Genomic DNA, 230,686 nt, shown 5'->3' with positions numbered 1-230,686 from the left:
CTGCCCTGTGCCCAGCGCCTCGGCCTGCCGGTAGTACGGGTGCCGGCCTATTCGCCGCACGCGGTGGCCGAGCACACCGTGGCGCTGATCCTGGCACTCAACCGGCGCCTGCCACGGGCCTACAACCGTACCCGCGAGGGCAATTTCTCGCTGCAGGGGCTGACCGGTTTCGATCTGGTGGGCAAGCGGGTCGGCGTGGTCGGCAGCGGGCAGATCGGCGCCGTGTTCGCGCGGATCATGCTCGGTTTCGGCTGCGAGGTGCAGCTCTACGACCCCTTCCCCAACCCGGAACTGGAGCGCCTCGGCATGCGTTATGTGGCACTCGACGAGCTGCTCGCCAGCAGTGATATCGTCAGCCTGCACTGCCCGCTGACCGAGCAGACCCGTCACCTGATCAACCAGCAGAGCCTGGCGACCATGAAGCCGCGCGCCATGCTGATCAACACCGGCCGTGGCGCGCTGATCGACACGCCGGCACTGATCGGCGCGCTGAAGAGCGGCCAGCTCGGCTATCTGGGCCTGGACGTCTACGAGGAGGAGGCCGGGCTGTTCTTCGAGGACCACTCCGGCCTGCCGCTGCAGGACGATGTGCTGGCGCGACTGCTGTCGTTTCCCAATGTCATCGTCACGGCGCACCAGGCATTTCTCACCGACGAGGCGCTGGCTGCAATCGCCGGCACCACGCTGGGCAATGTCGCTGCATGGCAGGCCGGCAAGATCAGCAATCAGGTCAGCGGCTAGCGCGCTGGTTGTTCGTCGAGCTGGCGCAGGCGCGCCTCGAGCAGGTCCGGGAAGCGCTTGTACCAGGTCTGGTTCAACGGCGAGGGATGCGGCAGCGGGTGCAGGGTGAAGGTTCGGGCCTGCCCCTTTTCGTCCTGCAGCTCAACGTCGAGGCTGGCGGTGAAACGATCTTCACGCTGCCAGAAGTCTTCCAGGCGCTGGCGCGCCTCACGCGGCTGGTCGATGCCGAACCAGAGGAACGCCTCGCGCCCGAGGGTGATGATGTGCCGCCCGCGCCAGTTGTCCACCAGCAACTGGCGCATCAGCGGATGGAAGCGGCGCTTGACTGCCATCGACCAGGCCTTGTTGCCGACTGGCTTGTACGGCACGGTGTTGATCCAGAAGTAGTGCCGCCCCAGCGCCCGCCCCGCCTCGAAATCCTGCATCTGCTCGCCATGCAGGTGGCGATAGAGCACGCGGCGGACGATCTGCCCGCCAGAGCCGATGAAGGGCTCGCCATGGCGGACCTCCTCGCGGCCTGGGTCGCGTCCGAAGAAGCAGATAGCCGCATCGGCTTCGCCAAGCCCGATGATCGGCTCCTGTGGATCACGTTCGAATGCCTGGTAGACCGGCAGATCGATGCCATCGGTGTGCGCGGCGAGGTCGCGTAGCGCCTGACGGAGTTCAGTGGGCAGCGCCATGACCGGTGCCTCAGAGGTCGCTTTCGTCGACCAGTTCGACTGCCGCCGCTTCCAGTGCATAGGCGGCATCGGCCAGCTCGTTGCTGACCGGCTCGATCTGCAGGCGACCGTCGACCCACAGCGGGGCGTAGATGTCCTCAAGGGCGATGCCCTTCGGGTAGCGCACCAGCACGATCTGGTTCGGCGGCGGCGGCGGTACGTGGATGCAGGCGCCCGGATAGGGCACCAGGAAGAATTCGGTGCTGCGCCCGCGCGCGTCGCTCTCCAGCGGCACCGGATAGCCACCCAGACGGATCTCGCGGCCATTCAGTTCGGCGACGGTCTTGGCCGAGTACATCACCGCGGGCAGACCAGCCTCCTGCTTCAACCCGCCCTGATCACTGAAGCCCAGGTCTTCGGGCGTCGCGTGGTCGATCTCGGGCATTTCCTCCAGGGCCTGACGGTCCTCGGAGGGCATCAGTTCGAGCCAGTCGAGTTCGGGCGGCGTGGCCTGGGCGTGGGAGGCGAAGGCTAGAAAGCAGAGCAGCGAAAGAAGGGATTTTCGCATAAGGCAACTACGTGAGAAGGAAACGGGGCCGCAGGACACGGCCCCCGCGGTGGATCAATGTTTGCGGCTGGTGACCATGCCATAGATGACCAGCAGGATGATCGCACCGACCACCGCGCCGATAAAGCCCGCACCTTCGCCCGCCTGGTACAGGCCGAGCGCCTGGCCGCCATAGGTCGCCAGCAGCGAGCCGCCGATACCGAGCAGGATGGTCATGATCCAGCCCATGCTGTCGTCGCCGGGCTTGAGGAAACGCGCGATGAGGCCAACGATGAGGCCGATGATGATGGTGCCGATGATGCCCATGGATAAGCTCCTGAGGTCCGAAAGGTGGGTAACCAATCGGACCCGCGGGCTCTGTCACCGTTCGCCGAAGCCTGACGGCCGGGCGTCAGGAATGCGGGATCAGCGTCTCTACGGCGGTGATCTGCCGGTCGAGGGTGGCGCGATCGGGGCAGCGCAGGGTGGCGTGGCCAACCTTGCGTCCGACCTTGAAGGCCTTGCCGTAGTGATGCAGATGGCAATCCTCGATGGCGATGACCTTTTCCACCGGCGGCACTTCACCAATGAAGTTGAGCATGGCGCTCTCGCCCAGCTTGGCGGTCGAGCCCAGCGGCAGACCGGCGACGGCACGCAGGTGGTTCTCGAACTGGCTGCACTCGGCGCCTTCGATGGTCCAGTGCCCGGAGTTGTGCACGCGCGGGGCGATCTCGTTGGCCTTCAGGCCGCCATCGACCTCGAAGAACTCGAAGGCCAGCACGCCAACGTAGTCGAGCTGCTTGAGCACACGACCGACATAATCCTCGGCCAGCGCCTGCAGCGGATGATTACTACTGGCCACCGACAGCCGCAGGATGCCGCTCTCGTGGCTGTTGTGCACCAGCGGATAGAAGCAGGTTTCGCCGTCGCGGCCGCGCACGGCGATCAGCGAGACTTCGCCGGTGAAGGGCACGAAGCCCTCGAGAATGCACGGCACGCTGCCCAGCTCGGCGAAGGCATTACTCACATCGGCCGGCTTGCGCAGCAGCTTCTGGCCCTTGCCGTCGTAACCCAGGGTGCGGGTCTTGAGCACGGCTGGCAGGCCGATGCTGGCCACCGCGGCGTCGAGGTCGGCCTGGGACTGGATATCGGCGAACTCCGGGGTGGGAATGCCGAGATCCTTGAACATGGATTTCTCGAACCAGCGATCACGGGCGATGCGCAGCGATTCGGCGCTCGGGTAGACGGGCACGAACTGCGAGAGAAAGGCCACGGTTTCAGCCGGTACGCTCTCGAACTCGAAGGTCACCAGATCCACCTCGTCGGCCAGCCGGCGCAGATGATCCTTGTCGTCGTAGTCGGCGCGGATGTGCTCACCGAGGGCCTGGGCGCAGGCATCCGGTGCCGGGTCGAGGAAGGCGAAGCTCATGCCCAGCGGAGTGCCCGCCAGGGCCAGCATGCGGCCCAGCTGGCCGCCACCGATCACACCAATTTTCATATCAACGGCCCTTCAGTAGGCGGCAGATCGAGCGCGCGCGTCGCGCGGCGCAGGAAAGCAAGTTTATACCCGCCAGCGGGCGTCGCCGCGCCGGCAGGGTCGGCTCAGACGCGTGGGTCCGGGCTGTCCAGAACGGTCTGGGTCTGCTCGTCGCGGAATTTCTTCAGTGCCTGGTGATACTCGGGAAACTCGTGACCGAGGATGCTCGCCGACAGCAGCGCGGCGTTGATCGCGCCGGCCTTGCCGATGGCCAGGGTGGCGACCGGCACGCCCGCCGGCATCTGCACGATGGACAGCAGCGAATCGACGCCGGAGAGCATCGAGGACTGCACCGGCACGCCGAGCACCGGCAGGTGCGTCTTGGCGGCGCACATGCCCGGCAGATGGGCGGCACCGCCGGCGCCTGCGATGATCACGCGCAACCCGCGGGCTTCGGCCTGTTCGGCGTACTGGAAGAGCAGGTCCGGGGTGCGATGGGCGGACACCACCGTCACTTCATGGGGGATGCCCAGCTTTTCCAGCATGTCGGCGGTGTGGCTCAGGGTGGACCAGTCGGACTTGGAGCCCATGATCACGCCTACCAGTGCGCTCATCGTCGTGCCTCTCATTGGGCGCCCGCGGGCGCGTCAAGAACAACAAACCACGCAAAAGAGCGTGGCCTGGACAGTCGCGGACTGACCTTGGCCGCCCGCGCGAAAGCCGCGCAGTATAGCGCAAGGCGTGACCAGCCAGTACCCCGCGCTACTGCAGCGCAGCAGGCGCCAGGCGTGGCAGTTCGATCCAGAAACGGCTGCCGACGCCAGGTTCGCTGTGCAGTCCCAGCTGGCCGTTCATCAGGCGGGCGAACTCCAGGCACAGCGACAGCCCTATGCCGGTGCCCTGGATCATGCTGTTCTCGCGCCCGAGCCGCTGGAAGGGTTCGAACACCTGCGCCTGCTGCGCGGGCTCGATGCCCAATCCCGTATCCTCGACCAACAGCCGCACATGCCCCGGGCTGGTTTCGGTACGTAAGCTGATGTGGCCATCGGGAACGTTGTACTTCATCGCGTTGGACAGCAGGTTGAGCAGCACCTGGCGCAACCGACGCGGCTCGGCAAGCACCTGCAGTGGCTCATCCGGCAACTGCAATTGCAGATGCAGGCCGCGTTGCTGAACCTCGAGCGAGACCAGTTCGGCGCACTCGCGCATCAGTTTGCAGACGTCCACCGCCTGCAGTTCGAGCTGCGCCGGTTCGTTCTGCAGGCTGGACCACTCGAGAATCTCGCCCAGCAGCTGGTTGAGATGGCGACTGGCAAGCAGGATCTCGTCGAGGTATTCCGCCGCCTCGGATTGGCTCTCGTCGTCGCAGTCCATGCGCATCAGCTGGGCGAAACCGAGAATCGCATTGAGCGGCGTGCGCAGTTCATGGCTGATACCCGAGAGCAGCCGACCCTTCGCTTCGCTGGCAGCCTGGGCCTGCAGGGTCGCCGCGCGTAGTTCTTCCTCGACCCGCTTCAGCGCGTCGATATCCACATGAGTACCGGCGAGTATCTTCGCCACGCCAGTATCCGGATCATGTTCAAGCACACGCCCGCGGCTGAGCAGCCAGTGGTAGTGGCCCTGGGTATCGGCGAAGCGGTATTCGGCCTCGTAGCGCTGCTGCAGCCCGCGGCTGACGCGTTCGATCTGCGCCAGCGCCTGCGGCAAGTCGTCGGGGTGGATACGGCGACGGAACTCGCTATCGCTGAGCTGCCCCGACGGCAGGCCGAAGCGCGTCCCCATACCGCCGCGTATACGCAGCCGGTGGTTGGGCATGTCATATTCCCAGAGGCTCTCGGTTGCGCTTTCCAGCACCAGTTCCAGTCGTCGTTGCGCCTCCCAGCGCTCGGACTCGCTATAGGCCAGGCGGCTACCGATGTCCTGGGTGTGACGGCACATTTCGTCCAGCTCGCGGATCTGCGACTCGGCCGGCTGCGGCTGCCAGCGGCCGACGCCAATCTCGCCGAGCATCCGCGAGATGCCGGCGATGGGCGTCAGCAGCGCGCCGCTGAGCTGGCGTGCGCGCAGCCACATGAGGGCGAAGAAACCGATATAGAACAGCACCAACCCGGCGATCAGCAGATAGCCGATCTGCTGATAACGGCTCGCCAGGGCATTGGTTTGGCGAAATATCGCGGCCTCATCGACCACCGCCAGCAGGTGCCAGCCGGTCTGCGCCACAGTGGTCCAGGCCACCAGCTGCGGCCGGCCGCCAAGCATCACCTGCTGTACGCCGCTGCTGGCCCCGGAGATCGCCGCGGCGAGCTCAGCGGTTTCCGGGCGGCGATCGAGCTGGAAATCCTCCGGCTTGAACACCTCGCGGCGGATGGCATCAAGATAGGAATGCTCGGTCAGCTCGGCCAGGCCGAAATCCGCTTCGCCAGGTTCGGGCAGCGCCATGATCGACAGATCATCGCTGACCAGCATGGCGTAGCCACCCCAGGGCACCTGCACCTGGCCGATCTGCTCGAGGATGCCGCTGACGGTGATGTCGATGCCGACCACGCCTTCTAGAAAATCGCCGCGGTACACCGGCGCGGTCGCCGACATCATCCAGCCGTGCCCGGCCGGGTCGAGGTAGACATCGGTCCACACTACGCCGCGCGACGGGTTGTGCTTGGCGTCTGCCAGGTAATAGAAGTTGTACTTGGGGATATCCATGTCCGCCGGGTACTGATCGAGCGTGAAGAACCACGGATAGATATGGTTGAAGCTATCCCAGCTGTTGAAATAGAGGCTGGCGACCAGCGGGTTGCGCGCCTCGATCTCCTTCATCAGCGGCTCCAGCTGCCGCAGCCTGGCGATCTTCTGCAGATCATGCCGCTCGGGGGCAGTGGCGTTGGAATAGAACACGGCGGCGCCGCCGTCGTCGCTTGGGCTGTAGCGCACCCCGTCGTCGCTCAGGGCCAGATTGGGCGTCTGCTGCGGCGCTTCACTCTGCAGCGTCTGCGCGGTGAGATTGCGATACAACTGGGTCAGGGAGCTGACCTGGCTGAGTTGCTCGCTGATCAGACGCGACTCGAGACTTACCGCCGCCTGCAGGTCGTTGAGCGCGGTTTCGCGCAGATGCTCGACCTGAGCGTCGCGAATGGCGTTGTTGGTCAGCAGATAGATCGCGATCAACGCGGTCTCCACCAGCACCAGTGGGATGAGCGCGCTGCGCACGAAGGCCCGCCAGATCCATTGACGCAGGCCGATTGGCTTTGAGGTGGGCACGATGGGCTCCAGCGGCCGCGCAAGGCGAATAATCAGCAGTAGGCGCGGCGAGGCCGTGATCATACCATCGCGCTCGCGGCGTCGAGCTAGTGGCCTGTGCGGTGAGTTGGTTGAGGCAAGTTCGGATGAACATGGGTCCGAGACAAGGCGCTGCGACGAGTCATAGCTGGGCTATGGCAAGGAGCAGCAATGCAGTATCGGGGGCCATGGGCACCGAAATTGACCAACTGAACTTACCAAACAGGCCACTGGAGCCTGGCGGTCGAGTTCGCCGTCGTTTCAGCAGGCGCTGGCGACGCTGGTGGCGCTGGGAGCCGAGCGGCGGCATTGCTTGGCCATCGCCGCCAGGCGCACCGCGACATTGGCGGTGCCGTAGCCGGTGTAGCCATTGCAGCGCTGCAGGATCTCGAAGAAGAAGCGACCTTCGAACGGTTCGGTGTAGACGTGGAACAGCTCGCCACCCTCGGCATCGCGGTCGTAGAGCACGTTGTAGCGCGCCAGCTCAGCGAGCAGCGCGTCGTCGAAATCGAACCGCGCCGCCAGATCGTCGTAGTAGTTGCGCGGGATTTCCAGCAGCGGCACCCCGGCCGCCTGCGCCCGAGCGACCTCGGCGAAGATGTCGTCGCAGGCGAACGCCACGTGGTGCACCCCGGCGCCACGATAACTGGACAGCGCCTGGGCGATCACGGTGTCGCGATCCTGCGAGGTGTTCAGCGGCAGCCGGACGCGACCGCAGGGGCTACGCATGGCGCGGCACTTCATCAGCCCATAGGGATCGGGCAGCAGCAGCTCGTTGTCGGCCTCGAAATCGAACAGGCTGCGATAGAACAGCACCCAGCTGGCCAGGCTTTCGGCCGGCAGCGCGGTAGCCATGTGATCGATACGCTGCAAGCCCGCATCCTTCGGGCCGACCGCATGCAGGCGAAAGTCGATGTCGTAGTTGCTCTGCCCTGGCGCGCCGGACTCAAGCAGATAGATCAGGCTGCCGTCCGGCGCGCGCACGGCCGGAATCTGCCGCTCGTTCGGCCCGATCAGGCCACGGTAGGGCTGGCCGCCAAAGGCGCAGGCACGCGCCAGCGCCGGCCCCTCTTCGTCGATCTTCAGCGCCATGGCGCACACCGAAGGGCCATGCGCCTCGAAGTAGTTGTGGGCAAACGAATAGGGCTCGGCGTTGAGCACGATATTGATCTCGCCCTGGCGAAACAGCTGCACATCCTTCGAGCGGTGCTGACCGACATGGGCGAAGCCAAGACGCTGCAGCCAGCTGCCGAGGCGCACGGCGTGCGGCTCGTCCACCGCAAACTCGAGGAAATCGATGCCTTCGTAGCGCGGTGCCGGCGCTGGCGCGAACAGCGTTTGCGCCAGCGCCGGGCTGGTCGAGGCACTCAGACGTTGCCCGGTTTTCTCTTCCAGGTGCTGAAGCGCACGCAGGCCGTCGGCGGCGATGCCTCGCGGCGGCGCAGCGCGGAAGCCATCGTTGAACACTTCCAGCGATAACGGGCCGCTGTAGCCGGCCTGCAGCACAGGTGCGAGAAAGCCCGCCAGGTCGAATTCGCCCTGACCGGGAAAACAACGGAAATGCCGACTCCACTGCAATACATCCATTGCCAGCAGCGGCGCATCGGCGAGCTGTACGAAGAAGATTCGCTCGCCCGGGATATCGACAATGCCGCTCGGGTCATCGCCCAGCGCCAGCGTATGGAAACTGTCGAGAATCACCCCCAGTGCAGGATTGTCGACCTGTTGTACCAGTGACCAGACCTGCCGCCAGGTCTTCACGTGGCGGCCCCAGGCCAGCGCCTCGTAGCCCACGCGCAGCCCGCGTGCACCGGCACGCTCGGCGATCTGGCCGAGGTCACCCACCAGCGTCTCGTTATCGCCCAGCGCATCGGCCTGGACGTTGCTGCAGAGCAGCATCAGGTCGACGCCCAGCTCGTGCATCAGGTCGAACTTGCGCTCGGCGCGATCGAGATTGCGCTGCACGCGCGCCCGCGGGCAGCCCTCGAAATCACGGAACGGCTGGAACAGCGTGACGGCAATGCCCAGGTCCTCGCACAGGCGGCGGATGTCCTGCGGGCTGCCGGAGTGATAGAGCAGGTCGTTCTCGAACAGCTCGACGCCATCGAATCCAGCCGCCGCGGCGGCCTCCAGCTTCTCCGGCAGGGTGCCGCTCAGCGACACGGTGGCGATCGAGCGTTTCATGCGGTTACTCCTGTTACCGGGTGACTCGGGAAGTTGCGCGGCAGCGCTGGGGTCGACGCGAGCATGATCAGGGCACCAGACCATCGCGCTCGCCCGGCTCGGCCAGCGGCAACATCAAGCCGCTCTGACCAGGCATTGCCGCAGCCGGTTCCTCCAGCAGCGCGCGCAGCGGCGTGGCGATGGAGGCGGTGTAGTCCTTGACACAGCGATGATGGCCGCCGAGCACGTCGTAACTCTCGAAGCTAGCCCCCATGTCGCGCCAGGCGCGACTGGTGTAGTCGGCGGAGAAATACACCACCGGCGCGTCGATACGCCGGGGCAGGTAGCGCGCCATTACCAGCGAGTACTGCAGGAAGCGCACGCGCACCTCACGATCACGCGCGGTGGGTGGTGCCGGCACGTCACCGGCCAGCCGCTGCTGCACCATGCGCACGCTGCGCCGCGACAGCTTCCAGGCCAGGTTGGCGAAGCGCTTGGGATAGGGCCACTTGCTGGTTTCACCGAAACGGCTGAGCGCCTCGTAGGCGCGAGCAAGGTGCATGTCCGGCAGCACCCGGTCGAGGGTACGCAGGATGGCCCGCGACCACGGGCGAACATTGGCGGTGGGCGGATCGATCAGAGCGACGATCTCCACCTCATGGCCCGCCTCGATGAGCAAACGAGCGGCCTCAAAGGCCACCAGCGCGCCGTTGCAGTAGCCGCCGATGCGGTACGGTCCCTGCGCCTGGCGCGCGAGGATCAGCGGCAGACGTTCACGCGCCATCTGCTGCACCGACTCTGGTATCGGCTCGTTGTCCATGCCATGCGGGGCGATGGCGGTCAGCGGTTGCTGCGGGCCGAGCAGCCGGGCCAGGCGACGGATGTAGTAGCCGCCATGGGCGAAATCGCCGTGGAACCAGAACAACGGCGTGCGCCCTGGCTGAGCGTTGAAATCGATGACCGGAATGATGTGGTTGGCAAGATTCTCCAGGCGTGCTGCCAGCTCGCGGGCAGTCTCCGCCTCGACCAGCAACGATTCGGGGATCACCCGCCCGAGCATCTGCTCCAGCTCGGCAAGCATTTCGGTGGCCAGCAGCGAGTCACCACCACAATCGAGAAAGTTGTCGTTCGGGCCGACCGCCTCGGTTTTCAGCAGTCGCCGCCACAGCGCCAGCACCTGCTGCTCCAGTTCGGACGCCGCCTCGGCCACCGCCGCGGCCCTGGCCCGCGCGCTGCGCTGCTCGAGGTAGGCATCCGCCAGCCGATGCCGCAACACCTTGCCGGTCAAGCCACGCGGCAAGGCTTCGATGATCTGCACGCGCCGCGGCACCTTGAAGTACACCAGCTCGCCCCGCAGGTAGCGCTGCAGCTCCTCGGCCGCCACCTGCATGCCAGGGCGTAGCACCACGGCGGCGGCGACGTCCTGGCCGAGGCGCTGATGCGGCACGGCGAACGCCGCTGCATCGGCCACCGCCGGATGGCGCAACAGCACCGCATCGACTTCCGGCAGGCTGACCTTCTCGCCGCCGCGGTTGATCACTTCCCGCAGGCGTCCATGCAGGCGCAGGAAGCCGTCCTCGTCGAGGCTGCCGATGTCGCCGGTGTGGAACCAGCCGTCGCGCAGCACCTCGCGGTTGAGCGTGTCATCGCCGAGATAGCCAGGCATCACCGTCGCGCCACGCACGCGGATCTCGCCGCGCTCGCCGGCCGCCAGCGGGTTGCCGTTCTCGTCGACGATGCTCAGGGTTTCCGGCCAGGGCCGACCGACCGTGTCCGCCTTGCGCTCGGCCGGGGTGTTAACGGCGATCTGCGCGGCCTCGCTGGAGCCGTAGTGTTCCAGCACCGGGAAGCCCATGGTCTGCTCGAAGGCATCGATGATGTCCTGTCCCAGCGGCGCGCCGCCGGATGAGGCGAAGCGCGGCCGCTGCGTGCCCAACCCTTCGGGGTGCGCGCTGGCCGCTTCGAGAATTGCGCGGTGCAACGCTGGGCCGGCGGAATACCAGCTCGGCCGCAGGCTTTCGAACCACTCGTGCAGGTCCACCACCGCCGGGCTGAGCGGAAAGGCTACGCTGCCGCCGGTGAGCAGCGGCGTGAGAATGGTGACCTTCAGCCCGTGGGAATAATAGGGCGCCGATACGCACAGGCAGCGGTCGCCGCCATCCAGGCCGAACCAGCGCTGCCACTTGCGGGCGGCGGTCAGCATGTTGCGATGGGTGAAGGGAATCAGCTTGGGCAACGCCGTGGTGCCGGAGCTGCGCAGGATGAACGCTGGAGCGTCTGCCTCGGGCAGATCATCGGCGGCCGGCTGTGCAGCCAGCGGCATGTCGAGCTGTAACGCCGGGCTGCCGTCCGCGGCCGCTTCGGCACTGATCAGCGTCAGCCCGTGGCGCTCGGCGGCCGCCCGGCCCTGCTGATCGCCGTCACTGCTGATCAGCAGGGCATCGAGCGGCAGCTGCTGGAGAAACTGGTCCAGTTCGGCCGGGCCGAGGCGCGGATCGAGCGGTACGGCAACCGCGGAACAGGCGATGGCAATGATCGCGACCGCCGCCTGCGGGGCTTCCGGCAGCAATACACCGATCCGCGCGTCGCGGCCGAAGCCGGCCAGGCGCAACTGGCGACGGGTCTGCTCGATCATCTGCTGCAGGCCGCGATGGTCCAGCGGCGCGAAGCGGGTCGAAAGCACCGCCGGTCGATCGGGCGCGCCTTGCGCAATTCGGGTCAGCGCGGCATGCAGGGTGAAGGGCGCGATGCTGGTGGTCGCCGGGTCGGGTATAGCAAAGACCGCGTCCGCAGCGGGCACGGTGGCGTCGGAGTCGTGGTTCACGGCTGTCTGTCCTTGGCTGGGTCCGGCCTGGCCACGGCTCGGATTGCTCAGCTAAGACAGTACCGCCAGAAAAAGTTGCCCTGCACGACGCAACAAAATGTGTGCAGTTAGCCGCTTGATACGCTCATTTGGCTGCGCAGAACGCTTTAACCCGCTGCTTCGCCCGACTGTCGCTGGGCTTCCGCGGCACGGTTTTCCAACCTTCGCCAGAGCAAGCGCACCGCGCCTTTGCGCATCAGCGAGCAGCGATACAGACGGATTTCCAGTGGCACCCGCCATTGCTCGCTGCCGCAGATCGCCAGCTCGCCGCGCTGCAACTCGGGTTCGACGCTCAGCCGCGGCACCCAGGCGATGCCCAGCCCCTGCAGCGCCATGCTTTTCAGGCTGTCGGCCATGGCCGTCTCGTAGACAGTGGTCGAACGCAACGCGCGCTGGCGCAGCAACAGATTCACCGAACGACCGAGAAAGGCGCCGGCGCTGTAGGCCAGCAGCGGCACGGTCTGGCCGCTGTCGACGTCATACAGTGGCGCGCCGTCGGCACCCGCCGCGCAGACCGGCAGCATTTCGGTGCGGCCCAGGTGCAGCGAGGGAAACAGCTCCGGGTCGAGCTGCAAGGCGGCATCCGGGTCGTAGTAGGCGAGAATCAGGTCGCAGCCGCCCTCGCGCAGCACATGCACGGCTTCGCCGACGTTGGTGGCGATCAGTCGGGTGGCGATGTTCAGCCCGTCGTGGCGCAGGCCGGCGATCCATGCCGGGAAGAAGCCCAGCGCCAGCGAGTGCGCGGCGGATATCTGCAACACCTCGCCCTGCTGGCCCTCGACGTGGTGCAGATGGCGCACCACTTCGCCGAGCTGTTCGACCATGTTGCGCGCACTGACCAGGAATAGCTGACCGGCCTCGGTCAGCTCGATCGGCGTGCGCGAGCGGTTGATCAGTTGCAGGCCGAGCGCCTCTTCCAGCGAGCGTATCCGCCGGCTGAAGGCCGGCTGCGTGACGAAGCGGCGTTGCGCGGCCTGGGAGAAGCTGCGGGTCGCCGCCAGTGCCACGAAATCCTCCAGCCACTTGGTTTCCAGATTCACCTGAACATCCCTCGATACGATTGCGACCGACACAAAGTCACAGCCACATTATGCCGTTTCGGCATAGGGCAGCCGCCAACGGCATTGGCCGCCAAACACCTGAAAGCCTTATTTTAGGCGCACTGCAGCACTGCCTGCGCCTACCGAAGCCACATTACCATCATGTCCGAAGTTGCATCATCGCGAGTCGAAAAAGACCTGCTTGGCACCCTCCCAGTTCCTTCCGACGCCTACTACGGCATCCAGACCCTGCGCGCATTGCACAACTTCCGCCTCTCCGGCGTGCCGTTGGCGCATTACCCGAAACTGATCGTCGCCCTGGCGATGGTCAAGCAGGCCGCCGCAGACGCCAACCGCGAGCTGGGCTACCTGCCCGAAGCCAAGCACGTGGCAATCAGCCAGGGCTGTGCACGACTGATTCGCGGCGAATTCCATGACCAGTTCGTGGTGGACATGATCCAGGGCGGCGCCGGCACCTCGACCAACATGAACGCCAACGAAGTAATCGCCAACCTCGGCCTTGAGGCCATGGGCCACGCCAAGGGCGAGTATCAGTACCTGCACCCGAACAACGACGTGAACATGGCGCAGTCCACAAACGACGCCTATCCGACGGCGATTCGTCTGGGCCTGCTGCTCGGCCACGACACCCTGCTCGCCAGCCTGGAGAGCCTCTGCCAGTCGCTGACCGGCAAGGGCCATGCCTTCGCCCACGTGCTGAAGATGGGCCGCACCCAGCTGCAGGACGCCGTGCCGATGACCCTCGGCCAGGAGTTCCACGCCTTCGCCACCACCCTCGGCGAGGATCTGCAACATCTGCGCGGCTTCGCGCCCGAGCTGCTGCTGGAAGTGAACCTCGGCGGCACCGCGATCGGCACCGGCATCAATGCCGACCCCCGCTACCAGGCCATTGCCGTGCAGCGCCTGGCGCAGATCAGCGGCCAGCCGCTGCGCCAGGCCGCCGACCTGATCGAAGCCACCTCGGACATGGGCTCGTTCGTGCTGTTCTCCGGCATGCTCAAGCGCCTGGCGGTGAAGCTGTCGAAGATCTGCAACGACCTGCGCCTGCTCTCCAGCGGCCCGCGCACCGGCTTCAACGAGATCAACCTGCCGCCGCGCCAGCCGGGCAGTTCGATCATGCCGGGCAAGGTCAATCCGGTGATCCCGGAAGCGGTCAACCAGGTCGCCTTCGAAGTGATCGGCAACGACCTCGCGCTGACCATGGCCGCCGAGGGCGGGCAGCTGCAGCTCAACGTCATGGAACCGTTGATCGCCTACAAGCTGTTCGATTCGATCCGCCTGCTGCAGCGCGCCATGGACATGCTGCGCGAGCACTGCATCGAAGGCATCACTGCCAACGAAGACCGTTGCCGCGAGCTGATGGAAAGCTCCATTGGCCTGATCACCGCACTGAACCCCTACATCGGCTACGACAACAGCACCCGCCTGGCTCGTGAGGCCCTGCTCGGCGGCCGCAGTGTGCTGGAGCTGGTGCGCGAGGAGCGCTTGCTCGACGACGCCATGCTCGCCGAGATCCTGCGCCCGGAAAACATGATCGCGCCACGCCTGGCACCGCTGGTGGTGTGAAGATCTAGCCGCATCCTGATCGCGTAGATGAGCTGCAGTGACGGGCGCCATGGTTCCTGACTGTTCCAAGGCAACTGAAAGGTTCAGCGCCCGCCTTTCACCCCAACGCTTGCGCCATTTCGGTAGAGAAACCAGAACAGCCACGCGCCCAACGGGATAAGCATCCCAAAAAACACTATGTCGTTATGAGCTGCCCTAGCTTGGCGGTAGGCGTACCGGGTCCATTCAAAGGGCAGGGGATCCAACTTCGAAATACCTGGGAGCCGATCAACCAGAGCCTTTACAGGATCCCTTGCCCTGACGTATCGCTCAGCCGCATCGTCATCGCACATCCAGACGATTTTTCGCTCCCTCGACAACGGATGCTGACGAAAGCTGCAGTTGCGCTCGCTGCTCTCGTTGGGAGCGTTCTTGATTCGATAGACAACATCGAACCTGGTCCCCAGAAGTAAGTCGCGCCCCCGTTCGGGTGTCAGTACTGACGTGCCCGGATAGGCTATAGGCCACATCTTCCCATCAGAATCGGCGATGAATTGTTGCGGCTCGCAGTGTCTCCGGGAACCTAGCCGAGCAGCGCGACAGCTTAGCCGTGTACCAACCGCTGCGGCGGTAATCGGCTGATCGATCAGTTCATGTTCTTTCGGTAGAGGGCCGGGACGCGCGCCCCAGATTGAAACGACCGTGAGCAACGCTGTACAAGACAGGCATAGAACTGCACTTGCAGCCAGGTGCATGCGCTTAAGGGTGCGAAAAGCGAAGAACACGACAACGAAGTCCACCGCCAGCCACAGATATCCACGCCATACGATATCCGCACGCCATTCACGCAGCTGGGCTTCGCCGAGCAACGTGACGCTAGGCGCGAGACCGGGCAACGGATTTTTCGCGCTCACGCGTACCAAGGTGTAGGCCACGTCGCCAGACAAACCCAACCGCAGCTTGTCTCCCGGTTGCAACAGTGCGTAGCGCTCATCGCCAGAGTGCAGCAGGGGATCCAGAAACAGTCGAAGGATGCGCCCACCCTCGACGCGGACGACCATTTCCCAACGACAGCTCTTCTGGCGAAGCGAACTGCAAAACGACCGGACATCGAGGCCTTCGACCTCGACTAACTGTTGAACAAGCTGCCCCCGCTCGGGGACGGACGCAACGAGCGATGCGACACGTCCAAGGCCATCACGGATGGCTAGAGCGACCGTGAAGCCCAAGAACACCAAGACCAACAGGCGCATGCTTCATCCCTGATACATTACGACCCAATGACCGCTCACGCGGGTCCATGTGAGCACGTTAGCCGAAGTTTCCGTGATTCCCTGTCGACCAATCCGCAGTTCCCGCACAGCCATCCCGTCGCGAGCATGAACCGTCGTCTCTACTCAATGCCGAACAGCCCGTTCTCCACATGCGGCGTCGCCAGGCGCTCGCGGATGTCCAGGTCGATGCGCGGGTCGTCCGGGCTGTAGAGCATCACCTGGCGATAGGCGCTGACACGGTTGATCTCGCGGCCCAGGTATTCCCACACCACCGAGGTGCACGCTGGCGTGCGGCGGTCGCCCGAAGAGACGCCGGTCTTCATTCCGTTAAGACGGGTGATGCGGCTCTTGAAGCTGGGAATGAGGATGGTCTGGCTCATCTCGTTGAGCGTCAGCGACTCGTAGTCGATCAGGAACAGTCGGTCCTGCAGGCCGAACGCCGCGCCCAGGTAGCGGCAGCGTACCCAGTCCTCGGCGTGGCCGAGGGTAGGGCTGGCGCGTTCCTGGCGCTCCTGACGCTCGAACAGGTAGAGGCCGTTTTCCTCGCGCAGATGCACCAGCGAGATCAGGATGCTGCCCGGCACCGACATGCAGTTGGCGTATTCGAAGTAGTAGCCGCAATAGCGCGACAGACTCGCGGCGTGCTCGCGCAACGGCTGCAGCAGGGCCAGCAGCGGATCGGTCCGCGGCAGCGCCTGGGCTTCCGGATGGCGCGCCCCGACCAGCCGGGCGAACTGCTCGGGCGGCATTTCCAGCTCGTAGCCCTCGACCCCGAAGAAGTCGCCGATGCGTTTGAGGTTGAACGGCGTGGGACGGCTCTGCCCGCCCAGGTACTTGTTGAACTGCGCCCGATTGATTGCCAGCTTGCGGCACACCTCGGCAATCGAGCGGTAGTGACTGCAGAGCAGCTTGAGGTTTTCGGCGAGGTGGGAGGTCATGGGATGCCCTGACGGTTGGCGCGAGTGTCGCCATTCTAGCATCAGGTCGCGTCACATCGCGGCCACCTGCGAAATTGTCCTGTCGTCGCTACTGTTGAAACATCCCCCGCTTGCACGGCGCAGCGGCGCGCGCCGGCACCCTAACAACGACAACAAGGTGAACATTGCCATGCTCAACCTTCTGAATGACCTCATTTGGAGCAAGCTGCTGATCGTCATGCTGATCGGCCTCGGTCTGCTCTTCACGATTCGCTCCGGCTTCGTCCAGTTCCGTTATTTCGGCAACATGTTCAGCATCTTCGGCCACGCCTTCGAGCGTCAGCCGGGACAGCTCTCTTCCTTCCAGGCCCTGATGCTCTCGGTCGCCGGCCGCGTCGGCGCCGGCAACATCGCCGGCGTCTCGGTGGCGATCATGCTCGGCGGCCCGGGCGCGATCTTCTGGATGTGGGTGGTGGCGCTGGTGGGCATGGCGACCAGCTACTTCGAGTGCTCGCTGGCGCAGCTGTACAAGCGTCGCGAGCCGGACGGCACCTACCGCGGCGGCCCGGCCTTCTACATCCAGCACGGACTCGGCCAGCGCTGGCTAGGCATCGTCGTCTCGATCCTGCTGCTGATGACCTTCGGCTTCGGCTTCAACGCCGTGCAGTCGTTCACCGTCGCCAGCTCGCTGCATGACACCTTTGGCGTGCCGACCGTGGCCAGCGGCATCGCGCTGACGCTGGTGATCGCCGGCATCATCTTCGGCGGCATCCGCCGTATCGCCAAGTGGGCCGACGTACTGGTGCCGGTCATGGCCTTCTCCTACCTGGGCATGGCGCTGTTCGTCATCGGCAGCAACTTCGGTGCCGTGCCGGAAACCTTCGGCCTGATCTTCCGCAGCGCCTTCGGCCTGGAGCAGGCCTTCGCCGGCGGCATTGGCGCGGCGATCCTGATGGGCGTCAAGCGTGGCCTGTTCTCCAACGAGGCGGGCCTGGGCAGCGCGCCGAACGTCGCCGCGGTCGCCGAGGTCAAGCACCCGGTGGCGCAGGGCATCGTGCAGTCGCTCTCGGTGTTCATCGACACCATCATTCTGTGCAGCTGCACGGCGCTGATCATCCTGCTCTCGGGCGTCTACGAGCCGGGTATGGACCAGGCCGGTGTGGTGCTGACCCAGACCGCCATGGCGGCCGTGGTTGGCGAGTGGGGTCGGGTATTCATCAGCATCGCGCTGCTGCTGTTCGTCTTCACCACGCTGATCTACAACTACTATCTGGGTGAAAACGCGCTGGGCTTCTTCACCGAGAAGCGCATGCCGGTGGTGATCTACCGCATCCTGGTGGTCATCCTTGTGCTCTGGGGTTCGGTGCAGGACCTGGGCACCGTGTTCGCCTTCGCTGACGTGACCATGGGTCTGCTGGCCATCGCCAACCTGATCGCCGTGGCCCTGCTGTTCAAGGTCGGCCTGCGCCTGATGCGCGACTACGACCGCCAGATCCGCGCCGGCATCGAGCAACCCGTGCTCGATCCGAAGGACTTCGCCGACCTGGATCTCGACCCGGCCGTGTGGAAGGCGAACATGCCCGCCACACCCGACACCACCGAGCGCCGCTAAGCGCTCCGACGCGACCGGCCAGCCCTCTGCGCAACCGCGCACGGGGCTGGCCCCATCCGCCTGTATTTCTGATGGTCTGCGCCGAACGAGCGAGGAGCGCGTGTGAATCAATCAATCGAACGCCTGCTGGTGCTCTACACCGGCGGCACCATCGGCATGCAACAGAGCGCCGCCGGGTTGATGCCAGCCTCCGGCTTCGAAGCTCGCCTGCGGGCGCAGCAGGCGCTGGAAGCCGGGCCGCTGCCGAGCTGGACCTTCCGCGAACTGCAACCGCTGCTGGACAGCGCTAACATGCAGCCGACCCACTGGCTGCAGATGGCGTCCGCCGTCCGCGATGCCGTGGCGCAGGGCGACTGCGATGCGGTGCTGTTGCTGCACGGCACCGATACCCTGGCCTACAGCGCCGCTGCGTTGTCCTTCCTGCTGCTGGATATTGAGATCCCCGTGCTGCTCACCGGCGCCATGCTGCCGGCGGGAAGCCCGGGCAGCGATGCCTGGCCCAACCTGTTCGGCGCCATGCGCGCGCTGCAGGCCGGGCAGGTGCAAGGTGTGCAGCTGTACTTCAACGGTGCGCTGCTGCACGGTGCGCGGGTCAGCAAGCTGCGCAGCGACGCCTTCGATGCCTTCGCCGAAGCGCCGCGCCAGCGCCTGGCGAACGCCACCGCCGAGCGAGCGCCGGCATTGCTGCCGCAGCGCTCGGCGCAGGTCATGGTGCTGCCGCTGTATCCCGGCGTCGGCGCGGCCCAGGTCCAGTCGCTGGTGGCCAGCGGTGCCCAGGCGCTGCTGCTGGAATGCTACGGCAGCGGCACCGGGCCGGCCGACGACGTCGATTTCATCGCGGCGCTGCGCCAGGCGCACCGCCAGGGCGTGGTGCTGGCGGCGATCAGCCAGTGCCCAGGCGGCCATGTCGATTTCGACGTCTATGCCACCGGCAGCGGCCTGCGCGATGCCGGGCTGATCTCCGGCGGCGGCATGACCCGCGAAGCGGCGCTGGGCAAGCTGTTCGCCCTGCTCGCCGCCGGCCTCGATCAGGCCCAGGTGGAACACTGGTTCGGCCGCGATCTGTGCGGCGAAATGGCCGGCTGAACAGCCAGAAAATGCGCGCTGCCGCGCACGGCAGGCGCAGCTGGCTGGCAGTGTGCCCGCCGCACCACTACCCTTGCTTACGCCGACAACAACAAGAAAAGCGTCAAGGAGCCGATGCCATGGCCAGATCCGGTACCGCCGGGGCGCTGTTCGCCCTGCTCATCGGTGCAGCATTCGCCGCCCAGGCCGAACTGCCCGCCAATTACGAAATCACCCTGCAAACCGACAGCTTCCCGCCCTTCAACATGGGCCCCAACAGCAAAACCTTCGCCCGCGGTGACAACATCGAAGGCATCGGCACCGATACGGTGCGCGACATCTTCCGCCGCGCCGGCATCGCCTACAACCTGACCCTGCGCGGCCCCTGGAGCCGACTCTACGAGCAGACCCAGCAGCAGCCCGCCCACGGTCTGTTCTCGGTGGCGCGCACGCCGCAGAACGCCGGACAGTTCAAGTGGGTCGGGCCGCTGGCCCATCACGCCAGCGTGCTGCTCGCGCCGGCCGACAGTGGCCTGAAGTTCGACAGTCTGGAGCAGGCGCAGGGCTACCAGATCGGCGGCCACGCCAACGGCAGCGTCAGCCTGTTCCTGGAAAGCCAGGGCATCGCCACCAGCAACAGCCTCAACGACGCCGAAAACCTGCGCAAACTGCTGACCGGGCGCATCGACCTGTGGGCGGTGGCCGACCCGGTGTGGCGTCATTACGCGCGGCTGCAGGGCGTCGACGAGAGCCAGCTGCGCATCGCGCTGAGCTATCGCAGCGAACCGCTGTATCTGGCACTGAGCCCTGATACGCCGGACGAAGTGGTCAAACGCCTGCAGAAGGCGCTCGAGGACGTGATCGCCGAAGGCTACGCCGGCTGCAGCAAGACCCCTGACCTGTGCTATCTGATTCAGGAGCGCGGCACGACGCTGGCCGGCGGTCGCTGACCCCGCGCCTCGTCAGCAGACCGAAACCGCCCGGAAGCGCTTCAGCTCACCTGATAGCGCGCCCGCGGCGTGGCCATCGGCAGCGGGCCGTCGCCGACCAGGCGGAACTCGCCCTTCTCGGCATCGTAGGCGCGGATTTCGCTGGTCCCGATGTTGTACACCCAGCCGTGGATGAACAGTTGACCGCTGGCCAGCCGCGCTGCCACCGAGGGATGCGTGCGCAGGTGGTCGAGCTGGGCCACCACGTTCTCCTCGGTAAGGATGCCAAGGGTGTTGTGGTCGGCGCACCCACAGTTCTGCTCGACGACGATCTTCGCCACCTCGGCATGCCGCAGCCAGCCCTTGACCGTCGGCATGCGTTCCAGCTGAGCCGGGTTGAGCACCGCCTTCATCGCGCCGCAGTCGGAGTGGCCGCAGACGATGATGTGCTGCACGCCAAGCGCCATCACGGCGAACTCAATGGCGGTCGACACGCCACCATTCATCTGCCCGTAGGGTGGCACCACGTTGCCGACGTTGCGGGTGACGAACAGGTCGCCGGGCGAACTCTGGGTGATCAGCTCGGGGATGATTCGCGAATCGGCGCAGGTGATGAACATCGCCCGTGGCGTCTGCTCGTAGGCGAGCTTCTCGAACAGCTCGCGCTGCTCGGGATAGACCTCTTCGCGGAAGCGCTTGACGCCCGAGACGATGTGTTCGAGGGCCTCCTGGGCGGTTTCGCTCTTCTTGCCGTCATTCATGCTTGGTTCTCTCCAGAGGAATTCGAAGGGTAGGCGCCGCCGCGACGGCGCGTCAGAAGATGGACCAGCCAATACGCTGCGACAGCGCCTCGAGGGCGGCCATGCCGATCAGCGAATTGCCCGCGGCGTTGAGCTCCGGCGACCAGACGCAGACGGTGAAGCGGCCCGGCACCACCGCGACGATGCCGCCGCCCACCCCGCTCTTGCCGGGCAGGCCGACGCGATAGGCGAAGTTGCCCGCCTCGTCGTACAGCCCGCTGGTGGCCATGATCGCGTTGACCTGCTTGGCCTGGCGCGGAGCCAGCACCGTCTCGCCGCTTTGCGGGCAGGCACCATCGCGGGCGAGAAAGGCGAACGCGCGGGCCAGGTCGACGCAGTTCATACGCAGCGCACAGTGATGAAAATAGCTGCGCAATACCGCTTCGACATCGTTGTGGAAGTTGCCGAAGGCCTGCATCAGGTAAGCCATGGCCGCATTGCGCGCGCGGTGCTGGTATTCGGATTCGGCGACGCGGGTGTCGGAGACGATCTGCCGGTTGCCGGACAGGTGCCGGACGAAATCGCGCATCGACAGCTCCGGGGTGGCGAAGCGCGACTGGTTGACGTCGCAGATCACCAGCGCCCCGGCGTTGATGAACGGGTTGCGCGGGCGGCCGCGTTCGAACTCGAGCTGCACCAGTGAATTGAACGGCTGCCCCGAAGGCTCGTGGCCTAGCCGCTCCCACAATGACTCGCCGCGATGGGCGATGGCCTGCACCAGGCTGAACACTTTCGAAATGCTCTGGATCGAGAACGGCGTCTGCGCGTCGCCGGCTTCGAAAATCTCGCCCTCGGCACTGCACACGGCGATACCCAACTGGTTGGGCGGCACGTCGGCCAGCGCCGGGATGTAACTGGCCACGCGACCTTGCCCGAGCAGCGGGCGTACATCGTCGAGAATTTCCTGCAGCAGGGCGTGCATCGAAGGCTCCATCGGTCCTGAGTCCAGGGTGGACGCCCGCCGGCCGAGGGGCATCACAGCGCGCGGTCAGAACTTCTCGGGCCGCAGCACTTTCACCTCGGCCAGGTAGCAGACCATGGCGAAGTTCTCGTAGTAGCGCGCCTGCAGGTGCTCGGCGATACGCTCGGCGATCTCGCGGCTGCAGATCACCTCCAGGCGGATATTGCCGTCGGTATCCCAGCCGGCGCTGCGCACCCCGCGGCTGCCGCTGCCACGGGCGTCCGACAGGGTCCAGCCCGGAGCGCCCAGGTTTTTCAGGTCGGCTTCCAGCTTGTGTTCCAGCGCTGCCTCGCAGATCACGGTCAGCAGCGTACGATTGTGCGCGTTCATCTCAGAACCCCCAGGCGATCAGCCGCTCGGCCAGGGCCAGGTAGAGCGGAATGCCGATCAGGATGTTGAACGGAAAGGTGATGCCCAGCGACGCGGTCAGCGACAGCGACGGATTGGCTTCCGGTACCGCCAGGCGCATCGCCGCTGGCACCGCAATGTACGAGGCACTCGCCGCCAGCGTGGCGAGCATCGCCGTACCGCCCAGCGACAGGCCCATGAAGCGCGCCAGCAGGGCGCCGATCAGCGCACCGATCAGCGGCATCAGCAGCGCAAAGGCAGCGAGCTTGAAGCCGTAGCGCTTGAGTGAGCCGAGCTGGCCGGAGGCGATCAGGCCCATCTCCAGCAGGAAGAACGCCAGCACCGGTTTGAACATGCTGGTGTACAGCGGTTCGAGCGGTTTAATGGCCTCCTTGCCGGCGATCGCACCGATCAGCAGGCCACCGAGCAGCAGCATGATGCTTTTGCCAAGGAAGATCTCGCGGCCCAGTTCCTTCCAGTCGGTATCGCGCGACACGCCCTTGGCCAGCAGAATGCCGACCAGGATCGCCGGGATTTCGAGAATCGCCACGAACAGCGGCATGTAGCTTTCGAAGAAGATTTCCCGCGCCGCCAGATAGGCCACCACGACGGCGAAGGTACCAGCGCTCACCGAACCGTAGTGCGCCGCCACCGCCGCCGCGTTGACCCTGTCGAAGCGCAACCCGCGCAGCAGGATGAAGGCCAGGATCGGCAGCAACACGCCCAGCCCCAGCACCAGCAGCGACTGCCCCAGAAGCGCCGCACTGGCCTGTTCGGCCAGCTCCACACCACCGTGCAGACCGATCGCCAGCAGCAGGATGATCGACAGCGTCTCGTAGAGCGCCGGCGGCAGCTTCAACTCGCTCTTCACCAGGCCCGCAAACAGGCCGAACACGAAGAACAGCACTACTGGGTCGATACCCATCTACAGTCTCCACAGCTTGGACAATGGACCGATCCCTGGCAGACATTGGCTCGAAAAAAAGGAGCCGCAAGGGCTCCCAAAGGGGACACACTGCCCGCGCCGTCCGTTCCGCTGGCTGCCGCGCATGCTTGCGCAGCGCGGCCAAAACAGTCGAAACGACGCTGGCGTGACGTGATCAGACCGCCACGCCACCCTTCACTCAGCCCTCGATCTCTATCAAGACATCGCCCGGGTTCACCCGGTCACCTTTGGCGACATGCACGGCCTTGACCGTCCCGCTCATGGGCGCCTGAATCTCGGTTTCCATCTTCATCGCTTCGCTGATCAGTACGGCCTGGCCAGCCTTGACCACGTCGCCTTCCTTGACCAGCACGTCGACCACGTTGCCCGGCATGCTGGTGCTGACGTCGCCCGGACCGCTGGCCTGCTTGCGCTGACCGCCGCCGCTGCCGCCGACGAAGTTGTTCAATGGCTCGAACACCACCTCTTCCGGCATGCCATCGATGGAAAGGAAGAAGTGCCGCTTGCCTTCGCCCTTGACGCCGACGCCGGTGATATCCACGCGGTAGGTCTCGCCGTGCACATCGATGACGAACTCGGTCGGCACGCCCTGCCCGCCTGCAGCGGTCGCGGTGCTGCCGTCAGGGATCGGCAGCAGTGTTTCCGGTACCAGCGTACCGGCCTCACGCTCCTCGAGGAACTTGCGGCCGATGTCGGGAAACATGGCGTAGGTCAGCACGTCTTCTTCGGATTTGGCCAGCGCACCGACTTCCTGGCGCAGCTTGTCCAGCTCCGACTTGATCAAGTCGGCCGGGCGCACGTCGATGATCTCTTCACCGCCGATGGCCTGGCGCTGCAGCTTGGCGTCGATGGTGCCCGGCGCCTTGCCGTAGCGGCCCTGCAGGTAGAGCTTCACCTCGTTGGTAATGGTCTTGTAGCGTTCGCCGGCGAGCACGTTGAAGAACGCCTGGGTGCCGACGATCTGCGAGGTCGGGGTTACCAGCGGCGGGTAGCCGAGGTCCTTGCGCACGCGCGGAATCTCGGCGAGCACTTCATCCATACGGTTGAGCGCACCCTGCTCCTTCAGCTGGTTGGCCAGGTTGGAAATCATCCCGCCCGGCACCTGGTTGACCTGCACACGGGTATCGACGCCGGTGAATTCGCTTTCGAACTGGTGGTACTTCTTGCGCACCGCGTAGAAGTACAGGCCGATCTCCTGCAGCAGCTCCAGATCGAGGCCGGTGTCATAGGGCGTGCCGCGCAGCGCGGCAACCATGGATTCGGTGCCGGGATGACTGGTGCCCCAGGCCATGGAGGAAATGGCAGTGTCGATGTGGTCGGCGCCGTTCTCGATGGCTTTCAGCTGGCACATGCTGGCGACGCCAGCCGTGTCGTGGGAGTGAATGAACACCGGCAGGTCGATCTCGGCCTTCAGCGCGCGCACCAGCTCGCCGGTGGCGAACGGCGTGAGCAGGCCGGCCATGTCCTTGATGGCGATGGAGTCGACGCCCATGTCGCGCATCGCCCGACCTTGCTCGACGAACAACTCGACGGTATGCACCGGGCTGGTGGTGTAGGCGATGGTGCCCTGGGCGTGCTTGCCGGTCTTCTTCACGGCCTTGATCGCGGTTTCCAGGTTTCGCACGTCGTTCATAGCGTCGAAGATGCGGAACACGTCGATGCCGTTCTCCGCCGCCTTGGCGCAGAACGCATCGACCACATCATCGCTGTAATGGCGGTAGCCGAGCAGGTTCTGCCCGCGCAACAGCATCTGCAGGCGGGTGTTGGGCAGCGCGGCCTTGAGCTGGCGCAGGCGCTCCCAAGGGTCTTCCTTGAGGAAGCGTACGCAGGCGTCGAACGTGGCGCCGCCCCAGACTTCCAGCGACCAGTAGCCGACACGGTCGAGCTTTTCGCAGATCGGCAGCATGTCTTCAGTGCGCATGCGGGTGGCCAGCAGCGACTGATGGGCGTCACGCAGGATGGTGTCGGTAACGGTGATTTTCTTCTGAGCAGTCATGGTTCGTTCCTCACAGTCCTGCGTGGGCGGCGATGGCGGCAGCGATGGCCAGGGCCAGCTCGCCCGGCTTGCGTTTGATCGAGTAGTTCAGCAGTTCCGGGTGGTTCTCGACGAAGCTGGTGTTGAACTGGCCGCTACGAAAATCCGGACTGGCGAGAATCTGCTGGTAATAGGTGGCGGTGGTCTTCACGCCCTGTACGCGCATGTCGTCCAGTGCTCGCGAACCACGGGCCAGTGCCTCTTCCCAGGTCAGCGCCCAGACGATTAGCTTCAGGCACATGGAGTCGTAATACGGCGGAATGGTGTAGCCGGTATAGATCGCCGTGTCGGTGCGCACACCGGGGCCACCCGGCGCGTAATAACGGGTGATCTTGCCGAAGCAGGGCAGGAAGTCGTTGCGCGGCTCCTCGGCGTTGATGCGGAACTGCAGGGCGAAGCCGCGATACTGGATGTCCTCCTGCTTGACCGACAGCGGCTGGCCGGAGGCGATGCGGATCTGCTCGCGGACGATATCGATCCCGGTGATTTCCTCGGTGATGGTGTGTTCCACCTGCACCCGGGTGTTCATTTCCATGAAGTACACCTCGCCATCGGCGAGCAGGAACTCCACGGTGCCGGCGTTCTCGTAACCCACCGCCTTGGCCGCACGCACGGCCAGGTCGCCGATATAGGCGCGCTGCTCGGGGGTAAGCTGCGGGCTCGGGGCGATCTCGATGAGCTTCTGGTTGCGGCGCTGGATCGAGCAGTCGCGCTCGAACAGGTGCACAGTGTTGCCGAACGAATCGGCGAGGATCTGTGCCTCGATGTGCTTCGGCTCGACGATGCACTTTTCCAGGAAGACTTCGGCACTGCCGAAGGCCTTGGTCGCTTCGGAGATCACTCGCGGATAGGCCGATTCCAGCTCTGCCTGCGAGTTGCAGCGGCGAATGCCACGACCGCCACCACCGGAGGTGGCCTTGAGCATCACCGGATAGCCGATACGCTCGGCTTCGCGCAGCGCCTCGGCAAGATCGGCGACGTTGCCCTCGGTGCCCGGCGTGACCGGCACGCCCGCCTTGATCATGCTGCGCCGCGCTTCGGTCTTGTCGCCCATGCGGCGGATGACTTCGGCGCTGGGGCCTACGAAGCGGATGCCACGTTCGGCGCAGATCTCCGCCAGTTCGGCATTCTCGGAAAGAAATCCATAGCCTGGATGCAGCGCATCGCAGCCGGTTTCCACAGCCAGGTTCACCAGCTTGCGCGGGTTCAGGTAGCCGGCCAGCGGGTCTTCGCCAATGAAATGCGCCTCGTCGGCACGCTTGACGTGCAGCGCGTGGCGGTCGGCTTCGGAGAATACCGCCACCGAGCGGACACCCATTTCGGCACAGGCGCGGACAATGCGCACCGCGATTTCCCCGCGGTTGGCGATCAGCAGCTTCTTGATCACGCTGTCTTCCCTCGGATCGTTGAGCAGGGGACCCGCGTGCGGGTCATGATCACTCGCATTTGCAACGAGCCGTTTCACCCTACGCCCGCCGGGGGGATTACTGAAAATGAATAATTGTTTGCTTGAGAATAAGTAATTACTTATAGATGCACCCTGAGCAGCACTAATCTGGCCGAACGGTCAGCGCCGCCGGCAACGGTGCAACGGGGCTACGCTTCAATAATTTTGCGGAGAACGTGATGCGAAAATCGCTGATGCGCATGACATTGCGCCAGCTTCAGGTATTTCGCGCCGTGTGCGAAACGCACTCATACAGCCGTGCCGCCGAGGAAATGGCACTGACCCAGCCCGCCGTCAGTTTGCAGATTCGGCAGCTCGAGGAACTGGTCGGTCAACCGCTTTTCGAGTACCTCGGCAAGAAGCTCTACCTGACCGATGCGGCCGAGGCGCTACAGCGCGCCAGTACCGACATCTTCGGTCGCCTGGACAGCCTCGACATGCAGCTCTCGGATCTGCAGGGCTCGTTGCAGGGCCAGCTCAACCTGGCGGTTGAATCCAGCGCCAAGTACGTCACGCCGCACCTGTTCGCCGCATTCAAGCGCCTGCACCCTGAGGTCAGCCTGCAACTGGTGGTGGTCAACCATGCCCAGGCGGTCAAGCGCCTGTCGGTGAGCCGTGACGACCTGCTGATCATGTCTCAGGTGCCTACCGACATGGACCTGGAGTTCATGCCCTTCCTGAACAACCCGATCATCGCCGTGGCGCCACCCGACCATCCGCTGTGCAACGCCGCCACGTTGTCCCTGCAGGACCTCACGGACTATCCCCTGCTGGTGCGGGAGCCCGGCTCGGGCACGCGACGGGCCGGCGAGGACTACCTGCGCCAGAAGCGCGCGCATTTCGCCCAGACCATCCAGGTCGCCTCGCTGGATGCGCTGCGCGAATGCGTGGTGGCCGGGCTCGGCCTGGCACTGCTGCCACGCCATGCGGTGCATCTGGAGCTGGCCAACGGGCTGCTACGCGAGCTGCCGGTCGAGGAATTGCCGCTATATCGCAGCTGGTGCGTGGTGCATTCGCGCGGCAAGCGCCTGAGTCCGGTGGCCCAGGCGTTCTTCGCCTTCCTCCGTGAAGAGCGCGCGCAGATCAGTGCGCTGGCGGAGCGCTTCGCCGGCTCGCCGACGACGAGCGCAGCGAGCTGATCACCAGCGCATCGGCGTAGTCGTTCAGCTCGGCATGTAGCTGACGCTGCTCGGTATAGCTTTCGATGGCGCGGCGAAAACGCATGCGCCGCTCATCCTGCTGTTTGCGACGGGACTTGCTGTCGAGCTGGCTGCTGTCGTCGGTGTGCCGGAGCATGAGGCGATCTCCCAGAACAGGTAAGGAGAGATCAGCATCGACGTCATGGATGACAACCTGAAGTCAGGGCGATTACGCGACCGTGAAGGTGCAGCGGCGCCTCAGTCGTCGTGCGTCTTGACCTTCTGCGGCGACAGGCGAAGGCTGCGCAGGCTGCGCTTCACGCTCTTGAGGTGATTGACCAGACTCGGTCCACGGGCCATGGCAACACCCATCGCCAACACGTCGATCACTACCAGATGAGCGATACGCGAGGTCAGCGGGGTGTAGATCTCGGTGTCTTCCTGTACGTCGATTGCCAGGTTGATGGTGGCCAGCTCGGCCAGCGGCGTCTGGCTCGGGCACAGGGTGATGAGCGTCGCGCCGGATTCACGCACCACGTTGGCGGTGATCAGCAGATCCTTCGAGCGACCGGACTGCGAGATGCAAATCGCCACGTCGGTGGGCTTGAGCGTCACCGCCGACATGGCCTGCATGTGCGGATCGGAATAGGCGGCAGCTGACAGCAGCAGGCGGAAGAATTTGTGCTGGGCGTCGGTGGCCACCGCGCCGGATGCGCCGAAACCGTAGAACTCCACGCGCTCGGCCTTGGCCATGGCAGCGATGGCGCGCTGCAGCGCTTCGGGGTCGAGCCGCTCGCGCACTTCCATCAGCGTGTGCAGCGTGGTGTCGAAGATCTTCAAGGCGAAGTCAGCCACCGAATCGTTCTCGCTGATGGCGAACTGACCGAAGCTGGCGCCAGCCGCCAGGCTCTGCGCCAGTTTGAGCTTGAGATCCTGAAAACCCAGGCAGCCGATGGCGCGGCAGAAGCGCACGATGGTGGGTTCGCTGACGCCGACCACGTGGGCCAGGTCGGCCATGGAACTGTGCATCACCGACGCCGGATCGAGCAGGACATGGTCGGCCACTTTCAGCTCCGACTTCCGTAGCAGGCTTCTGGATTGGGCGATGTGCTGCAGCAGATTCACGTTCCGGACTCGCTATGCTCTCGTCTGATGGCTTTGCTCGGGCGCGATCGGCGCCGCTCAGCCGTCAGCGGGTTGTAGTGGGGCGGTAGTTATACTACAAGCCTCGCCACGACGCCCATTTTTTGGCCCTGGGAGAGAATCGATGTCGATATCCTGTGACATGCTCGTGTTCGGCGGGACCGGTGACCTGACGCTGCACAAACTGCTTCCGGCGCTCTACCACCTGCACCGTGACGGACGCCTGCACGCCGACGTACGGATACTCGCCCTGGCGCGCAAAAAGCTCGACCGCGACGGCTACCTGGCCCTGGCCGAGCGGCATTGCCGCGCGCAGGTCGCCCGCAGCGACTTCAGCCCTGACACCTGGCAGGCCTTTGCCCAGCGTCTGGACTACTTCGCCATGGATGCCTCACAGCGCGGCGACTACGTGCGCCTTGCCCATCACCTCGGCCAGGCCGACGGCCGTGTGCGGGTGTATTACCTGGCGACCGCGCCGGACCTGTTCGAACCCATCGCCGCCAATCTCGAAAGCGCCGGGCTGGCCGGTGACGATGCGCGCATCGTGCTGGAAAAGCCGATCGGCCATTCGCTGGACTCGGCGCTGGAAATCAACGAATCGATCGGCGCCGTGTTCCCTGAGTCGCGGATCTACCGGATCGATCACTACCTGGGCAAGGAAACGGTGCAGAACCTCATGGCGCTGCGCTTCGCCAACGCGCTGTTCGAGCCGATCTGGCGCTCCGGGCATATCGACCATGTGCAGATCACCGTCGCCGAAACCCTCGGCGTGGAGAACCGCGGCGGCTACTACGACAACGCCGGCGCGATGCGCGACATGCTGCAGAACCACCTCCTGCAGCTGCTCTGCCTGGTGGCAATGGAGGCGCCGGTGCGTTTCGATGCCAAGCACATCCGCGGCGAGAAGGTGAAGGTGCTCGAGGCGCTGAAGCCGATCACCGGCAACGACGTGCTGGACAAGACCGTGCGCGGCCAATACGGCGCCGGCCGCATCGGTGGCCACGACGTGCAGGCCTACTACTTCGAGCCGAACATCGACAACGACAGCGACACCGAAACCTTCGTCGCGGTAAAGGCCGAGATCGACAACTGGCGCTGGGCTGGCGTGCCCTTCTACCTGCGCACCGGCAAGCGCATGGCGCGCAAGCGCTCGGAGATCATCATCACCTTCAAACAGGTGCCGCACCTGCTGTTCAGCAAGGGTGAAGTGAACCGCCTGGTGATCAGCCTGCAGCCGGAAGAAAGCATCAGCCTGCAGCTGATGGCCAAGGCACCCGGCAAGGGCATGCAGCTGGAACCGGTGGAGCTGGATCTGAACCTGGCGCACGCCTTCAGCAGCACCCGTCGCTGGGAAGCCTACGAGCGGCTGCTGCTGGATGTGATCGAAGGCGACTCCACGCTGTTCATGCGCCGTGACGAGGTCGAGGCGGCCTGGAACTGGGTCGATCCGATCCTGCGCGGCTGGCACAGCTACTACCGCAAGCCGCGCCCCTATCCGGCCGGCGAGGACGGCCCGGAACAGGCCCATCAATTCATCGAACGCCAGGGTCATCGCTGGTGGCAATGAAGTTGTCTGGCACAACTTCCGACAACTTCGCCACAGGCCCCGCATAACGCGAGATAGAGCGGATCGGCAGACTTTCTCAAATCATCGATCGCGGCCACCACAACTACGCCGAGCAACTAGCTCGGCCGTGGCCATATCGCGCCGACATACAGACGTCACATCAGCGGAATATCATCGATAGTTCACGCCACCATTTAGTGCTATTTCCGCGTCGATTCTCAGCCTGATTCTTCCCCGCACACTTATCCGCAGCACACCATGCCCAACAGCGCGTGCATGGCGAACGATTCGGGCATCGCTCAGCCACAGCAAAGCCAGCATTCATGCTGCTTTCAGCTACGCCATGGCCACTCAAGGCGAACTTCTGCGCATCACCGCCAGCGAACTTCTCGCGGCACTCCCGAAACTTCCCCGTAACTATCAGCCTTCACCGCCGGCCTGGCGAAATGAAACAGACTGAAACATCCACGGCGCAATCGCCGTAACTACGCGGGATCGAGCGATATATTGAGCGATCTTAACTTCGCATATTCAGAAGTTCGGGTTGAGAAACTTCTCCGGATATGCCTACCCTAAAAAGGAATTCAATCAACAACCCCAAAGGCATTGTTTTGAGTTTCCCTACCGTAGTGCTCCGTCGCCCAACCGACGGCGACGGTTACAACCTGCATCAGCTGGTGGCGCGCTGCCAGCCCCTCGATACCAATTCGGTCTACTGCAACCTGCTGCAGTGTTCCGATTTCGCCGACACCGCCATCGCCGCAGAGAACGCCCAGGGCGAACTGGTTGGTTTCATCTCGGGTTACCGCCCCCCTGCCCGCCCGGACACTCTGTTCGTCTGGCAGGTCGCCGTCGATAGTTCGATGCGCGGTCAGGGCCTGGCCCTGCGCATGCTGCTGGCGCTGACGGCCCGTGTGGCCCGTGAGCACGACGTGCGCTTCATGGAAACCACCATTTCCCCGGACAACGCGGCGTCGCAGGCACTGTTCAAGCGGGCATTCGACCGGCTGGGTGCCGACTGCACCACGCGCACGCTGTTTTCCCGCGCAGCGCATTTTGGCGGTCAGCACGAGGACGAGGTGCTCTACCGCGCCGGCCCGTTCACCGTTTCCCATCTAGAAGAAGAGCTCAAGGAGCACGCATGAAAACTTTTGAACTGAACGAATCCAAGGTTCGTAGCTACTGCCGTTCCTTCCCCGTGGTCTTCAACCAGGCCCAGGGTGCCGAACTGGTCACCAGAGACGGCAAGCGTTACATCGACTTCCTCGCTGGTGCCGGCACGCTCAACTACGGGCACAACCACCCGGTGCTCAAGCAGGCGCTGCTCGAGTACATCGAGAGCGACGGCATCACCCACGGCCTGGACATGTACACCGAAGCCAAGGAGCGTTTCCTCGAAACCTTCAACCGGCTGATCCTCGAGCCGCGCGGCATGGGCGACTACCGCATGCAGTTCACCGGCCCGACCGGCACCAACGCGGTCGAGGCGGCGATGAAGCTGGCGCGCAAGGTCACCGGGCGCAACAACATCATCAGCTTCACCAACGGCTTCCACGGCTGCAGCATCGGCGCGCTGGCCGCGACCGGCAACCAGCATCACCGCGGCGGCTCCGGCATCAGCCTCACCGATGTCAGCAGGATGCCGTACGCCAACTACTTCGGCGACAAGACCAACACCATCGGCATGATGGACAAGCTGCTCTCCGACCCCTCCAGCGGCATCGACAAGCCCGCCGCGGTGATCGTCGAGGTGGTGCAGGGCGAAGGCGGACTGAACACCGCGTCGACCGAGTGGATGCGCAAGCTCGAGAAGCTCTGCCGCAAGCACGAGATGCTGCTGATCGTCGATGACATCCAGGCCGGTTGCGGCCGCACCGGGACCTTCTTCAGCTTCGAGGAAATGGGCATCCATCCGGACATCGTGACCCTGTCCAAGTCGCTGTCCGGCTATGGCCTGCCATTCGCCATGGTGCTGCTGCGCCCCGAGCTGGACCAGTGGAAGCCGGGCGAGCACAACGGCACCTTCCGCGGCAACAACCATGCGTTCGTCACTGCTGCCGCAGCCGTCGAGCACTTCTGGCAGAACGACGAGTTCGCCAACAGCGTGAAGGCCAAGGGCAAGCGCATCGCCGACGGCATGCAGCGCATCGTCCGCCGCCACGGTCCGGATTCGCTGTTCCTCAAGGGCCGCGGGATGATGATCGGAATCAGCTGCCCGGATGGCGATATCGCCTCCGCCGTCTGCCGTCACGCCTTCGAGAACGGCCTGGTGATCGAAACCAGCGGCGCCCACAGCGAAGTGGTCAAGTGTCTCTGCCCACTGATCATCAGCGAAGAGCAGATCGACCGCGCACTCGCCATTCTCGACAAGGCCTTCGCTGCCGTGATGAGCGAGCAGACCGAAAACCAAGCTTCCTGAGGTATTTGCAATGATCGTCAGAACCCTCGCCGAGTGCGAGCAGACCGACCGCAAGGTCCACAGCAAAACCGGCACCTGGGACAGCACCCGTCTGTTGCTCAAAGACGACAACATGGGTTTCTCGTTCCACATAACCACCATCTACGCCGGCACCGAGACGCACATCCACTACCAGAACCACCTGGAGTCGGTGTACTGCATGAGCGGCAACGGCGAGATCGAGACCATCGCCGACGGCAAGATCTACAAGATCGAACCCGGCACGCTGTACATCCTCGACAAGCACGACGAGCACCTGCTGCGCGGCGGTAGCGAGGACATGAAGATGGCCTGCGTCTTCAACCCGCCGCTCAACGGCAAGGAAGTACATGACGAGAGCGGCGTCTATCCGCTGGAGGCTGAAACCGTCTGATACCGGTTTACCGGGGCGGCCATGGAGCTGCCCCACCATCACAAGAAAAGGAGGTAAGCGTGAACCCTATGCAAGCCGACCTGTATCCCTCGCGCCAGGAAGACCAGCCCAGCTGGCAGGAACGCCTGGATCCGGTCGTCTACCGCAGCGACCTGGAGAATGCGCCGATAGCGGCGGAGCTGATCGAGCGTTTCGAGCGCGACGGCTACCTGGTCATCCCCAACCTGTTCAGCGCCGACGAAGTGGCGGTATTCCGCGCCGAACTCGAGCGCATGCGCCAGGACCCGGCCGTCGCCGGCTCCGGCAAGACCATCAAGGAACCTGACAGCGGCGCCGTCCGCTCGGTGTTCGACATCCACAGCGACAACGAACTGTTCGCCCGCGTGGCCGCCGATGAGCGCACCGCCGGCATCGCCCGTTACATTCTCGGCGGTGATCTGTACGTGCATCAGTCACGGATGAACTTCAAGCCCGGCTTCACCGGCAAGGAGTTCTACTGGCACTCGGACTTCGAGACCTGGCACATCGAGGACGGCATGCCGCGCATGCGTTGCCTGTCCTGCTCGATCCTGCTGACCGACAACGAGCCGCACAACGGCCCGCTGATGCTGATGCCCGGCTCGCACAAGCACTACGTGCGCTGCGTCGGCGCCACGCCGGAGAACCACTACGAGAAGTCCCTGCGCAAGCAGGAGTTCGGTGTGCCCGACCAGAACAGCCTGAGCGAGTTGGCCAGCCGCTTCGGCATCGACTGCGCCACCGGCCCTGCCGGCAGCGTTGTGTTCTTCGATTGCAACACCATGCACGGCTCCAACGGAAACATCACACCCAGCGCGCGGAGCAATCTGTTCTACGTCTACAACCACGTGGATAATGCCGTGCAGCCGCCGTTCTGCGAGCAGAAACCCCGCCCGGCCTTCGTCGCCGAGCGCGAAAACTTCAAGCCGCTGGACATTCAGCCGCAACAGTATCTCTGAGGCGATCGGGCGCGTCTGATGACGGGCCCGATCCCCCGGCTTGGCCGATCGCTTATTGGCCCAGGGATGAACTCACTTCCAGCTCGTTGATCGACAGGTGCGCCAGCCGCGCCGGGCCCGTCAACGGCCTGCCAGATTCGGACGCAATAAAAAGATGCATACCGTAGAAAAGATCGGCGGCACGTCGATGAGCCGCTTCGAGGAAGTCCTCGACAACATCTTCATCGGCCGCCGGGAAGGCGCAGCGCTGTACCAGCGCGTCTTCGTCGTCTCGGCCTACAGCGGCATGACCAATCTGCTGTTGGAACACAAAAAGACCGGCGAGCCCGGCGTCTACCAGCGTTTTGCCGATGCCCAGAGCGAAGGCGCCTGGCGCGAGGCGCTGGAAGGCGTGCGCCAGCGCATGCTGGCGAAGAACGCCGAGCTGTTCAGCTCCGAGTACGAGCTGCACGCCGCCAACCAGTTCATCAATTCGCGCATCGACGACGCCAGCGAGTGCATGCACAGCCTGCAGAAGCTCTGCGCCTACGGCCACTTCCAGCTCTCCGAGCATCTGATGAAGGTGCGCGAGATGCTCGCCTCCCTCGGTGAAGCGCATAGCGCCTTCAACTCGGTGCTGGCGCTCAAGCAGCGCGGCGTCAACGCGCGCCTGGCCGACCTCACCGGCTGGCAGCAGGAAGCGCCGCTGCCGTTCGAGGAGATGATCGCCAGCCATTTCGCCGGCTTCGACCTGAGCCGCGAACTGGTGGTCGCCACCGGCTACACGCATTGCGCCGAAGGCCTGATGAACACCTACGACCGTGGCTACAGCGAGATCACCTTCGCACAGATCGCCGCCGCCACCGGCGCGCATGAAGCGATCATCCACAAGGAATTCCACCTCTCTTCCGCCGACCCGAACCTGGTCGGTGCCGACAAGGTGGTGACCATCGGCCGCACCAACTACGACGTCGCCGACCAGCTGTCGAACCTCGGCATGGAAGCGATCCACCCGCGCGCGGCCAAGACCCTGCGCCGTGCCGGTGTCGAGCTGCGCATCAAGAATGCCTTCGAGCCCGAGCACGGCGGCACGCTGATCAGCCAGGACTACAAGAGCGAGAAGCCCTGCGTGGAAATCATCGCCGGGCGCAAGGACGTCTTCGGCATCGAGGTGTTCGACCAGGACATGCTCGGCGACATCAGCCACGACATGGAAATCAGCAAGCTGCTCAAGCAGCTCAAGCTCTACGTGGTGAACAAGGACTCCGATGCCAACAGCATCACCTACTACGCCTCCGGCTCGCGCAAGCTGATCAACCGCGCGGCCAAGTTGATCGAGGAGAAGTACCCCGCGGCCGAGGTCACGGTGCACAACCTGGCCATCGTCTCGGCGATCGGTTCGGACCTCAAGGTCAAGGGCATCCTGGCCAAGACCGTGGCGGCGCTCGCCGAAGCGGGCATCAGCATCCAGGCGATCCACCAGTCGATCCGTCAGGTGGAGATGCAGTGCGTGGTCAACGAAGAGGACTACGACGCCGCCATTGCCGCGCTGCACCGCGCGTTGATCGAGCCGGAAAACCACGGCGACGTGATCGCCGCGGCCTGATCCAGGCGCAAGACCGAAACGCCGGGCTCGTCCCGGCGTTTTGCTGTCCGGCTTCCCGACGGCGCATGACGCGGGTCAATACCACAGGCAAGCACCGGTACGACCATGGAAGCACCAGGCAGCTCGGCCCGAGCCGATCTGCCCAACCCGCTCATCCATGCCGCAGGAGTTGCCATGTTCCCCGAGTACCGCGACCTGATCACCCGCCTGAAGGCGGAAAACAAGACCTTTGCCCGCCTGTTCGACGAGCACAACGAGCTGGATCAACGGGTCAAGAACATCGAAGCGCACATCGTCCCGGGCACCGATAGCGAGGTCGAGACCCTGAAGAAGGAGAAGCTGCAGCTCAAGGACCGGCTCTACGCCATGCTCAAGGAAGCGCCCGCCGCCTGATCCTCGGCGCCCCGCTCAGGCGGGGCGCCATTGCGCCTCACCCCGAATATCGCAGACGACGCGCAATCGACCGCCGAGCGCAGTAAAATGCCGCGCTTCTTCGATGCCCTCCTGCGAGTCCCGCGCCATGAGCACCCCCTACCGCACCGAGCTGCTGTCGCCTGCCGGCACGCTGAAATCCATGCGCTATGCCTTCGCCTACGGCGCCGATGCGGTGTACGCCGGGCAGCCGCGCTACAGCCTGCGCGTGCGCAACAACGAGTTCGACCATGCCAACCTCAAGCTTGGCATCGACGAAGCACATGCACTGGGCAAGCAGTTCTACGTGGTGGTCAACATCGCCCCGCACAACGCCAAGCTGAAGACCTTCATCAAGGACCTGGAGCCGGTGGTGGCGATGGGACCGGATGCGCTGATCATGTCCGACCCCGGGCTGATCATGCTGGTGCGCCAACACTTCCCGCAGCAGACCATCCACCTCTCGGTACAGGCCAATGCGGTGAACTGGGCGACGGTGAAGTTCTGGGAGAGCCAGGGCGTCAGCCGCGTGATCCTCTCCCGCGAGCTGTCGCTGGAGGAGATTGGCGAGATCCGCGAACAGGTGCCAGGCATGGAGCTGGAAGTGTTCGTCCACGGCGCGCTGTGCATGGCCTATTCCGGCCGCTGCCTGCTGTCCGGCTACATCAACAAGCGCGACCCCAACCAGGGCAGCTGCACCAACGCCTGCCGCTGGGAGTACAAGACCCATGAGGCGAAGGAGAACGAAGTCGGCGACATCGTGCACAAGTACGAGCCGATCGTCGTGCAGCCGGCACAAACTCCCAGCCCCGACCCAACCCTCGGTATCGGCGCGCCGACCGATGAGGTATTCCTGCTCGAGGACAGCAGCCGTCCGGGCGAATTCATGTCCGCCTTCGAGGACGAGCACGGCACCTACATCATGAACTCCAAGGACCTGCGCGCCGTGCAGCACGTCGAGCGCCTGGTGCAGATGGGCGTGCACTCGCTGAAGATCGAAGGCCGCACCAAGAGCCACTACTACGTGGCGCGCACTGCGCAGGTCTACCGCAAGGCCATTGACGACGCCCTCGCCGACCGGCCATTCGACAAGTCGCTGATGGATACCCTCGAATCGCTGGCCCACCGCGGCTACACCGAGGGCTTCCTGCGCCGCCATGTGCACGACGAATACCAGAACTACGAGCGCGGCTTCTCGCTCTCCGAGCGTCAGCAGTTCGTCGGCGAGCTGACCGGCGAACGCCGCAACGGCCTGGCCGAGGTGACGGTGAAGAACCGCTTCGCGGTTGGCGACAGGCTGGAACTGATGACGCCGCAGGGCAACCTCAACCTGCGCCTGGAGCAGCTGGAGAACAAGCGCGGCGAAGCCATCGAGGTGGCTCCGGGCGACGGTCACACGGTCTACCTGCCGGTGCCGGAAGACGTCGATCTGCGCTACGCGCTGCTGATGCGCGAGCTCGAAGGCAGCACCACCCGCGGCTGACGCCGCTACGGGCGGCGCGTTACCGCGTCGCCGCTAGCGCAGTAATTCGGCGAACTGCTCGGCCGGCACCGGCGGGCTGAGCAGGTAGCCCTGAATCTCGTCGCACTGGTTGGCCTTGAGGAAATCCATCTGCGCCTGGGTTTCCACCCCCTCGGCCACCACCTTGCGCTCCAGGCTGTGGACCATGGCGATGATCGCCCGGGTAATCGCCGCATCCTGACTGGAATGCTCCAGCTCACTGATGAACGAGCGGTCGATCTTCACGTAGTCCACCGGGAAGCGCTTGAGGTAACTCAGCGACGAGAAGCCGGTGCCGAAGTCGTCGATCGCCAGCCTGACCCCTAGCGCTCGAAGTTGCTCGCTGATGCTGATGGCATTGTCGATATCGTCCAGCAACTGGCTCTCGGTCAGCTCCAGCTCCAGCATCGTCGCCGGCAGGCCGGTTTCCTCGAGTACCTGGCGCACCAGGCTGACGAAATTGCCCTGACGCAGCTGCTTGACCGAGAGGTTCACCGACACGCGAATCTCCGCCAGCCCGTCCTGCTGCCACTGGCGTGCCTGGCGGCAGGCCTCGCGCAGGACGAACTCACCGAGCGGAATGATCAAACCGGTTTCTTCCGCCAGCGGAATGAAGTGCGCCGGCGCGACCAGCCCGCGCTGCGGATGACGCCAGCGCACCAGCGCTTCGGCGGCCTCCAGAGCATCGTCGGCCAGACTCAGACGTGGCTGATAGAAGACTTCCAGCTGGCCGACTTCCAGCGCTTTGCGCAGCTGATTCTCCAGCTGCAGGTACTGCATGCTCGACGCCTGCGGCCGGTCGGTGAAGAACTGCAGCGTGTTGCCGCCCAGATGCTTGGCCTGCTGCATGGCCATGTTCGCCTGGCGCAGCAGCACTTCCGCGTCACGGCTGTTGTCAGGCATCAGGCTGACACCGATGGAGGCGCTGATGACCAGCTCCTGCTCATCGATGATCAGCGGCTTGCGGATTCGCTGCAGCAGCCGGCTGCCCAGATGCGCCAGGCTGCTGAGGCTGCCGTAGGCGTCGAACAGCACGACGAACTCGTCGCCGGATAGCCGCGCGATGGTGTCAGCATCGGCCAGGGTCTGGGTGATGCGCCGCGACATCTCGCGCAGCAATGCGTCGGCGGCCTCGTGCCCGAGGCTTTCGTTGAGCAGCTTGAAGCGGTCCAGATCGATGTAGAGCACCGCCATATTGCGGCCGTTGCGGCGCACCCGCTGGCAGGCCTCGTGCAGACGCTCCTTGAGCAGGCCGCGGTTGGCCAGCCCGGTGAGGTCGTCGTAATGGGTCAGGTAGCGCAGACGCTCTTCGATCTTGCGCCGCACGCTGAGGTCGGAGATGAACGCGACCACATGGGTGACACTGTCGTTGGCATCGCGCACTTCGCGCAGCTGCACCCACTGCGGGTAGACCTCGCCGCTCTTGCGGGTCTCGATCAGCTCGCCCTGCCAGTGACCGTGCAGTTCCAGCGCTTCACGCATGGTCTGGTACTGGCGCTGGCTCTCCGGCGAGCCGGCGATGCGCGCCACGCTGTGGCCGAGCAGCTCCTCGCGGCTGTAGCCGGACAACGCGCAGCAGGCGTCGTTGACCGCCAGCACGCGGTAGTGATCGTTCATGATCACCATGCCTTCGCTGGCTGCTTCGAACACCGTCGCTGCCAGGCGCTGCTGTTCGGCCTGGCGGCGCAGCTCGCTGATGTCACGACGGGTGCCGATCATGCCGCAGGGCGCGGCCAGCGTCGTCGCGCTGGATCACCCGGCCACGGTCCTCGAGCCAGATTTCGCTGCCGTCGGCGCGCAATGCACGGTATTCGACGGCAAACTGCTCGGTTTCGCCCTTCAGGTGCGCGATCAGGATGGCGCGCACGCCTTCCAGATCCTTGGGATGGATGTCCGGCAGTGGCGAGCCATCCTCATCGTGGCGGTGCTGCCGGCCGATGCCGAACACCACCTCCAGACGGGAATGATGAACATGGTTGTTCTGCAGATCCCAGTCCCACAGGCCGAGGCCACTGGCGTCCAGCGCCAGATTCAGCCGCGCCTCGCTTTCCCCCAGCTCTTCGGCGAGCTGCGCGAGTTCTGCGGTGCGCTCGGCGACGCGTTGTTCGAGGCCATCGTAGGCACTGCGCAGCTGCTTTTCGGCATGGCGGCGCTGCTCCACTTCTGACGCCAGACGACGATTGAGCTGGTCGGCTTCGCGGCCGGCGGTTTCCAGCCGTTCGATCAGTTGCTGTTTGTGAAGCCGCTGTTCGAGTCCGTCGTTCACCAGCCGGCTGATCTGCCAGCCGATCAGGCTGAGGGTCGCCAGCACGATCATCGCCAGCAAGCCCCAGCCCTGCTGCAGCGGATGGCTGCTGGTCATCAGCAGAAGGCCGGTCGGCAATAGGCTGGGCACGGCGAAACTGAAGAAGGCGGGCAGGCAGACCCCGTAAGCGACGCTGGCGGCCACAACGACCGAACCGATCAGTCCGTACAGCAGCGCCTGGGTAACGAAGACATCGGCCGGCACCAGCACGACCATTGCGTAGCACAGGCTCAGCGCAGACGCGCCACTGCCGAGCAGAAAGCGCCAGCGCCAGCACGGCGCGGCTTGCGCCTCAGGGCTGGCCCGATTGAAGGCGAAGATCTGCTGCAAGCGCAACAGTGCCAGCGCGCCCATCCAGCCCAGCCACAGCCCGAGCTCGATACCCCCCTGTTCGCCCCAGAGCACCACGCCGAGAACCAGCGTTGCCAGCAATAACAGCCAGGCAGGTACGCGCGAACCTCGATACAGCAGCCGGGTGCGCTCGGCAACGAGATCGGCCGCCGACGCCCCGCGGGACAATGGCTGTGTTGATGCCGGGCCGGCAGCTCGGATGGAATCGGTCATGAATATTGTTCTAGTAATAACTGCACCTAAAACAGGTTCCCTCGGAACCATACCACCGTCGATAATGGCACGTTGATGGCGTCGCGTCATACCATGGTGCGTCGGAAAAACGGCGATCGGTACTCCAGCCGACCAGCGGAAGGTTCCACCAGGCGCGATCGACCAGGACCGCGCCCGCGCCGGTTTGCCGCAGACTGCGCTTTCGAATGGACCGCAGGGCGAGCGCAGCGCAGGCATTTCCAATAGAATGCCGCGATGCATGACGATCTCTCTCTCCTCCTGAATTCCCTCAACGATGCTCAGCGCCAGGCCGTGGCCGCGCCGCTTGGCCGCCAGCTGGTATTGGCTGGTGCCGGCTCGGGCAAGACCCGCGTTCTGGTGCACCGTATCGCCTGGCTGCACCAGGTCGAGCGCGCCTCGCTGCACTCGATCCTGTCGGTGACCTTCACCAACAAGGCTGCCGCCGAGATGCGTCAGCGCATCGAGCAGCTGCTGCACGTGAACCCGCAGGGCATGTGGGTGGGCACCTTTCACGGCCTGGCCCACCGCCTGCTGCGCGCGCACTGGCAGGAAGCCAAGCTGGCGCAGAACTTCCAGATCCTCGATTCCGACGACCAGCAGCGGCTGGTCAAACGGGTGATCCGCGAACTCGGCCTCGACGAGCAACGCTGGCCGGCGCGCCAGGCGCAGTGGTGGATCAACGCGCAGAAGGACGAAGGCCTGCGTCCGCGCAACATCCAGGCCGGCGGTGACCTGTTCCTCGCCACCCAGCTGAAGATCTACGAAGCCTATGAAGAGGCCTGCGCCCGCGCCGGGGTGATCGATTTCTCCGAGCTGCTGCTGCGCGCCCTGGACCTGTGGCGCGACCACCCGGGCCTGCTCGATCACTACCAGCGGCGTTTCCGCCACGTGCTGGTGGACGAATTCCAGGACACCAACGCCGTGCAGTACGCCTGGTTGCGGCTTCTGGCCAAGGGCGGCGAGAGCCTGATGGTGGTCGGCGACGACGACCAGTCGATCTACGGCTGGCGCGGCGCGCGGATCGAAAACCTGCACCAGTTCAGCCAGGATTTCCCCGACGCCGAAACCATCCGCCTGGAGCAGAACTACCGCTCCACCGCCTGCATCCTCAAGGCCGCCAACGCGCTGATCGCCAACAACCAGGGCCGTCTCGGCAAGGAGCTCTGGACTTCCGGCTGCGAGGGCGAGCCGATCAGCCTGTACGCCGCGTTCAACGAGCACGACGAAGCGCGCTACGTGGTCGAGAGCATCGAGAAGGCCATCCGCGACGGCGTGAGCCGCAGCGAGATCGCCATCCTCTACCGCTCCAACGCCCAGTCGCGGGTGCTGGAAGAGGCGCTGCTGCGCGAGAAGATTCCCTACCGCATCTACGGCGGCCAGCGCTTCTTCGAGCGCGCCGAGATCAAGAACGCCATGGCCTACCTGCGCCTGATCCAGACCCGCGACAACGACGCGGCGCTGGAACGGGTGATCAACGTGCCGGCGCGCGGCATCGGCGAGAAGACCGTCGAAGCACTGCGCCAGCTGGCGCGTGATCAGGGCCTGTCGATGTGGGCGGCGCTGCATCAGGCGGTCGGTACCAAGGCGGTTTCCGGCCGCGCTGCCAGCGCGCTGAACGCCTTTGTCGAGCTGGTCGATACCCTGGCGCTGAAGGTCGAAGGCATGCAGCTGCACAGCATGGCGCAGCTGGTCATCGAGCAGTCCGGGCTGCTTGCCTATCACCGCGACGAAAAGGGCGAGAAAGCCCAGGCGCGGGTGGAAAACCTCGAGGAACTGGTCTCCGCCGCGCGCGCCTTCGACAGCTACAGCGAAGAGGACGACGACGTCCAGTCACCGCTGGCGGCCTTTCTCGACCACGCCTCGCTGGAGGCCGGCGAACAGCAGGCCGGCGACCACGAGGACAGCGTGCAGCTGATGACCCTGCACAGCGCCAAGGGCCTGGAGTTCCCGCTGGTGTTCCTGGTCGGCATGGAAGAAGGCCTGTTCCCGCACAAGATGAGCCTGGAGGAATCCGGCCGTCTGGAAGAAGAACGCCGCCTGGCCTACGTCGGCATCACCCGCGCCATGCAGCAGCTGGTGATCACCTACGCCGAAACGCGCCGGCTGTACGGCAGCGAGACCTATAACAAGATCTCGCGTTTCGTCCGCGAAGTGCCGCCGGCGCTGATCCAGGAAGTACGTCTGAGCAATACCGTGACGCGCTCGTTCAGCGGCAAGAGCATGAGCGGCTCGTCGCTGTTCGACGGCGCCGGCGTGCCGGAAACGCCGTTCAGCCTCGGCCAGCGTGTACGCCATTCGCTGTTCGGCGAAGGCACCATCCTCAACTTCGAAGGCTCCGGCGCCCAGGCGCGGGTGCAGGTGAATTTCGAGGACGAGGGCAGCAAATGGCTGATGCTCAGCTACGCAAAACTTGAAGCCCTGTGAGGTTGACGCTAACGTCAACCCGTCATACCGACAAGCCATTCCTATAAGAAGAATCTTCCAAGGATACCGACCCATGAAACGCCGCCATCTGTTCGGTGCTGCCGCTGCCTTGCTTGCCACCCTCGGCCTCGCCGGTTGCAACGACGACAAGAAAGTCGAAACCACAGGCCAGCAGGCCGCCAGCGAACCCGCCAAGACCTACACTTGGAAGATGGTCACCGCCTGGCCGAAGAACTACCCGGGCCTGGGCACCGCCGCCGAACGTCTGGCCGATCGCGTCAAGGTGATGAGCGACGGCCGCCTGACCATCAAGGTCTATGCGGCCGGCGAACTGGTCCCGGCGCTGGAAGTATTCGATGCCGTTTCCCGCGGCACCGCCGAAATGGGCCACGGCGCCGCCTACTACTGGAAGGGCAAGGTGCCCACCGCGCAGTTCTTCACCTCGGTACCGTTCGGCCTGTCCGCCATCGAGATGAACGCCTGGCTGAGCAAGGGCGAAGGCCAGAAGTTCTGGGAAGAGGCCTATGCACCTTTCGGCGTGAAGCCGATGGTGGTCGGCAACACCGGCATGCAGATGGGCGGCTGGTACAACAAGGAAATCGATTCGCTGGACGACCTGCGCGGGCTGAAGATCCGCATGCCGGGTCTCGGTGGCGAAGTGCTGGCGCGTCTCGGCGCAACCACCGTCAATCTGCCCGGCGGCGAAGTGTTTACCGCGCTGCAGACCGGCGCGATCGACGCCACCGACTGGGTCAGCCCGTACAACGACCTGGCCTTCGGTCTGCACAAGGCCGCCAAGTATTACTACTACCCAGGCTGGCAGGAGCCGCAGGCGGTGCTGGAGCTGCTAGTGAACCAGAAGGCGATGGACACCCTGCCCGAGGACCTGCAGGCGATCCTCACCGAGGCGACCCGTGCGGCCAGCCGCGACATGATGGATGACTATGTCTACAACAACGCCCTGGCGCTGGACCAGCTCAAGCAGCAAGGCGTGGAGCTCAAGCGCTTCCCCGACGAAGTACTCGGTGCCATGCAGGAGCAATCGGAGCTGGTGCTTGGCGAGCTGGCAGCGCAGAGCGAGCTGAACGGTCGCATCTGGGCCTCGATGAAAGCCTTCCAGGAACAGGTCAAGCCGATGCACGAGATCTCCGAGAAGGAGCTGTACAACTGGCGCTAAACCCGCTGCAGCACAGAACGGAGCCGTCAGGCTCCGTTTTCGCACCTCGCCCAGCGTTGACCTGGCGCGACCAACGGTCGCAAGCAAAAGCCGGTAACATACTGCCCCTGGCCAACCCCTGCCTGCCTCGGCAGGATGGCGCGCGTACTCCACTCTTTTTAGCGGGAACACTCAATGCAACGTGTGCTTAGCATCTTCATGGCGCTGTGTATCAGCCTGACCTTCGCGCTCGACGCCCACGCCAAGCGTTTCGGCGGCGGCAAGAGCTTCGGCTCGGCGCCCAGCCACCAGACCCGCCAGGCGCCCCAGCAGACCCAGGCCGCTCCGAATCAGGCTGGCCGTCAGACGCCCGCTGCCGCCAGCGGTGCCTCGCGCTGGCTCGGCCCGCTGGCCGGTCTGGCCGCCGGTGGCCTGCTCGCCTCGATGTTCATGGGCGACGGCTTCGAGGGCATCCAGTTCATGGATATCCTGATCTTCGGCGTGATCGCGTTCCTGCTGTTCCGCTTCCTCGCCGCCCGCCGTCGCCAGCAGCAGCCTGCCATGGCCGGCCATGCGCCGATGCAGCGTGACATGCCTCAGCAGCCGTCGACCTCCATCTTCGGTGGCAGCGCCGCCCCGGTTGCCGCCGCCCCGGTGATCAACGCCCCGGCCTGGTTCAACGAGCAGAGCTTCGTCGCCGCAGCCCGTGAGCATTTCCTCTCGCTGCAGCAGCACTGGGACGCCAACGAGATGGACAAGATCTCCGAGTTCGTCACCCCCCAGCTGCTGGGCTTCCTCAAGCAGGAGCGCGCCGAGATCGGTGATGCCTATCAGTCGACCTACATCGACGATCTGCAAATCCAGCTCGACGGCGTCGACGACGATGCCGAGAAGACCACCGCGACCCTGACCTTCACCGGCACCGCGAAGACTTCGCGCTTCGACCAGGGCGAGCCGTTCAGCGAAAGCTGGCGCATGGAACGTGCCCAGGGCGAGAACCAGCCTTGGCTGGTCGCTGGTATCCGCCAGAACGCCTGATCGGCGTCGTGTAGAAAATCTGGTCTGCCTTAGCGCAGTCCACAGACAAACCCCGCCATCTGGCGGGGTTTGTCGTTTCTGAGCGGCAAGTGATGCGGTGCTGCGAGCCGCTCGATAAAGCCGCTGCGCATCACTCCTTGAGAAAGGCCAGCAGATCGTTGTTGAAGCGCTCCTTGTGAGTGTCGGTCAGGCCGTGCGGCGCGCCGGGATAGACGATCAGCTTCGCATCCTTGATCAGCGCTGCGGATGCCTTGCCCGAGCTGTCTAGTGGCACGATCTGGTCATCGTCGCCGTGGATCACCAGGGTCGGCACATCGAACTTCTTCAGGTCGCCGCGAAAATCGGTGGCCGAGAAGGCGGCAATGGAGTCATAGGTGTTCTTGTGCCCGGCCTGCAGACCCTGGGCACGCCAGTTGTCGATCAACCCCTGGGAAACCTTAGCCCCCGGACGATTGAAGCCATAGAACGGGCCGGAGGCGAGGTCGAGGTACAGCTGCGCGCGATCCTCCAACGATGCCTTGCGGATGCCGTCGAAGACTTCCAGCGGCAGCCCACCCGGGTTATCCGCGGTTTTCAGCATCATCGGCGGCACGGCGCTGACCAGCACGGCCTTCTTCACCCGTTCGGTGCCGTGGCGGCCGATGTAGCGCGCCACCTCGCCGCCACCGGTGGAAAAGCCCACCAGGGTCACGTCCTTCAGGTCCAGCGCCTCGATCACCGCGGCCAGGTCGTCGGCATAGTGATCCATGTCGTTGCCTTCCCACGGCTGGCTGGAGCGGCCATGGCCGCGGCGGTCGTGAGCGACCACTCGGTAGCCCTCGGATGCGAGAAACAGCATCTGTGATTCCCAGCTGTCCGAGTTGAGCGGCCAGCCATGGCTGAAGGTGACCACCGGACCGTCCTTCGGGCCCCAGTCCTTGTAGTACAGCTGCACGCCATCGGCCGTGGTGATGGTGCTGGCGGTGCGAGCGCTGGCGATACTGGATGTCGGTTGCGTGGTCTGCTCCGGCTGCGCGGCGAAAACTGGCTGCATCGCGATGGCCAGCAGCGGGAGGGTGAAGGTGCGGATGATGGCATTCATGGCGTGTGTCTCCTGTTAGTTAGGTACGGTGGGCTGAATCAGTCGGCGAGGATCAGGGTTACGTTGATGTTGCCGCGGGTGGCATTGGAGTACGGGCAGACCACGTGGGCCTGGTTGACCAGCTCCTGCAACACGTCGTGGGCAATGCCGGGTGCGCTGATGGTCAGCTCGGCTTCGATGCCGAAGCCGGTGGGGATCTGGCCGATGCCGACCTTGCCGGTGATGCGGGTGTCGGCTGGCAGGGCGACCTTCTGCTTGCCGGCGACGAACTTCAGCGCGCCGAGAAAGCAGGCCGAGTAGCCGGCAGCGAACAGCTGCTCGGGGTTGGTGCCGGGGCCGCCGGCGCCGCCCAGTTCACGCGGCGTGGACAGCTGCACGTCGAGCGCCTGATCGGAGGAGCTGGCGCGACCTTCACGTCCGCCGGTGGCGGTTGCAGTGGCGGTGTAGAGAATCTTTTCGATGGTCATGGCTACGGTTCCTGTTCTGCTGGTAGGCCAGGGCGTTGTTGCCCGGTGAGAGCTATTCTGCTCACCAGAAAAAACTATTGGTGACGTAGAATCCGGAAAACATGATCAGGAGTACGAAGATGGCCGACCGGCTCGCTGCGCTGATGACCCACTTCCCGATGAGCGCACAGGTTTTCAATACCGGCCCCCTGTGCGGCATCAACACCCTGCAAAGCGATGGCGTGCACGGACAGCTGCACTTGGTGCGCAGCGGCACGCTGGAGGTGCGCTATGGCAGGGAATCGCTGCAGGTCGAGCGACCGAGCCTGCTGCTGTTTCCGCGCCCGCTGACGCACCGTTTCATCATCGCGCCCGGGCAGAACGCGGACATGGTCTGCGCAAACCTGTCGTTCGAAGGCGGCACCAGCAACCCGATCGCCTCGGCGCTGGCCGATGTCGTCTGCCTGCCGCTGGATCAGGTCTGGGGCGCCGAGCCGATCCTCTCGCTGCTGTTCGAGGAGGCCTTCGAGCAACGCTGCGGGCGCGTGGCACTGGTCGAGCGGTTGCTCGAAGTGGTGATGATCCAGGTTCTGCGCCAGCTGATGGAAAGCGACGAGGTGAATGGCGGGCTGCTGTCCGGGCTGGCGCACCCGCGCCTGCGCAATGCTCTGGTGGCGATGCACGAGGCGCCGGCGCAGGACTGGACGCTCGAGGAGCTGGCCAGCGTTGCCGGGATGTCGCGCAGCGTGTTCGCCACGGCCTTCCGCGAAACCGTCGGCACCACGCCGGGCCAGTATCTGCAGGGCTGGCGCGTCCGCCTGGCGCAGAAGGCCCTGCGTCGCGGACGGCCGATCAAGGTGATCGCGATCGAAGTGGGCTACGGCAGCGAAGCCGCATTCTCCCGGGCTTTCAAGGCGCACACCGGGCAATCGCCCAGGGATTGGAAAAAGCAGCTGGCCATGGCCGCCGATGCCTGAATGCCCGCCCCGATCAAGGCTCGTTCATCGGTACGCCGCGAGGCAGCGGAGCTCGGAATTAGTCCTTTACTTTGTCCATTCTTGACTAAGCTGCTTAGCAGACGCCGGCAAAGCATCGGCGTACCAGCCTGATAAGAAGGAGAACCTCCGATGGATATGAACCGTCGACAGTTCTTCAAGGTCTGCGGTGTGGGCCTTGGGGCGTCGAGCATGGCGGCATTGGGTATGGCCCCGCCGACGGCGTATGCCGAGTCGATCCGGCATTTCAAACTGACCAACACGCGCGAGACTCGCAACACCTGCCCCTACTGCTCCGTCGGTTGCGGGCTGATCATCTACAGCCAGGGCAGCGGCGGCAAGAACGTCGCACAGAACATCATCCACATCGAAGGCGACTCCGATCACCCGGTCAACCGCGGCACCCTGTGCCCGAAAGGCGCCGGCCTGCTCGACTTCGTTCACAGCCCCAACCGCCTGACCCACCCGGAAGTCCGCGAAACCGGCAGCAACGAGTGGAAGCGCATCGAGTGGAGCGACGCCCTCGACCGCATCGCGCGGCTGATGAAGGACGACCGCGACGCCAACTTCGTCGAACGCAACGAAGAGGGTCAGACGGTCAACCGCTGGCTGAGCACCGGTTTCCTCGCCGCCTCGGCGTCATCCAACGAGGCGGGTTACATCACCCACAAGGTGGTGCGTTCACTCGGCATTCTGGGATTCGATAACCAGGCACGTGTCTGACACGGCCCGACGGTGGCAAGTCTTGCCCCGACGTTTGGCCGTGGAGCCATGACCAATCACTGGTCCGATATCCAGAACGCTGACCTGGTCCTGATCATGGGCGGTAACGCCGCCGAAGCGCACCCGTGCGGCTTCAAATGGGTCACCGAGGCCAAGGCTCGCAACAAGGCGCGGCTGGTGGTGGTCGATCCGCGCTTCACCCGTTCGGCCTCGGTGGCCGACATGTATGCGCCGATCCGCACCGGCACCGACATCGCCTTCCTCGGCGGGCTGATCAACTACCTGCTGGAAAACGACAAGATCCAGCACGAGTACGTGGTCAACTACACCGACGTCTCGTTCATCGTGAAGGAAGGCTTCGGCTTCGAGAATGGTCTGTTCAACGGCTACGACGGCGATCGGCGTACCTATACGGACAAGGCCAGCTGGAGCTACGAGCTGGACGATGAAGGCTTCGCCCGCGTCGACAAGAGCCTGACCCACCCACGCTGCGTGTTTAATCTGCTCAAGCAGCACTACAGCCGTTACACGCCGGAAGTGGTCAGCAACATCTGCGGCACACCGCAGGACAAGATGCTGCAGGTGTGGGAGACCATCGCCGAAACCTCGGCACCGGGCAAGGTCATGACCATCATGTACGCCCTGGGCTGGACGCAGCATTCGGTCGGTTCGCAGATGATCCGCACTGGCGCCATGGTGCAGCTGCTGCTCGGCAACATCGGCATGCCTGGCGGCGGGATGAACGCGCTGCGCGGGCACTCCAATATCCAGGGCCTGACCGATCTCGGCCTGCTCTCCAACCTGCTGCCGGGCTACATGACGCTGCCGCTGGAAGCCGAGCAGGACTACGCGGCCTACATCGCCAAGCGCACCGCCAAGCCGCTGCGCCCGGGGCAGCTGTCCTACTGGCAGCACTACGAGAAATTCCACGTCAGCCTGATGAAGGCCTGGTACGGCAAGAACGCCACCGCGGAGAACAACTGGGGCTACGACTGGCTGCCGAAGCTGGATATCCCCGGCTACGACGTGCTCAAGGTGTTCGACATGATGTACCAGGGGCAGGTCAACGGCTATTTCTGCCAGGGCTTCAACCCCATCGCCTCGTTCCCCAACAAGGCCAAGGTCAGCGCCGCGCTGGCCAAGCTCAAGTACCTGGTGATCATGGACCCGCTGGCCACCGAGACCTCGGAGTTCTGGCGCAACGCCGGCGAGTACAACGACGTCGACACCGCCAGCATCCAGACCACGGTGTTCCGCCTGCCGACCACCTGTTTCGCCGAGGAGGACGGCTCGCTGGTCAACAGCGGGCGCTGGCTGCAATGGCACTGGAAGGCCGCCGAGCCGCCGGGCCAGGCGCAGACCGACGTGGTGATCATGGGCGGGCTGTTCCATCGCCTGCGTGAGCTGTATCGCAAGGAGGGCGGGGCCTACGCAGAGCCGCTGCTCAACATCGACTGGGGCTATCGCCAGCCGGAAGAACCGACCGCCGAGGAAATCGCCCAAGAGTACAACGGAAAGGCCCTGAGCGATGTGTTCGACCTGCAGACCGGAGCGCAGGTGGCCAAGGCCGGCGAGCTGCTGCCAGGCTTCGGTCTGCTGCGTGCCGACGGCACCACCTCCAGCGGCTGCTGGATCTGGTGTGGCTCCTGGACCCAGGCCGGCAACCAGATGGCCCGACGCGACAATGCCGACCCCTACGGCATGGGCCAGACGCTGGGCTGGGCATGGGCCTGGCCAGCCAACCGGCGCATCCTCTACAACCGCGCTTCGGCCGACCCGGCCGGCGACCCGTGGGACCCGCAGAAGAAACGCCTGGTCTGGTGGGACGGCACCAAGTGGGGCGGCACCGACGTGCCGGACTTCAAGGTCGACTCGCGCCCAGAGGAAGGCATGAACCCGTTCATCATGAACCCCGAAGGGGTGGCGCGGCTGTTCGCCGTGGACAAGATGAACGAGGGGCCATTCCCCGAGCATTACGAGCCGTTCGAGACGCCCATCGGGCGCAATCCCATGCACCCGGATAACGTCCAGGCCATCAGCAATCCGGCCGCGCGGGTGTTCAAGAACGACATGGAGCTGTTCGGCACCGCGGAGGACTTCCCCTACGCGGCCACCACCTACCGGCTGACGGAGCACTTCCACTTCTGGACCAAACATTGCCGGCTCAACGCGATCACCCAGCCCGAGCAGTTCGTCGAGATCGGCGAGGTGCTGGCCAACGAGCTGGGCATCAAGGCCGGCGAGCGGGTCAAGGTGTCGTCCAACCGCGGCTACATCAAGGCGGTGGCGGTGGTGACCAAGCGCATCAAGCCGCTGACGGTGGACGGCCAGACCGTTCATCACATCGGCATCCCGCTGCACTGGGGCTTCGCCGGGGTGGCGCGCAACGGTTACCTGACCAACACGCTGACGCCGTTCGTCGGTGACGCCAACACCCAGACGCCGGAGTTCAAGTCGTTCCTGGTCAACGTGGAGAAGGCATGATGGCTACTCAAGACGTGATTGCCCGCTCCGCCACGACCACCGAGCGGCCGTCGATCCGCGAGATCGGCGAGGTGGCGAAACTGATCGACGTCTCCAAGTGCATCGGCTGCAAGGCCTGCCAGGTGGCGTGTTCGGAATGGAACGACCTGCGTGATGAAGTCGGCACCAGCAACGGGACCTACGACAACCCGATCGACCTCACCGCCGAATCCTGGACGGTGATGAAGTTCGCCGAGTACGAGAACCCCGGCAGCGGCAACCTCGAGTGGCTGATCCGCAAGGACGGCTGCATGCACTGCGCGGACCCTGGCTGCCTCAAGGCCTGCCCGGCGCCGGGGGCCATCGTGAAGTACGCCAACGGCATCGTCGACTTCAACCAGGACCACTGCATCGGCTGCGGCTACTGCATCACCGGCTGCCCGTTCGACATCCCGCGCATCTCCGAGAAGGACAAGAAGGCCTACAAGTGCACGCTCTGTTCCGACCGCGTGTCGGTCGGGCTTGAACCGGCCTGCGTGAAGACCTGCCCCACCGGGGCAATTGTCTTCGGTAGCAAGGACGATATGAAGGAGCACGCGGCCGGGCGTATCGCCGATCTGAAGGAACGCGGTTTCGACCAGGCCGGCCTGTACGACCCCGATGGCGTCGGCGGTACGCACGTGATGTACGTGCTGCACCATGCCGATCAGCCCTCGCTGTACAACGACCTGCCGAACGAGCCGACCATCAGTCCACTGGTCGGCCTGTGGAAGGGCGTGACCAAGCCCCTCGCTCTGCTGGGCATGGGCGCGGCGGTGCTGGCCGGGTTCTTCCACTACACGCGGGTGGGTCCTGTTCGCGTCGAGGAAGAGGACGAGAAGGCCGAACTCAGCGAGCCCGTGGTGCACCAGGTCGATCCTTCGGTGCATGTGGTCGACCCCAAGGAGCCGCGACCCTGAATCCGGCGGCCCCGTTCGCGGGGCCATCCTCGGAGTCGATCGCTCAAGGAGCCAACGATGAATAACAACGACATCGAACGCTACAACCCCTCGCAGCGGACCAATCACTGGATCGTTGCCATCCTCTTCGTACTCGCCGCGCTGTCCGGCCTGGCGCTGTTCCATCCGGCGCTGTTCGGCCTCTCCGGGCTGTTCGGCGGCGGCACCTGGACGCGCATCCTGCACCCCTTCATCGGGGTCGCGATGTTCGTCTTCTTCCTCTGGCTGGCGATCCGCTTCGCCGGGCATAACCGCATCGAAGCACGCGACCGCCAGTGGCTCAGGCAGATCAACGACGTGGTGCATAACCGTGAGGAAAAACTGCCGGAAGTCGGCCGCTACAACGCCGGGCAGAAGGTGCTGTTCTGGGTGCTGATCCTCAGCATGCTGGTGTTGCTGCTCAGCGGCATCGTCATCTGGCGCGAGTACTTCAGCAGCTTCTTCGGCATCGTCTCGCTGCGCTGGGCCAGCCTGCTGCACGCCATCGCCGCGTTCGTGCTGATCGTCAGCATCATCGTGCACATCTACGCCGCCATCTGGCTCAAGGGCTCGATGGGCGCCATGCTCTACGGCACTGTCAGCCGCGCCTGGGCGCGCAAGCACCACCCGGCCTGGTATCGGGAGATCACCGAGCGCAAATAAGCACACCGCTGTAAGCCGAAGATTCCCTGCACACGCGCGGGAATCTTCAGCCCCGCGCACCATCGAAAGCCGAGCGACAGCCGGTGACGGACTATGCTGTTCGGCACAACCACAAGAATAAGGAGTCCTGCGTGGCAGGCACCATTCTCGAACCCGGGCAGATCGAAGCCGCTGCCAGCAAACCACCCTTCCTCAACCTGCCACCGCGCAACCTGTTCGCCCTGCGCAGCGAGCGCCTGACCAGGCTCGCCGAAGGCCATCCGTTCGCCGACTACCTGCGCCTGCTGGCAGCGGTGTGCCAGGCGCAACAGCAGGTGCTGGACAACCCGCCGACAATCGCGCCGCTGGACGAACACCGCACCCGCGAAAGTCTCAGGCACAACCTGCCGCCACTGGCTGCCGATACTCTGGTGCGCGACGATGCCTGGCTGACAATGCTGGATGCCTGGCTGGATGCCTTCGTGGCGCCGGAAAGCCCCGCGGTAGTGGCTGCCATCGAGCAACTGCGCGAGGCCGAAAGCGGCCAGCGCAAGGCATGGGCCGTGGCACTGGTCAGTGGCCAGTACGACAGCCTGCCGCCAGCACTGGTGCCCTTCCTCGGCGCCGCCCTGCAGCTGGCCTGGAGCCACTGGCTGCTGCAGCTCGACCTCTCCGACATGCGCGAGCGCGAAGACCAGACCCTCTGCCCCTGCTGCGGCGCGCCACCCATGGCCGGGGTGATTCGCCACCGCGGGCAGCTCAACGGCCTGCGCTACCTGGTCTGCTCCCTGTGCGCCTGCGAATGGCACTACGTGCGCCTGAAATGCAGCCACTGCCGCAGCACCAAGAAGCTCGACTACCTGCACTTCGAAGGCTCGCCCCAGGGCATCAAGGCCGAGGCCTGCCCCGAATGCAACGGCTACCTCAAGCAGCTCTATCTGGAGCTGGCACCGGATGGCGAAAGCCTGTCCGCCGACCTGGCGACGCTGGACCTCGACCTGCTGCTGGCCGATCAGGGCTACAACCGCCAGGCACCCAACCTGCTGCTGGCACCGGGGAACGAGGCATGAGCAGCAGCCATCTGCCCTCGGTGGACAAGCTGCTGCGCGATCCGGCCTGTCAGCCGCTGCAGCAGCGCTATGGTCGTCAGGCGCTGCTGGCGACACTGCGCGACCTGCTCGACGAACTGCGCGAACCGGCTCGCCGCGGCCAGCTGGCCGCGCTGGAGCTGTCCGAAGCGGTGCTCGCCGGGCGCGCCGGCGAACGCCTGGCCAGCCAGCACAAGAGCCGCGTGCGCCGAGTGTTCAACCTCACCGGCACGGTGCTGCACACCAACCTCGGTCGCGCCCTGTTGCCGGATGAAGCCATCGAGGCGATCACCCTTGCGGCGCGCTATCCACTCAACCTGGAATTCGATCTCGCCACCGGCAAGCGCGGCGATCGCGACGACCTCATCGAAGGACTGATCCGCGAGCTGACCGGCGCCGAGGCGGTCACCGTGGTGAACAACAACGCCGCCGCCGTGCTGCTGGCCTTGAACAGCCTCGGCGCACGCAAGGAAGGCATCATTTCCCGTGGCGAGCTGATCGAGATCGGTGGCGCCTTCCGCATCCCGGACATCATGGCCCGCGCCGGCGTGAAGCTGCATGAAGTCGGTACCACCAACCGCACCCACGCCAAGGATTACGAAGCGGCCATCAACTCGCGCTCAGGGCTGTTGATGCGCGTGCATACCAGCAACTACAGCGTGCAGGGTTTCACTGCCAGCGTCGCCACCGCCGAGCTGGCGCGCATCGCCCATGCCCGCGACCTGCCGTTGCTGGAGGATCTGGGCAGCGGCAGCCTGCTCGACCTCTCGCGCTGGGGCCTGCCCAAGGAGCCGACGGTGCAGGAAGCGCTGCGCGACGGCGCCGACATCGTCACCTTCAGCGGCGACAAGCTGCTCGGCGGCCCGCAGGCCGGGCTGATCGTCGGCAGCAAGGCGCTGATCCAGAAGATCAAGAAGAACCCGCTCAAGCGCGCCCTGCGCGTCGACAAGCTGACCCTTGCCGCGCTGGAAGCGGTGCTCAACCTCTATCGCGACCCCGACCGCCTGGCCGAACGCCTCACCAGCCTGCGCCTGCTCAGCCGCCCGCAGGCGGAGATCCGCACCCAGGCTGAACGCATCGCTCCGGCGCTGGCCGCCGTGCTCGGCGAAACCTGGCAAGTCGCAGTAACCGATGCCCTGGGTATGATCGGCAGCGGCGCGCAGCCGGTGGCCCGTCTGCCCAGCGCCGCCCTGTGCATCCGTCCGCAGCAGCCCAAGCGCCTGCGCGGCCGCAGCCTGCGTCAGCTGGAAGAAGCGCTGCGCTGCCTGCCGATTCCGGTCCTTGGGCGCATCGACGACGACGCCCTCTGGCTCGACCTGCGCCAACTGGACGACGAGCCGGCCTTCCTCCAGCAACTGGCGCACCTGCAAGAGGAGCTGGCCCGTTGATCGTCGGGACCGCCGGCCATATCGACCATGGCAAGACCGCACTGCTCCACGCCCTCACCGGGCAACAGGGCGACCGCCGCCGCGAGGAGCGCGAGCGTGGCATCACCATCGACCTCGGCTACCTCTACGCCGACCTCGGCGAGGGCAGCCTCACCGGTTTTATCGACGTGCCGGGCCACGAGCGCTTCGTGCACAACATGCTGGCCGGCGCCAGCGGCATCGACTGCGTACTGCTGGTGGTGGCTGCCGATGACGGCGTGATGCCGCAGACCCGCGAACACCTGGCCATCGTCGAGCTGCTCGGCATCCGTCGCGCGCTGGTAGCGCTGACCAAGATCGATCGCGTCGAGCCGGCGCGCATCGCCGAAGTCGAGCAGCAGATCGAAGACCTGCTGGCCGCCGGAGCACTGGCCAGTGCGCCGATCTTTCCGGTTTCCAGCATCCGCGGCGATGGCATTTACGCCCTGCGCGCCGCGCTGATCGACGAAGCCGCGCGCACCGCCGCCCGCAGCGACAGCGGCCACTTCCGCCTGGCCATCGACCGCGCCTTCAGCGTCACCGGCGCCGGCGTGGTGGTCACCGGCACCGCGTTTGCCGGGCGCGTGCGAATCGGCGACGAACTGCTTCTCGGCCCCGCCGGCAAACGCGTGCGCGTCCGCGGCCTGCACGCGCAGAACCGCGAAGCGGACGAAGCCCATGCTGGCCAGCGCGTGGCCCTGAATCTTGCCGGCGAGCGGCTGGCAGTGGAGCAGATCCACCGTGGCGACTGGCTGCTCCACCCACTGTTGCACGCGCCGACCCAACGCATCGACGTCGACTTCCAGCTGCTGCCCGGCGAAGCCTACGAACTCAAGCACTGGACGCCCGTGCACGTGCACCTCGGCGCCCAGGACGTCACCGCCCGCGTCGCCCTGCTCGAAGGCACGAGCCTGGCGCCGGGCGAACGCGCCTTCGCCCAGTTACTGCTCAACGCACCGAGCCACGCGGTACATGGCGACCGCATCGTCCTGCGCGATCAGTCCGCCCAGCGCACCCTCGGCGGCGGCCGCGTGCTCGACCCGTACGCACCACCGCGCAATCGCCGCCGCGTCGCGCGACTGGAGCAATTGCGAGCGCTGGACCAGCCAAGCCTGGAGCATGCATTGCCGCCGCTGCTCGCCAGCGCCACCAATGGCATCGATCCGCAAAGCCTGGAACGCCAATTCAACCGCCCGCGCCAAGGTTGGCAGCTGCCGCAAGGCGTATTGGAGATCAGCACACGGCTGGGCCCACGGCTGTTCGACCAGGCCCGCTGGCGCGAACTCGAAATCGCGCTGCTCGACTCACTTCAGCGTTTTCACGAAGAACAACCCGACGAACTTGGGCCCGACCGCGACCGCCTGCGTCGCTACGCTCTGCCGCAGCTGGAGCGGCCGGTGTTCATCGCCTTGCTGGAACAGGCACTGGCCGCCGGCCACATCGAAACCAGCGGTCCCTGGCTGCACCGCCCCGATCACCGGGTGCGCCTGAGCGATGCGGAAGAAGATTTGAAAGCGCGCCTGTGGCCACTGCTCGAAGCCGGCCACTTCGACCCGCCCTGGGTCCGCGACCTGGCCCGCGACCTCGGTGTCGACGAAACGCAGATGCGCAACCTGCTACGCAAGCTCTCCCGTCTCGGCCTGCTGCAACAGGTGGTGAAAGATTTGTTCTACCCCGAGTTCACCATTCGCCAACTCGCGGGGCATGTACTGCAACTGGAAGCGCAAAGCGGCGTGATCCGCGCCGCCGCCTTCCGCGACCGCATCCAGCTCGGCCGCAAACGCAGCATCCAGCTGCTCGAACACTTCGACCGCATCGGCCTCACCCGCCGCTTCGGCAACGAACGCAAAGTCCGCCAGGACAGCGTCTTGGCGATCCAGTCAGGCCTGGGGTAGGCTGGTCGCCGCTTCCTTTCCCACATCAAGTCCAGATAAGGAAGGCAATCGCACCCGGTGGTGCGGCCGGGCTTCAAACCCGGTTGGGGACGGCAGCCGTTCCCGGGTGAGTTCGACTCTCACTGCCTTCCGCCATTTTGGCTACGGACGGCCCCCGCCTCGGAAAATAAATCTGTCCCCTTTTCCAATGTAATTACAAAGTTTGAGCTATATTGTCTAGCCGACGAATATAAGTCGTTATTCGCCTACTGCCGGAAAAAGCTGACTTAAGGAACGCGCCTACGTCATGTACATCACGTACCCCACGCCCTAGCCCCAGATTAGGACAATTTGGTCCCGTCACTACGGTCATAAGATTGTCATTCATTAGAGCCTTCGAATTTTTGCTTTGATGGGCAATAAAATTCCGAACAGAGTGCACTGTATCAATAAACCTTGAATCCGCCTCAGTCAGGTTCATGATGCCATCTTTATAAGGTGCAGCAATCCACTCATTGCACCGCTGCTTAAGAACCTCGACACTCTTAAAAGTTAGATTATAATTTTCAGGATCCAGCATCCTCTCTAGATCATCAATCCTGATATGTTTTACCGCATTAAATGGCGTGCGCGACCTTGCCCACCCACCAAACTTGCTATCTATAGATTGAGATATTCTAGTCGCTAGCACTCTTTGGTACTGAGAGAAATCTCTATTTATATATGCAACGATCAAGTCAGAGACGAAGCACTCGAAAGCCACATATGTTGAGTGAAGAGTCGTTTCAGCTAAAACGCTGATATCTCGCTTTTCATGTGGCGTGCCATTTAATGCCGTTTCGACACGATTGAAGTACGCCAATCGTTCGCTTACAAAAGCCGAGAATTGAGCTTTAACATCTTGCGGGTTAATCTTTCGCATTAATTACGACCTGAGTGACAGCTAACTTAGATTCACGACGCGCAGTCTTTGCTGCTATTACTTTTTCTTACGGAACGTAGCTGTACCATTAGACGCTCACCTTCGGGTGTAAAGCTCCAAAACATTGCCATACCCCCCTTCACTGTCTGGGTGTATCTTGTTTCAATAAGCCCTAACGCTTTTAGCTGTACTGCAATTGTTTGAAAGACCTGGTCATTCAGTGTGTTTGATCTCTCGCTTATACCGTTTCGGAAAACAACCTCTTTCCTAAGGACCTCCTTCACATATTCTTGATTAGGGGTCTGCGAGAGATACGGCGAGATTATGGAAAATATTTCTTTCCATGAAATTGAACAAATCCATTCTCGTTTTCCGTACTCATTAAAGTAAGTTCCCGAAAGCTCAAACTCATCGTCTAAGCCAGCTATGTCTTCTATTGCATAGGCCTCCGTAGGCTTAGGAATCTTAGACAAATCAGCTTTTAATGAACTATTCTCTTTTCGCAACTCGTTCAGCTCAACCAAAAGCTCCTCATTGGAAATCGCCTTTGCCCGCACCCACCCAATTGCGGGAAACATTTTAATAGTTTTTGACAGGCTTAATGCGACCAAACCAGGCAGCTCTGCGGGCTCGCTCCAAAACCTAACTAGCCGACTTTTAGATACCTTTTCTCTAAAACTATCAAGCTTAGCTCTCAACTCTGGCGTAACATCAGATTTTCCTACGGGTATGTTTTCTGGTTTCCCATGCAAGAGCGCGACCACTTTTAATCCTATTTTTACGGCGTACTCATACTCTTTTTCGGTATAACTTATTCCTTCTTCTGTGGTTGATCCATAACGCCCTCCAACTATCAGAAGATAGTAATCGCAGTCGTCAATTACCCGCTTTATGAACTCCCATTGCTCCTCGTCAGCAGCAGGAAATAGCTCCATGCCTGCAGGGATACAGTCCATTTCCATAAGCGCCTGAGTGACATGTTGCCTTTCCTCTTTCAAGTCGGCATAGGTAGAGCTAACAAAAACCTGGTATCGCTTTTCCACAAGAGCACTTCCTTCTCGCGCATATTTATTAACGCCGCGTAGATTTGGACAGTCGATAATGCGAAGGTCGGCATGTCGAAAAACTGTCGAAATCACTGCCAGTGAGAGCAGAGTAATGCGGCCCAGCTAACGATGCCGACGTAGGAAAGCCGAAGACAGCCAGTCACTGCAAGCCAAAAAAACGAGTTCGACTCTCACTGCCTTCCGCCAATTCACACCAGAAGGCTAACCAGATAAATCTGCCCCCCTTTTCTCAAAGAGAGCTCGCGGGCGCTAACGTTGTCGGCTGCGATGAAGATGCTCGGCCTGAAGGCCCCGGTTGGGCTTGATGATGGCCGGCCCGCCTCCGGGAGTATTCAGCCCAGCTCCTGCACCCCACCGCCGGAGACCGTGAGGATCTGGCCGCTGATCCAGGCCGCCGCAGGTGAACAGAGAAACAGCGCCGCGTTGGCCATATCCTGGGGGTCACCCAAACGCTGAAGGGGCGTATGCGCCAGCATTTGGCGTTCGATGTCTTCGGTGAGCACGCCTTTAAGCGCATGGGTGAGTGTTGCGCCTGGGGCGATGCCGTTAACGCGGATTCCGCGCGGTCCCAGGTCGAAAGCGATGTTGCGGATCAGGTGATTGGCCGCGGCCTTGGAAGAGCCGTAGGAGGCCATGTGCTGGTTGCGGTTCTCGCCGGCCATCGAGGTGATCGCCAGCATCGCTCCGCCACCGGCCTGCTCCATATGCGGAGCCGCCAACTGCGCCAGGCGAAACAGAGAAAAACACGTTCAGCTCGTAGGCTCGACGGAAATCTGCCATCGGCATGTCGAAGGCCTTCGGGCCGCCGCCACCGGCGTTGCTGACGAGCAAGGTGAGCTTGCCGAAGTCGTCCACGCAGTGCTCGACCAGTTGCGCAAGCTGGGTCTCGTCGGTGACGTCGCAGGCGCAGGCGGCGGCCTGACCACCGGCAGCGACGATCTCGTCACGCACCCCTTCGGCAGCTGCTAACGACAAATCGCTGACCAGCACTGCCGCACCTGCGGCGGCAAACGTTTGCGCGATCGCCTGGCCGATCCCCGCACCGGCACCGGTAACGACCGCAACCTGACCATCAAGACGAAAATCTTCGGGGCGATACATGGCAGTCTCCTCGGGTAGAGGGAGTATGGGCGGTCACCTGCAGGGCTTTCCTAAAAAACTACGTGTCCTTTGTCCGGAACCCCCTGCTGCGCCGAAGCATAGCGCGCGTCGTTCAGCTGAATCAGTGTCCGACGCCTGGCTCTCTCTGCCTGCCGCCAACCACCTCACCTCTTCTGCCGTTGTCCTGCGTCGCCAGCTTCCAGTTCGAAATGCGACAGTCTGACCTATCAGGCGATATCAAAACGCTATCGTCATATCGTGCGAAGCGCGTCACAATCGCGGCTTTTCTTTCCAGGGACAGGAGAGACGTCTTGGGTGACCGGATCGATGAGCGTCGTGCATTGCATGCGCTACGGGACCATATCGATTGTCTGCTGGCTGCTGGCGCATCCCTTGTGGGGCGCGATCCGGTGCAGCTGAGTTTTCAGGGCAGGACGCTGATCGTTCAGCACGGCATGCTGCTCAACGAGAACGGCCATCAGGATCTGATCGAGACGCTGGCCGAGCTGGAGTGGGCGAACAAGCGCACCCGCGATCTGGCGATCGATATCTGCATTCGGCAGCTGGACCACGCGATCAAGCGAAGCTGTGACAAGGTGCTGGACAGTTCGACGCCGGACAAATCCTGAGCGCTATCGCGGCGCAATCGGATCGCACCTCGGCATCTTGTTGGGATGTGGGCCGAAGCCCAGGCTACCGAGGCTGCAGCACCTTTATTTCCACTGCAGCGCCTGCACATGGGCGTTGGCCGGGTCGAAGTTGTCCAGGCGCATGCGTTCGTCGATGGCGGCTTCGGCTGCCTTGCCCAGCGGGAACTCCTCGCGCACGGTGGCCCAGCCCTCCGGCTTCAGGCGGACCATCCAGCCATCGCCGTAGCAGTCCTGATTGATCAGCGCCGGTCGCTCGAGTAGCGCTTCGTTCACTGCCAGCAGCTCGCCGCTGACCGGGCTACGCGCCGAGGACGCAGCCTTGGCGAACTCGACCACGCCGAAGCTGCGCTCACGCTCGATGCGGGCGCCGACGCGCTTGGGGGTGAAGGCGAAGATCTCACCATAGAGCGCGCAACCGTAAGCGGTCAGGCCAAGGGTGACGCTGCCGTCGGCCTCTTCGCGCAACCACAGGCTGTGCTCCGGGGCGTAGCGCAGCGAGTCGGGGAACTCCAGGCCGTGCAGATTCATAGGGTCAGCACCCGTTCGTATTCGAGGATCATCTGCGCCAGCTCGCCGCCGCTGGAGATTTCATCCAGCTCGGCGATCAGTGCCGTGGGGTCGAGCTGGACACCGGGCTGGCGACACATCAGCAGCCGCGCGCCGGCCTGCCTGGCGTTGCGGATGAAATGCAGCAAGGGCTCGCCGCCATCCACTGCGCGGAGTGACTCGGCCACTTCGCGGCGCGCCAGTTGCGTGCCTTCGCCGGTGAGGTAGAGGGTCACTTCGGCATCCATGCAGGCCAGCAACGTGGCGATATGAAAGGGTGCCGCGCAGCGCGCCGGCGTGCTGGGGCCGCTGACCACCAGGATCAGCACGCGCTGTGGGGTTGGTTCTGTCACGTGGATTCTCCGTGAAAATCATGGATCGCCGCTACGTTGGCGCCCAGGCGATGCCATTTACTCATAGGAGGAAACTATCAATACAATAGCCTACAGTTTTCAAATTCATGGTCTAGGATTCCTACGATGAATTGAAAGGAGATCGAGCATGTTGGCGACATTGCTACCGGCCCTTAAAGAACTTGCCTTGCCGCTGAAACTGCGTTTGTGGGATGGCAATGAAATCGACATCGGGCCCTCCCCTTATGTCACGCTGGTCATCAAAGACCCCAACCTGATAACCCAGCTGGCGCACCCCAGCCTGGATCTGCTCGGCGCAGCCTACGTCGAAGGGCGGATCGACCTGCTGGGGCCTCTCGAAGAGGTCATCCGCATCGGTGACGAGATGAGTCGCGCGCTGGGCGAGGACAATTTCCCCCCGCCCGCGCGCGAAGCGCATGACAAGGCCACCGATGCCGAGGCGATCTCCTACCACTACGACCTGTCCAACGACTTCTACCGACTCTGGCTGGACCAGGACATGGTCTATTCCTGCGCCTACTTCGAAACCGGCCATGAGGCCCTCGATCAGGCGCAGCAGGCCAAGCTGCGCCTGATCTGCCGCAAGCTGCGGCTCAAGCCAGGCGACCGGTTGCTCGATGTCGGCTGCGGCTGGGGCGGGCTGGCGCGCTTTGCCGCACGCGAATTCGGCGCCGAGGTGTTCGGCATCACCCTCAGCCGCGAGCAGCTGGCGCTGGGCCGCGAGCGCGTGGTCGCCGAGGGGCTGCAGGACCAGGTGCGGCTGGAGCTGATGGATTACCGCGACCTGCCGCAGGACGGCCGCTTCGACAAGGTGGTGAGCGTCGGCATGTTCGAACATGTCGGCCATGCCAACCTGCCGCTGTACTGCCAGCAGCTGTTCGGCGTAGTGCGCCCGGGCGGGCTGGTGCTCAACCACGGCATCACCTCGCGGCATCTGGATGGCCGGCCGGTCGGCCATGGGGCGGGCGAGTTCATCGACCGCTACGTATTCCCCCACGGCGAGCTACCGCATCTGGTGAAGATCAGCGCCTGCATCAGCGAGTCGGGGCTGGAAATCGTCGACGTGGAAAGCCTGCGCCTGCACTACGCCCGCACGTTGCAGCTGTGGAGCGAACGCCTGGAGGCGCATCTGGAGCAGGCCCGGCAGTTGGTTCCCGAGCGCGCCTTGCGAATCTGGCGGATGTACCTGGCCGGCTGCGCCTATGGCTTCCGCCGCGACTGGATCGACCTGCACCAGGTCCTCGCCAGCAAACCGCTGCCGGACGGTTCCCACGAGCTGCCCTGGACCCGCGCCGACCTGTATGGCTGAACCCGGCGGGCCCCGCGCCGGCGAGTGCGCTACGGGGCCCGATCGTTCAGCGCAGCAACAGTAGCGGCGTGCTGGTGGTGCGGATCATGCTGGTAGTGGTACTGCCGACGAAGAACTGGCGAATGCGCGAATGGCCGTAGGCGCCCATCACCAGCAGATCGATGCCGTGCTCGGCCTGATAGCCATGCAGTGTCGGCTCCACGTCCCCGTTGCGGACCGCGATGTGCACCTCGAAACCGCTGGCGCTCAACCTGTCGCGCGCGGCTTCGAGCTGGGCCTGAGCGTCCCCGGTCTCGCTGCCGACCATTACCAGATGGATCGGCATATCCCTGAATAACGGGCTGCCAGTCAGCAGCTCGACACCCTTGCGGCTGGTGGCACTGCCGTCGAAAGCCAGCATCAGGCTCTGCGGTGCGGCGAAACGGCCAGGGGTGACGAGGATCGGCCGGTGCAGGGCGCGGATCACGCTCTCGAGCTGGCTGCCGATGTGCTGGATGGCGTCGCCGCTGTCCTCGCCCTGCCGGCCGATCACCAGCAGGCGGGTCTCGTCCTGCAGTTCATGCAGCGTCTCGACCAGATCGCCATGCCGCTGCCGGCACTCCGGCTGCGCGACGCCGGCGGAGATCGCCCGCTGACGTGCCGAATCGAGCATCATGCGGCCCTCCTCCAGCGCCAGCTTGGCGCGTTTCTCGTCCAGCGTGGCCAGCTCCTGCAGGAGGAATTCGCGGCTGCCGAGGCCGATGATGCCGCTCAGGTCGCCCGACACCGGATACTGCTGGCGGTCGAGCACATGCAGCAGCGTCAGGGGCGCATCCAGGCGCTTGCTGGCCCAGGCCGAACAGTCGCAAACCGCCGCGGCCTGCGGTGATCCGTCGATACAAGCCATTACGTGGGTCATTGTCGTTCTCCTGGTCAGTGGCTCATGAGCTTGTCGATGGCCTCGGGTTTGTCATGCACACCGAAGCGGTCAACGATGGTCGCGCTGGCTTGGTTCAGACCCAGCACCTCGACCTCGGTGCCTTCGCGGCGGAACTTGATGACCACCTTGTCCAGCGCCGCCACGGCGGTGATGTCCCAGAAATGTGCGCGGGACAGGTCGATGGTGACCTTGCCGAGCGCTTCCTTGAAATCGAACGCACCGGTGAATTTGTCCGATGAGCTGAAGAATACCTGCCCGACCACCCTGTAGGTGCGCTGATTGCCGGCGGCATCCAGCTCCGAACCGATGTGCAGGTAGTGGCCGACCTTGTTGGCGAAGAACATCGCCGCTAGCAGCACGCCCGCCAGAACACCGTAGGCCAGGTTGTGGGTGAAGACCACCACCACCACGGTGACGACCATGACGATGTTGGTGGAAAGCGGGTAGCGCTTGAGGTTGCGCAGCGAATCCCAGCTGAAGGTGCCGATCGACACCATGATCATCACCGCCACCAGCGCGGCCATGGGGATCTGCCCGACCCAGTCACTCAAGAACACCACCATCAGCAGCAGCACCACGCCGGCGATCAGCGTCGACAGCCGGGTACGGCCGCCGGATTTCACGTTGATCACCGACTGGCCGATCATCGCGCAGCCGGCCATGCCGCCGAACAGGCCGGAGACGATGTTGGAAACGCCCTGCCCTTTGCATTCGCGGTTCTTGTCGCTGCCGGTGTCGGTGAGGTCGTCGACGATGGTCGCGGTCATCAGCGATTCCAGCAGGCCTACCACGGCGAGCGCGGCGGAATACGGGAAGATGATCGCCAGGGTTTCGAAGGTCAGCGGCACTTCCGGCCAGAGGAAGACCGGTAGGGTGTCGGGCAGGTCACCCATGTCGGCGACGGTGCGGATATCCAGGCCCAGGTACATGGCCACGGCGGTCAGGCTGAGAATGCACACCAGTGGCGACGGGATGACCTTGCCGAGCTTCGGCACATAGGGGAACAGGTAGATGATGCCGAGGCCCGCGGCGGTCATGGCGTAGACGTGCCAGGTGACGTTCGTCAGTTCCGGCAGCTGGGCCATGAAGATCAGGATGGCCAGCGCGTTGACGAAACCGGTAACCACCGAACGCGAGACAAAGCGCATCAGCGAACCCAGGCGCAGGTAGCCGGCGCCGATCTGCAACAGGCCGCAGAGCAGCGTCGCCGCCAGCAGGTACTGCAGGCCGTGCTCGCGCACCAGCGTCACCATCAGCAGTGCCATGGCGCCGGTGGCGGCAGAGATCATACCCGGGCGGCCGCCGACGAAGGCGATCACCACGGCGATACAGAAGGAGGCGTAGAGGCCGACCCGCGGATCGACCCCGGCGATGATGGAGAAGGCGATGGCTTCGGGAATCAGCGCCAGCGCGACGACGAGGCCGGACAGCACATCGCCACGGACGTTGGAGAACCAGTTTTGTTTGATCGTTTGCAGCATCGGACTATCCAGAGCAAAAGCACCACCATGCAGACCACGGGCGGCCGGCAGCGATACAAGGCGAGTTTTTTGGTGTGATTGATTCGGCTGTCAGTCGACGAAACGCACGGACAGCAGCGCACGACCACCCCATGACAGGCAGTCGCAAAGTGACGCGAGGGGGCGCAGCGCTATGGCGGACTAGGCAGCCAGGTCATGGGCATTACGAGCTCTTCTCTGAGCGACTCGCCGGGCGAATCGCATTCGGGGGCGACATTCTAGTCGCATCGCCCCCCGTTTACGACCGCCAATCTAGGTCCAGAGCGCATCCAGATTGCTGAAGCCCCAGGCGGCGGGGTCTTCGCGGCCGACGATGCGGTCGCTGCATTGCGGGCTGGAGAGGTCCAGCTCCACCGGCACGATCGTCGCGCGGGCGCGGGTGGAATAGAACAGCTTCAGGCGCGGCGCCGTCAGCTGCTGCGCGTTGTGTTCGATGACCACGCCGAGCCGCCCGGACTGCAGCCGTACCAACGAGCCCAACGGGTAGATGCCCACCGTGCGCACGAAGGCATGCAGGATCTGGGTATCGAAGTGCCCCTGCCACTGCGCCATGCGCGCCAGCGAGCCCGAGGCATCCCAGGCGGTTTTATACGGGCGATCCGAGGTGATGGCGTCATACACGTCGCAGATCGCGCCCATGCGCGCCAGCCGGCTGATCTGCTCGCCGGCCAGCCGGTGCGGATAGCCGGTGCCGTCCATCTTCTCGTGATGATGCAGGCAGACGTCCAGCACTGCGTCGGAGATGGCCGTTCCCGCGCCGAGCAGGATCGCGTGGCCACGCTCGGGGTGGCTGCGCATGACGGCGTATTCGTCGTCGCTGAGCTTGCCCGGCTTGTTCAGCACATCCAGCGGCATGGCCATCTTGCCGATGTCGTGCAGCAGCCCGGCAAAGCCGGCTTCCTGGACTTCCTGTTCGCTCAGGCCCAGCTGCCGGCCCAGCGCGACCATCAGCGCGCAGACCGCCACCGAATGCATGTAGGTGTACTCGTCCTTGGTCTTCAGCCGCGCCAGGCTGAGCAATGCCGAACCGTTGCGCGCCAGGGATGCGGAAATCTGCTCGACCAGTGGCAGGCACTGCTGCGGGTCGACGGCCTTGCCCAGCCGCGCCTCGTTGAACAGCGAGGTCACCTGCTGCTTGGAACGCTTGAGCACCTGCGCGGCGCGCTGCATTTCTTCCCGGACGCTGCATTGCTGGGCCGGTGCTGTGGTCGGTCGAGGCGCAATCGGCATGGCGTCGGAGACAGCCTGTGGGGCCTCGGCAGCCGGCGGCGTTGCCGTTTCGACATCGACGCCCTTGCCGGTATCGATCCACAGCGCCTTGACGCCGCTACTGCGCAGCGCCTGCAAATCGGCGGGGTCGGTCAGCAGAAATTTGCTGCGCCAGAAGGAATGATCGAACCAGCTGCCGTCCAGTGCATGGACGTACATGCCGAAGCGGAGTTGGCTGACAAGGATTTTTCTGAGCAAGGCGGACCTCGACTGGAGCGGCTGGCCGTTCCGTGCTAGCGATCCCTGCTGAAGCTGAAAGTAACTCCCCGCAGTATATCGATGATGGCATTGCGCCTCTATTGGGACAGATCAAGACTTTGGTGCTATGCCGAGGCTCGGCGATGCGCCACCGCTGCCGACTATCGCTTACCATCGTCGCGTCCTGTCGCGAGCGTCGTCATGCCAGCACTGTCCAACCGCCTGCGGGTAACCCTGATCGTTGCGCTGATCCTCATCGGCCTGCTGCTGAGCATGCACTGGGCCGGGCGCCTGGCCGAGCAGCGCGCCTGGGCCGAGCGTGCCCAGGAAGCGCAGGGGCAGCTGGAACTCTATGCCCAGGCGATCCACACCCAGGTCGAACGCTTCCGCTCGGTGCCGGCCCTACTGGCGCTGGACAGCGACATCCAGGCGCTGCTCGCCGAACCGGGCAACCGCGCGCTGCGCCGCCAGCTCAACCAGCGCCTGGAACAGCAGAACCACGCAGCCGGCTCCTCGGTGCTGTACCTGCTCGACCGCGACGGCGAGACCATCGCCGCCAGCAACTGGCGCGACTGGAGCAGCTTCGTCGGCAACAACTACGCCTTCCGCCCGTATTTCCGCGATGCGGTGAGCAACGACAGCGGCCGCTATTTCGCCGTCGGCGTCACCACCGGCATTCCCGGCTACTTCCTCTCCAGCTCGGCGAAGAATGCCGACGGCGAGGTGCTCGGCGTGCTGGTAGTCAAGCTCGAGCTGGAAGAGATGCAGCGCGACTGGGTCGGCCAGCCGGGCATCCTGCTGATCGCCGACTCGCTGGATATCGTCATCCTCACCAACCGCCCGGCCTGGCGCTTCCGCTATCTGCGCCCGCTGAGCGACGAGGTCCGCAGCCGCCTGATCGATGCCCGGCGCTACGCCGAACAGACGCTGCAGCCATTGCCGAGCAGCCGCGTGCAGCAACTCGCCGAGGGCAGCGAGCGACGCCTGGTGGATGGCCCGGACGGCCGCCGCGAATACCTCTGGCAACGCCTGGCGCTGCCGGAAGACGACTGGACTCTGCACCTGCTGCACGACCCACAGATGGTGGTCGCCAGCGTGCGCAGCTATCGCCTGGCCGCGGCGGGCGTGTGGATGACCCTGGCCTTTCTGCTGCTCTACCTGGCGCAACGCGGCAAGACCCGCCGCGTCGAACAGCGCAGCCGCAGCGAGCTGGAGCGCCTGGTGCACGAGCGCACCCGTGAGCTGCACACCGCCCAGGACGAACTGGTGCATGCGGCGCGCATGGCCGCCCTGGGGCAGATGTCCGCCGCCCTCGCCCACGAGATCAACCAGCCGCTGACCGCATTGCGCATGCAGCTCGCCAGCCTTCGCCTGCTGCTCGACAGCGGCCGCGACGGCGAGGTGCGCGAAGGCCTCGGGCATGTCGAAGGCCTGCTCGAACGCATGGCGGCGCTGACCGGCCACCTGAAGACCTTCGCTCGCAAGAGCCCGGTCGGGCTGCGCCAGCGTCTGAGCCTGGCCGAGGTGCTGGAGCAGGCCCTGCAGCTGCTCTCGCCGCGCATTCGCAGCGAGCAGGTCGAGGTGTTCCGCCAGGTACCGGCCGAAGCCGCAGTCAGCGGCGACGCCATCCGCCTCGAGCAAGTGCTGATCAACCTGCTGCACAACGCACTGGATGCCATGGCCGAGCGCCCGCAGCGACGCCTGCGCATCCTCTGTCAGCTCAACGGTGACCGCTGGCAGCTCAGCGTAGGCGACAACGGCGGCGGTATTGCCAGCGAACATCTGGATCAGGTGTTCGAGCCCTTCTTCACCACCAAGCCGGTCGGCCAGGGCCTCGGTCTCGGGCTGGCGGTGTCCTACGGCATCGTCCGTGAGATGGGCGGCACGCTGGAAGTCAGCAACGATGAACAGGGCGCGGTGTTCACCCTGACGCTGCCGGCTGCCGAGGAGCAGCGTTAGCAACCATCTACGCTGTCAACGCCGCGTTAAATGCAGACTCGACATGCTGGTTTACACCTCGTGAACTGCGCTTTCCCCCCTGCTTTTGCCTTGCCCTGGCTGTCTCGCCGATCTTTTACCAGCTGCCCCGAAGGGCACGTCGCCGAGTAAACTGCCGCGACGCGACCGCGAGGAGCAGGCAATGAGCGGGCAGGTAATCTTCATCGACGACGAGGCGGCGATCCGCCAGGCCGTGCAGCAGTGGCTGGAGCTGTCCGGCTTCCAGGTGCGCACCTTCTCACGCGCTCGCGAGGCGCTGGCGGCGCTGGATCGCGACTTTCCCGGGGTGCTGATCAGCGACGTGCGCATGCCCGATCTCGACGGCCTCGGCCTGCTCGAACAGCTGGTGGCGCTGGACGCCGACCTGCCGGTGATCATGGTCACCGGGCACGGCGACGTGCCCATGGCGGTGCAGGCGCTGCGTCAGGGCGCCTACGACTTCATCGAAAAACCCTTCACCCCGGAACGCCTGCTCGACAGCGTGCGCCGTGCCATGGACAAGCGTCGGCTGGTCTGCGAGAACCGCCAGCTGCGCGAGCAGTTCGCCCGCAAGGGGCGTATCGAATCGCAGCTGCTCGGCGTATCACGGGCGATGGTCAACCTGCGCCGGCAGGTGCTGGAGCTGGCCGGTACCGACGTCAACGTGCTGATCCGTGGCGAGACCGGCAGCGGCAAGGAACAGGTCGCACGCTGCCTGCATGACTTCAGCCCTCGCGCCGGCGGGCCGTTCGTGGCGCTGAACTGCGCGGCGATCCCGGAAACCATCTTCGAGAGCGAGCTGTTCGGCCACGAGAGCGGCGCCTTCACCGGCGCTCAGGGCAAACGCATCGGCCGCATCGAACACGCCGCCGGCGGCACGCTGTTCCTCGACGAGATTGAAAGCATGCCGCTGGCCCAGCAGGTCAAGCTGCTGCGCGTGCTGCAGGAAAAGACCCTGGAACGCCTGGGTTCGAACCGCAGCATCGAGGTCGACCTGCGGGTGATCAGCGCGGCCAAGCCGGACCTGCTGGAAGAGGTGCGCGGCGGCCGCTTCCGCGAGGACCTGCTGTACCGGCTGAACGTCGCCGAGCTGCACATCCCGCCATTGCGCGAGCGTCGCGAGGACATTCCGCTGCTGTTCGAACACTTCGCCAGCCAGGCCGCCCAGCGCCACGGCCGCGCCGCCCCGCCGGTGACGCCTGGCGAGCTGACGCAACTGCTCGCCCATGACTGGCCGGGCAACGTGCGCGAGCTGATCAACGCCGCCGAACGCCACGCCCTCGGCCTCAGCGCGCCGGCCCCGGCGAGCAGCGGCGGCCAGTCGCTGGCCGAGCAGATGGAAGCCTTCGAGGCGCAATGCCTGCACAACGCCCTGCAGCAATGCAAAGGCAACATCACCGAGGTCATGACCCAGCTGCAGCTGCCACGGCGCACCCTCAACGAGAAGATGCAGCGCCACGGCCTGAGCCGCAGCGACTATTTGCCGGCGGGCAGCACGGATAGCTGAGCAGTTAGCCGAGCTGCAGAACTTCCGGCAGAGGTCCCCGCGCAACGTGCAACGAGCGCCTCGAACGCCGCACCGCAGCTGACCCGCAGGCTTCGTCGCCAGGCCATTCAAGGCTTAGCGGCATTGAACATCAGCATCCAGCTCGCACCCCGAACAAACCCTAGGGCAACCTTGGCCGCGAAGCTTTTGTGCCGCCGCCCGGCGGGCTAGAGCATGGGATCAGCGCACCGGTCGCCTTTCGCGGTCGAGACCGCTCCCACAAAAGGTTTCTGGGTACGGTCAGTCGCCCAACTCATCCAGCTGCCGCTGCAGGAAACGCCGTTCGGGCTCCAGCTGCGCCAGGCGCAGCGCGCTGCGATAGGCCTCGCGAGCCTCGTCGATACGCGCCAGCCGGCGCAACAGATCGGCGCGGGTGGCGTGGCTGAGGTGGTAGTCCTGCAGATCGCCGCGCCCGAGGAGTTCATCCACCAACAGCAGGCCGGCCTCGGGCCCGTCGCGCATGGCCACGGCCACCGCGCGGTTCAGTTCCACCACCGGCGACGGGCTCAACTGCAGCAGCACATCGTAGAGCCGGACGATCTGCGGCCAATCGGTCTGCGCGGCGCTCGGCGCCTCGGCATGCACCGCGACGATGGCGGCCTGCAACGAATAGGGGCCGAACGCGCGACTGGTCAACGCCAGCTGCACCAGCTGCGATCCTTCGGCGATCTGCTGGCGGCTCCACTGGCTGCGGTCCTGCTCATCCAGCCGCACCAGCTCACCGGTAGCATCGGTACGCGCAGCCCGGCGGGCATCGTGCAGCAGCATCAGCGCCAGCAGCCCCATCACCTCGGCGTTGGGCAGCAGCTCGAGGAGCAGTCGGCCCAGGCGAATCGCCTCGGCACAGAGGTCGGCACGGGTCAGCTCGGCGCCGGCCGATGCGGTGTAGCCCTCGTTGAACACCAGATAGACCACCCGCAGCACGCTCTCCAGCCGCGCCGGCAGCTCGTCGCGCTCGGGCATCCGATACGGCAACCGGGCGTCACGGATCTTCGCCTTGGCGCGCACGATGCGCTGGGCAATGGTGGCCGGTGGAGCGAGAAAGGCGCGGGCGATCTCCTCGGTGGTCAGGTCGCAGACTTCACGCAGGGTCAGCGCCACGCGGCCATCGGCCGGCAGGGCCGGGTGGCAGCAGGTGAAGATCAGCCGCAGACGGTCGTCTTCCATCTCATCGACCTCCACTGCCTGCGCCGCGTCTTCCAGCTGTTCGGCCAGCAGCCGCAACGAGGCATCGAAACGCGCACGGCGGCGCAGGACATCAATGGCCTTGAAGCGGCCGGCGGAAACCAGCCAGGCACGCGGATTGTCCGGAATCCCATCGCGCGGCCACTGCTGCAGGGCCGCGGCAAAGGCGTCATGCAAGGCCTCTTCGGCGCGATCGAAGTCGCCCAGCAGACGGATCAGCGTGGCCAACACGCGCCGCGACTCGCTGCGATAGACCGCCTCGACCCGCGCCGCCGTGAAATGTCCGGTCAGCGGCATGCTCAGCGCTGCGGCAGCTGGCGCAACGGCCGGACCTCAACGCAGCCAAGGCTGGCCGGCGGGATCTTCGCCGCGATGGCCTCGGCCTCCAGCTGGTCCGCCGCCTCGATCAGGTAGAAGCCCGCCAGCTGCTCGCGGGTTTCGGCGAAGGGGCCGTCGACCACCGAGGTGACGCCATCACGCACGCGCACCGTGCGAGCAGTGCGCACCGACTGCAGCGGTTCGCCGGCGAGCATGTGGCCGCTGGCGCGCAGCTCCTCGCCGCAACTCACGCAACGCGCGACCAGCGCATGCCACTGCTCGTCGGTCATCGCATCCACACGCTGTTCGTCGTAATAGATCAGGCACAGGTAGTTCATGGCGGGGCTCCGTCTGCCGGCAACGCAGCAAAGCTAGCAGCCATTGAACGACCTCGCCCGATCGCGCGACGAAGACCGCGGGCCAGCCTCAACCGGTCTGTTGCTGCGACGGTGCGTGATCCATGCATACCTGGCCGGTCTGCATGTCGAAGGGCATCGAAAAGTGCTCGTGGATCACCTTCCACTCACCGTTGCGCCGCGCCCAGACCCGCGTGCCGCGCATCCAGGCCGTTTGCATCTCGCCTTCGGCATTGGGTCCGCCACAGTGGGTAAGCATGCGGCTGCAGGTCAGCTCCCCACCGACATCCACATGCAGCTCATGGGTCTCGAAGAAACCTTCGCCCTGGCAGAACTCGAAGCAGCGCTGCCAGTGCACCCGGTATTCTTCAACGCCCTTGAATTGCAGTGCGCCGACCGCATCGAAGGCGACTACGTCGGCGGCGTATTGCGCCATGATCCGGTCGAGATCCTTGGCCTTGGTGGCCTGTTCGAACGTTTCGTGCAGCTGGCGAATGGCGCTCTCGACCTGGCTGTTCTGGCTATTCATGTCCTTTTCCTCTGATCGGATGAACGGGTTCACCAGCTAGTCGTCTGGTGTATTCCCGAATCGACAGACCCAATCATTTTTTTCTACGCAGGCGCGGCCCGCATGCCAGACGCCCTGCGCCGGCGGCGCGCGAGCATGCCGCGGCTCCATCGGACGGAATACGGTTGCGAATTATTAGCATTGAAATATGATAGTGGCTCTCAGATGGCACAGACTCTCAACTGCCCATCGCGCCATCATCCGACACCCTCACAGCTCAACGTCCGGTCAGGTCCGTATGCCCACTCTTCGCTTCCCGCGTAAAACCGCACTGCTGCCCGTTTGCCTTGCCGCCAGCTTCGCTGGCTCGCCGCTCATGGCTCAGGAGCAACTCGAAGATCAGTCTCAAGGCAGTGCTGCCGAGCCGGTCGAACTGCAATCGGTAGAGATCACCGCCAGCGCCGACGCCTCGGCCGATGGCCTGACCCAGCCCTACGCCGGCGAACAGGTTGCACGTGGTGGGCGAGTAGGGATTCTGGGCAATCGCGACTACATGGAAACCCCGTTCACCTCGACCTCCTACACCTCGCAGCTGATTCAGGATCAGCAGGCGCGCAGCGTGTCGGACATCGTGCAGAACGATCCTTCGGTACGCGTGGCCCGGGGCTTCGGCAACATGCAGGAGCTGTACATGGTCCGGGGCTTCCGCCTGTTCTCGGACGACATCTCATACAACGGTTTATACGGCTTGTTGCCGCGCCAATACGTAGCCGCTGAGTTCATCGAGCGCGCGGAAGTCTTTCGCGGTGCAAGTGCATTCCTTAATGGCGCGGCTCCAGGCGGCTCAGGTGTGGGTGGCAATGATCAACCTGGTGCCCAAACGCGCACCCAATGAGCCGTTGACCCGCCTAACTTTAGGCGCCGAAAGCGGCGGTCAAGGTTCGGTAGCTGTAGATTTGGGCCGCCGCTTCGGCGAAGGCGAGCGCTTCGGTGTACGCCTCAACGCCGCCAAGCATGCCGGCGAAACGCCGGTCGACAACGAAGACAGTACGTTGGATATGTTTGCGCTCGGCCTGGACTACCAGGGCGACAACGTCCGTCTGTCCGCCGATATCGGCCATCAGTACCACTTCATCGATGCGCCGCGGCCAAGCGTTTACATCGAAGACGGCATAGACCTGCCAAGTGCACCGGATGCCGAAGACAACGTTGCTCAATCTTGGACGTTCTCCAAGGAAAAGCAGACGTTCGGCACCGCCCGGGGCGAATACGACTTTTCTGACTCGATCACGGGCTGGCTAGCCATCGGCGCACGCCGTGGCGAAGAAGAAAACCGCTTGGCTAATCCGACTTACACCGGATCCGACACCACGACTGCATATCGCTTCGATAACCGACGCAAGGAAGAAATATCTACAGGTGAAATTGGCCTGCGCGGCCGTGCATTGACCGGGCAGGTCTCACATCAATGGGTAATGTCTGCCGCGACCTTTCGGGCCGAGGAACGCAATGCGTTCGGTGGATCAGATTATGACAACCTCTTAGCCGGTAGCCTCGATAACCCGTACGACATCCCTATCCCCGACTTGCTGCCGAAAAACATCAGCGGTTCGCTTTCCGATCCTAATGTGATCGGCCGCACCTCCACTCGGAGCCTGGCGATCGCAGACACGCTTGGGTTCATGGATGATCGGCTACTTGTAACCCTGGGCGCACGTCGACAAGGGATCGAGACCAGGAACTACTCTGCGGCGACCGGAGATCGCGCGTCACGGATCAACCGCTACGAGACCACTCCTGTTGGCGGCGTGCTCTATAAGCTGACCGATGACGTATCAATCTATGCCAACTACATCGAGGGGCTTGCCAAGGGTGACAGCGCCCCATGGACCACCAGGCGGCCCGATGGAACGACCGAGGCAGTCAGCAATGCCGGGCAAACACTGGCGCCACACATCGCCAAGCAAACCGAGATCGGCTTGAAGTACGACGGCATTAATCTGGGCGGCAGCCTGGCGGTGTTCCGCACCGAACGCCCTATCGGCGTAGTGACCGACGGCGTCTTCCGCGAAGGAGGCGATCAGCTCAATCGCGGGATAGAACTGTCGCTGTTCGGCGAACCGGCCCCCGGAATGCGTCTGCTGGGCGGCGTGACCCTGCTCGATACCGAGCTAAGCGACACCGATAATGGCGATTACGACGGGAACCACGCTATTGGCGTGCCCAAGACCCAAGCCAACATTGGCGGAGAATGGGATGTGCCTCGGCTTGCCGGCCTCACGCTGACCAGTCGCGTCGTCTATACCAGCAGCCAGTACACCGATATCGACAATAACCGAGAAATCCCGTCCTGGACGCGTCTGGACCTCGGTGCGCGCTACGAGATGAAAGTGCAGGACCGCGACGTTACGCTCCGCGCCCGTCTCGACAACGCCACTGGCCGTGACTACTGGGCCTCCACAGGTGGCTATCCAGGCTCGAACTACCTCGTCCTCGGCGCCCCACGCACGCTCTCGGTCAGCGCTACGGTCGATTTCTGATGCAGGCAGTCACCCTGCGGCGGTGGGGGCTGGGTCCACAAGTGGTCCAGTCTCGTCTCTACGCTGTTCATCCTGATGCTGTGCCTGACCGGCCTGCCGCTGATCTTCTCCCACGAGATCGATCACCTCACCGGCAACGAGATCGAGGCGCCGGCGATGCCCGAGGGCACGCCGCGCGCTGCGGTCGACCGGGTTGCGGCCGAAGCTGTGAAGGCCTATCCGGGCCTCGTGCCGTTGTACTTTTTCGCCGAGGAAGACGCGCCGGACGTCTGGTATGTCAAGCTCGATACCCGCGTGGACACCGATGAAAGCGAATCGACCCTGATCCTCTCCGATGCCCGCACCGCCGAGGTACTCGGCGCGCCGAACTTCGACGAAGGCTTCATGAGCGTGATGTACCGCCTGCACGTCGACCTTTACGCGGGGCTGGCCGGCAAGCTGTTTCTCGGCTTCATGGGCCTGCTGCTGATGGTGGCGATCGTCTCCGGCGTGGTGCTTTACGCGCCCTTCATGCGCAAGCTGCGCTTCGGCGAGGTGCGCCAGGAACGCACGCCGCGCACCCGCTGGCTGGACCTGCACAACCTGCTCGGCATCGTCACCCTGGTGTGGGCCCTGGCGGTGGGCTTCACCGGAGTGATCAATACCTGGGCGGACCTGATCTTCCAGGCCTGGCAGGCCGAACAGATCGCCGCGTTGCAGGCCGGTGAAACGCGGGTACTGCTGGCCACCAATGCCAGTGACGCGCCAGCCGCTGATGGCTCCTTGCAGACTGCGGTCGATCGCGTGCTGGCTGCGGCGCCGGACATGGCGGTGTCGATGATTGCCTACCCCGGCACGCTGCGCGCCACGCCTGAGCACGTCGCGGTGATCCTGCGCGGCGACACGCCGCTGACCTCGCGCCTGACCCAGGCGCTGCTGGTCGACCCGGCCAATGGCGAGGTGCTCGAAGCCGGCGCGCGGCCGTGGTACGTCACTGCGCTGCAGCTCTCAGAACCCTTGCACTTCGGTGACTACGGCGGCTTGCCGCTGAAGGTCCTCTGGGCGTTGTTGGATATCCTCACCATCGTCGTGCTCGGCAGCGGCCTATACCTGTGGATCAAGCGCGGCGCGACTGAGGTGCGCTCATGATGCGCATCTGGTTCTGGCCGGTGCTGATCGGCGTGCTGTCCACGCTCGGGCTGATCGCCGGGCTGCTGTCCGAAGGCGCGGGCGATTGGCTGAGCTGGCTGGCCCTGGCGGCGCCCGTCGCCATCGGCCTGCATGGCTTGTCGCGCAGCGGCGCCCGCCCCCAGGCACGCGGCGAGGCCCTTACCCCTGCAGGATCTCGGCGAGCTGGTCGAAGCTGAACGGCTTGGGCAGCGAGCGCGCCGGCAGGTTGCTTTCGATACGCCCTTCACCGGAGACGAATACCAGCCGCAACCATGGCTGGGTTCGCAAGGCCTCGGCAGCGAAGTCGGGGCCTGATCGGCCCGGCAGATTGACGTCCAGCAACAGGTGATCGAAGCGCTGTTCGTGCAGCCCCTGCGCGGCCGCTTCAGCATTCGGATAGCCGCAGGCGCGGTAGCCCAGCTCCTCGACCATCTCGCAGGCCAGCACCAGCAGTTGCGGCTGGTCCTCCACCACCATCACCCACTGCTGCTCGACGGGTTTGTCGTCGCTGTGCTGCGTGCCCAGCAACTGGCGCACCTTGCGCGCCAGGTCTTCCTGCCGATAGGGCTTGCTCAGCAACTCCACGCCCGGATCGAGGCGCCCGCCATGCACGATGGCATTGCGCGTGTAGCCGGAGGTGAACAGCACGGCGATATCCGGCAGCAACACGCGAGCCTGGCGCGCCAGTTCGGTGCTGCTGAGCGGCCCCGGCATGACCACATCGGTGAACAGCAGGTCGATGGAAAGGCCGCTCTGCAGGATGCTCAGGGCGCTCTGCGCATCGTTGGCGCGCAGCACCGAATAGCCGAGGCCGGTGAGCAGCTCGATCACCGTGGCCTGCACCGGCAGATCGTCCTCGACCACCAGGATGGTTTCGCTGCCGCCCACAACCGGCCCGACGGTGGATGGCTGCGCCTGTACCTCGGGTTGCTCGGTGCGCGGCAGGTAGAGCTTTACGCTCGTGCCGGCGCCCGGTTCGCTGTACAGGCGGATATGCCCACCGCTCTGCTTGGCGAAGCCGTAGGCCATGCTCAGCCCCAGCCCGGTGCCCTGCCCTTCTGGCTTGGTGGTGAAGAACGGTTCGAAGGCCTGTTCGATAATGTTGGCGGGCATGCCAACGCCTGTGTCCGACACCGCCAGCAACACGTATTGCCCTGGCGCGACGTCGATCTGGGTACCGGTGTAGTGCTCGTCGAGCATGGCGTTGCCCAGCTCCAGGGTGAGCTTGCCCCCATCAGGCATGGCATCGCGGGCATTGATCGCCAGGTTCAGCACCACCTGTTCGAGCTGGTTCGGGTCGACCATCGTCGTCCACAGCCCGCCCGCCACCACGGTTTCGATTTCGATGCGCTCGCCCAACGCCTGGCGCAGCAGCTCGTCGAGGTCGCGCAAAAGCCGGCTAAGGTTGGTCGGCTGCGGGCGCAGCGGCTGCCGACGGGCGAAGGCCAGCAGTTGCCGCGCCAGCTTGGCACCGCGCTCGACGGCGGAGCTGGCCGCATCGACCCGCTTCGCCGCGCCACGGTTGGCCTCCACCAGCGGCTGCAGCAATTGCAGATTGCCGGCGATCACCTGCAGCACGTTGTTGAAGTCGTGTGCCACGCCGCCGGTGAGCTTGCCGATGGCTTCGAGCTTCTGCGACTGATACAGAGCCTGGCGGCTGAGTTCCAGCTCGCGGGTGCGCTCCTCGACCAGCTCCTGCAGCTGCTCGCTGGAGCGCTGCAGCGCCTGCTGCGCCAGCACCTGGGCGGTGACATCATGGCCCTGGCAGAAGATGCCGCTGACCTGCTCGTCCTCGCTGAACACCGGCTGGAAAATGAAATTCACATAGTGACGCTCGGCCTTGCCGCCGGCCTGCGGGCGCACGCGCACGGCGATGTCGCGGCCGATATAGGGCCGCCCGGTGACATAGACCTGCTGTAGCAAATCGGAGAGCGCGCGGCTTTCCAGTTGCGGAAACGCCTTGAGCGCCGGACGCCCGAGCAGCTCGCGGGCGCCGACCAGCTGGTGGAAGGCGCGATTGGCGATCTTCAGCTCGTGCTGCGGCCCTTCGGTGATGGCGATGAAGCCCGGCGCCTGGTCGAACAGCCGTTGCAGGTGGGCGCGCTCCTCGCTGAGCTGACGACCATGCAGCTCGTTGGCGCGACGCTCCGCGACCAGCGCCGAGACATCGCGCAAGGTCAGTGCCGCGCCCACCACTGCGCCATCCGCAGAACACACGGCGGCGACGACGATCTCCAGCGTTCGCCCGTTAGCCGCATCTTCATGCTGCAGGGTCAGCGTCGTGTCGCAATCCTGGACCTGCGCCAGGGCCTGGCCCAGCTCGTCGCTCCAGAACGGCAGCCCGCTCGCCGCACGGCGTAGCACCTCGCCACGGCCAAGGCCGAACATCTCGGCGGCACCGGCGCTCCAGTAGAGCACCGCCCCGGCGCGGTCGAGACCGACGATGGCGTCGCGCGCCGCGTCGATGAAATGATGCAGGTAGAGCTCTGCGGTGAGTGACGAACGCTTGCTCAACTGCCCGCCATCGACCATCGCGTTGGCCTGCGCCAACGTGGTGCGCAGGCGCGACCGCCGCCGCACGCTGGCCAAGGCCTGATCAAGCTGCGCCAGCGCGCTGGCGCCGAGGGTGACGATCGACCAGTGAGGCCCGAGCAACGGCGCCGGGCCCAGCTCGCGGTGCAGCGAGTCGACGCCCGCCTCATCGCTGAGGAACAGCAACTGGGTGGCCTTCCAGCGACTGCGCAGCTGCCGGGCCTGCGCCACCGGGCGTTGCAGACCGGGCGCCAGCAGCACCAGCGCCGGCTCGTTCTCATCGGGCAGCAACGCGCCTGGATCAAGGCTGCGCACCTGCAGACCGTGGGCTGTCGCCCAGCTGTCGATCTGCTCGCGCAACGCGGCATCGCCTGCCTCCAGCAGCGCGATCTGATCGAGCAGCAGCTCGCTCATAGCAGCGGCAGCCCCAGCAGGCTGCGACCGGTCCAGAGCTTGAGCAGGCCGGTGGTGGGGGTCATCACGTGCGCGGCCCGCGCGTCACGCAGCAGACGGGCGACACGACTGTTCTCGCGATAGGCCGCGCCGCCGCAAAGAGTCATCGCCTCGTTGGCCAGACGCACTGCGGTCTCCGCCGCATCGGCCTTGCACGCCAGAATGAACGACAACGCTTCGGGGTGGGCGCCATCGCCCCGGCGTGCGGCTTCGCGCACCAGCGCGCGGGTCTTGACCAGCTCGGTCCAGAGTTCGCCATAGCGGATCTGCAGGCTTTCCACATCCCGCAGCGACTCGCCGGAATGGCTGTAATGCCGCGAGCGCAGATGCAGGCTCGCCTCGTCCAGCGCCGCCTGGGCAACGCCCAGATAGGTGCCGGCCATGGCCATGAGGAAGAACGGCGCGACCACCTCGAACACGTACCAGACCTGATCGCCCGGCTCGCCGAGCAGGTTGCGCGCCGGTACCCGGACGCGATCGAGCTGCAACGGCCGCGAGGAATTGCCACGCATGCCAAAGCCGGCCCAGGGCTCGAGCCAGTTCATGCCGGCACTGCCCTGGTCGACGATCAGGCAGCTGAAATCCCCCGCCTCGGCGCCCGCCGCGACGGTGGACACGACGTAGGAGTCAGCATGGTCGCCGTTGGTAACGAACTGCTTGGTACCGTCGACCAGGAAATCTTCGCCGTCGGCATCCAGATGGGTTTCCGGCAGGTAGAAATGCGCGCCAGTGCCCCGCTCGGAGAGCGCCAGCGTGGTGATGTGCTGTCCCGCGGCGATCTCCCGCAGGTAGTGTTCGCGCTGATGCTCGGTGGCCTTGGCCGCGATCACCGCGGTCGCCACGCAATGCATGCCGTAGCACAGCGCCGACGACGGGCAGGCGCGGGCGATGGTTTCGGTAATCACGCACAAGCCCAGCAGCCCCTGCCCCAGGCCGCCCAGTTCGCTCGGCACCTGCAGCCCGAGCAGCCCGGCATCGCCAAGTGCTCGCAGCGAATGGGCGGGCCAGCGGCAGTCGGCATCGACCTCGGCCGCCAGCGGCGCAATGACGGTTTCAGCCAGATCGGCGGCGACGTTTTGCAATTCGACGAGCTGAACGGGTAGCAAGTGGTCCATGAATCTTCCTGAATTCGCGGGTGGCTGGCGTCCGCCCAGGTGCATATCAGACCCTGACAGTCAGGTATTGTTCGAACAACGTCTTCGGGAGCGTTGGGCGCCCACGGTGGTCATAGTGGCATGACATCAATGACCACGCGCAAACGCCCCGTACTGCTTCGCCTCGCTCTCGCTCTGCTGATCGGCGCGACCCTGTCTGCCGGCGCGCGAGCCGAGACCGACGACATGCACATCCTGATCGGCAGCTACACGCACGACAGCCACAGCCCGGGCGTTCTGCGCCAGCGCTTCGATCCGGCGAAAGGTTGGATCGACCCGCAACCGCTGCAGACCCTCGCCAGCCACAATCCCTCCTGGCTGGTGCTGGACGAGCAGCGCGGGCGCCTCTATGCCACCAACGAGAACAGCCCAACGCACGCCGACCCGGTCGGTCGTGTCAGCGCCTGGCAACTCGACAGCAGCGGCGAGCACCAGCTGATCGGGCAGAACATCAGCCTGGGCGACGAACCGACCCATGCCAGCCTCAGCCATGACGGGCGCTACCTGTTCATCAGCAATTACGGGGCGCGACCGAACCCGGGCGGCAGCCTGGCGGTGATGCCGCTGGCCGAGGATGGCCGGCCACTGCCGGTCACGCAGCTTCTCGCGCATCAGTCGAGCGGCGTGCACCCCGAGAGGCAGCAGGCGGCGCATGTGCACTCCGCCGTACCGAGCCCGGACGACAAGCGCCTGCTGGTCAGCGACCTGGGCGCCGATCATGTATTCGTCTACCGCTACGACCCGCGCAATGCCGAACGTCCCCTGCAACCTGACGAACCCGCCAGCATCGAGCTGCCAGCGGGCAGCGGCCCGCGCCATCTGGTCTTCCACCCCAATGGCAAGCACGCCTATCTCGCCCTCGAGCTGAGCGCCCAAGTGGCGAGCTTCGACTACACGGACGGCACCCTGATCCGCCGGCAACTGCTGGACCTGAAGGATGCCGCTAGCGAGGTGCGTCATTCACCGGGGGCGATCCACACCTCGGCCGATGGCCGTTTCCTCTATGTCAGCGACCGCGGCGACTACAACCACATCATCGTCTTCGCTATCGACAGCGACGGCGCCCTGCGGGAAATCCAGCGCCGCCCCACTGAAGGCCGCGAACCACGAGAATTCGCCATCGCCCCAGACGGGCGTTTCCTGCTGATCGCCAATCAGCTGAGCGATGACGTGGTGGTGATCGGGCGCGATCCGGACAGCGGAAAGCTCGGCGAGACGCTGCAGACCCTGCCGGTCGAGCGCCCGTCGGACATCAAGTTTCTTGCCAAACCCTGAAGCCGAGCGGCGGTACTAGCAGCAGGCCAGCCGGACCGCGTGCCGGCTGAGCCTGACATCGGCGCTCACAGTCAAGGCTTGCGTTGCGACTCGCGCGAGGCGTCCTCTTCGCTCACCTCCTCGGCCAGGCCCGGCGGCACGTTGTAGGCGCCGCCGGGTACGTCGGCTTCGTCACCACCGGCGACCTCGCCCTGGGTGGACGTGGTTTCCGGATTCTGCTCGTGGGCGTCGCCGCTCTGGTCGATGGACTCGATGCTCTCGCGACCCTGGTCGTTCTGACTCATCAGCTGCTCCTCGCGTACCTGTGGCCATGCCCGGCCCGTCCGGGTGGCTCTATCGATTGGGAGGAGACGTGGCGGCGGAAGTTGCAGCGTAACGGCGCTTTTCTGGACCGATGGCCGCTCGGCGGTGCAGCTGAACTAAACCACAGGCCCGGCAGCCAAAACTGGACTAGAACTGCCATAGAACAGAATCATGCAACTGACTTCTCGCAGCCTGCCGATCACTCCTGCCCTTCACCCGGAGCAGGATCAGCCCTCACGGGCGCTGTACTTCGCCCTTGCCCGCGAGGTCGACGCGCAATCACGCGACAGCGCTGCGGAGTACCTGCGTGCGCAGCTCGAGGCCGCCGCTGCGCTGCCGTCCGACCTGCCGGAGGACCCGGCCAGCCTGGAAGCCTGGGTCATGCGGCGCACCGAAGTGGTCGGACGCCAGTATCAGGCTTACCTGGACCAGCGCCGTGCCGGCGGTCCGCGCCGCTATTTCGCCAGCAAGGCCCATGCACTGCATTTCCTGCGCGGGGTGGCGCCGACCAAGCTGGTCGATGGCGCCTGGCTCTATGGCCTGCTGCAGCGCTGGGATGATGCGCGCTTCACCGCGCTGATCCAGACCTATCTGGAGGAGCTCGGCGAAGGCCTGCCGGAGAAGAACCATGTGGTGCTCTACCGCAAGCTGCTGGCCAGCCAAGGCTGCGATGACTGGCAGGAGCTGGACGACGAGCACTTCGTCCAGGGGGCCATCCAGCTGGCACTGGCCGAGCATGCCGAGCAGTTCCTGCCGGAAGTGATCGGCTTCAACCTGGGCTACGAACAGTTGCCGCTGCACCTGCTGATCACCTCCTACGAGCTGACCGAGCTGGGCATCGATCCCTACTACTTCACCCTGCATGTCACCGTCGACAACGCCGACAACGGCCACGCCAAGAAAGCCGTGCAGGGCGTGCTGGATGCCTTGCCGCAGGTCGGCGACAGCGCGGAGTTCTATCGACGGGTGCGCAACGGCTACCGGCTCAACGACCTCGGCGCCAGCACCGTCTCGGTGATCGGCGACTTCGATCTGTCCCGGGAGGTGCAGCGCATCCTCGAGAAGAAGGCGGCGGTCGGCCAGTTCGTACACTCCGACTACTGCCGTTTCGAAGGCCGCACGGTCAATCAGTGGCTGGCCGAGGACGTCGAACAGTTTCTCTCCGTGCTGGACAAGCGCGGCTGGATCAAGCGCGGCCATGACCCGCAGGAAAGCCGCTTCTGGCAGCTGATCGCCGGCGAACAGGCGCCGATGTTCGGCGTCTTCAGCGCTTACGAGCAGCAGATGATCCATGACTGGATCGCTGGCGACTGGCAGGCCGACAGCAAGCGCAGCCCGCGCGGTGCGTTGCTGCAGCGCCAAGCGCTGTTCAACGCCCGGCGTGTGCCGCAGGAGCCGGGTGCGCTGCAACCGGCGGAAAGCGTCAGCGGCAACGATTTCGACGAGGAACTGCAGCTGCTCGAGCAGCAGATTGCACGCCTGCCCGATCGCGCCGCGCGCATGCGCCTGCTGCTGCCGCTTCTCGCCCCGCAACGCCACCACACTGCCGCCGGCCTGCTGGCCACGCGGCTGTTCAACGGACTGTTCAACTGAAGGCACACCAAGGAACGCGACGATGATCATGGACAATGCGCAGGACCTCGCGCTGCTGCACCTGGGCCAGGCCCTGCGGGATCGCGGCTATCACTTCATCACCCCCACGCCGCTGACCCATGAACGAGTCAATCAGCGCCCGGAAAATGCGCTCGCCGATGACCTGCCGGGGGTTTTCGGCTGGAGCCGCCCGTTCCAGCACGAACTGCTGCCACCACCGCTGTTCAGCCTGATGGATCAGGCTGACGTGCTGGAACCCTATGGCTCGCGCTGGCGCTCCAAGGTGCGGCTGTCCAGCCTCGACGGGCAGCTGTTCCTGCATTCGGCCTTTCCCACCGAAGCCACCGACGCGGTGTTCTTCGGCCCGGACACCTACCGTTTCGCCAGCGCCATCTGCTGCCATCTCAACCAGCATACCGGCGAGATCCGCCGCGTGGTGGACATCGGCTGTGGCTCGGGCGCCGGCGCCATTCTCACTGCCCTGGCGCGACCGCAAGCCGAAGTGCTGGCGGTGGATATCAATCCGGAAGCGCTGCGCTTGACGCGTATCAACGCAGCGCTGGCTGGGGCGAACAACCTGCGCGCCGAACGCAGCGACCTGCTGAGCAACGCACAAGGCGAGTTCGATCTGGTGCTGGCCAATCCTCCTTATCTGGTCGATACCGACCAGCGCGCCTATCGCCACGGCGGCGGACCGCTCGGTGCCGGGCTGTCGCTGGCGATTCTGGATGCCGCGCTCGGCCGCCTGGCGCCGGGCGGCACGCTACTGCTGTATACCGGGGTCGCCATGATCGACAACCAGGACCCCTTCCTGGCCGAGGTGCGCCAACGCCTGGAGCGTACCGACCTGCAGTGGGGCTACCGTGAGATCGACCCGGACGTATTCGGCGAGGAGCTGCTTGGCGGGGCCTATACCCAGTGCGATCGCATTGCTGCCGTGGTGCTGGAAGTGACGCGGGCGATGGGCTGACAGTAGGGGGAGGTTCGCCCGAGGAAAACGCTTCGCGGTTTTCCCCCAAACGACCGGCCAGGCGTAGGGTGGATAACGCCGCAGGCTTATCCACGCGCAAGTGAGCGCGCTTATCAGACCGGAAATAGCACCAAGATCAGTGACAGAGTGATCAGCGAACCCAGCGTCGACAGCAGCACCACCCGCGACACCCGCGAGCCTTCGCGTCCATAAAATTCCGCGAGCATGTACGGCCCGGTCCCGGTGGGTAACGCGCTGAGCAGCAACGCCGAATAGGCCCACAGCGTCGGCAGCTCGAATACCTGAAAAGCCAGATACCAGGTAATCAGCGGCTGCACCACCAGCTTCAGCCCCACCAGCGGCCACACCCCCTGCACCCGTCCTCCGGGCTGTGGCTGGGCGAGGAACAGCCCCAGCGACACCAGTGCGCAGGGCGCCGCCGCCGCGCCCAGCAGCTTGAGCAATGTCGCCAGCGGCACCGGCAATTGCAGGCCGCTCGCCGCCCAGAGCGCACCGAGCAGCGGCGCGATCACCAGTGGATTGCGTACCAGCGCACTACTGACTTTGCCCAGCGTGCGCAACACGCCCTGCCCGGCATGCAGGCCGGTCTCGACGCAGGCCAGGGCGATGGCGAACAGCACACAGACCACCACGATCGAGGCGACCATCGCCGGCTGCAGCGCCTCGTCGCCCAGCACCAGCATGCACAGCGGAATCCCGACATAGCCGGTGTTGGCGTAGGACGCACCCAGCGCGTCCAGGCTGGCGTCGACCAGCGGCTGCTTCTGCAACATGCGATACGCAAGAGTGAAGGCGAACACGCCAAGGCTGCCGATGGCGAAAGCGGCGATAAAGCCGGGTTGCCAGAGCTGCTCCCAGGTCGAGGTGGCAACGACGCTGAACAGCAGCGCCGGCAGGCCCAGCCAGACCACGAACCGATTGAGTTCGGAGGCGCCGGTCGGCCCCATCCGGCCGCTACGGCGGCACAGGTAACCGAGCAGGATCAGCGCAAAGACGGGCAGGACGACATTGACGACCGAAGACATGGACTCTCATCTGCAAGCTGGCGGCGCGGCGCAGGGCCACGACCGAAACGGCCGGCCACCATAGCAAATGCGGCGGATCGTCGCGCTCAGAGTCGACCAGGCACTACCCAGCCGACCCTGGGTTTCAGCTCAATGAAGCGAGGGCGAATAACCGTTGGGCTCGGCCCGCGCGGCGGCGAACTCCGCTTCGACGCTGCCACGCATTTGCGCAGTGCCACCGGGGAAACCGCTGCGGTCGCTGTAGTCCCATTCGACCACCGGCACCTGCTCGGCATCCAGACCCTTGGCGCAGCTCAGGTCCAGCGCGGTGATACCGGCCACCGCGCCGGCGGCGATGGCGGCATTGGCCGGCTCGTTGCCGTGCTCGATGCTCCAGCCGAGACCGGCCAGATCCAGCGCATCGCCGCCGATACGGCCGTAGATCCAGGGTTTCGGATCATCCGCCAGCAGGATGCCGACACCCGTGGCGATCTCGCGCAGCCCGCAGGCACGGACCACCCCTTCGCTGCCGGACATGCCGATAAAGCGAGCGACCTGCCGCGGCGCCACCAACTGGACGACGCCCAGACCGATACTGAACCAGCCCAGCCCCCGCGCCAGCGTGCGCGCGGAATGGTTGGGCCGGGTGACTTGACGTGGAATGCTCATGAAGACTCCTCGCTCGATAACGTGGCTCGGCTGATCCCTACTTTAGGGATCGGCGATCTGCAGGCTTCAGGGTTTCAGAACGACCTTGATGCAGCCGTCATGCTTGTCGCGGAAGGTCTTGTACATCTCCGGACCCTGCTCGAGGCTGACGCTGTGGGTAATGACGAAGCTCGGATCGATCTCGCCTTCCTGAATGCGCCGCAGCAGGTCGTCGGTCCAGCGATTGACGTGGGTCTGGCCCATGCGGAAGGTCAGGCCCTTGTTCATCGCCGCGCCGAACGGGATCTTGTCGATCAGCCCGCCGTAGACGCCAGGAATCGAAATGATGCCGGCCGGGCGGCAGACGTAGATCATCTCGCGCAGCACGTGCGGGCGGTCGCTCTCGAGCATCAGCGCCTGCTTGGCGCGGTCGTACATCGAATCGATCGAACGCGCCGCGTGCGCCTCCATGCCCACCGAGTCGATGCACTTCTCCGGGCCTTTGCCGCGGGTCAGCTCCTTGAGGCGTTCGAGCACGCTTTCCTCATCGAAGTTGATGGTGATGGCGCCGCCGGCGCGGGCCATGGACAGGCGCTCGGGCACGTTGTCGATACAGATGACCTGCTCGGCGCCCATCATCACCGCGCTGCGGACGGCGAACTGGCCGACCGGCCCGGCCCCCCAGACTGCCACGGTGTCGGTGGGCTGGATGTCGCATTGCGCCGCGGCCTGCCAGCCGGTGGGCAGGATGTCGCCGAGGAACAATACCTGCTCGTCAGTCAGACCATTGGGGATCACCACGGGACCGACATCGGCGTAGGGCACGCGGACGTATTCAGCCTGACCACCGGCATAACCGCCGGTGAGGTGGGTGTAGCCATAGAGGCCGGCGGTGGTGTGGCCGAAGACTTTGTCAGCCACGTCCTTGTTGCGGTTGGTTCGCTCGCACACCGAGAAATTGCCGCGCCGACACTGGTCGCACTCGCCGCAGACAATGGTGAAGGGCACCACCACGCGGTCGCCAACCTTGAGCTTCTTGTTCGCCGAGCCGACCTCCATCACCTCGCCCATGAACTCGTGGCCCATGATGTCGCCGTGCTGCATGCCGGGCATGAAGCCGTCGTACAGGTGCAGGTCGGAGCCGCAGATGGCGCAGGACGACACCTTGATGATGGCGTCGCGAGGGTCTTCGATGGTGGGATCGGGGACGTGGTTGTCGCAGCGGATGTCGTGCTTGCCGTGCCAGCGGAGGGCTCTCATGGACAATCTCCTGTCGGGTTTCGGAAACGCCGTCTCGGTGATTCTCCTTCGCTGCCTCGCTGTTGCTCCTCTGTCGGTGCGGCGTGCTGTCAGGGTTTTAGTAAGCAGCGCCGCACCAGAGTTGCCCGGTTACCGACGGGCTGCATGGTTAGTGTCGATTGCGATCCAGCGAAGCGTAGCCATCGCGATAGCTGGGGTACCTGGGTTTCCACCCCAGCGCACGGGCGCGGGCATTGCTGCAGCGCTTGCTGCCGGCGCGGCGGGTCATGCTCTGCTCGGCCCAGTGGGTGACGCCCAGGCGTTCGCGCAGCCAGTCGACCACCTCGTGCAACGGTGCCGGGTCATCGTCGACGCCCAGATAGCAATCTTCCAGGGCAGCACCACTGGCGTCGCTCTGCAGCAGAAACGCCAGCAGCCCGGCGGCGTCGTCGCGATGGATGCGGTTGCTGTACTGCGGCGGATCGCGCTCGACACGCAAACCGGCGCGCACCTGATTCTGCAGCCAGGGGCGCTTCGGGTCGTACAGCCCACCCAGACGCACCCGCGTTACCGGCAGGGCGCTGTCGAGCGCCAGCTGTTCGGCCTCGAGCATCACCCGACCGGTGAAGCCGCCGGGCTCGGTGGCCGAGTCCTCGTCGATCCACTCGCCGTCGCGCTGGGCGTACACACCGGTGCTGGAAACGAACAGCAGCCGCCGAGGGCGCTGGCCGCGCTGCTGTAACCAACCGAGCACATTGCGCAGGCCTTCGACATAGGCCTGGCGATAGCCGGCTTCGTCATGTTCGGTGGCGGATGCGGCATAGACCAGATAGTCCAGCGAGCCGTTGGGCCAGCAGCGCGGACAGGTCGGCTCGGAAAGGTCGCCGTTGACCGGCAGGATCGGCACTGCCAGCTGGGCGGCGTTGCGCCGCAGGCCGTACACCGTCCAGCCATCCCGACTCAGTTGCAGACCGAGACGACTGCCAAGGTCGCCACAGCCTGCGATCAATACGCTAAGGCGCTTGCCCATGTTCTGCTCCCTCAGTTGTAACCCGCCGCGCGGGCCGCACGAAACCGCAGTGTACCGACTTTCGAAGCCTGGCCGACCGGTTGGTTCTGCGCTGCGCAAAAGGCTATGCTTGCCGGCACATTGATGGATGCTGACTATGACTCTGACCGAATTGCGCTACATCGTGACCCTTGCCCAGGAACAGCACTTCGGCCGCGCCGCTGAACGCTGCCACGTCAGTCAGCCGACCCTTTCGGTCGGTGTGAAGAAGCTCGAGGACGAGCTCGGTGTGCTGATCTTCGAGCGGACCAAAAGCGCAGTGCGCCTGACCCCCGTCGGCGAAGGCATCGTCACCCAGGCGCAGAAGGTGCTGGAGCAGGCACAGAGCATTCGCGAGCTGGCCCAGCTCGGCAAGAATCAGCTGGCCGCACCGCTGAAGGTCGGCGCCATCTACACCGTCGGCCCTTACATGTTCCCGCACCTGATTCCGCAGCTGCATCGTGTGGCGCCGGACATGCCGCTGTACATCGAAGAGAACTTCACCCACATCCTGCGCGACAAGCTGCGCACCGGCGAACTGGACGCGATCATCGTCGCGCTGCCGTTCCAGGAAGCCGACGTGCTGACCAAGCCGCTCTACGACGAGCCGTTCTACGTACTGATGCCGGCCGACCATCCGTGGACGGCAAAGGAAACCATCGACGCCGAGATGCTCAACGAAAAGAGCCTGCTGCTGCTCGGTGAAGGCCACTGCTTCCGCGATCAGGTGCTCGAAGCCTGTCCGACCACCCGCAAGGGCGAGGCACCGAGCCACACCACGGTGGAATCCAGCTCGCTGGAAACCATCCGCCACATGGTCGCCTCGGGCCTGGGCGTGTCGATCCTGCCGCTGTCGGCGGTGGAGAGCCACCACTACTCCCCCGGTGTGCTGGAGACCCGCCCGCTGACGCCGCCGGTGCCGTTCCGCACCGTGGCGATCGCCTGGCGCGCCAGCTTTCCGCGGCCCAAGGCCATCGAGATCCTCGCTGACTCGATCCGCCTGTGTTCGGTAGGCAAGCCGCCATCGGCGAAAGCCTGAGGCCATGAGCGAACTGGCGACCGTTCCGGTCACCGCACTCAAGGGCGTCGGCGCCGCGCTGGCCGAGAAGCTCGCCAGGGTCGGCCTGGAAACCCTGCAGGACGTGCTCTTCCACCTGCCGCTGCGCTACCAGGACCGCACCCGCGTGGTGCCCATTGGCGCGTTGCGCCCAGGGCAGGACGCGGTGATCGAAGGCGTGGTGTCCGGCGCCGATATCGTCATGGGTCGCCGCCGCAGCCTGCTGGTGCGCCTGCAGGACGGCAGCGGCACCCTGAGCCTGCGCTTCTACCATTTCAGCCAGGCGCAGAAGGAAGCCATGAAGCGCGGCACCCAGCTGCGCTGCTACGGCGAGGCGCGTCCCGGTGCCTCGGGGCTGGAGATCTACCACCCGGAATACCGCGCACTGACCGGCGAGCCGGCACCGGTGGAACAGACCCTGACGCCGATCTACCCGACCACCGAAGGCCTGACCCAGCAGCGCCTGCGCAACCTCAGCGAGCAGGCGCTGGCGCGGCTCGGCCCGCACAGCCTGCCGGACTGGCTGCCCGCCGAGCTGGCCCGCGAGTACCGGCTCGGCCCACTGGATCAGGCGTTGCGCTACCTGCACCGGCCGCCGGCCGACGCCAATCTGGAAGAACTCGCCGAAGGCCGCCACTGGGCCCAGCATCGCCTGGCTTTCGAGGAACTGCTGACCCATCAGCTTTCGCTGCAGCGCCTGCGCGAGCGGGTTCGCGCCCAGCAGGCACCGGCGCTGCCAGCAGCAAAAGCCTTGCCGCAGCGCTTTCTCGCCAACCTCGGCTTCGCCCCAACCGGCGCGCAGCAGCGCGTCGGTGCAGAGATCGCCTATGACCTGGCCCAGGACGAGCCCATGCTGCGCCTGGTGCAGGGTGATGTTGGCGCCGGCAAGACGGTGGTCGCCGCCCTCGCCGCCCTGCAGGCGCTGGAGGCCGGTTACCAGGTGGCGCTGATGGCGCCGACGGAAATCCTCGCCGAGCAGCATTTTCTCAACTTCAGCAAGTGGCTCGAACCGCTCGGCATCGAGGTCGCCTGGCTCGCCGGCAAGCTCAAGGGCAAGGCCCGTGCCGCATCGCTGGAACAGATCGCCGGCGGCTGCCCGATGGTGGTCGGCACCCACGCGCTGTTTCAGGACGAGGTGGTGTTCAAGCGCCTGGCGCTGGTAATCATCGACGAGCAGCACCGCTTCGGCGTGCAGCAGCGCCTGGCCCTGCGCCAGAAAGGCATCGACGGTCGACTCTGCCCGCACCAGCTGATCATGACCGCCACGCCCATCCCTCGCACCCTGGCGATGAGCGCCTACGCCGATCTCGATACCTCGATCCTCGACGAACTCCCGCCAGGCCGTACGCCGGTGAACACCCTGGTAATCGCCGATAGCCGGCGTCTGGAGGTGATCGAGCGGGTGCGCATCGCCTGCAACGAGGGGCGCCAGGCGTACTGGGTGTGCACCCTGATCGAGGAATCCGAGGAGCTGACCTGCCAAGCGGCAGAAACCACCTTCGAAGACCTCTCGGCGGCGCTGGTCGGGCTGCGCGTCGGGCTGATCCACGGGCGCATGAAACCGGCCGAGAAAGCCGCGGTGATGGAGCAGTTCAAGCGTGGCGAGCTGCAACTGCTGGTCGCCACCACCGTCATCGAAGTGGGCGTCGACGTGCCCAACGCCAGCCTGATGATCATCGAAAACCCGGAGCGCCTGGGCCTGGCCCAGCTGCACCAGCTGCGCGGGCGGGTCGGCCGTGGCAGTGCGGCAAGTCATTGCGTGCTGCTGTACCATCCGCCGCTGTCGCAACTGGGCCGCGAGCGGCTGGCGATCATGCGCGAAACCTGCGACGGCTTCCTGATTGCCGAAAAGGATCTGGAACTGCGCGGCCCCGGCGAGATGCTCGGCACCCGCCAGACCGGCCTCTTGCAGTTCAAGGTCGCCGATCTGATGCGCGATGCCGAGCTGCTCCCGGCGGTGCGCGATGCCGCCCAGGAGTTGCTGGCGCGCTGGCCGCAGCACGTCAGCCCGCTGCTCGAGCGTTGGCTGCGTCATGGCCAGGAATACGGCCAGGTATGACAACCATCCGTCGCCACATCATCCGTGGCTGACGGCTTCGCTATACTCCGGCAGGTCACTACAACGGGTCCGCTCATGAATTCTGCTGTCGACACCGAAAGCTGCTCCGAACTGCCCCTCCTGATCACCAAGCTGTTGAAAGACCTCGGTGTGAGTTACCAGATCCAGCGCGATCGCCCCAACATTCCCGCTGCGCAGCGGGTGCAGGCGGTGCTCCTGGACGACAGCATCGGCGCGATGCTGGTGCTCTTCCCGCAGGATCATCTGCTCGACCTTGCACGCCTGGCCGAACTCACCGGCCGCGAGCTGGCCGCAGTCAAGCCGGAGCGGCTGGCGCGCATGCTCGCCAAGCACGAGCTGACCCGCCTGCCTGGCCTGCCGCCGTTGACCAGTTCACCCTGCCTGTACGAGGAGCAGCTGCTGCAGCAACCGCGCCTGCTGGTGGAGTCCGGTCAGCCGGGCCTGCTGGTCGAGGTTGTCGGTAGCGAATTCAAGCGCATGCTGAGCAAAGCCACGGCGGGCAGCTTCGCCGTGCCGCTGAGCACTATCCGACCCAATCTTGACCGCCCGAACGACGACCGTGCGGAAATCACCCAGGCGGTGCAGAGCTTCACCGCGCGGCGCATCCAGAAGCGCCTGGAAGAAACCATCGAGATTCCGCCGCTGCCGCACACCGCGCAGAAGATCATCAAGCTGCGGGTCAATCCCGAAGCCACCGTCGACGACATCACCGGCGTAGTGGAAACCGACCCGGCGCTGGCGGCGCAGGTGATCAGCTGGGCGGCCTCGCCCTACTACGCCGCGCCTGGGCGTATCCGCTCGGTGGAAGACGCCATCGTCCGCGTGCTCGGTTTCGATCTGGTGATCAACCTCGCCCTCGGCCTGGCGCTGGGCAAGACCATCAGCCTGCCCGACGACAAGCCGCAGGACGCCACCCCTTACTGGCAGCAGGCGATCTATACCGCGGCGGTGATCGAGGGGCTGACCCGCGCCATCCCGCGCGAGCAGCGCCCGGAGCCCGGCCTGAGCTACCTCGCCGGGCTGCTGCACAACTTCGGCTACCTAGTGTTGGCGCACGTCTTCCCGCCGCACTTCTCGCTGATTTGCCGACATGTGGAAGCCAACCCGCATCTGTCGCACAGCCACGTCGAACAGCATCTGCTGGGCATCACCCGTGAGCAGATCGGCGCCTGGCTGATGCGTCTGTGGGGCATGCCCGAGGAACTGGCCGCCGCCCTGCGCTTCCAGAACGATCCGGGCTACGACGGTGAGGATGCGGCCTATCCGAACCTGGTCTGCCTGGCGGTACGCATGCTGCGCAACCGCGGTATCGGCAGCGGACCGGACGCCGAAGTGCCGCAGGAGCTGTTCGATCGCCTGGGTATCACCCGCGAGAAGGCCAACGACGCGATTGCCAAGGTACTCGCCGCTGAAGCCGCCTTGCGCGCCCTGGCGATGCAGTTCAACTCGCCACATTGACAGCTCGCGCCGCCGGGTCTATGCCTCGCGCAGGCCCGGCGATGGATCAGGGCGCCATCAACTCCCCGCGCGAAAGCTCACCCGCGCATTCACCAGCCCTTCACCGGCGCGCTCCAGGCTGACGTCAGCAATGCTCACGCCCTGCCCCTGCAGGGTGTCGAACCAGCGCAACAGCAATGCGTACGATGCCCCCGGCAGGCTCACCTGCACGCTGCCGTCGCTGCCATTGTCGAAGCTCTCGATTCGCAGGTTGCCCTGCTGCGCGCTTTCGGTGATCACCCCCTGCAGCTGCTCCGGCGCCAGCTCGACCTGGTTGCTGCGCTCCATCTGCCGCGCCAGTTCGGTGTTCTGCTCCATGTAGGCATGCAGTTCGCGCTGCGCCTGGTAATACTCGCGAGCGTCGGCTGCCTGGCGTTGCGCCGGCAGCCACAGCCAGAGATAGAACAGCACGGCGAGCAGAAAGGCGCCGAGCAGGCTCAGCGAGGTGCGCTCGCGGGGCGCCAGACGCTGCCAGCGCTGCCACAGCGGCGAATCGGCGAGGCGCACGGCCAGTTGTTGCTTGAGATTCATCATCAGCCTCCGATCACCACGCGCGCGCTGACGCCATCGCCTTCTCGACTGGCCGAGCCCAGCTGCACGCTCTGACCGGTGTCACCCAGGCGTTGGCGCAATGTTTCCAGCGTGGGAAAGTCCATGGCCTGCACCTGCAGCGCCAGATCGCCGCGATCCTGGTTGTAGTCGAGCTGGCCGATGGTCACCGGAATGCCGTCCTCCAGTGCCGCGGCGGCGTGGTCGAGCAGGCGCAGAAAGCCCGCCTGGCCACCGCTGCCGCGGGCCAGATGATCATCGAACTGCGCGCGCATGTTGACGATGCGGATGTCTTCGGGAAACAGCTCGCGATACAGCGCCAGACTGGCCTCGGCGTAGGCATCGCCCTGGCGCTGGAAATACCAGGCCTGGCTCAGGTTGAAGCCCAGCTGCACCAGCAGGATCAGCCCGGCGACAGCAAACAGCGGCTTCCAATAGCCGAGGCCGGTATTACCGACCTCCACGGCGAAATCGCCCTGGGCGAGATTGACCGCCGCCGCTCGCTGGCTGACGAGAAAGGCGTAGGGGTCCTGCACCTGTCGATAACCTTCGACCGCTGCCGGCGGTTCGGCCGCATCGCCCTGCGCATGCCAGGGCGCCGGACAGAGGGCCGCCAGCTGTGGCCAATCCTGGCTGGCGAAGGCCATCCGCGTTTCGCCAACGCCACCAAGCAAGCCACGCTCGCCGATGAACAGCAGTTGCGTGTCCTCCCGCGGCAGCAGATCGGCGTCGACATGAATCGCCACGATCAACAGCCCCAGCTCGCGCAACGGAGCAAGCCAGTCATCCAGCAGCTGGCGGCGGATCGCCACGACCCGCAGACGACCGTCCGGCAGTGTTTCGCCGAGGGCCAGATGCAGATCGTCGACGTTTTCCGCCAGCAGCTCCTCGGCGGCGTAGGCCAGCGCCTGCTGCATCCAGCGCGCCTTGCGCGTCGGCAAGGTGACGGCGAAAAAGCTGCAGACCTCCGCCGGCACGATCAGGCTGATCGCGCCGTTGCCTGCGGCGCATTCACCCAGCGGCTGCCAGCGGCCGGGTTCGTCCTTTGGCAGCCAGTAGACGCGGGTCTCGGCATCGAGCCGGGCCGGGCAGTCGGCGGGCAGAAACAGGCAATCCATGGGTCTAGCGTTCTCCGTCGGATGGGAGGGTCTGCCGGGCAGGCTGACCGAGATTTCGCGCGAGCACGCGGACGCTGCCGTCCTGCTCGCGTTGCAACAGACTGACCAGCGCCAGCCGGCGATCGCCCAGGCGCACTTCGCTAGTGGCCTGGAAGAATTGACTGCCAACCGCCAGCGCAGTGCCCTGCAGCGTAGTTCCGGCCAGCGCCGGCTGTGCAAGGAACGCCGCGCTGTTACGGAACGGTGCGACGCGGCGCAGCTCCACCAGCGACTCGGCCGCACCGGGACTGAGGTTGTCGCTCAGGCTGGAAAGCACCATCGCGCTCGCCGTATTGACGTTCAGCGGCACGTTCGGCGGCAGCGCGACGACATAGGGTGCCAGGCGCTGGAAATCCTCTTCACGCATGTCCAGCAGCAGGCGCAGCTCGGACAGGTCATGCAATCGGCGACCGGCGCTGCGATAGGGCGTATCGAGGCCGAGGTAGGCATTGTCTTCGGCACCCAGTTCGCCGCTCGGCTGCTGATCGGGATCGATCCAGTCGAGCAGGCGCTCGGCATAGGGCGCGCTGATCTGCAGACGCAGCAGCAACCGGCGGAACTGCTCGACCGCGGCGGGGTTGGGCTGCTGGTCGCGCAGCAGGTCGTTGAGGTTGAAGCGTCCGGCGAGATCCTCGATACGCACGAGGATCTCGCCCTGATCGATCTCGAACGCCGGCAGCGGCTGCGCCCAGGGCTCGAGCAGATGATCGACGGCCGCGGCCTCACCATTGGCGCCTGTCTCGCCCGTCGCGCCAGCCCGCAGATCGCGAGCGAGCATGGCCTGGGCCAGCGCTTCGCCGCCCAGCGCGTAGTGCCAAGCCTGGCGTGCCTGCAGCTGGTTGCTGCTGGCACGAATGCTGAGCTGCTGACGCGCCACCATCGCCGCGCTGACCACGGTGACGATGGCCACCACCAGCAGCACGGTAATCAGGGCAACGCCGCGCTGGCACCTCATTGCGGCAGCTCCCCTTCGAACGGCTCGGGCACGCCTTCGGAGCCGGGCAGTGCCTGCTGCGTCGCCTGCTCGACAGCATCGGGCAGGCGCAGCAGACGAGTGATACGGCCGTAGCGGGCGTGCTCGATATTCAATTCCAGGGCGATTGGCAGGCGCTCGGCGGCATTCTCCGGGCTACCGCGGCCGAAATCGAACGGCGGCCACTCCTCGTGCCACACCGCCTCCTCGTCCAGGTAGCGCAACTGCAGGCCCTGCACGTCTTCCAGTACCCGCTGCACGCGCGGCTCGCTGTCGAGGTCACGGTCCAGCACCACCCAGTAGACGCGCTCGAGCGTGTCGCCAGCCAGGCGCCAGCGCACCCGCTGCAGATTGGCGCGACGCAGCCCGGTGGGATTGCGCCAGCCGGCACGGGTCAGCTCCAGCACCGGCGCGCCGTCTTCGCCATCGAGCTGACCGATGAAGGCATTGCGCTCGTCGCCGAACTCATCACGGATCGGCCGCCCGATCACCTGCTGCAGGTCACGCTCGAAGGCCCACACCGCGCGGCTCAGCTCGCGCAGCTGCAGCTCCTGGGCACGCACCGCCTCATCGCTTTGCAGCACCGCTTCGAGCATGCGATAGGTGCCGAGGCCAAGCAGCGCGAACAGGGCGATGGCAATCAACAGCTCGAGCAGGGTGAAACCGACGCTGGTGCGCGCGTGAGCATTCATTGGCGCGCGGCTCCCGGGCCGACACCGATGAATCCGGTGAGGCTGGTGACCGCGCGCTCGGGTACCGGATCGCTGCGGCCACGCGATGTCTGCAGCGCAACCCAGACGGTCACCCGCAGCAGGCCTGGATCGGCGCTGGCCTCGATTTCGCTGAGGGTCTGCCACTGGCGGCCGCCGTATTCCAGCGCCTGGGTTTCGCGGCCGATGGCAGGCGGGGTCTGCTGCAACTGCAGTTCGCTGATGCGGTTGTCGGCGATCCAGCCGGCCAGGGTCAGTTCCTCCAGCCGCCCGGCGTTGGTCAGGCTACGCCCGGCCGCAGTGAGCACCACGGCCGACACGCTGGCGAAGATCGCCAGTGCCACCAGCACTTCCAGCAGGGTGAAACCGCGGCCGGCCCTGGCCAGGCGCCTGCTCATCGCCTGTCCTCGATGACTTTTGCCTCAGGCAGACGGAAGCCGTCGCTGGTGACCAGCCAGCCACCGCCGCGCGGCTTACGTTCGGACAGGCGCAGGCTGAACGGCGACAGCTCGCCGCTGGAAAGAATCAGCAACTGCGGCTCCAGCCGCGGCGCACGACGTTCGGTTCGCTTGCCTTCGCGCGACAGCCCGGCGCGGTCGTCCTCGCGTTGCGTCGGCGCAACCAGCTCCAGCGGCGTGCCGTCCAGTTCCAGATCCAGGCGCATCCACTCCGGCACCTTGTGCACCTTGCGTCGCTCGACTTCCAGCCAGCGCGTGGCTGCCTCGTCGTAACGCAGTACGCGATAGCCCTCGCTGTTGACCAGCAGGCCGTATTCGCGACTGTCGAGTACCGCCTCGTCGCTGAGCACGCCGATCAGCGCAGCCAGTCGCCGCGCCTCGTCACGCAGCTCGCGCGAGGTGCTCGAACCGCCGACGCTGAGCACCGCCACGCTGACCAGAATGCCCAGCAGGACGATCACCACCAGCAGTTCGATCAGCGTGAAGGCGCGGGCGCGCTGCCGCATCGATTAGAGGTCCCAGTTACCGATGTCGGCGTTGAGGTCGCTGCCGCCGGGCTTGCCGTCGGCGCCGAAGGAGTAGAGGTCGAACTGGCCCTGGGTACCTGGCGAGAGGTACTGGTAGTCGTTGCCCCACGGGTCCTTGGGCAGGCGCTTGAGGTAACCGTCGCGGTTCCAGTTCTTCGGCTGCGGGCTGCCGGAAGGCTTCTTCACCAGTGCCTCCAGCCCCTGCTGGGTGCTCGGGTAGGCGAAGTTGTCCAGCTTGTACATGTCCAGCGCGGCGGCGACGGCCTTGATGTCGCCCTTGGCCACGGTGACCTTGGCCTGATCCGGCCGGCTCATCACCTGCGGCACCACCAGCGCGGCGAGGATGCCGAGGATGACCACCACCACCATGATTTCGATGAGGGTGAAGCCCCCTTGCGTGCGTCGTTGCAACTTCATTGTCGTTACCCCACCAGTTGGTTGAGAGAGAGGATTGGCATCAGGATCGCCAGCACGATGGCCAGCACCACAGCCCCCATGAACACCAGCATGAACGGTTCGAACAGGCCGACCAGCAGAGACACCTGAGCGGCGAGGTCGTTCTCCTGATTGCGCGCGGTTCGCGCCAGCATCTGATCCAGTTCACCGGATTTCTCGCCGCTGGCGATCATGTGCAGCATCATCGGCGGAAATTCGCCGGTGGCGTCGAGTGCGCGGGTCAGGCTGCTGCCCTCGCGCACCTTCTGCGCCGCCTCGACCACCCGTTCGCGAATGCGCAGGTTGGCGATCACCGCGGCAGCGATGGACAGCGCCTCCACCAGCGGCACGCCACTCTTGGTGAGGATCGCCAGGGTCGAGGCGAAGCGCGCGGTATTGGTCGCCCGGCTCAGCCGACCGATCAGCGGTATCCGCAGAATGAACGCATGCCAGCGCAGGCGTACGGCCGGGTCGCGCAAAGCCGCGCGCATGGCGAGAAAGGCGGCGATGAGACCGAGCACGATCAGCCAGCCCCAGTTCTTCACCACGTCGCTGGTGGCGATCAGCCCGCGGGTCAGCGCCGGCAGTTCCTGGCCGGTGTTGACGAATACCTTGACCACGTCCGGCACCACATAGCCGAGCAGCAGCACGACGATGGCCAGCGAGGCGACCATCAGGATCACCGGATAGAGCAGCGCCAGCTGAATTTTCTGCCGCGACTGCTGACGCTGGTCGGTGTAGTCGGCCAGCTGGTCGAGCACCAGCCCTAGATGGCCGGCATGCTCGCCGGCCGCCACCGTGGCGCGGTAGAGCTCGGGAAATGCCGATGGATATTCGCGCAGCGCGGCGGCCAGGCTGTGGCCTTCCATCACCCGCGCACGCACGGCCAGCAGCATCGATTTGATCTTCGCCGAGGTGGACTGCGCCGCCGCGGCGCGCAGGGCTTCCTCGATGGGCAGCGCGGCCTGCACCAGCGTCGCCAGTTGCCGGGTGACCAATGCCAGATCGCGCGCCGACAGGCCGCGGCCAAAACTCAGGCCGCCACGGCTGACGTCTTCCTTGGACTTGGCCTGCTTCACCTCCAGCGGCGCCCACTGCTTCTCGCGCAGCAGCTGGCGCGCCTGACGCGGGCTGTCGGCCTCGATCAGGCCCTTCTGCTCACGGCCACGCGGGTCGAGGGCAAGGTATTCGAAGGCAGCCATCAGGCGGTCTCCAACACTGGCGATTGGCGGTCAAGACCGCTCCCACAAAGGCAGCGCACACACGAGGGAGCAGCCTTGGCCGCGAATGGCGTCACCGTGCAGCGTCGGTCAGGCTGCAGATGCCTCTCCAGGCGAGCCGGAAACAACCTCATCCCCTCACTCCTCACGCGTCACCCTCAGCACTTCCTCGATGGTGGTCACGCCTTCGCGCACCTTGCGCAGGCCGTCGTCGCGGATGCTCGGCCCCAGCACCCGGGCGTGGCGCAGCATGTCCTGCTCGCTGGCGCGGGTGTGCACCATGGTGCGCAAGGCATCGTCGAACAGCACCAGTTCGTAAATGCCGGTACGCCCGCGGTAACCGAGGCCCCGGCACTGCTCGCAGCCTTCGGCGTGATACAGCGTCGGCGCCTCGGCCAGGCTGGCCCCAAGCAGCTCGCACTCGGCGGCATCGGCGACGTAGGCGCGCTTGCAGTCATTGCACAACACCCGCACGAGGCGCTGGGCCAATACGCCGAGCAGCGAGGAGGAGATCAGGAACGGCTCGACGCCCATGTCGACCAGCCGTGTGACGGCGCCGATGGCGCTGTTGGTGTGCAGCGTGGAGAGCACCAGGTGGCCGGTGAGCGAGGCCTGCACCGCCATGTCGGCGGTTTCCTGGTCGCGGATCTCACCGACCATCACCACGTCTGGGTCCTGGCGCAGGATGGCGCGCAGGCCGCGGGCGAAGGTCATGTCGACCTTGGTGTTGACCTGGGTTTGGCCGATGCCTTCGAGGTGGTATTCGATGGGGTCCTCGACGGTGAGGATGTTGCGCGTACGGTCATTGAGGGTGGTCAGCGCGGCGTAGAGCGTGGTGGTCTTACCCGACCCGGTGGGGCCGGTGACCAGAATGATCCCGTGCGGTTTCTTCACCGCCTGCTCCAGGTGGTCGCGATCCTGCTCGTTCATGCCCAAATGGCGCAGGGTCAAGCGCCCGGCCTGCTTGTCCAGCAGACGCAACACCACCCGCTCGCCATTGGCCGAGGGAAGCGTGGAGACACGGATGTCGACCTCGCGGCCGCCGACGCGCAGCGAGATGCGCCCGTCCTGCGGGATACGCTTCTCGGCGATATCCAGCTTGGCCATGACCTTGATCCGCGACACCAGCAGCGCCGCCAGCTCGCGCTTGGGCTGCACCACTTCACGGAGGATGCCATCAACTCGAAAGCGGATCACCAGGCGCTTCTCGAAGGTTTCGATATGGATATCCGAGGCGTTCTCGGCAATCGCCTCGCCGAGAATGGCGTTGATCAGGCGAATGATCGGCGCGTCGTCCTCCTGCTCCAACAGGTCCTCGGTTTCCTGGATCTGGTCGGCCAGGCTGGCCAGGTCGAGGTCGTTGCCCAGCCCCTCGACCATCAGCATCGCCGCCGAGGAGTCGTGCTGGTAGGCGGCACCGAGCGCCTGATCGAAATCCACCTGCGGCAGCCACTGCATCGGCAAGCGCATACCAACGACCCGCTGCGCCTCCTGCACCGCCGTCAGCGCGGCGCCCTCGCGCAGGCCGAGGTGCAGCTCGCCGCCACGCTCCAGCAGGATCACGCCGTGCCGACGCGCAAAGGCGAACGGCAAGCGGCGCTGGGCCGGCTGTTCGAGCAGCGTGGTGACTTCGTTTACATCGAGTTCGGGCATCGTCCAGCTCCACCAGCGATACGCAGCGACCCGACGTCACTGCGTTCGAAACACTCCAATCGGGTCCAACCAGCCTAGTTGGACTACAAGGATTGAATGACATTTCAACGTGCGCGCGTTTTTCCTGCATACCCGACTTAACCCGACACCAAGGTCGGAGATGCTTGGCACCGCTGACGAATACCCTGTCAATGGCGCGTCATTCATGATGCGGCCGTGTCGTGTGCCTGGCGCGGACGAACTGGTCGTACGCAGAGCCAAACAGGACGCAATCTGCAGCGAAGCACGGAAAACAGGTAGTCATCCTGCGACCGGCGCGTCAAATACAATCGTTTGATTGAAACAGTTGTTTGATTTTTTCAAGGCTTGCAGAATGCCGCGCCGGGCGATCCGTTTTTGCGCATCGCCCGGCTGGCTTCACCTGTTCCATACCCCGTTCGCCAGAGCAGCGGACGGGTGAAAAGCACGTCGGTGCGCGGTTCGCCGCAGCACCGGTCATGATCACGCAGGAGAACAACAACAATGCACATCGGTGTTCCTCTCGAAACCCACTCCGGGGAAACGCGCGTCGCCGCAACCCCGGAAACCGTCAAGAAACTGATCGGCCAAGGGCACCGGGTGACGCTGCAAAGCGGCGCCGGGTTGCTTTCCAGCGTGCCGGACAGCGCCTATGAGGCGGTCGGCGCAACCATCGGCGATGCGGCCGCGGCCTTTGCCGCCGAGCTGGTGCTGAAGGTCAATGCGCCGGACGATGCCGAACTGGCGCAGATGCAGTCCGGCAGCGTGCTGCTGGGCATGCTCAACCCGTTCGACAATGACTGCATCGCGCGCATGGCTGCCCGCGGCGTCACCGCCTTCGCCCTGGAGGCCGCGCCGCGTACGTCCCGTGCACAGAGCCTGGACGTGCTCTCGTCGCAGGCCAACATCGCCGGCTACAAGGCGGTGCTGGTCGGTGCCCATCACTACCCGCGCTTCATGCCGATGCTGATGACCGCCGCCGGTACCGTGAAGGCCGCACGCGTGCTGATCCTCGGTGCCGGTGTCGCCGGGCTGCAGGCCATCGCCACGGCCAAGCGCCTGGGTGCAGTGGTCGAGGCTTCGGACGTGCGTCCGGCGGTGAAGGAGCAGATCGAGTCGCTCGGCGCCAAGTTCGTCGACGTGCCGCTTGAGACCGACGAGGAGCGCGAATGCGCCGAAGGCGTCGGCGGCTATGCGCGGCCGATGCCGGCCTCGTGGATGGCGCGTCAGGCGCAGGCGGTGCATGAACGTGCGCTGCAATCGGACATCGTCATCACCACCGCACTGATCCCGGGCCGCAAGGCGCCGACGCTGCTGCAGGAAGCCACCGTCGAGCAGATGAAGCCCGGCTCGGTGATCGTCGACCTGGCAGCCGGCCACGGCGGCAACTGCCCGCTGACCGAGATCGACCAGGTGGTGGTTCGCCACGGTGTAACCATCGTCGGCCACGCCAACCTGGCGACGCTGGTAGCGGCCGACGCCTCGGCGCTGTACGCCCGCAACCTGCTGGATTTTCTCAAGCTGGTCATCGACAAGGACGGCCAGTTCCAGCTCAACCTCGAAGACGACATCGTCGCCGCGTGCCTGATGTGCCGCGACGGCCAGGTCGTGCGGACCAACGGTTAAGGGAGACGCGAACATGGATCTGATTTCGGACGGCATCTACAACCTGATCATCTTCGTGCTGGCGATCTACGTCGGCTACCACGTGGTCTGGAACGTCACCCCGGCCCTGCACACCCCGCTGATGGCAGTCACCAACGCGATTTCGGCGATCGTCATCGTCGGCGCCATGCTGGCCGCAGCGCTCACCGTCACCCCGCTGGGCAAGGCCATGGGCACCCTCGCCGTGGCGCTGGCCGCGGTCAACGTGTTCGGGGGCTTCCTGGTCACCCGTCGCATGCTGGAAATGTTCAAGAAGAAGGACCGCAGCGCGGCCAAGGCGGAGGGCAAGTAAGCCATGAGCATGAACCTGATCACCCTGCTCTATCTGGTCGCCTCGGTGTGCTTCATCCAGGCACTGAAGGGCCTTTCCCACCCCACCACCTCAAGACGCGGCAACCTGTTCGGCATGATCGGCATGGGCCTGGCCGTACTCACCACGGTCGGCCTGATCTTCAAGCTCGGCAGCGAGCTGGCCACCGCCGGCATCGGCTACGTGATCGTCGGCCTGCTGATCGGCGGCAGCGTCGGCACCGTCATGGCCAAGCGCGTCGAGATGACCAAGATGCCCGAGCTGGTCGCCTTCATGCACAGCATGATCGGCCTGGCCGCGGTATTCATCGCCATCGCCGCGGTGGTCGAGCCGCAGTCGCTGGGCATCGTCGAGCAGATCGGCTACGCGATTCCGGTGGGTAACCGCCTGGAGCTGTTCCTCGGCGCGGCCATCGGTGCCATCACCTTCTCCGGTTCGGTGATCGCCTTCGGCAAGCTGTCCGGCAAGTACAAGTTCCGCCTGTTCCAGGGTGCCCCGGTGGTATTCAAGGGCCAGCACATGGTCAACCTGGCCGTGGGCCTGGCGATCGTCGGCCTGGGCCTGGTCTACACCTTCACCGGCAACCTGACCGCCTTCGCCATCCTGGTGGCGCTGGCCTTCGTCATTGGCGTGCTGATCATCATCCCCATTGGCGGCGCGGACATGCCGGTGGTGGTGTCGATGCTCAACTCGTATTCGGGCTGGGCGGCCGCCGGTATCGGCTTCTCGCTGAACAACTCGATGCTGATCATCGCCGGCTCACTGGTGGGCTCGAGCGGCGCGATCCTCTCGTACATCATGTGCAAGGCGATGAACCGCTCGTTCTTCAACGTGATCCTCGGCGGCTTCGGGGCCGACGCGGATGCCGGCGGCCCGGCGGGCGCCCAGCTGGAGCGCAACGTGAAGTCCGGTTCGGCCGACGACGCCGCCTTCCTGCTGACCAACGCCGACACCGTGATCATCGTTCCCGGCTACGGCCTGGCGGTGGCCCGCGCGCAGCACGCGCTGATGGAGCTGGCCGAGAAGCTGACGCACATGGGCGTGACCGTGAAGTACGCGATCCACCCGGTCGCCGGCCGCATGCCGGGGCACATGAACGTGCTGCTGGCCGAAGCCGAGGTGCCCTACGAGCAGGTCTTCGAGATGGAGGACATCAACTCCGAGTTCGGCCAGGCCGATGTGGTGCTGGTACTTGGCGCCAACGACGTGGTCAACCCGGCGGCGAAGACCGATCCGAAGTCGGCGATCGCCGGCATGCCGATCCTCGAGGCGTACAAGGCCAAGACGGTCATCGTCAACAAGCGCTCCATGGCCAGCGGCTATGCGGGCCTCGACAACGAGCTGTTCTACATGGACAAGACCATGATGGTCTTCGGCGACGCCAAGAAAGTCGTCGAGGACATGGTCAAGGCCGTGGAATGATCGCCTCGCGCTGAAACGAAAAACCCCTCCCGGCCCACGCCGCGAGGGGTTTTTCTTTGCCTCGGCAAAGCTCAGACGCTGAAGCCGAACACCTCGCCAAGATGCCGGCGGTAGCGTTCGACGTCCGCCTCGATCTGCGGCCGCTTCATCACATCGACGCAGAGGAAGGTCGGCAAGCCCTGCAGGCCGAGAAACTCGTGGGCCTTGTGAAACGGCAGGTAGACGGCATCCACGCCTTTGCCGGCGAAGAAATCGCTGGGGTCGTCGAAGGCCTGCTGTGGCGCGTTCCAGGTCGCGGAAATCATGTAGCGCTTGCCCTGCAACAGACCGCCGCTGCCGTACTTCTGCGAGGCATCGGAGCGGGTGCGGCCGTCGTTGGCGTAGAGGCTGCCGTGGCCGGCGGTGAACACCTCGTCCAGGTACTTCTTCACCGTCCAGGGCGCGCCCATCCACCAGCCAGGCATCTGGTAGATCAGCGCATCCGCCCAGAGAATCTTCTCGACCTCCTGCTGCACGTCGTAGCCGGCGTCGATCTCGGTGGTGCGGACCTCGAAGCCGGCCGCGGTCAGGGTTTCGATGGCTGCCTGATGCAGCGTGGCGTTGTACTGGCCGGCCGAGTGGGCGAAGGCCTTGCCGCCGTTGAGTAGCAGAATCTTCTTCATGGGAATGCCTCAGCAACAGAATGGCGCGCAGCTTAGCCACCCCTGCGCACCGCTCCCAGACCGTAACGGGCAAATTATCTTTGCGCTGCAGTCACGAATACGCCACTGATTGGCTTCGAGTCAGCCCGCTTTTGCGACCGCTGTTGTTTCTGGTCGCGACGCATAGCGCTGCGCCAGTACCGCGCAGACCATCAGCTGAATCTGGTGGAACAGCATCAACGGCAGGATCAGCGTGCCCAGCGCACCGCCGGCGAACAGCACCTGCGCCATGGGGATGCCGGTGGCCAGGCTCTTCTTCGAGCCGGCAAAGAGAATGGTGATGCGATCTTCCAGATCGAAGCCCAGCCAGCGCGCCACCAGCCAGGTGATCAGCAGGGCCAGCGCCAGCAGCAGACAGCAGGCCAGCACCAGCCCCAGCAGCTGCGGCAGCGGCACTTGCTGCCAGATGCCCTCGACCACCGCGTGGCTGAACGCGGTATAGACCACCAGCAGGATCGAGCTCTGGTCGACATTCTTCAGCCAGCCCTTGTTGCGCGCCACCCAGTCGCCGATCCAGCGCCGCGCGATCTGCCCGGCGATGAACGGCAGCAGCAGCTGCACGACGATCTTGCCGATGGCATCCAGCGTCGAGCCACCTTCACCCTGCGCGCCCATCAGCAGCAGCACCAGCAGCGGCGTGAGGAAGATGCCGATCAGGCTGGAGGCTGCCGCGCTACACACCGCCGCCGGGATATTGCCGCGCGCCAGCGATGTGAAGGCGATGGACGACTGCACGGTGGCCGGCAAGGCACAGAGGTAGAGCATGCCCAGGTACAGCTCGGCGCCGATCATCGGCGTCAGCAGCGGGCGCAGCGCCAGCCCGAGCAGCGGGAACAGCACGAAGGTGCAGCTGAACACCAGGAGATGCAGGCGCCAATGGCCCATGCCGGCGAGGATCGCACTGCCCGAGAGCTTGGCGCCGTGCATGAAGAACAGCAGGCCGATGGCCAGGTTGGTGATCCACTCGAATACCGCCACGCCCTGCCCCCGCGCTGGCAGCAGCGTGGCGATGGCCACCGCACCGAGCAGGGCCAGAGTGAAGTTGTCCGGTAACAGGCGAGGTCTGGCCATAGGCGCTCCTGATTGTGTGGCTTGCGGCAGGTTGCCAGCGAGTCTACTGTCGCGCTGGATATCCGACTAACGCCATAAGCCAGACAAATGTCGAGAAAAGGACAAAGCAGCCTCGTGCAACGCAGCATCCCAGCCATGGATGCACTGCCGCGCCCGCTCTTCGCCCGCAGCGAATTCCTGGCTGAGCGAACCACCACGCCACGCCACAGCCATCCCTGGGCACAGCTGTCCTACGCCATCAGTGGCGTGCTGCGCGTGCATACCGAGCGCGGGCGCTTTCTCGCTCCGCCGCAGCGCGCCATCCTGATTCCGCCGGGCCTGCTGCACGAGGTGATCAGCTCGCCGCACACCGAGATGCGCAGCCTGTACATCGACCAGCGCGCCGTGGCCTGGGCGCCCGAGCATTGCCAGGTACTCGCGGTCAGCCCACTGCTGCGCGAGCTGATCCGCGCCTTTGGCGCGCTGCCGGCGGAGTATGACCAGCAAGGTGCCGAAGGCCGCCTGGCAGCGGTGCTGCTGGACCAGCTGCGGGCGGCACCGGCAATCGGCTACTCCCTGCCCTGGCCCGGGGATGCCCGGCTTCGTCAGCTGTGCGAAGCGCTCTATGAGCAGCCCGATCTTTCACTCAGCCTGAAGCAATGGAGGGAGCGCCTGCAGGTCTCGGAGAAAACCCTGACCCGCCAGTTCCAGCGTGACACCGGCCTCAGCTTCCGCGCCTGGCGCCAGCGTCTGCGCCTGCTCAGCGCGCTCCCTCTGCTGGAGCAGGGCCAGCCGGTTACCGATGTCGCGCTGGCCTGCGGCTACGAATCCACCTCGGCGTTTATCGCCGCGTTCGGCCAACAGTTCGGCACCACACCAGGCGCTCTGGCACGCACACCGGACCGATAAGCAGCGCAGCGAAAACAGTTGGCGCGTTCGCGACCAATACAGTTGCATCCATTTCTGGAACTGCACCGGCACAATCGAGAATCCCTGTGGCTGTTGCACTTGGCTGACGCGCGCGATCCTGTTCTCCCATAACCCGTACCCGGTCACACCGGGAAGGAGCGCAGCATGGATCGCACGCTGTCTCGTCCGTATGTCGCCACCCGCGCCCGCCGCAACTGGCTACAGCTGCGGCAAGTATTGCAGCGCTGGCAACGCAACTACCGTACCCGCCAGCAACTGGCGCAGCTTGACGACCGCCAGCTGGCGGATGTCGGCATCAGCCATAGCGACCGCTCGGCAGAGCTGGACAAGCCGTTCTGGCGCTGAGGCATTCCGCGCCCACCGATTCGAGCCTATGCTGCGTGCTACAAGGCCGCAGCAACGGGAACGTCGCACCCATGGCGCGGTCTAGAGCCTCACCACTGGAGATCTGCCATGTCCCGAATCCTGCTCCCCTTCTTCGCTGCCGGCTTGCTGCTGAGCGGCGGCGCGTCCGCTGCCAGCTTCACCGCTACCACCGACATGGTGGTCGGCGGCCTGATCAATACCGTGGACGCAACCTCGGACCTGACCTCGTCGCTGCGCGACGACAAACTGGTGCTCGATGCTCGCGACGATGCGGCGCGTTTCGTTGCCAGCCAGGGCGATCTGTGCGGCGCCCACCTCGAAGCGGCGCTACGCCATATTCGTAGCCAGCAGCCAGAACTGAGCGCCAGCGATCTGCAACTGGCTCAGGCGATCCTGGCGCTCTGATGCGTGCAGCAGCGCATGAGCGCTGCTGCAACCTGCGGAAGCAACCGGGCGCTGGCTCTGCAGCCGGCGTTTCGCTAGCCTTGGCGCCGTTTTCCCGGCAACAGGTTCCGCATGCGTTCGTATTCAATCGTTCTCTTATTTCTCGGCCTCACCGCTGGCACCGCCCAGGCGTTCGATGTCATCACCGCAGGTGTCGTGCAGACCAGCTATGTCAGCAGCCAGCTGACCAGCGCTCCCTTCGACAACAAGCTGATCGCCGAGGCCCGCGAAGACGCGGCCGGCTTCGTCGCCAGCGACGGCCAGCTCACCGCGGCTCGCCTGCAAGCGGCCATGGCGCGGCTGCGCCAGGAACACCCGGAGCTTGCCGCCAGCGACCTGGAACTGGCCGAAGCGATCCTCGTCCAATAACCGCACCGCCTGCCGGTGCCCCGACCCGTGAGAGATTCATCGATGAACAAGCTATTGCTCGCCGCCCCGCTGGCGCTGGCCGTCGCCGCGGGCACAGCCCAGGCGCAGACCCTCGTCGCCACCAGCAACATCGTCGTGCGTGCCCTGGACCGCAGCATCAATTTCACCTCCGATGTGACCAGCCGCATCAGTGACATGAAGGTCGTCGTCGAAGCGCGTGAAGACGCCGCCAGCTTCGTCGCCAGCGCCGGCGAGATCCGCGGTGCGCATCTGGAGGCCGCGATAGGCACCCTGCGCAGCGAACTCCCTGCAGCGCGCAATGCCAGCGACCTTCAACTGGCCGAAGCCATCCTCGCCCTGTGATACGCCTCGGCGCCTGGCTGCTGGCAGGCTGCCTGAGCCTTGCTGCAGGTGTAGCCCAGGCCGACCTGCGCCTGGTTCTCGACTCACGCACACTGGACGCCGAGCAACGCGCTGCCAGCCAGGCGCTGCTGGACGAAGCCATGGCCGCACTGCCACCCCGCCTGGTGCAGAGCCTCCATCGCGAGGTGCGCGTGCAGTGGCGCGATGATCTGCCGGAACAGGCCTATGGTCGCGCCGGCGGTAACCGTCTTCAGCTCAATCGCCGTCTACTGCCGACACTGACCGATGGCAGCGCTGCCAGCGAGAAGACCAATCGCCCCCACGGGACGGTGCGCCGCGAGCTGCTCGCCACCGTCATTCACGAAGTGGCGCATCTCTATGACCGCGCGCGCCTGTGGTCGCCCAGTGAGCACCTGTTGCAGGGCCAGTGCCGTCAGCGCGCCAGCCACCTCGGGCAGGTCGGCCTGCCGGATCACTGCCGGGGACAGATCGACCGCCGCTTCACCCTCAGCGATGAGCCGCGCCTGCTCGATCTGGCCGGCTGGCCACAACGGGTCGGCAAGCGCGGCCTGCGCGAACGGGAAAACGCGCAGCTGGCGCGCAGCCCCGATCCGTACGAGCTGACCAGCCCGCTGGAATTCGTCGCGGTGAACCTCGAATACTTCCTGCTCGACCCCAGCTACGCCTGCCGTCGCCCTTCGCTGCACCGTTACCTGCGTGAACACTTCGGTTGGGCGCCAGCAAACGCTGCCGGTTGCACCGATGACTACCCATTTCTGAACGCGGGCCGCGAGTTCGGCCGCACGCCACTGCTGAGCCTCGATCCGTCACGCGTCTACGAGGTCGACTACCTGTTCGCCGAAGCCAACGAGGCCTGGGTCAGCCGCTGGGGCCACAGCATGCTGCGGCTGGTGATCTGCGCGCCCGGCCGCGAGCCCGGTCCCGATTGCCGACTGGATCTGGATCACCACCTGGTGTTGTCCTTCCGCGCCTTCGTCGACGATGTGCAGCTGTCCAGCTGGGACGGCCTCACCGGCGTCTACCCCTCGCGGCTGTTCATCCTGCCCCTGGGCCAGGTGATCGACGAATACACCAAGGTGGAGCTGCGCGGGCTGGCCTCGGTGCCGCTGAAGCTGCAGCACGAAGAGATTCGCGCACTGGTCGAGCGTAGCGCCGAGCTGCACTGGAGCTACGACGGCGACTACTACTTCCTGTCCAACAACTGCGCGGTGGAAACCCTCAAGCTGCTACGCAGTGGAACCACACGCGACGAACTCGTCGCCCTGGACAGCATCATGCCCAACGGGCTGCTGGAGGTGCTGATCCACCGCGACCTGGCCGACGCCAGCGTGCTCGACGATCCGCGTGAGGCGCTGCGCCTGGGCTATCGATTCGACTCCTACCGCGACCGCTATCAGGCGATGTTCGCCGTACTCAAAGAACGCCTGGGCCTGCCGCAGGACAGCGTCGAACAGTGGCTCGAGCTCGACGCCGCCGAACGCCAGCCGTGGATCGACCGCGCCGACCTGCGCGCCGCTGCCGCTTTGCTGTTGGTCGAACAGGCCGCCCTGCGCCGCCAGCTACTCCTTGCCCAGGGTGAACTGAAGAACCGCTACCTTGGCGGCCGCGGGCGCGACGCCAGCCTGAACAAAGCCGACGGCGCGCTGCAGCAAATACTCGCCAACAGCGGCTACCTCAGCCGCCCCGCCGAACTGCTCGACGGCCAAGGCTACGGCCTGCCACAACCCAGCGAATGGACCCGCCTCGAACGCGAAAGTGAACAACGCCAACTACGCCTGAATCAGCTGAGCGAAGAACTGGACCAGGAAGTCCGGGTGCTGCTGGGGGATGAGCGGCGGGAGGAGCTCGAAGCTATCGAAGTGAACCTGGCCCAGATCGGCGAGCATCTGCGTGGGTTACACAAGGCTGGGGGTGGGTTGGAGTTGCCTTGACAGGGCCCATCGCTGTGAGCGACGCCCTGAGTTATGCATTTCTCCCGATATCGATAGAGACATCGTTCTTGCGCAGCTGGTATTGAAAGACCCTGGGCGGCGGGCTCGATGTTGGCGTTATCAAGAGGTCTCGTGAGCAGCCCCTATCGCTGTTACTGGCGAGGGCGTGGTCATGCAGTGGCCAGCGCCGCCTCTCGCTCTGCGATGGCTTGCTCCAACTCAGGCGAGCGCTTGGCCCATTGCTCGCGGGGTAGCGGTTTGGACCACTCAATCACTTCAGGCGCTGTTAACTCGGGGATATGAGCGAGTTTTTTACGCGTTATCCAATGGGCCCCCATCGGGTTGAATATGGGGAACATGATGCCAATTTCCCAAACCACAGTGAGGAAAAGCCCTCTTTCCTGGCAGGACTTGTCGAACTCGCGCCAAAAAATCTGTTTTAAGCTCAAGCCACAAATATTCTCTAGCGGTTCGGGTATTGCCTCCGGGCCTACCTCCATAAAGCTGCGAATACACTCCCACTGCGCCATGGAGGAAATTCCACCGCCGGTATTGACCATCAGCACCCAGCCTTGTTTGTCGGGGGCGTAGTCTTCGTGCTCTTCCCCCTTGAGCGGGAACCACAGCAGCAGGCTGCCGTGCTTGCTGGCGCCGCCGGTATTGAGGCTGAGCGCACTGGGGGCAATGGCATGTACTCGCTCCCAGGGAACAAACCAGTAGCTACCATCAGGTTCGGTGATACAGACCTCGCGGCGCTGGCGATTAAAGCGAATCGGCGGGATCAGTGGCTTGCGGTACTGCTTGATAAACAAGTACCAAAGGGTGCCCATAAGCCCCCCCATAACCCCTAAAACCACCAGGCTGGCCACAATATCCCCACCTAAAGCGGCCCAAATAGCAACAGCGACAAATAAGAATGTCCCCATATGCAACGTCAGCCAACCCGCTCCCATGGAAAAGCTGCCGATATCCAAAAACACCTGATTTTTACGCCAGATGATATTCATCAGGTCGCTGGCGGGTTGGCCGGTTGGAATGGGTAATGGGGCCAGATGCTCCTGCTTCCGGAGAAGCCCCTGGGCGTGTTCGGTCATTGACTTTCCTTGGGTTGGAGCTGCTCAGCGCTCACTGGTACGGTGCTACAGCTATCGATAAGCAAAGGGCCGTCATTGGAGGCATGCTCAACGACTGCAGTGCCTCGGATGATATAGCGCAGACCCATGCCGCCGCCGACCACCATTTGCTGCGGGCCGAGTGTGCCGGCCTGCATAGCCAACGGGCTATGGTACAAAACCTGAAGCTGCCAGTAATGGCTGTCGGCGCGCTTGGGCAGTGCACCGCTCAAGCGCAAGCCCATACCCTGATGAATAGGTAACCATTGGCTTTCCAGATTGCCTAACCACTGCCGGGTACAGTCGGTGGGGGTGTTGCGGTTGTCGAATGCCGCAAGCTTTACATACAGCTGAGTACGTTCGGGATTGGCCCCCGGTAGAAACAGTTGCAGGCTGTCGGTTCGACTCTCGATCACGATGCTGTGATCACTCTGCCCAATCTGGCGGCTATGCAGGCTCGCGGAGGCCAATAGCTTGGGCTTAAACAGCAGGTCAATCAGGGTTTGCAGCTCCTCGCTGCGCTGCGCCGGGCTGTCGCCCCAGCGCCGCTTTTGCCCCCAGTAACATTGCTCAAGGAAGGCTTGCAGCTCGCTGTCCTTGAAATAGTTCCAGGCCAGGTACAGTCCTTCGATAATCAGCAGTAGCCAGTTCACTGGCACGATGCGCAAGGTGAACCACTTGATCGCCTGTTCGGTGGTCCATTTCCCAGTCAGCGCCATATAGGTAGCATAACCACCCAGGCCGGTTTGAGCGCTCATTACACCGAAGACTGCACCATCATGCCCCAAACGTGCCCAATGATCAGCCGTCCAATAGGCACCGTCTTTATGCATTTCAGCGGAAAGTTTGAGTAAATCGAAAACGGCTCCAAGAGTGGCCAATACACCAGTAGTAAAACCAAACAGCGTTACGATGGGAGCCTTAGCACCGAACTTGCTGATTTCAACCCGCCCAGTCGCCTCCCACGCCGCACCGATCACTGCCGATAGCGCCGCCCCTACCTTGAGGTTTTCGGCCAGATGTTCACGACTACGCACCTCATCATGCTCGCGCCCCTGGTCGCGCTGATTAAGTACCTGCACGTTGTTCATATGCAGCAGCAGAGCCGCCAGTGGCAGCACGCCACCCAGGGTGTTCAAACTCTTGATACCGGTGACAGCCGGGGTCAGACCTTTCTGCAGATTTTGCCCGGCAAGCCGACCCCAGTCCCACAGACGTTGCCCCACCGTACCGCTGAGGCTAAAGCCCATGCTGCCGGCCTTGATGGCGCTGTCCGAGCACAGCCTTACAATCACCAACAGCGCACGTAGCGGATCGGGGAAGCGCTGGATCAAATTGCTCGGGGCTGCGCTACTGGCCAGGTGCTCGGCCTCCAACGCAGCAAAGGCCGCAGACAACCGCGATACAGACTGCCCCCAGTCTGCGCCGCTTGGGCCGCCGAGCTCACTGAGCCAGGCATATTTACCACTGGCCACCAGGCTGCCGATCAGTTGGCCAATAGCCGCCTGATTGGCACTGGTGAGGGCTGCTTCTACCTCGGCGCCACGGTCTGCCAGGTCCATCAACGAGGGGCTGAAACCACTGGCCAGCAAGCTGAAAGGTTGTTCAACCGAAGGCGAGCGCAGCAGATTTACGGCCAGCTGAGTGCCAGGACCGCTGCTGCACAAGGCACTCAGGCTGTTGAGGCTGAGTTCACTGAGCCAGGAGCAGTGTGCGCCGTTGTCGTAATCGGCATACCAGAGCGCGCTCCCGTGGCGCGCCAGGTAGGTGGACATGTCTTTATAAAGCACCTCGCGGCGGGCAAACAGCCATTGGCGGTGCGGCTCGGCGATCTCGGCCATCCATTTCTGCATAGCTGCCAATTGCACACGGTCAGCAACCTGAGCGCTGCTTTTGGCGTCAGTCATGTTGTGGACCTTATTGGCCTGGTAGGCCATGACCACACCTTGCAACTGTCCGTGCAGATCCAGTGGAATAAATTCCCGGGTAGGAGCCAGAACCACTTCTTCACGGCGATGAATATCGGCAATGCGAGCATCAGCGGCAGCATGACCAATTCTGTGGCGCTGACGCTGATTGACTGCGGTCTCTTCGTCGAGCAAAGGGGTGAGTTCGCGCCGGGCCTTGAGCAGAATATCGCCCTGCTCCGGGGTGAGCTGGATATCGCGATCGCGGTAACGGTAGTTGATCAGGTTGCTCAGCTCTGCGCCGTCTTCACTGATCAGGCTGTTGATAAAGCCGGCGATCATCCCTTTGTGGGCGTGCTCCTGATCCCAGTCTTCTTCGCGCTGATTGACCATGCCTTGCTCATGATTCAGATCACGCAATACACCCAGATCATCGTCCAGGCTGGCGAACACCCCGTGAAGCTCGCCAGCCTGGCTGCGCGCGCTGCTCAGCCAGGTATCCGTTGCCGGCACGTCCCATGGTTGCGCGCTCCATTCACCGGGCGCGTGTTCGGCAGCTTCTGGCTGGCGGGCGGCGGCTTGTTCGCGTTCGTTCAGCCACTTGCGGGCATGGACATAGGCTTGAACGCGCTCGGGAGTGGGGTCGCCCATCATTTGCTGGCCGAGGGTATCTACGCCCTTGCGGTAGGCGTCGCCGTTCTGCGTGTAGTCGTGGGACAGGGCTCGATCGCGAATCTCGGGCATCAGTTCGGCCATGACCTGTTCGGCACTATCCAAGGCCGGGCAATGGTCGGCCTCCAAGGTGCGCGCGATTTGAGTCAGGCTGATGCGGCGCATGCGGGCGCGACGCTCGTTCGGCTCGCCCGCAAGGCGCTGGTGGACGGCAGCGGTCAAAGGGATTTCGGTATAAAGCAACAGGGCGTCGTATTGTTTGTTTAGTGCGATGCCAGCGCTGCTGCCGTTGGCTACGGCGCTTGCGGCGTCATCCAGTCCCTGCTCCAGCAACTGGCCGTCGGCGGCCACGGCAAAGCGGCGCAGCGGTCCTTGGTCGTGCCAGAGATAAAGGTAACCGGGGCGCAAGCGGCGCAGGGCCATGGGATGGCTCTGGGTTCCGCTCGCTGGTCTACAGCGTTTATGCGCGGCTGGCTGTTCGGCCAGGGCATAGCGTACGGGAACGATAAAAACCTCGGCCTGGCGCGCCGGACAGCTGGCCATGGGGCTGGACAGGTCGTCCTTTTCGAAGTCCTGTTGCGCGGCTTGGTCGGCGTGGGCCAGGCGTAACGTTCGATCCTGAGCTCGGGCGGTCATGCGACTGACTCCTTGTCGGTGCGCAGCAACTGGCATTGCAGCTCGGCGATGAGGTTGTCCAGGCGCTGTGCCGGCAACAAGTCACGCTGTTCGAGCAGTTGGCAATAAGTGTCGTGTTCGGGAGCCTGCGGAAAATCACTGCCCAACTCGGCCAACAAGCTCGCCCAACGGGCGACTTCATCGGCCGCGCTATAGCCATATCGTGCCGCGCTTTGACGACACAGGGTGACGAATTGCTGCTGGGCGGCAGCATCCATGCCCTGTAGCGATTCAGGGAAGAAACGCTGCAGATGGGCCAGCAGACGCTGATCGAAGCAGGCGTGCTTGGCCTGGTTTAACTGTTCCAGTTGTTCTTGGGAGAGCCGCAGCCAAGGCGTGTCGTCATAGCGCGCAAAGGTCTGCGGCTTGTTCTCGCGTAGCAGCGCCAGTTTCGCGCCAGAATCTGCCGGTAGGCGAATACGCTGCACCGGCCCCATCAATGGATCGCGCTCGTCCGCATTCAGCGGGCCCAGCCATAAAGCCATGATGCGTGGGTCGTGGTAGCGGAACAGAGTCGTTTGTTCACCTTCCAGGCGCACATGAATCAAGCTGCGCAGGTGCTCGACCAGATCGTCTTCGCTCGCATCGGACTCGAGCCAGATACCAGCCGTTGCTTGCCACTCCTGCTGGAATACCTGCGCAAGTTCGCTGTGCGGCCGTACCGCTACCAGCAGCGGGCCGACTTCTGCCAACGGTTCATAGGTGCTGTGTTGATAAAGCAGATGCAGCGAGGGGGATTCTTCCAGGCCGTAAATTCGGACAGCCAGTCCTTCGATCTGCGCGCCATCGAGTAATAGGTAGCTATGCAGCAGCGATTGGGCCCTCATACTTTGGCCTCGGTCTGCTGACAGATTTCACAGATCGGCAGGGCGGTACGCGCGGCCTGTTGCAACGCCTGTTTCTGCGCCTGAATCAGTAACTCACCGGCCTTGTCGGCATCCGCCGCCCTCACCTTGCCCGGCAACACTGGCGCCGCGCCCGAGCCCTTACCCGGACTTCCCCCGGAGTTCATTCGAATCACCGGCCCCACCATCGTGATGCCGCTCGCATCGAGCTTCATAAAGCTACCGGCGGCTTTGAAGGTCAGTTCGCTGCCAGCTTCAAGGACGACTTTCAGGCCGCTGGACAGGTGGATTTCATTGCCCGCCTCGATGAACTGCCCGGTGCCGATCTTCAGGTGCTGATTGTTGCCGACGGTGAGGTGGTCGCTGGCGAGGACTTCGGTCTTGCGGTCGGCGTGGTTGGTGCGGTGTTCTTCGGCCTTGAACTCGCTGTAGCTGTTGGCCTCCACGGTGTCGTGGCGTTCGTGGCCGACGCGGATCTTCTGGTCGTGCTCGATGTTCTCGTCCCAGTCGCGCTGGGCGTGGAGGTAGATCTGCTCGGCGCCCTTGCGGTCTTCAATGCGCAGTTCGTTGTAGCCGCCACCGCCCGGGCTGCTCAGGGTCTTGAACACCGTGCGGGTCTTGTTCGCCGGCAGGTCGTAGGGAACCTGGTGTTCCTTGTGATACAGGCAGCCGGTCACCAGCGGTTGGTCGGGGTCGCCTTCGAGGAAGGTCACCAGCACTTCCATGCCGACCCTCGGAATGGCAATGCCGCCATAGCGGTCGCCGGCCCAGCTGGAGGAGACGCGCAGCCAGCAGCTGGTCTTGTCGTCGGCCTGGCCCTCACGGTCCCAGTGAAATTGAACGCGTACTCGGCCGTACTCGTCGCAGTGGATTTCTTCGCCGGCGGGGCCGGTGACCACGGCGGTCTGACTGCCAAGCACCTTCGGCTTCGGATGCTTCAGAGCCGGGCGGAAGGGGATGTCCCAGGGGGTGGCTGTGAAGTGGTTGCGGTAGCCTTGTTGGAAGCCGGAGCTGGCAAGAGCCCCCTCACCCCAGCCCTCTCCCCATAGGGGAGAGGGGGCCAGTCCGTGGTGAGCTGGGACATTGGTAATTGATTCCTCCAACACCTGTGGCTGCTTACCTTCATGCAGCACCTCGGTCAGCAGCCAGAGCTGGTTCCAGTCGGCGCGGGGGTGTTCGCCGAGCGGGAGGAAGTGCCCGCTCGCCAGCTGCGGCTGGTCGCTTTCGCCTTCGGCCAGTTCGTAGTCGTGGCGGTGGCGCTCCAGGGCGCGCTGCGACAGGTGCTTGCCGCGGGCGCGCTCGGTGAAGCGGCCGGGGTAATCGTAGTCTTCAAGGTCGGGCTGGAAGTCGCTATGAAACGCGGCCTCCATGGTCAGACGTGGCTTCTCGAAATCGTAATCGCGGCGCGTGAGCCGGCTGGTACGGGTTTCCAGGCGCAGGCCGAAGCGCTTGATCACCGGCTGGTCGGCGACCAGACCGCTGTCCTGCTGATAGGCGGTGGCAGCGAGCCTGGGGAAGACGGTCTGGTCATCACCGAAGACCAGGGCATGACCGGCCGCTCTGTGCTGGAAGTGATAGTGGATGCCCTCTTCCTCGCACAGGCGCTGGATGAAGTGCAGGTCCGATTCGTCGTACTGCACGCAATATTCGCGCGGCGGATAGATCACCGGGCCGAGCTGGAAGCGGTAGGCATCGGCCTGGATGCCATGCTCTTCGAGCACCTGGGCGACGATCTGCGGCACGCTAAGGTGCTGAAAGATGCGCTGGTTGGTGCGATGGGCGAGATAGGCCAGCTGCGGCACGAGCGTGAGCCGATAGCGGGTCAGGCGCTGGCCGGATTCACCCTGAGCGGCCTGATGCACCAGCCCATGAATGCCGCTGCCGTCCGGGGCGAAGGCGAGGAAGGCCCGGCGATGCAGCAGGCTTTCCAGGTCCAGATCGGGGCGCTCGCTGACCAGTTCCAAGTCGAAGCGATAAGGCTGGCTGATGGCCTCGCGACCTTGGAATTCGAGCACCTTGAAGTCGTGCTCGATGCCTTCGAGGGAAAGCGTGAAGTGGGCCTGGTTGGCTGGGGCGAACATCCATGTTCCTCCTGTTCAATCCATGTATCAGCGCATGGGCGCTTGCGGAGCCCCGTGTAACACAGGCCGACCGCTCTAGAATGCGTGGTTCGCGCATTCCAGAACGACGATGGCGGAATCTGTTCAGTGCTTCGCAAAAAGCGTTCGGCCAGGCGAGCCTGGCCGAAGCGGGACCGCCGCGAATCAGCCAGCGATCGGGGTGCGCCAGTCGTCGGAGCCAGAGGTGCCGGAAACCTCGTGGGTCCAGACGATCTTGCGGTAGGTGAAGTACACGTCTTCCAGATGAGTGAAATGGGACATGTTCGGGTCCTGGCAGTTGGGCATGCGCGACTGCACGTCGACGATCACCGCATCTTCCAGTTCGATGGTGAAGTAGTGTTCCTGGGTGCCGGTGGACGAGGTGCGGTACCACTCCAGACGGCACTTGTTCAGGCGCTCGCCGGAAGTCAGAGCGTTGAAGATCAGCGGCGACGACTTATCGAATACCTTGGTGATCATCAGCGGCTTGTGTACGCGCTGGCCTGTCGGCTGGCCGGACTGCGGGTCACGCGGGATGATGACCTGATGCTGGAAGGCCTGCACCAGGATCTGGTCCTCATGGCCTTCCTGGAAGATGTTGCCAACCGAGTCCTCGGTGAAGGTGCCGGCGGTGATCAGGCCTTGCTTGGTGCCTTCGAGGGACAGATACGCGGGTGTTGGCATGGGTGCTCTCCTTGTCTGAAATGAGTGCCAAATGGCCATTTCGTAACAACAAGCGCCGTGCCAAAATAAAAAAATTCTTATTTATCAAAAAGATATTTAATTTACACCACACAACCCAAATAGCAGAGGTGATGCCCGACACAGAAAGCTGCGCAAGTTCCTGCGCAGACATGGCAACAAGTTGCGCAACGCCCACCAAGCTCGCGACTCATCGCACTGCGAACAGCTTACCCACAAACTTATCCACAGAATGCTGCGCAAAAAATTGCGCAAGCCATTGCCCCGGTGAGGCCTCATCTACTTTTCTGCAGGCAAAAAAAACCTCGAACTTCATTGGGGGAGGGGGAAGTTCGAGGTCCAAATCCGGACCGCTAGGGCGGGGTCCAGAGATCTGCCAACACTTAACACAACAAGGAGCATCGAAGGGCTTTTACACCCTTCGCATGCTCTGACCGGATGGTTGCAGCGGAAGTTCAACGCGGACGAAAAAAATTTCGTCGACTACCGAAATTTTTCGGCAGCCCGGTCAGTGCGCCTCGTCCCAGTTGTTGCCAACGCCCGCTTCGACCAGCAGCGGTACGTCCAGCTGGGCCGCCTCGCTCATCAACGGACAGATCTGCTGGCGGACCTGCTCGACCAGGTCTTCGCGCACTTCCAGCACCAATTCATCGTGGACCTGCAGGATCACCCGCGCATCCAGCCCGCTCTGCTGCAGCCAGCCGTCTACGGCGATCATGGCGCGCTTGATGATGTCCGCTGCGGTGCCCTGCATCGGCGCGTTGATCGCGGTGCGTTCGGCACCCTTGCGCATGGCGCCGTTCTTCGAATTGATCTCCGACAGGTACAGCCGCCGACCGAACAGCGTCTCGACATAGCCCTGCTCGGCGGCCTGGGTGCGGGTGCGCTCCATGTAGGCGAGCACGCCGGGGTAGCGGGCGAAATAACGGTCGATGTACTGCTGCGCTTCCTTGCGGCCGACGTCGATCTGCTTGGCCAGGCCGAAGGCGCTCATGCCGTAGATCAGGCCGAAGTTGATGGCCTTGGCGCTGCGGCGCTGATCGTTGCTGACCTGCTCCAGCGGTACGCCGAACACCTCGGCGGCCGTGGCGCGGTGCACGTCCAGGTCGTTCTGGAAGGCGTGCAGCAAGCCGGCATCCTGCGCCAGGTGAGCCATGATGCGCAGCTCGATCTGCGAGTAGTCAGCCGCGAGCAGCTTGTAGCCCGGTGCCGCGATGAAGGCCTGGCGGATACGCCGCCCCTCGGCGGTGCGGATCGGGATGTTCTGCAGGTTCGGGTCCGAGGAGGACAGCCGCCCGGTGGCGGTCACCGCCTGGTGGTAACTGGTGTGGATGCGCCCGGTGCGCGGATTGATCTGCTGCGGCAGCTTGTCGGTGTAGGTGCCCTTGAGCTTGCTCAAGGAGCGGTGCTGCATGATCACCTTCGGCAGCGGGTAATCCTGCTCGGCCAGTTCGGCAAGCACGCTTTCCGCGGTGGACGGCTGGCCGCCGGCGGTCTTGGAGATTACCGGGCAGCCGAGCTTGTCATAGAGGATCGCGCAGAGCTGCTTGGGCGAGCCGAGGTTGAACTCCTCGCCGGCAATATCGAAGGCCTCGCGTTCCAGCTGCACCAGCTTGTCGCCCAGCTCGACGCTCTGCTGGCCGAGCAACTGCGCATCGACCAGCGCGCCGTTGCGCTCGATGCGCGCCAGCACCGGCACCAGCGGCATCTCGATCTCGGTCAGCACCTTGAGCAGCGATGGCGTCTGCTCCAGCTTGCCGAGCAAGGTCTGGTGCAGGCGCAGGGTGACATCGGCGTCCTCGGCGGCGTAGGGCCCCGCCTGTTCGATGGCGATCTGGTCGAAGGTCAGCTGCTTGGCGCCCTTGCCGGCGATGTCCTCGAAACGGATGGTGCCACGGCCGAGATATTTCAGCGCCAGGCTATCCATGTCGTGGCGAGTGGCGGTGGCGTCGAGCACGTAGGATTCGAGCATGGTGTCGAAGGTCATGCCGCGCATCTCGATGCCGTAGTGCATCAGCACGTTCATGTCGTACTTGCCGTGCTGGCAGATCTTGGTCTTCGCCGGATCCTCCAGCAGCGGCTTGAGCGCGCCAAGCACGGCATCCAGTTCGAGCTGCTGCGGCACACCCATATAGGAATGACGCAGCGGCACATAGGCCGCCTGGCCCGGCTCGACGGCGAACGACACGCCGACCAGCTCGGCGCGCTGAGCATCGATGCTGGTGGTTTCGGTATCGAAGGCGAAGCACTCGGCGTTCTTCAGGCGCTCGAGCCAGGCATCGAACTCGGCCGGATCAAGGATCGTGGTGTACTCGGCTTCGGCCTGGATCGAGCAGCCTTCTGGCTGCACCTCGCAGTTCTCGCCCGCGGCCTTGGCCTCGCGCAGCAGGTCGTCCAGCCAGTTCTTGAATTCCAGCTCGCGGTACAGCGCGATCAGCGCCTCGCGGTGCGGCTCGCCGGGCATCAGGTCGGCGACCTCGACGTCCAGCGGCACGTCGAGCTTGATGGTCGCCAGCTCATAGGACATGAAGGCGGCGTCGCGGTGTTCGGCGAGCTTGGCGCCCAATGACTTGGCACCACGGATCGGCAGGCCGGCGACCTGGTCGAGGTTGTCGTAAAGCCCCTTGAGCCCGCCGGGAATACCGTTGAGCAAGCCGCACGCAGTCTTTTCACCGACGCCTGGCACGCCAGGAATATTGTCGACCTTGTCGCCCATCAGCGCGAGGAAGTCGATAATCAGCTCCGGGCCAACGCCGAACTTGTTCTTCACGCCTTCGATGTCATAAACGCTGCCAGTCATGGTGTTGACCAGCGTGACGTGCGGACAGACCAGCTGCGCCATGTCCTTGTCGCCGGTGGAGATGATCACGTCGCGGGCGAGCGCCGCGCACTGGCGCGCCAGGGTGCCGATGACGTCGTCGGCCTCCACGCCTTCCACGCACAGCAGCGGCATGCCGAGGGCGCGGACGCTGGCATGCAGCGGCTCGACCTGCGAGCGCAGATCATCCGGCATCGGCGGGCGGTGCGACTTGTAGTTCTCGAACAGCGCGTCGCGGAAGGTTGGCCCCTTGGCATCGAAAACCACCGCGAACGGACTGTCCGGATACTGCCGGCGCAGGCTGAGCAACATGTTCAGCACGCCCTTGACCGCGCCGGTCGGCTTTCCGGTGGAGGTGGCCAGAGGAGGCAGGGCATGGAAGGCGCGATAGAGGTAGGACGAACCGTCCACCAGGATGAGGGGAGCTTGGCTCATGAGCGGAATCAACCTTTTCGGCGGGCCCGGAGCTAGAATGCCAAGGACCACTTATCGACAAAGGGACAAGGTTACCATGCGCGCTCTCAAACACCTGATGCTGGCCAGCCTGCTGGCGTGCGCTCCCCTGGCCGGTTTTGCCCAGGAGTCGGTCGACGGCGAGCCCGACGTAACCATCCGTCAGGAAGGCGACCGTACCGTCGAGGAATACCGCGTCAATGGCTTCCTCTATGCCGTGAAAGTCACGCCCAAGCATGGCAAACCGTACTTTCTGGTGCGTGCAGACGGCAACGACGGCAACTTCGTCCGTTCCGACCAGCCGGACATGCTGATCCCCTCCTGGAAGATCTTCAGCTGGTAACCCATCAACCGTCGGGAGCACAGCATGTCGGTATTCACGCCCCTGCAACGCGATGAACTGGAAGCCTTTCTGGCGCCGTACCGGCTTGGCCGGTTGCGCGACTTCCAGGGCATCGTCGCAGGCAGCGAGAACAGCAATTTCTTCGTCAGCCTCGAACAGGGCGAATACGTCCTGACGCTGATCGAGCGTGGTCCGACCCAGGATTTGCCGTTCTTCATCGAGCTGCTCGACGTGCTGCACCGCGCCGGCCTTCCGGTGCCCTATGCGCTGCGCAGCGAGCAGGGCGAGGCGCTGCGCAAACTGGCGGAAAAGCCTGCGCTGCTGCAGCCGCGTCTGCCCGGCAAGCATGTGATGGCGCCCAATCCGCACCATTGCGCCGAGGTCGGCCGGCTGCTGGCGCGTCTGCATCTGGCCACCCGCGAGCACATCCTTGAACGCGCCAGCGACCGTGGCCTAGATTGGATGCAGGAACAGGGGCCGAGCCTGGCGCTGAGCCTGCCCGAGGACCAGCTGCCGCTGTTGCGCGAAGGCCTGGCAGAGATCGCCGAGCTGCGGCCGAAACTCCTCGCCCTGCCGCGCGCAAACCTGCACGCCGATCTGTTCCGCGACAACGTGCTGTTCGAAGGCAGCCACCTGACCGGTGTGATCGACTTCTACAACGCCTGCTCCGGGCCCATGCTCTACGACCTGGCCATCGCCGTGAACGACTGGTGCTCGCACCCCAATGGCGAGATCGACGGTGAACGCAGCGAACCCTTGCTGGCGGCCTACTCCGCACTGCGCCGCTTCACCCCGGCCGAAGCCGAGCTCTGGCAGCCGATGCTGCGCGTGGCCTGCGTGCGTTTCTGGCTATCGCGACTGATCGCGGCGCAGCGTCACGAAGGCAAGACGGACGTGCAGGTGAAGGATCCCGGCGAATTTCATCGGCTGCTGAAAGCGCGCCAGCATCCATCCAGCGCGCTGCCTTTTGCCTTCTAGGTCGATTCCCCGCTACCCGCGCGGCGCGAAAGCGTTCAACACCTCGCAAATTTTCCAGCGCAGCTTGCGAGCGCCGGGGCTTTACCCCAAAGTGCCGGGCGCACAGGATGCGCGCTGGCGTTAGCCGAAATGCGCGACTCGCCGATCATCGAAAGGAATCGATGCATGCCCTCCATCTATCAGCTCAAACCCCGTTTTCAGGCACTACTGCGCCCACTGGTCCAGCGCCTCTATGGCAGCGGCATCACGGCCAATCAGGTCACGCTGGCAGCGCTGGTCGTGTCGCTGGCAGTCGCAGCGGCGGTCGCGCTGCTGATCGAGCACCTCTGGATCTTCCTGCTGATCCCACTGTGGATGCTGCTGCGCATGGCACTGAACGCCATCGACGGCATGCTGGCGCGAGAATTCGGCCAGCAATCGAAGCTCGGCGCCTACCTCAACGAACTCTGCGATGTGGCCGCCGATGCGGCGCTCTACCTGCCGCTCGCGCTGGTGACCGGCGTCTGGCCAGCTGCCGTGGTGCTGGTGGTGGTGCTCGCAGCGCTGATCGAGTACGCCGGTGTGCTCGGTCCGATGGTGGGCGCCTCACGCCGTTACGACGGCCCGATGGGCAAGAGCGACAGGGCCTTCGCCTTCGGCGTGCTGGCCACCGGCGTCGCCCTGGGCCTGTTGCCAGCCGCCTGGATCAACGGCTTGTTGCTGCTGATCGCCGGGCTGTCGATCCTCACGCTGAGCAACCGGGTCAGACAAGGCCTGGCGGAAACCGCATCGGCGCCCGCCGAAGCGGACTGAACCGCCACCCACCCGCACCACCGACTTCCCGCCCGATACCGAGGAACATCCCATGTTCGGCGCCCTGCTCGCCTTCGCGATCACTTCCGTTGCACGCCTGCTGACCGGTACACGCAGCCTCTGGATCGGCTGCGCGCCGCTCAACCGGCAACGCATCTATTTCGCCAACCACAGCAGCCACGGTGATTTCGTGCTGCTCTGGGCATCGCTGCCGCCTGACCTGCGGCGCAGGACCCGGCCCGTCGCCGGCGCCGATTACTGGCAGAGCAGCGCGCTGCGCCGCTTCGTCATCCATCGCCTGTTCAACGGTGTGCTGGTGGATCGCGAGCGCAGCGGCCCGGAGTCGAATCCGCTACAACCGATGCTCGACGCCTTGGCCGGCGGCGATTCACTGATCCTCTTCCCCGAGGGCACGCGCAATCTGGAAGAAGGCCTGCTGCCGTTCAAGAGCGGGCTGTATCGCCTGGGCCTGGCGTGTCCGGACGTGGAGCTGGTGCCGGTGTGGATCGCCAACCTCAATCGGGTGATGCCCAAGGGCCGCAGCCTGCCGCTGCCCCTGCTGTGCAGCGTCAGCTTCGGCGCGCCCATGTGCATCGAAAAGGACGAGGACAAGGACGCGTTTCTGCAGCGCGCTCGCCTGGCTTTGCTAGAACTGGCCCCGAAGGAAGACTGACATGGATCGCAATACCCTGCTGCTGTTCGCCGGTATCGGCGCCCTGCTCGCCCTGGCCTCGCTGATCGGCTTCGTCCTCAAGCGTCGCAGCGGCGGCGAGAGTCCGGTGATCGACAACCTCAACGCCCGCATCAATGCCTGGTGGGTGATGGTCGCGCTGATTGGCATCGCCTTCTGGCTCGGCCACACCGCCGTGGTGATCCTCTTCTACCTGGTGTCGTTCTTCGCGTTACGCGAATTCATGACGCTGACACCGACACGCAGCAGCGACTATCCGGCGCTGGTCGCGGCGTTCTACCTGGTGCTGCCGCTGCAGTATCTGCTGGTGGCGGTCGGCTGGTACGGCCTGTTCGCCATCTTCATTCCCGTCTACGTCTTCCTGTTGCTGCCGATCCTGGCGTCGCTGGGCGGCGACACCACGCGTTTTCTCGAACGTGCCTCGAAGGTGCAATGGGGCCTGATGATCGCAGTCTTCTGCGTCTCCCACGTCCCTGCCCTGCTCACCCTGGAAATTGCCGGCTACGAAGGTCGCAACCTGCTGCTGATCGCCTGGCTGATCATCGTCGTGCAGCTCTCCGACGTGTTGCAGTACGTGTGCGGCAAGTTGGCCGGCAAGCGCAAGATCGCCCCGCGCCTGTCGCCGTCCAAAACCGTCGAAGGCTTCGTCGGCGGGATCTTCCTCGCAACACTGATCGGCGCGGCGCTGTTCTGGATCACCCCGTTCGCCTGGTGGCAGGCGGCGCTGATGGCGCTGCTGCTGAACCTGCTGGGCTTCTTCGGCGGCCTGGTGATGTCGGCGATCAAACGCGACCGTGGCGTCAAGGACTGGGGGCACATGATCGAGGGCCACGGCGGCATGCTCGACCGGCTCGATTCGGTCTGCTTCGCCGCGCCGATCTTCTTCCACCTGGTGCGCTACGGCTGGACCTGACCAGCCTGGCACTTGCGCTGCCCGGCGAACCGCCGATTGCCCCGAGGGTCGAACCTGCCACGGCTCTCGGAGCGATTTGCCTCTCGCCTACCGAACGGATCGCCCTCCGCCGCTGCGCCACCGCGTTAAGATGGCGGCACGCAGCCGTCGTTTCGGTGCACCAGCTCCGCGATGGTGTCGCCATCGAATTCAGGAATCACCAATGACCCAACGCAACGTAATCAACGCCTCGGTTACCCCCAAAGGCAGCCTGGAAACCCTGTCGCAACGCGAAGTACAGCAACTGAGCGAAGTCGGTTCCGGCAGCACGCACAAGCTGTTCCGCCAGTGTGCCCTGGCAATCCTCAACACCGGCACGCGCATCGATAACGCCAAGACCATCCTCGAAGCCTATGAGGACTTCGAGGTGCGCATCCTGCAGCAGGATCGCGGCGTACGCCTCGAGCTGTTCAATGCGCCGGCCGATGCCTTCGTCGATGGCGAGATGATCGCCAGCACCCGCGAGATGCTCTTCAGCGCGCTGCGCGACATCGTCTATACCGAGAGCGAACTGAGCAGCGCGCGCATCGATCTGAGCACTTCCCAGGGCATTACCGACTACGTCTTTCATCTGCTGCGCAACGCCCGCACGCTGCGCCCGGGCATCGAGCCGAACATGGTGGTGTGCTGGGGTGGCCACTCGATCAGCACCGAAGAGTACAAGTACAGCAAACGCGTCGGCCATGAGCTGGGCCTGCGCAGCCTGGATGTCTGCACCGGCTGCGGCCCGGGCGTGATGAAGGGGCCGATGAAGGGCGCCACCATTGCCCACGCCAAACAGCGCCGCGTTGGCAGCCGCTACTTGGGGCTGACCGAGCCGGGCATCATCGCCGCCGAGGCACCGAACCCGATCGTCAACGAGCTGGTGATCCTGCCGGACATCGAGAAACGTCTGGAGGCCTTCGTCCGCGTCGGTCACGGCATCATCATCTTCCCCGGCGGGGTCGGCACGGCCGAGGAGTTCCTCTACCTGCTCGGCATTCTGTTGCACCCGGCCAATCGTGAAGTGCCGTTCCCGGTCATTCTCACTGGGCCTAGCGATGCGGCGGATTATCTGCAGCAGCTGCACGATTTCGTCGGCGCGACCCTTGGCGAGGAAGCCCAGAAGCGCTACCAGATCGTCTTCAACGACCCTACCGAAGTGGCCCGGCAGATGACCGAGGGCCTGCGCGAAGTACGACGGTTCCGCCGCGAGCGCAACGATGCCTTCCACTTCAACTGGCTGCTGAAGATCGAGGAAGGTTTCCAGCGACCCTTCGATCCGACCCACGAGGCCATGGCCAGCCTGCCGCTGCGCCGCGACCTGCCGCCCCACGAGCTGGCCGCCAACCTGCGCCGGGCGTTCTCCGGGATCGTCGCCGGCAACGTCAAGGACAAGGGTATCCGCCGCATCGAGCAATACGGCCGTTACGAGATCCACGGCGACACGGCGATCATGCAACCGCTGGACAAGCTGCTGCAGGCCTTCGTCGAGCAGCACCGCATGAAGCTGCCCGGCGGCGTGCCCTACACGCCGTGCTACCGCGTGGTCAGCTGAAGCTGCCGAAAGGCCGGGCGGCAACCGCCCGGCCTTTTTTCATCCGCGATGCGGCTGCGGTGCGGCCCTGAACACCAGCGCCAACCCCAGCAGAATGGCCCCCATTCCCAGCAAGCCGGTGCGCGACAGCTGATTGCCGAGGAACAGGTAATCCATCCCCACGGTCACCACCGGCACCAGGTAGAACAGACTGGTGACGTTCACCAGATTGCCGGTCTGGATCATGCGGTACAGCAGCAGCTGCGCCGCCACCGAGATCACCAGACCCAACCACAGCACCGGAATGATGAAGCCCGTCACCGCTTCCAGGCGGATCGGCTGGAACGGCACGAACGCAAGGCACAGCAGCAGGCTGATCCCGTACTGGGTCGGCAGCACCTCCACCGGGCTCTGGCGAACGCGCTGCTGCAGGATCGCACCCACTGTCATGCACAGCAGCGCGCCGAGGGCGAAGAGCATCCCGGCGAGCGAGAAACGTGCCAGCACCAGACTCTGGAATACCACCGCGGCCAACCCGGCCAGTGCCACCAGTAATCCCAGCAGACGCAGCGGCGAGAAGCGTCGTTCGAGGAGCAACAGGGTGAGAATCGGCTGCACGCCAAGCAGCGTCGCGATCACACCCGGCGTCACGCCATGGGCCATGGCCTGGAAATAGCAGATCGAATAACAGCCGATCATCAGCAGCCCGGTCGCCGCCGTCTGCCAAGCAGCGCCAAGCGCTGGCCGCCAGCGCCTACGGTAGAGGCCGATCAACAGAACTGCAGTCAGCGCGAGAGCAAAGCGCACGATCAGCAGGGCGAAGGGGGTAGCGTGGTCCAGTCCCCAGCGGGTGAAGATGGCCGCACTGCCCCACAGCAATACGAACACAGTCATGACGCCATAGGCCGTCCACAACGATTTGTTGAAAGTCATCAGTGATTACCTGTCGAAGCGAAACAGGCTCCAGCGACGCCGAAGCGCGCGCACACCGACCCAGAAGGATCGGAAGCGAAAACCGGAGCTGCGAAGTGTGGGCGGATCAGCCCAGCGCAACCGCCTGTGGAGGTGGTAGCGCGATTGCCGGATCGGCAACGACAGAGGGAGGTGGAGCGAGTGCGCACAACCGGGCCGCGCCGAGATCGACGGGCTTCAGGAGTAACAGGCTGCGAGCAGTGGAAGACATTGGTTCAACGGCCGGACGGCGGTATGGAGAACGAAAACTAGCAGAGCCAGGCCCGAAGCGGGCCTGACGAGCGTCACGGCAGGCGAAATCAGCGCAAGCCGTTTAGCCGCACTTGGAATTGCCGCAATTCAGGCAGGTCGCGCAGCCGTCCATCTGCACCACAGCCTGGGTGTTGCACTTGTTGCACAGCTGCGCGCCGGCCGGAAAGCCCTCGCCCGGCTCGACAGCCACCGCACCCTGACTGGCCTCGTAGGCGGCGCGCTTTTCGGCCAGGTACTTGAGCTGGGTTTCGTCCAGTGCATGGCCTTCGAGCATGCCGATGGCGATCAGATGGCGCTCCAGCACCGCACCGATCTCGGCCACGATCGACGGCATGTAGACGCCGCCCTTCTTCAGGTAGCCGCCGCGCGGATCGAACACCGCCTTCAGCTCCTCGACGAGGAAGGTGCAGTCGCCACCCTTGCGGAACACCGCAGACATGATGCGGGTCAGCGCTACGATCCACTGGAAGTGGTCCATGTTCTTCGAATTGATGAATATCTCGAACGGCCGGCGCTGCTCGTGCGGGGTGCCGGCGTTGAGCACGATGTCGTTCACGGTGACGTACAGCGCGTGTTCGAACAGCGGCGACTTGATCTTGTAGGTCATGCCGATCAGGGTTTCAGGACGCTGCAGGCTCTCGTCCATTTCCACCACGTTAACGGCCTTGCTCGTCTTGTTATCGGTATTGGTCGCAGCGGCCGCGGGGCGTTCGAGGGCCTCGTCGACGACCTTGAAGCCCTTGATGCGCTGGGTGATCTTTACGGTCATTGTGCAGATTCTCCTGCCGGGCGCAGCGATGGCCCGGCGCTTATACGATTGGCAGTCCGGCTCAGTACTTGCCGTAATAGCCTTCTTTGAGGGCGTCGAACAGGTTGGCGGCGGTGTTCACCTCGCCGTCGTACTCGACCTCCTGGTTGCCCTTGAGCTCGACCACGCTGCCGTCCTCCAGAGTGAAGCGGTACAGGGTCTTTTCCAGATCGGCTTCCTTGACCAGCACGCCCTGGAAGGCTGCAGGATTGAAGCGGAAAGTGGTGCAGCCCTTGAGGCCCTGGCGCCAGGCGTAGCGGTAGATGTCCTTGAACGCCTCGAATGGATAATCGGTCGGCACGTTGGCGGTCTTGGAGATCGACGAATCGACCCAGCGCTGCGCGGCGGCCTGGATATCCACGTGCTGGGTCGGGCTGACGTCATCGGCGGTGATGAAGTAGTCCGGCAGCTTCTCGCCCGGCTCGTCGGAGCCCGGCTTGGCGCGCTCGTTGATCAACGTGCGATAGGCCAGCAGCTCGTAGCTGAACACCTCGATCTTCTCCTTGGCCTTGCGGCCCGGACGGATCAGGTTGCGCGAGTAGTGATGGGCGAAGCTCGGCTCGATGCCGTTGGAGGCGTTGTTGGCCAGGCTCAGGCTGATGGTGCCGGTAGGCGCGATCGAGCTGTGGTGGGTGAAGCGCGCGCCCTGCTCGGCCAGCGCCTCGATCAGCTCGGGCGCGTACTCGGCGATCTTCTGCATGTAACGCGAATACTTGGCGTGCAGCACGCGACCGGCAATCTGGTCGCCGACCTTGTAACCGTCCTTGGCCATCTCCGGACGCTTGCGCAGCATTTCGGCGGTGACTTCGAAGGTCTCGCTCAGCAACGGTGCCGGACCCTTCTCCTTGGACAGCTCCAGCGCCTGCTCCCAGCCGACCAGCGCCATCTCGCGGGCGACTTCCTCGGTAAACACGCAGGCTTCCGGGCTGCCATAGCGCAGCTTGAGCAGTGTCAGGGTCGAGCCGAGACCGAGGAAACCCATACCATGGCGGCGCTTGCTTTCGATCTCGTGGCGCTGCTGCTCCAGCGGCAGGCCGTTGATCTCGACGACGTTATCGAGCATGCGGGTGAAGACACGCACCACCTCGCGGTACTTGTCCCAGTCGAAGCGCGCGTCCGCACCGAACGGGTCGATGACGAAGTTGGTCAGGTTGATCGAGCCCAGTAGACACGACCCGTACGGCGGCAGCGGCTGCTCACCACAGGGGTTGGTCGCACGGATCGCTTCGCACCACCAGTTGTTGTTCAGCTGGTTGACGCGGTCGATGAGGATGAAGCCCGGCTCGGCGTAGTCATAGGTGGAGACCATGATCATGTCCCACAGATGCCGCGCCTTGACCCGCCCGTAGATCTTGCAGGCCACCAGGCCATCGTCACGCACGATGTAGCCGTCATGCACCGGCCATTCGCGCCAGAGCACATGCTCGGCGTCCGCCAGGTCAAGCTCGGCGGCTTCCTTGGCGTGCACCGGGAAGATCAGCGGCCACTCGCCGTCGATCTCCACCGCCTGCATGAATTCATCGGTGATCAACAGGCTGAGGTTGAACTGGCGCAGTCGGCCGTCTTCGCGCTTGGCGCGGATGAACTCGCGCACATCCGGATGGCCGACATCAAAGGTGCCCATTTGCGCGCCGCGGCGGCCGCCGGCCGAACTCACGGTGAAGCACATCTTGTCGAAGATATCCATGAACGACAGCGGGCCGCTGGTGTGCGCACCGGCACCCGAGACGAAGGAGCCGCGCGGACGCAGGGTGCTGAACTCGTAGCCGATGCCGCACCCGGCCTTGAGCGTCAGACCGGCCTCGTGGACCTTGCCGAGGATGTCATCCATCGAGTCGGTGATCGAACCCGAGACAGTGCAGTTGATGGTCGAGGTAGCCGGCTTGTAATCCTGCGCGCCGGCGTTGGAGATGATCCGTCCGGCCGGGATGGCGCCGTTGCGCAGCGCCCAGAGGAAACGCTCGTGCCAGTGCTCGCGCTGCTTGGCCGGCTCGACGTCAGCCAGGGCGCGGGCGACGCGCTGCCAGGTGGCGTCGACGCTGTCATCGATCGGCGTGCCGTCCTTGCTGGTCAGACGGTATTTCTGTGCCCAGATATCTTCGGAAGCCGCCTGCAGGGCGATGCTGGAAGTGCTCTTGCTGTCTGCCGCGATGGGCCCGTCCGTCTTCGCCATGCGCTGCGCATCCTCGTGCCGAAAGTGGGAGAAAAGAAAGCTCGCACGATAGGCGAATTCGACAGGCGCCGTACATGATGCATATCAAACTAGGCAACGCGAACGACGACTGGCTTCAGGCACCGACACCAAGCGTTCGCCAGAAACGAAAAAACCCGCCGAGAGGCGGGTTCTTTCTTCAAGGGCCGATCAATTACTTGATCTTGGCTTCCTTGTAGATCACGTGCTTGCGTACGACCGGATCGAATTTCTTGATTTCGATCTTGTCGGGGGTGGTGCGCTTGTTCTTGTCGGTGGTGTAGAAGTGGCCGGTACCGGCGCTGGACACCAAACGGATCAGGTCACGCATGATTGCTCTCCTTAAACCTTTTCGCCGCGGGCGCGCAGCTCGGACAGAACGACGTCAATGCCGCGCTTGTCGATGATGCGCATGCCTTTGGCACTCAGGCGCAGACGGACGAAGCGGTTCTCCGACTCGACCCAGAAGCGATGATGCTGCAGGTTCGGCAGGAAACGACGACGGGTTTTGTTCATTGCGTGGGAAACGTTGTTCCCGGTTACCGGACCCTTACCGGTAACTTGACAGACTCTCGACATGCCTCAGCCCTCTAAAACCACATGCCCAACCCGGCATGGGTTGGCCGCTTGAATTCACTTGTCAGTTCGGCGCTCAGCGCCACGTTTCATGGGGGTCTTACCGGCCACGTTGCGAACGAAGATACCGGGCCCCTAGAAAAGAGCGCTGCTTTATATCAGAAACCCCCTAGGGCAACAAGCGCGGATTGAAATTTCCGCCCGACTGCCGTGCCTTCGAGAGTTGCTGCTCGATGCCGACCGGGGCCTGAGCACTGCAGCCCGTTCGTCAGCTCACACCTATATATAGGTGGCAATCAACCCGCGCTACCCCGCGCCTCGTCGCGCAGCTGCCGACGCAGCAACTTGCCCACGGCTGTCTTCGGCAGCTCGTCGCGCAGCTCGAGATAGCTCGGCATCTTGTAGCCGGTGAGGTACTGCCGGCAATGCTCGAGCAACGCCTGCTCGTCGGCCGCATCGTCCTTGAGGCTGACGAAGACCTTCACTGCCTCACCCTTGCGCGCATCCGGTACGCCGACCGCCACGCATTCACGCACGGATGGATGCTGCATCAGCACATCCTCGATCTCGTTGGGAAAGACGTTGAAGCCGGAGACCAGGATCATGTCCTTCTTGCGATCGACGATCTTCACGAAGCCCGCGGCATCCAGCAAGGCGATATCCCCAGTCTTCAGCCATCCCTCGGGCGTGAGCACCTTGGCCGTCTCGTCCGGTCGCTGCCAGTAGCCCCGCATCACCTGCGGGCCGCGCAGCCATAGCTCGCCCGGCATTTCCGGCGCTACGTCGTTGCCCTCGTCATCCACGGTGCGCAGCTCGGTTTCGATCAGCGCCTGGCCGATGTAGCCCTCGCGGTAAGGGCTCAGCTGTGTACCGGTCGCCACAACAGGCGAGGCCTCGGTCAGGCCGAACCCTTCGCGGATCGGCGCCCCGGTCAGTGCCTGCCAGCGACGCCCGACTTCACTGTTGAGCGGCGCGCCGCCGGACGTCGCCCACTTCAGATGGGAGAAATCGATGCGGCGAAACTCCGGGTGATTCATCAGCCCGACGAACAGCGTGTTGATGCCGCTGAGCAGGCTGAACGGATAGCGCTGCATGGCACCGATGGTTTCGTCCAGATTGCGCCCGTCCCGGACGAATACGGTGTGCAGGCCCATACCCACCGAACTCAGGCAGTTCGTGGCAAACGCCATGATGTGATACAGCGGCAGCGGCGCGATGCGCACGTCCTTTTCAGGCTCCAGCAGACCCGGCTTGTCGAACAGCTCGATGGTCTGCAGCACATTGGCTAGCAAATTGCGGTGACTTAGCATCGCGCCCTTGGACACACCGGTCGTACCGCCGGTGTACTGCAACAACGCCAGCCGGTCGAGGCCTGCTTCGCGCTCCAGCGGCGGGCTTTCCGCCCCCAGCCGCAGGGCCTGCATGAAGCGCTGCGTTCCCGCCTCGCTGCCTTCGTGAATCGGCCTCTGCAGATCATCGACGCTGGTGAGCATTACGTGCTCCAGCTCGGTGTCCGCCTGCACCGCGCGTACCAGCGGCAGCAGCCGATCGAGCACAAGGATCGCCCTGGCGCCGGAATCGCGGAACTGATGGCGGGCTTCGGCGACCGTGTACTGCGGATTGGTATTGACGATCACCAGCCCGGCCTTGAGTGCGCCAAACACGGCGATGGGATATTGCAACGAATTGGGCAGCTGCAGCGCCAGCCGGTCACCGGGTTGCAGCCCGGCGTGATGCCGCAGGTAGCGCGCGAACGCGTCGGAAAGATTGCCCAGCTCGGCGTAGGTGAGCTGGTCGTCGCCACAGGAAAATGCCGCGCGCTGCGGATGCTTCGCGCAGGCCTGAGCCAGCAGGTCATGGACGTTCTGGTAGCCGCCACGGGCGAGTTCGTTAGCCACGTAGCCTTGCACGGAAGCGGACATCGACATTCTCCAAAATGAATTATTGTTTTACTGTGCGAAACTGGATGTCGAATCCGATAGTAGTAGATCGCTTTTTCCGTCGCAATGATCGCCAATGGCCGCACTGCCCCGCGTCGGGCGATCTGCTATCGTTCGCCACCGCTGCCCACTAGCCAGACAGACCGAGACCATGAGCGACGACATCGAAGACACCGGCACACCCAAGGATCGCAAGTTCGTCGAGGCCCTCGCCCGCGGGCTGGACGTGCTGCGTGCCTTCACCCATGGCTCGGTGGTGATGGGTAATCAGGACATCGCACGCATCACCGGGCTGCCAAAGCCCACCGTGTCGCGCATGACCTACACGCTGACCAAGCTCGGCTACCTCAGCTATTCGCAGCAGCTGGAGAAGTACCAACTCGATTCCGGCGTGCTGGCGCTCGGTTATGCCTACGTTTCCAACCTGCGCGTGCGCCAGCTGGCCAAGCCGTACATGGACGAGTTCGCCCGCCGCACCAACACCACCGTGGGCCTGACCTGCCGCGACCGGCTGTCGATGATCTACGTGGAGAATTGCCGCCCGGCCGAGGTCACCACCCTGCGCATGGACGCCGGCGTGCGTCTGCCGCTGGCCACCACCGCCGCTGGCCGCGCCTTTCTCGCCGCCACCCCGGAGAAGGAACGCGAGCATCTGATGGCCGCACTGGCCGCCAAGTACGGCGATGGCTGGGCCGCCATCGAGGCTTCGCTGCACGCTTCGTTCGAGGAGTTCGTGCAGCACGGCTTCTGCCTATCGCTCGGCGACTGGGACCGCAACGTGATGGCCGCCGGTGTGCCGCTGCACCTGGCCGACGGCAGCATCATGGCGCTCACCTGCGGCGCGCCGTCATTCCAGCTCAGCGAGGAAACCCTGAAGAACTCGCTGGCCCACCAGCTGGAAATGCTCGCTCGGGATATCGAAAGCCTCGGCGTCTGATCGTCAGGCCCTGACGCTGGCCCAGGCGATGTCCGCGAGCAGCTCGCGGCAGTCGGCCAGCGCGGTGCGGGAACGGCCCGCCAGCCAGTTACGCGCCATGTCATGGCAGGGTCCGATCACCACCGCGAGAAAGCAGTCGCCGGGCATCCGCCGAAAGGCTCCGCTTTCCCGATGGCGCCGCAGAATCGCCCCGACCCGCTCACCGTGGGCGCGATTGACCTCGCGCAGCCGTTCGCCCATCTCCCCGGCCTCGACCCGCCCGCGGTTGTGCAGGACGAAGCGCGCCCAATCCGGGTTCGCCACCACCCAGTCGATGTAGCTGGTGACGAAAAGCCGGACGCAGGCTTCCGCGTCCAGCGTCTCGATCAGCCCGGCTTCGAGCAGCGCGGCGTACTCACCGATGCCTTCCAGATACAGCGCGGCGATGATCCGCTCACGATTGCCGAAGTGGTGATAGAGGCTGCCGATGCTGGCGCCGGAGCGATCACGAATCATCTCGATGGTGGCCGCCTCCACGCCGAACTCGGTGAAACAGGCGAGTGCGGCCTGAAGGATTTCCTGCTTGCGGCTACTACGGGCCATCCGGCCTCCAATCTGACTAGAATATTTTTCTAGAATTATCTTCTACCCTTCGTATACTGCACCGATCGCAGCAATCGCAGAAGCGCGGAGAACAACAAGATGGCGACGATACAGGTTGAAGAACGCTCCATCGACAACGGCAACGGCCATGCCCTGTCCAGCTACTGGTATCAGCCGAGCAGCCTGCCATGCGGCGTCGTGCTGATCGCGCCGGCGATGGGCGTGCCGCAGCGCTTCTACACCGACTTCGCCAACTGGCTCGCCGAGCGCGGATATCAGGTGGTGACCTTCGATTACCTGGGCATGGGCCGCTCGCGGCGAATGCCGCTTCGCCAGTTGAACGTGGACATCCTCGACTGGGCGCGCCACGACTGCAGCTCGGTGCTCGCCGCGGCGGCCGAGGTTGCCGGTGAGCTGCCGCTGTACTGGATCGGCCACAGTGTCGGCGCGCAGATCCTGCCACTGGTCAAAGGCCATGAGCGCCTGACCCGCATCGTCACCATTGCCGCCGGCAGCGGCTACTGGCGCGAGAACAGCCCGCAGATCCGCAACAAGGCCTGGCTGCTCTGGCATGGCCTGGCCCCGGTGCTGACCGCGGTCGCGGGTTACTTCCCGGGCGGTCGTATCGGGGCGGTCGGCGACCTGCCCGCCGGGGTGATTCGCCAGTGGCGGCGCTGGTGCCTGCATCCGGACTACCTGGTCGGTGTTGAAGGCGAGCCCGTGCGCCAGGCCTTCGCGGCGGTGCGCACACCCCTGACCTCGCTGTCCTTCAGCGACGACGAAATGATGTCGGCGCGCAACACTGAATCCCTGCATGGCTTCTACAGCTCGGCACCGAAAACCATGCAGCGCATCGCGCCCGCGGAAATCGGCGCCACGCGGATCGGCCACTTCGGCTTCTTCCGTCGCAGTTTCGCCGACAACCTCTGGGCGCCACATCTGTTGCCAGAGCTGATGCCAGGCCAACAACAAACGGTGGCGTGACCCATAATCGTTAATTTCGCAGAGCGGAACATTGCTAGCATATTTCGAAACATATGCAGGGGTTATTCACCTTGCCGGATGGCTGATCTCCGACAAAAGTGAGGATGGGCTGGTTACAGCCCTCCTCGCCAATGGAGCCTTGCCATGCACAACAACAATAACGGCTACCCCTCGCAAACCCGCGCCTGGGCCACGGTCGCCATCCTCATGCTCGCCTATGTGCTGTCCTTCGTCGATCGGCAGATCCTCAACCTGCTGGTCGAACCGATCCGCCGAGATCTGGACATCACCGACACCCACATGAGCCTGCTCATGGGCTTCTCCTTCGCGGTGTTCTACACCATCTGCGGCGTGCCCATCGGGCGCCTGGCCGACCGCAAGAGCCGCCGCGGCATCATCGCCATCGGCGTGCTGGTGTGGAGCCTGATGACCGCGCTGTGCGGCACCGCGCGAACCTTCTGGCAGTTTCTCGCGTTCCGCATCGGAGTCGGTGTCGGCGAGGCCGCGCTATCGCCCTCGGCCTACTCGCTGATCGCCGACAGCTTCCCGCCCAAGCTGCGCGGCACCGCGATGAGCGTCTATTCGATGGGCATCTACATCGGCTCCGGCCTGGCCTTTCTGCTCGGCGGGCTGGTGGTCAAGTTCGCCTCGGCCCAAGGTGATGTGGAGCTACCGGTGCTCGGCATGGTCCGCCCCTGGCAGTTGATCTTCCTCGTACTCGGTGCAGCCGGCGTGCTGTTCACCGCCGTGCTCCTGCTGATCCGCGAGCCGTCGCGCAAGGGCGTTGGCGCCGGCGTCGAAGTGCCACTCAGCGAAGTGGCCGGCTACATTCGCCAGAACCGCCGCACCGTGCTCTGCCACAACTTCGGCTTCGCCTGCCTGGCGTTCGCCGCCTACGGCAGTTCGGCGTGGATTCCGACATTCTTCATCCGCACCTACGGCTGGTCGGCCAGCGACGTCGGCGTGCTCTACGGCTCGGTGGTGGCGGTGGCGGGCTCGATCGGCATCATTGCCGGCGGGCGGCTCTCCGACCTGCTGCACCGCCGCGGTTATCGCGACGCACCGCTGCGCGTCGGCATCATCTCCGCCGCGCTGACCCTGCCACTCAATCTCGCCTACATGGCCGGCACCGGCGAACTGGCGCTGGCGCTGATCGCCCTGCACGTCTTCACCATCGCCATGCCCTTCGGCGTCGGCCCGGCGGCGATCCAGGAAATCATGCCCAACTCCATGCGCGGCCAGGCCTCGGCGGTGTACCTGTTCGTCATCACCATGGTCGGCCTCGGCATCGGCCCGACCGCCGTGGCGCTGGGCACCGACTTCGTCTTCGGCGACGACAACGCGCTGCGCTACTCGTTGCTGATCGTCACCGGCGTTGCGCTGGTCGGCGCGATAGTCCTGCTCGGCATGGGGCTCAAGCATTACCGCGGCAGCCTGGATCGCCTGCAGGAGTGGAAGCCGCAGGGTACAGCGCCAGCCGAAGCAGAGGCGAAGCCGGCCTGATCGAACGCGGAACGTCAGGCGCAGGGTGGATCGCGCTTCACCGATCCACCACATCACGGGTACCAACCCAACCGCGTGGATGTGAAAAGCGACATCCACCCTACGAACTGCCACCGGTGTGAACGATCACTTCGCGAGCCTGCCGGCCATGGCACGCCCCGGTTGGCACGCAACGGCGGAAGAGGCTTCGCCGTCTTCCACCCTACGAGACTGCCACCTTGCGCGCATCGCCGTAGGGTGGGCTTCAGCCCACCGTTTGGTTGCTGGCGCGAGCTGAAGCGGAACGCCGCCCTACGAAAGTGAAGACGACACCTCCGCCACACCTGCCCGCAGTCGGCTAAGCACCTGACCCTATCTCTGCAAAGCAAAACCGGGCCACAGGGGCCCGGTCGCGTGTCGCGATTGGCGCCTTACGCCACCTGCATCAACTTCGCATAGGCCTTCAGGTGATGGTCGTCGTCACCGAACTGGTGGGCGATCATCACCAGGCGCTTGGCGTGGTGGGCGAGGTTGTATTCCCATGTCATGCCGATGCCGCCGTGCAACTGGATAGCCTCCTCGGCCACCTTGCGCGCGGCGCGGGCGCAGATGTATTTGGCGGCGGCGATGATGCGCCGGCGCTCGTCGTTGTCTTCGCCGTCGGCGAAGGTCGCGGCGAGGATCGCCATGCTGGTGGCCTGCTCCAGCTCGGTCTGCATGTCCACCATACGGTGCTGCAGAACCTGGAACTTGCCGATCGGCACGCCGAACTGCTTGCGCGTCTTCAGGTAGTCCAGGGTCAGCTTGCAGGCTTCGTCCATGCTGCCCAGCGCATCGGCGCACTGCGCGGCGATGGCGCGGCCCTGCTGGTAGCGCAGCGCCGGAAGCCCGTTGCCGATTTCGCCGAGCAGCGCGTCAGCGCCGACCTGCACGTTGTCGAGGAACAGCTCGCAGCCCCTGCGCCCGTCGATGGTCGGGTAGACGCGACGGCTGACGCCCTGGGCGTTCGGATCGATAAGGAACAGGCTGATGCCCGTTTCATCGCGACTGTCACCGGAAGTGCGCGCCGACACGATGATCTGCCCGGCGCTGTGCCCGCCGATCACCACGGCCTTGCGGCCGTTCAGACGATAGCCGCCGTCCACCGCCTCGGCCTTGGTCTGCACGTCGTTGAGGTTGTAATGGCTCTGCGGTTCGTCGAAGGCCACCGCCAGTTGCAGCGAACCGGCGGCGACCTGCGGCAGCAGATCCTGTTTCTGCGCATCGGAACCGAGCTGGTCGATCAGGCCACCGGCGAAGATCACCGATTGCAGATAGGGTTCCAGCGTCAGGCCACGACCCAGCTCGGTCATGACCAGCATGGTTTCCACGCCGCCGCCACCGAAGCCGCCGATCTCTTCCGAGAACGGCACGGCGGTCAGGCCCAGCTCTCCCAGCTGCGACCAGAACTCGGCGGAAAAGCCCAGTTCCGACTCGCTGAATTTCTCGCGCTGTTCGAATGGGTAGGCGTCGCGCACCAGACGCGCCGCGGTGTCTTGCAGCATTTGCTGCTCTTCAGTCAGTTTGAAGTCCATTGCGGTGCCCCCTTACAGCTCGAGAATCATCTTCGAGACGATGTTCTTCTGGATTTCGTTGGAGCCGCCGAAGATCGACAGCTTGCGCATGTTGAAGTAGTCGCCGGCCAGCGACGCGCTGTAGTCGGCGTGCAGCAGCTCACCGTCGTAGTCCAGCTGCAGCTCTTCTTCCAGGAACGGCAGCGCATAGGGGCCGATGACCTTGCGCAACAGGTGAGTGATCGCCTGGCGGATCTCGGTGCCCTTGACCTTGAGGATCGAGGACTCGGCACCGGGCACGCCACCCTCCTTCGCCGCGGCGAGAATGCGCAGGGTGCTCATCTCGATGGCCATCAGCTGCATCTCGACTTCCGCGACCTGGGCGCGGAACAGCGGGTCTTCGAGCATCGGCTTGCCGTCGCAGACCTCCTTCATGGCGATACGCTTGAGATGCGCCAGCACCGCCTTGGACGAGCCGATGCCGGCAAGGCCCGTGCGCTCGTGGGTCAGCAGGTACTTGGCGCAGGTCCAGCCCTGGTTTTCCTCGCCGACGAGGTTTTCCACCGGCACGCGGACGTTGTCGAAGAAGACTTCGTTGACCTCGTGGTCGCCGTCCAGGGTGATGATCGGCCGCACGCTGATGCCCGGGCTCTTCATGTCGATCAGAAGGAAGCTGATGCCGCGCTGCTGCTGGGCTTCCGGGTCGGTGCGCACCAGGCAGAAGATCATGTTGGCGTGCTGGCCGAGGGTGGTCCAGGTCTTCTGGCCGTTGACCACATAGTGGTCGCCGTCACGCACGGCGCGGGTCTTCAGGCTGGCGAGGTCGGAACCGGCACCGGGCTCGGAATAGCCCTGGCACCACCAGTCTTCACCCGAGAGGATGCGCGGTAGGTAATGATCCTTCTGTTGCTGCGTGCCGAACTTGATGATCACCGGGGCAACCATGTTGACGCCGAAGGGCACTGTACGTGGCGCGCCGAAGGCCGAACACTCTTCGTCGAAGATGTGCTTTTCCACCGGCCCCCAGGTGGTGCCGCCCAGCTCCACCGGCCAGCCCGGCGCATACCAGCCACGCTTGACCAGAATCTGCTGCCAGCGCTGGTGATCTTCCTTGGACATGTGCTTGCCGAGCTTGACCTTGGCGGCGATGTCCGCCGGCAGCTCGCTTTTCAGGAAGGCGCGCACTTCGTCGCGGAAGGCGAGCTCTTCGGCCGTGTAATTGACGTTCATGGGAAGGTCCTCATGCTGCGTTCGGTTTGCAGGCGGGCGGCGCTCATTGCCCGGCCTGCCATTCGGTGAAGGTGCGGCCTTCAGCGGCCAGTTTTTCCAGCAGCGGCGCCGGCTTCCACCAGTCGCCACAACGTGCGTGCAGCTCCTTGACTCGCGCCAGCACGCGGTCCAGGCCAACGCTGTCGGCATAGAACATCGGTCCGCCGCGGAAGGCCGGGAAGCCGTAGCCGTTGAGGTAGATGACGTCGATATCGCTGGCGCGCTGGGCGATGCCTTCTTCGAGAATCTTCGCGCCCTCGTTGACCAGCGCGAAGATGCAGCGCTCGACGATGTACTGCTCGTCCAGCGTCTGCCGCTCGATGCCCTTTTCCCGCGAGGCTGCTTCCAGCATAGGCGCGAGTTCGGGGTTCTCCTGCGGGGTGCGGTTGCCCGGCTCGTAGCGGTAGTAGCCGGCGCCGGTCTTCTGCCCGAGCATGCCGGCTTCGCAGAGCTTGTCCGAGACGGTCGGGAAATCCAGGTGCGCCGGCAGCGTCGCGCGCTGGCGTTTGCGGATCGCCTGGCCGATGTCGAGGCCGGACAGGTCGCGCATGGCAAACGGCCCCATGGCCATGCCGAAGTTGCGCAGGGCGCCGTCGACCTGTTGCGGCGTGGCGCCTTCCTCCAACAGGAATTCCGCCTCGCGGCCGTACTGGAAGACCATGCGATTGCCGACGAAGCCATCGCAGACGCCGACCACCACCGAGACCTTCTTCAATTTCTTACCAATGGCCATGGCGGTCGCGAGCACCTCGTGGCTGGTCTTCTCGCCGCGTACCACCTCCAGCAGGCGCATGACGTTGGCCGGGCTGAAGAAATGCAGCCCGACTACGTCTTCTGGCCGCTTGGTGAAGGCGGCGATGGCATCCAGATCCAGCGATGAGGTGTTCGAAGCGAGAATCGCACCGGGCTTGCATACCGCGTCCAGCTGTTCGAAGACTTGCTGCTTGACGCCCATCTCTTCGAAGACCGCTTCGACCACTACATCGACATCGGCCAGGGCGGCGTAATCGGTGACGCCCGCGATCAGCGCGAGGCGCTGCGCCATCGCCTCCTCGGTCAGGCTGCCGCGCTTGACGCTCGCCGCGTAGGTATCGCGGGCGCGCTGCAGGCCGCGTTGCAGGGCGTCATCGTTGATCTCCAGCAATTTCACCGGCACACCGGCATTGGCGAAACTCAGCGCGATACCGACACCCATGGTGCCGCCGCCGATCACCGCGGCGGTCTTGATCGGCCGTGGTTTCACGTCTGCCGGCAGATCGTTGATCTTGCCGGCCTGACGCTCGGCGAAGAACGAGTGGACCAGAGCACCACGCTGTGGCGAGTTCAGGCATTCGGCGAACAGTTCACGCTCGCGCTTGAGACCCTCGGCCAACGGCAGCTTCGTCGCCGCCTCGACCGCCGCGATGCAACGCAACGGCGAGAACAGTCCAGGCATGCGCTTGGCCACTTCGGCATGCTTGGTGCGGATCAGCGCCTCGTTGTCGGCGCCCTCAAGGCCTTGGGTCTGCTCGCCAGTGCGTCGCGGTGCGCGGCCTTCGTCGACCATACGACGGGCATAGGCGAGGCCGGCTTCGCGCAGTTCGCCGTCGAAGAGCTCATCGACGATGTTGTGCTCGACCGCCTCCGCCGCACCGATGGGCTGGCCGCTGACGATCATGTCCAGCGCCTTGGCGACACCGGCCAGACGCGGCAGGCGCTGGGTGCCGCCGGCGCCCGGCAGCAGACCCAGCTTCACTTCCGGTAGGCCGACCTTGGCGTCCTTGCGCGCGATGCGGTAATGACAACCCAGCGCCACTTCAAGTCCGCCACCCAGCGCGGTGCCATGAATCACCGCGACGCTCGGCTTGCTGCAGACTTCGATGACTTCAATTACGTCTGGCAGGCTCGGCGCCTGCGGGGGCTTGCCGAATTCCTTGATGTCGGCGCCGGCAATAAAGGTATTGCCCTCGCACATCAGCGCCACGGCGCGGACCTGTGGGTCCGCTTCGGCACGCTGAAAGGCCTTCAGCAGCCCGTCACGCACCGCCTGGCCGAGGGCGTTGACCGGTGGATTGTTGACCGTGATCAGCGCGATCTCGCCCTGAACCTCGAGCCGTACGACATCTGTCATGACTGGCCTCCGCTGTGTGAAATGCTGATTGGAATTGTAATTTCACGGAATCATGTTTCGCACAGCAGAATATAGGAGTCACGTTATGCATGTCGATAGGCCGACATCGCCAAGCAATATCAAGCGGGGAAGAGATGTAGCGCGCGTCAGCGCTCGATATTGCCGGCAGCCGAACCGGCGTCGGGCAGCACCATCAATCAGGGGAATGTCGCCGCCAAAGCGGGTACAGCGACTTCAGCCGGATACGGCATGCCGCGGGGCGCGGGCCAACAGGTCGGGGTCGATACGTAGCAAACGCACCGTTCGTTTGCTGGCCAGGGAGGCGGGCTCGGTGCCTTCCGGCAGCTCGATCAGCAGCCGCGTCAGGTTGAGCACCAGCGCTTCGCGGCTGAGTGCGCCGGCGCCCAGGGCATAGTAGGCCGTAATCACCTGGCGCAGCTCCAGCGGCAGCGCCCACTGTGCCCGTAGCGCCGAGCCGAAGCCGGCCGCGCGCTCGCACAGGCAGCGCTGCAGATCCGCTTCATCCAGCTCGCCACCACTGTCGAGCCAGTCCTGCAGGCTGCGCAACAGCGCCAACTCACCGATGTTCCGTAGCAGGCCGGCGCTAAAGCAGAGCTCTCTGTCCAACTTCAACTGCCCTGCCAGCCAGTCAGCCAGGCGTGCGGTGCGCAGCGCCTGCGCGCCGAGCTGCGCGCCCAGTTCGGCAAGACGTGGCTCGACCAGCCGGGCGTTGTGCTGCAGTGCCAGCTCGGTCACCAGCTGTAGGCTGCGCGCAGCACCGAGTCGCCGCTGTGCCTCGCCCAGGCTCAGGCAAGGCGTGGCCTGTTGCGCACCGCTGCTGGCGACGCTGATCAGTCGCGCAGTCACCTGCGGGTCGCGGGACAACAGCTCTTGGAGCTCGGCGAAATCCTGATCGCCGCCCTGCAGGCGCTGCAGGGCCACCAGCACAGCCTCCTGCAGCGGCGCGCCGCGGTTATAGGGGCGCATGCGCTCGAGAAAGCGATCCACGTTGTCTGCCGGAGCAGGCGTCGTCATCCCTGCACGGCCGGCCGAGCGTGGCAGCAACCGGTCCAGGCGCTGGCGCAAGTCGTCGAGATCGTAGGGTTTGCCCAGGTAGGCGGCGGGTGCCAGCGGCAGCACGGTGCGTACGCTGGCGGTATCGGTGCGTGCGCTGATCAGCACGCAGGGCAGGCGCTGGGTCGGACCGTGGCGCCGCAGTTCGCGCAGCAGCTGGCGGCCATCGAGGCCATCCAGTTCACCATCGACGATCAGCAGGCTGGGCACCTGACGCTTGCACAGTTCCAGCGCGGCATGCCCGTCTGCCGCTGGCTGCACACGCATACCCGGGCGCAGTTCGCGCACCAGCTGACAAAGCTGATCCGCGCGCCAGGGTTCGTTGTAGGCAACCAGAACGAAGGAAACTTGGGCGGAGATGCTCACTGGAGATGTCACCACAGCCTAGCGACGGTCTAGGTGGATGGCGACAGACCCCTGGAGTGGAATCGCGCCAAGCGGGGGCGCGATTCTGCACGGACCGATAGCAAAAAGCCAGCCTCAGACCCTGAGGCCAGCTGTCACAGGTGGCTCAGATGCCCATGCAGAGATACTTGATCTCCAGGTAATCCTCAATGCCGTACTTGGAGCCCTCGCGGCCAAGGCCGGAGGACTTCACCCCGCCGAAAGGCGCCACTTCGGTGGAGATCAGCCCGGTATTGATGCCCACCATGCCGTACTCCAGCGCCTCGGCGACGCGGAACACCCGGCCCAGATCGCGCGCATAAAAGTAGGAGGCCAGGCCGAACTCGGTGTCGTTGGCCTTGGCGATCGCATCGGCCTCGTCCTTGAAGCGGAACAGCGGCGCCAACGGGCCGAAGGTCTCTTCCTTGGCCACCTTGGCGCTGTCCGGCACGTCGACCAGCACGGTCGGCTCGAAATAGCTGCCGCCAAGCGCATGGGCCTGGCCGCCCGCCACCAGTCGCGCGCCCTGGGCGACGGCATCCTCGATATGCTCGCGGACCTTGGCGGCAGCGCGATCATCGATCAGCGGGCCGAGATCGGTACCCTCCTCCAGGCCATTGCCAACCCGCAGCTTGGCCACCGCCGCCTGGAATTTCTCGGCGAAGGTGTCGTACACGCCGTCCTGCACATAGATGCGGTTGACGCAGACACAGGTCTGCCCGGCATTGCGGTACTTGGACTGCACGGCACCCTTCACCGCCTCGTCCAGATCGGCGTCGTCGAAGACGATGAACGGCGCATTGCCGCCCAGCTCGAGGGACACCTTCTTGATCCCTGGCGCGCACTGCTCCATCAGCTTGGCACCCACTTCGGTGGAGCCGGTGAAGGAAATCTTGCGGACCTTGGGGTTGGCGGTCAGCTCGTTGCCGATGTCGCCCGCCGAGCCGGTGACCACGCTGAGCACGCCCTTGGGAATCCCGGCACGTTCGGCCAACTCGACCATCGCCAGTGCCGAGAACGGCGTCTGCGAAGCGGGTTTGATCACCATGGTGCAGCCAGCTGCGAGTGCCGGGCCGGCTTTGCGGGTAATCATCGCTGCCGGGAAATTCCACGGCGTGATCGCCGCGGTCACGCCGATCGGCTGCTTGATGACGATGATGCGTTTGTCTTTCTGATGGCCAGGAATGGTATCGCCGTAGATGCGCTTGGCTTCCTCGGCGAACCACTCGATGAAGGACGCCGCGTAGGCGATCTCGCCCTTGGCCTCGGCCAGCGGCTTGCCCTGCTCCAGGGTCATCAGGCGGCCCAGATCGTCCTGGTTCTCCATCAAAAGCTCGAACCAGCGGCGCAGCTTCTGCGAACGCTCCTTGGCGGTCAGATCACGCCAGGCCGGCAGCGCACGCTCGGCGGCATCGACGGCGCGACGGGTTTCCGCGGCGCCCATCTTCGGCACCGTGCCAAGCGTTTCGCCGGTGGCCGGGTTGTTCACGCTGATGGTCTGGCCGCTGTCGGCATCCAGCCAGGCGCCATCAATATAGGCCTGCTGACGGAACAGAGCGGTGTCTTTGAGTTGCATGGCAGTCTCCTCGGGCATCGTAGCGGCAGGCCCGCTGCGGAAAGTTTGGCTGATACGACGCTCATCTGAACCGTCCTTCGCCGCCCGGTTCCTGTCGCCGCATTGCACTGCGAACGGCCATGCTAGGACCGCAGCCACTGGCCCGGCAAGCTCATGACGCATGACGTTGTCGCGCCATTGACCAGCCTGATACATCGCACGGCCTGTCACGACTTGTTACCCAAACCCTACTACTGGCCGGGGTATAGTTGTGCGCGAGCGGCCTCGGCCGCCGATAACCAAGGATCGATAAGGAGTTACCGTGAAAGCATTGATGACAGGCGTCGTGGCCGCCGCCCTGCTGGCCAGCACTGCCGTCCAGGCGCAGATGAAGCCGGAAGAGATGGTCGAAACCCGCCAGGCCGGCTACCAGTTCATGTCCTGGAACATGGGCAAGATCAAGGCCCAGGTAGTCGACGGTAAGGAGCCCTACGACCAGGCCAAGGTAGCCGCCGCCGCCAATGCCATCGCCGCCATCGCCAATTCCGGCATGGGCAGCCTGTACAGCCCGGACACCACGACCGAGCAGCTGGGCAAGGCGACTCGCCTGAAGCCTGAGTTCTTCCAGAACCTCGACGAAGCCGGGCAGATCGGTCGCAACTTCACCGCCGCCGCCAACCAGCTCGCCAAGGTCGCAGCGGAAGGCGACCAAGCCGCGATCAAGAAGGCCTTCGGTGACGTCGGCGGCAGCTGCAAGTCCTGCCACGACAAGTTCCGCGCCGACTGACCCGTCGCAGCCAGCCGACACCAACCCGTCGGCTGGCTTACCAGTCCAGGCTCGGTGCGACCGCGGCGGGTTCCGGCTCCAGCCAATCCCCTACCGCTTGCACACCCCATACGCAAGCCGCACCCAGCGCAATCGCCAGCACCGCCGCAAACAGCGAACCACCGCGGGCATCCTGCTGGGTCGGGTGCTCGCGCTGCGTTCTTCCTGCAATCATCGCGCGCACCAGCGGACGGCGCATCACCAGCGTGTAATAGATGATGGCCCCGATGTGCATGCCGATCAGCACCAGCAGCAGCCACTTTGCCTGCCGATGCAGGCCGCTCAGCGCGCTGCCGGTTTCGCTGCTGACCAACGCATAAAGCGGGCCCTGGAAGGCGATGTCATCGGTTGCCATCAAGCCGCTGATCACCTGAAAGCTCACCAGCAGCAGCATGGCCAGCACCGAAAAAGCACCGAGCGGGTTGTGGCCGGCCTCGCGCCAGTTGCCCTGCAGATAGTCCTTCACACCGACGGTTGCCGCGAAGATCCGCGACCAGCGTGCGTAGGTCGACCCGACGAAGCCCCACACCAGACGAAATACCAGCAGCCCCAGCACCAGCAGACCGAGCCGGCCATGCCAGGGCATCAGATTGCCGCCCACCCAGCCGGTGACGACGGCTGCGATCACCGTCCCGGCGAACAACCAGTGAAACAGCCGCAGCGGCGCATCCCAGAGTCTGATATGGCCCGACATCTCCATCCCCTCGCCATTCGAACACCCACGGCCCCCGGCCGCGACTCGCAAGGGTACCAGCCGGACCGGCCTCGGGCAGCTGCGAAAAAGCCGCACCTGGACCGTATCCGTCCGGCCGCACCAGCATGGACGCCCGTCAACGACATGCGTATGATTGCGCCCCGCAACGCATCCGTAGCTCAGCTGGATAGAGTACTGCCCTCCGAAGGCAGGGGTCGTGGGTTCGAATCCCGCCGGATGCGCCAAATACCTGTTTCTAACTGTCTCCAGCAGTCTACGAAACACCATGAAAAGCCCGCCCCGTGCGGGCTTTCTTGTTTCTGGCTGTATCTCCCTGTCTACCCCTAGCACTTCCCGCCGTGTATGCCAGCTTGTATGCTGGCCGAAAATTCGAACCGAGGCATACAAGGGATGAAGCGCAGCGATATCAAGCGCCGCCCGCTGGCGGATACCACCCTGGGTGGGCTGGAGCCAGAGCAGACGACCTACAGGGAACATGACGGCCAGGGGCTTTACTTCCGGGTTAAGCCCAACGGCGGGAAGTCATGGGAGCTGAGGTACAAGAAACCTGACGGGAAGTGGTCATGGATCGGCCTAGGGAGCTACCCCACCGTTGGCGGATCGGTAGCCCGCGCCAAGGCTGCTGAGCTGCGGGCGGACGCCAGTGAGGGAAAGAACCCCATCACCACGAAGCAAGCCCGTCAGGCTTCATCCCTGGAGGCCGCTGGGCACACATTCGAGACACTAGGCCGCGAGTGGATCGAGATTCGCCGGCCCGGCTGGGCCGACAGCACAGCGAAACGAACCATTGGCGCGCTGGAGCTGCATGCCTTCCCGGTGTTCGGCAAGCGACCCTTTGCCGAGATAACGCCCATCGAGTGGATGGAGTTCCTGCGTGGCATGGAGAAGCTGGGCATTGTCGAGCAGATGGGCCGAGTGCGCCGATCCTGCAAGGAAATCTATGACCTGGCCCGCGTCACAGGCCGCGCAGTGCACAACCCCCTGGACGGACTGAGCCGCTTTCTCCAAACCAAGCCAGCCGAGAACTATGCACACGTTTCGGCCAAGGAGCTGCCCGCCCTGCTGCGCTCGATCAGCGCTTATCCACACGCTGATGACCTACGCCACGGCCTGCGCTTACTCATGCTCACTGGCGCCCGCCCCAGCGAACTGAGGGAAGCCACCTGGAGCGAATTCGACCGCGAAGCCGGCCTATGGGTCGTGCCGGCCGAGCGCATGAAGAAGCGGAGAACACACACCGTCCCGCTTTCGCGCCAGGCCCTCGAAGCACTCAAGGGCCTGCGTGCCATCACCGGGGCTTATCCATTGCTGTTCCCTGGCCGGAACGACCGTACCAAGCCGCGTAGCAACATGGCCTTCAACATGGCGCTTCGCCGCATGGGTTACGAAGGCCGGCAGACTGCCCACGGCTTCCGCCACATCGCTTCGACCACGCTGCGCGAACACGGCTTCGCCAAGGAGCATGTAGAGGCGCAGCTATCCCATGCGGAGGATGGGGTGGCCGGCGTCTACAACAAGGCCATCTACCTGGAGCAGCGGCGCACCATGATGCAGTGGTATGCCGATTACCTGGATGGCTTGGAGAACGGAACCGTGGTGCAAGGCCAGTTCGGGAAGGCAGTGTGACGATGCTTATCCAACCCACCAGAAAAATCGGTGTTCTTGGTGTTCTTGGTGTTCCTGAATCGCTGAAAGCCAGTAATGACGCGGCCTACAGCGATGGAACACGAACCGTAACCGGGGTGAACACATGGTGTTCAGAACACGAAACGTGTTCTGGTGAACTCGCTGCAAGTATTACCGAGCACACCACCGCTGGTGGCCGGCATTTCGCCGAAGGGCATGGGATTGAGCTGCCACATTTGAAGGGTGCGAACCGTGCTCAGGCTACGGAGCGCTGGGTTCTACTGCCGGATACGGAAGGACGTGGACGTCTACTTTGGGCGTGGAATCCTCTGGCACCTGATGATCTTGACGCTTTATTTGCCCGGATAGGCGTAGGGGAGTCGACAGACGAGGATAACGAGCTATTCAAGGCTTGCATGCTCGACCGCTTCATTCAGCGCGTTCACGATGGCAAGGATATCGAACGCTGGATACTGATGGCGCTGGCTGATGCGTTCTGGAAAGTACTTATGGGCGGGGATTGGTGCGACGAGATTATTCTGCCAGGCCGACCTACGAACCCTGTCCGGCCTCCGCGCGAGGAGCGCGATCTCGAAATTTACTGTGCGGTTTGCAACTGCATAAAGCGAGAAGGTACTGCCGTTACGGAGGCTATAGCCAGAGCTGGCGATGCTTATGCGGTGTCGTATGAGACGGCGCGCGCGGCTTACTACAAGTGGAAAGACCGTCTTTCTAAGAACACAACGAAAACTCAGAAAGACCAGTAGCGGCCCGTCTACATAACGTTCCCCCTGTCTACCAGCACAGGGGATTTGCTCAATGTCCAGTCCACACCACCCGGCAGCCAATCCACTGCCGTTCTCTCCTTCCGATCTGCTCACAGCTGACCAAGTAGCCGCCGCGCTCGGTCTCTCGCATCGCACCCTTGCCGCCTGGCGCAGCACTCGCCGAGGAGGCCCCGCCTGGGTCAAGTGTGGGTCGGCGGTGCGCTACCGCCGCCAGGATGTGGCCGCCTGGCTGGAAAGCCAGACCCGCGCAGGTAAGCAGGCATGAAGGCCGTGCCGATGACCGGCAAGAACACCGCAGCGCCTGCCGGCCCGCTCCCGCTCGACCCCGCCACCACCCTGATTCGCATGCCCGAAGTCGTGGCAATCGTCGGGCTGGCGCGGCCGACGATTTACAAGCTGATGAAGCAGGCAGACAGCGGCTTTCCCCAGCCGGTGAAGCTGAGCAACAGCACCGCGCGGGGTGCGCCGGTCGCGTGGGTGCTGGCCGAGGTGCAAGCCTGGGTCAAAAGCCGGATCGCCGCCCGTGGGAGTGCTGCCGCATGAGCTTCCCCCGCGTCCCTTTCGATACGCCTTTCTTCGATCCAACCGGCCTCGGCTTCGCGCCGCCGAAGCTGGCGGGCCTTGTGTGGCGCGCCTTCACCATCGCCACGATCTGCTTTGACCCGCAGGAACGAGAAGCGCTGTTTATCAACGCTGACGGTTATGTCGTGCCGCTGGAGCCGCACCCGTACGAGCTGCGCCGGCTGCTCGAACGCGCCGTCAGCCGGGAATACGGAAAAGTCTGCGGTACCGGCCAGTTTGCGATGCGCGAAGCGCGTATCGGCGTGATGCGCAACCAAGGCTTGCTCAAGCGCTGGGTGGTTTACCACCTGGAGCAGCCCGCGCACTACGCCAATGAGCCAGCCGCTTGGCAAAGCTATGTGGAAAGCGAACTGACCGAGGAACAACGCGGCATCGAGGCGGCGGTCGAGGCAATGGCGCACCTGGTGCGCGTGCCTTGGACGGAGGGGCCAGAACCGTGCGCAGCCCACGCGGTTGAGGAGCGCCGCGCCGAGCTGATGGCGCAGTACCGGCGCCGCAAGGCTGAGAACGACGCCGTAAACGCCTGGCTGCGCGGAGACGCGCCAAGCGCACCGCTGCTGCAAGCACTCGCCGGCTGAGCGGGCCACAAACAAAAACGCCCCCGGCTGCAACCGGAGGCGTGGGAGAAATCAAATATGCACGCCGAATCTATGCCATGCCCGGTGTTCGCGCAAGCGTTGCGAGCCCTCGATGGGCTTGCACGCCTTCTGACGGGGCGCTACAGTCTGCCCGTCGCTGCAAATTCAGCGACCGGGTTTGGCGACCCGAATACCACACGGCGCACAGGCGCCCATACTCTCATTGCAGGCGCTTTTTTTGTGCCCGCAATGCCGTGTTATGGCGGTCGTGCGTGGGAGACCGAAAGGTCTGCCGGGTTCCGTGTGTCCCGGTTCGCCAACCTGCGCACGGCTGCCACCCATAACTGTTTGGCGACGGTTCGTGGCAGCTCCACTACACACGGAGCACCACCCATGAAGCACCCGCACGCCCTCAATCCGTCTGCAATTCAGCACCACGCCGCTGCCCTGAAGGCCCGCGCCTTCGCCGCGCTGCGCGCCGATTCGTCCCTTTCCGTCCGCCTGCGCCGCTACAACGAAGCGATGGCCAAGGCCCGCGCCCTTGAAGCGATCGGGGGTGCGCAATGAGCAGCCTCAATCAGTTGGTCATGACGCACGGCGACCAGATGATGAGCGCCGGCTATGCGCTGGAAACTCTCGCCGATCTGCTGGGCGGCGACGGGAGCGAACATCATCTGTCAGCGCAGGACTTGAACGGCCTTCGTCACGCCGTGCGTGCCATCGGCTGCTATGCATTGGCGGCCGGCGCAGAGCTACACCAAGCAGCGAGCCAAGGGGGTGCCCTATGAGCGCCACCCGACTTCGCACCGAGGCGCAGGACTTTTGCCACTTCCAGCGTGGCGCGCTTTTCTCGGTCAACAAGGGCTTCGACGTGATCGATGCTCTTGAGCATGCATCCTGTCTGCTCGATATCGCGAACAAGCTCACCTTGAACGTCGCCTGCGACACAGCCGGCTCTACCGAGGCGCATGCCGCGCAGCACCTGGGCGAGATGGCCAAGGCGCTGGTTGATGCGTGCATTGGCGGCGCCATTACCGGCAAAAGGGGTGGCGTATGAGCGAGAGAAAGCCCAAGCGGCCAAGCTTTGCCGAGGTGAAGCGCGCTTCCCAGCTGGCTATCGACCAAGTGCTGTCGCACTGGCTGCCCGGTGGCGTGCGGGTGGACGGCGGCAAGGAGTACACCGCGCCCAACCCGACCCGCGTCGACAAGCGTGCCGGCTCGCTGAAGGTGAACATCGCCAAGGGCACTTGGTGCGATTTCGCGACCGGCGACAAGGGCGGCGATCTGATTGACCTGGTGCGCTATCTGGACGGCGGCAGTGAGGTGGATGCCTGCAACAAGCTGGCTGACTTCCTCAACGTCACGGCTGGCAGCCAGCCAACGCCGGCAACGACCAGCAGCAAGGCACCGGAATGGGTGGCGATCCAGCCTATACCGGAAGCCGCGATGTCGAAGATTCCGTACAAGCACCGCACCCACGGCCAGCCATCGAGGGTGTGGATCTACCGCGACGCTACCGGCGCGGCGCTGATGGTGCTGTATCGTTTCGACCTTGGCGCGGACGCAAACGGCAAGCTGAAAAAGGCGTTCGCGCCGCTGACGTGGTGCCGCTGCTCGTCCGATCAGTCCTTCCAGTGGCGCTGGCTGGGGCTTCCCGAACCGCGCCCGCTGCTGCACCTGGACGAGCTTGCGAAGCGGAGCGATGCGCCGGTGGTGTTATGCGAAGGCGAGAAGTCCGCCGATGCCGCCGCCGAGCTGCTGCCGCACTACGTCGCGACCTGCTGGCCGAACGGGGCGCAGTCCCACCACAAGGCAGACTTTGCGCCGTTGGCCGGACGCGATGTGCTGCTCTGGCCAGACAACGACGCGGGCGGGCTGAGCTGCATGCAGGCCATCGCCGGCCAGCTCCAGCAGCTTGGCGCCACCGTTCGCACGGTTGCAATCGAGACATTCGCACCGGCAGACGGCGAAGACGCCGCCGACGCTCTGGCCGCTGGCTGGACCGCCGAACGGCTGGCAGAGCTGGAGGCCAGTGGTCGTCTGTTCGCCAAGGCTGACATAGCTCCGATGCCGCCGCAGGCCGAAAAGCCGGCTGCCGCGAAGAAAGACGCTCGAAAGCCCAAGCAGGCAAGCCGGTCGGGCGGGTTCAAGGTGAAGGCCGATGGTGTGTACTTCGCCGGCGACGATGGCGAATCTCGGATGGTCTGCTCTCGCCTCGAAATTCTGGCGCGCACCCGCGACGAGAAGGGCCATAGCTGGGGCCTGCTGGTGGAGTTCGACGACCCGGACGGGGCGCCCAAGCGCTGGAACATTCCGGCGCGCTGCATGGCCGGCGAGTTCTCGAAAGAGGTGCTTGGGCCGCTGGTTGATATGGGGCTGCGCCTGGCACCGACCCGCGACGTACGCCATTCCCGCAACGACCTGCAGAGCTATCTGCAAAGCTACGACAGTGGCGAGCGTGCGCGGCTGGTCAGCCGCCTTGGCTGGCATGCCGCCGCGTTCCTACTGCCCGATCAGCAGATTGGCGACAGCGATGAACGCCTGCACTTCTACGAAGCCGGCGCGCAGCTCCCACCGATCAGCCAGGCCGGCACGCTTGAGGAATGGCAGCAGCACATCGGCACGCTGTGCGTGGGCAATCATCGGGTCGCCTTTGCGGTGTGCATCGCGCTGGCGGGGCCGCTGCTGCATCTGCTGGGCCTAGAGTCCGGTGGCTTTCACTTCTACGGCGTGAGTTCCAGCGGCAAGAGCACGACCGGACGCGTGGCGTGCTCGGTGTACGGCCCGCCTGCGTTCGAACGCTCGTGGCGCTCGACAGACAACGCGCTTGAATCCATCGCCGCGGCGCACTCGGACGGGCTGTTGGTGCTGGATGAAATCAGCCAGTGCGACCCGCGCATCGTCGGCGAAACCGTGTACATGCTGGGCAATGGCATCGGCAAGGCCCGCGCCAATGACCGGGGCCAGTCGGGCCGGCAGGTACAGGAATGGCGCTTGCTGTTCCTCTCCAGCGGTGAATACACCCTGGCGCAGCACATGGCCGAGGCGAACAAGGAGCTGAAGGCCGGTATGGATATTCGGATGCTCGCCGTCCCTGCCGACGCCGGCAAGGGCCTCGGCGTGTTCGACACGCTGCATGACTTCGACAGTGGGCAGGCGTTGGCCGACGAGCTGAAAGCGCGGGTGGGCATGTACTACGGCACACCGCTGCTGGCCTTCCTGGTGGCGCTGTGCAATCCGGCCAAGCAGCGCGGTTATCTATCCATCATCCGGCGAAGCCTTGAGCAGTTCGCGCGCGAGGCGCTGCCGGCCAGCGCAAGCGGGCAGGCGCACCGCGCCGCTACTCGATTCGGGCTGGCTGCCGTGGCCGGCGAACTGGCGACGGGCCTTGGCGTCACGGGCTGGCCTGAGGGCACCGCAACGGCTGCGGCGCGCGCCTGTCTGGACGCTTGGCTGGCTGAGCGTGGCGGCGCTGGAAACCTCGAAGGTGAAGCCATCGTGCAACGGCTGCGCCTGGTGGTGGAACGCTATGGCGAAAGCCGCTTCACGCGCTGGGACGGTATCGCCGCGAAAACCGATGACCACGCCCCGCGCACAGGCGACCGCCTGGGCTTCCGCCGAACGATAGAACACGGCTGCGGCGATCAGCTTTATACCAGCGTGACCTATTACTTCCTTGCAACGGCCTGGCGTGACGAAGTGTTCAAGGGCATGAACTTGCGCAACGTGAATCGGGAGTTGGTCAGCCGGGGGATTCTTGAGCGTGGAAGCGACGGCAAGGCAGCACAGGCACTGACGCTGCCTGGTATGCCCAAGAGCCGGGCTTATGTTGTTTCAGCATCTGCCCTTCTTGATGAACCTGCAAATGAGCAGCCGTTCGCCGCATAAGAAAAGTTCGTTTACATCTTGCGCTCAGGGCGCCCATGTCGATAATGGGATATATATGCAGTGCGTGACGCGCTGCACTCCGTCCCAGATGCGCGTGATGCGTTCCCTGAGCGGCAAATGTTCCTATTTGCTACTTCTGGAGATACGTGCATGCGCACTTTCCGCACCGCCCCAATTCAATTCAAGTTTTCCAGCGCAGATGAAGTCGGCAGCTTTTCAGGGATTGCATCGCCTTATGGCGGCGAACCTGATTCATATGGCGATCTAATCGCGCCTGGCGCCTATACGAAATCATTAACTCACCACGAGAAAAGCGGAACACGCCCCGCGCTTTTATGGCAACACGACCAAACTAATCCGGTAGGCGTCTGGATCAAGTTTGAAGACTCTGCCGAGGGGCTTATTGCCCACGGCAAACTAACAATGGAAGTACCCCAAGCTAAAGCCGCCCATGCGCTAATGAAAGACGGCGCGCTGGCTCTGAGTATTGGTTATTCCATCCCTTACGGCGGCGCAGAACTTGTTGATGGGGCGCGCCTCCTCAAGGAAATCGACCTTCATGAAATATCCTTGGTTGCGATGCCGGCAAACCCTAGCGCCAAGATTACCAGCATGAAGTGCTTCGATCCTGATAACCCGAATCCACGAGAATTTGAACGCGCCGCGCGTGATGCGCTGGGGCTTTCTGCCCGCGAAGCGAAAAGGCTTATGGCGGGAGGCTGGAGCGGCCTTGTTCGAGAAGAACAGCCTGACAACAGCACAGAACTGGCCGCTATAGCGGCAAAACTCCAAAACATCACCGCGTCTCTTATCGGGCGCTGAGGTAACTAATATGTCACTTGAATTGCTTACAAAATCCATTGAAGAACACAGCCGCGCAGTCGAATCGCTCAAAGGGTCTTTCGAGAAGGATATTCGTGAAGTTAAAACGCATCTGAGCGAACTGGAACAAGAGTTTGCCCGTATTCCTGCTGGCGGTATTCGCACATCGCAACAAAAAGGCAGTGACATAGCAAATCGCTTCATTGAATCCGATCAGTTTCAAGCGCTCACGAAAGGCGCGCCATCGACTGGCCGAGTTGCAATGAGTGATATTGCTATCAAGTCGATTACCAACTCCGGGGCTGGGATTGCCGGATCAACTGACTACGACATTGCCCCTCAGCGTGCGCAAGGGCTTTATAACGCACCGCTACAACCTCTTAGTTTGCTCGCTGCACTCCCGTCGTTGCCGGTCAGCTCTGGAGTCTTTGAGTATCTTCAACTAGGGGCATATACCAACGCGGCTGCGTTCCAAACCGAAGAAGGCCAGCTCAAGGCCGAAGCCGCAATGCCAACCGAACTTGAGCAGGCTCAGGTTGCGACCATTGCGCATTGGATTAAAGCGAGTCAGCAGGTATTGGACGATGCCCCTGCCCTCAGCCAGCAAATTGGAAACCTTCTCCAATATGGCCTAATGGCCAAGCTCGAAGCGTCCATTGTTGGCGGTGCTGGCGGCAAGGGGGAAATTAAGGGGCTTTTGTCCCACGCGGTGGCTCATACACCAACCGGAACACCCAAGGCGGCTGACGCTATTGGACAAGCGGCGCTTAGTCTTCAGGCTGCTGGCTGGAACGCTGGACTCATCATTCTTAATCCAACCGACTGGTTTTCGGTCGCGAGCGAGCGTGACGCAGCTGGTCAATACATTCTTGGTAGCCCACGAGACCCATCCCCGGCTGGCCTTTGGGGGATTCAAGTAGTCCTCACGCCAAGCCTGCCGACTGGAACTGCGCTTGTTATGGACCCGAAGCAAGTTGCGGTCCTTGATCGAATGCAACCGACTCTGGTTGCTAGCCGTGATGACGACAAGAACCTGACCAGTAACCTGGTAACGATCCTGGCTGAAATGCGGGCCGGACTTGCGGTGTTTGCCAAAGGCGCTGTGCTCAGCGTCGCCATCTGACCCAGCCTGGAGCAGTTCAGTATGAGCAATCCGACCGATAAGCCTTTGACCCTGAAGGAGTTGCGACACCGGGTGTTCGGTGTTCTATCCGAGTACTACAGAATCGCCGCACAGGCTGAGCGCCAGAAGACCTAACGTGTAAAGCACCCACAAGAAGGCCCATCCACGGATGGGCCTTCTTGCATCTACGAGAACACAATTCGCGTGATGAACACCAAGTGTTCCGGGTGCGATGGCTTAGTGTTCCTTGGCCCGAGGCCGCGCCATTCGTGGGCTGTAGCGATTCAGGAACACCAAGAACACCAAGAACACCGAATAACTTAGGACATGAGCGCTTATCGTCCCGCGCCCGGTTTTAGATGCGAACCATCAGCGATGCAATCAGCGCGAGCGCCACCGGGTAGGGTGGGTGAAAAGCTCAGGGCTTTTAACCTCCGAACGACGGGGGGAGCCATGTTTACCGTGAGTGCTGAAATCAAATAGGGGGGGGGCAACTGTCATAGTGAGCTGTAGCCTGTATGCCCACATGTATGCCTGAGAATATTGAATGTATATTTTCCGAGTAATATCAGTAGGTTACTGAACAGGTTAGAGGCCCGCCGGAGCGCCATATAGATAGTCGTTTCGAGTCCTGCTCGAAACGCTCCGACAAAGCCCGCTCACTGCGGGCTTTGTCGTTTTCTGCGCACCGTCTTTAGACCGTTGCCCTCGGCCGGCCAAAAGCCAACGTCAGGCAAGTGCAGGCCGCCCTGCCTGCATCGGGATGCTGATGCAAGGGAAACCTGCCATGCGGCGCCATCGGCCTGCGCCAACCTGACCTCACGCTCGTTTTAGACGCATCCAACGGGTGTTCTGTGAACCCGATCACCGAGCCTGCAGGACAACTGAACTTCAATGCGCCGACCAGGTCGCGCCATGCGCACCTTGCCCCCACACACGACTTCAAGGAGGAAATCGCGTGCCCGTGCGCTATTACGCCCTCGTTTCGCTCATCGCCGCCGCGCTGCTCGCTGGTTGCACCGGCAACTACAAATTCGACGATGATCACTATCGCCCGCTGGGTGATCCGCAAGCCTTGAATCGCGGCCAGTAACCGCAAGGAGCGACACGACCATGGAACTGGTCTTCGATATGGTGGGCGCCCAGCAATTCGTGCCGGGGCTGCTGACCACCAAAACCTTCAAGCAGGCCGGCGGTGTGATCGGCCGCGCAGAGGGCTGCGATTGGGTGATCCCCGACCGCAAGCGCGTCCTCTCCGGCCGTCACGCAGTGATCAGCTACCGCGACGGCGCCTTCTTTCTCACCGATACCAGCAGCAACGGCGTCCAGCTCAAGGACAGCGGTGCCAGCCTGATCAAGGGCCAGCCGCAGCGCATCGAGCATGGCAGCGTCTACTGTCTGGGCGACTTCGAGATCCGCGCCCGGCTGATCCAGGACCCGGCGTTGTTCGAAGGTGACATCGGCCGTCCGCAGCCGGCCGGCAGCATCATCCCCGACGATGCCTTCCTCGACCTCGATCCGCTGGTCGCAATGGAACAGCAAGAGCGCGTCTATGCCGAGGTCGACGACCTCGACATCGCTCTGGTAGCGCCACAGCGCCAGGCGCAGCAGCAGCGCGACTACGCGCGCATCGACATGGAAAGCCTGCCGTTGCCGGAGCTGGTCATGCCGCAGGCAGCACCGCAAGCCAAGCGCGAAGCCGAGCCCGAACGACTGCCGCAGGGATTCTGGGCGCGTTTCGGCGAGGCGCTGGGCATCGATCTCGACGATCTCGACGAGGACCAGCGCCAGGCCTTGGCGCTGAATGCCGCCCGTCTGCTCAAGCAGAGCGTCGGCGGCCTACAGCAGAGCCTGCGCACCCGCAGCGAGCTGAAGAACGAGCTGCGCCTGGCGCTGACCACCGTGCAGAGCGCCGGCAACAACCCGCTCAAGCATAGCGCTGATACGGGTGAGGCCCTGAGCGCCCTGCTGCTCGGTGGCAAGCCAGGCCAACTCTCGGCCGAACAGGCCATCGGTCGCGCCTTCCGCGACCTGCAGGCGCATCAGGTGGCACTGCTGGCGGCCAGTCGCGCGGCGGTGCAGGCGATGTTCGAGCAGCTGGCACCAGAGCAGCTGGCGCTGCGTTTCGAACGCGAAGGCCGCAAACCGCTGATCGCTACTGCCGGCAGCCGCTGGCGCGCCTATCGGCGGCTGCATCACAGCCTCGGCCAGGATGCCGACTGGAGCGAGCGACTGTTCGCCCGCGACTTCGCCAAGACCTATGAGGAGCAGGTGCGCCTGATCGCCACGCTCGATTCAACCCATCAAGGATGATCCCATGCCTCGTCGCATCACCCTGGCCATGCTGGCCTCGCTGCTCGTACTGGGCGGCTGCTCGGCACTGTCGCCGTACTCCAAGCTGACCAAGCTCGACCTCGAACTGCACGGCAGCGACCGCCTCAACCCCGATCTCAACGGCCGGCCGTCGCCGATCGTGCTGCGCCTGCTGGAGCTCAAGCATCCGGTGGCGTTCGAAAACGGCGACTTCTTCGCCCTCTACCAGCGGCCCAAGGAAGCCTTGGCGCCGGACCTGGTGACCTCCGAGGAACTGGAACTGCGTCCCGGCGAAAGCCGCGAGCTGAAGCTCTCGGTGCAGGACGGCAGCCGCTACGTCGGCGTGCTGGCCGCCTACCGCGACCTGCCGGAAGCCAGCTGGCGCTACGTCATCGCCGTGCCGCCGCAAGAGCGCACCCGCGTCGCCCTGAACCTGGACGAGCGCGGCATCGCGCTGTTCGACCCGCTCGCCGAAGAAGGAAAATAAGCATGAGCCTGCACAAAGTTGTCTGGCAGGAAGGCATGCTGCTGCGTCCGCAACACTTCCAGCAGAACGATCGCTACTACGATCACCAACTCAAGGCGCGCACCCAGAAGCTGGGCAGCTATGCCTGGGGTTTCTTCAATTTGGAGATCGACCGCCAGTTCCTCAACATGGGCAAGCTGGTGCTCAGCCAGGCCAGCGGCATCCTGCCGGACGGTACGCTGTTCGAGCTGGGCAGCGAGCGCGAGCCACTGGCGCTGGACATTCCGCCGAACACCGGCAGTACACCGGTATACCTCGCGCTGCCACTGGTTACCGGCAACCACATCGAAACGCGTCGTCCCGAACAGAAGGACGTGCTGGCGCGCTACACCGCCCATGAGCTGGATGTCGCCGACTCCAATGCCGGCGACAGCAGCACCAGCCAGGTCAGCACCGGGCTGCCGGATTTCCGCCTGCTGCTGGGCGAGCAGCAGAGTGACCAGGCCTACGTGAAACTGCAGCTGTGCGAGGTGCTGGACACCACGCCGGACGGGGTCATCAGCCTCGACCCCGAGTTCATTCCGACCTACGTCAACTTCCAGGCCTCAGGCTATCTGCTGTCCTGCCTGAAGGAAGTGATCAGCATGCTCGCTCACCGCGGCGATACCCTCGCCGAGCGCATCAGCGCCACCGGCAAGGTCGGTGGCGCCGAGGTCGGCGACTTCATGATGCTGCAGCTGATCAACCGTCACGAACCGGTGCTGCGCCACTACCTCGGTGTGGAGCAGGTGCACCCGGAGCAGATCTACCGCGACCTGCTTGGCCTGCTCGGCGAGCTGGCGACCTTTTCCAGCGAGAGCAAGCGCCCGCGCCTGGACGGTCGTTACCAGCACAGCGACCAGGGCGCGAGCTTCCGCAAGCTGATGGACGCGATCCGCCAGGTGCTGTCGATGGTGCTTGAGCAACACGCCATCGAGCTGCTACTGCAGCAGCGTCAGTACGGTATTCAGGTATCGCCGCTGCATGACCACAAGCTGCTGGGTACGGCCTCCTTCGTGCTCGCCGCGAGCGCCCAGTGCGATTCGGAAACCCTGCGCACCCGCCTGCCGGCGCACCTGAAGATCGGCCCGGTGGAGCGCATCCGCCAGCTGGTCAACCTGCATCTGCCGGGCATCCGCATCAAGCCGCTGCCGGTGGCGCCGCGGCAGATCCCCTTCCATGCCGGCAAGACCTATTTCGCGCTGGAACTCAGCGCCGAAGACCAGGCGCAGCTGGAGCGCTCCGGCGGCTTTGCCTTCCATGTGTCCGGTGACTTCGCCGGGCTCGAACTGAAATTCTGGGCGGTCAGGGACTGAGCGACATGATCAAGGAAATGGATTACGGACAGAACGACCACACGGTCATCGTTAATCGAGCAGGAGATGCGCCGGCACAGAGCCCGCTGACCGACTTCGACACCCCGCCGCGCTTCGAGCAGCTGGAGGAGCGGATGATCTACGCCGCCCGCCTGCGCCCGGCGGAGACGTTCAACATCAGCCTCAATCCGCTGGTGGCTGCCGCCTCGCCGCTGCTCTCGGAAGTGGTACGGCTCAAGCACAGCCTGGAAAGCGAAGACCTGCAGGCACTGCACCGGCAATTGAGCAGTGCGATCAAGCTGTTCGAGCACCGAGCCCTGCACGATGGTGCCGAGAGCAGCCAGGTGATGGCAGCGCGCTACGTGCTCTGCACCACTCTCGATGAGGCCGTAGTGACCACTCCATGGGGCAACGAAAGCGAGTGGTCGCAGATGAGCCTGCTGTCCTCCTTCCACAACGAGACCTTCGGCGGCGAGAAATTCTTCCAGCTGCTCGAGCGCCTGTCGCGCAATCCCGTCAAGCACTTGCCGATGCTCGAACTGATGTACCTGTGCCTGTCCCTCGGTTTCGAGGGCAAGTACCGCGTTCTGCCGCGTGGCATGCTCGAACTGGAAGCTGTGCGCGACAGCCTCTACCGACAGATCCGCCAGATGCGCGGCGACATCCCGCGCGAGCTGTCGCCGCACTGGGAAGGCCTCAAGGACACCCGCCGGCGCCTAGTGCGCATCGTGCCCTGGTGGATGGTCGCGCTGTTCACCCTGATGTGCCTCGGGGTGATCTACGGCGGTTTCGCCTGGGTGCTCGGCGAACAACGCGAGAGCGTGCTGCAGCCCTATCGAGCGCTGGACATGGATGCCGGCGATTCCACCTTTTCAGGGATGAAATGAGATGAAGACGTTCTTCGGCAAAGTCGGCGCCGTGCTGCGCCGAACCTGGGTCTGGAGCCTGCTGCTGGTCCTGCTGCTGGCGGTTCTGGTGTGGTTCGTCGGGCCGCTGCTGGCGGTGAATGACCACCGCTTCTGGGAGTCATCCAGCAGCCGACTGCTGAGCATCAGCGTCCTGTTCCTCGGCTGGGGCCTGGCCATGGTCTTCGCCAGCTGGCGCGCCAGCGCGCGCAAGAAGCGCGATGCCGAGGACCAGGACATTCAGGAGCAGCTGCGCCGCGACGGTCTGATCGGCGAGGAGCAACAGGAACTGCGCCATCGCTTCAAACAGGCGCTGCGCACCCTGAAAACCTCCAGCCTCTACCGCGGGCGCAGCGAGAAATGGCGCAGCGAGCTGCCCTGGTACTTGCTGATCGGCTCGCAGGGCAGCGGCAAGACCAGCCTGCTGGATTTCTCCGGGCTGGATTTCCCGCTCAATCGCAGCGAGCAGCAGCGCCTGACCAAGGACGTCTCCGGCACTCGCTACGCCGACTGGTACTTCGCCGATCATGCCGTGCTGATCGATACCGCCGGCCGCTATCTGACCCAGCCCGACGCCGCCGTCGACGGTAGCGCCTGGGACACTCTGCTCGGCCTGCTGCGCAAGCGCCGTGCCCGACCGCTCAACGGCGTACTGGTCAACCTGCCGGTGGATCAGCTGCTAGGCGGCAATGAACTGGAGCTGGAGAACCTTGCCCGTCAGGCTCGCCAGCGCCTGCATGAGATCCACCAGCGCCTGGGCGTCGATGTCCCCGTCTATCTGGTGCTGAGCAAGGCCGATCGGATTCTCGGTTTCGACGAGTTCTTCGATCAGCTGTCCCGCGAGGAAAGCGATCAGGTGCTCGGCGCCAGCTTCCGTAAGGAGCAGAACGGCAGCGATGCGCAGGTGGTACGCGAGGAGTTCGAGGAACTGCTGCGCCGGCTGAACAGCCAGGTAATCATGCGCATGCACCAGGAACGTGACACCCAGCGCCGCGGACGCATCCTCGACTTTCCGCATCAGCTGGGGCAGATCGGCGAGCGCCTGAGCCTGTTCATCGAACTCGCGTTTGCCGGCAACCGCTATCAGCGTGCCAGCCAGCTACGTGGCTTCTACCTGACCAGCGCGCCGCAGCTACGCGAAGGTCTCGACCCGCTCACTGCCGGCATCGGCCGCCAGCTCGGCCTGGCCAGCAGCGCACTGCCGACCTTCCGCAGCGGCCGTGCACGCTTCATCAATCAACTGCTCAGCCGGGTGATCTTTCCCGAAGCCGAACTGGCGGGCCTCGATCAGCGCGAGGTTCGCCGCATCGACTGGGGCCAGCGCGCGCTTTATGCAGGCGCCTTCGGTTGCCTGGTGCTGTTCGGCGGCGCCTGGGCACTGAACTTCTCCAGCAACCACGAGCGCCTCGAACAGCTGCGCGGCATCGCCCAGACGCTGGGTGGCGAACGCAAGACCATCGAAGCGGAAGACGAGGCACTGCGCACCCTCAAGGCGCTGGACGCGAGCTACGCGGCGACCCAGGTTTTCCCACCGCGGGACGAGGTGTCCTGGCTGCGCCGGGGAGGGCTGTACCAGGGCGAAGCGGTCGACCCGACATTGCACGACGCCTACCGCCGCAATCTGGAAAAGCTGCTGCTGCCACGGGTCGGTCGGCAGCTGGAAGCGCAGATCCGCGCCAACCTGAATGATCGCGAACAGCTGCTCGGTAGCCTGCGCGCGTACCTCATGCTGAACCTTGCCGAACGCCGAGATGCGGCCTTCCTCAAGGACTGGCTGGCCGCCGACTGGTCGCTGCGTCATAGCGGCAACGCGGTTGCCCAGCAAGGCCTGAACACCCATTTTGCCCGCCTGCTGGAGGAGTCCTTCGCGCCCTATCAGCTGAACGACAATCTGGTGGCCAAGGCCCGTGCCCAGTTGCGCAGCGAATCGCTGGCGGCAGTGGTGTACCGCATGCTGCGCGATCAGGCGCGTAACCTTCCCGACTATCGACTGAACACGCAGCTCGGCCCGCAGGCGTCCCTGTTCGTCGGCGGCGACTATGCGATTCCCGGCTTCTACACCCAGCGCGGCTATCAGAAGCTGTTCGTCGCCCAGGGCGCCGAGCTGGTCAGCGAAATCCTGCGCGACAACTGGGTGCTGGGTGAAGGTGACAGTCTCAGCGCCAAGGACCTCGGCCGCCTGCTGGCGGAAATGGAACAGCTTTACTTCCGTGACTACGCCACACACTGGAGCGAGGCAATCACCCAGCTGAACGTCCTTCCGGCGGGGAGTGCGGCGCAGGGTGCCACGCAGCTCGCCGGGCTCACCGCTGCCAACTCACCGCTGCTGCAACTGCTGCTGGCGGTGCGCGAAAACACCCGCTTCGCCGGCCTCGCCGACGCGACTGAGGAGGCCGGCGACCTGGCCGATGCCGCCCAGAGCGACGGCGGCAAGCTTGGCAAGGCAGCCAAGCTGGCCACCGCCGCAGCGGAGCAGGCCCAGGCCGCGCTGCTGAAAAACGTACCGGACACCGCACGCAAGACCCTCGAACGCCGCTTCGCGCCGCTGCACCAGCTGCTCGACGAGAACGGCGCGGCTGGCCCGGAGCTGACGGCAAGCCTGCAGGCACTCGACGCCCTGCAATTGCAGCTGGCCTCGCTGGCTCACGCCAGCGCACCGGAACAGGCCGCCTTCGAGATGGCCAAGGCACGCATGGGCGGTCAGCGCGACGCCATCAACCAGCTGCGCAGCAGTGCTTCACGGCTGCCGCAACCAGTCGGCCAGTGGCTTGGCCTGCTGGCCGAGGACAGCTGGTCGCTGGTGCTCAGCGATGCCTATCACTATCTCAACCAGCGCTATCGCAACGAGCTCTATGCCAGCTACCGCGGCGCCCTGCGCGAGCGTTATCCGTTCAGTGCCCACAGCGCCAGCGACGTCGCCCTCGCCGACTTCCGCGAGTTCTTCAAGGCCCAGGGTCTGGCAGACAGCTTCTTCGAGCGCTACCTCAAGCCCTTCGTCAGCGGCAGCGCCGGTCAGTACCGGTTACGCCGGGTCGACGGTCGCGGCATGCCACTGTCCGAGCAGTTCCTCGCGCAGATGAGCCGGGCGCAGACCATTCGCCGCAGCTTCTTTGCCGAGAACCCCAACGAGCCGCTGATCCTGTTCAAACTGGAGCCCTATTCGCTGGATTCGAGCCTCGGCCGGGCCGACTTCCGCTTCGGCAACCAGCAGATGGAGTACCGCCACGGGCCAATCGTGCAGACCGCGTTCCGCTGGCCAGCCGAAGCCGACGACGGGCGCACCAGCCTGGTGGTGGAAGAATTGGGCGGCCGTCGCGTCGGCATCGAGAAGAACACCGGGCCCTGGTCGCTGTTCCGCCTGATCGACCTGATGCAGGTGGATTACCACAGCGGCCGCGACGTGCTGATGCTCAAGGCCGATCTTGGCGGCCTGAGCGCCAACTACCTGCTGCATGCGCAGCGCTCGCCGAATCCGTTCGACCTCGCGCTGCTGCGCGGCTTCAAGCTGCCGGCGACGCTGTGATGAGCGAAACGGCGTGCAGCTGGCGCAGCGCGGCGCGCACCGACACCGGCAAGGTGCGGGCGCGCAATGAGGATGCCTTCCTCGATCTGCCGCAGGCCGGATTGTGGGCCGTGGCCGACGGCATGGGCGGACACCAGAACGGCGCGCTGGCCAGTCGCTTGATCGTCGAGCAGCTGGCCGATCTATCCACTACGGGCGACCTGCCGGAGCGGGTGCTGGCGCTGCGGCGCTGCCTGCACGAGCTGAATCGCCGGCTAAGCCAGGAACTGACGGTCACCGCCGAACGCCCGGATCCGGTGATCGGCAGCACCGTGGTCGCCCTGCTCGTGGAGGATGACCGGGCGGCATGCATCTGGGCGGGCGACAGCCGCTGTTATCTGTGGCGCAGCGGGCGGCTCTATCAGCTATCGCGGGATCACTCGCTGTTGCAGCAGCTGCTCGACGAGCAACAACTGACCCCCGAACAAGCAGCCAGGCATCCTGCGGCCCATGCGCTGACCCGCGCCATCGGGGCCAGTGAAGAGCTGGAGCTGGATATCCTCGAGTTCGACGTGTTTCCCGGTGACACGCTGCTGCTGTGCAGCGATGGGCTTCATCAAAGCATGTCCGCCGATGCCCTCGGTGCAGCACTTAGCCTGCCATCCACACACCTGGCACTGGAGCGACTGTTTCGCCAGGCATTGAAGGGGCCGGCACGGGACAACCTCAGCGCCGTGGTGATCCGCCGATGAACGCACCGCAATTGCAGGCCAGCGACCTCACCTACTTTGCCCTGGCGTCCACCGCGGCCACGCCAGCAGCGGTCAAACCGAAGACAGCCCCTGGCGAGCTGCCGGACGTGCTCGGTGGCCGCTACCGGATCGAGCGCCTACTCGGCGTCGGCGGCATGGGTGCGGTCTATCGCGCGCGCGATCTGCTGCGCGAACAGTTTGGTGATCCGGAACCTTACGTGGCGCTGAAGACGCTCAGCGAGGATTTCGCCGAATACCCCGACGCCAGCGCGCTGCTCTACAGCGAGTACGCACTGACGACACGCCTAAGCCATCGGCATGTGGTGCGCCTGTACAACTTCGATATCGACCCGGCCAGCCAGCGCGCCTTCATCACCCTGGAGCTGCTCAAGGGGCCGACCCTCGACCAGCTGCTGTGCGAGCGCCCGCAGGGCATGGCCTGGAGCGAACTGCAGGGTATCGCGTTGCCGCTGCTGGAAGCGCTGACCTACTCCCACAGTCTGGGCGTGCTGCATGGCGACCTGAAACCGAGCAACGTGATGCTCGCCGATGACGGCCTGCGCCTGTTCGACTATGGCCTCGGCCAACCGCTGGAAGGCCTGCTGCCCGGTTTACCGCGCCTGTGCCGCACGCGCTTCGCCGCCTGGACGCCGCGTTATGCAGCCCTGGAACTGCTCGACGGCGGCGAGCTGACCGCGGCGGCGGATGTGTACGCCCTGGCCTGCGTGCTCTATGAACTGGCCAGCGGCAGCCACCCTTATCGCCGGCTCAGCGCCCGTCAGGCCAAGGCCATGGAGCTGGATCGCGCCCTGCAACGGCCGCCTCAGCTACCGGCACATTGCTGGCCGGCGCTGCGTCTGGCGCTGGCATTCGACGAAGCGCAGCGCAGCATCGATGCGGCGGGCCTGTTGCACGCCTTCAGCCGCCCCGCACCGAGCCGTTGGCAGCGCTGGTTCGGCCACTCCCACGGATGACATCAGGACAAGGACAGCCCAATGTTCAACGCGGCCAATGAAACCCACTTCAGCCTGACCCTGGAAGGCGTCGATCACGACTTTAAGGTGCTCGAATTCCGGGGCCGCGAGGCCATCAGCCAGCCCTATCGTTTCGACCTGGAACTGGTCAGCGAGCGCCCCGACCTCGACCTGCAGGCACTGCTGCATAAACCCGCCTTTCTTGCCTTCGACCCCGCCGGCATGGGCATCCACGGCCTGGTCCACCGCATCGCCCAGGGTGAATCGGGCAAGCGCCTGACCCGCTATCGGCTCACGCTGGTGCCGCAGCTGGCCTACCTCGCCCATCGCACCAACCAGCGCATCTTCCAGCACCTCAGCGTGCCGCAGATCATCGCCCAGGTACTCGAGGAACACGGCATCCAGGCCGATGCCTACCGCTTCCAGCTCGGCCCGGTGATCTACCCGCCGCGCGAGTACTGCGTGCAGTACGACGAATCGGACCTGCACTTCATCCAGCTCCTGTGCGAGGAAGAAGGCATTCATTACCACTTCGAGCACAGCACGGCCGGCCATGTGCTGGTCTTCGGCGACGACCAGACCAGCTTCGCCCGACTCGGCCAGCCGACCGCCTATCTGCAGGACAACGGCATGACGGCTGACGAGCCGGTGATCAAGCGCTTCGCCGTGCGCGTCGCGACTCGCACCAGTCGGGTCAGCCGCCGTGATTACGACTTCGAACAACCCAGGCTGCTGATGGAGGCAGCCCACCGCGGTGAGCCGGCGGCGAACACCATGCCGCAACCCGATCTGGAGGACTACGACTACCCCGGCCGCTTTACCGAGCGCGCCCGCGGCAAACACCTCTCGCAACGCACCCTGGAGCGCCACCGCCACGACTACCGCCTGGCCGAGGGCAACAGTGACCAGCCGCGGCTGGTCAGCGGCCATCTGCTGGAAATCTCCGACCACCCGCGCCGCGAATGGAACGACCTTTGGCTGCTCACCGAAGTGCTGCATGAAGGCAAGCAGCCGCAGGTGCTGGAGGAGTCGGTCACCAGCCATGTCGATAGCGGTGAGGGCTTCGTCCAGGGCTACCGCAACCATTTCAGCGCCACGCCCTGGGATATCCCTTTCCGCCCGCCGCTAAGCCATCCGAAGCCGAAGGTGCTTGGCAGCCAAACCGCCGTGGTCACCGGCCCCGCGGGCGAAGAAATCCACTGCGACGAATACGGACGGGTGAAGGTCCAGCTCCACTGGGATCGCCACGGCCAGGCCGACGACAAGACCAGCTGCTGGCTGCGCGTCTCCTCCAGCTGGGCCGGTGACCGCTACGGCGGCATCGCCATCCCACGGGTCGGCATGGAGGTACTGGTGACCTTTCTCGAAGGCGATCCCGATCAACCGCTGGTGACCGGCTGCCTGTACCACAAGGAACACCAGGTCCCCTACGACCTGCCGGCGAACAAGACCCGCACGGTGTTCAAAACGCTCAGCTCACCGGGTGGTGGCGGCTATAACGAACTGCGCATCGAAGACCGCAAGGGCGCCGAGCAGATCTACATTCACGCCCAGCGCGACTGGGACGAAAACATCGAGCACGACCAGAAGATCCGCGTCGGTAATGAACGCCACGACACCGTCGAGGCCAACAGCTACAGCGAATTCCGCGCCGAGGAACACCTGACCGTTGCCGGCGACCGCAAAGTGGAAGTCAAACCCGACGACCACCTCACCATCGGCCAGACCCAACACATCAAGCTCGGCACCGCCCAGCTGACCAAGGCTGGCCGCGAGATCCACCTCAAGGCCGGGCAGAAAATGGTCATCGAAGCCGGCATCGAACTCACGCTTAAAGCCGGCGGCAGCTTCATTAAGCTCGACCCAGGCGGCATCACCGTCTCTGGCCCGCTAGCGCGAATCAACGCCGGCGGCGCACCAGGCAAGGGCTCGGGAATCAAGATCAAGCCGCCGGTGCTGCCGGGAATGGCTGATAGCGATAAGGCCGGGAGCCTACTGGAGCAGGCAGTGCCAGGTGAGGCGGACAGCCTGCTCAGCAAACGCAAGCGCTCGCTCAATTTTTCAGGCTAAGAAAAGGACAGAGCCAGCTGCCCCGCCGGCTCGAAAGCAAGGAAGCATCGAAAATGGCCGAACACAAGCCGATCAACTGGGCTTATCCGTTTCCCAGCAAGGACACCAGCAACAATACGCTGCAGCTGCTTACGCATATGGCCCAGGCCAGGGGCGGGTTCTACCCCACCGGCGAAAACGGCTTATGGCATGGCGGCGTGCACTTCGACGAAGGCACGGCCGCTGCATTCGATCAGTCGAGCGTGCGCTGTATCGCCGACGGAGAAGTAATTGCCTACCGCATCGACGAGCACTACCCGGTCAGCGAATTCACCGACGACATTCCCATGGTCAAACGAGCGCCCTTTTCCACGGGGTTCGTTCTGGTCAAGCACAGCCTGCAGCCGCCGCCACTGAAGAACGCTGACGGCAGCATCGTCGAAGGGCAAACCCCTCCAAGCCTCACTCTCTACAGCCTGTACATGCACCTGCTGGATTGGGCCGGCTACCAGGCGCAAGCGGACCTTCCGCGCCCCGCCTTCTGGGAAACCAAACGCTATACCGTGAATACGCAGCACGATGGCCTGAGCGTTCGCGCAGGTCCGAGCAAGCACACCACCAAGCTGTCTGAGCTGTCCAAGGGTGCCCAGATCACCATCGGCGAGACGGAAGGCAAGTTCAGCAAGCTGGTCAGCCTGATCAGCGGGACGGCACAACCCGTCCTATCAGCTGACGACGAGGGGCAACTGCCCGGCTATGTATCCACCGGCTTGCTCAAACCGCACAGCGAGCCAGCGGAATACGGCAAGGTCGTCGTTCTCGACAGCGGGTTGCCGATCAAGGCGGGTGAACTTATTGGCCATCCCGGTCTGTACCAGAACCACGACAACGCCGCTCAGCACATGGTCCATGTCGAACTGTTCAGCTGCGACGATGTGCCCGCGTTCATCGCCCGGAGCCGTGCCTGGGCCAGTCGCTTGCCGGACGACCAGAAAACCCTGCTCAAGGTCTATAAAGGTGCGAGCAAATTGATCACGCACAGGGACGATATCAATGCCGAAAACCCGCCCAAATTGGATGACGATGGCACGGAGATCGGCGTCGACCTGATCATTCCGCAGTCCTTGCTGGATGGGCTCCCCGCTTCGAGAAAAATCCAGGTGAAGGATGGCGCTGACAACACTATGTACTGGTGGCGACTGGACGGCCTGTTCGCCGACGCTAACGGAAACCCCATCGACGGCTGGCTCGCCGAGCAGGAGCTGATCACTACTCGTCACAGTCCGTGGGAGTGGGAGGGTTTTGAATGCCTTGAGGATGCCGATCCTCCTATGTCGGGATTCGTCTATTACCTCAACGCGGCGCTTCGCCTGTCCGACGACGAAAAAGCCAGCTACCAGGGCGCCATCGACCAGGCCGACAAAGGTCCGGTGCGCAGCCGCCTCTACGACATCATCGACACCAACCGCGACGGCAAGATGACCTCCCAAGAAATCCAGGAGGCACTGGAAAAGCCTTGCCACGCCCAATCCATCTCGCAGCTCGTCACGCGGCATGAAAGCGAGTGGTTTTGGAATGCAGCGCGTTGGGACGAACTCGATGAGCTGATGGGCCACCGCTCCGATGACCCCAATCAGGATTGGGCGGAAGAGAAGAACCGCATCAAAACTCTAAGCTGGTGGGGCGATATAGCCGGGCGCTACTCTATCAGCGCAGATGGGAAAGCTTGGCACTTTCAACCACTTGCCCTGATCGGCATATTCAGCACTGTAGCGCGTGCCAACCACACGATTAGCGAAGGGAGAATAACGTTTGATGCCGAAGGGAATAATATTCCAACCTCTCCGTTCTTCAGCCGGGTCGTTCACTGGCCTGGAAACGATCTATCGGGCGTCACTCTCGGTCGCGGTTATGACATGGGTTCACGGACCGAAATAGAAATCTACGCTCATATGACAAGTGCCGACATTGCGCATGATCAGGCAACTAAGATTGCCCAGGCGCACGGAAAGAAAGGCCTAATCGCCCAGCAATTTGTTAGAGAGAACAAATCATCTATTGGGCAAATAACTCCCGAGCAGGAAATACTTCTTTTCAACATTATCTACCCAAACTACGTAGATCGCGCTATCAGAAACTATGACCACTGGACTGCGAGCGAGCCTGATAGGACCGATTGGAACGCCCTAGATCAGGTCATCAGGGATGTGCTGGTAGATTTCGTCTATCAGGGTTTTACAAAGGGGCCCAACCCGATGAAGGCTGGAATGAGGAATGATAAAGCCGAGCTGATACGCTACATAGAAAATACGCCTGCCATCAGGCAGTATGAGCCGGGGCGAAACAGAGCTCGTTACCTTAGGAATAACTAATGTTCAATATCCGAAAAATAACTCTAATTTTTTTGCTTCTGTTTACACGTACAGCATTAAGCAATGATGTTAATAATCCGTGCGAAGAAATTGAAGCTTCTTCTCAAATAGCTCTGTGCGCGCAGTACAATAAAGAGCAATCAGACAATCTTCTTAATTCATCGTACAAGGCCACCCTGAATCGAATCAGACTTCAGTATAAAACCTCACCTTTGCTAGCAGACCAATACGTTTCTCTATTAAAGACGGCGCAGCGAGAGTGGATCGATCTGCGAGACGCAGATTGCAAGCTTGAAGCCTTTGAAATAGAGGAGACCGCAGAGGCTTACCAAGTAACGATTGATAATTGTATCTCAAGGATGAGTGATGACAGGGCGGACTATCTGAATCGCATTGCCCTTGACATATGAGGACACTGGAACAACCGGTGTAAGCGTCGTTCGAGATAAATATGGGGTGGACCACACCCACGCTAATATCTGTCACACATAAAGAATGACACCGTATTGCCATCACCCCACAACCCTGCGATAAACGCGCACTCGCCATGACGCTACAAGGATGTACCGATGCGATTGCTGCGCCGAGCCCTGGGGGCTGTCTTGTTGTTGGCCGTGCTGGCCGCGGGGGTCGGGCTGTATTTTGTGGCCTACCCGAACCTGCCCGAGTACGAAGCGCCCGAGGCGCTGCATTATCTGGAGCAGTGGGGCGCCACGCAGCGGCAGACCTATTACTACACGCCGCAAGGCACCCAGGTTAAGGGACTGGAGTACGACTGGTTCCGTGCGCTGGAGCGGCCCTTCAGCCGGGACAGGTTCGCCACGCCCGACTACCTCGCCCGCTTCGGATTTCTGGTCGACCCCGCACAGCAGGCCACCGCGCTGAACCCCGGCAACCTGCCGGTGGGCTTTGCCCGCCACGAGGATGACGAGAGCGGTCGCGCCTACCTGGATGTGACCTGCGCGGCCTGCCACACCGGCGAGCTGCGCTATCAGGGCCAGGCCATCCGTATCGATGGCGGCGCGGCGATGCATTCGCTGGCCTCCACCGTGCCGACCCTGCGCGGTGGCGCCTTTGGCCAGGCCCTCGGCATGAGCATGGCCTTCACCTATTACAACCCGCTCAAGTTCCGTCGCTTCGCCAAGCAAGTGCTGGGCGAACGCTACGAGCAGGACCACGCGCAGCTGCGGCACGACTTCAAGCAGGTGCTCGACCGCCTGCTCGGCACCGCTTACAACGACTGGCACCGCGGTCTCTACCCCACCGAAGAAGGCTTCGGCCGTACCGATGCGTTCGGCCGCATCGCCAACAGCGTATTCGGCGACGCCATCGATCCGGCCAACTACCGCGTGGCCAACGCGCCGGTGAGCTACCCGCACCTGTGGGACATCTGGAAGTTCGACTGGGTGCAGTGGAACGGCTCGGCCATGCAGCCGATGGCACGCAATATCGGCGAGGCGCTGGGTGTTGGCGCCACGCTGCGGCTGCTGCACGAGAACGGCCAGCCCGTCGCCAAGGCCGAGCGCTACGCATCGGGCGTTCGTGTACGCGACCTGCATAAGCTGGAAACTACCCTCATGCACCTCGCGCCGCCCCGCTGGCCAGAAGAGGTTCTGGGCGAGGTCGATCTCAAGCAGGCCAGCCTCGGCCGCGCGCTGTACAAGGAAAACTGCGCGCATTGCCACGACGCCAGGCCCAAGCCGATCGATAAGCGCTTCGCCGCCGAGCGCGACCCCGAATGGCGAATGAAGGTGGTCCCCACCTCCTTCGTCGGTACCGATCCGACCACGGCCGACAATATCGCCGACCACCGCTTCGACCTGACACGTCTGGGATGGACTCAGGACGAGCTGGATCGTCTGGATGTGCAGCTGTATGGCGCGCCAGCCGGCCCGCTCGATCTCGCCAGCCTGTCCAGCGCCAAGGGGCTGGCCTATATCACGGCCTATGTCGAAGAGCGCGCCTACCGTGACGCCGGCATCGACGAGGTCGAGCGCGCGGAATTCGACGGCTTCGGCCTGCCGATTGGCGTGCAGGAACTGCGCGGCTACAAGGCACGTCCGCTGGACGGCATCTGGGCGACGCCGCCGTTCCTGCACAACGGCTCGGTCCCCACCCTGTTCCAGCTGCTGTCGCCGGTCGCCGAACGGCAGAAGCAGTTCTGGGTGGGTAGTCGCGAATACGATCCGCAGCACGTAGGTATTCGCACCGAGCGCTTCGACGGTGGCTTTCTGCTGGATACCGCGATCACCGGCAACAGCAACCGCGGCCATGAATTCCGCGCCGGCTGCCGTGGCAACGGCGTGATCGGGCGGGCACTGGCACCGCACGAGCGCTGGGCGCTGGTCGAGTACCTCAAGGTGCTCGGCGACCCCCGCGTCGAACCGCGCCTCGAGGAATTGCCGGCGCGCCCCCACAACCCCGGCCCAAGCTGCCCCTGACCTGCCCCCGCACAAGGATCTGTTTCATGCTGACAAGACTCTGGCTCTGGATCGGTCGCCTGCTGGGCCGGCTGCTGCTCGCCGTCACCGCCGTGGGCCTGGCAGGCTGGGCGATTGCCGCCGTCCACTTTCACCTCACCCATCGTGGCCCCGTCTCCAGCGAAGAAGTCATCGCGCCGAGCGAAGCGGCCGACATCCAGGCGATCATCGCCGACGCCATTGCCGTGGTGGAGCAGCACAGCGAGAACACCCGCGTGCTGCGCGACGCCCATGCCAAGGCCCACGGCTGCGTGCGCGCCGAGGTCAGCGTGCGCGCCGACCTGCAGCCCGTACTGCGCCAGGGCGTTTTCAGCGAACCGGGCAAGACCTGGCAGGCCTGGGTGCGACTGTCCAACGGCAACGCCTATCCGCAGTTCGACCGCATCCGGGACGCCCGCGGTATGGCGATCAAGCTGCTCGACGTGCCGGGGGAAAAGCTCAGCCGCGACCCGCGCCACGCCAGTGAGCAGGACTTCGTGATGTTCAACCACCCGGTGTTCTTCGTCCGCGACGTTGCCGAATACCGCAGCAACTTCGCCGCCCAGGCGCAGGGCAAGAAGGCGCTGGCGTTCTTCCCGAGCGTTGATCCGCGCAGCTGGGAGCTGCGCCATCTGTTTATCGCGTTGCAGACCCTGGCGCCTGCGTCGCAAAGTCCGGTTGCCACCACCTACAGCTCGGTGGCGCCCTACAAGTTCGGCCCGCATAACATCAAGTACCGGGTCATCCCGACGCCGGAGAACTGCCCAACCTACCAGCTGCCCGAGCAGAACCGCGACCTGCCGAACTTCCTGCGCAGTGCGCTCTACCAGCAGCTGTCCCTCGACCGCGCGCCCGCCTGCTTCGCCCTGCAGGTGCAGCGGCAGAACGCCGAGCACTACATGCCCATTGAGGACACCAGCATCGAGTGGGACGAAGTCATCGCGCCATTCGAGACGGTCGCCGACATCCGCCTGCCGCTGCAGGACTTCGACAGCCCCGAGCAGAATCTCGCCTGCGACAACCTCAGCTTCAACCCCTGGCACGCACTGCCGGAGCATCGCCCCATCGGCGGCATCAATCGGCTGCGCAAGGCGGTGTACGAGGCGATCAGCAGCTATCGGCTCGAGCGTAACGGCGCGCTTTGACCAGACAGCCTTTTATCCATGGGGCCATGGATCGGATCTGGGCACTGTCGCATGTCACCGGCGCCCACGCACACGACCTTCCCCTGTCTTGCCAGGCGGAGCCCTGCTAGCATCAATCTGGACTCCATCCCCCTAAATAGGCACCCGTTTGCAGAAGATGAGCGCCACCACGTCCTCGTCTCCCGGTTCAGTGACCATCGAACAGGGCACGTCGCCGTTGCGCGCGCGCATCGCTGGTGACTGGACGCTCGCTCATTACGCGACGTTGCTGCGTGAGGTTAAACGACTAAGGGAGAGGATCGACGAGCGCAGCCCGGTCGAACTGAGTGAGCTAGGCGCGCTCGATACGGCCGGTGCGGGCCTGCTGGTGGAGCTGCTGGGCGCAGAGCGCATCGCCGCCATCGAAGCCTGGGCGCCGCAGTTGCCAGCCGAGCGCCTGGCGCTGCTGCGCACCGTAGCGGCGGCGCTGGATCAGCCGGAAGCGGCCGAACCCGTGCGCGGCTACGCATTCGGCGACATTCTGGCCCACATCGGTGGCACGGTTGCCGCCGTGTGGAAGCAACAGCGCATGTTGCTGGGCTTTATCGGCCTGACCCTGCAAACCCTGCTAGTGACCCTGCCGCGACCGCGGCGCTGGCGAATGACGTCGCTAGCGGTGCATGTCGAGCAGACCGGTCTGGACGCCGTGCCAATCGTTGCGTTACTGACCTTTCTGGTCGGCGCGGTGGTGGCGTTTCTAGGCGCCACAGTGCTCGCCGATTTCGGTGCGACCATCTACACCGTCAACCTGGTGGGCTTTTCCTTCCTGCGCGAGTTCGGTGTGCTGCTGGCGGCGATTCTGCTTGCCGGGCGCAGCGCCAGCGCCTTCGCTGCGCAGATCGGTTCGATGAAATCGAACGAGGAGATCGACGCGATCCGCACCCTAGGTTTGAGCCCCATCGAGCTATTGGTGCTGCCGCGAGTGCTGGCGATGCTGATCACGCTGCCGATCCTGACCTTCGTCGGCATGCTCAGCGGCATCGCTGGCGGGCTGGTGGTGTGCGTCCTGGCGCTGGACATCTCGCCAACGATGTTCTTCAACATCATGGCGCGCGACATCGCCGTCAGCCATTTTCTGGTCGGGCTGGGCAAGGCCCCGGTGTTCGCCTTTGTGATCGCGGTGATCGGTTGCCTGGAAGGCTTCAAGGTCACCGGCAGCGCCCAATCAGTTGGCGAGCACACCACTTCAAGCGTGGTCCAGGCGATCTTCATGGTGATCCTGCTGGATGCCATCGCCGCGCTGTTCTTCATGGAGATGGGCTGGTGACGAGCAACGACGCGCTGATACAGGTACGCGGACTGGTCAATCGCTTTGGCAGCCAGACCGTGCACGAGAACCTCGACCTGGATATTCGTCGCGGCGAGATCCTCGGCGTCGTCGGCGGTTCGGGGACCGGTAAATCAGTGCTGCTGCGCAGCATCGTCGGCCTGCGCCGTCCGAATGCCGGCAGTGTGACGGTATTCGGCGAGAATTTGCTGGAGCTGTCGGCCGAGCGCCGTTCCCAGGTGGAGCGGCGCTTCGGTGTGCTGTTCCAGCGTGGCGCGCTGTTCACCTCGCTGAATCTGCAGGAGAACGTCGCCCTCTCGCTGATCGAGCACGCCGGCCTCGAGCGCAAGGATGCCGAGCACCTGGCGCGCTTGAAACTGGCGCTGGCTGGCCTGCCGGCGGACGCCGCCTGCAAATACCCCGACGAGCTGTCCGGCGGCATGGTCAAACGTGCCGCACTAGCCCGCGCGCTGGCGCTCGACCCGGAAGTGCTGTTCCTCGACGAGCCCACCGCCGGCCTCGACCCCATCGGCGCGGCGGCCTTCGACCAGCTGATCCTGACCCTGCGCGATGCGCTGGGCCTGAGCGTATTTCTGGTGACTCACGATCTGGATACGCTCTACACCATCTGCGACCGGGTCGCCGTGCTGTCGCGCAAGCGCGTGTTGGTGGCCGATCGCCTGGAGGTGGTGGAAGCCACCGACGACGCCTGGATCCGCGACTACTTCCACGGCCCACGTGGCCGGGCGGCGCAACAAGCCGCCGACTTGCTGGAGAACTGAAAATGGAAACCCGTGCCCATCACGTGCTGATCGGTCTGTTCACCGTACTGGCGGTCGGTGGCGCCTTGCTGTTCGCCCTCTGGCTGGGCAAGTCGAGCATGGATCGCGAGTACAACTATTACGAAATCAGCTTCAATCGGGCGGTCAGCGGTCTGTCCAACGGCAGCGCGGTGGAGTACAGCGGTATCAAGGTCGGTGACGTCGAGGCGCTATGGCTCGAACCGGACGACCCGCGCAAGGTGCGTGCACGCATTCGCATCTATTCCGGCACCCCAATCAAGCAGGACACCCGCGCCCGCCTGGCGCTGGCCAACATCACCGGCAGCATGATCATCCAGCTGCACAGCGGCACGCCACAGAGCCCGCCACTGGAGGGCAAGCGCGGCGAGCCGCCACTGATCATCGCCGACCCATCGCCGCTGAGCGCGCTGCTGGAGAACGGCGAAGACCTGATGACCAACATCAACAACCTGCTGCGCAGCGCCAACCTGATGCTCTCCGAGGACAACGCCGAGCGCATCGGCCGCACCCTGGCCAACCTGGAACAGGCGACCAACGTGCTCGCCGAGCAACGCGGCGACCTCAGCGAAGCGCTGACCCAGCTCGGGCAACTGGGGCAGCAGACCAACACCGCACTGGCGGAAATCACCCGCCTGACGCAGAACGCCAATGGCCTGATCGCTAATGAAGGACGCCAACTGCTGAGCAGCGCGGGCGAATCGATGGCCGCGCTGGAGCGTGTCACGTCGCGCATGGACTCGCTGCTGTCCGACAACCAGGGCGCGCTGAACAACGGCCTGCAGGGCTTCAGTGATCTGGGCCCGGCAATCAACGAACTGCGCGGCACGCTCGGCGCGCTGCGCCGGGTCACCCAGCGCCTCGAAGACAACCCGAGCGGTTTCCTGCTCGGCCGCGAGAAGATCCAGGAGTTCACCCCATGAGCCGTCTTGCGCTGATCCGCCCCTTCGCCCTCGCGACGCTGCTCGGCGCGCTCTCGGCCTGCACGCTGCTGCCCGAGGCGGAACCGATCAGGGTCTACCTGCTGCCGACCGCGGACGCACCTGCAAACCAGGCCGCCGCGCCGCTGCAGCAGGCGCTGCGCATCCACACCCCACATGCCAGCCGCATCCTCGCCGGGCCGCGCATCGCCGTGGTGCCGGAAGGCAATCAGATCAGCAGCTACCAGGGAGCGCGTTGGGGCGATGCAGCGCCGACGCTGCTGCGTGATCGGCTGATCGAACAGTTCAGGCAGAGCGGACCGACGCCGGTGAGCAGCGACGACAGCAACCTGCCCGCCGATCTCGAGCTGTTCAGCGAACTGCGGGCATTTCAGAGCCAGTACGTCGATGGCCGTCCGCAGGTGCTGGTCCGCCTGGACGCCCAGCTGGTATCCGCGGTCGATCAGCGCATCATCGCCAGTCGCCGCTTCGATATCCGCCAGGCCAGCGAAGACCCTCAGCTGAACAATGTGGTGGAGGCCTTCGGCCGCGCCAGCGATGAGCTCAGCCAGCAGCTCCAGCGCTGGATCGAGCAGGTAGCAAAAAGCCAGCCCGAGCAATGAATTGCGGCGAAACGGTCATATAACGGCGGTAAACAGCGATTTCATTGACCCAGGCTAAACACTTCTTCAGCCTGATCGCTTAGCATGCGAACCATCGCTTCACCATAAGGACGAGCCATGAAAGCGCCAGCCCGGAAAACCCTTCGCAGAATCCTGATCGTGGTCGTTGCGCTCGTCGTCATTGGCGTGCTGGCCTGGTCGGAGCTGCGCACGGACGGGCTGGGCGACGGCTTCGCCAGCGGCAACGGACGCATCGAAGCCACCGAGATCGACGTAGCCACCAAGCTTGGCGGGCGCATCCGCGAGATCGCCGTCGACGAAGGCGATTTCGTCCAGCCCGGCCAGGTGATCGCGCGCATGGACACCGAGGTGTTGGAGGCGCAGCTCAACCAGGCCCGGGCCCAGGTGCGCCAGGCCGAGAATGCCATCCTCACCGCCCAGGCGCTGGTCGCCCAACGCGAAAGCGAGAAGGCCACCGCCGAAGCCGTGGTGCACCAGCGCCGCGCCGAGCTGACTGCCGCGCAGAAGCGTCATCAGCGCACCGAGACCCTGGTCGCGCGCAATGTCATGGCCCGCCAGCAGTTGGATGACGACCTCGCCGCGATGCAGAGCGCCCAGGCCGCGCTGGCCGCCTCGCGGGCGCAGGTGCTGTCCGCCGATGCCGGCATCGCCGCGGCGAAATCCCAGGTGATCGAGGCGCAATCGGCGCTGGAAGCCGCCCAGGCCAGCGTCGTGCGACTGCAGGCGGACATCAGCGACAGCGAGTTGAAGACCGATCGCGTGGCGCGGGTGCAGTACCGCGTGGCACAGCCGGGCGAGGTGTTGGGTGCCGGCGGCAAGCTGCTCAATCTGGTCGACCTGGCCGACGTCTACATGACCTTCTTCCTCCCCGAGCGCCAGGCCGGCCGGGTGGCGATGGGCAGCGAGGTGCGCCTGGTGATCGATGCGGCGCCACAGTACGTGATTCCCGCCAAGGTCACCTACGTCGCCAGCGTCGCGCAGTTCACGCCGAAGACGGTGGAAACCGAAAGCGAGCGCGAGAAGCTGATGTTCCGGGTCAAGGCGCGGATCGACCCGGAACTCCTGAGAAAACATATGGAGCAGGTCAAGACCGGGCTGCCCGGAATGGCCTATCTGAAGCTTGACGCTGACGCCGAATGGCCGGCGCACCTGCAGATCAATGTCGGCAAATGAACCAGTCTCCTGACCCGGTCGCCGAGATCAGCGGAGTCAGCCTGCAGTACGGCAAGACCCGCGCGCTGGACGACCTCAGCCTGTCGCTGCCGGCGCGCTGCATGGTCGGCCTGATCGGCCCGGACGGGGTCGGCAAGTCGAGCCTGCTGGCGCTGATCGCCGGTGCGCGCAAATTGCAGCAGGGCCATGTGCAGGTGCTCGACGGCGACATGGGCGATGCCGGCCACCGCCGCGCGGTCTACCCGCGCATCGCCTACATGCCCCAGGGGCTGGGCAAGAACCTCTACCCGACGCTGACGGTGTTCGAGAACCTCGAGTTCTTCGGCCGGCTGTTCGGTCAGGACGCCGAAGAGCGCCACTGGCGCATCGCCGAACTGACCCGCAGCACGGGCCTCGCGCCGTTCGTCGAGCGCCCGGCGGGAAAGCTCTCCGGCGGCATGAAGCAGAAGCTCGGCCTCTGCTGCGCGCTGATCCACGACCCCGACCTGCTGATCCTCGACGAGCCCACCACCGGCGTCGACCCGCTGTCGCGCGCGCAATTCTGGGAGCTGATCGAGCGCATCCGTTCCGAGCGGCCACAGATGAGCGTACTGGTCGCCACCGCCTACATGGATGAGGCGCAACGTTTCGATCACCTGGTGGCGATGGACGCCGGCCAAGTGCTGGCCACCGGCACACCGGCCGAGCTCCTGGCGCGCACCGGCAGCGACTCGCTGGAGCAGGCCTTTATCCGCCTCCTGCCGGAAGCCAAGCGCAGCCAGCACCGCGAACTGGTCATTCCGCCACAGCCGCACAGTGACAGCTTCGCCATCGAAGCCCATGGCTTGACCATGCGCTTCGGTGATTTCGTCGCGGTGGACCAGGTCAATTTCCGCATCTCCCGCGGCGAAATCTTCGGCTTTCTAGGCTCCAACGGCTGCGGCAAGACCACCACCATGAAGATGCTCACCGGCCTGCTGCCGGCCAGCGAGGGCGAGGCGCTGCTGTTCGGCAAACCGGTGGACCCGCACGACATGCAGACCCGCCAACGCGTCGGCTACATGTCCCAGGCCTTCTCGCTGTACAGCGAGCTGACGGTGCGGCAGAACCTCGACCTGCATGCACGACTGTTTCACCTGCCGGCCGAAAGGCGCGGGCCGCGCGTGCAGGAGATGCTCACCCGCTTCGACCTCACCGGCGATGCCGATAGCCTGCCGAGCAGCCTGCCGCTGGGCGTGCGCCAGCGCCTGTCGCTGGCCGTGGCGGTGATCCACAACCCGGAAATGCTGATCCTCGACGAGCCCACCTCCGGGGTCGATCCGGTGGCACGCGATGGCTTCTGGGAGTTGCTGGTGCAGCTGTCGCGCGAGGACGGCGTGACCATCTTCATCTCCACCCACTTCATGAACGAGGCACTTCGCTGCGACCGCATCTCGCTGATGCATGCCGGACGGGTGCTCGATAGCGACACGCCGCAGGCGCTGATGGCCAAGCGCGGCCTGCCGACGCTGGAAGAGACCTTCATCGCCTACCTGGAAGAGGCCGCCGCCGCGCATGCCGCCGACCAGCCAGCAGCGACAACCGCCGCAACGGGAAATCCCACCCAGCCGACCGGCAATAACGGCCGCCAGGCCCGCTTCAGCCTGCGCCGCTTGCTCAGCTACAGCCGGCGCGAAGCCATGGAGCTGCGCCGTGACCCGATCCGCGCGACCCTGGCGATGCTCGGCAGCGTGATCCTGATGTTCATCATGGGCTATGGCGTCAGCTTCGATGTGGAGAACCTGACGTTCGCCGTGCTCGACCGCGACCAGACCACCACCAGCCAGCACTACCTGCTGAACATGGCCGGCTCGCGCTATTTCATCGAGAAGCCGCCGCTGTCCAGCCATGCCGAACTCGACCAGCGCCTGCGCAGCGGTGACATCAGCCTGGCGGTGGAGATCCCGCCGAATTTCGGCCGCGACCTCAAGCGCGGCGCCGTGCCGCAAGTCGCGTTCTGGATCGATGGCGCCATGCCGATGCGCGCCGACACCATCAAGGGCTATGTGCAAGGCATCCACCTGAGCTACCTGCAGCAGCTGGCCCGCGAGGCGGGCGTCGACGGGCAGCTGACACCGGCTGACGTGGCCATTCGTTATCGCTACAACCCGGACGTGCAGAGCCTGCCAGCCATGGCACCGGCGATGATCCCGCTGCTCCTGATGATGATCCCGGCGATGCTCACCGCCCTCGGCGTGGTGCGCGAAAAGGAACTGGGCTCGATCACCAATTTCTACGTCACGCCGACCACCCGCCTGGAATTCCTCCTCGGCAAGCAACTGCCCTATATCGCCCTGGGCATGTTCAATTTCGCCACCCTGGCGCTGCTGGCGGTGTTCGTCTTCGGTATTCCGATCAAGGGCAGCATCCTCACCCTCTGCCTTGGCGCGCTGCTCTACGTGACCTGCGCCACCGGCCTTGGCCTGCTGATGTCGTCGATATTGAACAGCCAGATCGCGGCGATCTTCGGCACCACCATCGTCACCCTGCTGCCGGCCATCCAGTTCTCCGGACTGCTCCATCCGGTTTCGGCGATGGAGGGTGCCGGTGCCTTCATCGGCAAACTCTACCCGACCAGCCACTTCCTGATCATCAGCCGCGGGGTGTTCTCCAAGTCGCTGGGGCTGGCCGAGCTGTACCCCTATTTCATTCCCATGCTGCTGGCCATTCCGCTGCTGACCCTGCTCAGCGTCGCCGGCCTGCGCAAGCAGGAGAAATGACATGGGCGGCCTGCGACGCAAACTCGGCAACATCTTCCAGCTCGGCCTCAAGGAACTGCGCAGCCTCTACCGTGACCCGGCGATGCTGGTGCTGATCATCTATTCATTCACCCTGGCCATCTACGAAGGCGCCACCGCGATCCCCGAGGCGCCACACCGGGCTAGCATCGCGGTGGTCGACGAGGATCGCTCACAAGCCTCGCTGCGCATCATCAATGCCTTCCAGCTGCCCTACTTCATCGAACCGAAAGCCATCACCCTGCAGGAGATGGACAGCGGCATGGACGATGGCCTCTACACCTTCACCTTGAACATTCCGCCACGCTTCCAGCAGGACCTGCTCGCCGGCCGCCAACCGACCATCCAGCTCAACGTCGATGCCACCCAGGTCAGCCAGGCCTTCACCGGCGCCGGGCATATCCAGCAGATCATCGCCAGCGAGACCGCCGAGTTCGTCCGCCGCTACCGCAGCAGCGATGCCTTGCCAGTCGAGGCGGTGGTGCGCACCGCGTTCAACCCCAACCTGAGCCGCGCCTGGTTCGGCGCGGTGAACGAGGTGATCAACCAGATCACCATGCTGGCGATCATCCTCACCGGCGCGGCGCTGATCCGCGAGCGCGAACACGGCACCATCGAGCACCTGCTGGTGATGCCGGTAACGCCGTTCGAGATCATGGTCGGCAAGGTCTGGGCCATGGGCCTGGTGGTGCTGACCGCCGCCGCGTTCGCCCTGCGCTTCGTCGTCGAGGGCTGGCTGGACATCCCGATCCAGGGCTCGCTTTGGCTGTTCGCCGGCGGCGCGGCGCTGCACCTGTTCGCCGCCACCTCCATGGGCATCTTCTTCGGCACGGTGGCGCGCTCCATGCCGCAGCTGGGCCTGCTGGTGATCCTCACGCTGATCCCGCTGCAAATCCTCTCCGGCGGGGTGACGCCGCGCGAGAGCATGCCGGAGCTGGTGCAGAACATCATGCTGGTGGCACCCACCACGCATTTCGTCGAGCTGGCCCAGGCGATCCTGTTCCGCAGCGCCGGCCCATCCATCGTCTGGCCACAGCTGCTCGCGCTGGGCGTGATCGGCACGGTGTTCTTTCTTGGCGCGCTATCGCGACTACGGGTGTCGTTGCGCTAGCGGCTACGCTTCCTTCAATACGCCCGCCTCGCCAGGCCAACCGCTCTAGCCCAGAGCTTTATGGCATCACGCCAGCATCCTGTGTTTATGTTGGTAACCACACGGTTACCCAACGCCCCGAAGCGCTCGGGAATTTTTGTATCAGTGGCCGGTCTATCGTGCCGACATGCTAAGAGCCTGACGCTCGACAGCGCGCCAAGGAAGCCCAATCACTATGCGCATTCTCGTTACCGGCGGGGCCGGATTCATCGGCTCCGCGCTGATCCGTCATCTCATTCTCGATACCGAGCACAGCGTGCTCAACCTGGACAAGCTGACCTATGCCGGCAACCTCGAGTCGCTGGCCAGCGTGGAAGACAACCCGCGCTATCAGTTCCTCCAGGCCGACATCGCCGATCGTGAGCGGGTCAGCGAGGCGCTGCTGGACTTCCAGCCGGACGCCGTCATGCACCTGGCCGCCGAGTCCCACGTCGACCGCTCGATCGACGGCCCGGCCGAATTCATCCAGACCAACATCGTCGGCACCTACCAGCTGCTGGAGGCCACCCGGGCCTACTGGCAGAGCCTGCCGGCCGAGCGCCGCGCGGCGTTCCGCTTCCACCACATCTCCACCGACGAGGTGTACGGCGACCTGCACGGCGTCGACGACCTGTTCACCGAGACCACGCCCTACGCGCCGAGCTCGCCCTATTCGGCGAGCAAGGCGTCGTCCGACCACCTGGTTCGCGCCTGGCAGCGTACCTACGGCCTGCCGGTGCTGGTGACCAACTGCTCGAACAACTACGGGCCGTTCCACTTCCCCGAGAAGCTGATCCCGCTGGTGATCCTCAACGCGCTGGACGGCAAGCCGCTGCCGGTCTACGGCGACGGCGCGCAGATCCGCGACTGGCTGTTCGTCGAGGACCACGCCCGCGCGCTGCTCAAGGTGGTCAGCGAAGGCGAGGTCGGCGAGACCTACAACATCGGCGGCCACAACGAGCAGAAGAACATCGACGTGGTGCGCGGCATCTGCGCCCTGCTGGAAGAGCTGGCGCCGAACAAGCCGGCGGGCCTGGCGCGCTACGAAGACCTGATCACCTTCGTCAAGGACCGCCCCGGCCACGACCTGCGCTACGCCATCGACGCCAGCAAGATCGAGCGCGAGCTCGGCTGGGTGCCGCAGGAAACCTTCCAGAGCGGCCTGCGCAAGACCGTGCAGTGGTACCTGGACAACCTCGAATGGTGCCGTCGCGTGCAGGACGGCAGCTATCAACGCGAGCGCCTCGGCGCCCTGGAGAACATCGCATGAAGGGAATCATCCTCGCCGGCGGTTCCGGCACCCGTCTGCACCCCATCACCCTTGGCGTATCCAAGCAGCTGCTACCGATCTACGACAAGCCGATGGCCTACTACCCGATCTCGGTGCTGATGCTCGCCGGCATCCGCGACATCCTGGTCATCTCCACTCCGCAGGACCTGCCGCAGTACCGCAACCTGCTGGGCGACGGCAGCCAGTTCGGCGTCAGCTTCAGCTACGCCGAACAACCCTCGCCGGACGGCCTGGCCCAGGCCTTCCTGATCGGTGAAGAATTCATCGGCGACGACTCGGTGTGCCTGATCCTCGGCGACAACATCTTCCACGGCCAGCACTTCACCGAGAAGCTGCAGCGCGCCGCCGCCCAGGAGAAGGGCGCCACGGTGTTCGGCTACTGGGTCAAGGACCCGGAGCGCTTCGGCGTGATCGACTTCGACGAGAGCGGCAAGGCGCTGTCCATCGAAGAGAAGCCGAAGAAGCCCAAGTCTAGCTACGCGGTGACCGGCCTGTACTTCTACGACAACGACGTGATCGAGATCGCCAAGTCGATCAAGCCATCGCCGCGCGGCGAGCTGGAGATCACCGACGTCAACATGGCCTACCTCGAGCGCGGCGACCTCAACGTCGAGCGTTTCGGCCGCGGCTTCGCCTGGCTCGACACCGGCACCCACGACAGTCTGCTGGAGGCCTCGCAGTACGTGCAGACCATCGAGCACCGCCAAGGCCTGAAGGTCGCCTGCCTGGAAGAAATCGCCTACCAGCACAAGTGGATCGACCGCGAGCAGCTGCTGCGCCGCGCCGATGCCCTGGGCAAGACCGGCTACGGCCAGTACCTGTTCAAGCTGGCGGGTGAAGACGCATGAAGGTCGTCGAAACCAGCATTCCCGACGTACTGATCATCGAGCCCAAGGTCTTCGGCGACGAACGCGGTTTCTTCTACGAGAGCTTCAACGCCGCCGCTTTCGAAGCGGCCACGGGGCTCAAGCGCCAGTTCGTCCAGGACAACCACTCCAAGTCCCAGCGCGGCGTGCTGCGTGGCCTGCATTACCAGATCCAGCAGCCGCAGGGAAAACTGGTGCGGGTGGTGGCCGGCGAGGTATTCGACGTCGCCGTCGACCTGCGCAAGAGCTCGCCGAGCTTCGGCCGCTGGGTCGGCACCCGCCTGAGCGCGCAGAACCAGCGCCAGCTGTGGATCCCCGAAGGCTTCGCGCATGGTTTCGTGGTACTCAGCGAGAGCGCCGAGTTCCTCTACAAGACCACCGACTACTATGCACCGGAGCACGAGCGCAGCCTGCTGTGGAACGACCCGGCGCTCGGCATCCAATGGCCGATCGACGAGCCACCGCAACTGTCCGCCAAGGACCAGGCCGGCAAGCCCCTCAGCGAGACGGAGCTGTTTCCATGAAGATCCTGATCACCGGTAGCAAAGGCCAGCTCGCCCGAGAACTGCAGCTCGAACTCGCCGGTGTCGGCAAACCGTTGGCCCTGGGGCACAACGCCATGGACCTGGCCGATCCCGAGCAGATCCGCCAACAGGTGCGCCTGCTGCGTCCAGACCTGATCGTCAACGCGGCCGCCTACACTGCGGTCGACCCGGCGGAAACCCACCGCGAGCAGGCCTTCGCGGTGAACGCCCACGGCCCCGGTGTGCTCGCCGAAGAGGCGGCCCGGCTCGGCGTGCCGCTGATCCACTACTCCAGCGATTACGTGTTCGACGGCAGCAAGGCCGAACCCTACACCGAGCACGACACGCCGCACCCGCTGGGCGTCTATGGCGCCAGCAAGCTGGCCGGCGAACAGGCGATCCAGGCGGTTGGCGGCGAGCACCTGATCCTGCGCACCAGCTGGGTCTATTCGCAACACGGCACGAACTTCCTGCTGACCATGCAGCGCCTGCTGCAGGAGCGCGAGGCGCTGTCGGTGGTGAGCGACGAGATCGGCGCACCGACCTGGGCGGCCAGCATCGCCCGGGCGACGGCCGAGATCGTGCGCAAACGCCAGGCCGGCGAAGGCGGCCCCGGCGGCCTCTATCATCTCACCGCCAGCGGCGAGACCTCCTGGTACGGCTTCGCCTGCAGCATCGCCGAACAGCTGCGCCAGCAAGGCCGCTTGAAAGCCCGCATCGAGCCGATCCCGTCCCGCGACTACCCGACCGCGGCCGCCCGCCCGCTCAATTCGCGGCTCAGTTGCGCCCGGCTGCAGCACGACTGGGGCATCCGCCTGCCGGATTGGGAAAGCGCGCTGCATGAATGCCTGGCGCGATCGCACCCGCAACCCGCCGACGCCCAGCTGGCCCAGGCCGCGTCGGTCGGCCGCTGACTCCGCGACCAGGCGGTGCCTGCCAGGCGAACCGCCGCACCCGCGGCTCGTCGTCGTTCACACGTCGACAATGAACCGCAGCACGATCCGCGTGCATAATGCGCCCGACCCACAGGCGCCCACGCATGACCGCACCGCTTACTCCCCGTCGCCCCCGCTGGCGCAACCTCGCCCTGCTGGCGCTGCTGCTGGCGCCCCTGCTCTGGCCGTTGCAGCAACTCGCCGAGCGCTACTACCGCAACGAGCTGACCGAACAGAACCGGCAGACGCTGGATCTCTACGTCGCCAACCTGCTCGGCACGCTGAGCCGCTATGAAGTGCTGCCGCGCATCCTCGGCGACCTGCCGGCGCTACGCGCCGCCCTGCAGCACGCCGAGGAACCATACGTGCGCGACAGCGCCAACCGGCTGCTGAAGAAGCTGCGCAAGCAGACCGGCGCCGACGTGATCTACCTGATGGCGACCGACGGCAACACCCTGGCGGCCTCCAACTGGGACGAGGAAGACAGCTTCGTCGATCGCAACTTCGCCTTCCGCCCCTACTTCCGCCAGGCCATGGAGGGGCGCCTCGGACGTTTCTTCGGCCTCGGCACCACCTCCGGCAAGCGCGGCTACTACTTCGGCGCGGCGGTGCGCGACGGCGACCAGGTGCTCGGCGTGCTGGTGGTCAAGGTCGACCTGGATCACACCGAGACGCTGTGGGGCAGCACCCCGGAGCAGCTGCTGGTGACCGACAACTTCGGCGTGGTGATCCTCACTTCGCGGCCGGACTGGCGGTTCCGCGCCACCCGCGGGCTGGGCGTGGACGAGCGCGAGCAGATCGCCTTCGACCAGCCCTACCCGACGCTCTACCCGCAGGACCTGACGCTGAATATCGACGCCTGGCTGATCCAGAGCCGCGAGCTGAAGGAGACCGGCTGGACGGTGCGCATCCTCGCGCCGATCAGCCTGGTCGAACGCCCGGTGCGCACCGTGGTCGCCATCGGCGCCGCCACGCTGCTCGCCCTGCTGCTCTGGCTCGGCCTGCTGATGCAGCGCCGCCGGCACTTCCTCGAACGGCTGGCGCTGGACAGCCAGGCACGCCAGCAGCTGGAGCAGCGCGTGCTCGAGCGCACCCGCGACCTGGAGGCACTGAACAGCCGGCTCAAGGTCGAGGTGCTCGAGCGCGAACAGGCCCAGCAGGAACTGGTGCGCGCCCAGGACGAGCTGCTGCAGGCCGGCAAGCTGTCGGCACTGGGCACCATGTCGGCGAGCATCAGCCACGAACTCAACCAGCCGTTGGCGGCGATTCGCAGCTATGCCGACAACGCCCGCGTGCTGCTCGACCATGAACGCGTCGATGAGGCGCGCGACAACTTGCGGCTGATCAGCGAACTGACCGCACGCATGGCCTCGATCATCGCCCACCTGCGCGCCTTCGCCCGCCGCGACCAGCACGCCCCCGAGCGGGTGGCGCTGCAGCCGGCGCTAGACGATGCCCTGGCCCTGCTGGCCAAGCGCCGCCAGGCCATGGCCGTCGAACTGATCCGCGACCTGCCGGAAGCGACCCTGTGGGTCCAGGCGGGCGAAACGCGGCTGCGGCAGATCCTCGCCAACCTGCTGGCCAACGCCCTCGACGCGCTGGCCGAGCGACCGCCGCCGCGACGCATCTGGCTGCGTGCCGAGCAGCAGGGCGACGGCGTGCTGCTGAGCCTGCGCGACAATGGCCCGGGCTTCAGCGCAGAAGCGCTGCAACGCGCCCGCGAGCCGTTCTTCACCACCAAGACTAGCACCCAGGGCCTCGGCCTCGGCCTGGCGATCTGCGATACCCTCAGCCGTGCCCTGGGCGGCGAGCTGCACATGAGCAACCATCCCGACGGCGGCGCCCAGCTCAGCCTGTTCCTGCGCAGCGCCGAGCCCGGGGTCGCCTTTCCCACCGAGGACCATTTCCAATGAGCAGTGACAACCCGATCAGCGCCCAGGCCCAGGTGGTACTGATCGACGACGATCCGCACCTGCGCCAGGCACTGAGCCAGACCCTCGACCTGGCCGGCCTCGAGGTGATCAGCCTGGGCGATGCGCGCGACCTGGCCGCCCGCCTGCCGGCGGACTGGCAGGGCGTGGTGGTCAGTGACATCCGCATGTCCGGCATCGACGGCCTCGAACTGCTGCAGCAGCTGCGCGCGCGCGACGGCGAGCTGCCGGTGATCCTCATCACCGGCCACGGCGATATCCAGCTGGCGGTGCAGGCGATGCGCGCCGGCGCCTACGACTTCCTGGAAAAGCCCTTCCCTAGCGAAGCGCTGCTGGACAGCGTGCGGCGTGCCCTGGCGCTGCGCCAGCTGGTGCTGGACAACCGCAGCCTGCGCCTGGCCCTGGCCGACCGCCAGCAACTGTCGTCGCGCCTGCTCGGCCAGTCCCAGGCGATGCAGCGCCTGCGCGAACAGATCGGCGCGCTGGCCGGGACTCAGGCCGATGTACTAATTCTCGGCGAAACGGGCGCCGGCAAGGAGGTGGTCGCCCGGGCGCTGCACGACCTGTCCAGCCGGCGCAACGGCCCCTTCGTCGCGATCAACGCCGGGGCGCTCGCCGAATCGGTGGTGGAAAGCGAACTGTTCGGCCACGAGCCGGGCGCCTTCACCGGCGCGCAGAAGCGGCGCATCGGCAAGTTCGAATTCGCCAACGGCGGCACGCTGTTCCTCGACGAGATCGAGAGCATGAGCCTGGATGTGCAGGTCAAGCTGCTGCGCCTGCTGCAGGAGCGGGTGGTCGAACGGCTCGGCGGCAACCAGTCGATCACCCTGGATATCCGGGTCATCGCCGCGACCAAGGAGGACCTGCGGGTGGCCGCGGATCAGGGCCGGTTCCGTGCCGACCTGTATTACCGGCTCAACGTCGCGCCGCTGCGAATTCCGTCGCTGCGCGAGCGCAACGAGGACATCCTGCTGTTGTTCCAGCATTTCGCCGAAGCCGCCGCCCAGCGCCACGGCCTGCCGATCCGGGAGCTGCAGCCGGAACAACGCGCTGCACTGCTACGTCACGCCTGGCCTGGCAACGTGCGCGAGCTGCAGAACACCGCCGAGCGCTTCGCCCTGGGCCTTGGCCTGGGGCTCGACCAGTCGGCCGGCGAACCGGCTGCCGGGATAGCCGGAGGTGGCAATCTGAGCGAGCAGGTCGAGGCCTTCGAGCGCGCACTGATCGCCGATGAGCTGAATCGCCCGCATGGCTCGCTGCGCAGCGTCGCCGAAGCGCTGGGCCTGCCGCGTAAGACCCTGCACGACAAGCTGCGCAAGCACGGGCTGAGTTTTACCGATGTTGGCGGAAGCTCGCCCGATGAAAACGACTAGATGGCGGAAATCCGCCATCTTCGATGCTGGCCAAGGGTCGAACTCGCCGGCACAGACCACGGCACGTGCGTGGCCCGCGCCAGCACCGGCGATCCCGCGCAAAGGTGCGACCTAGACGCGCTTGTTGGCAATTGGCCATTCAAACCTTCATCTATTGCTGGGTAAACTCGCTGCCCTCAGGCGGCTCTGCCAGCTCTTGGCACAGGCATTGCTGCTGAAACTCAATGAACCGGACGGAACGAGTCGCGATAGAGCATCGCACCCAGGCTTCAGCGCCTAGACTTGTCCAGCTGGTTACTGCCGGGATGCCGTGTGGCCTCCCACCCACAACAAGAGGAAACATCAATGTTCAAACTGACTGCCAAGGCGCTGGCATGCGCCCTGTCGCTGAGCATCGCTGGTCTGGCCCACGCGGCTGACCCGATCACCATCAAGTTCTCCCACGTGGTCGCCGAAAACACGCCGAAAGGCCAGGGCGCCCTGATGTTCAAGAAACTGGTGGAAGAGCGTCTGGCCGGCAAGGTCGAGGTACAGGTTTACCCGAACTCCTCGCTGTTCGGTGATGGCAAGGAAATGGAAGCCCTGCTGCTGGGTGACGTTCAGCTGATCGCTCCATCGCTGGCCAAGTTCGAACACTACTCCAAGGGCGTTCAGGTCTTCGACCTGCCGTTCCTGTTCGACGACATCGCGGCAGTCGACCGCTTCCAGAAGAGCGAGGCTGGCCAGGGCCTGCTGCGTTCCATGGAAGACAAGAACATCACCGGCCTGGGCTACTGGCACAACGGCATGAAGCAGCTGTCGGCCAACAAGGAACTGCGTGAGCCGAAAGACGCGCGCGGCCTGAAGTTCCGCGTACAGGCTTCTGCAGTGCTGGACGAGCAGTTCAAGGCGCTGCGTGCCAACCCGCGCAAGATGAGCTTCGCCGAGGTTTACCAGGGCCTGCAGACCGGCGTGGTCAACGGTGCCGAGAACCCCTACTCGAACATCTACTCGCAGAAGATGCACGAAGTGCAGAAGCACATCACCGAGTCCGACCATGGCCTGCTGGACTACATGCTGATCACCAACACCAAGTTCTGGGACGGCCTGCCTGCCGATGTACGTGGCGAGCTGGAAAAGATCGTGGAAGAAGTCACTGTTGAAGTGAACAAGCAAGCCGACGCCCTGAACCAGAAGGCCAAGGCTGACATTCTTGCCGCCGGCACAACCGAAATTCTGGTGCTGACCCCGGAAGAGCGTGCCAAGTGGCGCGAAGCCATGAAGCCGGTGTGGAAGAAGTTCGAAGGCGAAATCGGTGCTGACCTGATCAAGGCCGCCGAAGCTGCCAACCAGGCTAAATAAGCCTTGCCGGGGGGCGGACACCCCGCCCCTTTGCTGCACCACCCAGCGATACCCGACAGCTCAGTGAAAAAACAAAGCAGCTAGCGAAGACGAAGCCCGCACCAAGGGCAGACAGGTCAGGCCAAGGCGATCCCGGGCCCAGCCGCTTCGATGGCGACAACAAGAGTTTTTCATTGCTCTGTCTCCCAGCCTGCCCCGGCTGGTTCACGGCGCACCTCCGTGCTGCCTTCGATACAACAAGCAGTCCATCGGGAGATGTCATCCATGAACGCCCTCTGGCGCGTCTGGGACCACTTCGAGGAAGGTTTCATCGCCTTTCTGTTGGCCGCCATGACACTGGTGACCTTCGTCTACGTGATCCTCAACAACCTCTACACACTTTTCTACGACCTGGGCGACCGGTTCGAGGGAAGCGCCGACTTCTGGTTCGCCATCGGTGATTTCATCATCGGCCTGGCCCAGTCCATGACCTGGAGCACCGCGCTGACCAAGGCGCTGTTCGCCTGGCTGATCTTCTCCGGTCTCGCCTATGGCGTGCGCACCGCCGGCCACATCGGTGTCGATGCACTGGTGAAGCTGGCGCCGCGACACATCCAGCGCGTCATCGGCATCATCGCCTGCCTGCTCTGCCTGGGTTACGCCGGTCTGCTGACCGTGGCCAGCTTCGAGTGGATCCAGGCGCTGTTCGTTGCCAACATCGGCGCGGAAGACCTGGGCCATGTCGGCGTCAAGCAGTGGCACATCGGCATGATCGTGCCGTTCGGCTTCGCCATGGTGTTCATCCGTTTCGCCGAAATCTTCGTGCGTATCCTGCGCAACGAGCAGACCGGCCTCGGCCTCGCCGATGAAGCGGCCGATGCGCTCAAGCACGGCGAAGAGGAGCCCAAGTAATGACCATCCTGTTCCTGTTCGTCGCCCTCTTCGTGCTGATGTTCATCGGCGTGCCGGTGGCCGTATCCCTCGGTCTGGCCGGTTCGCTGACCATCATGATCTTCAGCCAGGACTCGGTGCGCTCGCTGGCGATCAAGCTGTTCGAGACCTCCGAGCACTACACCCTGCTGGCGATCCCGTTCTTCCTCCTGGCCGGCGCCTTCATGACCACCGGCGGCGTGGCGCGTCGCCTGATCGACTTCGCCAACGCCTGTGTCGGCCACATCCGTGGCGGCCTGGCGATCGGTGCGGTGCTGGCGTGCATGCTCTTCGCAGCGCTGTCCGGCTCGTCGCCAGCCACCGTGGCCGCGGTGGGCTCCATCGCCATCGCCGGCATGGTGCGCTCCGGTTATCCGCAGGCCTTCGGCGCCGGCATCGTCTGTAACGCTGGTACCCTGGGCATCCTGATCCCACCGTCGGTGGTCATGGTGGTCTACGCCGCGGCTACCGAGACCTCGGTGGGCAAGCTGTTCATGGCCGGTGTCGTCCCGGGCATCATGCTCGGCGGCGCGCTGATGCTGGCGATCTACATCATCGCGGTGAAGAAGAACCTGCCGGCACTGCCGCGCGCCAGCTTCCGCGAGTGGCTGTCCGCCGCGCGCAAGGCGGTCTGGGGCCTGCTGCTGATGGTGATCATCCTCGGCGGCATCTACTCGGGCATGTTCACGCCCACCGAAGCGGCAGCGGTCGCGGCGGTGTATTCGGCCTTCGTCGCGATCTTCGTCTACAAGGACCTCAAGCTGCGCGAATGCCCGAAGGTACTGCTGGAGTCGGGCAAGCTGAGCATCATGCTGATGTTCATCATCGCCAACGCCATGCTCTTCGCCCACGTACTGACCACCGAGCAGATTCCGCAGGCGATCACTGCCTGGGTCATCGAGGCCGGTCTGCAGCCGTGGATGTTCCTGCTGGTGGTGAACATCGTGCTGCTGGTTGCCGGCGCCTTCATGGAGCCGTCGGCGATCATCCTGATCCTGGCGCCGATCCTGTTCCCGATTGCCATACAGCTGGGCATCGACCCGATCCACCTTGGCATCATCATGGTGGTGAACATGGAGATCGGATTGATAACGCCACCGGTGGGGTTGAACCTGTTCGTCGCCTCAGCGGTGACGGGCATGCCGGTGACCCAGGTGATCCGCGCAGTGCTGCCATGGCTGGCGCTGATGCTGAGCTTCCTGGTGATCATCACCTACGTGCCGTCGATTTCCCTGGCGCTGCCGAACATGCTGGGCATGTAGCCCGAAACACTTACTTCCCTTTAGCCCGGCCTGTGCCGGGCTTTTTTTCGTCTGCGCAAATGTCGATGTGGGCTCGTCAGAGCGCCAGCACATCGGCCGGCCGCCGACGGAACCAGCCGGTCAGCGACAGACGGTCGGCTTGAGTGACCAGTACTTCGTGGGGGAAATCGCCGGAGAGAAAGACCACCAGATTGCCGGCCAGCGGTGGCACGTCCAGCTGCGATCCATCAGGCATGTGCATGCGCAATTCACCGGCATGGCCGGGCTGCCAATCCGGATTCAGATACAGCACGGCGGTGACCGAGCGGCTGTCGTCATCGCGAAAGCGGTCCAGGTGCGTCTGATAGAAGGCGCCCGGCGGGTAGAAGGCGAAATGGCACTCGAACTCTTCCAGCCCGAGGAACAACTCGCGGTTAAGCTGCTGGCGCAAGCCGTCCATGAGTTCGAGGTAGTCGTCGCAGACTGCAGACTGGCCCGGTTCGAGCCACTGAATATGGTCGCTGCGAATGCCTTCGCGCACCGCCTGCGCCTCGCCGCGGCCGACCCCTGCCGGTGCCAGTGCACCCTCGGCTTCCCGCCTGCGGCACTCGTCGGCCAGCTTGTGGGTCACATCACTGGGAAGGAAAGAACTCTGCACCGACCAGCCGCGCTCGGCCAGGTCGTCGATGATCGAAGAGAACGGCAAGGAAGTGACTCCGAAGGGATACCGCAGGAGTCTAGGGTCTGTTGAGACTCCGCTACAAGCTGCGTCGCTGCGCCAAATGGCAGCAGTAACCATGCGCCTCGACAAGCACGCGTCGACGCACGGAAAATGAACCGCCCGCCAGACAGGAGCTTCCATGCGCGCCCTCTTGACCTGTGTACTGCTGACCTTGAGCTTCAGCAGCTTCGCCGACACCTATCAGGAACTCTACGAAACCGCCGGCTGGACCGAACAGCGCGCCAATTTCGGCGATGCCCTGACCGCGGCCCAGCAACGCTACAAGGACACCCTGCCACCGGCGGTATTCCAGGCACTGGTGACCAACAGCAACCGCCGCTTCGCCGCCCATGCCATCGACCAGCGCGCGCAGCAGGCATTGCGCGGCAACCTGGCCGAGCCGCAGCCGGCGCTGGAATTCTTCCAGTCGACCCTGGGACGCAAGATCGTCTCGGCCGAAGTGCTCGCCGCACGGCGCGAACAGCTGGCCAAGCACGCCGCCGGCCTGCCGCGGGTGGAAGCCGGCAGCAACCGACAGCTGCTGATCCGCCACCTGGCCCAGGCGCTGCCAGCCAGCGAAGCGGGCGCGGAAGTCAGCCTGGCACTGGCCGGCGTCGCCGCCGACAGTCTCAGCCAGATGATTCCCGGCCTGCTCGGTGGCAATCAGGCGCAGAGCCTGCTGAGCAGCCAGCGCCAACGCATGATCGAGCAAATAGAGGCCGATCTCGACAACACGCTGCTGTACGTCTATCGCGACCTGTCCGATGCCGAACTGGAGGAATATGTGACATTCGCCCAGTCGGACGAAGGCAAGGCCTATTACCAGGCCGCGCTGCAGGCGCTACGCGCCGGCCTGGCGGTGGGCATGAGCGGCGCCGAGCTGGAGCCGCAGCAGGGCATCTGATCCCGCTATCTGAGGCGCTCGCGCAGGAAGTCGAAGTACGCCTGGCGCAATTCCTCGCGCTCGTTCACCAGATGGTGGCGCGCCTCGGGCAGTCGCAGCACCTCAGCACTTGGGAACTTGCGCTGCAGAATCGGCAGGTTGTACTGCCAATCCACGGTCATGTCCGCCTCGCCCTGAATGATCAACGGCGCGTGCCTGCTGTCAGCCGCACCCTCGATACGTGGAATCCAGCGTGACAGGGCGCCGACCCAGGCCGTGGGCAGGATGTCCGGCTGCAGCGGGTCCTGGCTCTGGACGAATTCGAGGAAGGCCGGGTCGCCGGAGTTCTCGCTGAACGTTCGTGGGATCTGCTGAACGAAGCGTCGCAGCAACTCGTAGCTGATGCGCGAGCGCAGCCAGGCGCGCGGGCGAACCAACGGCGCCAGCAGGATGGTGCGCCCCAGGTCGGGATTTTCGGCCTGATGCAGCAGGTGATCCAGCGCGATGGCACCGCCGGTACTCTGGCCAAGTAGGTGCCAGGGACGCGGCAGATCGAGCTGGCGTGCCTGTTCGAACAGACCGCTCAGCACCGCCTGGTATTCGGCAAACTCGTTGATGCTCGCCCGGGGACCGCTGGACAGCCCATGGCCCGGCAGGTCGCAGGCGAGCACGGCGAACCCCATCTCCAGTCCCCAGTCGACCACATGGCGATACAGGCCCATGTGGTCGTAGTAGCCGTGCAGGATCAGCAGGCTGGCGTGGGGCTGCTCCGGCCACCAGGCCTGGGCGACGACATCGTAGTCATGCACGCGAAAGCGCCCCAGGCGACGCTGGACCTGCGTGCGATGCGGCAGGTCGAGCCCGTAATAGGTCTGGTACTGGAGAGTTTCGGCGCTTGCGGCGACCGCCTCGGACAGGGCGGGCAGGCTGTTACGCAGGCGCTCGGGATCGATACGCGAGGGCATGGAAATTCTTCGATTGCGTTGACCTGGGATATTCAGCTCTGCGCCGCCCCATGGCAAGCTTGCGCACCCACATCGGAGCCCGCCATGAGCGCTCGTCGCAAATACCTGATCGCCGCACTGATCGCCCTGCTCTGGGGCGGCGCCATGCTGGCTGCGTTCTGGTGGTTCGAGGCGCGCTACCTGCGCACCTTCGACGGCGAGCGCGCCGAGCTGTTCTCCGGCGACGCCCTTCGCCTGCCGGCCGAGCTGCAGGGCCCAGGACCAGTGCGCTTCGTGCATTTCTGGGATCCGGGATGCCCGTGCAACGTCGGCAATCAGCAGCACCTGGAAGAACTGCTCAAGCGCTTTGCCGGACAACCCGTGGACTTCTACGAAGTACGCAAACCGGGCAGCAAGGGCCGCTTGCCGCAGCCGCTGGCAGCGCTGAAACCGCTGAGCGCCCCGCCCGGCTCCGAGCAACTACCGGCCAGCCCCGCTGTAGGCATCTGGGATCAAAGCGGGGAGCTGGTCTATATCGGCCCCTACAGCGAGGGTGCGGTGTGCAGTTCGGACAACAGCTTCGTCGAGCCTATCCTCGATGCCGTGCTGGCCGGGCGCAAGGTGCGCGCCACCCATTCGCTGGCGGTGGCCTGTTTCTGCGACTGGCAGCAGTGAGCAATTCGACATCGCGCACACTGCGCGATGGTGATATCAATCGTCCGTTCGCAGGTGGACGGAATGAAAAGGGCGCATCGATGCGCCCTTTTCGTTTTGCTGCTCAAACCATCATCAGGTATGCGCCGAGGGCGGCACCAGCACCTTGCGGCTGTCGATCACCTGACGCCAGGTGGGATTGCCAGCGGTTTCATCCATCGCCTGCTGCATCGCGCGAATACGGCGCTTCTCGGCGCGGCGGCTGAGGTACCAGGCGAGAAAGGTCGCCAGCGACACGCTGAGCAGGATCAGACTCGCCACCGCGTTGATCTCCGGCTTCACGCCCAGGCGCACGGCGGAGAAGATCTCCATCGGCAGCGTGGTCGAACCCGGCCCGGAGACGAAGCTGGCCAGTACCAGATCGTCCAGTGACAGTGCGAACGAAAGCATGCCGCCGGCCGCTAGCGAGGGCGCGATCATCGGCATGGTGATCAGGAAGAACACCTTCCACGGCCGCGCTCCGAGGTCCATCGCCGCTTCCTCGATGGACAGGTCCAGCTCGCGCAGGCGCGCCATCACCACTACCGCGACGTAGGCCGAGCAGAACGTGGTGTGGGCGATCCAGATGGTCACCAGCCCGCGTTGCGCCGGCCAGCCGATCAGTTGCGCCATGGCGACGAACAGCAGCAGCAGGGACAGACCGGTGATCACTTCCGGCATCACCAGCGGCGCGGTGACCAGGCCACCGAACAGCGTACGGCCGCGGAACACCGGGATACGGGTGAGGACGAAAGCCGCCATCGTGCCCAGAGCCACCGCGGCGATCGCGGTATAGGCCGCGACTTCCAGCGAGCGCATTACCGCGCCCATCAACTGGGAGTTGTCGAGCAGGCCGGCGTACCACTTCAGCGACCAGCCGCCCCACACCGTCACCAGCCGCGAGGCATTGAACGAGTAGATAACCAGGATGACCATCGGCAGGTAGATGAACAGCAGCCCGAGCACCAGGATCAGGTTGGAAAAGCTCCAGCGTTTCATAGCTTGCCCTCCAGCTCTTTCGCCTGGTTCCGGTTGAACAGGATGATCGGCACCAGCAGGATCGCCAGCATCACCACCGCCAGCGCCGAGGCCACCGGCCAGTCACGGTTGTTGAAGAATTCCTGCCAGAGCACCTTGCCGATCATCAGCGTCTCCGGACCGCCGAGCAGCTCTGGGATGACGAACTCGCCGACCACCGGAATGAACACCAGCATGCAGCCGGCGATGATGCCGTTCTTCGACAGCGGCACGGTGATCTTCCAGAAGCTGGAGAGGTTGCGCGCGCCGAGGTCGGACGCAGCCTCGAGCAGGCTCGGGTCGTGCTTCACCAGGTTGGCGTAGAGCGGCAGGATCATGAACGGCAGGTAGGAGTAGACCACGCCGATGTATACCGCAGCGTCGGTATTGAGTATCTGCAACGGCGCGTCGATCAGGCCGAGGCCCTGCAACAGTCCGTTGAGGATGCCGTTGCTGCTGAGGATGCCCATCCAGGCGTAGACGCGAATCAGGATGGCGGTCCAGGTCGGCATCATGATCAGCAGCAGCAGAACCGTCTGCAGATCCTTGCGCGCACGAGCAATGGCGTAGGCCATCGGATAGCCGATCAGCAGGCAGAGCAGCGTGCTGAAGAAGGCGATCCGCAGCGAGCCCAGATAGGCCGCCAGATACAGTTCGTCTTCGCTGAGGAAGATGTAGTTGCCCAGGTTGATCAGCACCTGCAGCTGCTGGTCGGCGTAGGCGAAGATGTCGGTGTACGGCGGAATGGCCACATCCGCTTCGGCAAAGCTGATCTTCAGGACGATGGCGAAGGGCAGCAGAAAGAACAGCATCAGCCACAGGAAGGGCACGCTGATGACCAGTCGGCGCCCGGTATTCAGGGGCGAGCGCTTCATGCCTGCAACACCACGCCGCTGTCATCCCACCAGTACACGTACACCTCTTCCTCCCAGGTCGGCAGCTTCACGTGACGTTCGGCGTTGGCCATGAAGGCCTGCAGCACACCGCCGGACGGCAGCTTGATGTAGTACACCGAGTGGCCGCCAAGATAGGCGATGTCGTGCACGACGCCTTTGGCCCAGTTGTAGCCGGGGCGCTCAAGCTCCGGCAGTTCGGTGCCGATCAGCAGCTTTTCGGGGCGGATCGCGTAGGTGATCTGTTTGTCCTGCGCGCGGGTACTGATGCCGTGGCCGACGTAGATCGGGTTCTCAAGGCCTGGGCTGGCGATGACGGCGTGGTCGCCCATGTCCTCGATCAGCTCGCCGTCGAACAGGTTGACGTTGCCGATGAATTCGCAGACCAGGCGGCTTGCCGGGGTCTCGTAGATGTCCATCGGGCTGCCGACCTGAGCGATCCAGCCCAGATGCATGATGGCGATGCGTTCGGCCATGGTCATGGCCTCTTCCTGGTCATGGGTGACCATCACGCAGGTCACGCCGACGCGCTCGATGATCTGCACCAACTCGAGCTGCATCTGCGAGCGCAGTTTCTTGTCCAACGCGCCCATGGGCTCATCGAGCAGCAGCAGCTTCGGCCGCTTGGCCAGCGAACGCGCCAGGGCGACGCGCTGGCGCTGCCCGCCCGACAGCTGATGCGGCTTGCGTTTGGCGTACTGGGTCATCTGCACCAGGCCGAGCATCTCCTTCACCCGCGCCTCGACTTCCTGTTTCGGCAGACCATCCTGCTTCAGGCCGAAGGCGATGTTCTGCTCCACCGTCATGTGTGGAAACAGCGCGTAGGACTGGAACATCATGTTGATCGGCCGCTCGTAGGGCGGCATGTCGGTGATGTCCTGGCCATCGAGGAAGATGCGCCCCTCGGTGGGCCGCTCGAAGCCGGCGAGCATGCGCAGCAAGGTCGACTTGCCCGAACCCGAGCCACCGAGCAGGGCGAAGATTTCGCCCTGATGGATGCTCAGCGAGACATCATCGACCGCCACCGTTTCGTCGAACTTCTTGGTGACGCGGTCGATCTTCAGCAGCACCTGCTTGTTCTTGCTTTCGCCACTGAGGGCTTTCTTGTAGGCGCTGGAGGCAACGGCCATGCGCGAACTCCCGAAATGAAAAAGGTTGGCCGGCCTGCGCCGGGGATCTAATGGTCGTTGCAGAGAGCGCGTCGCCTGACATGCTCCCGATCGGCCGGTTCCGATTCGTCACCGGCAATGCCGCAGACGAAACGGGAACAGACCATGGAGTTCACTTGCCGGATTTCACCTTGGTCCACGAGCGGGTCGAAAGACGTTGAATCTTCGGCGGTAGCTCAGCGGAGACATACAGCCGGTCGAGCACTTCCTGCGGCGGATACACCGACGCATCACCACGCACTTCCTGGTCCATCAGCTCGCCCGCCTTGAGATTGGGGTTGGCGTAACCGACGTAGTCGCTCACCGCGGCAATCACCTCGGGGCGTAGCAGGTAGTTGATGAAGGCATGGGCTTCTTCGACATTGCTGGCATCCGCGGGGATGGCGAGCATGTCGAACCAGAGGTTCGCGCCCTCCTTGGGAATGGCATAGGCGATCTCGACACCCTTGCCGGCTTCCTCGGCGCGGGCGGCGGCCTGGAACACATCACCGGAGAACCCGGCGGCGACGCAGATATTGCCATTGGCCAAATCGGAAATGTACTTGGACGAGTGGAAATAACGTACATGCGGCCGCACGGCCAGGAGCTTCTCCTCGGCCTTCTGATAGTCCGCCGCGTTCTCGCTGTTGGGGTCGAGCCCCAGGTAATTGAGCATGGCCGGGATCATCTCATCGGCCGAATCGAGGAAGGCTATGCCGCAACTGGCCAGCTTCTCGGCGTTCTCCGGTTCGAAGATGACCGCCCACGAGTCGATCGTGTCGACGCCCAGTGCGGCCTTGACCTTCTCGACGTTGTAGCCAATGCCGTTGGTGCCCCACAGATAGGGCGCCGCATAGGCATTGTCGGGATCGTTCTTCTGCAGCTGCTTGAGCAGTGCCGGATCGATGTTTTCCCAGTTCGGCAGCTTGCTCTTGTCCAGCGGCTGGAAGGCACCGGCGCGAATCTGCTTGCCGAGAAAATGGTTGGAAGGCACCACCACGTCGTAGCCGCTACGGCCGGCCAGCAGCTTGCCTTCAAGGGTTTCGTTGGAATCGAAGACATCGTAGACGGGCTTGATGCCAGTCTCCTTCTCGAACTCCTCCAGCGTCGTTTCGCCGATGTAATCCGACCAGTTGTAGATATGCACGGAGGCGGCCTGGGCGGTGGCCGCACCGGCTACGGCGGCGGCGACGATCAACGACTTGAGTGTCGAGCGCATGGGATGAGTCCTCTTGTTACAGGCCGCGCGTGATCCCGGCGGGAAAGGCGGGCTGTTTATTGGAAAAACCTCTGAAAATCAACAGATTTGATGCAAATGTCGGTGCATCACAAAAGACAGGGAACGTGGCTACGCGACGAGCTGCGCTCAACCGGGCTCCGGTGCCGGTACGCATGCTCCATGCGGCCCGGCAACGGATCGGTCGTATCAGCGGCCCGACTTGATCTTGGTCCAGCTGCGGGTCATGGCGCGCTGGGTTTTCGGATCGAGGTCGGGGAAGGTGTACAGCTTCTTCAGCACGTCCTGGTTCGGGTAGATGCCCGGGTCGGTGCGGATCGCTTCATCCACCAGCGGGGTGGCCGCGGCGTTACCGTTGGGGAACTGCACGTAGTCGGTGATCGACGCCATGACTTCCGGCTTCATCAGGTAGTTGATGAAGACGTGGGCGCTCTCGACGTTCTTCGCGTCAGCCGGTACGGCCAGCATGTCGAAGAAGCTGCCGGCACCTTCCTTGGGAATCTTGTAGCCGACGTTGACGCCGTTGCCGGCTTCCTCGGCGCGCGCCTTGGCCTGATAGATGTCACCCGAATAGCCGATCGCCACGCAGGACTCGCCATTGGCCAGGTCGGAGATGTACTTGGAAGAGTGGAAGTAGGCCACATGCGGACGGATCTGCATGAACAGCTCTTCGGCCTTCTTCAGCTCGTCGGCCTTGCCGCTGTCCGGGGCGTAGCCCAGATAATGCAGGGCGGCGGGCAGAATTTCGGTCGGCGAATCGAGGAAGGAAACGCCGCAGGACTTCAGCTTCTCGATGTTTTCCGGCTTGAACACCAGGTCCCAGGAATCCACCGGCGCGTTGTCACCCAACACGGCCTTGACCTTGTCGACGTTATAGCCGATGCCAATGGTGCCCCACATGTAGGGAATCGAGTACTGGTTGCCCGGATCACTCGGATCCAGCGCCTTGAGCAGGTCCTTGTCGAGGTTTTCCCAGTTCGGCAGCTTGGACTTGTCCAGTTTCTGGAACACGCCGGCCTTGATCTGCTTGGCTAGGAAGGGGTTGGACGGCACCACCACGTCATAACCGGAGCTGCCGGCCAGCAGCTTGGCTTCCAGCACTTCGTTGCTGTCGAAGACGTCGTAGACGACCTTGATGCCGGTTTCCTTGGTGAAGTTCTCCAGGGTGTCTTCGGCGATGTAGTCGGACCAGTTGTAGACGTGCAGAACCTTTTCCTGGGCCTGCGCAGCCCCGGCAACGGTGCCGGCCAGCGTCATGGCAAGTAGTGTCTTGGCGAAGGGATTCATCCGTGCAGCTCCTTTTGTCATCATTAATGTCGGGGCAGTGGAACAGGCCATGAACAACGCGGCGGCCTGGCGGTGTGGCGGCATCGACACACCCCTCGGCAGGTCTGGCCTCCAGCACGCGCGCAGTCTGGCAAGGTCAGGACCCTCTTTTCAACAAGCCGAACGCACAGCGGTGCAAACGACAACCTTAGCTCAGCTGGCGCGGGCCGCCGCACGGCTCAACCCAGCGCATCCTTGGCCGTGGCGTCGAGGCACAACCGCACCTTGCCAACCAGCTCGTCGATCTGCTCTTCGCTGATCACCAGCGGCGGCGAGATGATCATGGTGTCGCCAACCGCACGCATCACCAGGCCGTTGCGGAAGCAGTGCTCGCGACAGAGCATGCCCACACCGGGATCGGCAAAGCGTTCGCGGGTCTTCTTGTTCTTCACCAACTCGAGCGCACCAAGCAGGCCGACGCCACGCGCCTCGCCTACCAGCGGATGCTCGAGCAGTTCCTGCCAACGGGATTGCAAATAGGGTGCCGTCTTCGTCTTCACCCGCTCGACGATCTTCTCCTCGCGCAGGATGCGGATGTTCTCCAGCGCCACCGCGGCGGCCACGGGGTGCCCCGAGTAGGTGAAGCCGTGGTAGAACTCGCCGCCCTCGTTGAGCGTGTGCACCACTTCGTCGCGCACCACCACGCCGCCCATGGGGATGTAGCCAGAGGTCAGGCCCTTGGCGATCGGCATCAGGTCCGGCTCGAGGCCGTAGTAGTCGCTACCGAACCACTCACCGGTACGGCCGAAGCCGCAGATGACCTCGTCGGCGATGAAGAGGATGTCGTAGCGCGCGAGGATTTCCTTGACCCGCGGCCAGTAGCTCTCGGGCGGGATGATCACGCCGCCGGCGCCCTGGATCGGTTCGGCGATGAAGGCGGCGACCTTGTCCTCGCCGACCTCGAGGATCTTCTGCTCCAGCTGGTCGGCGATGCGCACGCCGAACTCTTCCGGGCTCATGTCGCCGCCCTCGCCGAACCAGTAGGGCTGGTCGATATGCTCGATGCCCGGGATCGGGCCGTCGCCCTGCTCATGCATGGCCTTCATTCCGCCAAGGCTGGCACCGGCAATGGTCGAGCCGTGATAGCCATTCCAGCGGCCGATGACCACCTTCTTCGCCGGCTGGCCCTTGATCGCCCAGTAATGGCGCACCATGCGCAGCACGGTGTCGTTGGCCTCCGAGCCGGAGCCGGTGAAGAACACATGGTTCATCCCGGCCGGCGCGATGTCGGCAATCGCCTTGGCCAGCGCCACGGCCGGCGGGTGGGCGGTCTGGAAGAACAGGTTGTAGTACGGCAGCTCGCGCATCTGCCTGGTCGCGGCCTCGACCAGCTCCTCGCGGCCATAGCCCAGGTTGACGCACCAGAGCCCGGCCATGGCGTCGAGGATCTTGTGGCCTTCGCTGTCCCACAGATAGACGCCTGACGCCTTGGTGATGATGCGCGTGCCTTTGGCGTTCAGCGCCTTGTAATCGGTGAACGGCGGCAGATGATGGTCGCGGCTCAGCGCTTGCCAGTGCAGGGTTTGCGAATCGCTCATCAGTCACCTCTCGATAAAAGTTCGTGCATGTTCGGTGGACGAGAAAAGCGTCATCCACCCTACGACCGGCTCCGGCGGAAGCGGCCCTACACCGACAGCATCAGGAATTCCCGCTCCCATGAGCTGATCACGCGGTGGTAGTTCTCCTGCTCGGCGCGCTTGACCGCGACGTAGCCGGTTATGAATTTCTGGCTCAGGTATTTCTCCAGCTCGCGACAGGTTTCCATCCGCTCCAGCGCTGCTTCCAGGGTCAGCGGCAGGCGCAGGTTGCGCCGTTCATAACCACGGCCCTTGACCGGCTGGCTCGGTGGCAGCTGCTCGACCATACCGATATAGCCGCACAGGAGGCTCGCGGCGATCGCCAGGTAGGGGTTGGCATCGGCACCCGCGAGGCGGTTCTCGACGCGGCGGTTCTGCGGGTCGGAGTCCGGCACGCGCAGGCCCACGGTGCGGTTCTCCTCACCCCACTCGACGTTCACCGGCGCCGAGGTATCGGGCAGGAAGCGGCGGAACGAATTGACGTTCGGCGCGAACATCGGCAGCAGCTCGGGGATGTACTTCTGCAGGCCGCCGACGTGGTGCAGGAACAGCTGGCTCATGGAGCCGTCTTCACTGGAGAAAATGTTGCGCCCGGTCTTGAGGTCGATGACGCTCTGGTGCAGGTGCATCGCGCTGCCTGGCTCGCCGGTCATCGGCTTGGCCATGAAGGTGGCGGCAACGTTGTGCTTGAGCGCCGCCTCGCGCATGGTGCGCTTGAACACCAGGATCTGGTCGGCCAGGTGCAGTGCTTCGCCGTGACGGAAGTTGATCTCCATCTGCGCGGTGCCTTCTTCGTGGATCAGGGTGTCCAGATCCAGGCCCTGCGCTTCGCACCAGTCGTACATGTCCTCGAACAACGGATCGAACTCGTTGGCGGCGTCGATGGAGAACGACTGGCGGCCGGTTTCCTGGCGGCCTGAGCGGCCGATCGGCGGCTGGAACGGCAGGTCCGGGTCCTCACAGCGCTTGGTCAGGTAGAACTCCATCTCCGGCGCGACGATGGGCTGCCAGCCACGGTCGGCGTACATCTTCAACACGCGCTTCAAGATGTTGCGCGGCGACAGTTCGATGGGATTGCCCATCTTGTCGTAGGTGTCGTGGATCACCTGGGCGGTGGGCTCGATGGCCCAGGGCACGAGAAATACGGCGTTCGGGTCAGGGCGGCAGAACATGTCGATGTCGGCTGGATCGAGCAGCTCGTAGTAGATATCGTCCTCGACGTAATCGCCGGTAACGGTCTGCAGCAACACGCTTTCCGGCAGGCGCATGCCCTTTTCGTCGAGGAACTTGTTGGTTGGTGAAATCTTGCCGCGGGCGATCCCGGTCAGGTCGCTGATCAGGCATTCCACTTCGGTGATCTTGTGTTCTTTCAGCCAGCCGGTGAGCTGGTCGAGTTGGATACTCATGTTGACCTCGGGGTTGCTGGGGAGGGCCGCCTGGGTCGGCCGTCAGCGTTGTCGGGCGCGCGCCTCGGAGGCTTCGGCGAAGCCGCGAAACAGCGTCAGATAATGCGGATGCTCGTGAACCTTCCACTCCGGGTGCCACTGCACGCCGAGGGCGAAGCTGCGCGCCTGCTCGACGGAGAACGCCTCGATCAGCCCGTCCGGCGCCAGCGCCTCGATGCGCAGACCGGCTCCAAGCCGCTCGACGCCCTGGCCATGCACCGAGTTGACCTGGATCTGCGCCGGCAGGCCCAGCTGCTCGAGTAGCCCGCCCGGCTGCACGTGCAGCGGATGGCTGAGTCCGTACTGCACCTCCAATGGATCGTCCGGACGTTCGCGGTGGTCCTGATACGGGCCGGCTTCGTGAACCTTCTGGTGCAGGCTGCCGCCAAAGGCCACGTTCATTTCCTGAAACCCACGGCAGATGCCGAACACCGGGATGCCCGCCTCGACAGCCGCGCGAATCAGCGGCAGGGTGAGACGGTCGCGCAGCGGATCGTGATGGGTGCCCGTCTCGCTCGCCGGGCCGCCATAGTGATGTGGCTCGACGTTCGAGGGCGAACCGGTGAACAGCAGGCCATCGAAGGTCTCCAGCAGGGTCGCCGGGTCGATCAGCTCATCCAGCGCCGGAATCACCAGCGGCACGCCGGCAATCGCCGCGGCACGCAGGTACTTGTCACCGGCGATGTGGAAGCTGTGATGTCCGATCTGCTTGGTACAGGCCGAAACGCCGATCAGAGGCTTGCGAGGCATGGGATACTCGTTGTTCGAATGGGGCATACCGGAGAGTAGTCTTGTTCATTTTTATAGACAATAGCCCGAGCATTAGCCCGGCGCGCGATGGATTCAGCGCACCGGAGATGCCCCAAAAAAGGCCCATTGTGGGCACTCATGGGGCGCTGGCGGGCTACTATTGACAGTGAACAGGCTTTTCGATTGACTCCCAGACAAGCATCTGATGATTGAAATTTTTAACAATTAAGGTAATTCATCATGGCCCCGCCGCGTGCCGTTCAGCTCAACGAAGCTAACGCATTTCTCAAGGAACATCCGGAGGTTCAGTACGTCGATCTGCTGATCACCGACATGAATGGAGTCGTGCGCGGCAAGCGCATCGAGCGCGCCAGCCTGCACAAGGTCTACGAAAAGGGCATCAACCTCCCCGCTTCGCTGTTCGCCCTCGACATCAACGGAATCACCGTTGAAAGCACCGGCCTTGGCATGGATATCGGCGACTCCGACCGCACCTGTTTCCCGATCCCCAACACGCTGTGCAAGGAACCTTGGCAGAAGCGTCCCACTGCGCAGCTGCTGATGACCATGCACGAGCGCGACGGCGACCCCTTCTTCGCCGACCCGCGCGAGGTCTTGCGCCAGGTGGTGAGCAAGTTCGACGAGCTGGGCCTGACCATCTGCGCCGCCTTCGAGCTCGAGTTCTATCTGATCGATCAGGAGAACATCAACGGCCGGCCGCAGCCACCGCGCTCGCCGATCTCCGGCAAGCGCCCGCACTCGACCCAGGTCTATCTGATCGACGATCTCGACGAGTACGTCGATTGCCTGCAGGACATTCTCGAAGGCGCCAAGGAACAGGGCATTCCGGCCGACGCCATCGTCAAGGAAAGCGCCCCGGCGCAGTTCGAGGTCAACCTGCATCACGTCGCCGATCCGATCAAGGCGTGCGATTACGCGGTGCTGCTCAAGCGCCTGATCAAGAACATCGCCTACGACCACGAGATGGACACCACCTTCATGGCCAAGCCCTATCCGGGCCAGGCCGGCAACGGGCTGCACGTGCATATCTCGCTGCTCGACAAGAATGGCAACAACATATTCGCCACCGAGAATCCGCTGGACAGCGAGCCGCTGCGTCACGCCATCGGCGGCCTGCAGCAGACCATGGCGGCCTCGATGGCCTTCCTCTGCCCCAACGTAAATTCCTATCGCCGTTTCGGCGCCCAGTTCTACGTGCCCAATGCGCCGTGCTGGGGCATGGACAACCGCACCGTGGCGCTGCGCGTGCCGACCGACAGCCCCGACGCCGTGCGTGTGGAACATCGGGTCGCCGGCGCCGACGCCAACCCCTACCTGCTGCTCGCCGGCATCCTCGCCGGGGTGCACCACGGCCTGACCAACAAGATCGAGCCGGACGACCCCATCGAGGGCAACTCCTACGAGCAGGTCGAGCAGAGCCTGCCGACCAACCTGCGCGACGCCCTGCGCGAGCTGGACGACAGCGAAATCATGGCGCGCTACATCAGCCCGGACTACATCGACATCTTCGTCGCCTGCAAGGAAAGCGAACTGGCCGAGTTCGAACACTCGATCTCGGACCTCGAGTACAACTGGTATCTGCATACCGTCTAGCCGCAGGCCCGCGTGCAGCGGGGCGACCGCCACGGCGGTTTGCATCCGCCGCCGTGCTGGCTTCAAATAGGCCGATGACCAAGACCAGCCCCGCGACGCCCAGTCGCCGCCCGCGCGCCAGCAGCCAGGCGCGCATCCGCCAGATTCTCTCCAGCGCCCGTGAACTGCTCGCCGAGCAGGGTGCCGCGACGCTATCGGTGTACGCGGTGGCGGAGCGCGCCGGCATTCCGCCCTCTTCCGTCTACCACTTCTTCTCCGGCGTGCCGGCATTGCTCGCGGCGCTCACCGCCGATGTGCACGCGACGTTCAGGGACAGCCTCGAGCAGCCCATCGATCACCAGAGCCTGAGCAGCTGGCGCGACCTGTCGCGACTGATCGAACAGCGCATGCTCGGGGTCTACGAACAGGACAGCGCCGCCCGCCAGCTGATCCTCGTGCAGCACGGCCTCGGCGAGGTGACGCAGACCGATCAGCGCCTGGACCTGGAACTCGGCCAGGCGATGCAGGCCGTGTTCGAGCGATATTTCGCCCTGCCACCTCTGCCGCAGGACATCGATGTGTTCGCCATGGCCGTGGAACTCGGCGACCGCGTCTATGCTCGATCCATACAGCTGTACGGCAGCCTGACGCCACGCATGGCCGAGGAAGGCCTGCGTGTATTCGATGCCTATCTCGGCCTGTATCTGCCGCCATGCCTGCCGAAGCGGGAAACACCGAGCCACTGACCGATAAATATCGATAAACGGTCAGCCCTTTCTTTGCCATCGGCGTTCAGCCCCCTATCAATCCAGATAACTATCGAATAAATTTGCGCTTTCGATAGCCGTCGCCCTTTCAACTGCAGCCGCGAGGTTTCCATGTCCCGAGTCGTTACCGTTGCCGCCACCCAGATGGCCTGTTCCTGGGATAGCCAGGCCAACATCGCCAATGCCGACAAGCTGGTGCGCGAGGCCGCCGCCAAGGGCGCGCAGATCATCCTCATTCAGGAGCTGTTCGAAACGCCCTACTTTTGCCAGAAGCCCAATGCCGAGTACCTGCAGCTGGCGACGCCGGTCGAGGAAAACCCGGCCATCCAGCATTTTCAGAAGGTCGCCGCCGAGCTGCAGGTGGTGCTGCCGATCAGCTTCTTCGAGCTGGCCGGACGCGCCCGCTTCAATTCCATCGCCATCATTGATGCCGACGGCAAGCTGCTCGGCGTCTACCGCAAGAGCCACATTCCGGATGGCCCCGGCTACCACGAGAAGTACTACTTCAACCCGGGCGACACCGGCTTCAAGGTGTGGAACACCCGCTACGCTAAAATCGGCGTGGCCATCTGCTGGGATCAGTGGTTCCCCGAAACCGCGCGCAGCATGGCGCTGATGGGCGCCGAACTGCTGTTCTACCCGACCGCCATCGGCAGCGAGCCGCACGACCCGAACATCACCTCGCGCGACCACTGGCAGCGCGTACAGCAGGGCCATGCCGGCGCCAACCTGATGCCGCTGATCGCCAGCAACCGCATCGGCCGCGAAGAGCAGGACGGCTACGACATCACCTTCTACGGCTCGTCGTTCATCGCCGACCAGTTCGGGGCCAAGGTCGAGGAAATGGACGAAACCAGCGAGGGCGTGCTGGTGCACCAGTTCGATCTCGACCAGCTCGAACACATCCGCAGCGCCTGGGGCGTGTTCCGCGATCGCCGGCCGAATCTCTACGGCTCGATCCGGACCCTGGACGGCTCGCAGCCTTCAGAGTGAGCCGCGCGCCCGCCGCTACGAACCATGGGAAAGGCCTGTCCTTTCCCGCTTCATGAGAGATGCAGATGACCACCCTGACCACCACGCCGCGTACCGATGGCTACTTCATGCCCGCCGAATGGGCACCGCACAGCCAGGCCTGGATGGTCTGGCCGCAACGCCCGGACAACTGGCGTAACAATGGCGCGCCCGCGCAGGCCGCGTTCACCGCTGTCGCCAAGGCCATTGCACGCTTCGAGCCGGTTACCGTCTGCGCCAGCGCCGAGCAGTACCTCGCAGCCCGCGCGGCACTGGACGATCCGCGCATCCGCGTGGTGGAACTGAGCACCGACGACGCCTGGGTGCGCGATACCGGGCCGACCTTCGTCATCGACGACCAAGGCGGCCTGCGCGGCGTCGACTGGACGTTCAATGCCTGGGGCGGTGAAGACGGCGGCCTCTATGCCGACTGGCAGCGCGACGACGAAGTGGCGCGCAAGATCCTCGAACTCGAATACTGCGACCGCTACCGCACCGAGGGCTTCGTGCTCGAGGGCGGCTCGATCCACGTCGACGGCGAGGGCACGCTGATCACCACCGAGGAATGCCTGCTCAATCGCAATCGCAACCCGCATCTGTCCCGCGAGCAGATCGAGAGCGTGCTGCGGGAACAGCTGGCAGTGGACAGCATCATCTGGCTGCCGCACGGCCTGTTCAACGATGAAACCGACGGCCACGTCGACAACTTCTGCTGCTTCGTGCGCCCGGGCGAAGTACTGCTGGCCTGGACCGACGATGCGAACGACCCCAACTTCGAGCGCTGTCAGGCGGCCATGGCCGTGCTGCAGAGCGTTCGCGACGCCAAGGGCCGCACGCTGACGGTGCACAAGATGCCGATTCCCGGCCCGCTGCATGCGACTGCCGAAGAATGCGCCGGGGTGCTCGCGCTGGACGGCAGCCAGCCGCGCGACCCGTCGATACGCCTGGCCGGCAGCTACGTGAACTTCCTCATCGTCAACGGCGGCATCATCGCCCCAGCCTTCGGCGACCCGCTGGACGCCGAAGCCGAGCGCATCCTGGCGCAGGTATTCCCGGAGCACCGGGTCGTCATGGTGCCTGGCCGCGAGATCCTCCTCGGCGGCGGCAACATCCACTGCATCACCCAGCAGCAGCCGGCACCGCTGAACCGATCAGCCATGTAGTTGATCCCCTGGGCGGGTCAACATGGCTGTAATGAGGAGACCGCGCACCGTGCGAATCAGAGCCTTCCTGCTATGCATGCTACTGGCGCCATCAGCGCAGGCCATCGAGCCGTATTCCTGCCGCAATGGCTTCTTTCCGGCCTTCGCCGGCGCGGTAAGGCATGCGGAGGTTGTCGCCAATGCAGATCAACCCGTGCATTTTCGCGATGACGCGGTTGGCTGCCCGGAGCAGGAATCCTGCATCCGACGCGCCTATCTGGTGAATGGTGACAAGCTGCTGGTCGGCAAGGAGACGGATGGCTGGGCCTGCGCCTGGTATTTCTCCAGCAAGCGCGAGTTCGTCGGCTGGCTGCCCGCGCACCACGTCCGTACCGACCACGCTACGCCGGTACCCACGGCCGGCGACTGGATCGGCCGCTGGCACCCCATCGCGGGTAGCAACAGCATCCTCATTACCCAGCCCTCCCCCGACGGGCCCTTCGCCGTTGAAGGCGAGGCCATGTGGCAAGGAGGCCTCAACAGCTACGGAGAGCCAATCGTTCATGTCGGGGCATTCTCCGGCCATGGTCGTCCCTCCGACGACCTGCTGAAGATCAGCGAAGGCGATGACGAGTACGACTGCCAGGTGACCCTGCAGCATGTCGCCGGCAATCTGGTGGTGACCGATAACAGCCACTGCGGCGGGCTCAACGTGCGTTTCGACGACGTATACCGCAAGTCGCGCTGATACCAGAGCCCGGCAGGCCCCCGCTGACTTGAAGCCCTGTCGATCTGGTCTACATTTGGGGTTCGCTTGACCGTTGGTGCGGTCACACATCCAAGCGCCCGTCAGGAAACACCTCTTGTCGATCCCCCTTTCAGTCCAGTTCGTGCTGCTGTCGCTCGCCCTCGCAGCCAGTGGCTGCAGCGAAGAAGAGGGCTCAGCATCCATTCCCAAGGCCGCTAATGCCGTTCCGACGCTGGAACAGCTGCCCAAGTGTGAACGGATCGCGGCACGACTCACGCCGCTTCTGGATGGTCTGACCCTAGTGGATCAGGACGATGGTGGCCGTTACGACAATGTGACGGTCTACGGCATCAGTTGCTCCTGGCTTTCCCGGGAAATGCAGAACGCGGATATCTCCCAGCAAGTCAAAGGTGGCGGTCTTTCCATCGGCATCTCTGTCGACGAAACACCCTCGGACGAACAGATGCTTCGCAAAATGGGCATGGTCCATGACGACGCCCGCGCCGAGGATATCGGCGGCTTCGTGGTAGATGTCAGCAAGCGTATGGACCCCAGCGCTCAGCTGGGGATCATCGGCCCTCAGGTGGTCGTCGGCCGGGTCACCGTCACCGCGACGGCTGCCGGTATCGCCCTGCAGAAAGTGGAGAGCATGGAGTACATCACCAACGACCAGGCGATCGAGGCAGCCATCGCCATTCACCGAATGCTTCGCTGAGTCGAATCACAACCAACAGGCCGAAACCACTGAGGCCTCGCCACGCACCAAAAAAACAAGTACTGATCATAGGAGCAATCATGTCTTCAGCCATCCACCTGCCATCCCTGGCACTCGCCGCAGCGTTCACGCTGATCAGCTCGATCACTCAGGCGCAGGAGTCGGATCAACAGATGATGACCAACATGCACGCGCAGCTGGCCAAGTTTGGCGGCGCCATACATGTGACAGCTAAAGTCTGCGACGACTACACCGACGAGAAACTTGCCGAGCATAGAGAGCAGCAAAAAACCCAGGCGACCCGCGCCGGGATGGACCCGGCAGCTTTCGATACGGCCTTTGCCGACGGCGTCAAGGAGAGCGAGGCAAAGTGGAAGGATGTCCCCGCGTCCGAGCGGCAGGCGAAATGCACCGAGTTCAAGCAGCAGATGGAGAGCCTTGGGCAGCAGTTCGGCCAGTGACGGCAGAGCGCGCCGGGCGGGCAAGCCAGCCCGGCCAGCCAGCCAGCCAGCCGCAGTTAGCCGCAGTTAGCCGACGATCACCTGGTTCTTGCCTAGGCGCTTGGCGGTGTACATCGCCGCGTCGGCGCGGGCGAACACGCTGCTCAGCTCGGGATCGCTGGCTTTCAGGTAGGTCAGGCCCAGGCTGGCGGTGACGCGGAAACGCTCGCCGTTGTCGGCGGTAAACACCACCCGTTCGATCTCGCGCTGCAGGCGTTCGGCGATCTGTTCGGCCAGATCCGGCTGACAGCCTGGCAACACCGCGGCGAATTCCTCACCGCCGATGCGCCCGAACAGGTCGCTCTGGCGCAGCACGGCGGCGCCGCAGCGGGCGACCTTCTGCAGCACCTGATCGCCCATCTGGTGGCCGTGGGTGTCGTTGATGCGCTTGAAGTTATCGATATCCAGCAGCAGAAACGCCAGCGAGGAAGCAAACTGCCGCGCCCGCTCGAACTCGCCGCGGGCGCATTCGAAGAAGTGCCGGCGGTTGCTGCTCTGGGTCAGCACATCGGTAGTGGCCAGACGCTGCAGTTCGCCTTCGAGCTGCTTCTTCTCGGTGATGTCTTCGGCGATACCCACGATGATCGGGCCCTGGCCACGATCGGCGCGGCGGCCGAGGAAACACTTGTCGCTCAACCAGCGCAACTGCCCGTCGCCACGGATGATGCGGTACTCACGGGTTTCCACCGCGCCCTCGTCGAGCACGGCGAGCATGCTCTTCTGCGCAAACTCGACGTCATCCGGATAGATTGCGTTGCGCCACTCACCGTAATCGGCCAGCAGCAGGGCCGGCGAGCGACCGAAGATGCGCTCGTAGGCCGGGCTGACGTAGATCATCCGCTGCGCCTGCCAGTCGAACGCCCAGAGCACGGCGTTGACGCCGCCCAGCAGGGTGCTGAACAGTTGCTCGCGCTCGCCCAGGCGGGCAGCCTCCGCGCGCGCATGCATCAGTGCGAGCAATGTCTGCGCATCGCCGCCCGGTAGCATGCCCATACCCGAATCACCCTGATTACTCGCCAGCCGCATAGCCTTCTTCCTGAAACGACCGTCGCGATTGCGACGGTACTGCATGTTGAGAATGCTGTTCAGAGAGCCGGCCAGAGGCAAAGTTCCGGCCGGCTGCAGGCCTTGTGCTTGAGCCGATGGAAGGTCAGGCGATGGCGACCGACGGGCGCAGTGAATAGGTGCGCAGATGCTCGGCGAATTCGCGCAGCGACTGGATGCCGCTGGCCTCCGCTTCGTGCACCCACTGCTTGATCGCCGCCAGCATTTCGTGGCCGTTCGAGCTGGTTCGCGTCCAGATCTGCTGCAGCGCCAGACGCTTCTCGTAGATCACCTTGAGCGACTGGCTCTGCGCCAGCATGTCGTCGATGTGCGCCTGCTGCTCCTGCTGTAGCAGACTCGGCTCCCGCGCCAGCAGACGCTTGGCCCGGCGCAGTTGATGACGCAGCGTGGCGTCGGCGCGGCCCAGTTCCTGGCGCACCAGCGGCACGATGACCAGCTTTCGGTACTGCGCCATGATCTGGAAACGGTTGTTGAGGATCGCCATGGCGCTGTCCATGTCCAGCTGGTGCTTGCCCTCGATGCGGTGGGCGATCGGCGCGGTACGGTTGACCTTTGCCAGCCGCAGCAGGCTGAACAGGCGAATCCAGGCCCAGCCCATGTCGAACTCCCACTTGCGCACCGACAGCTTGGCCGAGTTCGGATAGGTGTGGTGGTTGTTGTGCAGCTCTTCGCCACCGATGAGGATGCCCCAGGGCACGAGGTTGGTCGCCGCATCACGGCATTCGAAGTTGCGATAGCCGACCGCGTGACCGAGACCGTTGACCACACCGGCGGCCCAGAACGGAATCCAGATCATCTGCACGGCCCACACGGTGAGGCCGAGCGCGCCGAACAGCGCCAGGTCGATCAGCAGCATCAGCACGATGCCGGTATTGGGAAAACGCGAATAGAGGTTGCGCTCGATCCAGTCGTCCGGGCAGTTCTTGCCGTAGATGCGCAGGGTTTCCTCGTTCTTCGCCTCCTCCATGTACAGCTCGGCGCCCTTGCGCACGACCGTGCTCAGCCCCTTGTGTACCGGGCTGTGCGGGTCGTCGGGGGTCTCGCATTTGGCGTGGTGCTTGCGATGGATGGCAGTCCACTCGCGGGTGTTCATCGCCGTGGTCAGCCACAGCCAGAAGCGGAAGAAATGCTTGAGCGCCGGATTCAGCTCCAGCGAGCGGTGCGCCGAGTAACGGTGCAGGTAGACCGTGACGCTGACGATGGTGACGTGAGTCAGCAGCAGCGTGGTCGCGATGAGTTGCCAGACCGACAGGGCGAGTAAACCGGTGTGCCACATGATAACGGGGTGCCTCTTGCAGAACGGTGCGCCAGAGACCTCCGCTGGCGTCCACCTGCCTTCAGCCTAACACCAGGCGTCGGCGAGTCTAGGAAACGGCCCGACCGACCGTCTAAAAGCTGGTGATTTTTTAGCCAGATTCGGCTGCAATCGCTACGCTTCGGTACGTGGCGCATGCTGACGTGCATTCCCGAAAGACGCTATCGGCCGTACTGGCATAGAGCTATCATTGTTTCTTTTTTGCCTTGGAAAGTTGCGGCTCATGCAAACGTCGTACGTCGAGCGCAGCACCTCGCGCCTCTGGCCGGCCCGCCGATGACGAACGCCGGCATCACCACACCCCACTGGATCTTCACGCTCGGCAGTCTGCTGCTCGTGCTGCTGTTCGGCAGCCTGGCATTCAATGACTACCGCGCACGCGATGCCGCCTGGCACCTGGAAATCGACACTCACGGCGAGCTGCAGAGCCTGGCGCTGCAGAGCGCACAGCTCAATCAGCGGCGGCAGGCCGACATGGTCGCCACGGCGCTGGCCGGCAATGCCGAAGTGCTGCGCCAGGTGCGCCAGATCGATACGGTGCTGCGCGATGGCCGGGCCATGGACGACGCGCGTATCGAACTGGCACGCCAGCGTCTGCGCGCCGCGTTGAGCCCGGCCTGGAGCGCCATGCAACGCCACGGTGCGCTGCAGTTGCAGATCTTCTGGAGCGACGCCGGGGTCGCCCTGCTGCGCATGCAGCAACCGGAGCGGTTCGGTGACGCAATGGCGGCGCAGCGCCCGATGCTGCACCGCGCGATGAGCGAAGGCAGCATGCAGTACGGCATGGAGGTCAATGCGCTCGGCGCCAGCAGTCGCGCCATCGTTCCGTTGCGTGCCACCGACAGCGAGTCCGGCGAGGTCATCGGCGCCCTGGAAGTCGGCTACAACGTGCTGCCGGAATTGCCCGAGCTGGGCGATCAGCTGGCTGCCGGGCTGGCGCTGGTGGTCAATCGCCAGGCACTGCAGTCAGCAGACGTGGAAGCCCCCAGCGGCGTGCAACTGCGCAGCGACGGCGACTGGCTGCTGATCGAGCATTCGGCGACACAGATTCTGCACTGGGCGCAGCAGGGCATGCTGCCCGAGCCGGAGAGCGGCATGGCCCTGCGCCTGCTGAGTGCCGACGGCCGCACCTATATGCTCAACCAGATTCCCCTACACAGCGACCCTCGGGCCCAGCCATCGGCGCCGCTGCTGGCAGCGGCGCTGGTCTGGCGCGACATCAGCGCCATGCAGCAGGAGCACGAGCAGGCCGAGCGCCGGCTGCTGATCAAATGGAGCCTGGCCTGGCTGATCGCCGAGGCGCTGCTGCTGACTCTGGCGGTGCTGCTGCAACGGCGCATCAGCGTGCAGCTGCAGCACCAGTTCAGCCAGCAACAGCAAGGCCGTCGTCGCCAGCGCCTGCTCGACCGCGCACAGAAGATCGCCAGCCTGTTGCCCGGCGTGGTGTTTCAGCTCAAGCGCTTCGCCAACGGCCGCTATGCCTTCCTCTATGCCAGCGAGGGCGCACGTGACCTGTACGGCATCGACCCGCAGCGGCTACTGGAAGATGCCTCCCAGGCCCTGGTGCACGTTCACCCGCAGGACCTACCGCGGCTGAAAGCCGCACTGCTGCGCCTGGCTGCGCGGTCGACGACCGGTTCGGTGGAGTTCCGCATCCAGCATCCGCAACGCGGCCTGCTCTGGGCCGAGGGGCGTGCCACCGCCGAACGACGTCCCGACGGCACCGTGCTCTGGCACGGCTTCGTCACCGAGATCACCGAACTGATGGAAGCCACCCGCGCGCTGCAGAAGAGCGAGAGCCGCTTCCGCGCCATGGTCAGCAACCTGCCGGGCGTGGTCTACCGCTGCCGCAACGACGGTCGCCGGCGCATGAGCTACCTGAGCGACGGCATCGAACGCCTGACCGGCTACCCGGCCAGCGATTTCGTCGGCGACCGTGTGCGCAGCTACGCCAGCCTGATTCATCCCGAGGATATGGAGCTGGCCCGGCAGCACGCCGAGCAGGACACCTTCGAGGGCATCTACCGACTCACCAATGCCGAAGGCCGGACCGTCTACGTGCGGGAAAAAGCCCGCGTCCTGCACGAGCGTGACGACCCGGTCGGCTGGTGCGACGGTTTCATCTGGGACGTCACCGATCAGGCGCTGGCCAAGGAAGAGATGCAGGAGCGCGAGCGCTACCTGAGCATGCTGATCGACAACGTGATCGACGCCATCATCATCATCGACGCCCGCGGCATCATCGAGACCTTCAACCACGCCGCCGAACAGATCTTCGGCTACAGCGCCGCAGAGGTCATCGGCCGCAACCTGTCGATGCTCATGCCCGAACCGGACCGCTCCGCCCACGACGGCTATCTGGAGACCTACGAAAGACGCGGCATTCCTCGCGCGCTGGAACAGAACCGCGAACTCACCGCCCTGCGCCGGACCGGCGAAACCTTCACCATCGAGTTGCGCGTGTCGCAGATCAACCACCACGGCGAGCGCCGATTCATCGGCCTGGTGCGCGACATCACCGAACGCAAGCGCATCGAGCGGATGAAGAGCGAGCTGGTGTCCATCGTCAGCCACGAGCTGCGTACGCCACTGACATCGATCTCCGGCGCCCTCGGCCTGATCGTCGGCGGTGCCCTGGGCGAACCCTCGCCAAACATGCGCCAGATGATCAGCATCGCCCACCAGAACAGTCTGCGCCTGGGGCGCCTGGTGGACGACCTGCTGGACATGGACAAGCTGGTCGCCGGCAAGATGACCCTCGACCTGCGCGCGCATGCGCTGCCGGCGCAGCTGCAACAGGCAATCGCCGCCAATCAGGGCTACGCCAGCAAGCATGGCGTCACGCTGGAGCTGCTGCCCGCGCCGGACGTGCAGCTGATGGCAGACGACGACCGGTTGCAGCAGGTACTGGCCAATCTCATCTCCAATGCGGTCAAATTCTCGCCGCAGGGTGGCACCGTTACGCTCGGCAGCGAGCGACGCGATGACTGGGTGCGAATCTCGGTACGGGATCAGGGACCGGGCATTGCCCCTGAATTCCACACACGGATATTCCAGAAATTCTCCCAGGCCGATTCCTCCGACAGCCGCCAGAAGGAAGGCACCGGCCTGGGCCTGGCCATCAGCAAGGAACTGATCGAACACATGCACGGCCGGATCGGTTTCGATTCCGAGCCCGGCGAAGGCGCCTGTTTCTGGTGCGAATTACCAGTCGCGCCGCTGGCGCAAGATCGATCCTGATGCTTCCGTTAAGCGGACGCGCACGCAAACGACCCCCGGAGGCACAATGGCCGAGCTAAGGCGCATCCTGCACGTTGAAGACGATCCGTCGATTCAGGCGGTGACCAAACTGGCCCTGGAGGCCGTTGGTGGATACGAGGTGCTGTCCTGCTCCTCTGGCGCACAGGCGCTGGAGGAAGTGGAAGCCTTCGCCCCCGACTTCATCCTGCTGGACGTGATGATGCCGGGCATGGACGGCCCGCAGACGCTGCTCAGGCTGCGCGAGCGCATCGACCTGGAACGGATTCCGGTAACATTCATGACCGCCAAGGTGCAGCCGAGCGAGATTGAGCACCTGCGCAAGCTGGGCGCGCGCGACGTGATCGTCAAGCCGTTCGACCCGATGCAGCTGGCCGAGCAGATTCGCAGCATCTGGCTGAGTGGCCGATACTAGGCAGAACTGCTTAAGCCCCGGTCGTGTCACGCTACCCGACCCGGACGCCCCTCACCGAACCAGCAAGGCGCCGACGATGGAGTCACCGCAACACAGCACGACGCCGATGCCATCCACCGTCCAGCCGCGCGAGCTGTCACGCCTGGCGGCGTTACTGCGCTACGAAATCCTCGACACCCCCGAAGACAGTGCATTCGATGACTTCACCGCGCTGGCCGCGCAGATGTGCGATACGCCCATCGCGCTGATCTCGCTGGTCGACGATCATCGTCAGTGGTTCAAGAGCCGCGTCGGCCTCGACGTCAGCGAGACTCCGCGGGAAATCTCCTTCTGCACCTACACCATCGCCGGCGAGGAGATCTTCGAGGTACCGGATACGCTGCAGGACCCGCGTTTTAGCAATAACCCACTGGTGCTCGGCGATCCGCATATCCGCTTCTATGCCGGCACGCCGCTGACCTCGCCGGATGGCTACAACCTCGGCACCCTGTGCGTGATCGACCGCCAGCCACGCCGCCTCAGCCCGGAGCAGCGCGAGACCCTGGAGCGCCTCGGGCGCCAGGTGATCCGCCTGTTCGAGCAGCATCTGCTGGCGCACCGCCACGCCGAGCAGGCGGCGTTGCAACAGGCGATCCTCGACAGCGCCTCCAGCGCCGTGCTGGTGACCCGCCCCGACGGCGTAGTGACCAGCGTCAACCCGACCGCCGAACGCCTGCTGGGCTACAGCGAACAGGCGCTGGTCGGCCATCCGCTGACCGCCGCGCTGTTCCGTCCGGAGGCGCTACAGCGCCGGGCGCTGCTGCTTTCCAGCGAACTGCAGGTGCCGCTCGAGGCCGATTTCTCGGTGCTGACCGCGCCGCTGCACCGCGGGCGGCGCGACATGTCCGAATGGCGCCTGCGCCACCAGAACGGCAACGAGGTGCCGGTGCTGCTGGGCGTGACCGCGATCCATGACGAGCAGGAGCACCTGCGCGGCTACCTGGTCAACGCCTACGACCTGGCCTATCAGGAGCAGTTGCAACTGCGCCTGCAGCAGATCGCCGCGCAGGTCCCGGGCATGCTCTTCCAGTTCCATTGGCGCGCCGATGGACCGGCGTGCTTTCCCTATGTCAGTGAAGGGGTCGAGCAGATCTACGGGCTCAGCCCGGCGCAGCTGGCCAGCAGCTTTGCGCCGATCGTCGGCCGGGTCCACGGCCCCGACCGCAGCGCCCTGTTGCTCAGCATCCGCCAGGCGGCTCGTGAACTCACGCCCTGGCACAGCGAGCACCGTGTCGAGCACCCGCACAAGGGGCTGATCTGGGTCGAGGCGCGGGCAACCCCGCTGCAGCAGGTCGACGGCTCGGTGCTCTGGCACGGCTTCGTTACCGATATCACCGCGCGCAAGGCCGAGCAGCTGGAGCTGGACAAGCAGCAGGAAATGAACCGGCGCCTGCTCGAGGCGCTGAGCGAAGCGGTGATCGCCTGCGACGCCGAGGGCAATCTGACCCTCTTCAATGAGAAGGCCAAACAGTGGCATGGCGCCGATGTCGCCCCGTTATCGCCGAGCGAATGGGCCAGCCACTACCGGCTGTACCGCGCCGATGGCGTCACCCCGCTGGAACCCGAAGAGATTCCCCTGCGCCGCGCCCTCAATGGCGAGCACGTCATCGATCACGAGATGGTGCTGCTGAGCAATGGCGCACCGCGGCACGTACTGTCCAACGCCGACCCGCTGTACACCTCCGATGGCCAGCGCATGGGCGCGGTCGTCGTGCTGCACGACATCACCGAGCGCAAGCGCATCGAGCGTCTGCAGCGTGAATTCATCTCCACCGTCAGCCATGAGCTGCGCACACCACTGACCTCCATCACCGGCGCCTTGGCGCTGATCTGCTCGAACGTCATGGGCGAAGTACCCGAGTCGATGCACGAGCTGCTGGAGATCGCCCAGCAGAACAGCCAGCGCCTGAGCGCGCTGATCGACGACCTGCTGGACATGGACAAGCTGCACGCCGGCAAGATGCGCTTCGACATGCTCGAACAACCGCTGCAGCCGCAGCTGGAGCTGGCCCTGCGCAGCAACGGCAGCTACGCCGAACGGCATGGCGTGCAGCTGCACCTCGGCGCCTGCCCGGCAGTGAGCGTGACGGTCGATGCCATGCGCCTGCAGCAGGTATTGAGCAACCTGCTGTCCAATGCAGCGAAGTTTTCCCCTGCCGGAGAACGGGTCGATCTGTCGGCCCGGGTCAGTGACGGCCGGGTACGGGTCAGCGTCCGAGACCAGGGCCCGGGAATTTCCGATGAATTTCGTGCGCGGGTATTCCAGAAGTTCGCCCAGGCAGACTCGTCCGACAGCCGCCAGCAAGGCGGAACCGGGCTGGGCCTGGCGATCAGCAAGGAGCTGATCGAGCACATGGGCGGGCAGATCGGCTTCGAATCCGAGCCCGGCCAGGGCGCCTGCTTCTGGTTCGAACTACCCGCACAAGACCAGGCCAAGGAGAGCCCGTGATGAAACAGCTCAAGCGCATCCTGCACGTCGAAGACGTACCGTCCATCCAGGTAGTGACGCGCATTGCTCTGGAAAAGCTCGGCGGCTTCGAAGTGCTCAGCTGTCAGTCCGGCCAAGCCGCGCTCGACCAGGTGCAGGCCTTCGCTCCGGACCTGATCCTGCTCGATGTGATGCTCCCGCAGATGGACGGCATCGAGCTGGTTCGCCAACTGGCCGATCTGGTCGACCTGCAGCAGACGCCGGTGGTGTTTCTCACCGGCCATCTGCAGCCCGAACGGCTGCAGGAGTTGCGTCAGCTCGGCGTGCGCCAGGTGCTGGGCAAGCCCTTCGACCCGCTGCAACTTGCCACCCAGTTGCGGCAGATCTGGGAGGCCGAGCATGGATGATCGCACCCGCCTGGTGCTGCAGGAGCAGCTGGCGCAGCTGGAACAGCAGTTCGGCGAGCGCCTGCAGGCCGACCTGACCGACCTCGCCGCGCTCGCCCAGGACCTGCAGCAGACCCGTGCCACCGCCAGCCGTCGGCTGGTGATGCTGAGCATCCGCGAGCGCCTGCATCGGCTGGCCGGTGCCGCCGGCACCTTCGGCTTCGCCAAGCTCGGGGAGCGCGCCAGGCAGCTGGAGCAGCGCGCCGATCGCTGGCTGGATTCGGCCAAGCCCGGCAGCCGCGCGGCCGAAGCCTTCGCCCGCGCGGTGCTGCAGTTGGCCAGCGAAACCCCCGGCCAGGAACGCGACGGCGCGGCGGAACTGCCCGAGCACCACGAGGAGCCTGCACCCGGCTGTCGCATCTACCTGATGAAGGCCGATCCGGTCGCGGGCGCCAGCATGGCGGTGACCCTGCGCAACTTCGGTTATCTGGTCAGCCAGTGGCCCAACTTCGCCGCATTGCAAGAGGCCGTGGCCGATGAACTGCCCGACGCGCTGATCGTCAGCGTGGAACAAGAAGGCGATTTCGAGGCGCTGACCGCTCTGCAGCAAGGCCTCGAGCAACCACTACCGCTGCTGGTCATCCACGACCATGCCGATTTCACCAGCCAGTTGGCCGCGGTACGCGCCGGTGCGCAGGGCTTCTTCGTCCGTCCGCTGGATATCACCCAGCTGGAGAACAGCCTGGAGCGCTGCCGCGATCGCCAGCAGGGCGAACCCTTCCGTGTGCTGATCGTCGATGACGACGCCGAGCTGGCGGCACGCTACAGCCTGGTGCTGCGCAACGCGCAGATGCAGGTGCAGATCCTCACCGAGCCGACCCGCGTACTGGAGACCATGCGCAGCTTCAACCCCGAGGTACTGCTGCTGGACGTCAACATGCCGGACTGCTCGGGGCCAGAGCTGGCGCAGATGATCCGCCTGCATGACGAATGGCTGCGGGTGACGATCATCTACCTTTCCGCCGAGACCGATACCCACCGGCAGATGGCCGCACTGCTCAAGGCCGGCGACGATTTCATCACAAAACCGATCAGCGATACCGCGCTGGTCGCCGCGGTGTATTCCCACGCCCAGCGTGCGCGCTCGCTGAGTACGGCGCTGGCCCGCGACAGCCTGACCGGCCTGCTCAAGCACGCCGATATCAAGGAACAGCTGGCGTTGGAAGTGCAGCGCACCACCCGCACCGGCAAACCCGCCAGCGTGGTGATGCTCGACCTCGATCATTTCAAGCAGATCAACGATACCTACGGGCACGCCGCCGGCGACAACGTGATCCGCGCCCTGGCCAACCTGCTGCGCCAGCGTCTGCGGCGTATCGACAGCCTCGGCCGCTACGGTGGCGAGGAGTTCGTCGCCGTGTTGCCCGAATGCTCGGCCCTGCAGGCCCGACGCATTTTCGACGAAATCCGCGTGCGCTTCGCCGCGCTGAGCTTCAATGCCGGCGACCAGGAATTCCGCGTGACCTTCAGTGCCGGCATCTGCGAGACCGACGGCCACAGCGCCTCCGGCCTGCTGCTCGAGCATGCCGACCAGGCGCTGTACGTGGCCAAGCACAATGGCCGCAACCAGGTGCAGATCGCCCAGCGCTGAGTACCGGCACCTTCGGCGGCGAACGGCTGTGGCCCGAGCAGGTCTGACTATACTCAGTTCATCCCGGTGATCACGCTGTAGCGAGGCAACCGGGGGATTCTGTGCAGTCATCCCCGTCGGAAGGAGTCCGGTTTGCCCGCAAGACTCGCGGTCGGTTGGCATTCAATCGCATTTCTCGCTGCGTTCCTGTTGCTCGCCGCGCTTGGCTGGCAAGGCAAGCGCACGCAGGAAGCGCTGTTGCAGACCAATCGCTCGGTCAGCCACAGCCTGGAAATCATCACCTCGGTCCAGGCGATCTTTTCTTCGTTACAGGACATCGAAACCGGTTCGCGCGGTTTCATCCTCACCGGCGACCCCACCTATCTCGAACCCTACGAACGTGGCCTCAGACAGCTTGAAGGCAACCGACGCAGCCTGCAGCGCCAGGTCGAAGGACGTGATTATCCCGACCGACGCTGGTTCCGGACCCTCGATGCGACCATCGCCGACCGCCTCGAAGTAGCCGCCGGCAACATGCAGACCCGCCGCGAGGCCGGGCTGCAGGCTGCCGTGGAGCGTCTGCGCGAGGCCGGCGGGCACCTGCTGATGGACCGCCTGCGCGCACTGCTCAACGCCGTCGAGCAGCACGAGCGCAGCCACCTGGCCGCCGCCAGCGCAGCCGTGGCACGCACCACCGAGCGCGCGCAGCAACTGGCACTGATCGGCACGCTGGTGGTGATCGGGCTGTTTCTGGCGGCCTTCTGGGCCTTGCAGCGGAATCTGCAGATTCGCCAGCAGCTCGCCCGCAGCGCCCAAGCCGGCGAGGCACGCCTCGGGGCGCTGCTGCAGGCCATCCCGGACCACCTCTACGCGGTCGATGAGCGGCAGCAGGTGTCGAGCATTTCGCGAGGCACCCCGCGCCGCGCACCGCCGCCGGAAGCGATCGAACCCTTGCTCATCGAGCTGCTCAATCAGACCGACGAGGGCGCACTGCGCCAGAAGACCTGGTGCGAGCTGCAGACCCAGCGCACCTTCGAGGTTCGTCTGACGCCCACCGGGCTGGGCGATCATCTGGCCATCGCGCGCGACGTCAGCGAACTGCAGCGCAACCGCGACAGCCTGCATGACCAGCAGGTCTTTCTCCGCCGCGTGGTCGACACCGACGAGAACCTGATCTTCGTTCGCGACGCCCAGGGTCGTTTCCTGCTCTGCAATTCGGCGCTCGCGGCCCTGCTGGACGTGCGCCCGCAGGACATCGAGCAGCGCCGCCCCGACGAGGTGCCGTCTGCCGTGCGGCTGCAACCGCTGCTGCTGGGTGACGAAGAGCTGGCCGAACTGGCGGGAGGCAGCGGCGATCTGCGCAGCACCGAGGTCGCGCTGACCGATGCCCATGGCGCGGAGCACTGGTTCCAGGTGGTCAAGCGCCCGCTGCGGATCTCGACACGTACCTGTCATGTGGTCACGGTGGCGGTGGACATCTCCCTGCGCCGACGCATGGATGAAAACGGAATTCATCTCGACGGTCAGCCACGAACTGCGCACGCCGCTGACCGCCATCCGCGGCGCCCTCGGTATGCTGATCGGAGGCATTGCCGGACATATCGGCGACGACGCCCGCCCGCTGCTGGATATCGCTCACAAGAACAGCGAACGCCTGGTGCGCCTGATCAACGACATCCTCGACATCGAAAAACTCGAAGCCGGACGCCTGGCCTTCAACTTCGGCCATCATGACGTGCGCGCGCTGGTGCAGCAGGCGCTGTCGGATATCCAGCCGTACGCCCGCGACTACGACGTCAATCTCAGGCTGGTGGGCGCCGATGAGTCGCTGTCGAGCGAAGCGATGGTCGACCCCGACCGCTTCGCCCAGGTGATGGCCAACCTGCTGTCCAACGCGATCAAGCATTCCCCCGCCGGCGGCAGCGTGACGGTCGATCTACGTCACCATGACAACGTGCTGGAACTCGGCGTACAGGATCAGGGGCCGGGGATTCCCGAGGCTTTCCGTGGGCGCATCTTCGAGCGCTTCGCCCAGGCCGATTCCTCCGACGCCCGCCAGCGCGGCGGCACCGGGCTGGGACTGGCGATCACCCGCTCGCTGGTGCAGCAGATGCACGGACAGATCGGTTTCGACTCCCAGGAAGGTCACGGCTCGCGCTTCTGGCTGCAGCTGCCGCTGGAGGTGCGATCCGCGGCGCCGCTGCAGCGCCCCACTACGCCGCCAGCCAGAGCAACCCAGCCTGACAATGCTGCGTTGATCCTCATCCTCGAGCCGGACACCCATGCGGCCGAGCAGCTGGCCGCGGCGCTGCAGCAGCATGGCTACGCGACCTTGATCAGCGGCACCGCAGCCGAGGCACGCCGGCTGTTGCAGCAGTTCGACATCGAGGCACTGACCCTCAGCCCGGCGCTGGATGACGAAAACAGCGCGGCCTTCCTGCAGAGCCTGCGCAGCCAGCACAACTACCGCAACCTGCCGGTGCTGATCGTCAGCCTGCAGCCGCAGCGCCGCGATGATGACGACGGCACGCTGCGCGGCGGCGCGGTAGGCGTGATCGACTGGCTGCACAAACCGATCGACCCCTCGCGGGTCATGGACGTGATCCGCGCCTGTCTGCAGCTCGGCGGGCACAAACCGCGCATCCTGCACGTCGAGGATGACGACGACCTGCGGGTGCTGCTGGCCAGGCAGATCGCCGCGCTCGATGTCGATCTTTCCGGCGCCGCGACGCTGCACGACGCGCGCGAGCTGATCGCGGCACAAACCTTCGACCTGGCGATCATCGACCTGATGCTGCCGGACGGCCAGGGCACCGAGCTGTTCGACCAGCTGGCGCAGAGCGTCCCACCGCCGCCGGTGATCATCTTTTCCGCGCTCGACACCCCGATTCAGGACGACCGCCTGGCGCTGCGCCAACTGGTGAAATCCCGTCACGACGGCGATGAGCTGGCCAGGCTGATCCAGCACCTGCTGCAACACTGGCCGCCGGGGCACACACACGAAAACGACGAGGCTCACCCATGAGCGAATCCGCCAGCAAACGCATTCTCATGGTGGAAGACGAAGAGGACATCGCCTTTCTCATCCGCTACATGCTCGAACGTCACGGCTTCGTGGTCGACCACGCCGCCGATGGGCGGCAGGCACTGGAGTACTTCGCCCAGAGCGAGCCGCCGGACCTGACGCTGATGGACATCATGCTGCCCTACCATGATGGCCTGGAACTCATCGAACGGCTGCGGGCGCAGCCCGGCTGGGACAGCGTGCCGGTGCTGATGCTGACGGCCAAGGCCCGTGAAGTGGACATCGTCCGAGCGCTGGAACTCGGCGCCGACGACTACGTGACCAAGCCGTTCCAGCCGGAAGAACTGCTGGCGCGCATCCGCCGTCTGCTGAGGGGCCGCCGATGAAGCGAGCGGCCATGCTGCTTGCCCTGGCGCTGCCTTGCGGTGCGGCGCTGGCGGACGTCGCTACCGCCGAGCGGCAGGTCCAGGCGCAACAACTGGACGCGGCCGAAGCCACACTTCGGGCGCATCTGGCCGGGCAGCCGGACGACACCGCGGCGCAGTTCCTGCTAGCCCGCGTATTGAGCTGGCAAGGCCGCCCTGAACAGGCGCTGCCGATCTATCGCCGCCTGCTGCAGCAACAGCCGGACAACGCCGACTATCTGCTCGGCGAGGGCCAGGCGCTACTCTGGGCTGGTCATCCGCAACGGGCGCTGGAATCGCTCGAGCGCGCCGCCCAGCTCGCGCCGGACTATGCCGAGGTGCAGCAGGTGATCCAGCAGGCCCGTGCTGCGCTGACCGTGCCCAGCACCGCAGCGGCGCCCGTGCCGGTGGTCGACGCCGCGACCAGGCGACGCCACGAACTGGAAATATCCGCTCGCCAGGACTGGCTCGACAGCGGCTTTGACAACTGGCGCAGCCAGCGCCTGGACTACGCCTCGACGAAACCGGAGAGTCTCGGCTGGTATGGCGCGCTGACACGCGAGCAACGCTTCGGCGAGTGGGACGAAGGCGTCGAAGCCGGCGCCGTCATTGCGCTGGACGAGAACTGGACCCTGCAACCGGAGGTCGGCTACCAGCCGTCGCCCTATTTCCTTCCCGAGTGGCATGCCGATCTGCGCCTGCAGCGGCGGCTACCGGGCGGCTACCTCGGCGCCGTCAGTGTCCGTCGCACCGAATACGAGACGACCCGGGTCGACCGCCTGGCGCTGAGCGCCGAGCGCTACTGGAATGCCTGGCGCGCCGGCTACACCTTGAACGTCACCGACGTCGCCAACGCCGGCACGCCGATCGGCCATGACCTGGCACTGGACTACTACTACCAGGGCCTGAGCTACGCCGGCCTGCGCCTGACCGTCGGCGAGGAAGAAGCGGTGGAGGAACAGCAGCTGATCACCAGCGACGTGCGCGCCATCAGCCTGCAAGGTCGCCACTGGTTCGACAGCCGCTGGGCGCTGAGCTGGGAGATCGGCCATCACCAGCAGGGCAGCTACTACGACCGGCAATGGCTGCAGCTCGGCCTGCGTCATGCTTTCTGAATGGCTGGCGCGCTGTCCGCCCTGGCTGTGCGAAGCACTGGCCAACGCCTGGACGCAGCTCTGGCCGGAAGACCGCATGCTGCAACTGGCGCTGTACTGCGCCCTCGGCCTCGGCACACTGACCGTGCTGGTGTTGCTGCAGGTGCTTCTGCTCGGTGAGGTATCACGCCGGCGCACCGTACGCCGGCAGCAGTTCAACGAACAGTGGCGGCCCTTCTTCGCCCTCTGCAGCTTGAGCGACGAACTCCCGCCCAGCCATGCACCGCTGCCGAGGCGGCGGCAGCTGTGGTTCCTGCTGCAGTGGAACCGCACCCAGCTGCAGCTGCGCGGCGCCGCCCGCGAGCGCATGAACCGCGCCCTGATCGCCCTGGGCATGGACCGCCAGGCCCTGAACCTGCTGCGCGGGCGGGTGCGCAGCAAGCTGATCGGCCTGACCTGCCTGCGCCATCTGGCTGAACCGACACACTGGGACGCAGTACAGTCGCTCTTGCTCAGCCGCAACTCCATCGTCGCCCTCTCCGCCGCCCAGACCCTGGTGGCGATGGACGCCAGCAAAGCCATGGCGCTGATCCTGCCAGCGGCGGTGAATCGCCCCGACTGGGCACTGCCGCGGCTGATCAGTCTCTGCCAGCAGGCTGGCGAACAGGCCGTGACCACGCCGCTGCTGATCGTGCTGTCCTCCTCGGAGGATCCGCGTCGCGAGCGTCTGGTTCCCCTGCTCGTGCAGGGCGATCCCCGCCACGCCGCGCCTTGGGCCCGTGCCCGGCTGGACGAAGGCGCACCGGCGGAATATCTGCAGGTAGCGCTGCGCTGCCTGTGCGAACTCGGCGACCCGCGCGACCGCCACCGCCTGCTACGCGCCCTGCAGCATGAACAGGACACCGTGCGTCTGGCGGCGCTGCAGGCGCTGCACAAACAGGCACGCCGCGAAGACAGCGAACTGTTCCTGCCGCTGCTATCGGACAGCAGCTGGTGGGTGCGCCAGGCGGCGGCCGACAGCCTGGCGGCGGTGCCGGGCGCAACGCTGGAGGGGCTGCAGCATTTGCTTGAACAGGTTCGCGATCGTTACGGCCAGGACGCCCTGCGCCGCGCCATCGCGGAGGTGCGCCGGTGACCGATACCTGGCTGTGGTGGTTGCAGGTCGCATTCATCCTCTATTTCCTGCTGCTCAACGGCATGTACCTGCTGCTCAACGTACTGTCGATGGCGAGCCTGACCAGTTATATCCGTCAACGCGCCGAGATCGGCGAGCTGGCGCCCTACCTGGGCGTGGAGCCTCCGGTGTCGGTGCTGATGCCGGCGTTCAACGAGGAAGCGACCATCCGCACCTCGGTACGCTCGATGCTGCAGCTGCAGTACCCCGAGTTCGAGATCGTGGTGATCAATGACGGTTCGAAGGACAACACCCTCGCCGTGCTGATCGAGGAGTTCGACCTGGTGCCGCACCCCGAACCGCTGCGTCAGGCGGTCGCCCATCAACCGGTGACGGCAATCTATCGCTCACGGCGCTACGCCAATCTGCGGGTGGTGGACAAGGCCAACGGCGGCAAGGCCGATGCGTTGAATGCCGGTATCAATGCCGCGCGCTACGGCCTGTTCTGCGGTGTCGACGCCGACTCGATCCTGCAGCGCGACAGCCTGCTGCGCGTGGTGCAGCCCTTCCTCGAAGACGAACGCACCATCGCCGCCGGCGGCACCGTGCGCATCGCCAACGGCTCGCAGGTGCGGGGCGGCTTTCTTATCCAGGCCGGGTTGCCACGCAACTGGCTGGCGCGCTTCCAGATCGTCGAATACCTGCGTGCGTTTCTCTTCGGCCGTCTCGGCTGGTCGCCGCTCAACGCCGTGCTGATCATCTCCGGCGCCTTTGGCCTGTTCGACCGCGAACGGGTGATGGCGGTCGGCGGCTATCGCACCGATACCGTCGGCGAGGACATGGAGCTGGTGGTGCGGCTGCACCGTTATCACCGCGAGAAGCGCATCCCCTACCGCATCCGCTACCTGCCCGATCCGATCTGCTGGACCGAATGCCCGGAAGACCTCGGCACCCTGGGCCGCCAGCGCAGCCGCTGGCAACGCGGCCTGGCCGAAAGCCTGAGTCGGCATGCCCGGCTAGCCTTCAGCCTGCGTGGCGGCACGCCAGGCTGGCTGGCCTGGCCGTTCATGGCGCTGTTCGAATGGATCGGCCCGCTGATCGAGCTGGTCGGCTACGGCTTCATGCTCGCCGGCTTCGCCTTCGGCGCAGTGTCCTACGCGGCGCTGGCGGCCTTCCTGCT

Annotated in this window: 193 protein-coding genes, 2 tRNA genes and 5 pseudogenes (2 of these 200 only partly in view); 117 read left to right on the top strand and 83 right to left on the bottom strand. The window is 64.5% G+C overall.

Annotated elements, in window-relative coordinates; genetic code table 11:
- On the top strand, positions 1-741 hold the 3' portion of the coding sequence (locus CW305_RS16260) for a 2-hydroxyacid dehydrogenase (RefSeq protein ID WP_104098407.1). The gene continues 249 nt to the left of window position 1, outside the view; 741 of the gene's 990 nt are visible here — the last part of the coding sequence; its start codon lies beyond the left edge, outside the window; it ends in the stop codon at positions 739-741.
- Here the strand turns inward: CW305_RS16260 and CW305_RS16255 are convergent.
- From CW305_RS16255 to CW305_RS16215, 9 genes are all read right to left on the bottom strand, one after another.
- On the bottom strand, positions 738-1,421 hold the full coding sequence (locus tag CW305_RS16255) for a uracil-DNA glycosylase family protein (RefSeq protein ID WP_104098406.1): 684 nt from the start codon (positions 1,419-1,421) through the stop codon (positions 738-740). The two genes, CW305_RS16260 and CW305_RS16255, sit on opposite strands and share 4 nt — an antisense overlap.
- 10 nt (positions 1,422-1,431) lie before the next feature.
- Positions 1,432-1,968 carry a DUF3299 domain-containing protein gene (locus tag CW305_RS16250; protein ID WP_104098405.1) on the bottom strand — a complete coding sequence of 179 codons (537 nt, stop codon included), beginning with the start codon at positions 1,966-1,968 and terminating at the stop codon, positions 1,432-1,434.
- Positions 1,969-2,022: 54 nt separating this feature from the next.
- Positions 2,023-2,274 (bottom strand): GlsB/YeaQ/YmgE family stress response membrane protein, encoded by a 252-nt coding sequence (locus CW305_RS16245; RefSeq protein WP_003297756.1) that lies wholly within the window; start codon positions 2,272-2,274, stop codon positions 2,023-2,025.
- Between the two features lie 85 nt (positions 2,275-2,359).
- Complete coding sequence (locus tag CW305_RS16240; RefSeq protein ID WP_090522701.1) at positions 2,360-3,445, bottom strand: 5-(carboxyamino)imidazole ribonucleotide synthase; 1,086 nt, start codon at positions 3,443-3,445, stop codon at positions 2,360-2,362.
- Positions 3,446-3,549: 104 nt separating this feature from the next.
- On the bottom strand, positions 3,550-4,038 hold the full coding sequence (purE, locus tag CW305_RS16235) for a 5-(carboxyamino)imidazole ribonucleotide mutase (protein WP_014822018.1): 489 nt from the start codon (positions 4,036-4,038) through the stop codon (positions 3,550-3,552).
- A 148-nt stretch (positions 4,039-4,186) separates the two neighbouring features.
- Complete coding sequence (locus CW305_RS16230) at positions 4,187-6,679, bottom strand: sensor histidine kinase (protein WP_104098431.1); 2,493 nt, start codon at positions 6,677-6,679, stop codon at positions 4,187-4,189.
- A 279-nt stretch (positions 6,680-6,958) separates the two neighbouring features.
- Positions 6,959-8,881 carry a bifunctional sugar phosphate isomerase/epimerase/4-hydroxyphenylpyruvate dioxygenase family protein gene (locus CW305_RS16225; RefSeq protein ID WP_104098404.1) on the bottom strand — a complete coding sequence of 641 codons (1,923 nt, stop codon included), beginning with the start codon at positions 8,879-8,881 and terminating at the stop codon, positions 6,959-6,961.
- Between the two features lie 67 nt (positions 8,882-8,948).
- On the bottom strand, positions 8,949-11,684 hold the full coding sequence (locus CW305_RS16220) for an AMP-binding protein (protein WP_104098403.1): 2,736 nt from the start codon (positions 11,682-11,684) through the stop codon (positions 8,949-8,951).
- A gap of 146 nt (positions 11,685-11,830) precedes the next feature.
- A complete protein-coding gene (locus CW305_RS16215; RefSeq protein ID WP_042923004.1) occupies positions 11,831-12,763 on the bottom strand; it encodes a LysR substrate-binding domain-containing protein in 933 nt (310 codons plus the stop codon).
- 162 nt (positions 12,764-12,925) lie between these two features.
- On the opposite strand from CW305_RS16215, the gene CW305_RS16210 reads away from it, so the two are divergent.
- Positions 12,926-14,350 (top strand): aspartate ammonia-lyase, encoded by a 1,425-nt coding sequence (locus CW305_RS16210; RefSeq protein ID WP_104098402.1) that lies wholly within the window; start codon positions 12,926-12,928, stop codon positions 14,348-14,350.
- An 83-nt stretch (positions 14,351-14,433) separates the two neighbouring features.
- Here the strand turns inward: CW305_RS16210 and CW305_RS16205 are convergent, their stop codons facing one another.
- Both CW305_RS16205 and CW305_RS16200 read right to left on the bottom strand, forming a co-directional pair.
- Complete coding sequence (locus CW305_RS16205) at positions 14,434-15,582, bottom strand: hypothetical protein (RefSeq protein ID WP_104098401.1); 1,149 nt, start codon at positions 15,580-15,582, stop codon at positions 14,434-14,436.
- 140 nt (positions 15,583-15,722) lie between these two features.
- Positions 15,723-16,541, bottom strand: a complete 819-nt coding sequence (locus tag CW305_RS16200) for a helix-turn-helix domain-containing protein (protein WP_041015381.1) — start codon at positions 16,539-16,541, stop codon at positions 15,723-15,725.
- A gap of 169 nt (positions 16,542-16,710) precedes the next feature.
- On the opposite strand from CW305_RS16200, the gene CW305_RS16195 reads away from it, so the two are divergent.
- The 3 genes from CW305_RS16195 to CW305_RS16185 all read left to right on the top strand — a co-directional run bounded on the left by CW305_RS16195 (position 16,711) and on the right by CW305_RS16185 (position 20,147).
- A complete protein-coding gene (locus CW305_RS16195) occupies positions 16,711-18,132 on the top strand; it encodes an alanine/glycine:cation symporter family protein (protein ID WP_104098430.1) in 1,422 nt (473 codons plus the stop codon).
- 102 nt (positions 18,133-18,234) lie between these two features.
- Positions 18,235-19,218 carry an asparaginase gene (locus CW305_RS16190; RefSeq protein ID WP_104098400.1) on the top strand — a complete coding sequence of 328 codons (984 nt, stop codon included), beginning with the start codon at positions 18,235-18,237 and terminating at the stop codon, positions 19,216-19,218.
- A 119-nt stretch (positions 19,219-19,337) separates the two neighbouring features.
- On the top strand, positions 19,338-20,147 hold the full coding sequence (locus tag CW305_RS16185; RefSeq protein ID WP_104098399.1) for a substrate-binding periplasmic protein: 810 nt from the start codon (positions 19,338-19,340) through the stop codon (positions 20,145-20,147).
- 41 nt (positions 20,148-20,188) lie between these two features.
- Here CW305_RS16185 and CW305_RS16180 read toward each other — a convergent pair whose 3' ends face one another.
- The 6 genes from CW305_RS16180 to CW305_RS16155 all read right to left on the bottom strand — a co-directional run bounded on the left by CW305_RS16180 (position 20,189) and on the right by CW305_RS16155 (position 26,603).
- Positions 20,189-20,887, bottom strand: a complete 699-nt coding sequence (locus tag CW305_RS16180; protein ID WP_014822032.1) for a carbonic anhydrase — start codon at positions 20,885-20,887, stop codon at positions 20,189-20,191.
- A 52-nt stretch (positions 20,888-20,939) separates the two neighbouring features.
- Entirely contained in the window at positions 20,940-21,848 is a 909-nt protein-coding gene (glsB, locus tag CW305_RS16175) for a glutaminase B (RefSeq protein ID WP_014822033.1), read from the bottom strand.
- Positions 21,849-21,914: 66 nt separating this feature from the next.
- A complete protein-coding gene (locus CW305_RS16170) occupies positions 21,915-22,217 on the bottom strand; it encodes a P-II family nitrogen regulator (protein ID WP_104098398.1) in 303 nt (100 codons plus the stop codon).
- 1 nt (position 22,218) lies between these two features.
- On the bottom strand, positions 22,219-23,160 hold the full coding sequence (locus CW305_RS16165) for a sodium-dependent bicarbonate transport family permease (protein WP_042922987.1): 942 nt from the start codon (positions 23,158-23,160) through the stop codon (positions 22,219-22,221).
- 199 nt (positions 23,161-23,359) lie between these two features.
- The gene (gene oadA, locus CW305_RS16160) at positions 23,360-25,177 is read right to left on the bottom strand and encodes a sodium-extruding oxaloacetate decarboxylase subunit alpha (RefSeq protein ID WP_104098397.1); all 1,818 of its coding nucleotides are present in this window, start codon (positions 25,175-25,177) and stop codon (positions 23,360-23,362) included.
- Positions 25,178-25,187: 10 nt separating this feature from the next.
- Positions 25,188-26,603 carry an acetyl-CoA carboxylase biotin carboxylase subunit gene (locus CW305_RS16155; RefSeq protein WP_044313965.1) on the bottom strand — a complete coding sequence of 472 codons (1,416 nt, stop codon included), beginning with the start codon at positions 26,601-26,603 and terminating at the stop codon, positions 25,188-25,190.
- Between the two features lie 239 nt (positions 26,604-26,842).
- Here CW305_RS16155 and CW305_RS16150 point away from each other — a divergent pair, with 239 nt between their 5' ends.
- Positions 26,843-27,802, top strand: a complete 960-nt coding sequence (locus tag CW305_RS16150) for a LysR family transcriptional regulator (protein WP_046618086.1) — start codon at positions 26,843-26,845, stop codon at positions 27,800-27,802.
- On the opposite strand, the gene CW305_RS16145 is transcribed toward CW305_RS16150, so the two are convergent.
- Both CW305_RS16145 and hexR read right to left on the bottom strand, forming a co-directional pair.
- Positions 27,747-27,959 (bottom strand): PA3496 family putative envelope integrity protein, encoded by a 213-nt coding sequence (locus CW305_RS16145; protein ID WP_041754611.1) that lies wholly within the window; start codon positions 27,957-27,959, stop codon positions 27,747-27,749. The genes CW305_RS16150 and CW305_RS16145 overlap by 56 nt on opposite strands.
- 101 nt (positions 27,960-28,060) lie before the next feature.
- Positions 28,061-28,927, bottom strand: a complete 867-nt coding sequence (hexR, locus tag CW305_RS16140; RefSeq protein ID WP_014822039.1) for a transcriptional regulator HexR — start codon at positions 28,925-28,927, stop codon at positions 28,061-28,063.
- 142 nt (positions 28,928-29,069) lie between these two features.
- Between hexR and zwf the strand changes: the two genes are divergently transcribed.
- The 8 genes from zwf (at position 29,070) to trhP (ending at position 37,799) form a co-directional block, all read left to right on the top strand.
- Positions 29,070-30,512: a glucose-6-phosphate dehydrogenase gene (gene zwf / locus CW305_RS16135; RefSeq protein ID WP_090522669.1), complete on the top strand. Its 1,443-nt coding sequence runs from the start codon at positions 29,070-29,072 to the stop codon at positions 30,510-30,512.
- A gap of 629 nt (positions 30,513-31,141) precedes the next feature.
- Positions 31,142-31,657, top strand: a complete 516-nt coding sequence (gene ectA / locus CW305_RS16130; RefSeq protein WP_003297792.1) for a diaminobutyrate acetyltransferase — start codon at positions 31,142-31,144, stop codon at positions 31,655-31,657.
- The gene (gene ectB, locus CW305_RS16125; protein ID WP_104098396.1) at positions 31,654-32,931 is read left to right on the top strand and encodes a diaminobutyrate--2-oxoglutarate transaminase; all 1,278 of its coding nucleotides are present in this window, start codon (positions 31,654-31,656) and stop codon (positions 32,929-32,931) included. Before ectA ends, ectB begins: the two co-directional genes overlap by 4 nt.
- 10 nt (positions 32,932-32,941) lie before the next feature.
- Positions 32,942-33,343 (top strand): ectoine synthase, encoded by a 402-nt coding sequence (locus CW305_RS16120; protein ID WP_003297794.1) that lies wholly within the window; start codon positions 32,942-32,944, stop codon positions 33,341-33,343.
- A 68-nt stretch (positions 33,344-33,411) separates the two neighbouring features.
- Positions 33,412-34,320, top strand: a complete 909-nt coding sequence (gene thpD, locus CW305_RS16115) for an ectoine hydroxylase (RefSeq protein ID WP_104098395.1) — start codon at positions 33,412-33,414, stop codon at positions 34,318-34,320.
- 154 nt (positions 34,321-34,474) lie between these two features.
- Entirely contained in the window at positions 34,475-35,905 is a 1,431-nt protein-coding gene (locus tag CW305_RS16110) for an aspartate kinase (RefSeq protein WP_090522661.1), read from the top strand.
- Positions 35,906-36,079: 174 nt separating this feature from the next.
- Complete coding sequence (locus CW305_RS16105) at positions 36,080-36,298, top strand: HP1242/YdcH family protein (RefSeq protein ID WP_041015392.1); 219 nt, start codon at positions 36,080-36,082, stop codon at positions 36,296-36,298.
- Between the two features lie 127 nt (positions 36,299-36,425).
- On the top strand, positions 36,426-37,799 hold the full coding sequence (gene trhP / locus CW305_RS16100) for a prephenate-dependent tRNA uridine(34) hydroxylase TrhP (protein WP_023444810.1): 1,374 nt from the start codon (positions 36,426-36,428) through the stop codon (positions 37,797-37,799).
- 33 nt (positions 37,800-37,832) lie between these two features.
- Here trhP and CW305_RS16095 read toward each other — a convergent pair.
- Positions 37,833-40,686 (bottom strand): annotated as a pseudogene (locus CW305_RS16095) (putative bifunctional diguanylate cyclase/phosphodiesterase).
- Positions 40,687-40,941: 255 nt separating this feature from the next.
- Between CW305_RS16095 and uvrD the strand changes: the two are divergent.
- From uvrD to CW305_RS16080, 3 genes are all read left to right on the top strand, one after another.
- Positions 40,942-43,131, top strand: a complete 2,190-nt coding sequence (gene uvrD, locus CW305_RS16090) for a DNA helicase II (RefSeq protein ID WP_104098394.1) — start codon at positions 40,942-40,944, stop codon at positions 43,129-43,131.
- 73 nt (positions 43,132-43,204) lie between these two features.
- A complete protein-coding gene (locus CW305_RS16085) occupies positions 43,205-44,308 on the top strand; it encodes a TRAP transporter substrate-binding protein (RefSeq protein WP_104098393.1) in 1,104 nt (367 codons plus the stop codon).
- Positions 44,309-44,482: 174 nt separating this feature from the next.
- Positions 44,483-45,325 (top strand): Tim44 domain-containing protein, encoded by an 843-nt coding sequence (locus tag CW305_RS16080; RefSeq protein WP_104098392.1) that lies wholly within the window; start codon positions 44,483-44,485, stop codon positions 45,323-45,325.
- Positions 45,326-45,455: 130 nt separating this feature from the next.
- Here CW305_RS16080 and CW305_RS16075 read toward each other — a convergent pair whose 3' ends face one another.
- Positions 45,456-46,406 (bottom strand): alpha/beta fold hydrolase, encoded by a 951-nt coding sequence (locus CW305_RS16075; protein ID WP_042922959.1) that lies wholly within the window; start codon positions 46,404-46,406, stop codon positions 45,456-45,458.
- A gap of 38 nt (positions 46,407-46,444) precedes the next feature.
- On the bottom strand, positions 46,445-46,873 hold the full coding sequence (locus tag CW305_RS16070) for an organic hydroperoxide resistance protein (protein ID WP_104098391.1): 429 nt from the start codon (positions 46,871-46,873) through the stop codon (positions 46,445-46,447).
- Between the two features lie 119 nt (positions 46,874-46,992).
- Between CW305_RS16070 and CW305_RS16065 the strand changes: the two genes are divergently transcribed.
- The 8 genes from CW305_RS16065 (at position 46,993) to CW305_RS16030 (ending at position 57,176) form a co-directional block, all read left to right on the top strand.
- A complete protein-coding gene (locus CW305_RS16065) occupies positions 46,993-47,829 on the top strand; it encodes an AraC family transcriptional regulator (RefSeq protein WP_104098390.1) in 837 nt (278 codons plus the stop codon).
- A gap of 150 nt (positions 47,830-47,979) precedes the next feature.
- The gene (fdnG, locus tag CW305_RS16060) at positions 47,980-51,054 is read left to right on the top strand and encodes a formate dehydrogenase-N subunit alpha (RefSeq protein ID WP_104098389.1); all 3,075 of its coding nucleotides are present in this window, start codon (positions 47,980-47,982) and stop codon (positions 51,052-51,054) included.
- Positions 51,054-51,992: a formate dehydrogenase subunit beta gene (fdxH, locus tag CW305_RS16055; RefSeq protein ID WP_041015448.1), complete on the top strand. Its 939-nt coding sequence runs from the start codon at positions 51,054-51,056 to the stop codon at positions 51,990-51,992. The genes fdnG and fdxH overlap by 1 nt, the downstream gene beginning before the upstream one ends.
- 57 nt (positions 51,993-52,049) lie before the next feature.
- Positions 52,050-52,673: a formate dehydrogenase subunit gamma gene (locus tag CW305_RS16050; RefSeq protein ID WP_102833406.1), complete on the top strand. Its 624-nt coding sequence runs from the start codon at positions 52,050-52,052 to the stop codon at positions 52,671-52,673.
- A 131-nt stretch (positions 52,674-52,804) separates the two neighbouring features.
- The gene (gene fdhE, locus CW305_RS16045; RefSeq protein WP_104098388.1) at positions 52,805-53,722 is read left to right on the top strand and encodes a formate dehydrogenase accessory protein FdhE; all 918 of its coding nucleotides are present in this window, start codon (positions 52,805-52,807) and stop codon (positions 53,720-53,722) included.
- Positions 53,719-55,128, top strand: coding sequence for an L-seryl-tRNA(Sec) selenium transferase (gene selA, locus CW305_RS16040; RefSeq protein WP_104098387.1), 1,410 nt, complete (start codon positions 53,719-53,721; stop codon positions 55,126-55,128). Before fdhE ends, selA begins: the two co-directional genes overlap by 4 nt.
- The gene (gene selB, locus CW305_RS16035; protein WP_104098386.1) at positions 55,125-57,041 is read left to right on the top strand and encodes a selenocysteine-specific translation elongation factor; all 1,917 of its coding nucleotides are present in this window, start codon (positions 55,125-55,127) and stop codon (positions 57,039-57,041) included. The genes selA and selB overlap by 4 nt, the downstream gene beginning before the upstream one ends.
- 39 nt (positions 57,042-57,080) lie before the next feature.
- Positions 57,081-57,176, top strand: a tRNA-Sec gene (locus tag CW305_RS16030).
- Between the two features lie 58 nt (positions 57,177-57,234).
- Here the strand turns inward: CW305_RS16030 and CW305_RS23255 are convergent.
- The 4 genes and pseudogenes from CW305_RS23255 to CW305_RS23905 form a co-directional block, all read right to left on the bottom strand.
- Positions 57,235-57,942: a hypothetical protein gene (locus tag CW305_RS23255; protein WP_146067160.1), complete on the bottom strand. Its 708-nt coding sequence runs from the start codon at positions 57,940-57,942 to the stop codon at positions 57,235-57,237.
- 32 nt (positions 57,943-57,974) lie between these two features.
- A complete protein-coding gene (locus CW305_RS16025; protein WP_044313996.1) occupies positions 57,975-58,985 on the bottom strand; it encodes a DUF4062 domain-containing protein in 1,011 nt (336 codons plus the stop codon).
- Between the two features lie 356 nt (positions 58,986-59,341).
- Complete coding sequence (locus CW305_RS23910) at positions 59,342-59,713, bottom strand: SDR family oxidoreductase (protein WP_236690559.1); 372 nt, start codon at positions 59,711-59,713, stop codon at positions 59,342-59,344.
- 100 nt (positions 59,714-59,813) lie between these two features.
- Positions 59,814-60,110, bottom strand: a pseudogene (locus tag CW305_RS23905) (SDR family NAD(P)-dependent oxidoreductase); the annotation flags it as partial.
- Between the two features lie 311 nt (positions 60,111-60,421).
- Between CW305_RS23905 and CW305_RS16015 the strand changes: the two are divergent.
- Positions 60,422-60,739, top strand: coding sequence for a hypothetical protein (locus tag CW305_RS16015; RefSeq protein WP_044313997.1), 318 nt, complete (start codon positions 60,422-60,424; stop codon positions 60,737-60,739).
- Positions 60,740-60,823: 84 nt separating this feature from the next.
- Here the strand turns inward: CW305_RS16015 and CW305_RS16010 are convergent, their stop codons facing one another.
- The gene (locus CW305_RS16010) at positions 60,824-61,288 is read right to left on the bottom strand and encodes a glycine cleavage system protein H (protein ID WP_102839294.1); all 465 of its coding nucleotides are present in this window, start codon (positions 61,286-61,288) and stop codon (positions 60,824-60,826) included.
- Positions 61,285-61,659: a DsrE family protein gene (locus CW305_RS16005; RefSeq protein WP_104098385.1), complete on the bottom strand. Its 375-nt coding sequence runs from the start codon at positions 61,657-61,659 to the stop codon at positions 61,285-61,287. Before CW305_RS16005 ends, CW305_RS16010 begins: the two co-directional genes overlap by 4 nt.
- 148 nt (positions 61,660-61,807) lie before the next feature.
- On the opposite strand from CW305_RS16005, the gene cfaB reads away from it, so the two are divergent.
- A complete protein-coding gene (gene cfaB, locus CW305_RS16000; protein ID WP_104098384.1) occupies positions 61,808-62,989 on the top strand; it encodes a C17 cyclopropane fatty acid synthase CfaB in 1,182 nt (393 codons plus the stop codon).
- Positions 62,990-63,035: 46 nt separating this feature from the next.
- On the opposite strand, the gene CW305_RS15995 is transcribed toward cfaB, so the two are convergent.
- From CW305_RS15995 to CW305_RS15985, 3 genes are all read right to left on the bottom strand, one after another.
- Positions 63,036-63,887 carry a universal stress protein gene (locus CW305_RS15995; RefSeq protein WP_104098383.1) on the bottom strand — a complete coding sequence of 284 codons (852 nt, stop codon included), beginning with the start codon at positions 63,885-63,887 and terminating at the stop codon, positions 63,036-63,038.
- 14 nt (positions 63,888-63,901) lie between these two features.
- On the bottom strand, positions 63,902-65,389 hold the full coding sequence (locus tag CW305_RS15990; protein ID WP_104098382.1) for a SulP family inorganic anion transporter: 1,488 nt from the start codon (positions 65,387-65,389) through the stop codon (positions 63,902-63,904).
- Positions 65,390-65,680: 291 nt separating this feature from the next.
- Positions 65,681-66,895, bottom strand: a complete 1,215-nt coding sequence (locus tag CW305_RS15985) for a cyclic di-GMP phosphodiesterase (RefSeq protein WP_104098381.1) — start codon at positions 66,893-66,895, stop codon at positions 65,681-65,683.
- 201 nt (positions 66,896-67,096) lie between these two features.
- Here CW305_RS15985 and CW305_RS15980 point away from each other — a divergent pair, with 201 nt between their 5' ends.
- Both CW305_RS15980 and CW305_RS15975 read left to right on the top strand, forming a co-directional pair.
- Positions 67,097-68,854, top strand: coding sequence for a sensor histidine kinase (locus CW305_RS15980; RefSeq protein WP_104098380.1), 1,758 nt, complete (start codon positions 67,097-67,099; stop codon positions 68,852-68,854).
- Positions 68,855-69,035: 181 nt separating this feature from the next.
- Complete coding sequence (locus CW305_RS15975) at positions 69,036-70,379, top strand: sigma-54-dependent transcriptional regulator (protein ID WP_104098379.1); 1,344 nt, start codon at positions 69,036-69,038, stop codon at positions 70,377-70,379.
- A gap of 279 nt (positions 70,380-70,658) precedes the next feature.
- Here the strand turns inward: CW305_RS15975 and CW305_RS15970 are convergent, their stop codons facing one another.
- From CW305_RS15970 to CW305_RS15960, 3 genes are all read right to left on the bottom strand, one after another.
- Positions 70,659-71,900 (bottom strand): RNA polymerase sigma factor, encoded by a 1,242-nt coding sequence (locus CW305_RS15970; protein ID WP_104098378.1) that lies wholly within the window; start codon positions 71,898-71,900, stop codon positions 70,659-70,661.
- 2 nt (positions 71,901-71,902) lie between these two features.
- Positions 71,903-72,259 (bottom strand): YciI family protein, encoded by a 357-nt coding sequence (locus CW305_RS15965; RefSeq protein ID WP_044314006.1) that lies wholly within the window; start codon positions 72,257-72,259, stop codon positions 71,903-71,905.
- Positions 72,260-72,347: 88 nt separating this feature from the next.
- Positions 72,348-72,806 (bottom strand): YybH family protein, encoded by a 459-nt coding sequence (locus CW305_RS15960; RefSeq protein WP_104098377.1) that lies wholly within the window; start codon positions 72,804-72,806, stop codon positions 72,348-72,350.
- 277 nt (positions 72,807-73,083) lie between these two features.
- Between CW305_RS15960 and CW305_RS15955 the strand changes: the two are divergent.
- The 3 genes and pseudogenes from CW305_RS15955 to CW305_RS15945 all read left to right on the top strand — a co-directional run bounded on the left by CW305_RS15955 (position 73,084) and on the right by CW305_RS15945 (position 76,671).
- Positions 73,084-75,325, top strand: a pseudogene (locus CW305_RS15955) (TonB-dependent receptor).
- Positions 75,325-76,453 (top strand): annotated as a pseudogene (locus CW305_RS15950) (PepSY-associated TM helix domain-containing protein). The pseudogenes CW305_RS15955 and CW305_RS15950 overlap by 1 nt, the downstream one beginning before the upstream one ends.
- Positions 76,450-76,671, top strand: a complete 222-nt coding sequence (locus CW305_RS15945; RefSeq protein WP_104098376.1) for a hypothetical protein — start codon at positions 76,450-76,452, stop codon at positions 76,669-76,671. The pseudogene CW305_RS15950 and the gene CW305_RS15945 overlap by 4 nt, the downstream one beginning before the upstream one ends.
- On the opposite strand, the gene CW305_RS15940 is transcribed toward CW305_RS15945, so the two are convergent.
- Both CW305_RS15940 and CW305_RS15935 read right to left on the bottom strand, forming a co-directional pair.
- Positions 76,634-79,420, bottom strand: a complete 2,787-nt coding sequence (locus CW305_RS15940; RefSeq protein ID WP_104098375.1) for a response regulator — start codon at positions 79,418-79,420, stop codon at positions 76,634-76,636. The two genes, CW305_RS15945 and CW305_RS15940, sit on opposite strands and share 38 nt — an antisense overlap.
- Positions 79,417-80,574, bottom strand: coding sequence for an acyl-CoA dehydrogenase family protein (locus tag CW305_RS15935; RefSeq protein ID WP_023444781.1), 1,158 nt, complete (start codon positions 80,572-80,574; stop codon positions 79,417-79,419). The genes CW305_RS15940 and CW305_RS15935 overlap by 4 nt, the downstream gene beginning before the upstream one ends.
- 129 nt (positions 80,575-80,703) lie before the next feature.
- Between CW305_RS15935 and CW305_RS15930 the strand changes: the two genes are divergently transcribed.
- Positions 80,704-81,888: a lactonase family protein gene (locus CW305_RS15930; RefSeq protein WP_023444780.1), complete on the top strand. Its 1,185-nt coding sequence runs from the start codon at positions 80,704-80,706 to the stop codon at positions 81,886-81,888.
- A 71-nt stretch (positions 81,889-81,959) separates the two neighbouring features.
- Here the strand turns inward: CW305_RS15930 and CW305_RS15925 are convergent, their stop codons facing one another.
- Complete coding sequence (locus CW305_RS15925; protein ID WP_014822075.1) at positions 81,960-82,172, bottom strand: hypothetical protein; 213 nt, start codon at positions 82,170-82,172, stop codon at positions 81,960-81,962.
- Positions 82,173-82,362: 190 nt separating this feature from the next.
- On the opposite strand from CW305_RS15925, the gene CW305_RS15920 reads away from it, so the two are divergent.
- Entirely contained in the window at positions 82,363-83,784 is a 1,422-nt protein-coding gene (locus CW305_RS15920) for an iron-containing redox enzyme family protein (RefSeq protein ID WP_023444779.1), read from the top strand.
- 22 nt (positions 83,785-83,806) lie between these two features.
- The gene (locus CW305_RS15915; RefSeq protein ID WP_023444778.1) at positions 83,807-84,754 is read left to right on the top strand and encodes a methyltransferase; all 948 of its coding nucleotides are present in this window, start codon (positions 83,807-83,809) and stop codon (positions 84,752-84,754) included.
- A gap of 113 nt (positions 84,755-84,867) precedes the next feature.
- Here CW305_RS15915 and CW305_RS15910 read toward each other — a convergent pair whose 3' ends face one another.
- From CW305_RS15910 to CW305_RS15895, 4 genes are all read right to left on the bottom strand, one after another.
- Complete coding sequence (locus CW305_RS15910; protein ID WP_104098374.1) at positions 84,868-85,800, bottom strand: AEC family transporter; 933 nt, start codon at positions 85,798-85,800, stop codon at positions 84,868-84,870.
- A 129-nt stretch (positions 85,801-85,929) separates the two neighbouring features.
- Positions 85,930-86,448 carry a hypothetical protein gene (locus CW305_RS15905; protein ID WP_014822079.1) on the bottom strand — a complete coding sequence of 173 codons (519 nt, stop codon included), beginning with the start codon at positions 86,446-86,448 and terminating at the stop codon, positions 85,930-85,932.
- A gap of 66 nt (positions 86,449-86,514) precedes the next feature.
- Positions 86,515-87,687, bottom strand: a complete 1,173-nt coding sequence (locus CW305_RS15900) for a zinc-dependent alcohol dehydrogenase (RefSeq protein WP_014822080.1) — start codon at positions 87,685-87,687, stop codon at positions 86,515-86,517.
- Between the two features lie 148 nt (positions 87,688-87,835).
- On the bottom strand, positions 87,836-88,696 hold the full coding sequence (locus CW305_RS15895; RefSeq protein ID WP_090522598.1) for an SDR family oxidoreductase: 861 nt from the start codon (positions 88,694-88,696) through the stop codon (positions 87,836-87,838).
- Positions 88,697-88,832: 136 nt separating this feature from the next.
- On the opposite strand from CW305_RS15895, the gene CW305_RS15890 reads away from it, so the two are divergent.
- The 3 genes from CW305_RS15890 to CW305_RS15880 all read left to right on the top strand — a co-directional run bounded on the left by CW305_RS15890 (position 88,833) and on the right by CW305_RS15880 (position 93,309).
- Entirely contained in the window at positions 88,833-89,753 is a 921-nt protein-coding gene (locus CW305_RS15890; RefSeq protein ID WP_104098373.1) for a hydrogen peroxide-inducible genes activator, read from the top strand.
- Between the two features lie 4 nt (positions 89,754-89,757).
- Positions 89,758-91,830 carry an ATP-dependent DNA helicase RecG gene (gene recG / locus CW305_RS15885; protein ID WP_104098372.1) on the top strand — a complete coding sequence of 691 codons (2,073 nt, stop codon included), beginning with the start codon at positions 89,758-89,760 and terminating at the stop codon, positions 91,828-91,830.
- A gap of 75 nt (positions 91,831-91,905) precedes the next feature.
- Positions 91,906-93,309 carry an aminoacyl-tRNA deacylase and HDOD domain-containing protein gene (locus CW305_RS15880; RefSeq protein WP_104098371.1) on the top strand — a complete coding sequence of 468 codons (1,404 nt, stop codon included), beginning with the start codon at positions 91,906-91,908 and terminating at the stop codon, positions 93,307-93,309.
- A 57-nt stretch (positions 93,310-93,366) separates the two neighbouring features.
- Here the strand turns inward: CW305_RS15880 and CW305_RS15875 are convergent, their stop codons facing one another.
- From CW305_RS15875 to gspE, 9 genes are all read right to left on the bottom strand, one after another.
- The gene (locus tag CW305_RS15875) at positions 93,367-93,882 is read right to left on the bottom strand and encodes a type II secretion system protein M (protein WP_014822085.1); all 516 of its coding nucleotides are present in this window, start codon (positions 93,880-93,882) and stop codon (positions 93,367-93,369) included.
- Entirely contained in the window at positions 93,882-95,015 is a 1,134-nt protein-coding gene (gene gspL, locus CW305_RS15870) for a type II secretion system protein GspL (RefSeq protein WP_104098370.1), read from the bottom strand. Before gspL ends, CW305_RS15875 begins: the two co-directional genes overlap by 1 nt.
- Positions 95,016-95,019: 4 nt before the next feature.
- Complete coding sequence (gspK, locus tag CW305_RS15865; protein ID WP_104098369.1) at positions 95,020-96,009, bottom strand: type II secretion system minor pseudopilin GspK; 990 nt, start codon at positions 96,007-96,009, stop codon at positions 95,020-95,022.
- Positions 96,006-96,719, bottom strand: a complete 714-nt coding sequence (gene gspJ / locus CW305_RS15860; protein ID WP_104098368.1) for a type II secretion system minor pseudopilin GspJ — start codon at positions 96,717-96,719, stop codon at positions 96,006-96,008. Before gspJ ends, gspK begins: the two co-directional genes overlap by 4 nt.
- Positions 96,716-97,135 (bottom strand): type II secretion system minor pseudopilin GspI, encoded by a 420-nt coding sequence (gene gspI / locus CW305_RS15855; protein WP_014822089.1) that lies wholly within the window; start codon positions 97,133-97,135, stop codon positions 96,716-96,718. The genes gspJ and gspI overlap by 4 nt, the downstream gene beginning before the upstream one ends.
- Positions 97,132-97,701, bottom strand: coding sequence for a type II secretion system minor pseudopilin GspH (gene gspH, locus CW305_RS15850; RefSeq protein ID WP_104098367.1), 570 nt, complete (start codon positions 97,699-97,701; stop codon positions 97,132-97,134). The genes gspI and gspH overlap by 4 nt, the downstream gene beginning before the upstream one ends.
- 3 nt (positions 97,702-97,704) lie before the next feature.
- Positions 97,705-98,139 (bottom strand): type II secretion system major pseudopilin GspG, encoded by a 435-nt coding sequence (gspG, locus tag CW305_RS15845; protein WP_104098366.1) that lies wholly within the window; start codon positions 98,137-98,139, stop codon positions 97,705-97,707.
- 5 nt (positions 98,140-98,144) lie between these two features.
- Entirely contained in the window at positions 98,145-99,359 is a 1,215-nt protein-coding gene (gene xcpS / locus CW305_RS15840) for a GspF family T2SS innner membrane protein variant XcpS (RefSeq protein ID WP_104098365.1), read from the bottom strand.
- 156 nt (positions 99,360-99,515) lie between these two features.
- Positions 99,516-101,030 (bottom strand): type II secretion system ATPase GspE, encoded by a 1,515-nt coding sequence (gspE, locus tag CW305_RS15835; RefSeq protein ID WP_104098364.1) that lies wholly within the window; start codon positions 101,028-101,030, stop codon positions 99,516-99,518.
- A 522-nt stretch (positions 101,031-101,552) separates the two neighbouring features.
- Here gspE and CW305_RS15830 point away from each other — a divergent pair.
- The 3 genes from CW305_RS15830 to CW305_RS15820 are packed head-to-tail and all read left to right on the top strand — an operon-like array spanning position 101,553 to position 104,445.
- Positions 101,553-102,674, top strand: coding sequence for a Re/Si-specific NAD(P)(+) transhydrogenase subunit alpha (locus CW305_RS15830; RefSeq protein ID WP_003301917.1), 1,122 nt, complete (start codon positions 101,553-101,555; stop codon positions 102,672-102,674).
- Positions 102,675-102,687: 13 nt separating this feature from the next.
- On the top strand, positions 102,688-103,005 hold the full coding sequence (locus tag CW305_RS15825; RefSeq protein ID WP_003284152.1) for an NAD(P) transhydrogenase subunit alpha part 2: 318 nt from the start codon (positions 102,688-102,690) through the stop codon (positions 103,003-103,005).
- 3 nt (positions 103,006-103,008) lie between these two features.
- Positions 103,009-104,445, top strand: a complete 1,437-nt coding sequence (locus CW305_RS15820; protein ID WP_104098363.1) for an NAD(P)(+) transhydrogenase (Re/Si-specific) subunit beta — start codon at positions 103,009-103,011, stop codon at positions 104,443-104,445.
- 71 nt (positions 104,446-104,516) lie between these two features.
- Here CW305_RS15820 and mdaB read toward each other — a convergent pair whose 3' ends face one another.
- Entirely contained in the window at positions 104,517-105,107 is a 591-nt protein-coding gene (mdaB, locus tag CW305_RS15815; RefSeq protein WP_003301920.1) for an NADPH:quinone oxidoreductase MdaB, read from the bottom strand.
- A 120-nt stretch (positions 105,108-105,227) separates the two neighbouring features.
- Entirely contained in the window at positions 105,228-106,217 is a 990-nt protein-coding gene (locus tag CW305_RS15810; protein WP_104098362.1) for a bile acid:sodium symporter family protein, read from the bottom strand.
- Between the two features lie 87 nt (positions 106,218-106,304).
- Between CW305_RS15810 and CW305_RS15805 the strand changes: the two genes are divergently transcribed.
- The 6 genes from CW305_RS15805 (at position 106,305) to CW305_RS15780 (ending at position 110,620) form a co-directional block, all read left to right on the top strand.
- Positions 106,305-107,105, top strand: coding sequence for an AraC family transcriptional regulator (locus CW305_RS15805; protein ID WP_181063900.1), 801 nt, complete (start codon positions 106,305-106,307; stop codon positions 107,103-107,105).
- 165 nt (positions 107,106-107,270) lie between these two features.
- Positions 107,271-107,471 (top strand): DUF1127 domain-containing protein, encoded by a 201-nt coding sequence (locus CW305_RS15800; protein WP_104098360.1) that lies wholly within the window; start codon positions 107,271-107,273, stop codon positions 107,469-107,471.
- 108 nt (positions 107,472-107,579) lie between these two features.
- The gene (locus tag CW305_RS15795) at positions 107,580-107,897 is read left to right on the top strand and encodes a DUF2388 domain-containing protein (RefSeq protein ID WP_104098359.1); all 318 of its coding nucleotides are present in this window, start codon (positions 107,580-107,582) and stop codon (positions 107,895-107,897) included.
- A gap of 111 nt (positions 107,898-108,008) precedes the next feature.
- Positions 108,009-108,305 (top strand): DUF2388 domain-containing protein, encoded by a 297-nt coding sequence (locus tag CW305_RS15790; protein ID WP_104098358.1) that lies wholly within the window; start codon positions 108,009-108,011, stop codon positions 108,303-108,305.
- Between the two features lie 42 nt (positions 108,306-108,347).
- On the top strand, positions 108,348-108,668 hold the full coding sequence (locus CW305_RS15785; RefSeq protein WP_014822100.1) for a DUF2388 domain-containing protein: 321 nt from the start codon (positions 108,348-108,350) through the stop codon (positions 108,666-108,668).
- Positions 108,665-110,620, top strand: a complete 1,956-nt coding sequence (locus CW305_RS15780; RefSeq protein ID WP_104098357.1) for a DUF7844 domain-containing protein — start codon at positions 108,665-108,667, stop codon at positions 110,618-110,620. Before CW305_RS15785 ends, CW305_RS15780 begins: the two co-directional genes overlap by 4 nt.
- A gap of 170 nt (positions 110,621-110,790) precedes the next feature.
- Here CW305_RS15780 and CW305_RS15775 read toward each other — a convergent pair whose 3' ends face one another.
- The 6 genes from CW305_RS15775 to polA all read right to left on the bottom strand — a co-directional run bounded on the left by CW305_RS15775 (position 110,791) and on the right by polA (position 121,885).
- Entirely contained in the window at positions 110,791-111,714 is a 924-nt protein-coding gene (locus CW305_RS15775; RefSeq protein ID WP_104098356.1) for a hypothetical protein, read from the bottom strand.
- A complete protein-coding gene (locus CW305_RS23485) occupies positions 111,711-114,947 on the bottom strand; it encodes a toxin VasX (protein WP_104098355.1) in 3,237 nt (1,078 codons plus the stop codon). The genes CW305_RS15775 and CW305_RS23485 overlap by 4 nt, the downstream gene beginning before the upstream one ends.
- Complete coding sequence (locus CW305_RS15765; RefSeq protein ID WP_104098354.1) at positions 114,944-115,813, bottom strand: DUF4123 domain-containing protein; 870 nt, start codon at positions 115,811-115,813, stop codon at positions 114,944-114,946. The genes CW305_RS23485 and CW305_RS15765 overlap by 4 nt, the downstream gene beginning before the upstream one ends.
- Positions 115,810-117,912, bottom strand: coding sequence for a type VI secretion system Vgr family protein (locus CW305_RS15760; protein WP_104098353.1), 2,103 nt, complete (start codon positions 117,910-117,912; stop codon positions 115,810-115,812). The genes CW305_RS15765 and CW305_RS15760 overlap by 4 nt, the downstream gene beginning before the upstream one ends.
- Positions 117,913-118,095: 183 nt before the next feature.
- On the bottom strand, positions 118,096-118,614 hold the full coding sequence (locus CW305_RS15755) for an Hcp family type VI secretion system effector (protein ID WP_003286458.1): 519 nt from the start codon (positions 118,612-118,614) through the stop codon (positions 118,096-118,098).
- A 526-nt stretch (positions 118,615-119,140) separates the two neighbouring features.
- Positions 119,141-121,885, bottom strand: a complete 2,745-nt coding sequence (polA, locus tag CW305_RS15750) for a DNA polymerase I (protein ID WP_104098352.1) — start codon at positions 121,883-121,885, stop codon at positions 119,141-119,143.
- 76 nt (positions 121,886-121,961) lie between these two features.
- Here polA and CW305_RS15745 point away from each other — a divergent pair, with 76 nt between their 5' ends.
- The 6 genes from CW305_RS15745 to ppnN all read left to right on the top strand — a co-directional run bounded on the left by CW305_RS15745 (position 121,962) and on the right by ppnN (position 127,196).
- A complete protein-coding gene (locus CW305_RS15745) occupies positions 121,962-122,246 on the top strand; it encodes a DUF2782 domain-containing protein (protein WP_003291686.1) in 285 nt (94 codons plus the stop codon).
- A 24-nt stretch (positions 122,247-122,270) separates the two neighbouring features.
- Complete coding sequence (locus CW305_RS15740) at positions 122,271-123,224, top strand: homoserine kinase (protein ID WP_104098351.1); 954 nt, start codon at positions 122,271-122,273, stop codon at positions 123,222-123,224.
- 165 nt (positions 123,225-123,389) lie between these two features.
- On the top strand, positions 123,390-124,016 hold the full coding sequence (locus CW305_RS15735) for a CDP-alcohol phosphatidyltransferase family protein (protein ID WP_104098350.1): 627 nt from the start codon (positions 123,390-123,392) through the stop codon (positions 124,014-124,016).
- 52 nt (positions 124,017-124,068) lie between these two features.
- Complete coding sequence (locus CW305_RS15730; protein WP_104098349.1) at positions 124,069-124,689, top strand: lysophospholipid acyltransferase family protein; 621 nt, start codon at positions 124,069-124,071, stop codon at positions 124,687-124,689.
- Between the two features lies 1 nt (position 124,690).
- Complete coding sequence (locus tag CW305_RS15725; protein ID WP_023444202.1) at positions 124,691-125,620, top strand: phosphatidate cytidylyltransferase; 930 nt, start codon at positions 124,691-124,693, stop codon at positions 125,618-125,620.
- A 202-nt stretch (positions 125,621-125,822) separates the two neighbouring features.
- Positions 125,823-127,196: a nucleotide 5'-monophosphate nucleosidase PpnN gene (ppnN, locus tag CW305_RS15720; RefSeq protein ID WP_014822111.1), complete on the top strand. Its 1,374-nt coding sequence runs from the start codon at positions 125,823-125,825 to the stop codon at positions 127,194-127,196.
- A gap of 39 nt (positions 127,197-127,235) precedes the next feature.
- Here the strand turns inward: ppnN and CW305_RS15715 are convergent, their stop codons facing one another.
- The 6 genes from CW305_RS15715 to CW305_RS15690 form a co-directional block, all read right to left on the bottom strand.
- Complete coding sequence (locus CW305_RS15715) at positions 127,236-128,108, bottom strand: DMT family transporter (RefSeq protein WP_104098348.1); 873 nt, start codon at positions 128,106-128,108, stop codon at positions 127,236-127,238.
- 352 nt (positions 128,109-128,460) lie between these two features.
- The gene (locus CW305_RS15710; protein ID WP_014822113.1) at positions 128,461-129,168 is read right to left on the bottom strand and encodes a TSCPD domain-containing protein; all 708 of its coding nucleotides are present in this window, start codon (positions 129,166-129,168) and stop codon (positions 128,461-128,463) included.
- Between the two features lie 61 nt (positions 129,169-129,229).
- A complete protein-coding gene (locus tag CW305_RS15705; RefSeq protein ID WP_104098347.1) occupies positions 129,230-131,380 on the bottom strand; it encodes an adenosylcobalamin-dependent ribonucleoside-diphosphate reductase in 2,151 nt (716 codons plus the stop codon).
- A 193-nt stretch (positions 131,381-131,573) separates the two neighbouring features.
- Complete coding sequence (gene rpmG, locus CW305_RS15700; RefSeq protein ID WP_003284185.1) at positions 131,574-131,729, bottom strand: 50S ribosomal protein L33; 156 nt, start codon at positions 131,727-131,729, stop codon at positions 131,574-131,576.
- Positions 131,730-131,740: 11 nt separating this feature from the next.
- The gene (gene rpmB, locus CW305_RS15695) at positions 131,741-131,977 is read right to left on the bottom strand and encodes a 50S ribosomal protein L28 (protein WP_003284186.1); all 237 of its coding nucleotides are present in this window, start codon (positions 131,975-131,977) and stop codon (positions 131,741-131,743) included.
- Between the two features lie 293 nt (positions 131,978-132,270).
- A complete protein-coding gene (locus tag CW305_RS15690; RefSeq protein WP_104098346.1) occupies positions 132,271-133,896 on the bottom strand; it encodes an AMP-binding protein in 1,626 nt (541 codons plus the stop codon).
- Positions 133,897-134,065: 169 nt separating this feature from the next.
- On the opposite strand from CW305_RS15690, the gene CW305_RS15685 reads away from it, so the two are divergent.
- Positions 134,066-134,851, top strand: coding sequence for an IclR family transcriptional regulator (locus tag CW305_RS15685; protein WP_104098345.1), 786 nt, complete (start codon positions 134,066-134,068; stop codon positions 134,849-134,851).
- A 3-nt stretch (positions 134,852-134,854) separates the two neighbouring features.
- Here CW305_RS15685 and CW305_RS15680 read toward each other — a convergent pair whose 3' ends face one another.
- Entirely contained in the window at positions 134,855-135,433 is a 579-nt protein-coding gene (locus CW305_RS15680) for a TetR/AcrR family transcriptional regulator (protein WP_104098344.1), read from the bottom strand.
- 99 nt (positions 135,434-135,532) lie between these two features.
- Between CW305_RS15680 and CW305_RS15675 the strand changes: the two genes are divergently transcribed.
- Both CW305_RS15675 and CW305_RS15670 read left to right on the top strand, forming a co-directional pair.
- Positions 135,533-136,417, top strand: coding sequence for an alpha/beta hydrolase family protein (locus CW305_RS15675; protein ID WP_104098343.1), 885 nt, complete (start codon positions 135,533-135,535; stop codon positions 136,415-136,417).
- A 144-nt stretch (positions 136,418-136,561) separates the two neighbouring features.
- A complete protein-coding gene (locus CW305_RS15670; protein ID WP_104098342.1) occupies positions 136,562-137,920 on the top strand; it encodes a spinster family MFS transporter in 1,359 nt (452 codons plus the stop codon).
- 410 nt (positions 137,921-138,330) lie between these two features.
- On the opposite strand, the gene CW305_RS15665 is transcribed toward CW305_RS15670, so the two are convergent.
- From CW305_RS15665 to gabD, 5 genes are all read right to left on the bottom strand, one after another.
- The gene (locus CW305_RS15665; RefSeq protein ID WP_104098341.1) at positions 138,331-139,473 is read right to left on the bottom strand and encodes an acyl-CoA dehydrogenase family protein; all 1,143 of its coding nucleotides are present in this window, start codon (positions 139,471-139,473) and stop codon (positions 138,331-138,333) included.
- A gap of 12 nt (positions 139,474-139,485) precedes the next feature.
- Complete coding sequence (locus CW305_RS15660) at positions 139,486-140,682, bottom strand: acyl-CoA dehydrogenase family protein (protein WP_104098340.1); 1,197 nt, start codon at positions 140,680-140,682, stop codon at positions 139,486-139,488.
- 43 nt (positions 140,683-140,725) lie between these two features.
- Complete coding sequence (locus CW305_RS15655; RefSeq protein ID WP_104098339.1) at positions 140,726-142,831, bottom strand: 3-hydroxyacyl-CoA dehydrogenase NAD-binding domain-containing protein; 2,106 nt, start codon at positions 142,829-142,831, stop codon at positions 140,726-140,728.
- 234 nt (positions 142,832-143,065) lie between these two features.
- Entirely contained in the window at positions 143,066-144,271 is a 1,206-nt protein-coding gene (locus CW305_RS15650) for an HDOD domain-containing protein (protein WP_104098338.1), read from the bottom strand.
- Positions 144,272-144,416: 145 nt separating this feature from the next.
- On the bottom strand, positions 144,417-145,865 hold the full coding sequence (gene gabD / locus CW305_RS15645) for an NADP-dependent succinate-semialdehyde dehydrogenase (RefSeq protein ID WP_104098337.1): 1,449 nt from the start codon (positions 145,863-145,865) through the stop codon (positions 144,417-144,419).
- Positions 145,866-146,178: 313 nt separating this feature from the next.
- On the opposite strand from gabD, the gene CW305_RS15640 reads away from it, so the two are divergent.
- A complete protein-coding gene (locus CW305_RS15640) occupies positions 146,179-146,631 on the top strand; it encodes a c-type cytochrome (protein ID WP_104098336.1) in 453 nt (150 codons plus the stop codon).
- A 37-nt stretch (positions 146,632-146,668) separates the two neighbouring features.
- Here CW305_RS15640 and CW305_RS15635 read toward each other — a convergent pair whose 3' ends face one another.
- Positions 146,669-147,370, bottom strand: coding sequence for a cytochrome b/b6 domain-containing protein (locus CW305_RS15635; RefSeq protein ID WP_104098335.1), 702 nt, complete (start codon positions 147,368-147,370; stop codon positions 146,669-146,671).
- Positions 147,371-147,532: 162 nt separating this feature from the next.
- Here CW305_RS15635 and CW305_RS15630 point away from each other — a divergent pair.
- The 41 genes from CW305_RS15630 (at position 147,533) to dctM (ending at position 194,244) form a co-directional block, all read left to right on the top strand.
- Positions 147,533-147,609: transfer RNA gene (locus tag CW305_RS15630), tRNA-Arg, on the top strand.
- A 166-nt stretch (positions 147,610-147,775) separates the two neighbouring features.
- Positions 147,776-149,011, top strand: coding sequence for a tyrosine-type recombinase/integrase (locus CW305_RS15625; RefSeq protein WP_042920586.1), 1,236 nt, complete (start codon positions 147,776-147,778; stop codon positions 149,009-149,011).
- Between the two features lie 2 nt (positions 149,012-149,013).
- Positions 149,014-149,778, top strand: coding sequence for a hypothetical protein (locus tag CW305_RS15620; RefSeq protein ID WP_146067159.1), 765 nt, complete (start codon positions 149,014-149,016; stop codon positions 149,776-149,778).
- A 52-nt stretch (positions 149,779-149,830) separates the two neighbouring features.
- The gene (locus CW305_RS15615; protein WP_104098334.1) at positions 149,831-150,064 is read left to right on the top strand and encodes a helix-turn-helix transcriptional regulator; all 234 of its coding nucleotides are present in this window, start codon (positions 149,831-149,833) and stop codon (positions 150,062-150,064) included.
- On the top strand, positions 150,061-150,342 hold the full coding sequence (locus CW305_RS15610) for a helix-turn-helix transcriptional regulator (protein WP_042920581.1): 282 nt from the start codon (positions 150,061-150,063) through the stop codon (positions 150,340-150,342). Before CW305_RS15615 ends, CW305_RS15610 begins: the two co-directional genes overlap by 4 nt.
- Positions 150,339-150,959, top strand: coding sequence for a hypothetical protein (locus tag CW305_RS15605; RefSeq protein WP_104098333.1), 621 nt, complete (start codon positions 150,339-150,341; stop codon positions 150,957-150,959). Before CW305_RS15610 ends, CW305_RS15605 begins: the two co-directional genes overlap by 4 nt.
- A 393-nt stretch (positions 150,960-151,352) precedes the next feature.
- Positions 151,353-151,526 carry a hypothetical protein gene (locus CW305_RS23480; RefSeq protein WP_162836507.1) on the top strand — a complete coding sequence of 58 codons (174 nt, stop codon included), beginning with the start codon at positions 151,353-151,355 and terminating at the stop codon, positions 151,524-151,526.
- Positions 151,523-151,747, top strand: coding sequence for a hypothetical protein (locus tag CW305_RS15595; RefSeq protein ID WP_003288373.1), 225 nt, complete (start codon positions 151,523-151,525; stop codon positions 151,745-151,747). Before CW305_RS23480 ends, CW305_RS15595 begins: the two co-directional genes overlap by 4 nt.
- Positions 151,744-152,016, top strand: a complete 273-nt coding sequence (locus CW305_RS15590) for a DUF3077 domain-containing protein (RefSeq protein ID WP_104098331.1) — start codon at positions 151,744-151,746, stop codon at positions 152,014-152,016. Before CW305_RS15595 ends, CW305_RS15590 begins: the two co-directional genes overlap by 4 nt.
- On the top strand, positions 152,013-154,847 hold the full coding sequence (locus CW305_RS15585) for a DUF927 domain-containing protein (protein ID WP_042920573.1): 2,835 nt from the start codon (positions 152,013-152,015) through the stop codon (positions 154,845-154,847). Before CW305_RS15590 ends, CW305_RS15585 begins: the two co-directional genes overlap by 4 nt.
- A gap of 150 nt (positions 154,848-154,997) precedes the next feature.
- On the top strand, positions 154,998-155,669 hold the full coding sequence (locus CW305_RS15580; protein WP_042920571.1) for an HK97 family phage prohead protease: 672 nt from the start codon (positions 154,998-155,000) through the stop codon (positions 155,667-155,669).
- 10 nt (positions 155,670-155,679) lie between these two features.
- Positions 155,680-156,792 carry a phage major capsid protein gene (locus CW305_RS15575; RefSeq protein WP_042920570.1) on the top strand — a complete coding sequence of 371 codons (1,113 nt, stop codon included), beginning with the start codon at positions 155,680-155,682 and terminating at the stop codon, positions 156,790-156,792.
- 991 nt (positions 156,793-157,783) lie between these two features.
- Positions 157,784-157,885 (top strand): type VI secretion protein, encoded by a 102-nt coding sequence (locus tag CW305_RS15570; protein WP_369806274.1) that lies wholly within the window; start codon positions 157,784-157,786, stop codon positions 157,883-157,885.
- A 20-nt stretch (positions 157,886-157,905) separates the two neighbouring features.
- Positions 157,906-159,105 (top strand): type VI secretion system-associated FHA domain protein TagH, encoded by a 1,200-nt coding sequence (tagH, locus tag CW305_RS15565; RefSeq protein ID WP_104098330.1) that lies wholly within the window; start codon positions 157,906-157,908, stop codon positions 159,103-159,105.
- A gap of 4 nt (positions 159,106-159,109) precedes the next feature.
- Positions 159,110-159,592 carry a type VI secretion system lipoprotein TssJ gene (gene tssJ / locus CW305_RS15560; RefSeq protein ID WP_104098329.1) on the top strand — a complete coding sequence of 161 codons (483 nt, stop codon included), beginning with the start codon at positions 159,110-159,112 and terminating at the stop codon, positions 159,590-159,592.
- 2 nt (positions 159,593-159,594) lie between these two features.
- A complete protein-coding gene (gene tssK / locus CW305_RS15555; protein WP_104098328.1) occupies positions 159,595-160,926 on the top strand; it encodes a type VI secretion system baseplate subunit TssK in 1,332 nt (443 codons plus the stop codon).
- A 5-nt stretch (positions 160,927-160,931) separates the two neighbouring features.
- Positions 160,932-161,813, top strand: a complete 882-nt coding sequence (gene icmH / locus CW305_RS15550; RefSeq protein ID WP_104098327.1) for a type IVB secretion system protein IcmH/DotU — start codon at positions 160,932-160,934, stop codon at positions 161,811-161,813.
- Position 161,814: 1 nt separating this feature from the next.
- Complete coding sequence (gene tssM, locus CW305_RS15545) at positions 161,815-165,354, top strand: type VI secretion system membrane subunit TssM (RefSeq protein WP_104098326.1); 3,540 nt, start codon at positions 161,815-161,817, stop codon at positions 165,352-165,354.
- A complete protein-coding gene (locus CW305_RS15540; RefSeq protein ID WP_104098325.1) occupies positions 165,354-166,085 on the top strand; it encodes a PP2C family protein-serine/threonine phosphatase in 732 nt (243 codons plus the stop codon). The genes tssM and CW305_RS15540 overlap by 1 nt, the downstream gene beginning before the upstream one ends.
- A complete protein-coding gene (locus CW305_RS15535; RefSeq protein ID WP_104098324.1) occupies positions 166,082-167,059 on the top strand; it encodes a serine/threonine-protein kinase in 978 nt (325 codons plus the stop codon). Before CW305_RS15540 ends, CW305_RS15535 begins: the two co-directional genes overlap by 4 nt.
- A gap of 21 nt (positions 167,060-167,080) precedes the next feature.
- Positions 167,081-169,129 carry a type VI secretion system Vgr family protein gene (locus CW305_RS15530; protein WP_104098323.1) on the top strand — a complete coding sequence of 683 codons (2,049 nt, stop codon included), beginning with the start codon at positions 167,081-167,083 and terminating at the stop codon, positions 169,127-169,129.
- A gap of 53 nt (positions 169,130-169,182) precedes the next feature.
- The gene (locus CW305_RS23760; RefSeq protein ID WP_245891003.1) at positions 169,183-171,480 is read left to right on the top strand and encodes a lysozyme family protein; all 2,298 of its coding nucleotides are present in this window, start codon (positions 169,183-169,185) and stop codon (positions 171,478-171,480) included.
- Positions 171,480-171,890 (top strand): lysozyme inhibitor LprI family protein, encoded by a 411-nt coding sequence (locus tag CW305_RS15520; protein ID WP_104098322.1) that lies wholly within the window; start codon positions 171,480-171,482, stop codon positions 171,888-171,890. The genes CW305_RS23760 and CW305_RS15520 overlap by 1 nt, the downstream gene beginning before the upstream one ends.
- 159 nt (positions 171,891-172,049) lie before the next feature.
- Positions 172,050-173,921 carry a di-heme-cytochrome C peroxidase gene (locus CW305_RS15515; RefSeq protein ID WP_104098321.1) on the top strand — a complete coding sequence of 624 codons (1,872 nt, stop codon included), beginning with the start codon at positions 172,050-172,052 and terminating at the stop codon, positions 173,919-173,921.
- Positions 173,922-173,947: 26 nt separating this feature from the next.
- A complete protein-coding gene (locus CW305_RS15510; RefSeq protein WP_104098320.1) occupies positions 173,948-175,084 on the top strand; it encodes a catalase family protein in 1,137 nt (378 codons plus the stop codon).
- Between the two features lie 157 nt (positions 175,085-175,241).
- Positions 175,242-176,390, top strand: coding sequence for an MlaE family ABC transporter permease (locus CW305_RS15505; RefSeq protein WP_219819267.1), 1,149 nt, complete (start codon positions 175,242-175,244; stop codon positions 176,388-176,390).
- Positions 176,387-177,172 carry an ABC transporter ATP-binding protein gene (locus CW305_RS15500; RefSeq protein WP_104098319.1) on the top strand — a complete coding sequence of 262 codons (786 nt, stop codon included), beginning with the start codon at positions 176,387-176,389 and terminating at the stop codon, positions 177,170-177,172. Before CW305_RS15505 ends, CW305_RS15500 begins: the two co-directional genes overlap by 4 nt.
- Positions 177,173-177,174: 2 nt before the next feature.
- Positions 177,175-178,113 (top strand): MlaD family protein, encoded by a 939-nt coding sequence (locus tag CW305_RS15495; protein WP_104098318.1) that lies wholly within the window; start codon positions 177,175-177,177, stop codon positions 178,111-178,113.
- Positions 178,110-178,733, top strand: coding sequence for an ABC-type transport auxiliary lipoprotein family protein (locus CW305_RS15490; protein WP_104098317.1), 624 nt, complete (start codon positions 178,110-178,112; stop codon positions 178,731-178,733). The genes CW305_RS15495 and CW305_RS15490 overlap by 4 nt, the downstream gene beginning before the upstream one ends.
- Before the next feature lie 117 nt (positions 178,734-178,850).
- A complete protein-coding gene (locus tag CW305_RS15485) occupies positions 178,851-179,927 on the top strand; it encodes an HlyD family secretion protein (RefSeq protein ID WP_104098316.1) in 1,077 nt (358 codons plus the stop codon).
- Complete coding sequence (rbbA, locus tag CW305_RS15480) at positions 179,924-182,665, top strand: ribosome-associated ATPase/putative transporter RbbA (RefSeq protein ID WP_104098315.1); 2,742 nt, start codon at positions 179,924-179,926, stop codon at positions 182,663-182,665. Before CW305_RS15485 ends, rbbA begins: the two co-directional genes overlap by 4 nt.
- 1 nt (position 182,666) lies before the next feature.
- Entirely contained in the window at positions 182,667-183,794 is a 1,128-nt protein-coding gene (locus tag CW305_RS15475) for an ABC transporter permease (protein ID WP_041015488.1), read from the top strand.
- Between the two features lie 214 nt (positions 183,795-184,008).
- Positions 184,009-185,082 (top strand): dTDP-glucose 4,6-dehydratase, encoded by a 1,074-nt coding sequence (rfbB, locus tag CW305_RS15470; protein WP_104098314.1) that lies wholly within the window; start codon positions 184,009-184,011, stop codon positions 185,080-185,082.
- Positions 185,079-185,951, top strand: a complete 873-nt coding sequence (gene rfbA, locus CW305_RS15465; RefSeq protein ID WP_102895707.1) for a glucose-1-phosphate thymidylyltransferase RfbA — start codon at positions 185,079-185,081, stop codon at positions 185,949-185,951. The genes rfbB and rfbA overlap by 4 nt, the downstream gene beginning before the upstream one ends.
- Complete coding sequence (gene rfbC, locus CW305_RS15460; RefSeq protein WP_104098313.1) at positions 185,948-186,493, top strand: dTDP-4-dehydrorhamnose 3,5-epimerase; 546 nt, start codon at positions 185,948-185,950, stop codon at positions 186,491-186,493. Before rfbA ends, rfbC begins: the two co-directional genes overlap by 4 nt.
- The gene (gene rfbD / locus CW305_RS15455; RefSeq protein ID WP_104098312.1) at positions 186,490-187,407 is read left to right on the top strand and encodes a dTDP-4-dehydrorhamnose reductase; all 918 of its coding nucleotides are present in this window, start codon (positions 186,490-186,492) and stop codon (positions 187,405-187,407) included. Before rfbC ends, rfbD begins: the two co-directional genes overlap by 4 nt.
- 125 nt (positions 187,408-187,532) lie before the next feature.
- The gene (locus CW305_RS15450; protein WP_037042461.1) at positions 187,533-189,341 is read left to right on the top strand and encodes a sensor histidine kinase; all 1,809 of its coding nucleotides are present in this window, start codon (positions 187,533-187,535) and stop codon (positions 189,339-189,341) included.
- Complete coding sequence (locus tag CW305_RS15445; protein ID WP_104098311.1) at positions 189,338-190,732, top strand: sigma-54-dependent transcriptional regulator; 1,395 nt, start codon at positions 189,338-189,340, stop codon at positions 190,730-190,732. The genes CW305_RS15450 and CW305_RS15445 overlap by 4 nt, the downstream gene beginning before the upstream one ends.
- A gap of 345 nt (positions 190,733-191,077) precedes the next feature.
- Complete coding sequence (dctP, locus tag CW305_RS15440) at positions 191,078-192,073, top strand: C4-dicarboxylate TRAP substrate-binding protein DctP (protein WP_104098310.1); 996 nt, start codon at positions 191,078-191,080, stop codon at positions 192,071-192,073.
- 264 nt (positions 192,074-192,337) lie between these two features.
- Complete coding sequence (locus CW305_RS15435) at positions 192,338-192,964, top strand: TRAP transporter small permease (protein ID WP_023445785.1); 627 nt, start codon at positions 192,338-192,340, stop codon at positions 192,962-192,964.
- Positions 192,964-194,244 carry a C4-dicarboxylate TRAP transporter large permease protein DctM gene (gene dctM / locus CW305_RS15430; protein WP_023445784.1) on the top strand — a complete coding sequence of 427 codons (1,281 nt, stop codon included), beginning with the start codon at positions 192,964-192,966 and terminating at the stop codon, positions 194,242-194,244. Before CW305_RS15435 ends, dctM begins: the two co-directional genes overlap by 1 nt.
- 76 nt (positions 194,245-194,320) lie before the next feature.
- On the opposite strand, the gene CW305_RS15425 is transcribed toward dctM, so the two are convergent.
- Positions 194,321-194,929, bottom strand: coding sequence for a 2OG-Fe(II) oxygenase (locus CW305_RS15425; protein ID WP_023445783.1), 609 nt, complete (start codon positions 194,927-194,929; stop codon positions 194,321-194,323).
- 154 nt (positions 194,930-195,083) lie between these two features.
- Here CW305_RS15425 and CW305_RS15420 point away from each other — a divergent pair, with 154 nt between their 5' ends.
- Entirely contained in the window at positions 195,084-195,848 is a 765-nt protein-coding gene (locus CW305_RS15420) for a hypothetical protein (RefSeq protein ID WP_023445782.1), read from the top strand.
- A 5-nt stretch (positions 195,849-195,853) separates the two neighbouring features.
- Here CW305_RS15420 and bipL read toward each other — a convergent pair whose 3' ends face one another.
- Positions 195,854-196,792 (bottom strand): phospholipase BipL, encoded by a 939-nt coding sequence (gene bipL / locus CW305_RS15415; protein WP_104098309.1) that lies wholly within the window; start codon positions 196,790-196,792, stop codon positions 195,854-195,856.
- Positions 196,793-196,876: 84 nt separating this feature from the next.
- Between bipL and CW305_RS15410 the strand changes: the two genes are divergently transcribed.
- Positions 196,877-197,446, top strand: coding sequence for a DUF6436 domain-containing protein (locus CW305_RS15410; protein WP_041015499.1), 570 nt, complete (start codon positions 196,877-196,879; stop codon positions 197,444-197,446).
- Between the two features lie 114 nt (positions 197,447-197,560).
- On the opposite strand, the gene CW305_RS15405 is transcribed toward CW305_RS15410, so the two are convergent.
- From CW305_RS15405 to CW305_RS15365, 8 genes are all read right to left on the bottom strand, one after another.
- Complete coding sequence (locus CW305_RS15405) at positions 197,561-198,463, bottom strand: ABC transporter permease subunit (protein ID WP_014822162.1); 903 nt, start codon at positions 198,461-198,463, stop codon at positions 197,561-197,563.
- Positions 198,460-199,356 carry an ABC transporter permease subunit gene (locus CW305_RS15400; protein WP_023445774.1) on the bottom strand — a complete coding sequence of 299 codons (897 nt, stop codon included), beginning with the start codon at positions 199,354-199,356 and terminating at the stop codon, positions 198,460-198,462. The genes CW305_RS15405 and CW305_RS15400 overlap by 4 nt, the downstream gene beginning before the upstream one ends.
- Positions 199,353-200,504 (bottom strand): polyamine ABC transporter ATP-binding protein, encoded by a 1,152-nt coding sequence (gene potA / locus CW305_RS15395; protein ID WP_023445773.1) that lies wholly within the window; start codon positions 200,502-200,504, stop codon positions 199,353-199,355. The genes CW305_RS15400 and potA overlap by 4 nt, the downstream gene beginning before the upstream one ends.
- Before the next feature lie 151 nt (positions 200,505-200,655).
- The gene (locus CW305_RS15390) at positions 200,656-201,741 is read right to left on the bottom strand and encodes a polyamine ABC transporter substrate-binding protein (RefSeq protein ID WP_104098308.1); all 1,086 of its coding nucleotides are present in this window, start codon (positions 201,739-201,741) and stop codon (positions 200,656-200,658) included.
- A 207-nt stretch (positions 201,742-201,948) separates the two neighbouring features.
- Complete coding sequence (locus CW305_RS15380) at positions 201,949-203,046, bottom strand: polyamine ABC transporter substrate-binding protein (RefSeq protein WP_023445771.1); 1,098 nt, start codon at positions 203,044-203,046, stop codon at positions 201,949-201,951.
- Positions 203,047-203,264: 218 nt separating this feature from the next.
- A complete protein-coding gene (locus CW305_RS15375; RefSeq protein WP_014822167.1) occupies positions 203,265-204,623 on the bottom strand; it encodes an aspartate aminotransferase family protein in 1,359 nt (452 codons plus the stop codon).
- Between the two features lie 86 nt (positions 204,624-204,709).
- Positions 204,710-206,068 (bottom strand): glutamine synthetase family protein, encoded by a 1,359-nt coding sequence (locus CW305_RS15370; RefSeq protein ID WP_104098307.1) that lies wholly within the window; start codon positions 206,066-206,068, stop codon positions 204,710-204,712.
- A 42-nt stretch (positions 206,069-206,110) separates the two neighbouring features.
- Positions 206,111-206,857 (bottom strand): gamma-glutamyl-gamma-aminobutyrate hydrolase family protein, encoded by a 747-nt coding sequence (locus CW305_RS15365; RefSeq protein ID WP_104098306.1) that lies wholly within the window; start codon positions 206,855-206,857, stop codon positions 206,111-206,113.
- A gap of 240 nt (positions 206,858-207,097) precedes the next feature.
- Here CW305_RS15365 and CW305_RS15360 point away from each other — a divergent pair, with 240 nt between their 5' ends.
- The 7 genes from CW305_RS15360 to CW305_RS15330 all read left to right on the top strand — a co-directional run bounded on the left by CW305_RS15360 (position 207,098) and on the right by CW305_RS15330 (position 213,294).
- Complete coding sequence (locus CW305_RS15360) at positions 207,098-208,471, top strand: glutamine synthetase family protein (protein WP_014822170.1); 1,374 nt, start codon at positions 207,098-207,100, stop codon at positions 208,469-208,471.
- A gap of 74 nt (positions 208,472-208,545) precedes the next feature.
- Positions 208,546-209,196: a TetR/AcrR family transcriptional regulator gene (locus tag CW305_RS15355; protein ID WP_014822171.1), complete on the top strand. Its 651-nt coding sequence runs from the start codon at positions 208,546-208,548 to the stop codon at positions 209,194-209,196.
- A 132-nt stretch (positions 209,197-209,328) separates the two neighbouring features.
- Positions 209,329-210,210 carry an N-carbamoylputrescine amidase gene (gene aguB / locus CW305_RS15350; protein WP_014822172.1) on the top strand — a complete coding sequence of 294 codons (882 nt, stop codon included), beginning with the start codon at positions 209,329-209,331 and terminating at the stop codon, positions 210,208-210,210.
- Positions 210,211-210,275: 65 nt separating this feature from the next.
- Positions 210,276-211,391 (top strand): agmatine deiminase, encoded by a 1,116-nt coding sequence (gene aguA, locus CW305_RS15345; RefSeq protein ID WP_014822173.1) that lies wholly within the window; start codon positions 210,276-210,278, stop codon positions 211,389-211,391.
- Positions 211,392-211,440: 49 nt separating this feature from the next.
- Entirely contained in the window at positions 211,441-212,118 is a 678-nt protein-coding gene (locus CW305_RS15340; protein WP_102833197.1) for a hypothetical protein, read from the top strand.
- 115 nt (positions 212,119-212,233) lie between these two features.
- Entirely contained in the window at positions 212,234-212,833 is a 600-nt protein-coding gene (locus tag CW305_RS15335) for a lytic murein transglycosylase (RefSeq protein WP_104098305.1), read from the top strand.
- A gap of 80 nt (positions 212,834-212,913) precedes the next feature.
- Positions 212,914-213,294 (top strand): hypothetical protein, encoded by a 381-nt coding sequence (locus tag CW305_RS15330; RefSeq protein WP_104098304.1) that lies wholly within the window; start codon positions 212,914-212,916, stop codon positions 213,292-213,294.
- Positions 213,295-213,360: 66 nt separating this feature from the next.
- Here the strand turns inward: CW305_RS15330 and CW305_RS15325 are convergent, their stop codons facing one another.
- Entirely contained in the window at positions 213,361-214,359 is a 999-nt protein-coding gene (locus CW305_RS15325; protein WP_104098303.1) for a GGDEF domain-containing protein, read from the bottom strand.
- A gap of 124 nt (positions 214,360-214,483) precedes the next feature.
- Positions 214,484-215,674: a delta-9 fatty acid desaturase DesA gene (gene desA, locus CW305_RS15320; RefSeq protein WP_104098302.1), complete on the bottom strand. Its 1,191-nt coding sequence runs from the start codon at positions 215,672-215,674 to the stop codon at positions 214,484-214,486.
- Between the two features lie 315 nt (positions 215,675-215,989).
- On the opposite strand from desA, the gene CW305_RS15315 reads away from it, so the two are divergent.
- The 10 genes and pseudogenes from CW305_RS15315 to CW305_RS15270 form a co-directional block, all read left to right on the top strand.
- A complete protein-coding gene (locus CW305_RS15315; RefSeq protein ID WP_104098301.1) occupies positions 215,990-218,953 on the top strand; it encodes a PAS domain S-box protein in 2,964 nt (987 codons plus the stop codon).
- A 46-nt stretch (positions 218,954-218,999) separates the two neighbouring features.
- On the top strand, positions 219,000-219,386 hold the full coding sequence (locus tag CW305_RS15310) for a response regulator (RefSeq protein ID WP_014822179.1): 387 nt from the start codon (positions 219,000-219,002) through the stop codon (positions 219,384-219,386).
- 76 nt (positions 219,387-219,462) lie between these two features.
- Positions 219,463-221,874: a PAS domain S-box protein gene (locus CW305_RS15305; protein WP_104098300.1), complete on the top strand. Its 2,412-nt coding sequence runs from the start codon at positions 219,463-219,465 to the stop codon at positions 221,872-221,874.
- A complete protein-coding gene (locus tag CW305_RS15300) occupies positions 221,874-222,260 on the top strand; it encodes a response regulator (RefSeq protein ID WP_014822181.1) in 387 nt (128 codons plus the stop codon). Before CW305_RS15305 ends, CW305_RS15300 begins: the two co-directional genes overlap by 1 nt.
- Positions 222,253-223,890, top strand: a complete 1,638-nt coding sequence (locus CW305_RS15295; RefSeq protein WP_104098299.1) for a diguanylate cyclase — start codon at positions 222,253-222,255, stop codon at positions 223,888-223,890. The genes CW305_RS15300 and CW305_RS15295 overlap by 8 nt, the downstream gene beginning before the upstream one ends.
- 132 nt (positions 223,891-224,022) lie before the next feature.
- Positions 224,023-226,894, top strand: a pseudogene (locus tag CW305_RS23935) (CHASE3 domain-containing protein).
- Entirely contained in the window at positions 226,891-227,280 is a 390-nt protein-coding gene (locus tag CW305_RS15285; RefSeq protein ID WP_014822184.1) for a response regulator transcription factor, read from the top strand. The pseudogene CW305_RS23935 and the gene CW305_RS15285 overlap by 4 nt, the downstream one beginning before the upstream one ends.
- 11 nt (positions 227,281-227,291) lie before the next feature.
- Positions 227,292-228,413 carry a YaiO family outer membrane beta-barrel protein gene (locus CW305_RS15280; RefSeq protein WP_245891001.1) on the top strand — a complete coding sequence of 374 codons (1,122 nt, stop codon included), beginning with the start codon at positions 227,292-227,294 and terminating at the stop codon, positions 228,411-228,413.
- Positions 228,403-229,527 carry a HEAT repeat domain-containing protein gene (locus tag CW305_RS15275; RefSeq protein ID WP_104098297.1) on the top strand — a complete coding sequence of 375 codons (1,125 nt, stop codon included), beginning with the start codon at positions 228,403-228,405 and terminating at the stop codon, positions 229,525-229,527. The genes CW305_RS15280 and CW305_RS15275 overlap by 11 nt, the downstream gene beginning before the upstream one ends.
- Positions 229,524-230,686, top strand: the 5' portion of a protein-coding gene (locus CW305_RS15270; protein ID WP_101276604.1) for a glycosyltransferase family 2 protein. It continues 241 nt past the right edge of the window; the window shows 1,163 of its 1,404 coding nt (coding positions 1-1,163); its start codon is at positions 229,524-229,526; the stop codon falls past the right edge of the window. The genes CW305_RS15275 and CW305_RS15270 overlap by 4 nt, the downstream gene beginning before the upstream one ends.

This window comes from Stutzerimonas kunmingensis, assembly GCF_002929225.1.
In the GTDB taxonomy this organism is placed as follows: Bacteria; Pseudomonadota; Gammaproteobacteria; order Pseudomonadales; family Pseudomonadaceae; genus Stutzerimonas.
Note: the sequence above shows the minus strand (reverse complement) of the source record. Positions and strands in the feature narration are given on the sequence as shown.

What these genes read in the sequence shown, in the direction of transcription:
- CW305_RS16255 (WP_104098406.1), bottom strand. Translation starts at nt 1,421, where the DNA reads ATGGCGCTGCCCACTGAACTCCGTCAGGCGCTACGCGACCTCGCCGCG.
- CW305_RS16250 (WP_104098405.1), bottom strand. Translation starts at nt 1,968, where the DNA reads ATGCGAAAATCCCTTCTTTCGCTGCTCTGCTTTCTAGCCTTCGCCTCC.
- CW305_RS16245 (WP_003297756.1), bottom strand. Translation starts at nt 2,274, where the DNA reads ATGGGCATCATCGGCACCATCATCATCGGCCTCATCGTTGGCCTCATC.
- CW305_RS16240 (WP_090522701.1), bottom strand. Translation starts at nt 3,445, where the DNA reads ATGAAAATTGGTGTGATCGGTGGCGGCCAGCTGGGCCGCATGCTGGCC.
- purE (WP_014822018.1), bottom strand. Translation starts at nt 4,038, where the DNA reads ATGAGCGCACTGGTAGGCGTGATCATGGGCTCCAAGTCCGACTGGTCC.
- CW305_RS16225 (WP_104098404.1), bottom strand. Translation starts at nt 8,881, where the DNA reads ATGAAACGCTCGATCGCCACCGTGTCGCTGAGCGGCACCCTGCCGGAG.
- CW305_RS16210 (WP_104098402.1), top strand. Translation starts at nt 12,926, where the DNA reads ATGTCCGAAGTTGCATCATCGCGAGTCGAAAAAGACCTGCTTGGCACC.
- CW305_RS16205 (WP_104098401.1), bottom strand. Translation starts at nt 15,582, where the DNA reads ATGCGCCTGTTGGTCTTGGTGTTCTTGGGCTTCACGGTCGCTCTAGCC.
- CW305_RS16200 (WP_041015381.1), bottom strand. Translation starts at nt 16,541, where the DNA reads ATGACCTCCCACCTCGCCGAAAACCTCAAGCTGCTCTGCAGTCACTAC.
- CW305_RS16195 (WP_104098430.1), top strand. Translation starts at nt 16,711, where the DNA reads ATGCTCAACCTTCTGAATGACCTCATTTGGAGCAAGCTGCTGATCGTC.
- CW305_RS16185 (WP_104098399.1), top strand. Translation starts at nt 19,338, where the DNA reads ATGGCCAGATCCGGTACCGCCGGGGCGCTGTTCGCCCTGCTCATCGGT.
- CW305_RS16180 (WP_014822032.1), bottom strand. Translation starts at nt 20,887, where the DNA reads ATGAATGACGGCAAGAAGAGCGAAACCGCCCAGGAGGCCCTCGAACAC.
- glsB (WP_014822033.1), bottom strand. Translation starts at nt 21,848, where the DNA reads ATGCACGCCCTGCTGCAGGAAATTCTCGACGATGTACGCCCGCTGCTC.
- CW305_RS16170 (WP_104098398.1), bottom strand. Translation starts at nt 22,217, where the DNA reads ATGAACGCGCACAATCGTACGCTGCTGACCGTGATCTGCGAGGCAGCG.
- CW305_RS16165 (WP_042922987.1), bottom strand. Translation starts at nt 23,160, where the DNA reads ATGGGTATCGACCCAGTAGTGCTGTTCTTCGTGTTCGGCCTGTTTGCG.
- oadA (WP_104098397.1), bottom strand. Translation starts at nt 25,177, where the DNA reads ATGACTGCTCAGAAGAAAATCACCGTTACCGACACCATCCTGCGTGAC.
- CW305_RS16150 (WP_046618086.1), top strand. Translation starts at nt 26,843, where the DNA reads ATGCGAAAATCGCTGATGCGCATGACATTGCGCCAGCTTCAGGTATTT.
- CW305_RS16145 (WP_041754611.1), bottom strand. Translation starts at nt 27,959, where the DNA reads ATGCTCCGGCACACCGACGACAGCAGCCAGCTCGACAGCAAGTCCCGT.
- zwf (WP_090522669.1), top strand. Translation starts at nt 29,070, where the DNA reads ATGTCGATATCCTGTGACATGCTCGTGTTCGGCGGGACCGGTGACCTG.
- ectB (WP_104098396.1), top strand. Translation starts at nt 31,654, where the DNA reads ATGAAAACTTTTGAACTGAACGAATCCAAGGTTCGTAGCTACTGCCGT.
- CW305_RS16120 (WP_003297794.1), top strand. Translation starts at nt 32,942, where the DNA reads ATGATCGTCAGAACCCTCGCCGAGTGCGAGCAGACCGACCGCAAGGTC.
- thpD (WP_104098395.1), top strand. Translation starts at nt 33,412, where the DNA reads ATGCAAGCCGACCTGTATCCCTCGCGCCAGGAAGACCAGCCCAGCTGG.
- CW305_RS16110 (WP_090522661.1), top strand. Translation starts at nt 34,475, where the DNA reads ATGCATACCGTAGAAAAGATCGGCGGCACGTCGATGAGCCGCTTCGAG.
- CW305_RS16105 (WP_041015392.1), top strand. Translation starts at nt 36,080, where the DNA reads ATGTTCCCCGAGTACCGCGACCTGATCACCCGCCTGAAGGCGGAAAAC.
- trhP (WP_023444810.1), top strand. Translation starts at nt 36,426, where the DNA reads ATGAGCACCCCCTACCGCACCGAGCTGCTGTCGCCTGCCGGCACGCTG.
- uvrD (WP_104098394.1), top strand. Translation starts at nt 40,942, where the DNA reads ATGCATGACGATCTCTCTCTCCTCCTGAATTCCCTCAACGATGCTCAG.
- CW305_RS16085 (WP_104098393.1), top strand. Translation starts at nt 43,205, where the DNA reads ATGAAACGCCGCCATCTGTTCGGTGCTGCCGCTGCCTTGCTTGCCACC.
- CW305_RS16080 (WP_104098392.1), top strand. Translation starts at nt 44,483, where the DNA reads ATGCAACGTGTGCTTAGCATCTTCATGGCGCTGTGTATCAGCCTGACC.
- CW305_RS16075 (WP_042922959.1), bottom strand. Translation starts at nt 46,406, where the DNA reads ATGAATGCCATCATCCGCACCTTCACCCTCCCGCTGCTGGCCATCGCG.
- CW305_RS16070 (WP_104098391.1), bottom strand. Translation starts at nt 46,873, where the DNA reads ATGACCATCGAAAAGATTCTCTACACCGCCACTGCAACCGCCACCGGC.
- CW305_RS16065 (WP_104098390.1), top strand. Translation starts at nt 46,993, where the DNA reads ATGGCCGACCGGCTCGCTGCGCTGATGACCCACTTCCCGATGAGCGCA.
- fdxH (WP_041015448.1), top strand. Translation starts at nt 51,054, where the DNA reads ATGGCTACTCAAGACGTGATTGCCCGCTCCGCCACGACCACCGAGCGG.
- CW305_RS16050 (WP_102833406.1), top strand. Translation starts at nt 52,050, where the DNA reads ATGAATAACAACGACATCGAACGCTACAACCCCTCGCAGCGGACCAAT.
- selA (WP_104098387.1), top strand. Translation starts at nt 53,719, where the DNA reads ATGAGCAGCAGCCATCTGCCCTCGGTGGACAAGCTGCTGCGCGATCCG.
- CW305_RS23255 (WP_146067160.1), bottom strand. Translation starts at nt 57,942, where the DNA reads ATGCGAAAGATTAACCCGCAAGATGTTAAAGCTCAATTCTCGGCTTTT.
- CW305_RS23910 (WP_236690559.1), bottom strand. Translation starts at nt 59,713, where the DNA reads ATGGAGCAGGCCGGTGGCGGAGCGATGCTGGCGATCACCTCGATGGCC.
- CW305_RS16010 (WP_102839294.1), bottom strand. Translation starts at nt 61,288, where the DNA reads ATGAATCTGCACGGCCTGGAGTTCCCCGACTCGCTGCGCTACGCCCCG.
- cfaB (WP_104098384.1), top strand. Translation starts at nt 61,808, where the DNA reads ATGTTGGCGACATTGCTACCGGCCCTTAAAGAACTTGCCTTGCCGCTG.
- CW305_RS15995 (WP_104098383.1), bottom strand. Translation starts at nt 63,887, where the DNA reads ATGACCCACGTAATGGCTTGTATCGACGGATCACCGCAGGCCGCGGCG.
- CW305_RS15990 (WP_104098382.1), bottom strand. Translation starts at nt 65,389, where the DNA reads ATGCTGCAAACGATCAAACAAAACTGGTTCTCCAACGTCCGTGGCGAT.
- CW305_RS15980 (WP_104098380.1), top strand. Translation starts at nt 67,097, where the DNA reads ATGCCAGCACTGTCCAACCGCCTGCGGGTAACCCTGATCGTTGCGCTG.
- CW305_RS15975 (WP_104098379.1), top strand. Translation starts at nt 69,036, where the DNA reads ATGAGCGGGCAGGTAATCTTCATCGACGACGAGGCGGCGATCCGCCAG.
- CW305_RS15970 (WP_104098378.1), bottom strand. Translation starts at nt 71,900, where the DNA reads ATGCCGCTGACCGGACATTTCACGGCGGCGCGGGTCGAGGCGGTCTAT.
- CW305_RS15965 (WP_044314006.1), bottom strand. Translation starts at nt 72,259, where the DNA reads ATGAACTACCTGTGCCTGATCTATTACGACGAACAGCGTGTGGATGCG.
- CW305_RS15960 (WP_104098377.1), bottom strand. Translation starts at nt 72,806, where the DNA reads ATGAATAGCCAGAACAGCCAGGTCGAGAGCGCCATTCGCCAGCTGCAC.
- CW305_RS15945 (WP_104098376.1), top strand. Translation starts at nt 76,450, where the DNA reads ATGATGCGCATCTGGTTCTGGCCGGTGCTGATCGGCGTGCTGTCCACG.
- CW305_RS15940 (WP_104098375.1), bottom strand. Translation starts at nt 79,420, where the DNA reads ATGAGCGAGCTGCTGCTCGATCAGATCGCGCTGCTGGAGGCAGGCGAT.
- CW305_RS15935 (WP_023444781.1), bottom strand. Translation starts at nt 80,574, where the DNA reads ATGGACCACTTGCTACCCGTTCAGCTCGTCGAATTGCAAAACGTCGCC.
- CW305_RS15930 (WP_023444780.1), top strand. Translation starts at nt 80,704, where the DNA reads ATGACCACGCGCAAACGCCCCGTACTGCTTCGCCTCGCTCTCGCTCTG.
- CW305_RS15925 (WP_014822075.1), bottom strand. Translation starts at nt 82,172, where the DNA reads ATGAGTCAGAACGACCAGGGTCGCGAGAGCATCGAGTCCATCGACCAG.
- CW305_RS15920 (WP_023444779.1), top strand. Translation starts at nt 82,363, where the DNA reads ATGCAACTGACTTCTCGCAGCCTGCCGATCACTCCTGCCCTTCACCCG.
- CW305_RS15915 (WP_023444778.1), top strand. Translation starts at nt 83,807, where the DNA reads ATGATCATGGACAATGCGCAGGACCTCGCGCTGCTGCACCTGGGCCAG.
- CW305_RS15910 (WP_104098374.1), bottom strand. Translation starts at nt 85,800, where the DNA reads ATGTCTTCGGTCGTCAATGTCGTCCTGCCCGTCTTTGCGCTGATCCTG.
- CW305_RS15905 (WP_014822079.1), bottom strand. Translation starts at nt 86,448, where the DNA reads ATGAGCATTCCACGTCAAGTCACCCGGCCCAACCATTCCGCGCGCACG.
- CW305_RS15900 (WP_014822080.1), bottom strand. Translation starts at nt 87,687, where the DNA reads ATGAGAGCCCTCCGCTGGCACGGCAAGCACGACATCCGCTGCGACAAC.
- CW305_RS15895 (WP_090522598.1), bottom strand. Translation starts at nt 88,696, where the DNA reads ATGGGCAAGCGCCTTAGCGTATTGATCGCAGGCTGTGGCGACCTTGGC.
- CW305_RS15890 (WP_104098373.1), top strand. Translation starts at nt 88,833, where the DNA reads ATGACTCTGACCGAATTGCGCTACATCGTGACCCTTGCCCAGGAACAG.
- recG (WP_104098372.1), top strand. Translation starts at nt 89,758, where the DNA reads ATGAGCGAACTGGCGACCGTTCCGGTCACCGCACTCAAGGGCGTCGGC.
- CW305_RS15880 (WP_104098371.1), top strand. Translation starts at nt 91,906, where the DNA reads ATGAATTCTGCTGTCGACACCGAAAGCTGCTCCGAACTGCCCCTCCTG.
- CW305_RS15875 (WP_014822085.1), bottom strand. Translation starts at nt 93,882, where the DNA reads ATGATGAATCTCAAGCAACAACTGGCCGTGCGCCTCGCCGATTCGCCG.
- gspL (WP_104098370.1), bottom strand. Translation starts at nt 95,015, where the DNA reads ATGGATTGCCTGTTTCTGCCCGCCGACTGCCCGGCCCGGCTCGATGCC.
- gspK (WP_104098369.1), bottom strand. Translation starts at nt 96,009, where the DNA reads ATGAGGTGCCAGCGCGGCGTTGCCCTGATTACCGTGCTGCTGGTGGTG.
- gspJ (WP_104098368.1), bottom strand. Translation starts at nt 96,719, where the DNA reads ATGAATGCTCACGCGCGCACCAGCGTCGGTTTCACCCTGCTCGAGCTG.
- gspI (WP_014822089.1), bottom strand. Translation starts at nt 97,135, where the DNA reads ATGAGCAGGCGCCTGGCCAGGGCCGGCCGCGGTTTCACCCTGCTGGAA.
- gspH (WP_104098367.1), bottom strand. Translation starts at nt 97,701, where the DNA reads ATGCGGCAGCGCGCCCGCGCCTTCACGCTGATCGAACTGCTGGTGGTG.
- gspG (WP_104098366.1), bottom strand. Translation starts at nt 98,139, where the DNA reads ATGAAGTTGCAACGACGCACGCAAGGGGGCTTCACCCTCATCGAAATC.
- xcpS (WP_104098365.1), bottom strand. Translation starts at nt 99,359, where the DNA reads ATGGCTGCCTTCGAATACCTTGCCCTCGACCCGCGTGGCCGTGAGCAG.
- gspE (WP_104098364.1), bottom strand. Translation starts at nt 101,030, where the DNA reads ATGCCCGAACTCGATGTAAACGAAGTCACCACGCTGCTCGAACAGCCG.
- CW305_RS15830 (WP_003301917.1), top strand. Translation starts at nt 101,553, where the DNA reads ATGCACATCGGTGTTCCTCTCGAAACCCACTCCGGGGAAACGCGCGTC.
- CW305_RS15825 (WP_003284152.1), top strand. Translation starts at nt 102,688, where the DNA reads ATGGATCTGATTTCGGACGGCATCTACAACCTGATCATCTTCGTGCTG.
- CW305_RS15820 (WP_104098363.1), top strand. Translation starts at nt 103,009, where the DNA reads ATGAGCATGAACCTGATCACCCTGCTCTATCTGGTCGCCTCGGTGTGC.
- mdaB (WP_003301920.1), bottom strand. Translation starts at nt 105,107, where the DNA reads ATGAAGAAGATTCTGCTACTCAACGGCGGCAAGGCCTTCGCCCACTCG.
- CW305_RS15810 (WP_104098362.1), bottom strand. Translation starts at nt 106,217, where the DNA reads ATGGCCAGACCTCGCCTGTTACCGGACAACTTCACTCTGGCCCTGCTC.
- CW305_RS15805 (WP_181063900.1), top strand. Translation starts at nt 106,305, where the DNA reads ATGTCGAGAAAAGGACAAAGCAGCCTCGTGCAACGCAGCATCCCAGCC.
- CW305_RS15800 (WP_104098360.1), top strand. Translation starts at nt 107,271, where the DNA reads ATGGATCGCACGCTGTCTCGTCCGTATGTCGCCACCCGCGCCCGCCGC.
- CW305_RS15795 (WP_104098359.1), top strand. Translation starts at nt 107,580, where the DNA reads ATGTCCCGAATCCTGCTCCCCTTCTTCGCTGCCGGCTTGCTGCTGAGC.
- CW305_RS15790 (WP_104098358.1), top strand. Translation starts at nt 108,009, where the DNA reads ATGCGTTCGTATTCAATCGTTCTCTTATTTCTCGGCCTCACCGCTGGC.
- CW305_RS15785 (WP_014822100.1), top strand. Translation starts at nt 108,348, where the DNA reads ATGAACAAGCTATTGCTCGCCGCCCCGCTGGCGCTGGCCGTCGCCGCG.
- CW305_RS15775 (WP_104098356.1), bottom strand. Translation starts at nt 111,714, where the DNA reads ATGACCGAACACGCCCAGGGGCTTCTCCGGAAGCAGGAGCATCTGGCC.
- CW305_RS23485 (WP_104098355.1), bottom strand. Translation starts at nt 114,947, where the DNA reads ATGACCGCCCGAGCTCAGGATCGAACGTTACGCCTGGCCCACGCCGAC.
- CW305_RS15765 (WP_104098354.1), bottom strand. Translation starts at nt 115,813, where the DNA reads ATGAGGGCCCAATCGCTGCTGCATAGCTACCTATTACTCGATGGCGCG.
- CW305_RS15760 (WP_104098353.1), bottom strand. Translation starts at nt 117,912, where the DNA reads ATGTTCGCCCCAGCCAACCAGGCCCACTTCACGCTTTCCCTCGAAGGC.
- CW305_RS15755 (WP_003286458.1), bottom strand. Translation starts at nt 118,614, where the DNA reads ATGCCAACACCCGCGTATCTGTCCCTCGAAGGCACCAAGCAAGGCCTG.
- polA (WP_104098352.1), bottom strand. Translation starts at nt 121,885, where the DNA reads ATGAGCCAAGCTCCCCTCATCCTGGTGGACGGTTCGTCCTACCTCTAT.
- CW305_RS15745 (WP_003291686.1), top strand. Translation starts at nt 121,962, where the DNA reads ATGCGCGCTCTCAAACACCTGATGCTGGCCAGCCTGCTGGCGTGCGCT.
- CW305_RS15740 (WP_104098351.1), top strand. Translation starts at nt 122,271, where the DNA reads ATGTCGGTATTCACGCCCCTGCAACGCGATGAACTGGAAGCCTTTCTG.
- CW305_RS15735 (WP_104098350.1), top strand. Translation starts at nt 123,390, where the DNA reads ATGCCCTCCATCTATCAGCTCAAACCCCGTTTTCAGGCACTACTGCGC.
- CW305_RS15730 (WP_104098349.1), top strand. Translation starts at nt 124,069, where the DNA reads ATGTTCGGCGCCCTGCTCGCCTTCGCGATCACTTCCGTTGCACGCCTG.
- CW305_RS15725 (WP_023444202.1), top strand. Translation starts at nt 124,691, where the DNA reads ATGGATCGCAATACCCTGCTGCTGTTCGCCGGTATCGGCGCCCTGCTC.
- ppnN (WP_014822111.1), top strand. Translation starts at nt 125,823, where the DNA reads ATGACCCAACGCAACGTAATCAACGCCTCGGTTACCCCCAAAGGCAGC.
- CW305_RS15715 (WP_104098348.1), bottom strand. Translation starts at nt 128,108, where the DNA reads ATGACTTTCAACAAATCGTTGTGGACGGCCTATGGCGTCATGACTGTG.
- CW305_RS15710 (WP_014822113.1), bottom strand. Translation starts at nt 129,168, where the DNA reads ATGACCGTAAAGATCACCCAGCGCATCAAGGGCTTCAAGGTCGTCGAC.
- CW305_RS15705 (WP_104098347.1), bottom strand. Translation starts at nt 131,380, where the DNA reads ATGGCGAAGACGGACGGGCCCATCGCGGCAGACAGCAAGAGCACTTCC.
- rpmG (WP_003284185.1), bottom strand. Translation starts at nt 131,729, where the DNA reads ATGCGTGACCTGATCCGTTTGGTGTCCAGCGCCGGTACCGGCCACTTC.
- rpmB (WP_003284186.1), bottom strand. Translation starts at nt 131,977, where the DNA reads ATGTCGAGAGTCTGTCAAGTTACCGGTAAGGGTCCGGTAACCGGGAAC.
- CW305_RS15690 (WP_104098346.1), bottom strand. Translation starts at nt 133,896, where the DNA reads ATGTCCGCTTCCGTGCAAGGCTACGTGGCTAACGAACTCGCCCGTGGC.
- CW305_RS15685 (WP_104098345.1), top strand. Translation starts at nt 134,066, where the DNA reads ATGAGCGACGACATCGAAGACACCGGCACACCCAAGGATCGCAAGTTC.
- CW305_RS15680 (WP_104098344.1), bottom strand. Translation starts at nt 135,433, where the DNA reads ATGGCCCGTAGTAGCCGCAAGCAGGAAATCCTTCAGGCCGCACTCGCC.
- CW305_RS15675 (WP_104098343.1), top strand. Translation starts at nt 135,533, where the DNA reads ATGGCGACGATACAGGTTGAAGAACGCTCCATCGACAACGGCAACGGC.
- CW305_RS15670 (WP_104098342.1), top strand. Translation starts at nt 136,562, where the DNA reads ATGCACAACAACAATAACGGCTACCCCTCGCAAACCCGCGCCTGGGCC.
- CW305_RS15665 (WP_104098341.1), bottom strand. Translation starts at nt 139,473, where the DNA reads ATGGACTTCAAACTGACTGAAGAGCAGCAAATGCTGCAAGACACCGCG.
- CW305_RS15660 (WP_104098340.1), bottom strand. Translation starts at nt 140,682, where the DNA reads ATGAACGTCAATTACACGGCCGAAGAGCTCGCCTTCCGCGACGAAGTG.
- CW305_RS15655 (WP_104098339.1), bottom strand. Translation starts at nt 142,831, where the DNA reads ATGACAGATGTCGTACGGCTCGAGGTTCAGGGCGAGATCGCGCTGATC.
- gabD (WP_104098337.1), bottom strand. Translation starts at nt 145,865, where the DNA reads ATGCAACTCAAAGACACCGCTCTGTTCCGTCAGCAGGCCTATATTGAT.
- CW305_RS15640 (WP_104098336.1), top strand. Translation starts at nt 146,179, where the DNA reads ATGACAGGCGTCGTGGCCGCCGCCCTGCTGGCCAGCACTGCCGTCCAG.
- CW305_RS15635 (WP_104098335.1), bottom strand. Translation starts at nt 147,370, where the DNA reads ATGGAGATGTCGGGCCATATCAGACTCTGGGATGCGCCGCTGCGGCTG.
- CW305_RS15625 (WP_042920586.1), top strand. Translation starts at nt 147,776, where the DNA reads ATGAAGCGCAGCGATATCAAGCGCCGCCCGCTGGCGGATACCACCCTG.
- CW305_RS15620 (WP_146067159.1), top strand. Translation starts at nt 149,014, where the DNA reads ATGCTTATCCAACCCACCAGAAAAATCGGTGTTCTTGGTGTTCTTGGT.
- CW305_RS15615 (WP_104098334.1), top strand. Translation starts at nt 149,831, where the DNA reads ATGTCCAGTCCACACCACCCGGCAGCCAATCCACTGCCGTTCTCTCCT.
- CW305_RS15610 (WP_042920581.1), top strand. Translation starts at nt 150,061, where the DNA reads ATGAAGGCCGTGCCGATGACCGGCAAGAACACCGCAGCGCCTGCCGGC.
- CW305_RS15605 (WP_104098333.1), top strand. Translation starts at nt 150,339, where the DNA reads ATGAGCTTCCCCCGCGTCCCTTTCGATACGCCTTTCTTCGATCCAACC.
- CW305_RS23480 (WP_162836507.1), top strand. Translation starts at nt 151,353, where the DNA reads ATGAAGCACCCGCACGCCCTCAATCCGTCTGCAATTCAGCACCACGCC.
- CW305_RS15595 (WP_003288373.1), top strand. Translation starts at nt 151,523, where the DNA reads ATGAGCAGCCTCAATCAGTTGGTCATGACGCACGGCGACCAGATGATG.
- CW305_RS15590 (WP_104098331.1), top strand. Translation starts at nt 151,744, where the DNA reads ATGAGCGCCACCCGACTTCGCACCGAGGCGCAGGACTTTTGCCACTTC.
- CW305_RS15585 (WP_042920573.1), top strand. Translation starts at nt 152,013, where the DNA reads ATGAGCGAGAGAAAGCCCAAGCGGCCAAGCTTTGCCGAGGTGAAGCGC.
- CW305_RS15580 (WP_042920571.1), top strand. Translation starts at nt 154,998, where the DNA reads ATGCGCACTTTCCGCACCGCCCCAATTCAATTCAAGTTTTCCAGCGCA.
- CW305_RS15575 (WP_042920570.1), top strand. Translation starts at nt 155,680, where the DNA reads ATGTCACTTGAATTGCTTACAAAATCCATTGAAGAACACAGCCGCGCA.
- tagH (WP_104098330.1), top strand. Translation starts at nt 157,906, where the DNA reads ATGGAACTGGTCTTCGATATGGTGGGCGCCCAGCAATTCGTGCCGGGG.
- tssJ (WP_104098329.1), top strand. Translation starts at nt 159,110, where the DNA reads ATGCCTCGTCGCATCACCCTGGCCATGCTGGCCTCGCTGCTCGTACTG.
- tssK (WP_104098328.1), top strand. Translation starts at nt 159,595, where the DNA reads ATGAGCCTGCACAAAGTTGTCTGGCAGGAAGGCATGCTGCTGCGTCCG.
- icmH (WP_104098327.1), top strand. Translation starts at nt 160,932, where the DNA reads ATGATCAAGGAAATGGATTACGGACAGAACGACCACACGGTCATCGTT.
- tssM (WP_104098326.1), top strand. Translation starts at nt 161,815, where the DNA reads ATGAAGACGTTCTTCGGCAAAGTCGGCGCCGTGCTGCGCCGAACCTGG.
- CW305_RS15540 (WP_104098325.1), top strand. Translation starts at nt 165,354, where the DNA reads ATGAGCGAAACGGCGTGCAGCTGGCGCAGCGCGGCGCGCACCGACACC.
- CW305_RS15535 (WP_104098324.1), top strand. Translation starts at nt 166,082, where the DNA reads ATGAACGCACCGCAATTGCAGGCCAGCGACCTCACCTACTTTGCCCTG.
- CW305_RS15530 (WP_104098323.1), top strand. Translation starts at nt 167,081, where the DNA reads ATGTTCAACGCGGCCAATGAAACCCACTTCAGCCTGACCCTGGAAGGC.
- CW305_RS23760 (WP_245891003.1), top strand. Translation starts at nt 169,183, where the DNA reads ATGGCCGAACACAAGCCGATCAACTGGGCTTATCCGTTTCCCAGCAAG.
- CW305_RS15520 (WP_104098322.1), top strand. Translation starts at nt 171,480, where the DNA reads ATGTTCAATATCCGAAAAATAACTCTAATTTTTTTGCTTCTGTTTACA.
- CW305_RS15515 (WP_104098321.1), top strand. Translation starts at nt 172,050, where the DNA reads ATGCGATTGCTGCGCCGAGCCCTGGGGGCTGTCTTGTTGTTGGCCGTG.
- CW305_RS15510 (WP_104098320.1), top strand. Translation starts at nt 173,948, where the DNA reads ATGCTGACAAGACTCTGGCTCTGGATCGGTCGCCTGCTGGGCCGGCTG.
- CW305_RS15505 (WP_219819267.1), top strand. Translation starts at nt 175,242, where the DNA reads ATGAGCGCCACCACGTCCTCGTCTCCCGGTTCAGTGACCATCGAACAG.
- CW305_RS15495 (WP_104098318.1), top strand. Translation starts at nt 177,175, where the DNA reads ATGGAAACCCGTGCCCATCACGTGCTGATCGGTCTGTTCACCGTACTG.
- CW305_RS15490 (WP_104098317.1), top strand. Translation starts at nt 178,110, where the DNA reads ATGAGCCGTCTTGCGCTGATCCGCCCCTTCGCCCTCGCGACGCTGCTC.
- CW305_RS15485 (WP_104098316.1), top strand. Translation starts at nt 178,851, where the DNA reads ATGAAAGCGCCAGCCCGGAAAACCCTTCGCAGAATCCTGATCGTGGTC.
- rbbA (WP_104098315.1), top strand. Translation starts at nt 179,924, where the DNA reads ATGAACCAGTCTCCTGACCCGGTCGCCGAGATCAGCGGAGTCAGCCTG.
- CW305_RS15475 (WP_041015488.1), top strand. Translation starts at nt 182,667, where the DNA reads ATGGGCGGCCTGCGACGCAAACTCGGCAACATCTTCCAGCTCGGCCTC.
- rfbB (WP_104098314.1), top strand. Translation starts at nt 184,009, where the DNA reads ATGCGCATTCTCGTTACCGGCGGGGCCGGATTCATCGGCTCCGCGCTG.
- rfbA (WP_102895707.1), top strand. Translation starts at nt 185,079, where the DNA reads ATGAAGGGAATCATCCTCGCCGGCGGTTCCGGCACCCGTCTGCACCCC.
- rfbC (WP_104098313.1), top strand. Translation starts at nt 185,948, where the DNA reads ATGAAGGTCGTCGAAACCAGCATTCCCGACGTACTGATCATCGAGCCC.
- rfbD (WP_104098312.1), top strand. Translation starts at nt 186,490, where the DNA reads ATGAAGATCCTGATCACCGGTAGCAAAGGCCAGCTCGCCCGAGAACTG.
- CW305_RS15450 (WP_037042461.1), top strand. Translation starts at nt 187,533, where the DNA reads ATGACCGCACCGCTTACTCCCCGTCGCCCCCGCTGGCGCAACCTCGCC.
- CW305_RS15445 (WP_104098311.1), top strand. Translation starts at nt 189,338, where the DNA reads ATGAGCAGTGACAACCCGATCAGCGCCCAGGCCCAGGTGGTACTGATC.
- dctP (WP_104098310.1), top strand. Translation starts at nt 191,078, where the DNA reads ATGTTCAAACTGACTGCCAAGGCGCTGGCATGCGCCCTGTCGCTGAGC.
- CW305_RS15435 (WP_023445785.1), top strand. Translation starts at nt 192,338, where the DNA reads ATGAACGCCCTCTGGCGCGTCTGGGACCACTTCGAGGAAGGTTTCATC.
- dctM (WP_023445784.1), top strand. Translation starts at nt 192,964, where the DNA reads ATGACCATCCTGTTCCTGTTCGTCGCCCTCTTCGTGCTGATGTTCATC.
- CW305_RS15420 (WP_023445782.1), top strand. Translation starts at nt 195,084, where the DNA reads ATGCGCGCCCTCTTGACCTGTGTACTGCTGACCTTGAGCTTCAGCAGC.
- bipL (WP_104098309.1), bottom strand. Translation starts at nt 196,792, where the DNA reads ATGCCCTCGCGTATCGATCCCGAGCGCCTGCGTAACAGCCTGCCCGCC.
- CW305_RS15410 (WP_041015499.1), top strand. Translation starts at nt 196,877, where the DNA reads ATGAGCGCTCGTCGCAAATACCTGATCGCCGCACTGATCGCCCTGCTC.
- CW305_RS15405 (WP_014822162.1), bottom strand. Translation starts at nt 198,463, where the DNA reads ATGAAACGCTGGAGCTTTTCCAACCTGATCCTGGTGCTCGGGCTGCTG.
- CW305_RS15400 (WP_023445774.1), bottom strand. Translation starts at nt 199,356, where the DNA reads ATGAAGCGCTCGCCCCTGAATACCGGGCGCCGACTGGTCATCAGCGTG.
- potA (WP_023445773.1), bottom strand. Translation starts at nt 200,504, where the DNA reads ATGGCCGTTGCCTCCAGCGCCTACAAGAAAGCCCTCAGTGGCGAAAGC.
- CW305_RS15390 (WP_104098308.1), bottom strand. Translation starts at nt 201,741, where the DNA reads ATGCGCTCGACACTCAAGTCGTTGATCGTCGCCGCCGCCGTAGCCGGT.
- CW305_RS15380 (WP_023445771.1), bottom strand. Translation starts at nt 203,046, where the DNA reads ATGAATCCCTTCGCCAAGACACTACTTGCCATGACGCTGGCCGGCACC.
- CW305_RS15375 (WP_014822167.1), bottom strand. Translation starts at nt 204,623, where the DNA reads ATGAGCGATTCGCAAACCCTGCACTGGCAAGCGCTGAGCCGCGACCAT.
- CW305_RS15370 (WP_104098307.1), bottom strand. Translation starts at nt 206,068, where the DNA reads ATGAGTATCCAACTCGACCAGCTCACCGGCTGGCTGAAAGAACACAAG.
- CW305_RS15365 (WP_104098306.1), bottom strand. Translation starts at nt 206,857, where the DNA reads ATGCCTCGCAAGCCTCTGATCGGCGTTTCGGCCTGTACCAAGCAGATC.
- CW305_RS15360 (WP_014822170.1), top strand. Translation starts at nt 207,098, where the DNA reads ATGGCCCCGCCGCGTGCCGTTCAGCTCAACGAAGCTAACGCATTTCTC.
- CW305_RS15355 (WP_014822171.1), top strand. Translation starts at nt 208,546, where the DNA reads ATGACCAAGACCAGCCCCGCGACGCCCAGTCGCCGCCCGCGCGCCAGC.
- aguB (WP_014822172.1), top strand. Translation starts at nt 209,329, where the DNA reads ATGTCCCGAGTCGTTACCGTTGCCGCCACCCAGATGGCCTGTTCCTGG.
- aguA (WP_014822173.1), top strand. Translation starts at nt 210,276, where the DNA reads ATGACCACCCTGACCACCACGCCGCGTACCGATGGCTACTTCATGCCC.
- CW305_RS15330 (WP_104098304.1), top strand. Translation starts at nt 212,914, where the DNA reads ATGTCTTCAGCCATCCACCTGCCATCCCTGGCACTCGCCGCAGCGTTC.
- CW305_RS15325 (WP_104098303.1), bottom strand. Translation starts at nt 214,359, where the DNA reads ATGCGGCTGGCGAGTAATCAGGGTGATTCGGGTATGGGCATGCTACCG.
- desA (WP_104098302.1), bottom strand. Translation starts at nt 215,674, where the DNA reads ATGTGGCACACCGGTTTACTCGCCCTGTCGGTCTGGCAACTCATCGCG.
- CW305_RS15315 (WP_104098301.1), top strand. Translation starts at nt 215,990, where the DNA reads ATGACGAACGCCGGCATCACCACACCCCACTGGATCTTCACGCTCGGC.
- CW305_RS15310 (WP_014822179.1), top strand. Translation starts at nt 219,000, where the DNA reads ATGGCCGAGCTAAGGCGCATCCTGCACGTTGAAGACGATCCGTCGATT.
- CW305_RS15305 (WP_104098300.1), top strand. Translation starts at nt 219,463, where the DNA reads ATGGAGTCACCGCAACACAGCACGACGCCGATGCCATCCACCGTCCAG.
- CW305_RS15300 (WP_014822181.1), top strand. Translation starts at nt 221,874, where the DNA reads ATGAAACAGCTCAAGCGCATCCTGCACGTCGAAGACGTACCGTCCATC.
- CW305_RS15295 (WP_104098299.1), top strand. Translation starts at nt 222,253, where the DNA reads ATGGATGATCGCACCCGCCTGGTGCTGCAGGAGCAGCTGGCGCAGCTG.
- CW305_RS15285 (WP_014822184.1), top strand. Translation starts at nt 226,891, where the DNA reads ATGAGCGAATCCGCCAGCAAACGCATTCTCATGGTGGAAGACGAAGAG.
- CW305_RS15280 (WP_245891001.1), top strand. Translation starts at nt 227,292, where the DNA reads ATGCTGCTTGCCCTGGCGCTGCCTTGCGGTGCGGCGCTGGCGGACGTC.
- CW305_RS15275 (WP_104098297.1), top strand. Translation starts at nt 228,403, where the DNA reads ATGCTTTCTGAATGGCTGGCGCGCTGTCCGCCCTGGCTGTGCGAAGCA.